The following is a 192,165-nucleotide window of genomic DNA, read 5'->3' as shown; positions in this document are numbered from 1 at the left end:
TAGGCTCAAAGTTCAGTGCAAAGCTGTAGTAAAGGTTCACGGGGTCTTTCCGTCTAGCCGCGGGTACACTGCATCTTAACAGCGATTTCAATTTCACTGAGTCTCTGGTGGAGACAGCGTGGCCATCGTTACGCCATTCGTGCAGGACGGAACTTACCCGACAAGGAATTTCGCTACCTTAGGACCGTTATAGTTACGGCCGCCGTTTACCGGGGCTTCGATCAAGAGCTTCGCCGAAGCTAAGCCCATCAATTAACCTTCCGGCACCGGGCAGGCGTGACACCCTATACGTCCACTTACGTGTTTGCAGAGTGCTATGTTTTTTATAAACAGTCGCAGCCACCTGGTCACTTCGACCGGCCTCAGCTTAGGGAGCAAGTCCCATCACCAAAACCGGCGTACCTTCTCCCGAAGTTACGGTACCATTTTGCCTAGTTCCTTCACCAGAGTTCTCTCAAGCGCCTTGGTATTCTCTCCCTGACCACCTGTGTCGGTTTAGAGTACGGTTCGCAATTGCCTGAAGCTTAGAAGTTTTTCCTGGAAGCAGGGCATCAACCACTTCACTTACCGAAGTAAGCTTCGTCATCAGCTCTCAGCCTTAGGGACCCGGATTTGCCTAAGTCCCCAGCCTACAACCTTAAACATGGACAACCAATCGCCATGCTGGCCTAGCCTTCTCCGTCACTCCATCGCAGCAATTGCAAGTACAGGAATATTAACCTGTTTCCCATCGACTACGGCTTTCGCCCTCGCCTTAGGGGCCGACTAACCCTGTCCCGATTAGCGTTGGACAGGAACCCTTGGTCTTCCGGCGGGGAGGTTTTTCACCCCCCTTGTCGTTACTCATGTCAGCATTCGCACTTGTGATACCTCCAGCAGACCTCACAGTCCACCTTCAGCGGCTTACACAACGCTCCTCTACCATGCTCCTAAGAGCATCCGCAGCTTCGGTTATCAGTTTGAGCCCCGGTATATCTTCCGCGCGGGCCGACTCGACTAGTGAGCTATTACGCTTTCTTTAAAGGATGGCTGCTTCTAAGCCAACCTCCTAGCTGTCTGGGCCTTCCCACATCGTTTCCCACTTAACTGATATTTGGGACCTTAGCTGGCGGTCTGGGTTGTTTCCCTTTTCACGACGGACGTTAGCACCCGCCGTGTGTCTCCCGCGATTGCACTCCTCGGTATTCGGAGTTTGCATGGGGTTGGTAAGTCGGGATGACCCCCTAGCCCAAACAGTGCTCTACCCCCGAGGGTGAGACGCGAGGCGCTACCTAAATAGCTTTCGAGGAGAACCAGCTATCTCCCGGCTTGATTAGCCTTTCACTCCGATCCACAGGTCATCTCCTAATTTTTCAACATTAGTGAGTTCGGTCCTCCAGTTGATGTTACTCAACCTTCAACCTGCCCATGGATAGATCGCCGGGTTTCGGGTCTATTGCCTGCAACTAAACGCCCTATTAAGACTCGATTTCTCTACGGCTCCCCTATGCGGTTAACCTTGCTACAGACAATAAGTCGCTGACCCATTATACAAAAGGTACGCAGTCACCCCGAAGGGCTCCTACTGCTTGTACGTATACGGTTTCAGGTTCTATTTCACTCCCCTCTCCGGGGTTCTTTTCGCCTTTCCCTCACGGTACTGGTTCACTATCGGTCAGCTGGGAGTATTTAGCCTTGGAGGATGGTCCCCCCATGTTCAGTCAAGATAACACGTGTCCCGACCTACTCGATTTCAATCAATGTGCCTTTTCGTGTACGGGGCTATCACCCTGTATCGCGGAACTTTCCAGATCCTTCCACTAAGACATAAAGACCTTAAGGGCTAATCCCCTTTCGCTCGCCGCTACTCAGGGAATCTCGGTTGATTTCTTTTCCTCCGGGTACTTAGATGTTTCAGTTCCCCGGGTTCGCCTCCCTAACCTATGTATTCAGTTAGGGATACTCCTAAAAGGAGTGGGTTTCCCCATTCGGACATTCCAGGATCAAAGCTTGTGTGCCAGCTCCCCTAGACTTTTCGCAGGCTCCTACGTCCTTCATCGCCTCCAGCTGCCAAGGCATCCACCGTATACGCTTAGTCGCTTGACCATACAACACAAACGACTATTTACGACTGGACGCGCATTGACTAACGCTTACGTCATGTTTCCACAACAATAAGCGAGTACAACTGCACGTTGTATGTATTTGAATGCGACCTCCCTTCGCTAAAAGGGACATTCAAACACCGGATTGTGTGCTTGAGAGACACACATTTCTATTGATGTTGAGCATTGTTAGTACTCAACCTCGCCTTGCAGTGTATTACTACAAAATGTTTTACCTTGTTAAAGAGCATCTGATGTAAAAATCAGAAAGCTGAACTCTTATCTTGCGACAAGAAACCAGGTTTCTGAATTCTGAAGTTAGTCAAAGAAGGAATGGTGGAGCTATGCGGGATCGAACCGCAGACCTCTTGGATGCAAACCAAGCGCTCTCCCAGCTGAGCTATAGCCCCAAATTGGTAGGCCTGGGCAGACTTGAACTGCCGACCTCACCCTTATCAGGGGTGCGCTCTAACCAGCTGAGCTACAGGCCTCTGGTGGCGACCTAACTGACTAACGTCATCAGTCCGATCAAGCAATATGTGTGAGCACTTGCGAAGCTAGGTCAACTTCGATTAAGGAGGTGATCCAGCCCCAGGTTCCCCTAGGGCTACCTTGTTACGACTTCACCCCAGTCATGAATCACTCCGTGGTGACCGTCCCCCCGAAGGTTAGACTAGCCACTTCTGGAGCAACCCACTCCCATGGTGTGACGGGCGGTGTGTACAAGGCCCGGGAACGTATTCACCGTGACATTCTGATTCACGATTACTAGCGATTCCGACTTCACGGAGTCGAGTTGCAGACTCCGATCCGGACTACGATTGGTTTTTTCGGATTAGCTCCACCTCGCGGCTTAGCGACCGTCTGTACCAACCATTGTAGCACGTGTGTAGCCCAGGACGTAAGGGCCATGATGACTTGACGTCGTCCCCACCTTCCTCCGGTTTGTCACCGGCAGTCTCCTTTGAGTTCCCACCATTACGTGCTGGCAACAAAGGACAAGGGTTGCGCTCGTTACGGGACTTAACCCAACATCTCACGACACGAGCTGACGACAGCCATGCAGCACCTGTCACAGAGTTCCCGAAGGCACCAATCTATCTCTAGAAAGTTCTCTGGATGTCAAGCCCTGGTAAGGTTCTTCGCGTTGCTTCGAATTAAACCACAGGCTCCACCGCTTGTGCGGGCCCCCGTCAATTCATTTGAGTTTTAACCTTGCGGCCGTACTCCCCAGGCGGTCTACTTATTGCGTTAGCGGCGTCACAAAGTCCTCAAGGAACCCTACGACTAGTAGACATCGATTACGGCGTGGACTACCAGGGTATCTAATCCTGTTTGCTCCCCACGCTTTCGCACCTCGGCGTCAGTATCGAGCCAGGCAGTCGCCTTCGCCACTGATGTTCCTTCCTATATCTACGCATTCCACCGCTACACAGGAAATTCCACTACCCTCTCTCGTACTCTAGCCAGCCAGTACTGAATGCAGTTCCCAGGTTGAGCCCAGGGCTTTCACATCCAGCTTAACTAACCGCCTACACGCGCTTTACGCCCAGTAATTCCGATTAACGCTTGCACCCTCCGTATTACCGCGGCTGCTGGCACGGAGTTAGCCGGTGCTTCTTCTGTAGGTAACGTCAATCCTGCAAGGTATTAACTTACAGGCCTTCCTCCCTACTGAAAGTGCTTTACAACCCGAAGGCCTTCTTCACACGCGGCATGGCTGCATCAGGGTTTCCCCCACTGTGCAATATTCCCCACTGCTGCCTCCCGTAGGAGTCTGGGCCGTGTCTCAGTCCCAGTGTGGCTGATCATCCTCTCAGACCAGCTACGGAGCGTCGCCTTGGTGGGCCATTACCCCACCAACAAGCTAATCCGACATAGGCTCATCCAATAGCGCAAGGTCCGAAGATCCCCTGCTTTCTCCCGTAGGCCGTATGCGGTATTAATCCGGGTTTCCCCGGGCTATCCCCCACTACTGGGCAGATTCCTATGCATTACTCACCCGTCCGCCGCTCTAATAAGTCCCGAAGGACCGGTCGCGCTCGACTTGCATGTGTTAGGCCTGCCGCCAGCGTTCAATCTGAGCCATGATCAAACTCTTCAGTTTAAAGAGTCGCCCGATGCTCACGGGAACCGGAAAAAGGCTCCCACAGCAGACTTAAGTCTTGCTCGGAAAAAACTCGGATCCGAAGAGCCTAATTACGTAATTCATTGACATGAGTTACTTGCTTCCGATAAAGCTATTTCTGATCGAGACCAGATGTCGATCCGTCGCTCCGCAAGTACCCACACATATTGCTTGATCGAATTTTTAAACAACTCAGCGTGGCTCTCGGCCCTCACTGTGGGATACGCATTTTACACATCCAATCTGCTGAAGCAAGTGCTTTTTTGCAGACTTTTTTGAAGCTTGAAACCGTTGAAAATCAACGCCCTTCAAAGCCTCGCTCACCTGGTCGGTGACCCCGAGAAGGACGCGCATTATATGGCGCCAATCTCGATTGGCAAGCTCTTTTTTGAAATTCTTTTTCCGAGAAAACTCGTTGAAAATCAAAAGCTTAGCTTGCCACCTCGCCGCGTTTTGCGTTGCCGCTCAAGCAGCGAGGGCGCGAACTATACGAGCCCATTCCGGGCTTCGCAAGCATTTTCTCAAAAAACTTGAAATCATCGCCCCGAGCAGGTTTTGAAGCGACAAAGGTTGGAGGGCCACCAAGTGCAGCCCGCCACTTTCGCACGGGGGATTCCTTCAGAATAGTGTCAATGAGGAGAACTGCCAAACGGCCGGAGAGGAATAGCCGGCCAATCACCCAACGATGGGCCGGCGGGAAACTACTTACTCTGGATCGGCCGGCTTGGTGTCAGGCTTGGAGTCAGCGCCCAGGGGGGACTCATGCGCCGCGCCAGCGGCATCCGCACTGGTCTCAACCCCCTTCTTGCGCCCGCGCATAGCGCCCCATGCCCAGACCGCGGGGCCCGAGAAAGTGTAAAGGATGGCAATAACCAACAAGACCCTTGGTGGATCTATAGTCACCAAGCTAAACACAAGGATGATGACCAACATCATCACAAACGGGACCCGCCCCTTGAAATCGAGCTTTTTGAAGCTCGTGTAGTGGAAGTTCGACACCATAAGCAGTCCCGCCGCCACGGTGACCAGCGCTGCTACCGTGCCCAGCCCCACACCAATCTCGGCGTCGTGCCCGGCCCAGACCATACTGGCAACAATCGCGGCCGCCGTGGGGCTGGCAAGTCCGATAAAGACCCCTTTGTCCACGCTATCAACCTGCGTATTGAAGCGAGCGAGCCGCAGCGCGGCGCACGCGACGTAAAGAAACGCCGCTGCCCAGCCGAGTTTGCCCAGAGGCCCGAGCCCCCAGCTAAACACGACAAGAGCAGGCGCCAAACCGAACGACACCATATCCGACAGCGAATCGTACTGAACGCCGAACGCACTCTGGGTATCGGTCAGGCGGGCAACGCGGCCATCCAGGCCATCGAGGATCATGGCCGCGAAAATGGCAATGGCGGCAGCTTCAAAATTCCCATTCATACCAGCAATGATCGCGTAGAAGCCACTGAACAATGCGCCGGTAGTGATCAGGTTTGGCAGCAAGTAAACACCTTTCGCCCTGACCTTCTTACCGTTCGCGGAGACCTCTTCTTCAACGTGCTCATCCACTGGCAGACGAATTTCTTCATCGGGCCGCGAACCTTCCATACGGGCGTCCTTCTTCTCACTCATACAAGCTTCCTTCAAAGCTGGAATTGGTTACATGGCAAGGAGTGTACAGTGGCGAAGCGCCAAAAAAAAAGCGGCGGGACTATAAAGTCCCGCCGCTTTCTCCCGAAAGGCCCGCGTTTAGCTGTTGCCCTCGGTCTTGTCGATGATCTTGTTCGCCTTGATCCAGGGCATCATCGAACGCAGTTTGGCGCCCACCTCTTCGATCTGGTGCTCGCTACCAATACGGCGTTCCGCCTTCAGGCGAGGCTGACCGGCGAGTGATTCCAGCATGAAGTCCTTGGCGAACTTGCCGGTCTGAATATCTTTCAGCACACGCTTCATTTCTGCTTTGGTCTCTTCGGTCACAATACGCGGGCCTGTCACGTAATCGCCGTACTCCGCGGTATTGGAGATAGAGTAACGCATATCCGCAATGCCACCCTGATACATCAGGTCAACAATCAGCTTCAGCTCGTGCAGACATTCGAAGTACGCCATTTCCGGGGCGTAGCCAGCTTCGGTCAGGGTCTCGAAGCCCGCCTGAACCAGGGCAGAGACACCACCACAGAGTACTGCCTGCTCGCCGAACAGGTCGGTTTCCGTCTCTTCACGGAAGTTGGTTTCGATAATGCCGGAACGGCCACCGCCATTCGCGGAAGCGTAAGACAGGGCCAATTCTTTGGCGCTACCGGAAGCATTCTGATAAACCGCGATCAGGGTCGGTACACCGCCCCCTTCCAGGTAGGTGGAGCGCACGGTATGGCCCGGTCCTTTCGGCGCGATCATGATGACGTCCACGTCCTTCGGCGGCTCGATCAGCTCAAAATGCACGTTAAAACCATGCGCAAAGGCCAGAGCGGCGCCGGGCTTAAGGTTCGGGGCAACCTGATCACGGTAGACCGCCGCCTGATACTCGTCCGGAGTCAGGATCATGACAACGTCTGCATCCTTGACCGCGTCGGTAACTTCGGCCACACGCAGGCCCGCTTTTTCAGCCTTGGCCCAAGAAGCAGAACCCTTGCGCAGACCTACCACAACATTGCTCACGCCGGAGTCTTTCAGGTTGTTGGCATGTGCATGCCCCTGGGAGCCGTAGCCAATGATGGCAACAGTCTTGGACTTGATCAAAGAGAGATCACAATCTTTATCGTAATAAACGTGCATAACTTACTTCCTGTTTTGTGTGCTTTTAACAGTCAATTCACGCTGAATATTCAGCTGCAATTTGTTCAGACAACCTTCAAACGCTGAGGACTTTCTCGCCGCGGGCGATCCCCGAGACACCGGAACGAACTACTTCCATAATGGTGTGCTCACCCAGCGCCTGTAAGAAGGCGTCCAGTTTTTCGCTGGTGCCGGATACCTGCACCGTATACATGTTGCTGGTGACATCCACGATCTGGCCGCGGAATATATCGACACTGCGCTTGACTTCGTCGCGCTGGGCACCGGTAGCGCGCACCTTCACCAGCAGCAGTTCGCGCTCAATGTGAGACCCCTCAGTGAGGTCCACCAGTTTCACCACATCGATCAATTTGTTCAGATTCTTGGTGATCTGCTCGATCTTGTGATCGTCGCCAATCGTGGTCAGTGTCAGACGCGATAACGTCGAATCCTCGGTCGGTGCTACGGTGAGACTTTCGATGTTATAGCCCCGCTGGGAAAACAGACCAACCACCCGCGACAAGGCTCCCGGCTCGTTCTCCATCAGAACTGAAATGATTCTGCGCATTGGTGTTTACCTCCCTTTACGTCCGTTCCGTCTTACTGAGCCACATATCCCGCATGGAGCCACTCGGCATCACCTGCATGGGATAGACGTGCTCGGTTGGATCGACGTAAACATCGATAAACACGGTGCGGTCCTTGATCGCGAACGCCTCCTCCAGCTTGCCGTGCAGCTCGTCGCGATGCTCGATCTTCATACCGAGATGCCCGTAGGCCTCCGCCAGCTTGATAAAGTCGGGCAGGGAATCCTCATAGACGCTGTTGGACAGGCGCCCTTCGTACTGCATTTCCTGCCACTGCTTTACCATGCCCAGGGCCTGATTGTTCAGGCACAGGATTTTCACGGGCAGATTGTATTGTGTTGCCGTGGACAGCTCCTGGATACACATCTGGATACTGCCCTCGCCGGTCACACAGACCACCTCGGCATCGGGATACGCAGCCTTCACCCCCAGGGCGGCGGGCAAGCCAAAACCCATGGTGCCGAGGCCACCGGAGTTGATCCAGCGGCGCGGCTTGTCGAACAGATAGTACTGGGCGGCAAACATCTGGTGCTGGCCCACATCCGAGGTGACGTAGGCGTCGCCTTTGGTGATCTGGTGCACGGCACTGATCACCTCTTGCGGCATAATCATGTCGCCGTCGGTGCGATAGCGCGGTGCGGTGTACAGGCCATGACGTTCACGCCAGTCATCGATCTGTCGCCACCAATCCACAATGGCCGACTGATCCGGCATCTCCCTGGAAGCCTTCAGCATCTCCAGCATTTCCTTCAGCACCGACTGCACGGTACCCACAATAGGTACATCGGCGGTGATGGTTTTGGAAATAGAAGCCGGGTCCACATCAATGTGAATCACCTTGGCGCCCGGACAGAATTTGCTCGGGGTATTGGTTACCCGATCATCGAAGCGCGCGCCTACGGCGAGAATGACGTCGGCGTGATGCATCGCCGTATTGGCTTCGAAGGTGCCGTGCATACCCAGCATCCCCAGGAAGCGCTTGTCCGTCCCCGGGTAAGCCCCAAGCCCCATCAGGGTATTGGTTACCGGATAGTTCAGACGCTGAGCCAGCTCGCAGAGCAGCGCTGAGCCGTCACCCTGAATAACCCCACCGCCAGCGTAGATGACCGGACGCTTGGCGGAGAGCAGCAACGCCACCGCTTTGCGAATCTGACCCGTATGCCCCTTACCCGCCGGGGTATACGAGCGCATGCGCATTTTTTCCGGATATTGATAGGGATAGCGATCCACCGGGTTGGTGATGTCTTTGGGGACATCGATCACTACCGGGCCAGGACGACCGGTGGACGCGATATAGAACGCCTTCTTGACGATCTCGGGGATATCTTCCGCTTTTTTGACCAGAAAGCTGTGCTTCACGATCGGACGGGAACAGCCCACCATATCGGTTTCCTGGAAGGCATCCTCGCCGATCTTGTCGGAAGGTACCTGACCGGAAATCACCACCATCGGGATGGAGTCCATATAGGCAGTGGCAATGCCGGTGATGGCATTGGTTGCACCCGGGCCAGAGGTCACCAGCACCACGCCGGTCTTGCCCGTCGCGCGGGCGTAACCGTCCGCAGCGTGGGTTGCCCCCTGTTCATGCCGCACCAGCAGGTGCTTGATGCCCTTCTGGCGAAAGATGGCATCGTATATATGAAGTGCCGAACCGCCGGGGTAACCGAATATCAGGTCAACCCCTTCATCCTGCAGCGCGCGAACCAACATATCGCCGCCGGAGAGTAATTCCACTTGAGCCCCCTCAAAATTTCCCAATTCTTAGGATCCGCATCATCCAATAACCACAGAATAGCCGGACTGCGCGAAAGCCAGACGGCGATTCTAAAGGAAAAGCGTGATAAATATCAGCCTTAAACGCAGATTTAGTCCGTTTTTTAGGATGGCTTAACGGCAACGCAAAATCTGCGCGGTCCCCGGCCGGTAGCGGAACCGGATCGCGGGCACCAAGGCCTCCAGATGGGGAGGACCTCCTCGGCAGGAGGTGGCGGGTGCTTAACCCACCGGGGAGAGTGCGGACCGCAGGGTGTTGCGGGGACATCTACTTCGCCGAGTGAGCGACAAATTGTCCAGTTTGTGACCCGTGTGTCAACCAATGAACACCACTAACCGGACCTCCGGCAGTAAACTGCTACACAAACTGTTAACTGGGTTGCGAGATCCCTGCCCCTGACCGTTACAATGGACGCACGGGGGCGATTTCGCGCCAGCCCCCTGCCTACCGGCATAACAAGAACATTCACTGATCAAGGCGACATACCCCATGCGCACCACTGTTACTACGCTGTGTTTCACCCTGAGCTTGCTGGCCACGGCGGCCCAGGCGGACGGTATCTACAAATGGGTCGATGAGAACGGCGTGGTGCACTTTGGCTCTCAGCCGCCCCAGCAAGAGGAGGTGGAAGTGGTAAAAGCGCCGAAGTCCGAGCGCTACAAAAAGTGGCAGGAAGAGCAGCAGGCGCTGTTGGCCCAGCGCAAAATGACCACCGCCGCCAAAGCGGATAACAACCAGACAGCGGAGCAGACAGTGCAGCCTGCAGAAAACACCGATTCTGGTGAGGCCGAGATGGCCGCCCGCGAGCAGCGCTGCCGCAGTGCCCAACAGCGGCTTCAGGAACTGGAGCGCCATGCGCGGGTTCGCGAAGTGGATGCCAGTGGCAATTACCGGGTATTGCCGGAAGAAGAGCGACAGCAGCGTATTAAACAGACCAAAGATTTACTGGCTAGCTGCTAACAACGCTGCCCCGGTCGGGTGCTAGCTAACGTCGAACCGGTTGGCGCACCTGTTTCCTCGCGGCACCAACAAGGCCATGTAGGCGTGAGAGCATGGCTCAACGTATTGGTGAATACCAGATCGGCGACGTGTAGGCGCGCTCCGTGGTCACCATCGGCACGTCCTTCCCCATCTTCACTCCAAACCGTTTAGCTTCATATGCGGTCCAGCGTGGCGTCGGAATTTCAATCACTCGCGCGTAATAAAACGCCATTTCGGCTGGATCAAATTCAGGGTCACGCCACACGGCCCGGAGCTCCTTTTCTCCAATAGTGTTCTGCCAGGTCGCATTGGCAACATCGACCGTATTGCCCACCGCCGGAATACGCCCGTCCCGGGAGGGTTTCCGTTTACCGCTCCACACCACATCGTAAACTTTTTCTTTCAATACGCCGTTCTTATCCTGCCACCCCTTGACGATCTGGATCCGATCCAAGTTCCCGCCAATCGGATCTTTCATCGCGGCCACCAGAAAACTTGGGGCGCCCTGCGCACTCGCCTTGGGTAAATCGGCCCCCATCGGCACACCTTTTGTATACCCCCTCTCGGCAATAGACCCTTTATCCGCATCGGCGGAGGTAAAATCCCAGCCACCAAAAAACCGCACGACCATGCGCGAACCCGTCGTCGCATAGGTCTCTTTGCGCACCATAGCGTCAAACAGCGCCTCGCGCGTATTTTCTTCCGCCCATACGGCTGCGTAGCCCGAGGATGCCATTTGCCAGCCATAAATGGTGAGCTCCGGGTCTGGCGCCTCAATAACCATGTGCTCCCAACGACCAGGCTCTGGCTCTACTCCGGAGTGTTTGCCGAAAAAATTATCTTCCTCAACTGCCGCTAGGCTGGTATGTGCGTCCGTACTGCCGATCATGCCAAACTTATAAGGGTTCACTCCCAGCGTCTTATCCAGCATCAAGCCAGTTTTCAATGCCTCCCGAGCATACTCCCAACGCAACATCTCCGGCTTTTTCCTTTCAGTTCCATCCAGGTTTGCCGCATCCCAAATTTCGTAACCAGCAAACTCATCACCCGGTGAAAGCATTGGATGGGCCTCGCCATCGCCTTTAATTTGGGTAACTTCTACAATCGGCTCAAACCGCGCACGTAACTCCGCCATCTGCCGAGACAGCGGAGAGCCATCGAAGTTTTCTACCGTAAACATACGTCCGTTACTGAGATTTCCATTGTGAGGAATGGCGATCACACGCTCACCGTGCTTGCGCTCAAATGCAGCCAAGGCACGCCAGAGGTCCTCGGGGTTTTGACTATCGAATTGTGAGAAGGGCACCGTGTTGTTTGCGGAACTTGCCCCACCGCGAAACAAAACATTCCGATGCAAGTTGTATCCCCCAATCGCCGTCCATTCATAGCCAATAATGGCAGTGAATTTACCTGGCTGATTATACTGATCCGCAAGTGCGGTATAAGCATGCCACGAATCCCGGACAATTTTTTCGCTACTGAATGGCGGCTCCTTTTCCTGGAGTGACGCCACAATTTCCATTGCCGCTTTGAACGTACTCTCGCGATCCCCACCGCGCAACATTTCGTACCACCGCTGCCCTTTTTCGGTCGCTAGGATTTCTTTATCACCAGCGAGCAATCTCGGCATCAATCCGTACATTTCCGCATGATCGGCAATCACGAGAAAGTCCAGTGGTCTCCGCAGTTTCGCCTTCAGCCCGTGCGTGGTCTTCACCTCTTCGCCACGAGCGAAGCGAAAGGCCGCTTCCTGCCCCAGCCGGTTCATTGTGCCAGCATCCACAGAAATATCTGTGTGCAAGTGTGTATCGCCAAAAAATACCTGGCTTGGAAAAGGTTTTTCAATATCAGAAAGCGACTTCTCAGATTCTTGCGCCACGGCCGATGTGGCGAGCCCGAGCATCGCACATGCAACGCTCCAAGCGCCAAATCGAAACAATCCGTTTGCCAATTGCGACCAGCCGAGCCTGAATGCCATCAATCTATCCTCACTGATATTTTTGCAACGTGAAGTGTAGACCAGGCATCAAGTCCGGTAGAGACAATGCACTTGCACCGCACATATCCCAGGCAACTCTTCATGTGTCCGAAGCCAGGCCGCCTTCACTGTGTGTGCCTGCCGCGCCAAAGTCGCGCCCCAGATAAAGATACATTGCCGGTACCACAAACAATGTAAACAGGGTGCCGATTGTCATCCCTGCGGCCACCACCAGCCCCATGGCAAACCGCGCTCCGCCACCCGGCCCGGCGGCAATCAACAGGGGCACCATGGCCAATACCAGTGACGCGGTCGTCATCAGGATCGGGCGCAGGCGAATACTCGACGCCTCTTCAATGGCTTCGCGTTTACTCCTGCCGCGCAGTTGCAGCTGATTGGCAAATTCCACAATCAGAATTCCGTGCTTGGAGATCACCCCGATCAGGGTCACCAGCCCCACCTGGGTATAGATGTTCAGTGTGGTCAGACCCAGACTGACGAAGATCATGGCCCCGCACACACTCATCGGCACCGTCACCAGCATGATGAGCGGATCCCGCCAGGATTCGAACTGGGCGGCGAGCACCAGGTAAATCACGATGAGCGCAAACGCAAACGTGAGTAGCAGATCCGACCCTTCATTCTTGTACTGGCGAGACTGACCGGAGTAATCCGTGGAATATTCTCTCGGCAGCACTTCCGCCGCGGCGGACTCCAGCACCGCCAGCGCCTCCCCCAGTGGAATGCCCGGTCGCGGCACGCCGGAAATGGTCACCGCGTTGAGCTGCTGGAAGCGTTTCAGCTGCTGGGGTTCCACGGTCTCCCGCAAACGCACCAGAGTCGACAGCGGCACCAGGGTCCCGTCCCCGGCGCGAATGTAGTACTGCTTGAGTTGATCCCCGCTGAGGCGATCTGCCCGCACCACCTGGGGAATCACCTTGTAGCTGCGGTTCTCCAGCGAGAAGCGGTTGGTGTAGGCGCCGGACATCATCGCCCCCAGTTCCCGCGCGACATCGGCCATGGTGACACCGATAGACGCCGCCTTATCGCGGTCAATCACCACCGACAGGCGAGGCTTATCCAGCTTCAGATCCGAGTCGAGAAAGATGAACTTCCGGCTCGCCAACGCCTTGCCCATGATTTCCTCGGCAAATCCGGCGAGGCTGGCAATGGGCTCGGTTGTTCCGATGACGAACTCCACCGGCAAATTACCACCGGCGGTGGGCAGGCTGGGTGGCACAAAGGTCGCTGTCTTAAGACCGGCAATTTGTGAGACCTCGCTGTTGATCAGCGCCTGCATTTCCTGCGTGTCTTTATCCCGCTTGTTCCAGGATGACAGCACAAAGCCGGCAATGGCACTGTTGCTACTGTCCCCGGAGCCGCCCACACCATTCAGCAGAAACAGGTTTTCCACTTCAGGATGACGGTCGCGCACGCCGTTGATTTCACTGGTGTACTGCTCGAGGTAGTCGATGGTGGCAAAGGAATCCGCCTTGGCAATCCCCAACACAAATCCGCGGTCTTCTTTCGGCTCCAGCTCGCTCGGGGATGTTATGAACAGGAAATAACAGCTGGCAAACACAATCATGCCGAAAATCAGGATCACCAGGCGATCATCCAGCGCGCCGTGCAGGCGCCGGCGGTAGCCGGACTCCAGCCTGTCCAGCCGCCCTTCCAGCCAGGCCTCCAGGCGATTACTGCGCTTGCCGTCCCGCGGGCGTAACACCCGCGCCGCCATCATCGGCGACAGGGTAAGCGCCACCACACCAGACAGCAGCACGGCGCCGGCCAGGGAAAAGGCAAACTCCACAAACAGTGTACCGGTCAGGCCGCCGAGAAAGCCGATGGGCAGATAAACCGCGATCAGGGTAGTGGTCATTGCCACAATCGGCCACGACAACTCGCGCGCACCCTGCAGCGCAGCATCCTGCGGCGTCATTCCCTCCTCGATATGCCGGTGCACGTTCTCCAGCACAATGATCGCATCATCCACCACGATGCCGATGGCCAGCACCATGGCCAACAAGGTAAGCAGGTTGATGGAAAAACCCATCAACAGCATGAGGAACAGGGCACCCACCAGCGACAGGGGCACCGCCAGGGCGGGAATGATTACACTGCGCAGGGAGCCCAGGAACAGGTAGATGACCACGATGACAATCAACACCGCCTCGGCGATGGTCTTGATCACCTCGTTAATGGAGTCCTGGATGTATTCGGTGCTGTCATAGGGAATATCGCCGATCATCCCCTCGGGCAGCTGTGGAAAAATCTCTCCATGCAGCTTTTCCCGCACCGCGGCAATCACATCCAGCGCATTGGCATCGGGTGCAACTTCGACCGCGACAAACGTCGCCGAACGCCCGTTAAAGGTTACCGAGGTGTCGTAAGACTCCGAGCCCAGCTCCACCTCGGCGACATCTTCAAGACGCACCAGCTGATCCCCATCGGCACGCACCACCAGCTTGCGAAATTCGGATTCTGACGCAATATCGGTATCCGCCCGAATATCGATGGCCACCATTGTGCCCTTGGTCTTGCCGACGGCGGCGAGCACATTGTTTTGACGCAGCGCGCTGCTCACATCACCGGGGGTGACCCCCTGTGCCGCCATGGCGTCCGGCCGCAACCAGATACGCATGGCAAAGGTGCGGTTTCCCAGTAATGTCGCGCGCTGCACGCCGGCAACCGTCGAAAGCTTGGGTTGCACCACGCGGGTGATGTAATCGGTGATCTCGTTGTTATCCAGGATCTCCGAGGAAAAAGACAGGTACATCGCGGCGATCGTCTCACCCACGGCGAGGTCGACCGTGGAATCCTCCGACTCCAGCGGCAGCTCATTGCGCAGCTTGTTAACCTTGGCCACAACCTGGGTGAGTACTTCGTTGGGATCGTAGTCGAGGCGCACGTACGCCTGAATCACCGACGCACCCTGTACGCTGGTGGAAACGATGTAATCGAGGCCATCGGCACTGGCGATTTCCTGCTCCAGCGGGGTGGTGATGAAACCCTGCACCAGGTCCGAATCCGCACCCACGTACACCGTAGTGACCGTGATGACCGCGTTTTCCAGTTCCGGATACTGCCGCACGTTCAATTCGGCCGCAGAGCGCAGGCCAAGCAGGAAAATAAACAGGCTGACTACACAGGCCAGTACCGGTTTGCGAATAAAGATATCGGTAAAATTCACACGGCATCCTTGCCAGATTCAGGGGCTCTAACGGTTATCTGGCTGTGGCGCCAATGCATCCGGTGGCGGATTCTCATTGTTAATGATCACCGCACCTTCGTTGCGTAACTTGAGCAGCCCACTGGTTGCCACCTGCTCACCGGCCGCTACCCCCTCGGTAATCTCGATCAGGTCGCCGCGCACCTCGCCGGTCTTCACAAACCGCTTGATGGCAATCCAGTCTGGAGGTGGGATTTCTTTTCCCTGGCGATTGATCGCGCCCGCGTTCGCTTTTTTCCAGGTGGCTTTGTCCGCTTTGCGAATAACAAAAATTGAATTGCCATAGGGCGCATAGCTGATTGCCGTGCGCGGCACCACAATCACGCTGCGGAAGTTTTCCACTTTCACGGAAACCTCCGCGAACATGCCCGGGCGCAACCGTCGCTCGCTGTTTTCCAGCGTCCCTTGTAAAACGAAGGTGCGGTTGCGCGGATCAACGGCGGGATTGATCGCGGTGATTTGACCAGAAAAGGCGTTATCCGGAACGGCGGTGACAGACAGGGCAATTTCCTGCCCTTGTTTTACCCGGGAGAAATCCTGCTCGGCGAGGGAGAAATCGACAAATATGGGCTGCAGTTGCTGCAGTGAGACCACCGCATCGCCAGGGGCAACGTTCTGTCCCAGGTCAATCTGGCGAATACCGAGCTGACCGGAAAAAGGGGCAATGATGGTGCGCTCGCGAATGGTGGCACGCTGCACTGCGAGGCTGGCCATTACCTGATCCAGGCTGGCTTGGGCCTGATCCAGTTCGCGCAGGGTCGCCACCCCTTTTTCGTACAACTCGGAAATGCGTTTGAAATCCCGCTGCGCCAGACGTTGCTCGGCTTCCAGCACTTCGATCTGCGCCGTCTCGGGCGCCGCGGCCAGCTCCGCAAGCACAGTACCCTTTTTTACTTCCTGACCGGATTCAAAATAGATGGCTTTGACTTCTCCCTGGGCCTGGGTCGTCACATCCACGCCATTAACCGCGCGCAGGCTGCCAACGGCGCTCAGGGTGTTCTGCCAGCGCTGCTGCTGTGCGGGAGCGGAGGTCACAGTAGCAGGCGGCAAAGCCATGTTGTCCAGTGCCTGGTTCATCATGGTCTTGCCAAAGAATTTGACACCGAAGATGCCGCCAAACACCAGCAGGCAGCCCAGCAGCATCCACAGCATGCGCCGGTTAAAAAACTGCCGTGCCAGTGCCATATATCAAATCCATTGGGGCGTAAGTACTTCGTTTCCTTGCAGGTGGCGGAGGCGCTACCGGGGAGCAACTTGTGAGACACGCCGTAAACCCATCCCTGGGGGCTCTGCAAAAACATCCTGTTTTTGAAGGTCTCACAAGTTGCTACCCGATACCGCCACCTTCACAACTTCCTTCGAGCTACTTTTCAAAAACCGGTTTATCCCCTTCCAATGTCGCGTGAATGGTATCACCGGGTACGAATTTTCCGGAGAGCACATCCTGGGCCAGGGGGTTTTCCAACCACATCTGGATGGCACGCTTCAGCGGCCGCGCACCGTATACCGGGTCGAACCCCACATCGGCCAGCTTGTTCAGCAGCTCTTCGGATATCTCGAACTTGAGATCCCGGTCCGCCAGGCGATTGCGCAGGTTCTGCAGCTGTATCTCTGCAATCGAGCGCACTTCGGCGCGGTCCAGCGGGTGGAACACCACCACTTCGTCGATGCGGTTGATAAACTCGGGGCGGAAGTGCGTGCCCACGACATCCATCACCGCAGCCTTCATCTGGCGGTAGTGGATTTCGCTGTCCACTTCGTCATCGTCCTTGGCGCTGGCGTATTTCTGGATCAGATCCGAGCCCAGATTCGACGTCATCACCACAACGGTGTTGCGGAAGTCCACGGTGCGCCCTTGGCCATCGGTCAGGCGGCCATCTTCCAGTACCTGCAGCAGAATGTTGAAAACATCCGGGTGGGCTTTTTCCACTTCGTCCAGCAGCAGTACCGAATAGGGTTTACGGCGCACCGCCTCGGTGAGATAGCCACCTTCCTCATACCCCACATAACCGGGAGGCGCGCCGATCAGGCGCGCGACCGAGTGCTTTTCCATAAACTCGGACATGTCGATGCGCACCATGGCGTCTTCGGTATCAAACAGGAATTCTGCCAACGCCTTGCACAACTCCGTCTTGCCGACACCGGTGGGGCCGAGGAACAGGAAGGAGCCATTGGGCCGGTTGGGATCCGCAAGCCCGGCGCGAGAACGGCGCACGGCGTTGGACACCGCCACCACGGCTTCATCCTGACCGATTACCCGGTCGTGCAGAGCACCTTCCATTTTCAGCAACTTCTCGCGCTCACCTTCGAGCATTTTTGACACCGGGATACCGGTCCAGCGGGAAACCACCTCAGCCACTTCCTCGTCGGTGACACGATTGCGCAGCAGCTGGTTGTCACTGGTATCACTGGTGTCCGATGCCAGTTTCAGCTGCTGTTCCAGCTGGGGAATCACACCGTACTGGATCTCGGACATCCGCGTCAGGTCCCCCGCGCGGCGCGCCGCATCCATGTCCAGCTTGGCCTGTTCCAGTTTGTTCTTGACGTCGGCGCTACCGGCAAGCTTGGCTTTTTCCGCCTTCCAGATTTCCTCCAGGTCGGCATATTCCTTTTCGATACCGTCGATGTCTTGCTCGAGCTTTTCCAGGCGTTTTTTAGCGGCTTCGTCGTCCTTGTCTTTTTTCACCGCTTCCCGCTCGATCTTGAGCTGAATCAGGCGGCGCTCCAGCTTGTCCATTTCCTCTGGCTTGGAGTCGATTTCCATGCGAATACGGCTGGCGGCCTCGTCGATCAGGTCGATGGCCTTGTCCGGCAACTGGCGGTCGGTAATGTAACGCTGCGACAGCTTGGTGGCAGCGATGATGGCGGAGTCGGTGATGTCCACGCCATGGTGCACCTCATAGCGCTCCTTGAGGCCACGCAGAATTGCGATGGTATCTTCCTCACTGGGCTCATCGACCAGTACTTTCTGGAAGCGCCGCTCCAGTGCTGCATCTTTCTCGATGTACTGGCGGTATTCATTCAGGGTGGTCGCGCCCACGCAATGCAGCTCACCGCGTGCCAGCGCGGGCTTGAGCATATTGCCCGCATCCATGGCCCCTTCCGCCTTGCCGGCGCCGACCATGGTGTGCAATTCGTCGATGAACAGGATGACGCGCCCCTCCTGTTTGGAGAGCTCGTTCAGTACCGCTTTCAGGCGCTCTTCGAATTCACCACGAAACTTGGCACCCGCCAGCAGCGATCCGAGATCGAGAGAAAGCAGGCGCTTGTCTTTCAACCCTTCGGGGACTTCGCCATTGACGATGCGCTGGGCCAGGCCTTCCACGATGGCGGTTTTACCCACACCAGGCTCACCGATCAGTACCGGATTATTTTTGGTGCGACGCTGCAACACCTGAATAGTGCGGCGAATTTCGTCATCGCGGCCAATCACCGGATCCAGTTTGCCCGCTTCCGCGCGGGCGGTCAGGTCCATGGTGTATTTATCCAGGGCCTGGCGCGCCTCTTCCGCCTGCGGGTCGTTGACCTTTTCATCGCCGCGGATTTTGGTAATGGCGTCCTGCAGATGCTTCAGGTCACCATGCGCGTTCAGGATTTTAGAAACCTCGCCGGCGGCAGGGTCGAAGGCCGCGAGTAAAACCGTTTCGCTGGCGATAAAACTGTCGCCGTGTTTCTGTGCTTTTTTGTCCGCCAGGTTAAACAGCCGCATCAGCTCCTGGGACATGCCTACATCGCCGGTGGGCGTTCCCACGGTTGGCAGGCTGTCGAGACGCTTGGCCAAATCGTTGCGCAGGCCGTTGATATTGAAGCCGGCCTGATTCAGAAAGGCGGTAACACTGCCATTGGACTGGTCGAGCAGTGCCTGCAGCAAATGTTCGGGATAAATCTGGTTGTGGTCGCGCCCGACAGCAATCGATTGTGCGTCAGCAATGGCGGCCTGTAGGGGGTTGGTCATCCGGTCGATGCGCATGGTGCAGTTGCCCTCTCCTGATCATTGACGCGTCGCCAAAAGGAAGAAGCGACGCGCGGAAACACAATGACGAATACATTCTAGTGCTGATCTTTAATTTGCGGGCAAGCGGCGGGTTTTCAAGCTTTGTTGGTTTTCTGCCCCGAAGCAGGTGAAGTGGCGAAGCTACGGGCTAGAGGGTGAAGGCCAAGCGCTGGGGATGGGGTTTCAGGATCGTCGGCAACAGGGATGTTGCCGACGAAGCGTACAGGGATGTATTCACAGCGGTCCTGAAACCCCATCCCCAGTGATTGGCCGCCACCGGACCAACTTCTGAGCTGGAACCCCAGAACCCAAATGATTACTCGAACCAAATCAAAGACGCCATACGCCCGGTATCCCCATCCCGACGGTAGGAGAAAAAGTCCGCTTCTTCGGTAACGGTGCAACGGTCGCCACCCGATACCTGCGTCACCCCCAGCTCAGCCAGTTCGGCGCGACCGAGGGCGTAGATATCCGCCAGGAAGTGCAGTGGCTTTTGCGTGTGCGGAACGAAGCACCTGGCGATGGCCGCCGCATGGGACTCACTGATGGACGATTCGAACGCCGCTTCCAGCACGTCCACACCACATTCGAACGCCTCGGGACCGATGGCCGGGCCAAGCCAAACCAGCAGGTCCTCGGGCGCACTGGACATGGCGGCAATGGTTTCGCGAATCACACCGCCGGTCAGGCCGCGCCAGCCCGCATGGATTGCGGCCACTTCAGAGCCCTCGCGATTGCACAGCAACAGCGGCAGGCAGTCTGCGGTCAGTACGGCACAGACGATGCCCGTCTCTGCGGTGAAACTCGCGTCTGCGGTGCGTATCTTGCCGTCGCTGTGCGCCTGCACCACTTTGTCACTGTGGATCTGTTCCAGCCACTGCGGGGCATTGGGTAGATTCAGCTCTTGCTGTAGCTGGCTGCGGTTGGCGGCCACCGCCGCGGCATCATCCCCGACATGGTCGGCGAGATTGAACCCGCGGTAGGCGCCCTCGCTGTGGCCACCCGCGCGCAAGGTGGTACATGCGCGCACGTTGGCGGGTGCAGGCCAGTCCGGTTTGAGATAGTGGTCAGCAGCCATGGGCAGTCCTGTGTAATCCTGGGCTTCGATTCAGAGGTTGTCGGCACGTAACAGCGCGAGCAGCCGCAGCATATCCTCCGGCATGGTCGCCGACCAGTGCATGGTCTCGGCGGTCACCGGATGGATGAGGGCCAGCTCGGCCGCATGCAACGCTTGCCGGGGGAATTGCTGCAGCGCTTCAATCAGTTCCGGCTCTGCCCCGGCGGGCAATTTGTTGCGCCCGCCATACAGCGGATCCCCCACCAGCGGATGACGGATATGCGCCATGTGCACCCGAATCTGGTGGGTGCGACCGGTTTCCAGCTGGCAGCGCACCAGGGTGTGACCGCGAAAGCGCTCCTGCAGGCGATAGTGAGTAATCGCTTCCTTCGCACCGCCCATGCCCGCATTGGGCAACACGGCCATTTTCAGTCGATGGGTGCGATGGCGGCCCATCGGCGCCTTAATGGTGCCACCGCCACTCAAGGTGCCATGCACGATGGCATCGTACTGGCGGCTCACAGACCGGGCCTTGAGTTGATCCACCAGGTCCGCTTGCGCCTGCAGGGTTTTCGCCACCACCATCAGGCCACTGGTGTCCTTGTCCAGCCGGTGCACAATGCCCGCCCGGGGGATGTTCTGCTGTCCCGCGCAGTGGGCGAGCAGACCGTTGAGCAGCGTGCCGTCCGGATTACCCGCCGCCGGGTGGACCACCAGCCCCGCAGGCTTGTTGACCACCAGCAGGCTGTCGTCTTCATAGACAATATCCAGGTCCATCGCCTGGGCCTGCCACTCCCCTTGGGGCTCCAGTTGAGCGCGCAACTGCAGCTGCTCACCACCGTAAAGCTTGTCCTTGGGCTTGCCAGAACGCCCGTCAACCGTGAGTTGGCCGCCTTTTATCCAGCTCTGCAGGCGGGCGCGGGAATAATCAGGGATCAAATCCGCTGCGATCTGGTCAAACCGTTGCCCGGCATACTCTGCCGGCACTTGAATATCGAGATGTATTTGATTGCTCATCCGAGAGGGTCTAGTGTCCTGTAACGCAATAATAATGGTTGCCAACAGGGCGCTGGCGCTTTGGGCTGGCGGGACGCTGTGGTTAAATAGCTGCCCTTCGGCCCCCGGTGAATTTTGGGCGGCTAGTTTAATAAGGTTGAGACAAATAATGATAGAGCGAGGGGCGATGTGGTCCTGGAATAATCAGGCCTGGAAAACGCTGTTGCTGGCAATGCTGGCTGTTTTGGTGGCCTCCTGTGCCAGTACGGATGAAGAGGAAGCGGGATTGCCGTCCGGCAACCGCACCGAACAGGCCTTCTATGAAGCTGCCCAGCGGCAGCTGAAATCCAGCCAGTGGGAGCTGGCGATCAAGAACCTGCGGGCCCTGGAAGACAACTTCCCCTTCGGCAACTACGCCGAACAGGCCCAGCTGGAGCTGATCTATGCCTACTACCGCGACTACCAGAACGATGCGGCCATTTCTGCAGCGGATCGTTTTATCCGCCTGCACCCGCAGCATCGCAACGTGGATTACGCCTATTACATGAAGGGGCTGGCCTCGTTTACTGAGGGCAGCGGGCTGTTCGAACGCTTTTTGCCCACCGACATGACCCGCCGCGACCCGGGCTCGGCGCGGGAATCCTTTGCCTACTTTGCCCAGCTGATGGCGCGCTACCCGGAAAGTCGCTACGCGCCTGACGCCCAGAAGCGCATGATCCACCTGCGCAACCTGCTGGCGCGCTATGAAATTCATGTGGCCAACTACTACTTCAAGCGCAATGCGTATCTCGCCGCCGCCAACCGCGGTCGCTTTGTGGTTGAAAACTTCCAACAGACCCCGGCCGTACCCGATGCGCTGGCGGTGATGGTGCAGTCTTATCGCCTGCTGGAAATGCCACAGCTTGAATCAACCTCCCTCGCGGTGCTGCGCACCAACTACCCGCATCACCCGGCATTCCGCGACGACGGCAGTTTCAACTACAAGTACTTCGCCGGAGCCAGCGGTCGCAGCTTTATTCACCGCATCACCCTGGGCCTGTTTGAAAAATCAGATCCCCGTGGTTTCGATAGCCGCGAGCTGTACAACGCCGAGTACCGCCCGCAGGATGCGCCGCTGCCACCAGAGCTTTGACTCTGGGGCTCTGCAGCCCAACAAAAAAAGGCCCCGCTGAGCAATCAGCGGGGCCTTTTTTTGTTGGCGGAGAGTGCGCGGCTTACTCGCCGGCCTTCCATCCATTGGTGATCGGGTAACGCCGGTCGCGCCCGAACCCACGCTCGGAGATTCGCACCCCCACCGCCGCCTGACGGCGCTTGTATTCGTTGCGATCCACCAGGCGTACCACACGCATCACCGTGGCCTCATCGAACCCCCGACCGATGATATAGGCCGCGCTGTGGTCCTCATCGATGTACAGGCTCAGGATTTCATCCAACACCTCGTAGGGGGGCAGACTGTCGGAATCCACCTGGTCCGGTGCCAGCTCGGCACTGGGCTCGCGGGTTATCACCGTCTCCGGAATCACCTCGGATACCGAGTTGCGGTAACGGGACAGCGCGTAAACCAGTACCTTGGGCACGTCTTTCAGTGCGTTGTAGCCGCCCACCATATCGCCGTACAGGGTGGCATAACCCACCGCCATCTCACTCTTGTTCCCGGTGGTCAGGACCATAAAGCCTTTCTTGTTGGAAATGGCCATCAGTAGCATGCCGCGGGCACGTGCCTGCAGGTTTTCCTCGGTGGTATCCCGCTCGCTTCCCTCAAATTCCTTGGCCAGCGCAGCCATGGCCGCATCAAAGATGCCCTCGATACCAATGACACGGTAGTGGATACCCAGGCGCCGGGCCTGATCCGCCGCATCGTTTTTGGACAGGTCCGAAGTGTAGCGGAACGGCATCATCACCGCTTCCACCCGATCCGGGCCCAGCGCATCCACCGCAATCGCCAGCGTCAGGGCCGAATCGATACCCCCAGAAAGGCCGAGGACGACACCCTTGAAGCCATTCTTATTCACATAGTCCCGCACACCCAGTACCAGCGCCTGATAGACCGACGCCAGCGCTGGCAGGGGTTCGGCGTCATTGCCCGCGGCAAGGCGTACCTCGCCTTCTTCCGCCTGCACGGTGATCGGCAGCAGGCTCTCCACAAACTCCGGCGCCCGTCCGCACAGGCTGCCATCCTTGCCTACCGCAAAGGAGCCGCCGTCGAACACCAGCTCATCTTGCCCACCCACGGAATTGACGTACAAGATGGGCATATCCCCCGCCTGCGCCTGACGCCCCAGCAGCGCCAGCCGCTCCTGCGCCTTGCCCCGGTGGAACGGCGATGCATTGATATTCAACATCAGTTTGGCCCCGGCGCGCCGAGCCTGCGCCACGGGTTCCGGATGCCAGATGTCCTCGCAGATGGTGATGGCGGTCGGTATGCCCTTGATGTCCACCACGCAGGGCTGATCACCGGGGATGAAGTAACGCAGTTCGTCAAACACCTGGTAATTGGGGAGTTTTTGCTTGGCGTATTCGGCCATCAGCTCGCCCCCCTGTATCAGTCCCGCCATATTCAGCACGGCACCCGCCACAACACGCGGGTAACCCACCAGTACCGCGCACGGCAGGTCTGCCTCTTGTAGCGTTTTCAGGGCGGCGTCGATACGCTTCTGCATGCTGGGGCGCAGCAGCAGGTCCTCCGGGGGGTAACCGCACAGGGTCAGTTCCGGAAACAACACCAGGTCTGCGTCGTGCTCGCGGTGCGCGCGGCGGGCGATTTCGACCACCTGGTCGGCATTGCCGGGAATATCCCCCACCATTAGATTGATTTGCGCCAGCACTAGCTGCAAAGTAGACATCCTATTACCCCGTTGATCTGAGGCGGCTATTGTAGCCACGCCGCCCGGGGGCACAACATCTGCCCGGCAACGGCCCGGTGTTTTGCGCCGGCGAAGCCCTGAAAATAACAGCGTATACAACAGCGCACATAAAAAAGAGAACGAAAAGTGAGCAGCCAGACGGTATTCGATGCTGCGATACCCCCAGACACAGACGCCAGTAGCGCCCCCTCTGAGTCGGCAACGCTTGCCGGACGTGACCTTCCCCGTCCTCGGTTACGGCAGCGAGAGCTGCTCAAGCTGTACGCCTGGTATCGGGTGGTCATCGCACTTGTACTGCTCGGGCTCTTCGCCTCGGGCATCAGTCGCGGCACCGTCGGCACCCTTTCCCCGGCGCTGTACCTGAACACCGCCATCACCTACGCGGTGGTCAATATCGCGTGGCTTCTGTTCCTTTACCCGAGCCGCTTCCTGACTACCCCGCTGCGGATCGGCAGTATCCTCGCCTGTGACATCCTCGCCTTTCTGCTGTTGATCCAGGCCAGTGGCGGACTCAATTCGGGTATCGGCTACTTGCTGTTGACCACCTGCGCGGTCGGCTCACTGCTGCTGGACCGGCGCATGGGCGCTTTTCTCGCGGCCATCGCCAGCATCGCCGTCATCGCCCAGCAGCTCTACGGCATTCTCGACGGCCAGGCAGATACCCAAGACATTGTCTCGGCCGGCAGCCTCGGCATTCTCCTGTTTACCTCAGTGGCTGCGCTCCAGTACCTTTCCGCCCACATTCGGCTTGCGAATGAAAAAGCCGCACAGGAGCGGCGGCAGGCGGCACGCCTGCAACGCCTTACCCAGCAGATCGTGGCACAGATGCGCACCGGAGTGATGGTACTCAACGGTCACGGCGAGGCCGAACTGGTCAACCGCGCCGCGCAGCAGCTTCTCGGCAAACAGCGCCTGGATAATGGAAAACTGGACGGAGACCTGCTGCTCAACCTGATCGAATTGCGACTGCAGTCCGGATCTACCAGTGGGGTGATAAAGGGCGCGGGACACAGTGAGCTGCGCGCGAGCGTGACTCCCCTCACCGACGATACCAGCGAGAGCACACTGGTATTTTTGGAAGACAACCGCAAGCTCACCCAGCAGGCCCAGCAACTGAAGCTGGCATCGCTGGGGCGATTGACCGGCTCCATTGCCCACGAGGTACGGAACCCACTCAGCGCCATCAACCACGCGGCCGAGCTGCTCGCGGAATCCCCTTCCATTTCCGGAGAGGATCAGCTACTCAGCGAAATCATCAGCCGTCACAGCAAGCGGGTGAACCAGATCATCGAAAACGTGATGCAGCTGTCCCGACGCCAGACACCGCGGACACAGCTGCTGGACCTGTGTGAGTGGGCAAAAAATTTCCTCAACGAGTTTCAAAAAGAAACCGGCGAGCACTACACCATCGCCCTGCAATGCCCGGACCAGCCCGTGCCTGCACGCTTCGATCCTGACCAGATGGCCCAGGTGGCCACCAACCTTTGCAACAATGCTGTACGCCACTCGCACAATGCAACCGGTCACTATTCCGCACAAATTATCGTCCGTTTCAATAGCAGCCGGCAGTGTGCGGAAATGGATTTCGTGGACAACGGGATTGGGGTAGCGGAAGAGCATTCCGACAAAATCTTTGAGCCCTTCTTCACAACCGAGCCTACCGGCGCCGGCCTGGGCCTGTATATCGCGCGGGAATTGTGCGAATCTACTCGCGCCAACCTTTACTATTGCCGAACCCGGGAAAAGCTCAGCTGCTTCCGCATCGAGTTCGCCAATGCGGAACAAATTTTTTAATAAACCTGCAGCTTGCCGATCAAAGATAACGCCTAACAATATGACCGATCGTCAACCCATCGCCCTGGTCGTCGACGACGAACCAGACATTTGCGACCTGATTTCAATGACACTGCGCCGTATGCACGTGCGCACGGATATCGCCATGTCCGTTGCCGAGGCACGGAGGAGAATCGCCGAGAAGTCCTACGATTTTTGTCTCACGGACATGCGCCTACCCGACGGGGATGGCCTCGAACTGGTCGAAGTCATTCAGGACCTGCCCAAGGACCGGTCTTATCCGGTCGCCGTGATTACCGCGCATGGCAACATGGACACGGCCATTGCCGCGCTCAAGTTGGGCGCCTTCGATTTTGTCAGCAAGCCCGTCAACCTGGAGCGCTTGCGTGCCCTCGTGCTCCTGGCCCTTCGGCTGGGAGAGGATCGCTTCTTCCAAACCCAGGAATTCCCGCCGCTGCTTCAGGGCCAGTCCTCCGCGGTGCGCACACTGCGCACAACCATTGAGAAAGTGGCACGAAGCGACGCACCGGTACACTTGCAGGGGCCGCCGGGCTCAGGCAAGGAGCTCACCGCCCGCTGTATTCACGACCTGGGTCCGCGTGCAGAACAGCCCTTTATCGCCGTGCACTGCTCGACGATCCCGCAGGAAGCGTTCGAACACACATTATTCGGCAGCAACACCGCCGGCAACGAAAATCCGGGCCTGTTGCAGTCTGCCAACGGCGGCACCTTGTTTCTCGACGAAATCACCGCATTGCCAAAGGACATTCAGGTCAAACTACTGCGGATCATTGAGGAAAAGCGCTTCCACGCCGTCGGAGATCATCAGCCGCAGGCACTGAACATCCGGCTAATCAGTAGCGCGGAGAAACAACTTGCCGCAGCAACCCGCAGTGGCGATTTCCGCAGCGACCTCTTTTTCCGCATTAATGTGATCGAGCTGACAGTCCCGGCCCTGCGGGAGAGAAAAGAAGACATTCCATTACTCGCCCGCTATCTGCTGCGCCGAATCACCGAGGGTACGCCCGGCGCTGCGCCCAGAGCCAGTCAGGACGCGGTGACCGCTCTCCAGGCATACCCCTTTCCAGGAAACCTGCGCGAGCTGGAAAATATCCTGGAGCGCGCGCTCACTCTCTGCGAATCGAACACCATCAGCGCGGGTGACCTGATACTGACCGGCGAACCGCCGCTTTCCCAGGCAGGCGGCCACACCGCACATCCCGTGCAGCCGGGTATACCACTCGCGGCCCAGCCCGATACCTGCTACCCGGGCCAGTTTGACGCGGCCGATTACGACACGCTGGATGACTTTCTCCAGACCATCGAGCGCGAAGCGATCGAGTCGGCACTGAATGAAACCCGCGGCAACAAGACCGCCGCGGCGGAAAAACTGGGGATCAGCTTTCGGTCTCTGCGCTACCGTCTCAAAAAACTGGGGCTGGAAAGCGAATAACCCGGCATAAGCCGGGTTATTCGCTACATCAAAACCGTCGCCAGGACACCCGGCCATTGGCCGGCGGTGGTGACTGCCCTTCCTCAACCTTGAAATCACCCTTGATATCGTTTGCCGGCAGGAATGTTTTTTTGCCCGACTCGATCATCTGCGAATAGCTGATGATGGCATAGTCAACTTCCTTGCCATCCTCGCCAAAAATGGAGTGCCCGATAAAACGGTCGCCCACCGCAACCAGTTCCATCTGCCAGCCACTGCCGCCAAAGGCACAGGGGTCGCTGGAAGTAATTAGCGTGGGGAACAGGAGCCGGTCGTAAACCAGCAGGGGTTTACTGATCACCCGTTCACCGGTGGTTGAGTCTCCGAAGGTCAGATCCAGATACCAGCCACTCTTGTCCGCCCACCAGGTCTGGGACGCGTTGTTGGATACTTCGCGGACACCGTTTTCCTGGCTGCTGATCACCTTCTGCATCAAAGAACCCCGCCCCGCCACAGGGGCGCCCTGATCGGCAATGGCATAGAAGCTGTTGATCGTGTTACCCGCGACGTTGTCGGTGCTAGACAGGTAGCTTCCGGTACCGAAATAGACCATCACCGCGTTGTTCATCTGCTCGTTGAGACCCAGTGTCGGTGTGGAGGTAATCGGCTGAACAGCGCCATTAGGATCACGTGCAACAAACAGGGGAACCTTGGCGGTTACGTCATTGCCATCCGCATCCTGTGTAGTCGCCTCATAGCCAACCCCCCAGTCCGCCGGATCGTCACTGCTGAGATCAAAGTACCAGAGGTTACCCTGCAGGTCGCCGGCATAGGCTCCAACCACCTCTCCGCGACCATTGGGGAGAAGGGATGCACCAGCAAGCCCGTTATCGTCGCTGTCATTGGTAGTGAGCACCCGCGTTTCGGTGGTGGGGTTTTCCAGATCGATGACCAGCAGGCTTGCGCGTTCTCCAGCAGAGTTGTAACCATTACCGACAATAATTTTCCAACCATCTGCCGTCGGCACCACCAGCGGCGGGCCGGTAATATTCCCCAACTCTGGAATGTCCGCATTCGTGAGCTCAAACAGGACGTCATCTTCGTCGAAGCTTTCGGGGTTGGTGACATCCAGTACAAAAATACCCTTGCCGCCGGCACCCAGGGTGCCCACAAGGATGTTTTTCCAGCTGCCAGTGGAGGCATCGCCAAAGTAGGCATCCCCCACAAACAGCGGCCCATCCACACTGTAGCGATGTGGCAGGGTAGCAGTGCCGTATTCCGGCGAACTCAAGTCCTTGAGCGCGCCGTAAACACCGGAAGGCACATAGGCGAAGAGCTCGTCACCGTCGCGCGCGTCGAACCCATGCAACATGCCATCGTTCGCGCCCACGTAGACCACTTCGGTGCGGGGCTGCTTCCGCGTTGTGTAGTAATCGAGGTACCGAGCACCGCCCAGGTCCGCGGAAAGCAAGTGGTAGTGATGTTTTTTGCGACCGGCGTACACCGGGCTGGAGTTCACGATGTCGCCCAGCATCTTGCCACGCTCGCGCAGGCCTTCTGCGTGCAGTCCCCGCACCCAGTTCAGGCGCAAAGCACCCATGGCATCGCCATCTTCGCCAGCCAGTACACTCTTTTGCGCATCGGAGATGCCGGGCGCAGTGCCGGTGGGGTCCCAGGCAAACAGCGCCCCATCCCCATTGCTGTAAGTAAAGATATCCCTGCTCGCCGGCGACGGAAAATCGTTATCAGTGACTTCCCAGGCTAGGTCACCAATGGAGCCGTCGGCTTCCACCTCGATGGCCTTGAGCTCCCCGCTCCAATCAAAACTGTTGAACGCAGCCTGGAAGATCAACGTGTCCGTTCCCAGACGGGTGGAAGTGGTGGCAACGGAGGAAGCGGCACCGCTGGAGCGCCCGAGAATATTATCCAGTACGCCAGACAGTTCACTGGCAAAGGACTGGGGGTCCGCAGCACTGAAAAAACCACCGCGGCTATTGACCGATGCATGCAGCAGGTCATCCACCTTCGCCGAATTACTACTGGTTGGATTGGGCCAGGTAACTGAATCACCGGTCTTTATCGCCGCGAACGCATCATCCTTATCGACCGAGCCCTCTACACCGAAGCCCACACCAAAAGTTACCATATGCTGCCAGAATGCCGGATTGATACTGCCATCTTTGGAAGGCACCTTGTTGGCGAGATCGGGACGCAAATCCCGGTTCCAGTAGTACATGGCCACATCGGCCAGCGTATTATTGTGCCCGTCGGTAAACGGCGACTCGGCGCTGTAGGTGTAAGAAGCTCCGTCAGGCCCGGTAACTTCTGTTCCCGCTGATCCATCGACATTACTCCGTGCGGCCGAAGTACGCGCCGCGTTATCACCACCTCCACTCCAGTAGCCATCGGTCATCAGGATGGTGTAGCTCGCGCGACAGGCAAGATGGGCCGCTTCATCGTCCACACCAGGGTTTGCTCCCCATGGGCCTTTATCGTCCGGGCGTGAAAAATACTGCCCTGCATCATCCAGCGCGCGACGTAGTGGTGTCCCCGAGGTGGGCACGTCTCGCCCGTACAGCTGCGCGAAAAAAGCTTCCCGGTCGTCACCGGAGAATGCGCGTACGCCATTTACAATCGTACCTGTGTTGACGCCATCAATACTGGTTGAGCCTTGGTTGATCGCGCCAAACCCTACCCGCAGATCCTCACCTTGCTCCGCAAATGCGCGGCCGATGCCGGCACGCGCGGCGAGGGTGCGCGAGCGATAATAGGTATACCAGTTGGCAAAATTCTGGATTTCCTGCTCGTAGCTGCAAACGCCAAGACTACAATCGTCGCGATTCAATCGATCATGGCCAGTATAGGTAGCCGCCGAGGGTCGGATCTCAACCTTTTGGTAACTACTTCGATCCCACTCACTGCCGGTGCCGTTATGCCAGAAATAGGTGGCAGGCCAGTAGGTTTTCGCATCGCTGCTCGAAGTACAGGTGATGGTTTCGTCGGCGTTCCGCATACAACTACGCCAAGCGTTCCCGTTGTAGTTAGCGTTCTCTACTGTCAGGTTCCTTGCATTCTGATTAACCGAGACGCCGTCCCCCGGACAGTCGCCAGTGTTCTCCGGATTGTGCCTGGCGCAACTCGGATTGGCATTTGGATACAGAGTTTCGTCGTGTTTTGCCCAAGGCAAATAGGTTACCGAGGGGTTATAGTAACTTTTGTTGTATTGTGGTGAGCGCGTAAGGGCGTTGTAACCGTTGGCATCATCGACGGTCGGGACCTGATAATTTCCATCTGTGGTCTGGTCATAGCCGGCATTCCCGTAGACGCCATCTGCGCGAGGAAAAATATAGGCAGTGTCCTGGCGATAGTCCTCCGGTGTAATTTCAAAATGCATCGAGCCCGAATCATCGATCACAAACATCACATTCGGCGTGGCTCCATTACTCAGGAACAGCGGGCTTTGCGCCAAGTCCACCGAATGGACACTGTGCGCAGCAGCGACCGAAAACAATGCCGAAACGCATTGCAGGAGGGTTTTCATTTTCCAGTTTTTTATACACATGGCTCTGTTCCGACGGATCATTTGGGCTGCCTAAAGGTTGACTGCAGGAGTACCTGCGTAGATTCACTGCCACCAAAACCCCGGCTGCTGATTCGGTAAATCACTTTGTCGTTTTGGATAAGTCGACTGCCGACATCGATGCCACCCCCATCTGCACCATTTAAAGAGGTCAACGAGGTGACCTCTTCCACCACATATTCCGGCTGCCGGGCGACACCGCTGAGACCCAGCTCCGCGGTCCGTGCCTCGGCCCAATCATAAGATTTCCAGTACTCACTACTACCGCCCTGGTCCAGCGCCATCATGAGCTCCGGATACTGTGTTGTTCCAAAAGCTGGCAGGTCCACCGCCTGCACCCGCGCCTCTCCGGCACGCAGCCCTGCCTCGGCAGCCTGCAGCGCAAGATTGTGGTCGCGCATGTTACCCGCCATCAGTTCCTGCATGTTGCTGCCACGAATGGCCGCCATCCCCACCAGGGTCATCAGTAACACCATGATCAAACCGACCACCAGCGTCATACCCCGTTGCTGGCGCAGGCGCTGTGGGAAAGCTGTATTTTTCATATCGATCCCTTGATACCTATTTCTCAGTAAACCCGACTGCGAACTGCGACGGTGCTCTCGAAGGTCTGACGCAGGCGACGGTCGCCTGGATCATTCACGGTGACACCGTTAAACGTATAGGGCTGTGGTTCAGCGAGCACATTGTCTTCACCGCTCTGCACCAGCAGCGCGACACGCACGCTCACTACCTCGGCCCATGCATCGGCACTGGAAAGACTCCCTGCATCCACATAGTTTTCAGGAACCCCGTCACTATTGCTGTCTACCCCATAGGTGAGCTGCATATCCTGCACCCCTTCCAGCAACTCCTGTGCGGCCAGTCCATTCGTTTCCTGCCACAGGCTGGGAATACCTCCGGCCCCTTGCGCAATAAAATACACGGTAGTCACCACCTGAAAGACTTGCGCATCGTCCGCAAAGCTGACCGGTGATACTGCATCACTCACATCCCAGGCGGTGACTCGGTTGCCCGGACTGTCACCCGCGCCGTGTGCAATACGAACTTCCCCCGTGCTTGCATTGCCTTCCACCTCCGTCGCCTGAAATACAACGGCATTGGTACAGTTGGCGACAATCAGAATATCGTCGGAGCAGATACCGCTGGAGCCGGTCTGCGCCTCGCCACAGGGAGCCACATCCGACACATAGCGCGCGTAAACATTATTGGCGTCATTCGGTTTGGGTACGCCCAGGGAAATACCCCCCGCGCTGCGCACCACCAGAATATCGGTCCCCTCAATGGCGTCGTCCGGATATCCGGCGGGAGGATTAGCGGAGACATCGTCCTCCCCCTCGATCCCCACGTCGAACTTAAAGGCGAGTAAATTTTCATCATTCAGGTAATTCGTGACCTGGGTGTAGCGACTATTACAGCCGGCGAACCCTGCCATGCGGATGTCTTCGCTCAAAAAGTCCATGGCCAGGCGACCACTTTCCTGTACCCGCGCCAGGGCTTGCTGGGTTGAGAATGTGGTGCGGCTGGTTAAAAACAACTGCACCACGCCCGTCATCAGGATCAGGCCGATCGTGATTGAGATCATTAACTCAACCAGCGAGATACCTCTTTGTCGTTGCATATTCATCATTGCGAGGCGCCTCTTAAATACGGGTGCTGTATACAAACGTGGTGGTATCTTCGCTGGTATCGCCGGAGTTATTCTGCTCGGACCATTCGATGGTCACGGTGCATACTTTATCGGCGCCATTGCAACGCACCTGACCACTCGCCCCTGGCAGGGCCGCGGCCAGCGCGGCTTGCCACTGGGCCAGATCCTGGCCGGCGATAGTGGTTTCGCTGGGCAAGGGTTCTTCAGGGGCACCCTCCGCTGGCACAGGGGCCTCTTCCAGCAGGTACTCGTCGAGTTTTTCCTGGTTCAGGCGAATACGATCGAGCATGTCGTAGGCGAGAATATTGGCCTGTGACCGCAAATAAGCACTGTGGTTGTACTGCAGGGATTTGCTTTGCAGGGCAGCCAACGCCAGCAGAGATGTTCCGAGAATCAGCACGGTAACCAGCACTTCGATCAGGCCCGCACCCTGTTGTTGTTTCATTGCCAATTTCCTTTTGTATCAACTGCAGCTGGTGCGGGCGACGCTCAGGACACCCGCGACACCGACGGTCAACTTTCGCCCAGAGTTTGCCTTGCAGCCACTCAAGCTGGAGGTCAACTCGATCGCCCCGCCGGCCGACATGCCAAGTAACCCCTTATCGGTAAAACGGATAAAGTCCACATCGGATGCGCCCTGCACGGCAGCAATGGTGGCGTTGTTGCCCGGAGACTCCCAGACGCGCAAAATTTCACCGATCACCGGTACCGGGGCACTGTCACTGGTGGCGTCGTCGACAATCACTATCCACTGATCGGTCCAGTCACCATCGCACGCACTGCCATCGGCACTCGCACAAAGGGTCACACGGGAGGACCGTTTCACGGCTTCGCTGCGGGCAAAATTCAAGGCACCAGCCAGTTCCTCACCCAGTGCTACCGAACGGTTGTTTTGGATCATCGTGTTGAAATTAGGTACGGCAATGCCAACCACCACGGCAAGTACCGCCAGGGTGATCATCAACTCGATCAGGGTGAGCCCCCGCTGTTTGAACCCCATTATTCATCCCTCCAACGCGTCAGTGGGCGACGCGAAAATCATCCTTGCAGCACATACGATGATGCTGTTTTCGTGCATAAAGTCTGAGCAAGACTAATATTGCGGCTACCCTAGCACGCGCGAAATGGCACATGGAGCCAGCTCCGACAAACGGCAGGGTTGGGGGAATAAACGGTGGATTCAGGTAGTCCGTTCGGGTCCGCTTTCGCTGCGAACACTTGCCGTATCGCGTGTTGGGCTGGAGTGGACAAAGAGGAAAGGAAAGAGGAGATGGAAGAGGTGCAGAAACAAACAACCCGGCGCGGGCCGGGTTGCGTTTACTTCAGGATCAGCAGATTGACCGTGCGTGAGCCTACGCCGGGGTTACCAGCAGGCGGCCCCATAGCTGCCGCTGGCATTGCGCACACCGGTGTTACTCAAGGTCAGGCTACCACACTTGGTATCGGCCGCCTGGCTGGTGCCGGCAACAGGCTGTGCGGTGAGAGCATAAGTCGTGGCTCCCAAAACAGCAGTGACACTGTACATCCCTTCGGCGGATTGAATACTGCCGCCACCACTCAATGAATTCGCTACGCCACAGTTCGCATTATTGTAGGCGTTGTAGGTGGTAAAGCAGCGCTGCAGGCGCTGGGCGACATCGTTCAGAGTCGCCTTCGCGTCCGCCCGGTTACTCTTGCGTACGGACTCCATATAGGAGGGGTAAGCAATTCCGGCGATGATGCCGATGATGGCTACCACAATCATCAGTTCAATCAGGGTAAAACCTTTTTGCTTTTTCATTGTGTTATCTCACTGCAAATTCCATTTAACGTAACTGGCGCCAGGACATACGGCCAGCGGCTTCCGAGGGAATATCACCCTCTGTCACATCCAGCGCACCCTTGATGTTACTGGTCGGAAGGTAGGCTTTTTCACCAGAGCGAATCACTTCCGAATAGCTGATTACCGCATAATCGGTTTCGATGCCATCTTCCCCGAAAATGGAGTGCCCCTGATAGCGGTCGCCCACCGCAACCAGCTCCATCAACCACCCGGAACCACCAAATGAACACGGACTGGAAGAGGTAATCATGGTCGGGAACAGCAAGCGGTCGTAGATCAGCAGTGGCTTACTGATAATGCGCTCCCCGCTGATACTACCACCATAGGTGAAGTCCAGGTACCAGCCCTTTTTACTGGTCCACCAGGACGTATCAGCATTGCCGTCCACAACGCGCCGACCGTTCGCTTCTGTCGAGATCGTCTTGGCGAACAGCTGGTCGCGGCCGGTCACCGGCGCATCCATATCGGCGACGGCATAGAAGCTATTGATCGTATCCCCCGCTTCGTTATCGGCGCTGGTGAGATAGCTTCCGGTACCAAAGTACACCATCACCGCGTTATTCAGCTTCGCGTTTACCCCGAGGGTGGGGGTTGATGTGATGGGCTGCACCTTGCCATTGGGATCTACCGCGGTGAACAGGGGCGCGGCATTAGCACCACTTTTGTAGGCAACACCCCAACTGTCATTTTTGCCCGCAGAAAGATCAAACTCCCACAGGTTACCGAGCAAATCGCCCGCATACGCGGCAACAATCTCCCCAGTACCACTCGGCAACAGCGCCGGCCCGGCAAGCCCGTTTGCACCGCCGGTACCCGCCTGGATCACTCGCGTATCACCGGCCGGATCATCGAGACTGAGGGCAAACAGGTGCGCATTCTCGCCATCGGAGTTATAGCCGTTGCCGAAGAACACCCGCCAGCCATCGCTGGTGGGGGCAATGACGGGTTCGCGAGTGATATTACCCAGCTTAGTGAATTCACCGCTCAGGAGGTCTTCATCAGTAAAGTCAAACAGCACATCCCCTTCATCAAAGCCGTCGGGGTTGGTCACGTCCAGCGCGAACAGTCCTCTACCACCTGCCCCGAGGGTGCCGACCAGCACATTTCTCCAGCGGCCATTTACGAAGGCGTCGCCAACGAACAGCGGGCCATCAACGTTGTAGGTATGCGGATTGCTGCTTGTGCCGTAATCAGTGGCACTCAGCTTGCGCAGTTTTTCGTAGATACCGGCCGGGACATAAGCAAACAGCTCTTTGCCGGTTGTTGCGTCAAAGGCGTGCAGCATGCCGTCATTGGCACCCACATAAAGCACTTCACGCCGGTTTTTCTTGCGCGTCTCGTAATAGTTCTGATACTCCAGTCCACCCAGCGCCTCGGACAGCAGATGGAAGCTGTACTTCTTGCGGCCGGCAAATACCGGGCTTGAATTTACGATGTCACCCAGCAGCTTGTTGCGGCTGCGCAAATTCGGCGTATCCGCCCCACGCACCCAGAGCAGGCGGGCGCGCCCTTCGATTTCGCTGTCATTACCAATCAGGGCGGCTTTCTGGGCGTCACTGATTCCGCCATCTGCAACCGTCGTCCCCCAGCGGAACACCGCACCACCTGTGCCATCGTGGGTAAAGACTTTGCGGATAGCGGGGCCGTCAAACTTGGCATCGCTGGACTGCCACTTGACGGAGCTCACGGAGCCATCGCTGCCCAGGTTGAGGGCCTTGACCTCGCCGCTCCAGTCCGTGCTGTTAAACAGCGCCTGGTAAATTACCGTGTCGGTACCCAGGCGGGTGGAGTTCGTCGCTACGGAAGACGCCGAACCCACATCGGCCGCAACCGCATCCAGCGCCTTGCTCAGACTTTCCGCCAGCTCGGAAGGGTCAATCGCGTAGAAGTAGGTTTCCGGGTCACGGGCTGCAATCTCTGCCTCGGTGGGCGCGTTGCCATTTTCACCGTCACTGTAACCGCCCCACTTCGCTGCATAGTAAAGCGGTGTCTCCAGCAGCTCTGCAGTCGACGTGCCGACCGCAAAGGTCTGCGTGAACGCTTCATCATCGACCTCGCAACCGTCTTCGCCGGAACAGCCGCTACCACTATGCTTGAACCCTTCCACACCAGAGTTCACATGGAAACCGTCATTGGTGGTACCACTGATAACGAAGCCAAAACCGAGGGGCTGACTGGTGGATTCGGCAATGGTGTTGGTAGTGATTTTCACCTGGCTTGCGGTGACGACGTAATCGATCACACCCCACATATCCTGGTCAAAGTCCCCGCCCTGCTCACTGTCTTCCCAGTTCACATACAGTTTGCCGGTGTTGGCCAGGATACCTGCGCCGGTATCCACACCCTGGTTCTGTGACACCACCTTGAAGTCCACGATGGCACAGTTGCCATCGGGGTTCGGGTTGGTGTTCCGGCAAGCCGGCAGGATCGTGATGGACTTGTCCACGGCGCCCGGTACGGGAATTTCAACCTGAGGTACCGCCGGTGCCAGCGCGACACCGTAGGTGCGCACGCTTTGCTGCGATGGCAGGTCGTTGCGGATGCTATTGGCACGGGCAAAATAGGCCATTCCGGCAATGTCGTAGGTACCTTCGAGGCGCGGTGCGTCGGGGCAGGTGCCGCGCACATCCGACAGGGCGCCTACGGTCTTGGCGGTGCACAGCTGGTTATTCTCGGCACCGCTCTCACCCACAAAGTAGGCTCCGCCATGAATTCCCTCGGCGGCGCCCACCTTGTTGGTCCAGGTATCTACTACGCCAAAGGTGGAATCACTGTAGTCACCATCGTAGGAGCTGGTCGATGCATTGAACTGAATGACGTTGAGCGCCGCGCAGTAGTTATCGCCATTCATGGGGTCCACCCAAGTGGGGTTGGTCAGCCCGGGCAGAAAATTGGAATCGTTCGATGTGAAGCCCGACGTAGGGCTTTTGCCAGCCAGGTAGCGCAGCGATTCGAGGTAGATTTCCGACTGCGGGTTGCCCCAGTTGGTACACTCCCCATCGTTAAAGCTAGTGCGGCCCCACTCACACCCATCGGTATTGTTGTAGTGTCCCTGGCCATAGTCGTAGCCATAGATACGCAGGACATCAAGGTTCTTTACGATACCGTCGGCACCGGTGAAAGTCCCATCGGTTGTCGCATTCACTTCGTCAGCAAGACTGGAAACGTTCTTGCGCAGCACACCACCGGACTTGTTTTTCCCGAAGGAGCCGGTCATCAAGCCAAACAGGATATCGCCGTTTTCACCGTATTCCTGTAGCAGCCCCGTAGGCTTTTGATTACCGTTGGGATAGGCCTGACAATTATCCTCTTCCATGCCGGCAACGCACACTTGCACCCGGACATCATATTCACCGTCGCCCAGCTGGACATCCTTTGCGGGGCTTGTCGAACTCGCATAGATACCGCTCTTGCCTGCGTCGTTATCATTAGTGCCCTGACCACCGCTTACCTCACTATCCCAGCGACACTGGAAGCGCTCATTACTTGCCCAGAGCGCATAGTTGCCCTGAACCACGCGCATCTGCGGCGCGGAAGAAACGGTTTCTGAGCTGCCAGTTCCCGGCGTGGTATTACAGATGGTAAACCCACTGGCTGAGGAATTATCGCCGCCAGTCACGCTGAATGGCGTCAGCTGAGCGATATCGGTACCGTTATAGTACTTCGCGAAGGAGTGCGCATCGTGCGGTAAAAAAGCGCGTTCAAGCACCGTCTCGCCATTCTTGGCAGCGTCGCTGGTGTCGTACTCGTCGTCGGTGGAGCGATATCCGCCGTAGAGAATTTTGCGTACAGCATCCATGCGGGTCATGGTCGCCCAATTCAGGAAGTTGCCGCTCCACTCTCCAGATCCTGCAACACTATTACAGTAGCGATTTTCGTCCGCGGCTCCGTTTGGCTCAAACTGCGCATCGCGGTACACATAGCATTTGCCGCTATCAAAATAACCGTAGTACTCGATTCCCTTGTCGTAGGTCGTATCCAGTTGGCCGTCGCCATCGAGATCCGTGTAATCGTCGTATGCCTTGAAGTAGAGCTGATGGTCGTTAGACATATTCAGCATCACAATCGGCTTCACCGGCTGCGCCAAAAATAGCGGCGCCTGCGCCAGCGTGAGCGACTGGACACTGTGGGCAAATGCGACCGACAGGAGCGCCACACCCGCTCTCAGACAAAACGTTGATTTCATTCTTTTAAAAATCATGACAGTTCCTTAATTACCAACGCCTTATCGTTTATACGTAGACTGGAGGATGACAACCGCATCCGGACTACCGCCTTCCGCACGGCTGGTGACCCGGTAAAAGATCGTATCCTCGGTCTTCAGCGAGCTGGCGAAATCTATGGCGCCGCCATCGGTACCGCTGATCGTGGCAACACTGGTCACTTCTTCAATCACGTATTGCGGCTGACTGGCCACCAGCTGCACACCCAGGGAAGTGCGCACGGAGCCAGCATCCCAACCGTAGGTGTCCCAAAAGCCCGTGCTGGTGGAACCGTCGATGGCCTCGACCAGCCCCAAGGTGGTGCCATCAAATGCGGGGATGGTGGCGCCGGTGAGCAGCTCTTCCCCTTCGCGCAAGCCCGCCTCGGCGGACTGGAAGGCGAGATTGCGGTCGCGCATATTGCCCGACATCAACTCCTGCATTCCGCTGCCGCGAATAGCGGCCATGCCCACCACGGTCATCAGTAGAACCATGATCAGGCCAACAATCAGGGTCATGCCCCGTTGGCTCGACAGTGTGTTCGGGCTGATTACTTTTTTCATAGTTCACTCGGTCTGTAATTAGTCAATCACGGGAGACGGCTGCGAATACCCACGGTACTGATAAATACCTGGCGTAAACGGCGATCACCGGGCGCATTATTGGTGACACCGTTGAAGGTATAGGGCTGTGCTTCCGCCAGCACATTGTCGTCCGTGCTCTGAACCAAAAGCTGCACGCGCACGCTGGATACCGTTTCCCAGGCAGCGGCGGTGGTCAGTACAGAAGCATCCACATAGGAATCTGGAATGCCGTCACCGGACGTATCGCGGCCGTAGGTAAGCTGCATGTCCTGCACCCCGGTTAGCAGCTCCTGGGCAGTGCCACCGTTGATCTGGCGCCACAAGCTGGGCGTACCGGTAGTGCCATCGGCGACGTAGTAGATCGAGGTGTTCATTTTGATGATTTCAGAATCCGCACCGAAGGTTTCTTCCGGGTTGCTATTACCACCCCAGGAAGTCTCCGCATTGCCCGGCACCGCGCTCGCGCCCGAGTGCACCACATTCACCTCAACCCCGCCGCTGTTTTCCTGCAGGTTGGTCACCTGAAAGACCCGCGCCTTGGAGCAGTCGGATACCACCAGAATGTCGTTTTCGCACAACCCGCTGTAGCTGTCCTCACCGGTATCGCAAGTGGCGGTAACTCCGGTGTTTTCCGCAAACAACTGTGCACTGTCATTGTTTCTGGTGACCCCTACGCTATTGCCCCCGGCGCTGCGCACCACCAGTGCGTCAGTGCCTTGCAGAATATCCACGGGATATTCCGCCGCCGGAGTCGCGCCAACATTGTCCAACCCTTCGATTGCGACGCCGAAGTCGTATTGCAGGCTATTGGCGTTGTTCAGCGTATTGTGGAAATTCAGATTCCGGCTCATGCATCCCATATACCCCGCCATGCGAACATCCTCAGACAGGAATTCCATGGCCAGACGGCCGCTCTCCTGCACGCGCGCCAACGCCTGCTGGGTGGAAAAGGTGGCGCGGCTGGACAGGAAAAGCTGTACCACGCCGGTCATCAGGATCAGGCCGATGGTAATAGAGATCATCAACTCGACCAGCGAGATGCCTTTTTGACTACGCATAATTGTTCTGTTCACGGATATTTCCTCACAGCCGGGTGGTGTAGACGAATTCGCTGTCGTCTTCACTGGCATCGCCGGAGCTGTTCTGTTCAGCCCACTGAATGGTGACCGTGCAGAAGCGGGTGGCCGGGACGCACTCAACCCCCCCGTCGGCACCCGGCAGCAGGGTTTCCAGATTGGTGAGCCACTGGTTCAAATCCTGCTGCGCCAGGGTGCTTCCGGTGGGCTTGGCGTCACCCACGGCCAGGTTATAGCCCGCGATATTGGCGCGGTTAATCCGCACCCGATCGAGAATGTCGTAGGCCAGGATATTGGCCTGGGAACGCAGGTAGGCACTGTGGTTGTAGTGCAGGGATTTGCTCTGCAGCGCGGCAAGGGCAAGCAGTGAAGTACCGAGAATCAGCACGGTCACCAAAACTTCGATCAGGCCAGCGCCCTGTTGCTTATTCATTGAACTACCTCCTCGCTCAGGAACAGCCGTTGGTGCTGCGTGACATGTTCAGCATTCCCGCAGCACCCACCGTCAGTAGACGCGCGTTGTTACTGCTGCATCCGCTAAAACTGGTGTTCAGGGTTACCGTACCGACGGTAGAGCGCCCGAGGGTGCCCTTGCGGGTGAAGCGAACGAAGGTGGGCGTGGCGCTGCCCTGGGTCGCGGCGACGGTGGCGTTGTTGTCCGGCGCCTCCCAGAAACGCAGCACGGCGGCAGCATTAGCCACCACCGGCGCAGCGGCGTCATCGGTGGCTGCGGTATCCACTACCACGATCCAGTTATCGGCCCAGGAACCATTGCAGGCGGCGCCGTCGGTACTGCCACACAGAGTCACTCTTACCCCACGCTTTACCGCCTCGCTGCGCGCATAGTTAAGCGCACCGGCCAGTTCTTCGCCCAGCGCCAGAGAACGGTTGTTCTGAATCATTGTGTTGAAGCTGGGAACGGCAATGCCAACCACCACCGCCAGAACGGCCAGCGTGATCATTAGCTCTATCAGGGTGAGCCCCTGCTGTCTGAACCCCATAGTGTGAACTCCCGGATACCGCTGCGGCTTGGGCAACTCGCCAATCGCCATTGATTATTTTTTGTGCGCCGGTCACGTGGTTGGCGCAACTGGTACGGATGTATCCCTATTATTGGCGCGCATTCTAACCGATCGTCAATATCAACGGGGGCGTTACTGGATACGAAATTTCCCCGGTGTTAATTTTTGTGCACTATTTCCTTGTGGCAAACGCCACTCAGGACGATCGATCAAGATCATCGGGGCCAGGAAATACCCGCAGCTGCCAGGAAGGAGGCTGCTCACTAAACAGGCAGCTCAAGGAGGAGTTGTGAACGCTCGCGGTCTCACATTGGTCGAACTGTTAATCACCCTGAGTATTCTCGGTATCCTGCTGGCGATCGGGTTGCCCCGCTTTCAGCAACAACTGGAATCGAATCGAACCCGCACAGCGGCAGACTCGCTGTTACAGGCCATCAAGCTGGCCCGCAACAAAGCGGTAGCCACCAATCAGCGTGCCACGTTGCGCAAACTGGGTGACTGGCAGTCCGGCTGGGAAATTTTCCATGATCAGGATTTCGACGGGGAGAGGGCCCCAGGGGAGGCCCCGCTCGCCACGGGGGAGGCGCTGGCCGGGGTGACGATTCGCGCGAATGGCCCGCTGGCCAACTACGTTTCGTTTATCGGTTCTGGTGAGAGCCGCTTTGCCGGCACAGCCAGCAGCGGTGGTTTTCAGGCAGGATCGTTTACCATCTGCCCCGCGAATGGGGGCAGCGGATACCGGCTGGTGCTGGCGCGCAGCGGCCGGGTCAGGGTTGACCCCATCACCGCCGCGGACTGCTGAGTGTTACGGCGTGCGCAACTCTTTCGGCAGGCTGAAACTGATATTTTCCGGAGTGCCCGCCACTTCATTCGGGGCGTCGGCCCCCATGTCGCGTAACTTCTGAATGACCTGCTCCACCAGCACCTCCGGCGCCGACGCACCAGCGGTGATGCCGATGGTGTTTTTGCCCTGCAACCACGTGGCGTCGATACAGCCGGAGCCGTCAATCAGATAGGCTTCCGCCCCACAGCGCTCCGCCAGCTCGCGCAGGCGATTGGAGTTCGAGCTGTTGGGGCTGCCCACCACCAGTACAAGGTCGCACTCCAGCGCCAGCTGTTTGACCGCGTCCTGCCGGTTCTGGGTGGCGTAGCAGATGTCGTCTTTGCGCGGGCCGCGGATATTCGGGAACTTCGCGCGCAGGGCATCAATGACCCGGGAGGTATCGTCTACAGACAGTGTGGTCTGGGTGACAAACGTCAGGTTGTCCGGGTCCTTGACCTCCAGCGCCGCCACGTCCTGCTCATTTTCCACCAAATAGATGGCACCACCGTTGGCGGCGTCATATTGCCCCATGGTGCCTTCGACTTCCGGGTGGCCCTGGTGGCCAATGAGCACGCACTCGCTTCCGTCGCTGCTGAACTTGCTGACTTCGATGTGGACCTTGGTGACCAGTGGGCAGGTTGCATCAAAGACTTTCAGGCCGCGCTGGGCCGCTTCCTGCTGCACCGCCTTGGACACGCCGTGCGCACTGAAAATAACGATTACATCGTCCGGCACTTCGGCCAGCTCGTCCACAAACACCGCACCGCGCTCGCGCAGGGTGTCCACCACAAATTTGTTGTGGACCACTTCGTGACGCACATAAATGGGCGCACCGAAGACATCCAGTGCCCGATTGACGATATCAATGGCGCGGTCGACACCCGCGCAGAAACCGCGGGGATTGGCGAGGCGAATTTGCATTTTGCTCTGTCCTTGACCTGTCGAACCCAACAATTAGTTGACCGAGGCCACTTCAAGAATTTTCACGTGAAAGAATACGGTCTGGCCAGCGAGGGGGTGATTGAAGTCGACCTCGACATCGTCTTCACCCACTTCGCGGATAACACCGGGCAGCTCACCGTCACCATTGTCAAAAGAGACCACCAGCCCTTCTTCCAATTCCATATCGGGAGAGAAATGCCCTTTCTTCACTTTCTGGATATTGGACGGATTACGCTGACCAAAGCCCGCTTCCGGCGGAATTTCGATTTCCGCTTCGTCACCGGCTTTCAGGCCGAACAGGGATTGCTCGAAGCCCGGCAGCAGGTTGCCGTCGCCCACGATGAAGGTTGCGGGCTCTCCTTCAAAATTGGAGTCGATCTCGGAGCCATCATCCAGTTTCAGCGCAAAGTGCAGGGTGACCCGGCTGTGCTCACCGATTACGTTATTACTCATGGTACATCTCTGATTATTTACACTTCCGCGCCGTTTTTGCCCGGCTCTTCACTATTGTCTTTAAAAAACAGCAACTCAATCACCAGCATGGCCGCACCGACGGAAATCGCCATATCCGCGACATTGAATACCGGGAAATGCCAGCTGCCGTGGTACACGGAGATAAAGTCGCGCACATAACCGAGCAACATACGATCCCACAGGTTACCCAGTGCACCGCCGAGAATCAGCGCCAGTGCCGTCGGCTCCCAGCGCTTCGCCAGTGGCAACCGCTTGATCCAGACAATCACCACCGCGCTGAATATCACCGCCACGGCGCCAAAGAACCAGCGCTGCCAACCACCGGCGTCCGCCAGGAAGCTAAACGCCGCACCGTAATTCTCGGCATAGGTAAACTGCAGAAACCCGGGAATGATCTGCAGCGCCGGACCGTACATAAAGCGGTCGACCGCCCACACCTTGGTGACGATATCGATCACGATCACCACCAGTGCCAACAGGTACCAGCACCAGGGCGTAGCCAGAAGTTTACGCATAGTGGCGTACCTCGCCTGCTCCGCTGACATTTTCCACACAGCGACCACAGAGTTCCGGGTGTTCGCTATTGCTGCCGACGTCTTCGCGGTAATGCCAGCAACGGCCGCACTTGGGTGCATCGACCTTGTGCACGGCCACCCGCAGACCTGCCAGCTCGGTTTCCTCGGCACCTGCCGCGTCAGACAGCGGCTGGACCGACGTCGAAGAGCAGATCAGCACGAAGCGCAATTCATCTTGCAGTGCGGCCAGCTTTTGCTGCAATGCCGGATCCGCATACAGGGTTACCGAGGCCTGCAGGGAACCGCCGATATTGCCGGCACCGCGCTGCTCCTCGAGTACTTTGTTCACGGCGGTTTTCACATCGGCGATCGCGTCCCAGAACTCGCTGTCCATGTCCGCGTTCTGCGGCAGCGCCGGGAACTGGTGCCACTCGGCCAGCATCACACTGTCTTCTTTATTACCCGGAACACACTGCCACAGCTCTTCCGCAGTAAAGCTGAGGATGGGCGCAACCCAGCGCACAAACGCCTGCATGATGTGGTACAGGGCGGTCTGCGCCGAGCGGCGCGCCACGCTGTCGGCCTGTGTGGTGTACTGGCGGTCTTTGATGATATCCAGGTAGAAACCACCCATTTCCACAACGCAGAAATTGTGCAGCTTCTGATAAATCTGATGGAACTGGTAGCGATCATAGGCCGCTACGATTTCTTCCTGCAGCTTGGCCGCCTGTTCCAGCGCCCAACGATCCAGCGCCAGCAATTCATCGACTGGCAGCAGGTCTTTGGCAGGATCAAAGCCGGCCAGATTGGACAGGAAGAAGCGTGCGGTATTGCGCAGGCGACGATAGGAATCCGCGGTGCGTTTCAGAATCTCGTCGGAAACACCCATTTCTCCACTGAAGTCGGTGGCGGCTACCCACAGGCGCAACACATCGGCACCCATTTTGTTGATCACATCTTGCGGCGCGACCACGTTGCCGATGGACTTGGACATCTTGCGGCCCTGGGCGTCCACGGTAAAACCATGGGTCAGCACCTGCTTGTACGGCGCGCAGTCATTGATGGCGATGGAGGTCTTCAGCGAAGACTGGAACCAGCCGCGGTGCTGGTCGGAACCTTCCAGGTACAGGTCCGCCGGGAAGCGCAGCCCTTTGCGACGCTCCAGCACCGCATAGTGGGTCACGCCGGAATCAAACCACACGTCCAGCGTATCGGTCACTTTCTGGTACTGGTCTGCGTCGTCGCCCAGCAATTCTTTGGCGTCCAGCTCGAACCAGACATCCATACCACCCTGCTCGACCTTTTGCGCCACTTTTTCCATGAGCGCGGGGGTGTCCGGGTGAATCTCCTGGGTCTCTTTGTGCACAAACAGCGCGATGGGCACACCCCAGGTGCGCTGTCGGGAAATACACCAGTCCGGGCTGCCTTCGAGCATGCCGTCGATACGGGCCTTGCCCCAACCGGGAATCCACTCCACCGCATCCGCCGCTTTTTGCGCATGCTCCAGCAGGTCGTTCTGCTGCATGCTGATAAACCACTGCGGTGTGGCGCGGTAGATCAACGGCGTTTTGGTGCGCCAGCAGTGCGGGTAGCTGTGTATCAGTTTGTCCTGGTGCAGCAGCACACCTTTTTCTTGCAGCAATTCAACAACCTTGCCGTCCACCTTGTACACGTGCTCGCCGGCAAACAGCGGCACTGCGTCGCGGTAAACACCGTTGTCGTCCACATAGTTCAGCGTTTCGATACCGTAGCGCTTGCCCACGTTGAAGTCGTCGGGGCCATGGTCCGGGGCGGTGTGTACACAGCCGGTACCGGCGTCGGTGGTGACGTGATCGCCGAGGATGATGGGCAGCTGCTTGTCATAGAACGGGTGATGGATTTTCAAATGCTCCAGCGCAGCGCCCTGGATATGCCCCACCACATCGCCGCTCAGGCCCGCCGCTGCCAGCACCGCATCTTTCAGCTCTGCGGCCACCAGCAGGCGCTCGTCGCCCACCTGCACCACGACATATTCGAGGCCCGCATTCACGGAAACGGCCTGGGAGGACGGCAGCGTCCAGGGTGTGGTGGTCCAGATCACCACGGACAGGTCGCCATTACCAGCGTGACCACCGGCGGCATCGGCAATGGCCAGGGCGGTTTCGTCGGTGACCGGGTATTTGACGTAGATGGAGAAAGAGGTTTTATCCTGGTACTCCACTTCCGCTTCCGCCAGTGCGGAGCCACCCACCACGCTCCAGTAGACGGGCTTGAAACCGCGGGACAGGTGGCCATTTTTCACCACGCCGCCGAGGGCGCGGATGATGTCGGCTTCAAACTCGAAGTCCATGGTGCGGTAGGGGTTGTCCCACTCACCGAATACGCCGAGGCGAATAAAGTCTTTCTTCTGGCCTTCTACCTGTTTGGCGGCGTACTCGCGGCACTTCTGGCGGAAGGTTTTGTGATCCACCTTGACGCCGGCCTTGCCGACTTTCTGCTCCACTTTATGCTCGATGGGCAGGCCGTGGCAGTCCCAACCGGGCACGTAGGGGGCATCGAAACCGCTGAGGGTTTTCGATTTGACGATAATGTCTTTCAGGATCTTGTTGACCGAATGACCGATGTGGATATCGCCGTTGGCGTAGGGAGGGCCGTCGTGCAGGATAAACTGCTCGCGACCGGCACGGGCTTCACGAATTTTTTCGTAGAGCTTGCCTTCCTGCCATTTTTTCAGAATCTCCGGCTCCCGGTTGGGCAGGTTGCCACGCATGGGGAAGTCGGTTTGTGGAAGATTCAGGGTCGCTTTGTAATCGGTCATTGGCTATCTACTTCGGTTGTAGCTCAGAAATTTTCAAGTATTCGATCGGCGTTTCGCACTTTCCCGACGTTTCCGGGCTTACGCAGCGCAAAACTAGACATTGAAGCGGGAGTAATGGGGATCAGGTTTCAAAACCGTCGGTGACAGGGATGTCACCGCCGGAGCGTACATGGATGTACTCGCAGCGATTTTGAAACCTGATACCCATTGCTTCCGCGCCACCGGACTCAGACCAAAGCCGTAATTGCGGCTTCGGGGCACCACTAAACCAAGTTCAGTGGCGACAGAGCACCGGGTGCAGGTTTTCAGGACCACTGTGAACCCATCCCTGGGCGTTGCGGCGGCGACGTCCTGTCGCCGACGCTCCTGAAAACCTGCACCCGGTGCTCTGCCTTCGCATCTAAACCAGGCACTCCGTCAGACACGAAAGGGAAATCTGTTTACTTGGCTTTGCTCTCGCTAAACCAATTTTTTGCGTTTTGTATGTCATCGGCGATTTTCTGTTTGAGGATTTCCAGCGACTCAAACTTTTCTTCATCGCGCAACTTGTGGCAGAAGGTCACCGCAATTTCACGACCATATAAATCGCCACTGAAATCAAACAGGTGCACCTCGAGAAGCGGCTTTGCACCTTCGCCCTCTACCGTGGGGCGGAAGCCAACATTGGCGACGCCGGCCACCTCCATGCAACTGCCACTCATGGGGCTGCCATTGGTGCGTTTCGCTGTAACCGTGTACACCCCCACCAGCGGTGAACGGTAGCGGTGCAAACGCACATTGGCCGTGGGGGCACCCAGTTGCCGGCCAAGTGCACGGCCGCGGGCCACCAGACCGGTGATCCGATATGGCTTGCCCAGCAATTGTTCGGCAAGCGCAAAATCCGCGTTTTGCAGGGCCTCGCGAATGCGCGTGCTACTTACCCGCTCGCCGGCAATCTGCAGGGTCGCGGTGTCTTCCACGGTAAAACCCGATTTGGCGCCCGCTTTTTGCAGTAACGCATAATCCCCGCTGCGGTCACAGCCAAAACGGAAATCATCGCCCACCACAAGATGCCGCACGCCGAGGCCATCCACCAGCACCTGCTGAATAAACGCCTCCGCACTCAGGCTGCGCAGCCGTTCGTTGAACTGCAGGCACAGCACCCGGTCTACGCCGGCATCGAACAGCGCCAGCACCTTCTCCTTGAAGCGCATCAGGCGCGCCGGTGCTTTCTCGCCGGAGAAGTATTCGTGGGGCTGGGGTTCAAAGATGATGGCGACCGACGGCAACTGGTGCTCCGCCGCCCGCGCCCGCAGCTGGGTGATGATGGCCTGGTGCCCCAGGTGCACACCATCGAATGATCCAATGGTGGCCACACAGCCCCGATGGCACGGCCGCAGGTTGTGCAACCCGCGTATCAGCTCACGTTGCCCGGTCACAGTGCTTCAACCACCCTTTGTCGCCCTTGCAAAATCAAGCGGCGCAGTATACCGGATTTCCATGGCATCTGGGCACCGTCAACGGTCACGAAGACGCCCGAAAATGTCGCGGACGCAGGCCGCTGGCCAGCAAGGTCAGGCCATAAGCGCCGGCGCCGGCGGCCACCAGGACGCCCATGCGCCAGGAGCGCTCCCACCAGGCCCAGGCGTTCCAGGCCGGCCAGTAGTGGAGAATACTCAGCAAAACCACGGCCATGGCCAGATTGGCCAGCAGCAGACGCAGCAGATAGCCCCGCCAACCGGGCTCTGGCGCATAAACGCCCCCCTGTCGTAGCCCGCGGTACAGCAACCACGCGTTGATCGCCGCCTGCCCCGCGGTGGCGGCCGCCAGCCCCATATGGCCCAGCTGGAAGTACATATGCAGAGGAATCACAAACAGCAGGCTCAGTATCATCTTCGAGGCAATGGCTATCAGCCCGAACTTGACCGGTGTAGCGGTATCCTGGCGGGCGAAGTAGCCCGGTGCCAGCACCTTGATCAGCATGAATGCCAGCAGCCCGAAGGTGTAGGCCCGCAGTGACCAGGCGGCCATGCTCATGTCTCTCGGGGTCATATTGCCGTACTGGAACAGCACGGTGAGCAGCGGCTCGGCCAGTACAAACAGCGCTATGGCGGCGGGCAGGGCGATTAGGGTGACGCTGCGCAGCGCCCAGTCGATGGTATGGCGAAACTTCACCGGGTCGCCGCCGGCGTGCTGGCGGGATAGGTTCGGCAGGATCACCGTGGCCACCGCCACGCCAAACACCCCCAGGGGCAGTTCGGTCAGACGATCGGAAAAGTACAGCCAGGTCACTGAGCCGGTGGGCAGGAAAGACGCCAGCACCGTGTCCAGTACCAGGCTGATCTGGGTGACCGAAACGCCAAAAATAGCCGGCGCCATCAGACGCAGAATCTTGCGCACCCCCGGGTACTGCCAGTCCCACCGGGGTTTCGGCAACAGCCCCTCACGCATCAGAAAAGGGATCTGGAAGAGCAGCTGCACCACGCCGGCCACCAGCACCCCCCAGGCCAGCGCCATCACCTGCGGCTCGAACCAGCCGGCGGCCACCGTGGCGGCGGCAATCAGCACCAGGTTCAACAGCACCGGGGTCAGCGCGGGAATGGCGAAACGGTCAAAACTGTTGAGGATGGCACCGGCAAAACCGGTGAGGGAAATGAGCATCAGGTAAGGAAAGGTGATGCGCAACATCTCGGTGGCCATGGCAAACTTTTGCGGCTCGTTGCCACCCCACCACCAGCCGAACGCAAAGAGTCCGGCCACCAGCGGCGCACACAGCACCCCGAACAGGGTCACCAGCAACAGGGTTCCGCCAAGCGCACCGGCAACCCGGTCGTTCAGCTCGCGCACCGCGGCAACACCGCCGTTCTGGCGATATTCCGCCAGTACCGGCACAAACGCCTGGGCAAAGGCGCCCTCCGCGAACAGGCGGCGGAAAAAGTTGGGGATTTTGAAGGCCACAAAGAACGCATCTGCGGCGTCGCTGGCACCGGTCAGTCGCGCGAACACCACGTCCCGCGCCAACCCCATCACACGGGAGAGTAAAGTGGCACCACCCACCACGGAACTTCCGCGCAATAGCCCCCGTTGCGGGCTATGGTTTTGAGCCTGCGGTGGCTGTTCCTGTGGTTCCTGTTCGGGCGGAGATGCTGCCACGTCCCTGAGTCCTGCCGTGCAATCACTGAATAATGGCCGGCAAGTCTACCGCAATCCACTCCCCCGGCCACCTAGGGTGCACCGGCATTCGCGAAATAGCCGCAGATGAGGCTACGGTTGGCGCGAGGGGGAACTATACTCAAATTGAGCAGTTGGCGAGCCACAGGGAGCGGTGGCGACAAAGGAGAAACGGAATGACCATCAACGCATTGATTCTTGCACTGATCCTGGCGGTGCTGCTGTATGCAGCGGTTGCCCTGGGCCCGCGCCCTCAACGGGTACGGGTGCGTATCGATCAGCCCCGGGACCGGCGCTACCGGCGTCGCGGAGACTGAGACAGACCGCAAAGCCGGAGCAGGAACTGAGTCACGGGGCCGTTTGCCATATTTCGCCATAATCGATGCGGAATTCGCCCCAAGGGCGCCATGTCAGTGCCTCCTTGCCGGAGTTAAATGACTCTCAACCGAAACGGGAAACACCCGGATCGGAACCAAAGAGCAGTCACTTCACTCCAATCGCAAGGAACACGATCATGAAAAAGATGTTGATGGCAGTAACACTGAGCAGTCTGACCCTGAATGCTATTGCTTCCGCTGAGGCCGCCACTGACTCCGAGAACGAATTGCAGGGTAGCCCCCTGACCCCGGCCAAGCAGGCCACTGTATTTACCGGCGCTGCAGTTGCAGGCGCCGCCGTAGGTGGCCCGGTTGGCTTTATCGCCGGCGCCCTCGGTGGAGCCTGGCTGGGCGAACAGATCAAGCAAGCAGAAGAGGCAGACATGCTCGCAACGCAACTCACCGAAAGCCGCACCGAACTGGGCAACCTGGCACAACAACTGGATGCGGCGCGATTGTCCGCCAACGACGCCCGCGAGCTGGCACTGGAGAGCCTGGAATTCCAGATGCTGTTCACTACCGGTGACGACGAGCTGCAGGAAGCCCAGGAGCGCCAGGTGGCCGCCATGGCCGACTTCCTCAACCGCCACCCGCAACTGCAGGTACACCTCGAAGGGCACTCCGACCCCCGCGGCAGCGACGGCTACAACAATGTGCTGTCCGACCAGCGCGCCCTGAGTGTGCAGCGTGCCCTCGAAGCCTACGGCGTGGCACCGGAGCGCATCGAACGCCGCGCCCTCGGCGCGAGCCAGTCCAAGGCGGCCAAGGGCGACATTGATGCCTACGCCCTGGAGCGCCGGGTCGATATCCACTTCGGTATGCCGGAATCCGTTGCCGGCTCCTTCTGACCGCAGATTCAAATCCGGCCGGTTGCCGCTCCACAAACGCCGCAACCGGCTCGCTTCCGAGCAACCTCAAGTGCAACCCTGTAAGCAGTAACCTTGCGCGCGGCACACATGCCTGCGCGCTTTTTTCGTCCCACGCACCAGTTAACTTTGCCTATTGCCCCGCTGATCGGGCATGATTTTCCGCGCACCTAAATCAATAAACGGTTAACAACCCGTCGGAACCCCATGAGCAGCCCCACCATCGCCATCGTCGAAGACGAACTCGCCATCGCCGAAAACTATCGCGATGCCCTGCGCCGTACCGGCTACCAGGTCAACCTTTACCACACCCGCCCGGAGGCGCTGGCCGCTTTTCAGCAACGGCTGCCGGACCTGGCCGTGATCGATGTGGGGCTGGGCGCAGAGATCGAGGGCGGCTTCGACCTGTGCCGGGAACTGCGCGCCATGGCGCCCACCCTGCCGATTCTGTTTCTCACCGCGCGCGACTCGGAGCTGGACATCATTTCGGGACTGAGGCTCGGGGCTGACGACTACCTCACCAAAGACATCTCCCTGCCCCACATGCAGGCGCGAATCAGCGCCTTGCTGCGTCGGGTGAGCGTGATGCAGTCGCAAAGTGACGAGGGCGAAACCCTCACTCAGGGCGATCTGACGCTGGATGTGTCGCGCCTGCACTGCCACTGGAAAGAGCAACCGGTAGACCTGACGGTGACCGAATTCTGGATCGTACACGCCCTCGCCAAGCGCCCCGGCCATGTGAAATCCCGCAGCCAGCTGATGGAAGCGGCACGGGTGGTGCTCGATGACAACACCATCACGTCCCACGTAAAACGCATCCGGCGCAAGTTTCAGGCCATCGACAGCAGTTTTGACGCCATCGGCACCGCCTATGGCATGGGTTATCGCTGGCAGGTTTAGCCGCGACCGCCCCCACTCAGGCTTGCCCCTATGAATCTGCGTCGCCAACTGGTCTTGCTCAGCCTTTGCACCCTGGCCCTGCCCTGGGCGGGCTGTCAGTACCTGCGGCAGGTGGACAAGGCCCTCAGCCAGGGGCAAATCCAGACCCTAGAAGCCACCGGCAACGCCATCGCCGCGCGCCTCGCCAGCGCCCCGGAGCTCATCGCCCCCGACCCCCGCCGCACCGGCAGGCCGCCGGGTGCCCAGCTGTACCTGAACTCGCTGCCGCACGCACCGGTGCTCGATGGCTACGGCGAGGAGTGGCGCGCGCTCAAGCTGCGCCCGCGCCCTTTGCCAGACCAACACGGCCAGCCCTTGGCGCAGGCCACCCTCGGCAAGCACGGCAGCCAGGTGTATCTGTTACTGACCGCAAGGGACCGCAGCCCCAGCTATCACGACCCGCGCACCGCCAGCCTGTCCAGTGGCGACACCGTGGAAATCCATACCGCCCAGCATCAATACACCCTGCCGGTGGCCAGCCAGGGGCCGGTGCGAGCGCTTTATTACAATCCCCGGCGCGGCGACTACGAGCGAGAGCTGCGGCTGCGCGGGCGCTGGACCGCCTCCCCCGGGGGCTACCAGCTGGAACTCGCGCTGCCCTACGCCCTCACCGATGGCGAACTCGCCATCCGGGTGCTCGACCGCACACAGAGCGATGCCGGCAGCCCCGCCCGTCACGCCACCACGCTCCCCGCCGACGGGCGTCCCGGCGCCCTGGTAGAGCCCCTGCCCGCCCTGCAGCAGGAGCTGGAGCACTTCGCGCGCCCGGCACTGCAACTGACCGTTGTCGACCAGGAAGGCTTTGTTCTGGCGCGCTCCGGCGCCATATCCGGGCAACAGCGGGCGGAGGACGGCACCCCGCCGGCCGAGGGGCGCTGGCTGCGCAACTGGTTCTACCGCCAGATACTGGGCAGTGATCGCCTGCCGCCTCTGCCGGATGGTGCATATCCGGCGACACTGACCGAGAACCGGGAAACTGCCTCGCTCTGGTTTAGCGCCCCCGAAGACGACCTCGATTCCGCGGCAGACAACCGCGTGGGTGCCGTGAGCGTGCCGGTGGTCACCCGCGCCGACGACATCATCGAGCGCCCGCTGCTTGGCCGTGTCATCGCCGCCCAGTCGGCCAGTGCCCTGCAATCCCTGACAGAATCCGCCGCGCGGCGCCTGTGGCTCATCACCGCCGGCGCCGCAGGCCTGGTCCTGCTGCTGCTACTGGGTTACGCCAGCTGGCTGTCGTGGCGCATCCGGCGCCTGCACCGCGCGGCGCGCACTGCGGTAGATGCCAGTGGCCGCCTGCGTGGTGACTTCCCTCGGCCCTACCTTAACGACGAACTCGGCGCCCTCAATCGCGCCTTCGCCAGCCTGCTGGCGGAACTGGACCACTACCACCAGTACCTGCGCAGCCTCGCGAGCAAGCTTTCCCACGAACTGCGCACCCCGCTGGCGGTTGTGCGCTCATCCCTCGACAACTTGAACGCGGGCGCACTGAGCGAAGAGAGCCGGCGCTACGCCGAGCGCGCCGCAGACGGGGGTGCGCGCCTGTCGGCGATTCTCAACGCGCTGTCGGCCGCCAACCATCTGGAGGCCAGCATCAGTCAGGCGGAGCGGGAAGAGTTCGATCTGCACGACCTGCTGCAGCTACTCAGCCAAAGCTATGCCGACGCCCACCCCGAGCACCACTTTGCGTTGCGCAGTCCCGAGGGGGAACAGCGTTTCTACGGGGCGCCGGAGCTACTGGCACAGCTGCTGGACAAGCTCGCCGATAACGCGGTGAGCTTTGCCCCCGCGGGCACCACCATTCAGCTGGAACTGGACGCGACCGCCACCGCCTACACCCTCCGCGTCAGCAACGACGGCCCGCTACTGCCAGCCGGCTTTGGCCAGAAGCTGTTCGACTCCCTGGTTTCTGTGCGCGATGACGGCGGCAAGGCGGGGCATCTGGGGCTTGGATTACACATCGCGCGGCTGATTGCCGACTTTCACCACGGGGAACTTCACGCCGCCAATCGAGCGGATGGCAGTGGCGTCGTATTTACCCTGATCCTGCCGCGCCCGTGACTGATGTGCGAGGTTTATCCGCCATCGCCCACACAGTCACAAACAGCTAACCCCGGCGGTTGACAAACAACCAACGCTGGGGATAATGTCGCGTCCCAAACGGGCCCCCGGCCCGAATGTTCGAGATTTTATAGATTCCAGACAGGAGCAACCGGTGGCCAACTCACCCCAAGCGAAGAAACGCGCGCGCCAGAACGAAAAGCGCCGCAATCACAACGCCAGCCTGCGCTCCATGGTGCGCACCTACATCAAAAAGGTAGTTGCGGCCATTGATGCAGGTGATGCGGAAAAAGCCAAGACTGCCTACGAAGCCGCTGTGCCGGTGATCGACCGTATGGCTGACAAGGGCATCATTCACAAGAACAAGGCTGCTCGTCACAAGAGCCGCCTGAATGCCCAGATCAAGAAGCTGGCTGCTTAAGCCACCGCTTCCTGAGCGCAAAAAACCCCGCTAATGCGGGGTTTTTTATTGCCGGAAAGAAACTACCAAGAGCCGACGAGAAGGTTTCGATACCGGTTAAAGATCAAAAAGAAAGCCTAGAGCAGAATCAGGTTGTCGCGGTGAATCAGCTCATCGCCGTCGCGGTAACCGAGCAGCTCGACAATACGCTCCGACGGCTGGCCGCAGATTTTTTGCGCCTCGCCACTGTCGTAATTCACCAGGCCACGGGCCACCTCTTCGCCAGCCTCGTTGACACAGCTCACCAGCTCGCCGCGGTGAAAGCGCCCCTCCGCTGCCACCACACCCACCGGCAACAGGCTCTTGCCCTGCTCCCGCAGCGCGCGCTCCGCACCGGCGTCCAGCCGCAGGCGACCGCGCACCTGTAGCTGGCCAGCCAACCAGCGCTTGCGCGCCGTCAGAGGGTCGGCCTCTGGCAACAGCAGCGTGCCCAAATCTTCTCCCGCTACCACACGCTCAATCACCGATTCATTGGTGCCGCCCACAATCACCGTGCGGGCTCCGGAGCGGGCCGCGAGCTGCGCCGCGCGCACCTTGGTGGCCATACCACCACGCCCGAGGCCGCTGCGGGAATCACCAGCCATCGCCGCCAGGCGCGGGTCGGTGGCGACCGCCTCACGCACCAGCTCGGCAGCGGGGTTGTCGCGGGGGTCGGCAGTAAACAGGCCGTCGGCATCGGTGAGGATCAGCAGCACATCCGCCTCCACCAGGTTCGCCACCAGCGCCCCCAGGGTGTCGTTGTCACCGAAACGAATTTCGTCGGTGACCACCGTGTCATTTTCATTGATCACCGGCACCGCGCCGAGGGAGAGCAGCGTGCGCAGGGTACTGCGCGCATTGAGATAACGGGTGCGATTGGAGAGGTCGTCGTGGTCCAGCAGGATCTGCGCGGTACGTATGTCGTACTGGCCAAACGCGTGCTCGTACACCTGCACCAGATGGCTCTGGCCCACGGCGGCGGCCGCCTGCAACTGGTGCATGGACTCCGGGCGCCGGCGCCACCCGAGGCGGTCCATGCCCGCCGCCACGGCACCGGAGGAGACCAGTACCACCTCGATGCCCTGGCGGCGCAGGGCGCTGATCTGCCCCGCCCAGTTGTAAATAGCCGCACGATTCACACCGCGACCATTGTCCGTGAGCAGCGCACTGCCGATTTTAATGACCCAGCGTTTGCCGGTAGAGAGCTGTTGGCGCGACGAGATGGGGTCCATTTCTTCCTCGTATGGGGGCGCACCTCTGCGCGAAAACCCTTAAACAGGATTTTCCGCTGCAGGGGCAGATAAATCAGGGACGATATTCTACATCGACGTCATAGTCATCGTCGTCCCAATCTTCATCATCTTCGTCAGATTCTTGCGCCGCTTTGCGTTTTGCCCGCTGCGCCTCGCGCAAATGCTCGATACGCTCGCGTGCCTCGCGCTGCATCTGACGCTGCGCTTCCTGCTCCGCCTCGTACAGGTCGCCGTCCAGCTCTTCCATCTCCTTGCGCTCTTCCAGGTAGTCCATCAACTGGCCGGAAAGCACATCGGTACCCTCCCCGCGAATGGCGGCGACACGGAATACCGGGCCCTGCCAACCGAGCGCATTGACCACCGACTGGCAACGCTCTTCCAGCTCGTCCGCCGGCACCAGGTCGGTCTTGTTCAGTACCAGCCAGCGCTCGCGCTTGGCCAGGGTGGGGCTGAAGGCCTCCAGTTCGCGCTCGATCGCCAGCGCATTCTGCGCGGGGTCCGAGCCGTCAAACGGCGCCAGGTCCACCAGGTGCAGCAGTACACGGCAGCGGGTCAGGTGCTTCAGGAAGCGAATACCGAGGCCGGCACCTTCCGCCGCACCCTCGATCAATCCGGGAATATCCGCAATCACAAAGCTGCGGTACTTCTGCACCTTCACCACACCGAGGTTCGGCACCAGGGTGGTAAACGGATAATTGGCCACCTTGGGCTTGGCCGCCGATACCGCACGAATGAACGTGGACTTGCCCGCATTGGGCAGGCCAAGCATGCCCACATCCGCCAGCACCTTCAGCTCCAGCTTGATATTGCGGCGCTCACCCTCGCTACCGGGGGACGTCTGGCGCGGCGCGCGATTGGTACTGGACTTGAACCGGGTATTGCCGAGCCCGTGCCAGCCGCCCTGCGCCACCAGCAGTTTCTCGCCGGGCTCCAGCAGGTCGCCGAGGGTTTCACCGGTATCTACATCGATCGCGGTGGTGCCCACCGGCACCTTGAGCTCCAGGCTTTCACCCTTGGCACCGGTGCAGTTGCGACCGCGCCCAGCCTCGCCGTTCTGGGCCTGGTAGTTGGGCTGGTAGCGGTAGTCCACTAGGGTATTCAGTGACTCATCAGCCACCAGATACACGGAGCCGCCATCGCCGCCATCGCCACCGTCGGGGCCGCCTTTGGCGACGAATTTCTCCCGTCGAAAGCTCAAGCATCCCTTACCGCCGTTGCCGGCCTGCACCGTGATCGGCGCTTCATCTACAAATTTCATGACTCTACTTACCGGGGGTATCCGGTCTTCAGTGTAATTTGCGGCAGATCAAACCAAAAAAGCCCCGCAAATGCGGGGCTTTTCGATCAGGCATTATGACCGCTTAGGCTGTTTCGATAGAAACAAACTTACGGTTGTTGGCGCCCTTCACCTCAAACTTCACTACGCCATCGGCGGTAGCGAACAGGGTGTGATCTTTGCCCATACCAACGTTAACGCCAGCGTGGAACTTGGTGCCACGTTGACGAACGATGATGCTGCCTGCGGAAACCGCTTGGCCGCCAAAGCGCTTAACGCCCAGGCGTTTACTTTCGGAATCGCGACCATTGCGCGTACTACCGCCAGCTTTCTTATGTGCCATGAGTAGTTACTCCTCTTCTATTACCTGGTGATTAGCCTTTGATGCCAGTGATTTTAACTTCGGTGTACCACTGACGGTGGCCTTGACGCTTCATGGAGTGCTTACGACGACGGAATTTGATGATTCTCACTTTCTCGCCGCGGCCGTGGCTCAGCACTTCTGCAGTCACCTTGGCACCTTCCACAACCGGTGCACCAATGTTGATGGTGTCACCGTTGACTACCATCAGAACCTTGTCGAAATCGACAGATTCACCAGTAGCAACTTCAATTTTTTCCAGGCGCAGTACTTCGCCTTCTTCTACACGGTGTTGTTTGCCACCGCTTTCGATAACAGCGTACATATCTCTATGCTCCAAAATGGACGACACGAAGCAGCGGCCAGGTCTATATTGTGACCATATAGCCAGCATTTTGGGAGCTTGCGCCGTTGGTGTTGAAAACGTCTTTCCAGCTCAACCTGGTCCGTGTCCTGTAACCACAGGCAGGGCCCGGTTCAAGCGGGGCGCAGATTCTAATCAATTCGCCCGGTTGATACAATAGCGCGTTTTTCGGACAGGCCAAGGGAGCAAGGCAGCGGTCATCGCAGCCCTATCTTGCCCCACCTGCCTTTCCGCCCGCGACCAAAACGGCTAGTCTTGCCGCCGTGAGAGATAATGAGCGCAGTATAAGGAACCCAGAATGTTGCCCTTCCACCAGGTAGCCGCCGACGACTTTGCGGCCGTCAACCAACGTATCATTGATCAGCTGCACTCCGACGTCCCGCTTGTGGAAAACATCGGACACTATCTGGTTGAGGCCGGCGGCAAGCGCCTGCGCCCGCTGCTGGTGCTGCTGTGCAGCCGCGCAGCCGGCTATAAAGGCGACAACCACATCACCCTGGCCGCCATCATTGAATTTATCCACACCGCTACCCTGCTGCACGATGACGTGGTGGACACCTCCGATATGCGCCGCGGCCGCATCACCGCCAATGCCCAGTGGGGCAACGCCCCGGCTGTACTGGTGGGCGACTTCCTCTACTCCCGCGCCTTCCAGATGATGGTAGCCCTCAAGGATATGGACATCATGTCCATTCTGTCCGACACCACCAACACCATTGCCGAGGGCGAGGTGCAGCAGCTGGTCAACGCCGGCGATCCGGCGGTCACGGAAGCAAACTACCTGACGGTGATCCACAAGAAGACCGGCGCCCTGTTTGAGGCAGCCTGTGAAACCGCCGCCGTGCTGGCCGGCTGCAGTGAGGACGAGCGCAAATCGCTCAAGCTGTACGGGCGCCACCTGGGCTCCGCCTTCCAGCTGGTGGACGACGCCCTGGACTATCGCGGCAACGCCGAGGAACTGGGCAAGAATGTGGGCGACGACCTGGCCGAAGGAAAGCCCACCCTGCCCCTAATCCACGCCATGGCCAACGGCACCGCCGAGCAGGCCGCACTGGTGCGCGAGGCCATTGAGCAGAAGAGCGCAGACAAGCTTGCGGAGGTTGTGGCGGTGATCGACGCCTGCGGTGCTCTGGACTACACCCTGGAGCGGGCCCGCGCCGAGGTCGACCTGGCACTGGAAAAACTGGAGTTCCTGCCGGAGAGCGCGCACAAGACGGCGCTACAGCAGCTGGCCAGCTTCGCCATCGAGCGAACGGTCTGATCACTTCCCTGCACCCATAAAAAAAACCCGGCAGCAACGCCGGGTTTTTTTATGGGTACGCCCTTGAAGCCTTACAGCTTCATGTCGCCGAAGAAGCTCTTCACCCCTTCAAACCAGCCGGTCTGGCGGGGAGAGTTTTTCTTCTCGCTCAGGGTATCGGCAAACGCCTCCAGCAGCTCCTTCTGCTTGGCGCTCAGGTTGACCGGGGTCTCCACCACCACCCGGCACAAAAGGTCGCCCGGCGCACCGCCGCGCACCGGGGTTACCCCCTTGCCGCGCAGACGGAACAATTTGCCGGTCTGGCTTTCCGCGGGAATCTTCAGCTTGACCTTGCCTTCCAGCGTGGGCACTTCCATCTCGCCACCGAGGGCAGCGGTGACGAAGCTGATGGGCACTTCGCAGTACAGGTTCTTGCCATCGCGCTGGAACAGCTCGTGCTCACGCACCATCACCTGTACGTACAGGTCGCCTGCGGGCCCGCCATCGGGCCCCGCCTCACCTTCGCCGGCGAGACGGATGCGGTCACCGGTATCCACACCCGGCGGTACCTTGACCGACAGGGTCTTGGTCTCTTCCACCCGGCCGCGGCCGTGACAGCTACCGCAGGGGTCACTGATGACGGTACCGCGCCCGCGACAGTTGGGGCAGGTCTGCTGTACCGAGAAGAAGCCCTGCTGCATACGCACCTGGCCGGCGCCACCACAGGTACCACAGGTCTGGGGCTGGGAGCCGGCCTTGGCACCGGAGCCGTGGCAGGTGCCACAGTTGGCCAGGGTCGGCACCTTGATCTTGACGGTGGTGCCGCGCACCGCGTCTTCCAGATCCAGGTCCAGGTCATAGCGCAGGTCGGAACCGCGCTGGGGGCCGCGACGGCCGCCGCCAGCGCCGCCGCCAAAGATATCGCCGAACACGTCGCCGAAAATATCGGAGAATCCACCGAAGCCGCCGGCACCCGCACCGCCAGCCTGCCCCTCGACGCCGGCGTGGCCGAACTGGTCGTAGGCCGCCTTCTTCTGCGGATCGGACAGGACTTCGTAGGCCTCGTTGGCCTCCTTGAACTTGTTCTCCGCCTCTTTATCGTCAGGATTGCGGTCCGGGTGAAACTTCATCGCCACCCGGCGGTAAGCCTTTTTCAGCTCTTTTTCATCCGCACCCTTGCTGACGCCAAGGACTTCGTAGTAATCGCGTTTGGACATAGCTCTGTGTGTTCTTTTTAAACTGCAGAAGGCGCGAGAGCCCAGTGTGAGCGCCCGCGCCTTTTTGTATCACCCTGCCGACAGCTGCCGGCAGGGCAGAGACAAGTGGTTGATTACTTGTCTTCTTTCTTGTCGTCTTTGACTTCTTCGAACTCGGCATCCACTGCGTCGTCACCGCCAGACTTACCACCTGAACTCGCCTGCTCGGCCTGTTCCGCGGCCGCTTCGCTGGCTTGCGCCTGCTCCGCGTACATCTTCTGGGCTACCGGGCCAGAGGCTTCGGTCAGCTTGGTGGTGGCTGCTTCCATAGCTGCCTTGTCGTTGCCTTTCACCGCTTCTTCCGCTTCGGAGAGCGCCGCATCAATAGCCGCTTTCTCGTCCGCGGTAGCCTTGTCGCCAGCTTCTTCCAGCGTCTTGCGCGTGGCAGAGATCAGGCCGTCGAGGGTATTGCGGGTGGTGACCAGCTCCTCGAACTGCTTGTCCGCTTCGGCGTTGGCCTCGGCGTCCTGCACCATTTTTTCGATCTCTTCATCGGACAGGCCGGAAGAGGCCTTGATCACGATGGACTGCTCCTTGCCGGTCGCCTTGTCTTTGGCGTGCACGTGCAGGATACCGTTGGCATCGATATCGAAGGTCACTTCGATCTGCGGCATGCCGCGCGGCGCCGGCGGGATGTCGGCCAGGTCGAAACGACCCAGGGACTTGTTCTGTGCCGCCTGCTTGCGCTCACCCTGCACCACGTGAATGGTCACCGCAGTCTGGTTGTCATCCGCGGTGGAGAACACCTGGGACTTTTTGGTCGGGATGGTGGTGTTCTTGTCGATCAGCGGAGTGGCCACGCCACCCATGGTTTCGATACCCAGGGTCAGCGGGGTAACGTCCAGCAGCAGTACGTCTTTCACGTCGCCGCCCAGTACCGCGCCCTGAATCGCCGCGCCCACGGCAACCGCTTCGTCCGGGTTCACGTCTTTCCGCGGCTCTTTGCCGAAGAACTCGGTCACCTTCGCCTGCACCAGCGGCATGCGAGTCTGACCGCCCACCAGAATCACTTCGTCGATGCCGGAAGCAGACAGGTCCGCGTCGGCCAGCGCGGTTTTTACCGGCTCCAGGGAGCGGGTGACCAGGTCTTCCACCAGGCTTTCCAGCTTGGCGCGGGTCAGTTTGACCACAAGATGCTTGGGACCGGTGGCGTCTGCGGTGATGTACGGCAGGTTCACTTCGGTCTGCTGGCTGGAAGACAGCTCGATCTTGGCTTTTTCCGCCGCTTCTTTCAGGCGCTGCATGGCCAGGGGATCGCCCTTCAGGTCGATGCCCTGTTCTTTCTTGAACTGCTCTGCCAGGTAGTCGATCAGGCGCAGGTCGAAGTCTTCACCACCGAGGAAGGTGTCACCGTTGGTGGACAGCACTTCAAACTGCTTCTCGCCATCGACGTCGGCGATTTCAATGATGGAGATATCGAAAGTACCACCACCCAGGTCGTAGACCGCGATGGTGCGGTCGCCGCCGGCTTTGTCCATGCCGTAGGCCAGCGCTGCCGCAGTCGGCTCGTTGATGATGCGCTTGACGTCCAGGCCGGCGATACGGCCGGCGTCTTTGGTGGCCTGACGCTGGGAGTCATTGAAGTAGGCCGGCACGGTGATTACCGCCGCGTCTACTTTCTCACCGAGGAAGTCTTCCGCGGTTTTCTTCATTTTCTTCAGTACTTCAGCAGAGATCTGCGGCGGAGCTTTCTTGTCGCCCTTCACCTCTACCCAGGCATCACCGTTTTCGGCTTCAACGATGGAGTAAGGCACCATCTTGATGTCTTTCTGTACCACGTCGTCCTTGAACTTGCGGCCGATCAGGCGCTTGACGGCGTACAGGGTGTTGGTGGGGTTGGTCACGGACTGGCGCTTGGCGGACTGGCCCACCAGCACTTCGTTGTCGTCGGTGAACGCAACGATGGAAGGGGTTGTGCGATCGCCTTCCGCGTTTTCAATTACGCGAGCCTTGTCGCCGTCCAGTACCGCCACACAGCTGTTGGTGGTACCCAGGTCGATGCCGATGATTTTTCCCATGGATCTGATTCCTCACTTTGCTGCGCGCCGGATTTCACCCTGGCTGCGCACATTTGTATTCGGTTGCTGCTTATATTGGTGCCGCCATTGGGTTTTCAAGGGCACCGCGAGCAGCGATTTAGAAATCCGCCTTACGGCGCCTTGCTGACAACGACCATCGCCGGGCGCACCAGGCGGCCGTTCAGGCGATAGCCTTTCTGGAACACGTCGAGCACCGTGTTCGGCTCCACATCCCCATTGGGCACCTGGGTCATGGCTTGGTGCAGTTCCGGATCAAAGGGCTCACCCGCCGGATTGACCACTTCCACACCGGCTTTCACCAGGGTGTCGATAAAGGACTTCTGGGTCAGCTCAATACCCTCGACCACCGCTTTTTGCGATTCATCGCTGATGTCGATGGTGGAGAGCGCACGCTCCAGGTTGTCCACAACCGGCAACAATTCCTTGATCAGCTTCTCCACACCAAACTTGTGCGCCTTTTCCACATCCTGCTGGGCGCGGCGGCGGGCATTCTGCACCTCAGCCTGGGCGCGCAGCACCATGTCTTTATGATCGGCGAGCTGCTGGTGCAGGGAGGCGATTTCCTCCTCCAGAGCAGCTTCTTTATCCGCATCCCGGTCAGCCGCCAGCTCTTCCGCCAGCGCCTCTTCGGCCGCGTGCTGTTCTTCCGCATCCGGGGTTTCCACCTCGGCGGCCTGTTCGCCGGTCTCAATCTGTTCGTCTTCGCTGCGCTCTTTGGCCACTGCTTTCTCCGTCTGTGTCCGTCGGTCTACTGCCAATTGGTCAAATCGTTGTAAAACTTGCCCGGGAACCTGTTCCGGCGCCGGGAATGCAAGGCTATATGGGGGCTGCGCCAGTCACTTCAAGAGGATGTGGCCACACGCAGGCGCAACACGGGGGCAAACGTCAGGGTAGTGTGGGGAGCGGACGCTTGCGATAGCTGATTCACGCACATTCAGCGCCCGCGATGATTGAAAGGGGGCGGCCATATACTGTATAAACAACCACTATTCGGATAGCCACGAAAATAATCTCATGTTGCTACACCTGTCTATCAGCCAATTCACCCTGGTCGACCAGTTGGAACTGGAATTCGGCCCCGGTACCAGCACCCTCACCGGCGAGACCGGCGCGGGCAAATCCATCACCCTGGATGCCCTCGGCCTCGCCCTGGGCGACCGTGGCAATGGCGAGCTGGTGCGGGCCGGTGCCAAGCGCGCAGACATTCACGCAACCTTCGATATCGCCCAGCACGCCGAGGCGCGCGCCTGGCTCGAGGAACAGGAAATGGATGCCGGGCGCGAGGTGATCCTGCGCCGCACCATCAGTGCCGATGGCCGCTCGCGGGCCTACATCAACGGCCAGCCGGTAACCCTGATGCAGCTGCGCACCCTCGGCGAGCAGTTGATCGATATCCACAGCCAGCACGAGCATCAGTCGCTGCTGAAGAAAGACACCCACCGGCGCCTGCTGGACGAATACGCCCACGCCGAAGCCCACAGCGCCGAAGTGCGTATTCACTACAAAACCTGGCAGGACCAGTACCGCCGCTACCGCAAACTGGCCGACAGCGCCGAGGAAACCCAAGCCCGCCGGGACCTGCTGGAATACCAACTGGAGGAACTCGAACAGCTCAACCTCCAGCCCAGCGAGCTGGAAGAGCTGGAAAGTGAGCAGCGCCAACTGGCCAATGCGGGCGATATCCTGAATGGCAGCTACCAGCTGGCCGCACTACTCAATGGCGGGGAAGGCGATATTGCCGAGCAGCTGCACCGCGCACTGCAACTGGTGGGCGCCATGCCGGAGCAGAGTGCGGCACTGGCAGAAGTGGCGCAGATGCTCGACAGCGCGCGCATCCAGATCGAAGAGGCCGGCAGCACCCTGTCGCGGCATATCGACCGCTTTGAGATCGACCCGGAACGCCTGGCCGAAGTGGAAGAGCGCCTCTCGGCGATTTATTCCATCGCGCGCAAACACCGGGTACAGCCTGCGCAGCTGCCCGAGCTGCAACAGCAGTGGCAGCAGGAGCTTGAGGAAATCGGCGCGCCGGATGCCCTCGACAAACTGGCTGCCGAGTGCGATGCACTGGAACAGGCATTCCGCACCAGCGCCGGCAAACTCAGCAAACTGCGTGCGGCCGCCGCCACCAGGCTCGCCGAGGCCGTCAATGCCCAGCTGGCCGACCTCGCCATGCCCCACGCCCGTGTGGAACTGGCACTGAGCCCGCTGGACAAACCCTCTGCCACCGGCCTCGAAGAAGTGGAAATCCTGATCGCCACCAACCCGGGCCAGCCGCCGCGCCCGCTCGGCAAGATTGCCTCCGGTGGCGAATTATCACGGGTCAGCCTGGCCATCCAGGTGATCACCGCGCAGACCTCGCGCACCCCCACGCTGGTGTTCGACGAGGTCGATGTGGGTATCGGCGGCGCCACCGGTGATGTGGTCGGCAAGCTGCTGCGCCAGCTGGGCGAGCGCGGGCAGGTCATCTGCGTGACCCACCTTGCACAGGTAGCGGCGCGCGCCCATCGACAATACCTGGTGGAAAAACACAGCGATGGTGACAATGCCTTTGTGGCACTGCGTGAGCTCAAGGATGAAGCGCGCTGCCGGGAGATCGCGCGCATGCTGGGGGGCGAGACCACGGCCCAGTCCCTGGCCCACGCGGAAGAAATGCTCGGCCGCAACTGACGCTCCTCAAAACCTGCCAGTCACAGATTTTCGGTCCGCAAACCCTGCGCGGGCCGAAATTGACCGCATGTGGCATAAAATTCACCTTATACTTCCGCGCCCCCGAACCATCCTCCTGCCGGGTGGGAATCCAACTACACTGACGGGCAAAGAACGCGGTCGCACCATGCAAACAACCATTTTCAATACTCCCATCGTTACACCTGTCCTGCGCCTGGTGGCGCGGCTGCTGCTGAAGCTGCACGGCTGGAAAATCGTCGCGGATGAGCGCGCGCTGAAGCTGAAAAAGTACGTACTGCTGGCCGCCCCCCACACATCTAACTGGGATGGCTACTTCTTCATCCTCGCGGCCCTCAAGCTGAAGGTGAACCCGCAGTGGATGGGCAAAGACAAACTGTTCCAGTTCCCCCTGGGCGGCACCATGCGCTGGTTTGGCGGCATTGCCGTGGATCGCAGCAAGGCCAACAATCTGGTGGAAGCCACCATTAACCAGTACAAGTCCCGCGAGGAGCTGGTGATCGCGGTGCCGCCGGAGGGCACCCGCGGTAAGTCCGAACGCTGGAAAACCGGCTTTTACCACATCGCCCGCGGTGCCGCGGTACCGGTGGTATGCGGCTTTGTCGACTTTGCGCGCAAGGAGGCTGGCCTGGGGCCGGTGATGGAGATGGGCGAGAACCTGGCCCGCGAACTGGCACGCTTTGGCGAGTACTACGCCACCAAGGTCGGCAAGTACCCCGGCGACTACACGCCTCCGGTATAAACCGCAGGCGGCAGCCAATATCAGAACCTACAAAAAAGGGGGAGCGTTAGCTCCCCCTTTTTTGTAGGTGCGAAAGAAGAGTTCGCCGTCTAGCTATCTTTCTTCTTCACATACAGCACCAGACTGTGGCCGGTCAGCTCGTAGCCGTGCTCCTCGGCGATCTGGTGCTGCAGCTCTTCAATCTTTTCATTGTGAAATTCGATCACCTTGCCGGAGTCGGTACACACCATGTGGTCGTGGTGGTCACCGCGATCCAGCTCGAACACCGAGTGGCCACCATCGAAGTTGTGGCGCATGACCAGGCCGGCGCTCTCAAACTGGGTCAGTACCCGGTACACCGTAGCCAGCCCTACATCTTCTCCAGCTTCCAGCAGCATCTTGTACACATCTTCTGCGCTGAGATGCTGTTCATTGGCACTTTCCAGCAGCTGGAGAATTTTCACTCGCGGCAGAGTGACTTTGAGGCCCGCTTTGCGCAGTTCCTGGTTTTCGTTCGACATGAGTTATTAAGTTCCGCAGTGTGCTCGTGATCGCTATATCGTCGTTCGAAATAGTCGCTTGTAATAAATGGCGCCGTGCCTGTCGGCAGGCGCACAGTTCGGGTATTATCCACGCCCAGTGAAGGCAGCGGAACCCCAGGCGCCAAATCGGCCCCAAAAGCGCGGCAATATGGCGGCTGCGGGGAACTTTATCGGTGAATTGGCGACTATTCATGTCATGTTGACTCGGGCTGTTGGGTCAACAGTGGCGGCGTCGATGTTTGCCCGTTGGTCCGCTATGCTGTCCACAGCACCGAAGCGCCGCTTCGACACCCTGAGCCAGGGACACCAATAAAAATTCAGATGGAGCATTCAATGCCATCAGTTGTACGAATTCTACTGATTACCGCACTCTGCAGCGTTGCCACGGCCTGCAGCCTGTTCAAGTTTCCCGGCGTTCACCGTATCCAGGTGCAGCAGGGCAATATCATTACCCAGGAAATGGTGGACCAGCTAAGGCCCGACATGACCCGCCGCCAGGTGCGTTTTGTACTGGGCACACCCCTACTGGAAGACACGTTTAACCCCAACCGTTGGGATTACATCAATCGTGTGCGCAGCCCCAAGGGCGAAGAGACCCAGAAGCGTTTTTCCGTGTACTTCAACGGCGACCGCCTGATCGAGACCAGCGGCGACTGGCAGCCCAGCGGCTGGCCCTGATACAACCCGGTTAACCGTCGCTCCCGGCAGGGCTCAACCGCCCTGCGCCTGCCGCTTTGCCTTCTCCGCGCGCTGCTTGCGCGCCTCCTTCGGATCGGCAATCAGCGGCCGGTACACTTCCACCCGATCCCCCGGCTGCAGCACATACTCCGCAGCCACCGCCAGGCCCTTGGTCCCCAGGGCCTGACCAAATATCCCCAGCTTCGCCGTTGCCGGGTCCACTTCCGGGTACTCCCGTGGAATCCCCGACTGCTCCAGTGCCTGCAGGGCGGTGGTGCCCGGCTCCACCAACAGGCTCATCAGGCGCTGCTCATGGGGCAGCGCGTACACCACTTCCACGGCAATGGTTTTCTGGTTGGTCATGATTCGGCTCCATAAATCTGTTTCGCCCGTTCACACATCGCATCCACCATCTGGTTGGCAATGCCGCTGAACAGCTTCCCCGCAGCGGCCCCAAGCAGCCGGTTCTGCACACTGAACTGCAGTGCGAAGCTCACCTTGCAGGCGTTCTCTGCCAGCGGCGTAAACAACCAGGTACCGCTGAATTCACTAAACGGACCGTCCACCAGCACCAGCTCCATGCGCTCCGGTCGGAACAGCCGATTGCGGGTCACAAAGCTCTGGGAGATACCCGCGCGGGACAAATCCAGCCGCGCCTCCAGCGTCTCCGCATCCCGGTGTAGTATTTCCGCGCTGCGGCACCCCGGCAGGAACTGTGGATAACTGGCGACATCATTCACCAGGTCAAACATCTGCTCTGCACTGAACATCACCAGTGCGCTGCGCTCAATATTTGTCATTGATTAAACCTTGCCCGACAACTACGGTTTTCTTGCCTATCTGGTGGGAGGCTGACCGATTTTAGCCACGGACGCTACTCAAGGCGGCTAAATCCTGCAACAATCCGTCCTTTCGACTGCAGGTAATCGCAAAGACTACCCAGTCCCACAATCATTCTGGCGACAAGAATAACAGGCAAGCGAGAAGATTTATGTCCGCAGCAAGAGAACATTTTGGCTCCCGTCTCGGGTTCGTTTTGGCCGCCGCCGGCTCCGCCGTCGGTATCGGCAACCTGGTTTCCTTTCCCGTCGCTGCCACCAAAAGTGGCGGCGGTGCGTTTTTGCTGGTGTACGCGCTGTTCGTTTTTCTGATCTGCCTGCCGGTAATGATGGCCGAACTGGCCCTGGGACGTAAATCCGACAAAGACCCGGTGGGCGCTTATCGCCAGCTTTCCGGCGGCTCGCGCCTGTGGCGCATTCCCGGCTGGTTCGCCCTGATTACCCCATTCATGATCGCCGTGTTCTACATGGTGGTGACCGTATGGATTCTTGGTTACCTGGTGGAAGTATTCAAAGGCAACCTGGGCCTGCTAGCCACCGAGGCCTACTTTGGCGAGTTCATCAATTCCAAGACCGTGTTCCTGTACCTCATCGCGCTGATGCTGATTATCAACGGCGTACTGTCGATGGGGGTAAAAGACGGTATCGAGCGGGCGGCCAAAACCCTGATGCCGATGCTGTTCGTCATGCTGCTGGTGCTGGTGCTGTTTGTACTGACCCGCGAAAACGCCATGCTGGGCGTGCAGTACTACCTGATTCCGGACTTTTCCAAGCTCACCTCGGAAGTGGTCAGCAAGGCCATGTCGCAGGCCTTCTTCTCCCTGTCTCTGGGCATGGGGATCATGATTACCTATGGCTCGTATATGAAGCGGCGCGACTCCATTCCCGGATCTGCCCGTGCCGTCGCCATTACCGATACCCTGGTGGCGTTTACCGCCGGCCTGCTGATCCTGCCGAGCATTTTCCACTTCAATCCGCAGATTGACACCACCTCCCTGAGCGATTCCTCTGCCGGCATGATTTTCCTGTTCCTGCCGAAGATCTTCCTGTCGCTGCAGGACAGCATTGGTTACGCTGGCGCCAGTATTTTCGCCGGCGCCTTCTTCTTCCTTGTATTCATTGCGGCACTGACCTCCCTGGTCTCCATCATTGAGGTGCCGGTAGCCACGCTGCGCGACGAGCGCGGCATGTCACGCCGCAAGGCCATCTACACCATTGCCGCCATCCAGCTGGTGCTGGCGGTAGGCTGCGCCATGTCCTTCGGTATGGCAGACTGGCTGACCCAGTTCGTCACCCTGGCGGGCAGTAACAAATCGTTTTTCGACTTGGTAGAAATCCTGTTTTACGACACCATACTGCCCCTCAATGGCTTGCTGGTGTGTATCTTCGTGATCTACAAGTGGAAGAAAGCCAATTTTGACGCGGAGCTGCAGGAAGGTGACAAAGCCTTTGCCGGCTCCCTGTCGCAGAAGTATGTGAACTTCTCACTGGGCACCTTCATTCCGGCAATCCTGCTGTTGATCTTTATCAACACGGTTGCACTGAAGTTTTTTGGCTCCAGTATTTTCTAATGCATGTTGCCGTACCGGCACCTGATGTACCGATAGTTAGTTTTCATGGCAAAAAAGAAAAAGGCTCCGTCCTCAAACACCATCGCCCTCAACAAGAAGGCGAAACACGATTACTTCATCGAGGAGAAGTTTGAGGCGGGCCTGGAATTACAGGGGTGGGAGGTAAAATCCTGCCGCGAGGGCAAGGCCCAGCTCACCGACAGTTACGTACTGTTCAAGGACGGGCAGGCCTGGCTGCTGGGTGCGCGTATCCAGCCGTTGGCCAGCGCCTCTACCCACTACGTCACCGAACCCGACCGCACCCGCCGCCTGCTGCTCAACCGCCGCGAGATCGCCAAGCTCTTCGCCGCCGTTAACCAGAAGGGCTACACCTGCGTGTGCACCGCGATCTACTGGAAAAAGCACCTGATCAAGTGCGAAGTTGCGCTGGCAAAGGGCAAGGCCTCTCACGACAAGCGCGAGACCGAAAAAGAGCGCGACTGGAACCGGGTGAAGCAGCGGGTAATGCGCACCGAGCACCGCTAACCGCCGAACCTGACAGCAAAACCATAACAAAAGAATAACGACGAGATTTACCATGAGTGCACCGCGAGGACAATTCAGCTCCAACTTCGGCTTTCTGATGGCCGCCGCAGGCTCCGCCGTCGGCCTCGGCAATATCTGGGGCTTCCCCACCAACGTGGCCGCCAACGGCGGCGCCGCCTTTGTGGTCGTATACCTGGTACTCGCCTTTCTGCTGGCGTATCCGGTGCTGATGGCGGAACTGTCCATTGGCCGCTACGCGCGTAGCAACATGGTAAAGGCCCTGCGCAGCATTTCTCCGGGGCCCGTGAGCCGCGGCGTGGGCACCCTGGCCGGGTTTGGCGGCATCCTCGTTGCCTCGCTCATTCTCAGCTTCTACGCCATTGTGGCCGGCTGGATGGTGGCCCATCTGGCGGACCCCTTCGCCAACCTGGTCGGCGCCACCGAAACCGCCAGCTGGCTCACCGGTGACAGCACCGCGCGCAACTTCACCTTCACCGCGATTTTCAGTGGTCTCACCATGCTGATTATTGCCAGCGGGGTTGAGAAGGGCATCGAGCGCTGGTCGACCCTGCTGATGCCGGCACTGCTTATTCTGCTGCTGCTGCTGATCGTGTATGTGCTGGCCCAGCCCGGCGCCTTCAAGGGCCTGGAAGCCTACCTGATCCCCGACTTCAGCAAGCTGTCACCACAGCTGCTGCTGTCCGCCATGGGCCAGGCCTTCTTCTCCCTGTCCCTCGGTGTTGGCACCATGCTGATCTACGGTTCCTACCTCAGCAAGCAAGAGAGTCTTCCCCGACTCGGCGCACTGGTGACCCTGATCGACGTGGGTATCGCGTTCACCGCCGGCCTGCTGATCCTGCCGGCGATGTACGTGGCCCAGGAAGCCGGCACCCAGATTTACTCCGAAGCCGGCGACCTGATTGCCGGCCCCGGCCTGATCCTGCAGGTACTGCCGGCCCTGTTCGACTCCATGGGCACCTCCGGACTGTTTGTAGCCATCGCGTTCTTCGCGCTGATGACCATCGCCTCCCTCACCTCCTCCATCTCCATGCTGGAAGTGCCGGTGGCGTTCTGCATCGAGAGCCTGAAGCTGAAACGCAAGCCCGCCACCCTGCTGATGGGCGCTCTGATCTTTGTCATCAGTACCGTCATCATTTTCAATTTTGAGGCGCTGTTTGGGCTGGTGATCTCCGCGGCAACGGAATATGGTCAGCCGCTGCTGGGCGTTGCCCTGTGTGTCTTTGCCGGCTGGATCTGGCGCCGCGACCAGCTGCTGGTGGAACTCCAGGAAGGACACCCGGGCATCGAGAACACCCTGTTCTGGAAAGTCTGGCCCTGGTACGTGCGCATCGTGTGCCCACTGCTGATCCTCGCCGCCTTCGCGCAAACTGTGCTGTAATTACCCCGATGTACCCGCCGGGCTGCCGATACGCGCAGCCCGGCGACGCTTTACCTGACCCGCGTCAGCCGAAGCCCGCCCCCCCCACCCGAGCTGCCCCGACACTAATCTATGCCTGCCAGAAAACCGCCCTCGATCTTTCGCAATCGCTCCGGCAACCGTGCATCCGGCCGGCCCGGGCAGCAACAACCCGCCCAAGGCACTCCCGAGGTCGATATCGAGCGCTTCAGTCACGAGGTACGCGGTATCGCCCGGCACCAGGGCAAGACCCTGTTTGTGGACAACGCCCTGCCCGGGGAGAAAGTGCGCATACGCTACACCGCCAGCCGCGCAAAATTCGATGAAGCGGTGGCCACGGACATCCTCAGCCCGTCTGCTGATCGCCAGTCACCACCCTGCCCCCATGCCGAAACCTGCGGCGGCTGCGCCCTCCAGCATATGCAGCCCACGGCACAGATCGCCGCGAAACAGCAGATCCTGCTGGACCAGCTGCAGCGCTTTGCCAGCGCCAGCCCGGAGCAGGTGCTGCCGCCTCTCACTGCCGACATTGCCGGTTACCGCCGCAAGGCCCGCCTCGGCGTCCGCTATGTGAAACCGCCGCACAAAAAAGGAGCCGCCAGCAAACCGCGCCTGGTGCTGGGCTTCCGCGAAAAGCGCTCCAACAACCTCACCGACATCCGCGAATGCCTGGTGATGCCGGAGTCCTTCTCCAGCCAGTTGCCGCAGCTGCGCCAGCTTATCGAGCGCTGCCAGGAGGGCCGGCAGATCTCCCATATCGAGGTCGCCGCAGGTGAAGACGCCATCGCACTGGTGGTGCGCCACCTCAAGCCCCTGCCGGACGAAGACCGCCAACGCTGGCTCGACTTCGTACAGCCACTGGGGTGGCACCTGTACCTGCAGGCTGACGACACCCAGCGCAAAGTATGGCCGGAAGACGGCGACGAACGGCTCAGCTACAAACTGCCGGAATTCGACCTCACCCTGCACTTCCACCCGCAGGACTTTGTGCAGGTGAACTTCGCCATCAACCGGCAGATGGTGCACCGCGCCATCGAACTGCTGGACCCGCAGCCCGGCGAGCGGGTGCTGGACCTGTTCTGCGGCCTTGGCAACTTCACCCTGCCACTGGCCAAACGCGCCGCCGAAGTGGTTGGCGTCGAAGGCGCCCTCGCGCTCACCCGCCGGGGCCGCGAGAATGCTGAGCACAACCAGCTCGGCAACGTGCAATTCCAGGCCGCCGACCTCACCGAAGACTTCTCCACCAGCCCCTGGGCCCGCGGCGGCTTCGACAAGATCCTACTGGACCCACCGCGCACCGGCGCCCTCGAAGTGGTGCGCAACATCGCGCACTTTGGTGCCAAACGCATCGTCTACGTCTCCTGCAACCCCGCCACCCTCGCGCGCGATACCGCGGAACTTCTGCAGCGCGGCTACCGTCTAACTAAGGCAGGGGTGATGGACATGTTCCCCCACACCACCCATGTGGAGTCCATCGCCCTGTTTGAGCGCACGTAGCCGGAAGGGCACTGAACGGTCACAAAATTGTGCCGCCACCCTATGGTGGCCAGAGACCTTCAGGTATACTGCGCAACACGCAAATGCGTTTCGAACTGACCAGCCTGCACACACTGCACGTTGGGTCGAACCGGGGATGACTTGGATTCGACGTTGGTTGCGAAACCATGGGTGCATGCCGTGAGGGTAGCGAATCACGTAAATCCAAAGCTGCATTTTATTAGTTGCCAACGACGACAACTACGGTGCCCAACTCGCTGCGTAAGCAGCTTGGAAAGCACTAACTAAGGGTTCGCCCCTTAGCGGCCTACAGTAAGGTTCCAGTACCGCGCTGCAGGCTGTCATACAGAACTGGATCGTCCTGAAGCGTGCCTGACGTGGATGGCCTAAAACTTATTCAGGCTCGCTCTTAACGTCCTGCCCGCTGGGCTGTAAAGAGCTAAATCAATAGGCGGATCTAAGCATGTAGAGCCTCTGGCAGAGTGCTGACGGACGCGGGTTCGACTCCCGCCATCTCCACCAAACAATCGTCTAAGACGACCTCAAAAAGCCTCGAAAGCCCAGTGTTTTCGGGGCTTTTGCTTATCTGGACTGTCTCAGTTAGTCTAACGCAACCCCACCAAATCTAGCCGTTTTGGGTGGGGTTAATGGTGGGATTCTGGAATCCCGTCGCCTTGACCCCACCAAACCACCGGAAAGCCCCGATTCATGTGGGATCGAGCGGACCACCCCCAAATTACCAATATGGAGTTGAACCCTTGGCCCTGTCCGACACCAAGGCAAAAGCCCTCAAGCCCCGCGAGAAGAAGTACCTGGAAGCTGATGAAAAGGGGCTCTACCTGGAAGTGAAACCCAACGGTACTAAACGCTGGGTCTTCCGCTTTCGCCTGCACGATAAGCGCAGCGATTTGGCATTGGGCATCTACCCAGAGGTAAGCCTGAAACATGCACGCCAAGCCCGCGACGAAGCAAGAGAGCATGTCGCCCAAGGCCTCGACCCGAGGGACGTCAAGCGTGCCCGAAAGGAAGCTGCCACTGAGGCAAACCGAAACAGCTTTTCAGCAGTGAGTGAAGAGTGGTTCGCCTCGAAAATGACCCATCTTTCAAAGACCTCCACAGACCGCGCAAAGATGGCACTGAACCGAGACCTACTGCCATACCTGGGCCGGCGCCCGGTTTCTGAAATCACCCCACCAGAGGTCTTACGCTGCCTGCGGCGCATTGAGAGCAGAGGAACCATTGAGACCGCCCATAGGGTTAAGCGGGTTGCTAGCCAGGTCTTCCGCTTCGCAGTTGCCACCGGGAAAGCCGACCGCGACCCCACCACAGACCTAACTGGCGCCCTCAAGCCCACAAAGAAGAAACATCTGGCCGCGATTACAGACCCGGTAGAGGTCGGCAAGCTGATGGTAGCCATCGAGGGATATCAAGGGACCCCCGTGGTGAAAACGGCCCTCAAACTGTCACCACTGCTGTTCTGCCGCCCAGGGGAACTGCGAAAGCTGGAATGGGCAGAGGTTAACTGGGAGGCCAAGCAGATAGAAATACCGGCGGAAAAGATGAAGACGAGCGAACCGCACATCATCCCGCTGGCGGAACAATCCCTTCTCCTGCTGCGGGAGTTGGAGCCACTGACCGGGCGCGGCCAATACGTGTTCCCTTCCGCCCGGGGCCAAAGCCGCCCCCTGTCAGACAATGGCGTTAGAACGGCACTACGCTCGCTGGGCTATGACAACGAAACCATGACCGCGCACGGCTTCCGGGCAATGGCCAGAACCCTTTTGGACGAGGTTCTGGGCTTCCGCATCGACTACATTGAGCACCAACTGGCCCACGGGGTGAAGGACACCTTGGGACGCGCCTACAATCGCACAAAGCACCTGCCACAACGCGCCGAAATGATGCAAAAGTGGGCCGACCACCTCGACAACCTTCGCAAACAGACAAGCGCCGGTAACGTGATTACTGCGCAGTTCGGCACCTGAAGGCGAAAAGAGCAAACATGAAACCATCGGAAAAATTGCCCAAATGGGTGCCACCGGCCTTTGCCACCCATTACGATCGTATCCTCACCGGGGAGGATGGCGAAGTCGGGAAGAATGGCCCTTATGGTGGCGGCTACGGCCTTCTTGCCGAATATGGCTACACCAAACAGCAACTGGTGCCCACGATTACAAGCCTGTGCACAACTCCGGAAATGGAGTCTGTATGGTCCCGCCTTGAGAAAACGTTTGAAGAGCATGATTGGAAAGGCTGGGAGTGGCACTTCCTGTGCCACCTTCTATTCGCTCGCTACCGCCGCAGCCCTTGGGACACGCTTACACCCAAGCAACGCCAGGACAAGCACGCAAGTATCATCAATCAAGTACGCGAGCTGGCAGCTAGCCTGCGTGACTACGAGCTTGATCACCCCGTCTGGAAATTCATTCAGCCCACTGAGTTTGAGGGGGCGATTAAGCGGCACCCTTTTACAAGTTTTACGTCCGGTTACCGTGAATCGGACATCGAAGGTAGGGAAAAACCAAGCCTGTTTTTGCCCGGAAACCCTCCGTACGTAGCTGACATTCTGGAGCGTCTCAGCGAGAAGGTATCCACAGATAAGCTGCACGAGCTTACCTTGGTGGAACGCAATACTGGACTCGGACGGGACTACATAATCTTCGCCCGCCGGATGGGCACATACTTCACTCAGTTTTTGGGCAGCCCCCACTATGAAACGGTAGCAGCGCTTGCGCGCGTTTTACTTTGTATAGAAGTGGACGCAGACACCGTGCGGAAAACTATCACTGGCTCACCGCACGATAAAGAAAAAATATTCCACAGAGAGTAAACCCCTGCACTCCCCCGGAACTAAGCCCCCGCTTTTTAACTGCTTAGTTCCGTTACGCCCGCCAGCTATCGCGGGAAGAATACGTATCGATCCAGTACAACCTAAACAGGAATCGATACATGCCTGAAAATCTATCTTCTTCTATCAATCCGGCTGCAATGTACCGCGCTCGCGCGTGCGCCCGCTTTTATTCAATCGGCCTTTCCACCTGGTGGCTCTGGACCAAAACCGGCAAGGCAAAACCCGGCATAAAGTTAGGTCCCCAGACCACAGTCTGGGAAGGGGCATATCTACTTGAATTAAAGCGGAAACTGATAGCGGAAGCGCAAGGCTGAGGGAAAAGGCCATGAAAAAAAACAGAACTACCCCGAAGGGCAGCCCTAGAAACAGAACGACAACTGATTATACCAACATGAAACCCCGCATGCTTACCCGACCGCAGCGGCTAGTATTGAATGCCCTTTTGGACGGACCACACACCCGCAGGGAGATCGACCTGCTAACCGGCGGCTACAGCGGGCCGGTGGTGATACATCAGCTCAGGAAGCTGGGCGTCGCGATTGAATGCCACATGGTGCTTTACATAGACAATTTCGGCCGCCCAGGACGTCGCGGTGTATATCGCCTAGGCGGAAAAGGCAATCGACGCATAGGAGGTAGAAGATGACGGGCTCTCCGGTGGCCTTGAACAGGTCGAATATGACCCCCGATCAGGATTTTGTAATTGGCACGTTACCGGAAGTTCCCATGCCAGCAGATCCGGTACGCGCCATCCGGGATGCCATGATAAACGTAGGGATCACGCCCCCGGACTATCTGGAACCGGACGGAGAATTACATCGCTTCTATATCGATGGCGACAGACAGGGCCAGAAAAACGGCTTTTATGTTTTCCACCTTGACGGCGTGGCCGCTGGTTTCTTTGGCTGCTGGAAACGCGGCATATCCCAAAACTGGTGCGCTAAAGAACGCCTAGAGATGACCCCAACAGAGCGGAAGGCCCATACACAGCTGGCGGCCGAAATGAAGCTCAAACGCGATGCGGCGACGGCAGAACGACATAAGGAAGCTAGAACAGAGTGTCAGGCAGCGTGGGACAGTGCAGAACAAGCTACCGGCACCGGCTACCTGACCCGCAAGGAGGTGAAGCCCTACGGCCTTCGCCAAGCGATGGAATGCCTGATGGTGCCCATGCGGGACATATCCGGCGATCTTTGGAGCCTGCAACAGATTTATCCCGATGGCGTGAAAAGGTTTTGGACAGGCGGCAAGATGCAGGGCTGTTTTCATCTAATCGGCAAACCTCGCAACCGCCTTTTTATCTGCGAGGGCTACGCCACGGGGGCAAGTATCCACGACGCCACCGGGGAAGCTGTAGCGGTAGCCTTCAACACTGGCAACTTAAAGCCCGTGGCCGAGGCTCTGCAAAAGAAATACCCGCAACTTCAAATGGTGGTAGCAGCGGATAATGATCATGCCACCGACGGGAACCCAGGCATAACAAAGGGCACAGAAGCGGCAGAGGCTGTGGGCGCACTTTTGGCGGCCCCTGACCTGTCGGGGGATGAAGGTACGGACTTTAACGACCTAGCAGCCCTACGCGGCCCTAAGGCGGTTCAGGAGGCACTGGAAGCGGCCACGGTCGTTCGCGAGACAAAGCGGGGCCGGTTTGACCTAGCCAACCACTTTGAAGGCTACAACCAGGAGATCAATTATCTGGTGAAGGGCTGGCTACCAGCAGAGTCTTTCGGCGTTGTCTATGGCGCATCTGGGACATTCAAGAGCTTTTTCGTCCTGAACTGGGCTCTTCACGTTGCTCTGGGTCGCCAGTGGAACAACTGTAAGGTTGTGCAAGGCGCTGTTCTTTATATCGCAGGTGAAGGCGGGCTGGGGGTGCGGCAGCGTATCAAAGCCCTGGCCGACGAATACAATAATGGGAGCGGAATCCCTGACCTGTACCGTCTCGACCACCCGGTATATCTGGACGGTGACGAGAGCGAACTACAGGGCCTGCTAGCGGCTATCAACCAGAAGCGCAGTGAGGCAGGAAAGGACTTCGGACTCATCATATTCGACACCACTGCACGGTGTATGACAGGCGACGAGAACAGCAATACAGACATGGGCCGTTTAATCAGGGCCTGCGACGGTCTCAAGGCTCGGACAGGGGCAACCGTATTGCTGGTGCACCATACCGGCAAGGGCGACTCCAAGACAGCGCGGGGAGCTTCAGCGCTGCGTGCTGCGTGTGACTATGAGTACCTGATAGAGAGGGCTCAAACGCCGGACCCACAAGTGGTAACGAAGTGCAAAAAAATGAAGGATGGCAAGGACGACCATGCCGCCCAGTTCACCTTAAAGGAGCGACACCTTTTCAATGACAGCGACGGCGACCCTGTTACTAGTCTGGTATGTAGTGATTCAGGCAATGCCGTTATGGCAAGCGCGGTAACGGACGTAGATAGGCCATCAATCACACCGCGCCAGCAATCTATCTGGCAAGCTGTTCGCTCTCGACAACAGTGTGGCGATTCCACAGCACGCGCAGTGGTGCGGGACGATATAAAAACTCAGGGAGCCTACACGAAAAACTACTCACGAGACCTGCAGTCCCTGCTTATCAAAGGAATGCTAGAGGAGCGTGAAGGCTGCCTGTACACGGTGCTAGCGGATGGCGAGCCGAACGAAGAGCCGTAGTTCGCCTCCTCACTTCAAGGTGAGGAGCAGAAGTGAACCACTGAGAAAAACCCACTCTAACTCCTCACCTCACCTCACCCCCTTAGGGGGTGAGGGAGTGAGGTAGAGGGCGAGGCAAAAGGTACTTCCCCGACACCCTACCCTTTGTGGGTTCGCGGCTACGCGGAATATGAATTCTGCGTGCCAGAATAATTTTTAACCAATCCACCCCGTAAACTGCCTCCACAGGCGACAGGCGAAGTAGTTATGGGGAGGGGGGCTAAATCTCTGGGGCTTTTGGGGTACACCATGCGGGTAAATGAATATGCGCACCCGCAATTTTAAGGGGTGGGGGTAAAATGAGTAACAGTTCCGAGGTAAAACCTATTGCCCCAGAAGGGCCGAAAAGCTGCCCTACAATCGATGCTCAGAACTCAGTCCCTGGTTCGTTCCTCCAGCGCCTTACGATTTTTCTGAGTAAGCTCCCAGTGGGCCCCCATACTGGCCTTAAGGTTGGCAGGTAAGGCATCAACCGGAGTCACTAGCGTGCTGTCGGCAGGCCATGTCTGGAGCAATTCAGGCTTGAAGCCTTTCGGGTAGTACAGGTCCGGGTTGATCTCCTTTTCTCGCACGAAAGAATTCTGAATCTTTGTTCTATCCGTTGGCGGCAAGGGCACCACCAACTGGCCATTGGTAAAGTCTTGCTGCGGTGCGCGCTGGTTGGGAAAGTCCGGCAGAATGCCCTCACGGACCCATATCTGGTCCGTGGTTACGTTCACGACAATGCCGTCCGGCGCACCAAAGTGGTAAGGGCCTTTCCAGTGATGCCGCACCTCGGCCACGGTTTCCTCATTCAGCCACGGGTCGAACGTCATATGGGTCGTCATGAACATGCGTGGCTTGACCTTGCTAGCGACATATCCCGCCGCATATCCGGGCGTGTGGTGGGTATCGATTGTGTAGCGGGCCAGAAACGGCGGCACGCCCTGCACCCCGGAGTTAATCTCAACTACTTCCTGTTGCAGCTCGGTGACGTAGACATCGCAGCCTGCGGCATACTCTATATCCAGCTCGCTGGGACGACCGTCGCCGGTCCAGACAAAGCACAGGGATTCGTCGTCACTGATCTGCCAGTCGAGACGGTAGGCAGAAGCACCGTCCTTGGCGTGAGAACGCTGCCAGTGGATCACTTTGACCCCATTATCTTCGTATACGATGCCGCCGCTGTCTTTAAAGTCGAACTCGTTTACCTGAATATCCCACCCCACACCGACCGGAAAAACACTGAAGGCATCCCGGTGCCAGGCGGTCATCTTTTTCATCCCTTCCACCATGGCTTTGGTGCCGAACTCAGGCGTGCGGCCGGATGGGCCATGCACTGTAATTGGCTTGTGCCAACCGCCGGACCAGGTGCCGAACATCCACACATACGGTAGTGAACCGTAGTGGTCAACGTGCAGGTGGGTAATGAAAATATTATTCATCTGATTAAGGGCAACCCGTGCGGCCGTATAGTTGGACACGGAACCTTCGCCGATATCAAAAATGAAGTTGTCGCCGTTGCCTAACTCGACAAAAATCGATGTATTCATCTGCCCCGGGCGAATTGTGGGTGAGGTTCCCATGAAAGTGATCCGCATCTCCTGAGGCTGCACATCTTCCGTACCAGGGAACCAGTTAGCCGCACTGGGTAGCCAGGGCTGCGGGCTGATGCCTTCGAACAGTAAGCCCTCCTTCCAGCGTCCCATGGGCACACCGCCACTGAGAACCTTGCGGATCTCATCTGGCGATGAAGGCTCCTGAACGGGTGTAGGCTCCGCCATACTCGTCACAGCAGCGGCCAGAGAGCTGGTAATCAAAACGGTCCCTATGGTGCGAATCACAATTTTATTCCTTTAGAAATGCGTTGAACTCATTGCCATACCGGCAATACTCCACAGCATAAAAATCAGTATTTGTATTCAGTGGTTAATGCCTGGACGATTCGATAGCCGGCCGGACCTTCATCGGTCATAACAGGCTTTAGAGACATCGCACCCACCACCCAGATAGGCGCAAAGGGTTGCTCAACGAGCACCGGTTTCAGGGTGTACACGTAGATAAGCTGATTGGGGTCCAGGTGCGTGTGACCGGTTACCTGATGGGGAAGGTAGGGGACCAGCAGAAACTCGGAAACTTCGTTTCCTTCGAAGACCACTGGTTTCATGTAACCAGGTATCGCGACGAGCTGCTCATCCAGGTCCGGTACGAGAGCACCTTTGAGTATATCGGTGGTAGAAATCTGGTCATATGCTTTGGATACCAACGGTGCCTCCCAGCCAACTGGCACAAGGTCCTTCCATTCAAGAACGCGATAGCGCTCATGCGGCACCTGCCCAGTATCGTCTGCCAAGACCACCGAGGCACCAGCAAAAACAGCTATAGACAATAAGAGGGAGAGGCGGTCAAACGCCCGCCTGAAAGATGATAAAAGCATGGGAAAGGTCTTCTTTATGTCATATTTAACAGACTGCCAAAAAACCGGAAACGGCAGTCAATCATGGATACCTTAGCCGAGATATCGCGTCCTCCATGAATGAAAAAAGAAAAAAACGACAATTTTGGCCGAAAGTGTAAATTTCCTCGTATTTCATCGAAGGCAAATCGATCCGGCATGTGAGATTTTAGACACGTCCAGATGGGCCGCCCCAGACGACGAAAGCCTAGCAGCCACCCCTACTGGTGGGGTTATTTGTGGGGTTCCCCTTCAGCCACCAACCAAAACCCATATATCACGTAGCATACAGCCAACTTTTCGACTCCGCCCATCCCACCAAATTAAAAAGGCCCGTTACCGCAAGGTAACGGGCCTTTTTAATTTGGCGAGCTGTCGCGAGAGGAACGCTTAGCGAAGGCTCAATCAGCGCATACCAACGGCTGAGAAAGCCACAAGCTGCCCTCTCTATATACCGGTTCTACGCAACTTTTAAACTATCGCTTTCCGCCCCCTATATTTGGCTGAAAAACTATCAGAAAGTGACTTCACTCTAGAGGTCATGACACCTTGCCGACCCGAGCACGCAAAAACTCCGTTATCGAAGAAACAATCCTTTCTGGCGCTTCCACGTTCGGATAGTGGCCAATATCTTCGAGTTCCACGATATCAGGATTGGGAATGAGCTCCCGGTATCGCTCTACCATATGCGCGCCGGAAATCGGGTCAGACAACCCCACGGTCAGACGAATGGGAATAGAGGGTTGCTGCAGTGCCGATACCCAGCGTTCGCGATATTGGCGCCGCTGATTCATGTAGTCCATCAATCGATGCATGACCAGCTTCCCACGATTGTGGGTGATGAGCCTCCAGAAATCATCGATCTCTTGCTGCGAGGGTGGTGTATCAGGCCCAAAAATCTTCCTGAAATTTTTCTCCAGCTTTTTCCGATTGAAAAATCGGGCGAGCAGTCCACCGCAAGGGCTGAGCATGAGTTTTTGTATCAACAGTGCCCGATGCGTTTCCGGGAACAAGCCGCCGTTCAGAAGATGCAGTGACCGCATAGAAAACGAGAGCTTTCCGTCCAGTTGTCGCGACAGCAGTTCTTGTGCGACGGTATCACCATAATCATGGGCGATCAGGTGCGCAGACTCCACACCAAGCGTATCCAGCAAGTGTTCAAAAATATCGGCCTGTTCAAAAATCAGGTATTCTTGCCGTGGCTTGCTACTGTAGCCAAAACCCAGCATGTCGAGAGTGATACACCGGTAATGTTCGGTTAATGCTGGCCAAATCTTTTTCCAGTCCCAGCTGGAGGTTGGAAAACCATGAATCAGTAGCAGCGCTGGCCCCTGACCTTCATCCCGGTAGAAGATTTTATGCCCACGGTAATCGAGATACTGCCCAGAATCACGCCACGCGGATAACTGCATCGCCCTGCCCCCAAGGTCGTTTGTTTATTGTATTGACGACGTTCTAACACATTAATAGCTATTGCTCATCCGTTTTACCCTTCCAGGCTGAGTTCTGTGCCCGCAATCGTGTAGTGGCCAACAGATTCCGGACCGGAAGTTACGCTTTTGAAGCAGCGCCTTCTCCCAAGCGATTTACTCCCGGCACTGCGCCAGAGCATCCTCCGGCACAAATATCCAGCCCTCCCCCACCGCCCCCCAGCATCGGGCCAGCAAGATTCCAGTACCGCGCTGCAGGCTGTCATACAGAACTGGGGCGTACTGAAGCGTGCCTGACGTGGATGACCTACAACATACTAGGGCTCTTTCTTAACATCATTGCCCTTTATTGCGGATCGCAACACCCGCTGCCACGCGCTGTACTTTTGAATCATCGACAACAACTTTCCCGTTCACGATGACATAGGGGATACCGGTAGATGGCAGAGAGTTTTTGCCGATTTCTGGGCCCGCATTGTCCGTCACGCTATTGGGGTCAAATACCGTGATGTCTGCGACAGCTCCCTCCTGAATGCGGCCGCGTTTCTTCATTTGCGGCACGTGTTCTTCCAGAAATTGGGCAGGTCCATAGGTCATCTTTGAGATTGCCTCCATCAACGGGATGGCCTTGGTCTCGCGCACCATTCGCAAGATTCTTGCATGGGCACCGGCACCACGGGCGTGGCCATTCCCCTTGCCGAATTGCGTATCCCAGTCACCATTCAAACCGCCATCGACGATATACGGCATTGCGTCTGAACCAATGATGACACCGGGGCGGGTTAGTGCCTCTTTGATGTACTCGTCTTTCATCGAGTACATCAATAACTGCGTGTCGGGCGCTTCCTTGCGTAGGCGGTCAAATTCTTTGTCGGTCAGCGCCTTGCCGGTTTCGGTCACCTTATAGTCAGAGGCTTTGATGCCCAGGCGGTCTTCAAACCCAGGCTTGTTGTAGTCGGCGTCGACGTAAGTACCCGCGTATTTGTAGGGATAGAATTCACCGACTACTTTCTGCCCCTTTGAGCGTGCAGCATCAATCAGGTCCAGGCATTCTTTGGTTAACCCGAGGCAGAGGCTGGGAATATGGTGCAGCAACAGGGGAACGTCGTTTTCGCGCGCGATGGTCAACATTTCCGTCATCCCCATGAATCCGCTCGGCGGAATCTGCGACAGGTAGCGGACATGCGACGTGATTGGCACATTGTACTTTTTTGCCAGGCCGGTAACGGCCATAATTTCTGGGCTGCCAACAACGGTGTAGTAGCCGATGGGAAAGCCGATCCCAATGCCTCCCTGTTTTAGCCCCTCTTCCACGGCTGCGAGAATCTTCGGCTCATCCTTGGGGTCATACAGCTTTGTTTTCCACTGCTGCCCATCATCCATGGCGCGCGTTACAGAGCCCTCGTAGAGGACGCGCCCACCCGGGTTCTGACCATCGAGAACTTTCAGCCGTGCAAATGCGTGGGATACGGTGGCACCGTAATTTAACAGGGCCTTGCCCTCCCAATATTTGTAAAATTGATCGATGGGATACTGACCGACCTCCAGATCCATTGGTGTGGTCACGCCATCGCGCGCGTACAGCCGAAATGCAAAGTCATCCTGCCCATGGGAGTGGAGGTCGATAAAACCCGGCGCAACCACATGACCGGTCGCATCGATATTCCTCGCGCCCTTGATACTTTTGGTGGTAATAGACGTTACAACGCCGTCCTTGATACCTACGTTAGCCACCGCGTCGTATCCCGTCTCCGGATCCATAACGCGACCATTCATGATGACAATGTCATACGCTTCGGCGAAGGCATGGGCGGTGAGCAATGGCACCGATATCAATCCCAGCCACGCTACGACAAGGGCTTTGAACACCAAATGAAACTGTGCGCGAATATGCATGAGGCCTGTCCTTGTTAGAAATACAAATGCGCTAAAACTCTAGTCGAATAGCATGAGAAAAAAGTTCAGATTTGAAATTTGACGCCAGAAAAAATTCACCAGGGCTTGGCTCTTCCCCTGTTCCCGCCTTCGCCAGGCAATGACACCCCATTTTTTTTCAGCAGCAACATCCAGTGACTGGCTGGCCTGTAAACCTACGGCCAGTAGACCTGGCGCACGCCCGCTCGAATCGCCAAACCAAACGCCAGACCAGACGCCGAACTATTCACCGCCGCCGCTACGCCAGCGCATCCTCCGGCACAAATATCCAGCCCTCCCCCGGCGGCACCCCGGCATCGGGCCAGCAAAGCGCATCCGGTTGCGCGTGGAACAACCACGCAACCAGCGCACACAACAGGGCATCGCGCTTGTCCTCGTGGTCAATACCTGACCCGAATCCAGCCATGTCCCAGGCCTCGGGCTGGGTAGTTGCGGATACGGTGCGATATTTCTGCAGCAGCTCGCGCACTCTTAGGGATGACTTGCAGGCGGAGGGGTAGGCTTCAAACGCGCTAAGTGCCACACCGTTGCGCCAGACACCGGTCTCAACGGCTTCCGGAGCGAAGCGGGCGAGTGCGTGCATGCCCTTGGTGGCCTGGCTGCCGATCATGTCTTTGACTGCCGACAGGGGTTTCAAGCCATGCTGGAATAGAAAGTGTTCCGTGTAGCGGAACAGGTAGGGGTTATCCGCCGATTTACCAATATCACCAGCGGCGCCCTGGCCGCTGATCAGGTTCAGGAATGGCCGCGAAAAGCCAAGCGGTGTATCAATGGCCATCACCACCGGCGGCAAGTCGTCGCTGCATTCGATTTCGCAGTAACGCAACAGTGTCTGAAGCCATTCCCGCGTACTGCCGGCCTCATTGATTGCGGTGCGCAGGTTGCCGCGCCAGGGCTCGCCGAGCAGGTTCCGCTTTCCATCCAGCACCACCAGCGCATCGCGACTGTTGGCATTGCTATCACAGTTCCAGCCACCCACATCCCAGCCAATAAAGAGTGTGTCGACACTCATAAATAATTCAGCCTCCGAAAATATTGGCGGAGCGCGCCCGGCCTGACCGTGGCAGCGGTGACGGTGTTACGGATTACACCGCTGGCACTGGCCCGGGTCTGCCTGGGCTTGCTCTACTGGCTGTCGCTCGGTAAAGCCGCACTGCCGGCATTGCTTGATGCGCGTTTTTGCCAGCGCCGTTGGCTCGCTGCACCAGGCGCAGGGCAGGCCCCGCTCTACAGACGTTTGCCAGAAGTCGGGGGCGGTGCATGTTGGGCACAGGGACTGCAGCCGCTGGCACAGCTGCGCTGCCGCCTGCGCGATGTAAACACGCCTTTCCGGGCAGTGCATGGCACGCAGGTCTGGCTCCAGGCGCACTTCGCCTTGAATCGCTCCCTGTGTCAGCAGGCCCTGCTCGATCAGTATTTTCTGCATCGATGCGTTGCCGGTGAGGCCTTTGTAGAGCCGGTCAGACAGGCGCAGTATCCATGCCTGCTCTGGCGGAAACCGGCCCACCCAGTCGCTTAATTCCTGCCATGAACTGGATGAGATAGGTCCCAGGCCGACCGTGCCGGCGGCGTGGGCGGTAATTTCCAGGTCCTGCTTTGCGTCGTAGAACACCAGAAGCTCTTCATCCCAATTCACCAGCCCCGGCATTGGGCCGCCGCCAAAACTGCCCTCGCTGCCAAGCCCGAAATCCAGACCGGTCAGTTCGCACGCCAGCCGCGCCTTGTGCGCGGCGCACTCCCGTGGCGAGAGTTCGCGCGGTATTTCTCCGCTAAAGGTGCCCAGCGTGTCGGTATCGAACGCATCGGTGGTTACGACGTGCAGCCCAAGTTTCGCCAGTGGCGGGCTGATCACCGCGCCTTTGTCGTGTTTGGTCAACAGCGCTACGGAGAGGTTCTGGTAACGATTCGTGTGTCTGGACAGTGTCATTTTCCATGCACTCCTCGATTGTCTGTTATGAAGCCAATAACCCTATAGGCGGAGGCGTCTAGGCGTCGACGGTTCCCGCGTTGCTGCCTGCCCGGGGTGCTGAGCCCGGTGACTGAGCGGATGGTGACTTGCAAGTTCTGCAACCCATGCCACCCCTTGACCCTACGTATCCTCCAACCGCCCCAGCATCCCGTGTCCATCCCCTGCTCCCTCCCGCACAGGACGGACGGTAGAGAAATGCTTTGACTTAGTTGCCGGGGAGGCCTACAGTGACCTTAGTTAAAAAGTAAGTCTCTTGTTTAAATCCTCAGTTTCGTAGTAGTCGTATTTCTTCGTCCTGTAGCATCTAAATTCCAGTCTTTTTTTTGCTATTCATGCCTCATGAAGGGGCACCCCTACTTGTTTACAGGAAATTATCATGTCTAAGACAACTACCGGCACTGTTAAGTGGTTTAACGAATCTAAAGGCTTTGGCTTTATCGAACAGCAGTCTGGCCCCGATGTGTTCGCACACTTCAGCGCCATCGCTACCTCAGGCTTCAAAACCCTGACCGAAGGCCAGACCGTTGAGTTCTCCGTGACTCAAGGTCCGAAAGGCCCGCAAGCTGAAAATATCGTTTGCGCCTGAGCGAATTCGCTCACACGGGCAATGGGCCAGACACTGGTCCACTGCTGAGTGGCCTTAAGTGCCGCTCCGGTTGCGCAGCCCATCTGGGTTACGCAGCCTGAAAGACGGGCACTCGCACTGATCTCAGTTTGAGTGCCCTACTGCAATACCGCTCAACATTGTTGAGTCATTCCGCCTGCATATCTTGCCGAGTAACACCTGATCTGTCTTTACACATCACTCCAGTTTTTACCAAGCGCAATCTTATTGGCGGTTTTCCCAAGAGGAAATCATGAGTAAATCCCCAATAGCTGCGTTTAATCCGCAGGACGCAGAGAAGTACAGCCACCCTATTCCCGCGCGTGAGTTCATTATGAGCTTGCTCGAAAAAAACAACACCAAGCTCGACCGAGAGCAACTGGCAAAAGTCCTGCACCTGTCTGGCGACGAGCAGAAAGAAGCCCTGCGCCGACGCCTGCGCGCCATGGAGCGCGACGGACAAATTCTTTTCGATCACGGCAAAGGCTACAGCCTGTTGAAACCCGAAGATCTGGTCAGTGGCCGCGTGATCGGCCACCCGGACGGTTTCGGCTTTCTCAAAAGTGACGACGCCAGCGAAGACCTATTTTTGTCCGATAACGAAATGCTCAGCGTATTCGACGGCGACCTTGTGCAGGCCCGAGTCAGCGGTTCCGACCGCCGCGGCCGCAAAACCGGGGTTATCGTCAATGTGCTCGAGCGCAATACCACCCACCTGGTGGGTCGTTTGCAGTTTGAGGAAGACCACTACTTCCTGAAGCCTGAGAACAGCCGTATTACCCACGAGATCGATCTCGACCGGGACCAGTTGATGGGCGCAAAGCCGGGCCAGTATGTGTTCGTCAAGATCACCGAATTCCCCAGCCGACGCTATAACGCCTTCGGACGTATCACCGAGTTGCTGGGTGACTCCATGGGCCCGGGCATGGAAATCGATGTGGCTATCCGCAGTCACGAGATTCCGCACAGTTGGCCAAAGGAAGCGTTGCAGGCCGCCAAGCGACTGGGCAGCACCGTCCCCGAAGCGGACAAGCTACACCGGGCCGACTTGCGTGAACTGCCGTTTGTCACCATCGACGGTGAAGACGCCAAGGACTTTGACGACGCCGTGTACTGCGAAGAAGTGGCTTCCGGTGGCTGGCGCCTGTTCGTCGCCATCGCCGATGTGTCCCACTATGTCGCCCCCGCCAGTGCGCTGGATCTGGAAGCGGAAAAGCGGGCCACGTCCGTGTACTTTCCCGGCCGCGTGGTACCGATGCTGCCAGAATCACTGTCGAACGGCCTGTGCTCACTCAATCCGCAGGTAGACCGGCTGGTGATGGTGTGTGAAATGACCATCAACAAGTCCGGCAAAATGACCGGCTACACCTTTTCGGAAGGTGTGATTCACTCCCACGCCCGACTGACCTACAACCAGGTCAATGCGTTCATTACCGCACCCAAATCCCGTGTTGGCCGCGAGACGGCGCACCGCCTCGGTGAGACTGCGCCGCATATCCAGGCGTTGCACCGTCTGTATGCCGTGCTGAAAACAGCGCGTACCAAGCGCGGGGCGATGGATTTTGAAAAGCCCGAAGTGCAGTTCGTATTTACCGACGACCGCAAGATCGAGCGGATCGTGCCGGTGGTGCGCAACGATGCGCACAAAATGATTGAAGAATTCATGCTGAGCGCCAATGTGGCCACGGCCGATTTCCTCAAAAAGCAGAAGATGCCGGCACTGTACCGGGTGCACGATGGCCCGCGCGATAAAAAACTCACCGCGTTGCGCGCTTTCCTGAACACCAAAGGACTCAAACTGGCCGGTGGCAACAAGCCCTCGCCGGCGCATTACGACCAGTTGCTGCGCAGCCTGGGCGAGCGCCCCGACGCGCAGACCGTTCGCACCATGATGCTGCGCTCCCTCAGCCAAGCGGAGTACAGCCCGGATAACCAGGGTCACTTCGGTCTGGCGTATTCCGCCTACGCGCACTTCACCTCGCCGATTCGCCGTTACCCGGACTTGCTGGTACACCGCGCCATCCGCTCGGTCATCCGCCAGCAAAAGCAGCGCAACCCGCTCCGCCGTGCACTCAAATTTGTGATCGGCGCAGGCGATGCACCGGTGCAGCGTTTTGAAAACGCCAAGCCGCTTGCTCCAGGTAAAAGTTACCCCTACGACATGGCGGCGATGCAGAACCTTGCGACACACTGCTCGACAGCTTCCCGCCGCGCGGACAAAGCGAGCTGGGACGTCGAAGCGTGGCTGAAATGCGAATATATGCAGGACTTTATCGGCGATACCTTTGAGGGCATCGTGAGCAGCGTCACCCACTTCGGTCTGTTCATTGAGATCAGCGAGACCCAGGTCGAAGGACTGGTGCATATCTCTGCGCTGAAAAAGGACTACTACAACTTTGACCCGGCCACCCAACGCCTGGTCGGCGAGCGCAGCAACGCCAGCTTTGCCATTGGCGACACCGTGAAAGTACGCGTGGTCGCTGTGGATATGGAGCGGCGCAAGATAGAATTTGCCCTGGCCAACTAGAGTCGCACTCGGGCGTTAGGACCTCTTTCCTGGCGCCGTGGCCCGCTACATTACGCTAGCGGGCCAATTGCAGGGCAGGATGCTTAAAGCCACCGACGGGCACCTCTATCGCCCCACACGCACAAGCCACCCGCCTACCCCGACATCTCCGTCAAACTCCGACAAGTATTGGTCTGCGGGCCTTATATTCCATTCTGATCTATAAAAATTGCCACTTACTTCTAATTAGCCGTTTTCATTATCACGCCCACTGACTACATTTGTAATCATTAAGACTACAAGTGTAATCGGAGCGAGTATGGAGATTTCGGAAGCGGAACATGAAGTCATGGAGGCACTATGGGCTGGCGCTCCCGCTAGCGCTCGTGAAGTTTTTCAGCGCCTGAGGAACAAGAAGAGTTGGCAAGAGCGCACCGTAAAGACGCTCCTGAGTCGCTTGGTTAAAAAGGGCGCTATCGGTTTTGAAAAAAAAGACAGGGCTTACCTCTACTCCCCCTGCTTCGATCGTGAGGCATATCAAATCAAACAGAGCAGAAAACTCGTCGAACGACTCTTTGATGGACAGCTCTCTGTATTGATCTCTGGCTTTGTCAAAGGTGGGGATTTGAAGAAATCCGACATTGAGGAGCTCAAGGACATTATCGAACAGTGGGAAAAAGATAATGATTAATTGGGTGCTAGAACAACAGGCGCTGCTTACGCTGGTGCTACTCGTGGTTTGGCTTAGCGACCTCATATTGACAAAACGTATAGGCGCGAAATTTACATACCTGCTTTACCTACTTATCCCTCTGGCGATCTTTGTTGCAAGTCTTCCTCCCATAACCTTAGATTATGCCGCCTCTGAAAACGTCGCCTCTAATTTAGTCACGGAGGTCATAGCGTCAACAATCCAAACGGCCAATGACTCTGGAATTTACCGCAATATAACACACACTTCGACGATTCAATTTCAATGGATATGGCTGGCCGGAGTCATTGTATTGGCCTCCGGGCTGGCTGTTGGGCTATTCAAATTGGCCACGCTGCCAAAAAAACCGGTACTCAAAGACAGCCTGTACGACCAACTTCCCAACGGGATATTTTACACATCAGATAAAGTCCGGGGACCTATCTTGAAAGGTATTTTTCGCCCGGAAATAATTCTCCCTAGCAACTACCGACAATGTTATGACTCACGACAGCTGCAATTTGTATTTGAACATGAGCTTGTGCATGCCCGTCGATATGACAACCTATGGAATTTGCTCGCACTGGCTTTAGCAAGCATTTTTTGGTTTAACCCTATTGTCTGGATTGTGTACTTGAGATTTAGACTCACTCAAGAATGTGCGTGCGACGAAGAGGTATTAGCGCAGGCAAGTAAAGGGAAAAAAATCCTGTATTCCAGGGCGATGCTGCAGTCCTATGAGAACTGGAATGGATTCTGGATGCTTCAATCACATTACGGAGACAAAGTGACCATGATTACAAGAATCAATCGGCTTAAATCTAAAATAAGACCATCACGAATAGCCAGGTTCCTGGCTGGTGGAGCGAACGCCTTAATCCTTTCATTCGCTTTTCTCTGGGGACAGGTGAGTGCAAGCCCTCAGAACACCATCAACCTGAATGATGCAAAATTACTACCGTTTTCGCTACCACGTGCGGCGTTCATCGAAGGTGCTCAAGGTGAGGTTCATCTTCAGTTTGATGTTACTGAGGGCGAGATTTCATCGATCGACGTACTGGACACGGTAACTTCCGGTGGCCATGTAAATTCGTTTATTGAGGCAAGTAAAAATTACGTTAGCAGCTTTCCTTTCACCGGAGATAACGCGAATCTTAAAGGGGCAGAATACGTAGTACGCTTCCACATAGCAGGTGTCGGAACATCTCAAACCGTACTTGATGCTGTTACGGAAAGAATGCCTTATCGAAAAATCCACTTGCTGCCCTATTCAATTCCATCGCCCGCAAATGAGCTAAAGTTCACAGGAACACCAGCCTTGCAGCCCATTAAAAGCCACTACCCAGATTATCCAGACGGGCTCGAAGCGCTGGGGATCTCAGCATCTTCTACCGTAGAATTTGATGTAAAGGAAGATGGAGTTGCAATCAACACACGTGTAATTAGTGTGACTGCGCCTGCCGAGTATCAGCATGCATTCCGTGAGGTTGCGTTAAGAGAAGCGAGCAACTTGAATGTATTCTTGAACAATTCTGGAAAGACAATCAATAATGTCAGGGTAACACTGCACTGGAATCCGGCAGACCACACAAAGGGTCTGGACCACTCAAAGCTAAAATAAAACCCGAAGTTGTAAACCCTCTTGGTCAAACACATAGAAGTTCGAAAATTGGCCAAGAGGGTGAAGGACCTAACGAAGGGTTGGGTATCGACTTTCTTGCCAAAAATTGACAAGCATTAAAGTCAAAGTTCTTCCAGGTTATTCATCAACTGGTAGAAAAATGCGATCGAACGACCGTATTCATCCACCAGAATGCGTTCATTCACCCCGTGAAAGCCGGCAAATTCCTTGGTGGATTCCAGCTGTATCCCGGTAATCGTGTAGACATTCGGAGCGAAAGGCCTGGCCTGGAAATGCTTGGAATCCGATCCGCCGATCACAAAAAACGGCGAGACAATCAGGTCATTGCCCCAGGTTTGCCGGATGGTTTTTTCCAGCAGCTTGTAGCCGTCCCCATGGGGGTCAGCGACGTTCGTTGGTGGGGTGGATGCGGAAATGTCCTTGATGCTGATGCGATCGTCGTCGATCGCCTTTTTCACATGGGCAATGACGCTTTCTTTGGAATCCTCCGGCGCGATCCTGAAATTGACCACTGCGGTTGCCGAAGGCGGCAGTACATTGTCTTTAATGCCAGCATTAAACATGGTGACCGCGATGGTGGTATGCAGCATGGCGCGGGTCACCTGATCTTCGGCCATTTCCTCGATGAACTTCTGCTCCAGCTCGGTGGTCTTTCCGTCGTCACCGTATGCGACGGCCTTGTACATCGCCTGCTTTTCCTTCGGCAGCTCTGGCCCCATAAAGCGGTACTGGTAGCGCACCGCCTTGTTGATCTTGTAAGGGAACTGGGCATTTTCCAGTTTGGTGATCGCCTCGGCCAAAATACCGATATTGGAATGCTCGGGCGGCTGGGATGAATGGCCACCTTCCCCATTCACCGACAGTTCCAGGCTCATGTAGCCCTTCTGGGCAATCCCGATCAGCGCGGAGTTTTCCTCGATGCCGGGAAACAGATTTGGTATCAGCGGCGCAGACTCGTCAATAACAAACGCGATCTCCTTGAGCCCACGCTGCTCCAGCACGTCTACCACATGCTTGGCACCTTCCGGGCCACCCACTTCCTCGTCGTGACCAAACACGAAGTAAAGCGTGCGGGCCGGCTGGAAACCTTCCTTGATCTTCATTTCCGCGGCTTCGAGGATGGCATGAATCTGGTTTTTGTCGTCCAGTACGCCGCGCCCCCAGATGTAGCCATCGGCAATTGCGCCGGAAAAAGGTTCGTGCTTCCACTGGTCGCGGGACTCCTCTGCAATGGGAACTACGTCCTGATGCGCCATAAACACGGCAGGGGGCAGTGACGGATCCTTGCCCTCCCAGGTGTACAGCAGGCTGTAAGGGCGGGGCTTACCCAGCTTTTCTCGCTTCAGAGTCTTGTGGACGTTGGGATAGGCCTGTTCGAGAAACGTGTGGTAGCCCTCAAACGCCTTCACATCAAAATCCGCTCTGTCCTGATTGGAGATGGTGGGGAACTGCACGGCCTTGGACAACCGTTTCACTGCGGCGTCCACATCAACCTTGATGTCTACTCGCTCAACGCCCTGCATCTGCATGGAAGAGAAGTCCTGGTCTGCACTAGTGACCGTCGCAAGGCTCACACTCATAAGGACGGCGGCGAGCACATTCAATGATTTCTTCTTCAGTAACTGCATGTTGCGAACTTCCTTGTTCCGTAATCCATTCAATGCAGGAATTATTCATGGGGGCCAGTGAATTTGCTGGCCAGCACTTGATAAGGAGCCCAGTTTTTTTGATGCGGGCATCGTAGTATTGGGGGCATTATAGCCTCTGTAGCTTCGACCGAACCGACGGTGACCGAGTGCCAGAATTGTGTTCGGCAGTCAGTCCCGCGATCGGCGTTCCGCTTGAGCAAGTAATTCACCTCTCTGTTCGCCGATGAATTACTTGCGAAATCCGTAGAAAAAAATGAAAGGCCTGTCAAATTCGATCCCAGTGCCAACGCGCAGCGCCCCAGTCCGCTATTACTAAGCTACCAGAAATCCGACTTCGAACATCACGGAATAAAGCGAGCGGCTCATGCGATTCCCCTACTCTTACCTGATTCTGCCAATAATAATGCTGTCGGCATGCAGCGCAGATCGGGACAACAAGGTCACGCCAGATAGCCAAGAGAAACCTGACTCGGCGATGCGCGAGGCCAATGGGACGACAGTGTCCGCTGGTCCAGCTGACCCGCAGACGGCCAAGGCGGCCGCCGCACCCAAGGACATCGAAATAGCGTCCAACCCGAACCGCGACGTGTATTTCGGCAACCTGCACGTGCATACGCGCTGGTCCTTCGATGCGTATATCAACGAGGCCTGGGTGGACCCGGACGCAGCCTACCGCTGGGCCAAGGGTGAAGAGATTCCCCCGGGTGAAGTCGGCAAGCCCCTAAAGATTGGCGCCCCTCTGGACTGGTATATCGTCTCCGACCACGCAGAGTACCTGGGCGTGCTACCGCTGATGGAGGACCCCGACAGCCCGATCAGCAAGCATCCACTGGCGGCAGATATCACCGGCGACGACCCGAAAAAATCCTTCGATGCCTACGGCCAGATCCTCGATGGCATCTCTAATATGAGGGTGGACCCGATTCTCGGCGACAAAAAACAGGCAAGGTCTCTCTGGTCGGAGGTGGTAAAAATTGCTGACGCGCATTACGAACCGGGCAAGTTCACCACCATGCCGGGATATGAGTGGACATCAAACCCCGACTGGAGAAACCTGCATCGAGTCGTCTTTTTCCGCGACAGCACCAAGGTGCCGGATGCCCCCTTCTCCGCCCTCGACTCCAGCACACCCGAGGACCTTTGGCGCTGGATGGATGGGCAGCGCAAGGCGGGTAACGACCTTCTTGCCATTGCCCACAACGGCAATGCCAGCGACGGACTCATGTTCCCGGTAGACCAATCCTACGGCGGCAGCGCGCTGAATCAGGAGTACGCCGAGGCGCGTATGCGCAACGAGCCGGTCTACGAGCTCACCCAGATCAAGGGCACCTCTGAAACCCACCCAGCGCTGTTTCCCAATGATGAATTCGGCAGTTTCGAGCTCTGGGACTACACACTGGCGCCCACCGCAACCCCGCCGGAACATAAAAAAGGCGGCTACGCGCGCGAGGCGCTGATCCGCGGGCTCACGCTTGAAAGTGAAGGCAACGGCAACCCGTTCAAATTCGGTTTTATCGGCGACTCGGACACCCACAATGGCGCGGCTGCGATCGAGGAAGACAACTACACGGGAAAGTTCGGTTTTGAAATCGATCCCAAACACAGACTGGAAGGCCCGCCCGGAGTCGATGCGGCTGGCGCAAAACAAGTGCGGAGTTTCAGCTCTGGCGGTGTGGCCGCGGTGTGGGCCGAGGCCAATACCCGGGACGGCATCTTCGAGGGCATCAAGCGCAAAGAGACGTACGCTACTTCCGGCCCGCGCATGAAGGTGCGATTCTTCGGCGGCTATGAACTTGAGGGTATATCCCTCGGCTCCGCAAATGGTCTCACCAAGGCCTATACCAAAGGTGTGCCCATGGGAGGCGACCTGCTACCGACCACGGACAAGGCGCCAACCTTTGTGGTGCACGCGATGAAGGAAGCCGACGGCGCCAACCTCGACCGCATTCAGATCATCAAGGGCTGGATCGATGCATCCGGCAAACAACAGTCGAAAATTTACGACGTTGCCCTGTCTGGTGATCGCAAGCCTGGCGCGGACGGCAAGATCCCGCCGGTGGGTAATACCGTCAACGAAAAAGACGCGACCTATAGCAATAGCATTGGCGACGCCCAGTTAACAGCGACCTGGACAGACCCGGACTTCGTTGCCTCGCAGTATGCCGTTTACTATGCGCGCGTGCTGCAGATTCCCACACCGCGCTGGTCCACCTACGATGCCGCCCGCACGGGTCTCAAGCGTCCGGAGGATCTGCCGGTGAGTATTCAGGAACGCGCGTGGACCTCGCCGATCTGGTATAGCCCCGAGCAGTAAACCGCTGGCAGCGCGCTGTTCTTTCAGTGGATTGAGGGACTAGCGCTGCGGCTTTTGGTACAGCCGCTGAACCACCGCCAACACCACGGCGGTGGTCCAGCCGAACATGATGATACCGATGGCGGCCTGAAATGAAGACAACAACCGCAGACTGCCTTCGAGCACGATATCGCCATAGCCCAGGGTGGTGTAGGTGACCATGGAAAAGTAGAGCGCAGGCTCTGCGTCACTAAACGCACCCAGCCAGCGGTAGACCAGCGCCCAGGTCATGACTTCAGCCACCGAGGCAAAGAACATCAGCAATACCACCGCGGATACCACCAGCGGCCGGCCGGTTGGCAGAAACGGATGTGCCGGATGTAGTTCGGCAATTAGCCGGCTCCAACGGAGGGCAACCGTCATCCCCAGCGCGTGGATCAGTGTGTTGACGACCAGCAATGCCGATGCAATCAGCAGGACTTTGATCAGCATTTTCTCACCTCGGCCTGATTCATTCCCTGAATACCTTGTGCCAACTACCGGTACGCTGCTGCATTTCTTTGCGGGTTTCCGGTGGCACCAGTTCAACTGGTGACAGTTCTGCACGTACCTGCCAGCCTCCACCCAGTGCGCGGTATACCTGCACCAGGTTGGCCGCCACTGCACCGCGCGTCTGCGCCAGCTGGTCCTGCTGGTTGGCGTCTGCGGTGAGTGTGTTAATGACGGTGTTAAACCCTACTAGCCCGTTGGTGTACTGCGCGGTGGATAGCGCCACCGAGCGCCTGGAGGCGGCGGCGGCGCGCTCGATCATTACCAGTTGCTGCTGTGACTTGAGGTAGGCAACGATGGCGTTCTCCGCATCCGCCTGCGCTTCGAGCACCGTCTGCCGGTAGTCTTCCAATAGCTGCTGAAAGCGTGCGTCCTGTAGACGCACATTGCTGCGCAACCGGCCGTAATTAAACAGGTTCCACGCAAAGCCGCCGCCGATGCTCCAGGTTTCCGTTTCGCCCTCGAACAGGTTGCCGACGTCCATGGCCTGCGACCCGATGGCACCGGCAATGGAAAAGGCCGGGTAGAGTTCGGCACGCGCCACACCAATCTGTGCCCCCTGTGCCGCCAGCAAGCGCTCGGCGGCACGAATATCGGGGCGTTGCCGCAGGAGGTCCTGGGGCATTCCCACCGCCACCGCAGGCGGAACCCTTGGAATAGCCGTGAGTGGCGCCAGTGAGACTCCCAGCGCACCCGGTGGTTGCCCAAGCAACACTGCCAGCGCGTTTTCCAGCTGCTGCAGTGTGGTTTCAAGCCCCGGCACAATGGCTTTGGTGTTGTACAGCAGCGATTCAGCCTGCTCTGCATCCAGGTCGCTCACTTCACCGGCATTCGCCTTGGCGCGCGCGATACGCAGGCTTTCCGCTTGCAGCTCGATGTTCTGGCGAGCCACATCGAGACGGTTCTGGGTGGTGCGAATCTGGATATACACCTGCGCCACCTGGGCTACTACCGATACCAGTACACCATCGTATTCCGCCACACTAGCGTCCATGGCAGCGGCGGCAGAGCGCACCTCACCGCGGAAACGGCCCCACATGTCGAGCTCCCACGAGAGATTGAATCCGATATCGTATTCTTCAACGATGAGGTTGCTGGCCTTGAAACGCGCGGCGCTGCCAGTCAACTGCTGCACCTGCGGAAACTGGTTGCCCACGGCGATGGCCAGCTGCTGTTGTGACTGCATCATGCGCAGCGTGGCCGAGCGCAGGCTGAGATTTTGCTCCAGGGCAATGGCCACCAGTTCATCCAGTAGCGGGTCGGCAAATGCCTGTTCCCACCACAACGGTGCCACCGGCGTCGTTGCGTCTATTTCCGTGCTCCCGCGCTCTATCCAGTGCTCCGCAACCGGCGCTGCCGGCGGCTGGTATGCCGGCCCCAGGGTGCAGCCACCCACGCCGGCCGCGACTGCAGCGGCCAGCGTCACCATCGCCACCCGCGCTCGCCGCCGTTCACCCGCAGCGCGGAGCACGACGCTACTTGAGCCCGGGCGCATCTTCACTCTGCCGGGGGGCGGTGCCTCCCAGTACCTGCACCGAAGCGCTGGTACCGACACGCAGCAAGACCCCATCTGGCAATTCGCCGAGGGCAATTTTCACCGGTATGCGCTGGGCCAAGCGTATCCATTCGAACGTAGGGCGTATTTGCGGCAACAGGTCGCGGCCGGTGGCGCCATCCTGCTGCGCAATGCCCCAGCCAATACTTTCCACGCGCCCCTCGATCGGGCGATCCGGGTAACCCATCAATGTCACCACGGCGCGGTCACCCGGCGAGATATGCGCAACGGCGGTTTCACGAAAGAATCCCTCGATCCAGAAACTGTCTACGTCCACCAGTGCCAGCGCGGGCTGGTTGGCCACCGCTTGACTGCCCACTCGCAAATTGAGGTTGGTGACATAACCATTTGCGGGCGCGGTAATGCGGGTAAATTCAAAATTCAGTTGCGCCTCCCGCAGTGCCGCGCGCGCTGCACGGATACTCGGGTTGGCATCGCCCAGTTCGCCGAGGGTTGCGCGCGCTTCGTCAAGGCGAGCGGAAACCCCGGACAGATTTGCCCGCGCCTGCACCAGTGCCGCTTGCGCGCCCTTACGCTGCTCCAGGGAGATGGCGTGCTGGGCCAGTGCGCGCTCCACCTGTTTCTGGGATGTGGCGCGCTGGGGCAACAACCGCTGCTGGCGCTGCAGTTCTGCCTCATTTTTCTGAATCACTGCGTCCACTTCACGAATCGCACTCTCTGCCTGGAGCACCGAGGCACGCGCGACCTCGAGCTGGGCGGCAACCGATTCCACATTCTGTTCCTGTGCCAGGTAGCTGTCGCCGGTGCGGTCGTACTCGGCCCGCGCCTGCTCCAGCCGCGCCTTAAACGGCCGCGGATCTATCTCGAACAGCAGGGCCCCCTGTTCTACAAACTGGTTGTCGTTAACCCCGACAATCACCACCTGACCGGAAACATTGGGGGTCACCTGAATGACCGCGGCGCGCACCTGGCCATCCCGAGTCCAGGGGTTGTTCCGCGAGTATTGGTATCTGAGCACCACCGCCAGCGCCGCCACCAGTACAACCAGCGCTGTCAGTATGGTTTTTCTGGAAATCTGCACGCGTCATATTCCAATAAACAGGGTTCCCACCAGCAGGGTAAAAATGACACTCAGGCTGGTGAGCACCAGAGCCGGATGGGCGAAGTACCGCGACAGGCGATAGCGATCCAGCAGGTGTGCCACGGTGAGCGCGAGGATTAATCCCAGCGTCGCCGCGACGAGCATGGGAGAAAGGTAAATCCCGGCGATGGCCAATTCATGGGGTACGGGCATCGCCACACACCGGCCGGTTTTCAATAAAAGCGCGGTTCATCCCACTGCCTCCAGCTGAATTTATCCGCCGTCTCGGCGATATCGACGACAGACTGGCCTATGCCGCGCAGCAGGCCTGCTCGACAAAGCCACTGCTCCACCACATCACTATCCAGTTGCGTGCGTTGTGCCGCTTCGCTGCGCACTTCCGCTTCCATGCTGTCGAGTAAAGCGTGCAGCTGGATGGATAGTTCGCGATAGTCCACCCGCTCCGTTCCTGATAGTGAACCCGCCAGGGTAACCAGGGCACCGCCCACCGATTCGCGCCAGTGCACCAGCGCCTCCGGTTCTCGTCGCTTAACCGGAAGTTCCTGTGCCAGCGTCTGGATAAAAAATGCCAGCGCACCAATGCGCTGCACCAGCGTATCCAGTGCCTGGCGTTCGCCATCGGGCCAATAGCGCGCGGGAGTTCGACCAGACCAGGTGGCAATTTCCACAGGAAGTGTAGTCAGCGCATGGGCAAGGCGTTGTCTATGGCGCCCATACCCGGCGCTATTCCCCTGCAAAAAACTATCGCCGGCGCAGCACAAGAAGCGCGCAAGCAAGCGACGGAAAACCTGTTCTGGCCGCGGCGAGGTCGGGAAGTACGCCGCCAGGGCGAGCAGCAGCAACACAATGGGAAACGCCATGGCTATATTGGCAATGGCGAGAAAACTGTACGTTTGCGCGTTCTGGATACTGCAAACAGAAATGAACATGGAAAACGCGAGGGCTTTTGCCGCCTGCGCGGAAGGACTGGAAAGCGCACGGCAGATGCCGAACGTCACCGCAAACAGCAGCAACGCCAATTGCCAGAAATGGATGAGGTTGGGCATGACAAAGAGATAAATCACACCCGCCAGCAATGTGGTCACCAACACCGGCAACACCAATCGCAGTGGCGCCACCTGCGGCGCCGCCGCCAGCACCATCGCCAGCGATCCAGTTAACGTCACCAGCGTTGCCCCCGCCGGTACACCTTCGACATAGATATACAGCAGATACGCCGCCCACAGGGAAAGCATCACACGCACACCCGCAATCACGCGATCCGCATCCAGCCGCCAGTGTTGATGGATTAAATTCGCTGTCGGCACTGGTTCCATTCCAGGCTGCTCACTCCACGCATTCTCCTCCGCAGACAACAGGTCACGGGTGAGAGAATCCAGCGCGGTGAGTTGCCGACGAATGACCGCGAGGTTACCGACATCAAACAGCGACAGGGATTCCAGTTGACGGCGCTCTGCGACAAGCGCTGGTGCCGTCTGTGGCGTCTCGCTGATGCCAGCGTGATCTCGCGAGGCAAGCGCTCTGAATCGCTGCTGGATAACGGTGTCGAAGTCCGCCAGTGCGGGCATCCGTTTCTCCAACGAGAGCGGCGTACTACCGGGCGCCAGTAATGCGAGCCGCTCCAAACATTCGGTCACGGCTTTGCCGCGGGCGACATAACGCTGCCAGTAGCAGCGCCGCTCCCAGATCTCGTAGCTATCGGCAACCGAAGCTTCCAAAAGACCAGACACCCTCTGGTGGATGCCGGTGAGTTCCCCCAACAGAGCGGTAGTTTTTGCCACGTCCACGCTTCCGGTCAGCCCGCCAACCGTATGCCGGTACAGGGCGAGTTGCTTGTCGTGCAGTTCCGCGATGGCGGCCAAGAACTGGCCGTCGCTGTGACGCGGCCACACCAGCATGGCCACCAGGCTGTACACCAGTACCCCGAGGCCGGTCTGCTGGGCGCGCAATACGGCAGTGGCAAACGCGCCGCTACTGGAGGTAGCGGCACCGACACAGATAATCACACTGACAAAGCCACAGACCTGCCAGAAATAGGCCCGCGGGGAGCCCAACATCATATAAGTGCAACCGCCAATCCACAGCGACAGCGCGGCCATAAGCAGCCAGCGATCCTGAGGAAAGAGTCCCACCAGTACCAGTGCCACCACCCCGGCAACCAGCGTACCCAACATACGCAGCGCACTCTTGTTGAGTGACAACCCCAGGGTATCCAAACTGACAAGCGCCACCGCGAGGCCCGCCCACATGGGCTTGTCCCAATTGGCCTGCAGGGCTATCCAGTAGGTGAGCACCATCGCCAGCGCCGTTTTCAACGCCTCGCGAGTGGTGGAAGAGCGAAGTACGTTTAAGTTCACCATACCGGCCGGCGCTAGCCCGCACCCGATTCATCGCGCCCCAGGCGGGCAGAAAAGGCATTGGCGGTGAGGCCATGGGCAACCACACTGAGCAATATGGTGACGGCAACGGTCAAAGTTAGTGTGTCACTTCCCGGCAGGTGTTGATCCAATACGATCACACCAAACACGATACTGGCGAGGCCGCGCGGGCCGAACCAGCCCATAAATAATTTTTCGCGAACGCTCGTTCCGGTGCCGGCGAGGCTCAGGTATACCGGTAACATGCGCACCAGCGTCAGGCTCAGTACCGCATACAGCACCACTTCCCAGGTCAGCAATGACAGCCACTTGCCCACCACACCCGCGCCGAATGCAACCCAGGTCAGCAGCGCCAGCACATCACCGGCACCTTCCGCCGCCATTAACAGGTCGTGCTTTTCTGTAACCGCGAGGCGACCGAACAGGAGCCCGCCGCTAAACGCTGCAATGAATCCGCTGCCCCCCAACCACTGTGCTGCGCCAAAGCAGCCCAGGGCCATGGTGATCACCGGCAGTTGCTGCCAGCTGTCCATGATCCAGCCACGGCGGGTGGCGGCACGTAACACTCCAGTGAGTATCGCGGTCAGGCCAAGCCCCACCAGCAAGCCAATTCCGAGTTCTTCCAGAACCAGTTTCAGCGCCAGCCCGCCGGACCCCTCTGCAGCGACCTGACCGGTGGCGAGGGCCAGAAATACGTACAGGATGGGCACACAAATACCGTCGTTGAGGCCACTCTCGGCATTCAGGCCCTGGCGAATGTACGCCGGCACCGCCGGATTCGACACCACCGCTTTGCCCAACGCGGCATCGGTGGGCGCCAGCATTATGGCCAGCACCGCCACCTCGAAAAAAGGAAGCTGGGGGAAAAGTACGGTTCCCGACAGGATGCCGAGCCCGATAGTGAGTGGCAGGCCGATCAGCAACAGGCGCCGCGGTACCGCGATCGTTTGTCGCAGTACCTTGAGGTCCGCCTTGGCCGCGTCCGAAAAAAGCACCAGTGCCAGTGTCAATTCGGCAATGGTACGCAGGCTACCCGAGTCCACTTCAAAACTCAGCAACCCCAGCCCCCAGGCGCCGAAGGCCAGGCCAAACAGGGTAAAAACCAGGGCGCCATTAATCGCCGTGCGTTCGGCGCGGCCACTGACGGCGCAGTATGCAAAAACAAACAGCGCCAGAATGGTGAGATCTGCGTATGGCATGGGGCTCTCCCTGCCCTCGTTAGTCGCTAGCGGAAATAACAGGGAATGGATGTCGACAACGGCGGTGGACACTGTGGAGCTTAGTTCGTTTGGTCAGCGGGTGCCGAACGCGCGCTATTTCGCAGCGGACGAGATAAATCGTCGGGATAAGCCTCCTTGCGGGCGCAATCTCAACCAGAATCTAGGGATTCATTCACCGTGCTTTTCCAAAGCCTTAGATATACGTAGCAGCGAAACCGGCGCGGCCGGAGAGTAATGCAGCGCTGCACGTGTGAACGCGATGACCGCCATGCAGATCGATGACCTTCAATACCTGTTGGGAATGGCGGGCACCGTCGCCTTTGCGGCAACGGCCGTCGCCGCGGTGGCGCCCAAAGGGATCGATTTGTTCGGGGCAACGGTGATGGGTGTGATTACCGCCATTGGTGGCGGCACCATCCGCGACGTCATTCTCGATGTGCCGGTGTTCTGGGCTTCCGACCTGAACTACATCTGGGTAGCCATATTTGCCAGCATGCTGGCGTTCCTGGCCAACAAGCTGATGACGCACGGACAGGTCTACCGCAGCATGCTGTATCTGGATGCGCTCGGCGTATCCATGTTCGCCATTCAGGCTACGCACAAAGGCATCGAGCTGCCGTTCGCGTTACCACTGGGGCCGCTCATTCTCGGAATTATCACGGCCATTGGTGGCGGCCTGATACGCGACACACTCGCCGGTAACCAGACCCTGCTGATGCGCAATGAACTGTACGCAGTCCCGGTCACCATCGGCTGCATCGGCTATTTGATCCTTATGCACGTGTCGCCGGAATCTGCCGTCATAAATGGTGCCTGCTGCATGCTGCTCATTTTTTTCCTGCGTGCCGCGGCCATTCACTGGAACCTAAGGGTGCCAGGCTGGCTATTGACCAAAACCACGCAGCCTTAAAACCAAACCATCACACGCAACGCGTTTAATGAGAGTACCTGGGAGAACGACGAACCATGCCAGACAACAAAATGACGCTGCTTAATACGTTAGAGGGTGGAAAGCTCTACGAGTCAAATGGGTTCCTTATTCCCGTCCTCACAGGATCAGCGAGGGAAATGGGCAAACAATATGGTGCCCTGATGGTCGACCACATGCAGCAGGCGTTTGATGTTGTGGTGGAACCCGCCCGAAAGCAAGGCGGGCTTACCCAGGACGAAATGCAAACGTGGAGCGACCGCGCCTACCACAGTTGCTCGACGAGAAACCGGCACTGGTATGACGGCGTCGCCGAAGGCACCGGCTGGCCACTGACAAATGTTTGCATGCTCGACCAGATCATGGAGTACGGCATCTTCCAGTCCAAGCTGCACTCCTTTGCTGGCTGCACTTCAATCCTCTCCTGGGGCAGCCATTCCCTTGATGGGGGTACGTTTATCGGCCGCAACATGGATTGGGGGGAAGCATTTAACCAGTTTGCGCAGGTGCTGACCGTGCGCAGGCCCACGGATGGCGCCTACAAACTCGCAGCTCTGGGCTGGCCCGGTATGTATTGCCCATTCAGCGTGTTGAATGAGCACGGTGTCTATCTGGATATTCATGATGGCACCAGCATGGGCGGTTCACTGGTTTACCTGGACCGCCCATCGATACTCAATGTACTGAACGACATTTTGAGTGAAAGCGCATCTCTGTCTGCCCTGATCTCCCGTTTGAACGGCATCTGCCACAGTACCTCGATGATCCTGTCGATCGCCGATGAACACGGCGGTGCTTCCATGGAGTGCTCATCACTCGCCGGCAATCGTCTGCGCACGCCAGACGGTGACTCCATTGCTGTTGTAAACACCTTTCTGGTCCCTGACTGGGGACTGGGGCCACGGGAAACCATCAGCAACTCTCTGCGCCGCCACGCCAACATGAACGCGCGTCTCGCGGAACACGATGGCAAGGTCGATGCCGCAGTAACCCGGCAGATCATGGATCTCCGGCTGTTCAATGAGGATGGTTCGTTTGCCGAGAATGGTGGCGCAACCAAGCCCACCAAACAGGATGCCGACCTGACCAATCACCAGATCGTCACCGATGTAAAACGCCGCCAGGTGTGGCTCAAGGTGCCGGTTCCCGATTATGCCACCGACTGGACGCACATCGATCTGGCCGCACTTTGGAAATGATCCGAGTCGCCAGCTGAAAAAACAACCTTCCGGCAACGGTGACAGAACCACAGGGAGATTACCCGTGAGACGCGTCCTTATTTTATTGCTGCTGAGTTTTCCCTTTTGTGTTGCGCAGGCACAGAGTTCCGGTCGCCCTGAGACCTTCGGCGGGAGCCTGCCGGACCGCTGGTTGCTGGGAGCCGAAGTCTACCTCTGGGGAGCCAGTGTCGGCGGTGAGAGCCGAAGTGGCGACAACATTGATATCGGTTTTGATGAGCTGGTCAAAGACCTGGAAATGGGCTTCATGGGCACCCTGGCCGCAAGTCGCAACGAGTGGACAGTGTTTGCCGACATGATCTACCTGAATGTATCCGACGATATCCGACAGACCGTTCGCTTTCGCGGTGACCTCTTCCGTGTAGGTGCCGACATTGATCTTGAGGGTTTTGTTTCCACGCTGGGCGGCGCCTATCGCTTCTATCAGTCCGACAGCACGCGACTCAACCTGACACTCGGCGCGCGCTACTTAGATCTCGATGTGGATGTCACTGGACGCGTCGATCGATTCGGTCGTTTTCGAATTTCTCGATCCGGCAGCGTATGGGATGGCGTTATTGGCCTGCGCGGCAAAACCGATCTCGATGACCGCTGGTATCTCACCTACTACGCCGATGTGGGCGGCGGCGATAGTGATTCAACCTGGCAGGCATTGGCGGCAGTCAACTACCGCTGCTATCGCTACGATATCGTCGGCGGCTATCGCTACCTGAAATGGAACTTTGACCGCTCGCCCTATTTTGACGACCTGGATCTGAGCGGCTTTTTTGCTGGCGTAAAATTTTCCTTCTGACAGGCGGCACGTTTATTACAGCCCGGCAACTGTTGATGGCGCGCGCCAATAATATTTATCCGGTGTACGCCAAAAACGCACCATGCTCGACACAAAAAAACAAAACAAACGTACCAACTATGAAGTGGTAAACCGCATAAATGTAAAACTCGAAAGATGTTGAATATTGGGTTTCTGTCGCAAACTAAAAATTCATCACACCGAATTCGATAACGCCATTCAATAAATCCCTGCAGGGCAACAGCTCATCTCATATTAATTGCCTCGCCATTCTGTGGTTGATAACGTCGTGCGCGTAACTGAACGGTCCTACCGCTTCGGTCACACAACAATAATGACGACTAACGGACGAGCAATTCTTATGAAAAGACCTTTATTACGCCAACGCATTTTATCCAGCGCCATTTTATCCATCACCGCGGCAACGGCCCCTCAGGTACTATTCGCTGAGGAAGAAAAAGCCATGGAAGAAATTGCCGTAGTGGGCTCCCGCATTCAACGCAATGCGGAATTCGAAACGGCGACACCAATTCAGGTAATGGACCGCGAGGCAATCGAAAAATCCGGCTACACCAATCTGCAGCAACTATTTGAGAAGAACCCCGCTGCGGGCAACGGTACCTTTTCCACCCGCGGCAACAACCAGGACTCCACCGCCAACGGTGCCGCGGCGGTGAGCCTGCGCGGCATGGGCGCCGATGCCACGCTGGTGCTGGTCAACGGCAAGCGTGTGGCGATTAGCGCCTTCGCGGAAAGCATTACCACCAACTTTGTGGATATCAACAGTATTCCCATTGCCGCCGTGGAACGGGTGGAAGTGCTGAAAGATGGCGCCTCCGCCATTTACGGCTCCGATGCAGTGGCCGGGGTGGTGAATCTGGTCCTGCGCAAGGACTTTGAAGGCGCGGAAGTCTCGGCGGACTTCGGCGGTGCCGATGGCTACGACGAGCAGTCGGTATCTGCGGTGTGGGGCGTCAACGGTGAGGATTCCAACCTGACCGTTATCTTCGACCACCGCAGTAATACAACCCTGGCGAGTGTCGAGCGTCCGGGACTCGATACTGCCAATCAATCGCCACGGGGCGGCATGGACTTCCGCTCTTCCCGCGGTTATCCCGGCCGTTTCATTGTCGACGGTGAAACCACCATCGATCCCAACTGCCCGGCGGGCAACGCGTTCGGCCAGACCTGCGTGTACGATTACGGCCCCTGGACGCTGCTGACACCAGAGGCCGAGCGCACCGGCGTGCTGCTGCTGGGTAATGCCCAGCTCACCGACAGCGTCGAGTTCTTTACCGAACTGGCAGTACAGCACAACACCTCCATTGCCCAGGGTGCACCGACGCCACTGGATGAAGACGCCGGGCTCACCGTGCCCATCAACCACCCCAACAATCCATTCGTGGGCGCCACGTCCATTGGCGTTGGCCGCTACCGCACGGTGGATGCCGGTGCACGGCAGTGGGATATTGAAACCGACAACCTGCGCGGCGTGTTCGGCCTGCGCGGCACCATCGCCGACTGGGACTGGGAAGCCTCGGTACAGCGCTCACGCAGCGAGTCCACCCAGAGCGGTGACCGCACCCAGGGTTGGGTGCGCACCGATCTGCTGCAACAGGAAATTGACGCGGGCCGTTACAATCCGTTCGGCGGTGTACAGAACCCGCAGTCGGTCATTGATGCGTTCACCACCAGCCTGGTGCGGCAGGGCAAGTCCGAGCTGCGCGGTGTGGACTTTACCCTCAGCGGTGAACTGTTCGACACCGCCAACGGTGCCATCGCCATGGCCGCCGGTATCGAGCGTCGCGAGGAACGCGCATCCGACATTCCCGATGATCAGTTCCAGCGCGGCCTGATTTTCGGCACCGAGTCGGTGTCCGCCGCCGCCAGTCGCGACATCAATTCCGCGTTTGTCGAGTTCGCCATTCCACTACCGGCCAACCTGGACCTGACACTGGCGGGCCGCTATGACGATTACAGCGATTTCGGCAGCACCACCAATCCGATGGCCAACCTGTTGTGGACCGCGAACGAACAGCTCTCCCTGCGCGCCTCCTGGGGTACCGGGTTCCGCGCTCCGTCACTGGCGCAAATCGGCCTTGGGCCATCCCAGGAGTCACTGTTCTTTATCGACTCCTACGGCTGTGCCATTAACGACGCTTACTGTGCCAGCACCGACTACAACATCGTGTTTTCCGGCAACCCGGATCTGGACGCGGAAGAGTCGGAATCGGTGAACCTGGGTGCGGTGGTCAAACCCATCGACAATATGCAAATGTCACTGGATCTCTGGCAGATTACCCAGGAAGGCAAAATTGACGAGGTGCCATTTGGCTATCTCTACAGCCAGTTCTGTAACGACCAGAACAGCACCGTGTGTGTCCGCTCCGCGGCCCTGCCCGGTGAATCCCTCGGCTCGCTGCAGTCCATCAACAGCGGCTTTATCAATATCGGTGAGCAGACCGTTTCCGGCATTGACCTGAGCATGGTGTATTCCGGATTCGCGTTGGCCGGTGGTGACCTGGGCCTGCGGCTGGATTACTCCTACTTGGCGGAGTTTGAGCGGGTGGAGCTGAACGCCACCGGTGATGACTTCATCAACCGGGATCTGGCGGGCGAGTATGAATACCCGGAACACCGCTGGGCGGCGTCTGCCGACTGGTCACGGGATACCTTCGCGGTCACCCTGGGGCTGAATTATATCGGCGAGTTTGAAGATACGCCGGATATCGATTTTGACGGCACCCTGGATTACGATACCAACCAGTCCCGAATTGTGGATTCCTTCATGACGGTGAATCTGCAGGCGCGCTATACCGGTTTTGAAAACATGGTATTGAGCCTCGGTGCAGACAATGCACTGGATGAAGAGCCGCCGTTCGCCATCGGCGATGGGGATTCAGACTTGTACGGTTACGTATCCAGCCAGCACGACCCTCGCGGTCGTTTCATCTACGGCAAAGTGACCTACAACTTCTAACCGACGGGCACAGAAAAAAGGGGGGAGGGCTTCGGCCCTCCCCCCTTTTTTATTCGGAATGTTTTATTGCGGCTGTTTTATTCCCGCAAGCGCGAGGCCAGCGCCTCGTGGCTTTCACCGGGCTCGGGAAGATAGCAGCCGCGGGTGGCGAGATAGTGCTGGTTAAACACGGAAAAGTAATGCCGTAACGTATCCGCGGGCTCCGCCTCGCCCCCTAACAGCAGGCAACTGATCGCCGCCTCTGCAGTGGAAAAGCGGTGGCTTCTGCCGGAGTCCCGCACCGAATAAGAGCGCACCAGTGTCTCTGGCAGGCTCAGGCAGGGCACCTTATCCAGCCAGCGGCTCAGGCCGATCATGCGGCTGCACTGCTTCCAGGTACCGTCGAGCAGGATCAGTGTGGTTTGTCTGCTCGTCTGCGGCAGATCGCGCACCACATGCCGGGCACAGTTTTCGGTGCCGTCGGCGGGGAACACGATAAAACAGTCGCGCTCGGGGTCTTCCAGTATCGCCTTGAGCCCTTGCGGCGCTTCCAGCCGGTTCCATAAAAACGCCCGGGTCTCGGGAAACACATCCACAATCAGGCGGCCGGTATTGGTGGGCTTGAATAATTCCTTGCGGTGCAACAGCAATACAAAGTCCATCCGGCTCTCGGCCACCGGCCGCCAGGGGCACATGCAGGCATATTCTGCCATCTGGCACTGGGCACAGCGCTTGACGCTCTTGCCTTTGGCCAGGAATGGCTTGGTGGACTTTGCGAGTTCCCGATCTCGCAGGCGGGTAAAAGCGGTTGAGTACATACCATCGCTCAAGAATTGATGTATGCGCGGCATTGGGCGCCGGACACAAGGAGCGCGATTTTACGCTGGAAACAGGGCGCTCTCCAGCGCCAGCTTGCGGTCGATAAAGGGAAAAAATTTCTACGACACACGGCCAACTCGAACAATTTCCCACAGCGTTCGGCATATGACCTGTCACCCGCTCAACGTGCGCACAGCGGCCGGCAAATTCCCGAGCCCATGCTACTTTTACAGGTGTTTCAGATTTATCCCGGCAATGCCAATTTCAATAATTGCCGCGTCATTCCAAGGCTTTTGACACGTCGCGCGAATTTTTAACGATAAGCGGTATCGCAGCGGTCGATCGGTGTTAAACGGAGTTAACCATGAAGACACTCAGGCTGGCGGCCTGCCTGGCATTGGTGTTGCCGATGTTTGCCAAGGCGCAGATCCCGATTTCGGATGTGGACCTCACCCGCTTTTACCTGCGCATCGGGGCGAGCTTCGTCTATCCCGACGACAACAACACGTCGCTCAAGTACTACGTATTGCAGGACTGGGAGTTGTACCGGACCCACTGGGAGGTCGAGGACGACATTACCTGGAATGTGTCCGGTGTGTGGCGGCCGCTGCCTTACCTCGGCGTGGAGTTGCTGTACATCGGTGACTCGGACCACTCCCTGACCCTGCAGAATTTTCGCGCGACCCCGGGTCAGGACAACATCTACTTCGGGCGCTACAGCGCGTCTTCCGCCAACCTGTTCGTCAACTGGTATATGAATGACCTGATCTGCCTCGGGCAGCCGTACCTCGGTATCGGGGTCAATTACTCCGATTACTACGACGACGAACTCAATCCCGACTTCCAGCGCTATCTCGTCAACAGCGGCATGGCGACCGGTCCCGGGCGGTTTGGCATGGGCCACTCCTGGGGCGGTAGTGCGCAGCTGGGCATCGACTGGCGCCTGGGGCGCGGCATTGCGCAATCCTGGCTGATCAATGCGGCTGTAATCTACACCGACTCAAACCCCGATGCGGAAGTCACCTACCCCACGGCGCCCGGCTACGAAAGACTCTACTCGGAATTCGAGACCAACCCCTGGACGCTCAACCTGGGCATCACCTATGAATTCTGAACGCCGCCCCCGCACCGGGCGCCGGATTCTTTGCCAGATTCTTTACCGCATGCTGTGCGCAGCCGGCTTGTGCCTCCTGCCGGTGGTCACCCTCGCCGACTGTACCCCCTCCAATACCGGAACCGCCGGCGCCGACCAGATTCTGTGTGACGAAGACAACGATGCCGCAGGCGCGGACGTCAGTACCTTTGCCGGCAACGACACCCTCGACCTGAACGGCGGCACCATCGGCACCGTGGACGCAGGCACCGGCGATGACCGCATCAACATCAACGGCGCGCTGATCGAAACCAATCTGCTCACCGGCGATGGCAACGATACCGTGATCATGGATGTGCGGGATTCGGAAGTCGGCAACTTCTTCAGTGGTGGCCTGGATACCGGCGCCGGCGACGATCGTATCGAACTGTACGACGGGCTCATTTTCGATCTCAACGCCGGCGACGGCGACGACTACATGCTGCTCGATGGGGGTTTTGTATTTCACACCCTGAATATGGGTAGTGGCGACGACACCCTGTATTTTGACGAAGGCATTATCTACCACTTCATCGGCGGCGACGGGTCAGACTACCTGGAGATCGACGCGCGCGCCTTTGATGGCGACGCCATCCTGGATGGTGGAGACGACCTTACCGCGGACGACGGTTACATCGATACCATTCGCTTCAAGCTGGACCACCTGCTGGACGGCGATAAGCTGCTGAACTGGGAAAACGTCATCATCAACGGCAGCTCCAAACTGCGCCTGTTCAACAACCTGGCCGTCGGTGGCGGCACCAGCGGGCGCCAAACGCTTGGGCTGGACATTCGCTTTGGCGGCATTCTGGAACCGGTGCAAACCGATTTTTCCATCGCCGGTGACGTCCACAATGCGGGCACCCTGTGGCTGCAAAATGGTGAATTCAACCAGCTGCATATTGTTCCCCATCCCGATGGCCGTTTCGGCAACTACGCAGGGCGTGACGGGCGTCTGTGGATGGACACATTACTGGCCGACGACAATGCACCCAGCGATTTGCTGACAGTGGCAGGGAATGTGAGCGGGCGGACCTTTGTGCGCATATTCAATCTGGGGGGCGATGGTGCCGTTTCCGCAGGCAACGGCATCCCCATCATCCGCGTGCAGGGACGTAACCCGCGCGATGGATTCTTACTCGACCCGGATTACATCGGCTACGACGGCCGCACGGCAGTTGTAGGCGGTGCTTACGGCTATGCCCTGTACCGGGGTGGCATCGACGGCAGCGAACAGGACACCTGGTTTCTGCGCTCCACCATGAGTGATCCCTTCTCCAACAGCGGCGAGCTTGTTCCACGCTGGCAACCGGGCGCAGTGCTCTACGAGACGTACGCGCAAGCCATCCGCCGGATGAACGCCCCCACCACCCTGCGCAAGCGGGTCGGCAATCGTTTCTGGGCCGGCACCAGTTATCGCGACCGCGGCATCTGTTGCTATGGCGATGCGGTGGAGCGCACGATTGATGGCGGCGGCCTGTGGATACGCATGAATTCCGTGTACAACGACAATGCGCCGGAGCAGTCCACGGCCAATGCCCGCTGGCAACAGGATTTCGGACAGGTACAGATTGGCTCCGATTTCTCCTTCGACCCCGCCGTTTATCGCGGCCGCCTGATGCTCGGTGTCTTTGCCCAGTATGGCTACGGCAGTACGGAGCTCGACAGCTACTTCGGCCAGGGTTATATCGACACCTACAACTGGGGAATCGGCGGTACCGCCACCTGGTACGGCAGCCAGGGCAGTTACGCCGACGTGCAACTGCAGTTCAACTGGTTTGACTCCGACCTGTATTCCCGCGAGCTCTGGTACCTGGGTACCGGCAACGATGCCATTGGGTTCAACTTTTCCGTCGAAGGCGGGCACAGCTTCAAACTGTGTGACTTTTATTCCCTCACGCCACAACTGCAAGTGGCCTATACCGCAGAAGACATCGACGACAATTTCGACCCCTACGGCGCGCGGCTGGTCGACACCAACAACGAGGGTGGCTTTGCCCGTTTCGGCGTGGCATTCGAGCAGCGGGTCAGCCAGCGAGTCAACCGCAACATGTACGGCAACCTGCTGCTGGAGCGGATCAGCCTCTACGCCATTGCCAATACCTACTACTACTTTGACGACCAGACCGAGGTGCAGGTGTCCGGCACGTCCCTGTATCAGGCGCGGGATGAGTGGTGGGGGCAGCTGGGCATCGGCTTTACCTACGACCAGTGCGGTGACCGCTGTTCGGTTTACGGGGAGGTGGACTATGCCAGCAGCCTGGAGAACTTTGGCGATAGCGACAGTATTCAGCTGACCTTTGGCTTCCGCATGAAGTGGTAGCACCTGCCCGCATTCCGGACTGGTATCGAATTCCCTATACTCGCGCGATGAGCATCGCATTCGTAACCGCCAGCCCGGACCACTGGCGCAACCTGCTGTGGGCACTGGCAGCGCCCGACATTGCGCCTGACGCCCCGCTACCATGGCTGCCGGAATCCCGCCGCTCGGCGCTCGCCCGGTTTTTCTCGCACACTCATGTCCGGGCGGAGCTGGAAGCCCGACTGCTTTCTCACCTTGAGCAGCTAAACAACCACAGGCTCGGTATTTACTTCGAGTATCTGTGGGCCTTCGCCTTTACCCATCACCCGGACTACCAGTTACTGGCGCATAACTTCCCTATCCGCGATGGGGGGAGAACCCTCGGCGAACTGGATTTTGTGGTGCGCCATACGCCGGATAATGCGGTCGAGCATTGGGAAATTGCGCTGAAGTTTTACCTGCAGGTGGGTGAATACTGGGTTGGGCCAGGCCTGAAAGACCGGCTCGATATCAAGCTCGCGCGCATGCGCAACCATCAGCTTCCTGTAGCCCAAGACAGTACCGCCACCAGCAGCTTGCGCGATGCGGGCATCACGCTCGACCGGCAATGGGCGCTGATGCCCGGGCGACTGTTTCGCCCGCTGGATGCCGCCAGCGGCGGCCTGTCTGAACCCAATCATTTCTGGTGGGCAGACGTGGCGACCTTTCTCGAACAGGAGGCGTCCGTCCAGCCGTCAGCGGACGGCCAGTGGTATCGACTGCCGAAGCCCTGCTGGCTGGCGCCGCTGCCAGAGTCCCTTGCAACACCGCCGGTAGAGGGTGAACCCCTGGCAGATTCGATGCTGAAACGCGGCCCGATATGCGTAGCCCGATACGATCACCGTGGCGAACGGAGCCGTGGATTTATCGTACCCGCCGACTGGGCCGAGCGCGCAGCGGCCCCGGCGTAGCCGCCGGGTTACTCCCGCGCCTTGCGGTATTGTTTGATCACCTTGTACGGCTGCTCGGTGTACCAGGCGTAGCCGCGGCGGCGCTCTTCCGATATCTCATCCACGTCGAAATACACCTTGCCATCGCGATCGCCAAACACCGGACGCTGCCCGTTGATGTCGTAAAAGCGCGCCCATAACGGATTGGCATCTTCCCGCGGCGCCAGCGATGGCAGTTTTCCATCACGACGATAACGTAGGCCGTCGATACGGTGCTGTTCAAACCAGGTCAGCGCACCGTCAATCGCTTTCTGGATATACGCCGGGCGCTGTTCCAGCGACATCAGGAACAGCACCAGGTCGGCGCTTTCACTGGTGGCCAGTGCTGCCGGCTCAAACGCGCGTGCCGCCACCGGGGCAAAGCTTTCTGCATGGTGTTGGGCGCCCCAGATGGTCGGCTTCCCTTGCACCTCAACCTGGGTGGCGGCCACCATTTGCAGCGCCCGCTGCAGGCTGTCCTGCGCCTGTTTGCGCAGTGCCTGGGGTACGAACGACAGGCGCGGATCACCGTTGGCCGCGGCGGCGACAATGGTCAGCAGGCTGGTGATCACCGTGTCGTTGTAGGTGATGTAATCGTGATAGCCGCCCCGCAGCGGAAAGGTCTGTGGCCAGCCGCCATTGGGATACTGGGCGATCAGGATGTACTTGAGTGCGCGTGTTGCGGAGTCGCAGTAACGGGCTTCCCCGAGGCTAGTGCAGGCGTTGGCCATCACCCAGAACTGGGTACTGGTGGCGAGATTGTCGAAGGTGGGCACGTAGCTTTTCTCGCTGCCGAATTGCACCCCCGGCGGCCGCGGCACTCCCATGTCCGTGCGCTTGGACCAGCCGCCGGAAGGCGTCTGGAACGTCAGCAGGTTCTCGGCGATCTGGCGCCCTGCCGAGGTGGCAATAAACGCACTGTCACTGGCCGCCTTTTTTGCATCGAACCCAAAGCGCTGGGCTTTTTTCGGCTTGGCAGAGTCGTCCAGACCCGCGGCCTTGGCTTCCGCTTTCACCGCGGCCTGATCCAGCCGGTAAAGCTGCTCCGACATGGCCCGGTACTCGAGCATGGTTCTGGCGGGCTGCAACGCATCCAGCGGGTCGGCCTCGGCACTGCAGCCGGAGGCGCTGAATAGCAGGCCCGGAAACAGTAGGGCGCAGAGTGGCAGTTGCGGAAATTTCATACACGAGCTCGCGACGGAATTCTGTCAGGCAGAATATTGTTATTTGGTAAGGCCAAATGATGGTAGCAAAAGCGGTGTAGCGATGAAACCGTCGCGCGCGGCGGGTGGGGCGGGTGCAGGGGGACAGCTGTTGTGGGGAGGGACGACAAAAAAGGGCTTCCACTGGAAGCCCTTTCTCGTTGCACTGATTCAATCGATCATTCAGACGCCTTTAGCGTGCGGTCGAAGAAATCTTTCATCATTTGATACCAGTGCTTGCGGGTTTCCTTGCCCCGCAGGCTGTGCTTCTTGCCCGGGTAGGTCATCAGCTCGAACTGCTGGCCGTTGTCCTGCAACTGTTTAATCAGCCTGGTGGTATTGGTGAACAGCACATTGTCGTCCGCCATGCCGTGATAAATCAGCAGCGGGCCTTTCAGATCCCCGGCGTAGGGGAATACGGAAGCCGCTGCATAGGCCTCCGGCACCTGGTTGGGGTTGCCCATGTAGCGCTCGGTGTAGTGGGTGTCGTACAGGCCCCAGTCGGTCACCGGCGCACCGGAGATACCCGCGTTGAAATAGTCACCCGCCTTGAACATCGCCATCAGCGCCATGTAACCGCCGTAGCTGTGCCCGTAAACACCGATGCGCTCGGGATCAATAAACGGCAGGGTGCGCAGGAACTTCACCCCGGTCACCTGATCGTCCACTTCCACACTACCCATTTTCTTGAAGATGGGGTCTTCGAATTTTTTGCCACGATTGGCAGAGCCGCGGTTGTCGAGGGTGAACACCACATAGCCCTGCTGGGCCATGTACTGGTTGAAGGGTCTATCCCAGCTGTTGGTAACCAGTTGCGCGTGGGGGCCGCCGTACAGGAAGACCATGGTCGGGTAGGTCTTCTTCGGATCGAAGCCTGCCGGCTTGTACATCCGATAATAGAGCGTGTGCCCTTCCGGTGCCTTGCCTCCTTTGACTTCAATCTGGCCAAACTCCGGCTCGATCCAGTCACTCATGTACGGATACAGTGGGTGGCCCTCTTCCACCTTGTTTTCCTGTAGCCAGGTGACGCGCTTGCCATCAATGCCATGCAGGCTCACCTGGGCCGGCGTCGTCGGGTTGGAGTAGGTATCAATATAACCGGAGGCATCGCCGGCGAATTCGATGCTGTGCATACCCGCGCGGCTGGAGATTTTCTCAATCTTGCCGCTGCCGTTCAGGTCGGTCACATACAGGTGACGCTCCAGCGGCGTATCCTTGCGCCCGGAGAAATACACCTTGCCATTGTCTTCATCCAGCGCTTCCAGCTCGTCAATCGCCCAGTCGCCAGCGGTCAACTGCGCCAGTTGCTTGCCGCGGAAGTCGTACAGGTACAGGTGCTTGAATCCATCTTTTTCCGACGCCCAGATAAAGCGGTCGCTGTTTTTCAGGAAGCGCAGATCGTGAAACAGGTTGACCCAGGTATCGCTGGTTTCCACCAGTGCATTGCGGGTGCTGCCACCGGGGATATCCACAAATCGCAGTTCCAGTCTGTTCTGGCTGCGGTTCTGCCATTGATAGGACAACAGGTTGTCCCGCGCCCATTGCACCCGGGGAATGTAGATATCTTCGTTGTTGCCCAGATCGAGCCACTGGGTCTTGCCACTGGCGAGCTCCAGCACTCCCAGCTTGATTTTCACATTGGGGCGGCCGGCGGCGGGGTAGCGCTGCTTGATCATGTCGATACGGTCCGCATAGATCTCGCTGCGGGTGACCTCGTCCACCGGGCTTTCATCCACCTGCAGATAGGCGATGCGCTGCTCGTCCGGGGACCACCAGTAACCGGTCATGCGGTCCATCTCTTCCTGGGCCACAAATTCCGCCATGCCATTTTTGATTGGCCCCTTGCCATCGACAGTAAGCTGGCGCTCCTTGCCGCTGTCCAGGTCCACCACAAAAATATTCTGGTCGCGGATAAAGGAAACAAAGTTTCCTTTCGGGGACACCCGCACATCGGTTTCAAACGCTTCGGTTTCCGTCAGGCGTTTGGACTGGCCATCCTCCAGCGCGTAATAGAACACATCGCCGGCCAGGGGGAACAGCAGCGACTTGCCATCCTTCGACCAGCTGTACTCCATGATGCCGCTGCCGAAAATACGCTGGCGCTCGCGACGGGCCTTCTCCTCATCGGAGAGCTGTTCCTCACCGCGATGCAGTTTGTCGGAGTCCACCAGCATACGGGTCTCGCCGTCGCTCAGGCGGTACTCCCACAGGTCGTAGCGGTTGTAATCTTCCTCGCGTCCTTTAAGAAAAGTGACTCGACTACCGTCCGGCGAATACTGCAGTGCGCGGGGGCTGGTACCGCTCAATGCCGGGTCGGAGAAGATTCGATCGATGGTGAGCTGCTCGGCAGAGCAAAATCCTGCAAAACCGGCAACGAAAAGAGACAGGGCAAAACGCTTCATAAAACTTCGACTACTGAACTACGTGTGCCCCGAAAATGACATAAATCCAGCGGAATTTGTAGCGGTCAACGGCAAGATTTTCGGTGACCGCCTTCCGCCTAATCGTCCCAGTGTTGGGCAGCCGCTTTCGGTTTCTCTGTAGATTCGCGGCTAACTTTCATATCGCCACGCGGTACTGCTCCCGCTGCCTTGGCGGTCTTGCCATCACCCTTGGCAGCGCCTGCGTGCGCCGCGTCAGCATCACTGGCACTCGACTGGTTACCCTCCTCTGCGAGCAGACGGATATCCGCCGCGGTCGGGGTCCCATTCTTTGCCTCGCCAAAGTACAGCGTTTGATGGGGGAACGGAATTTCGATATTGCGCTCGTCAAACGCCAGCTTGATCCGTCGATTGAATTCGCGGCCCACAAACCATTTCTCGTGGGCGCGGGTGCGGGTGCGCGCCTTGATGACGACCGCACTGTCGTCAAAGCGGTCCACGCCCAGTACTTCCAGCGGCTCCAGGATATAGGGGCCATACTCTTCGCTCGCACGCAGTTCACGGTCGATATCCAGCAGGCAGGCGACCACTTCATCGGTGTTTTCCCGATACGCCACACCGACCTCCAGCATGTAGTAACTGAAATCCTTGGTCAGGTTATCCACAATGCTGATTTCACTGAATGGCACCGTGTGCACGGTGCCGTCCAGGGAACGCATCTCGACCTTGCGCAGGGTGATGCGCTCAACAATACCCGTGCGGCCGCCAACGGTGACGACATCATCTACCTGCAGCAGATCTTCAATCAGAATGGTAAAGCCGGTAAGAAAATCCTTGACCAGTGTCTGCGCACCAAAGCCAATGGCGATACCCAGTACACCGGCACCGGCCAGTAGCGGCATCACATCCACGCCGATCTCCGACAGTACGACCAGTAGCGACAGCACGGTGAGAAAAAATAACAGGGCATTGCGCACCAAAGGTATCAAGGTACGCACCCTGGCAGTCACGGCGCCCTGATTTTTCCGGGTATAGTGCTCTATGCCGCCGTTGATGATTTCCCAGATACTGCTAAACACGAGAATCACCAGCAGTATGGAAAATACTACCTCCGCCGCATTGACCAGGCCTTCATCGTCAATCACGACGCCAAACGTACGATGAAAAACCAGCGACAGCGTGTACAGTGCCAGCAATCCGGCGATGGCGTATCCCGCCAACACTTGCAGGCGAAAATAGCTGGCGAAACGATGCTGGTTCAGCCCGAGCGCCCTGCGTACGCGGGAAAATTTTCGGTCAAAGCTCTTCGCAAGACGGCCGTTGATCCACACGAGCAGCGCGATGAGTAGCAGTGCGCCCCCGGTAATCACCAGCTTGCCCGCACTGTTGGCACTGATACCCATGGTGTCCAGCAGTTCACCATATTTATCCACCAAACGGCTCGCGGTCTCCTCCGGTAGCAACGCATCGGCAATCGCCAACGGGTTGTTGTCCGCAGCACTGGCCTTCACCGCCTTGAGACCTTTCAGGTTCTCGACAAACTGCTGGCGCTGTTGCTCGTCTTCGAGTGTGTGTATCAGGCTGTCAATTTCATCCGCCGTCATTGTCGGCATGGATTCCTCGTTGCCGCCACTGGTTTCAGCGAGTGATGCGACGCCGCCAGCAGGTTGCGCACTGGCGAATTCTAAGGGCACTACCAGTAGTAGTAGCAGCAAGGCGAAATTGCGTACGCACAGCCCTGTAAGCCCGCAGCATACGCTCTGCACATTTACCCAATGCCTGCCAACGTTTCGCAAAACGACCACTGCACTTACCTCTTTCAATTCCCGACGGATCAACACTGTTTAACGGCACAAATGCAGCCGCACAGGGGAGAAATTGCAAGTGTGATGCCAACCGGCAGCGCTCGGCCGCTGGCGCACTGCGGCGGCGGGTTACCGCACAATAGAACCTCTCAGGCGCAGCGACGTTTCGCACTGCGGCGGTAAATATTTCAATCCGCCGTGAAATATCTACCGGCCCCTACCTCTCCCACACCGCGAAACACGCAGCCGGATTTCCGCAAAACCGCGGAGCCATGGGCTCTGCAAAGAGTTGGCACACTGTTTGCCCCTTTATCCGCATCATTCAAGTAAACCAAGGAGAGATCGATGAAACTTTTCACGAAAACCATTTACGTTGCACTCGCTATTACCGCCGCCATCAGCCTGGCAGCCTGTAGCGAGGAAAAAAGCGCAGAATCCATTGGTGAAACTATCGATGAAACCATCACCGACACCGGTAACGCGATTGAAGACGCCTGTGAGGACTTGAAAGAAGAAGCCAAGGCAGAAGATACCGACTGCTGATTGGGCGCGGGGCCGACACCCGTCGGCCCCGAAGCCGGTGCACCTGGTTGCGCTGGTGACCAGGCAAAAAAAGGAGCGCAGTGCGCTCCTTTTTAGGTTGTGCTTTTACCTGAGATTTCTGAAACGTGTTTTATTCCGCGGGCGTAGAGCCTGCCGGTTCGGCGGCGTGATCTTTGGCGGTTTGGTCGGCGGCAACCTTTTCGTATTTTTCCAGCTTGTTATACAGGGTCTTTACGCTGATACCCAGCTGCTCCGCGGTTTCTGTTTTATTGCCATCATTCTGCTCCAGGGTACCCTCAATGGCCGCCTGCTCAAGAACGTCGAGGGGAACACCGACGGGTACACTGGCCGCCGCGGTGCTGCCGGCCGATTGTGTATCGGTTTCACCAAGAATGATGTGCTGCGGCTCAATCACCTGTTCCGCAAGAATAAACGCGCGCTCGACGCAATATTTCAGCTCTCGGACATTGCCGGGCCAGGCGTGCGCCCTGAGAAGCTGTAGGGCGGACTCACTGAACGCCTTGGTGGTGCCCTCCTCGCTGTTGCGATATACGAGAAAGTGCTGGGCGAGACCGACGATGTCACCCTCACGGTCACGCAGTGGCGGGACACGCACCGGGAATTGCGCCAGCCGAAAATAAAGATCTTCCCGAAAAATGCCATCGCTCACCGCCACTTCCGGCTCGCGGTTGGTCGCCGAGACCACACGTACATTGGTTGTGCGCAACTGGCTCGAACCCAGCGGCCGATACTCGCCCGTTTCCAGTACCCGCAGTAGCTTGACCTGGTGTTCGAGCGACATTTCCGTCACCTCATCCAGAAACAGGGTGCCGCCCTCTGCCTGAGCGAACAGCCCCTCGTGAGACTTGTGTGCGCCAGTGAATGCGCCTTTCACGTGGCCAAACAGCTCGCTTTCCACCAGTTCCGGGCTGAGTGCGCCACAGTTCACCGCCACGAAGGGCGCAAGCGCGCGATCACTGGCCTGATGCAGCGTATTGGCGACCAGCTCTTTGCCCACGCCACTCTCGCCCACAACCAGTACATTGGCGTTGGACGCAGCCACCTTGCGCAGCGTGCGATACAACTTGCGCATGGGCCGCGCGGAACCGACCAGCAGGCCGTACTGATCCAGCTGACTGCTCACTGGACCCGCTGCAGACTCCCCCGCAACATCCAGCGCCGCAACCACTTCATCGATTGCCTCGCAGATGTCCCCGGCGGTGTAGGGCTGGCGAAAGTGGAAGCCGCCGGATCGGGAGGTGGCGGCATCTAGTGCCGGGTTGGGCAACCCATCGCTGAGAAAAACAAACTCGCAGTGCGACAACATCGGCGATTCCGCCAGTGGTTGCAGAGTAGCGCTGTCGGTCTGCGCGGCGTCGACAATGGCGAGGTCATAGGGATTGCCGAGCAGAGTTTCCAGCCAGGCCTCGTCCTCGCTCAAGTCGTCGATCGGCAGGAAACTGACCAGTGCGTCGCACACCCGCGCACGGAGAGCAGCGTCACGGATTCTCAAAAATACACGGCTTTCACTCATTTCCGGTTCCTTTCACCGACCTGTTCACCGACCTGTCTTCAACTCGTAAAGAACACCAGAGTCTCCGGCCCCACTGACACAGAGATTCATCTCACGCGGAGATGGCACTGGCACCGAGATTGAGCTGGCACAAAGTTTGAATTGTACCACTATGCCAACGCAATTTTGTTCGCACCCCGACGTGCCACACGGCACCGCAGCGGGCGACAGGAGGCAACAGGAGGAAACTATGTGTCGTGATGGTAGGTACAGTGATAACTCGATGAACAGAGACCCTGAAACACCGTTTCCGCCCGGAGTTCTGCAGAGCCTGCGCGGCGTGCACCACGCGAGTCTTTACGCAACAAAGTTCTACGACTCGCGATTCATGCAGCGCTTGGAGTATCCGCTGAACCACTGCTTCCAGAATCTGAAAAAATTACATGGCAGCGTGAAAAATATTCTTGCGGAGGTGGTGTTCACTGCGACAGCGGAGTCGCGCTCAAGACAAAACCTGCCGGATGAGGCATTCGACATCGCCCTGCGTTACCAGTCACTGGCCCTGCTGAGCCCCAGCCCGGGCCTCGACCTGATTCAATACCTGGTTGCCACCGAGCACCGGCAGAAGCGTTTGCAGGCCGGTGCGCTTGATACGCTTAACAACGCGCCACTCAAAATCGCGCTGTCTGCGCAAACGGCGCTGTTGCAGGTGACCATTGACCGCCTCACCGCACTTTCCAGCCGCGACCGCCCCGCGCAACATCGCGCGCGCCGATAACATCGGACACCTGACGCAGGAGACATCTCAAGTTGGGGCGACTCGGAGCATCCGCTCCGCGGGCATATCGACCGCGTCACATTATGTCCTCAAGACCCACGACAGTACCTGCAAAAATCCTAACATTGCATACACTCGAAATGTTGTGCTCACCCCCATCAAGCGATTAGTGAGCGCTCACACCAGCCGAATAAGGGGCAACAATGCGCAAGGCAGTTCCTGTCCTGCGCGCCTGTAATGGCTATTTACACGCCAAGAATACCCGGTCATCATGAAGGGACCGTCATCCAGAGCATCAGCAGCGAGGGCAGTTCGCTATGACAAAGCACTACCTTAGAATCGATATCGTCTCCGATGTCGTCTGCCCTTGGTGCGTCGTCGGCTTCAAACGCCTGCAGCAAGCGCTGGATACTTTTTCCGGCCAGTTTGATCCCAATATCGTCTGGCACCCCTTCGAGCTGAACCCACAAATGCCGGAAGCCGGTGAAAACCTGCGCGAGCACATTACCGGCAAATACAACATCTCGGACCAGGAAAGCGCAGAGAATAGAGCGCGGCTTGAGGAAATCGGACGGGAGCTGGGATTCGCGTTCAACTTCTCGGATGACATGCGCATCTACAATACCAATCAGGCGCATCGCCTACTCCACTGGGTCGAACCCACTGGCCAGCAGACGGACCTGCAGCTGCGCCTGTTCGAGGATTACTTTACCCACGGCAAAAACCTGAATCACGAAAGCGTGCTGCTGGACGCCGTGGAAGCCGTTGGCCTTGACCGGGAAGAGGCGTCACGGGCGCTGCACGATACGGCGATCACTCGGCAAACCCTGGCGCGGGAAGAACAGCTTATGTTGCAGGGCATCCGCGGGGTGCCCCTGTTTATGTTCAATCATGAGCACGCCATCAGCGGGGCCCAGGAGGTGAGCGTGTTTGAGGCTCAGCTCCAGCAGCTGGCCGCGACCGCTTCCTGACGACCGGCGCGCGCATGCCGATTCACAATCCAATTCACCCCCAAATGCACAAGCGGCAGACAGCATCCATGAACATTCGCTCCGGAACATTTCCTCTGGCTTTGCTCGGCGCCCTGACGCTGGGTGGCTGCGACACTAAGCAATCCCCACAGCAGCCGGTCGATCAATTCCTGAAAAATATCGCGGCCTACTGCGGCCAGGCGTTCGCCGGTGAGATCACTGCGAACGAACCGAAAACCGACGAGCCCGATGCTTTTGAGGGTAAGACGCTGGTAATGCACGTGCGCGGCTGTGACAAGCCCACCGAGGAAATTCGCATTCCGTTTCACGTGGGCGAGGACCACTCCCGCACCTGGATTCTGACCCGCACCGCCGACGGATTGCGCTTGAAACACGATCACCGCCACGAAGACGGCAGTGAAGATGCGGTGACCATGTATGGCGGGGATACCGCGGAGCCGGGCACCGAAAACCGCCAGGCATTTCCTGTGGATCAGGCGTCCATCGACACCTTCAAGCGCGAGGGACTGAATGCCTCGCTGAACAATACCTGGGCGATGGAAATTCACCCCCAGCAGTATTTTATCTATGAGCTGACCCGCCCCAACGGACGGGAATTCCGTGTGCGCTTTGATCTCACCAAGCCGGTGGCCACACCGCCGACCCCCTGGGGCTATTGAGCCTCAGCGGTCGGTCTGAAGTGCGCGATCAGTCGACGTGCAACAGATAGTCCGCATGAAAGCGCAGGTGCTGCTCGATGAAGGTGCCAATGAAGTAATAGCTGTGGTCATAGCCCGCATGAAACTCCAGTTTCAGCGGGTAGCCCGCTGCGCGCGCAGCCGCCTGCAACGCGTTGGGCTTCAGCTGTTCTTCGAGAAATGCATCTTCCTCCCCCTGGGAGATCAGCATTGGCAATCGCTCGGTGGCGCGACTGAGTAATGCCGTCGCGTCATACTCCTCCCACAGAGATTTGTCTTCCCCCAGATACGACGCCAACGCCTTTTCTCCCCAGGGGCAGGCCATGGGGTTACAGATCGGGCTGAACGCAGAAACCGAGGTGTAGCGGCCGGGGTTTTTCAGGGCAATGGTCAACGCACCATGCCCGCCCATGGAATGGCCGCTGATGGCACGGCGGTCGCTCACCGGAAAATTCGCTTCCACCAGCGCCGGTAATTCCTCCACCAGGTAATCGTACATCTGGTAATGAGGCTTCCACGGGGCCTGGGTGGCATTCACATAAAACCCTGCACCCTGCCCCAGGTCATAACTTTCGTCATCGGCCACATCGTCACCACGGGGGCTGGTATCGGGGATCACCAACGCAATACCGAGCTCCGCGGCCATGCGCTGGGCGCCCGCCTTCTGGGAGAAGTTTTCGTCGGTACAGGTAAGGCCAGACAACCAGTAGAGTACCGGGAAACGCTGCTCCACTTCCGCCTGTGATGGCAGGAAAACGGAAAAGCGCATCTCGCAGTCCAGCACATCGGAACGATGGCGGTACTGGCACTGACTTCCATCAAAACTCTGGGTTTTACTGACAAGCTCTAGCATCATCGACACCCCTTACTGGTAGTGAATCACACTGCGAATACTTTTACCCTCGTGCATCAGGTCGAAGGCTTCATTGATGTTTTCCAGCGGCATGGTGTGCGTAATAAAGTCATCCAGCTGGAATTCCCCGGCGAGGTAACGCTCCACATACTCCGGCAGCTGCGAACGACCTTTCACGCCGCCAAACGCAGTGCCGCGCCATACCCGCCCGGTCACCAGCTGAAACGGGCGCGTGGAAATTTCCTGGCCTGCGCCGGCCACACCAATGATCACCGATTCGCCCCAGCCCTTGTGACAACACTCCAGTGCCGAGCGCATGACATTCACATTGCCGATACATTCGAAGGAGTAATCCACACCGCCATCCGTCATCTCCACGATCACTTCCTGGATGGGCTTTGTGTAATTCTTCGGGTTGATACAGTCGGTGGCCCCCAGTTTTTTCGCCAGTTCAAATTTGCCTTCGTTGATATCGATGGCAATGATCCGCGCAGCCTTTGCCAGGCGGGCGCCGATAATGGTGGCAAGACCAATACCGCCGAGGCCGAACACCGCAACCGTCGCGCCTTCTTCCACCTTGGCAGTATTGGCCACGGCACCCATACCGGTGGTGACACCACAGCCCAGCAGGCAAATTTCTTCCAGCGGCGCACTCTTGTTCACCTTGGCCACAGAGATTTCCGGCAGCACGGTGTACTCCGAAAAGGTGGAAGTCCCCATGTAGTGATAGATCGGCTCGCCATTGATGGAAAAACGCGTGGTGCCATCGGGCATCAGGCCCTGCCCCTGGGTGGCACGAATTTTTTGGCACAGGTTGGTTTTTCCGGAAGTGCAGAATTTGCACTCGCCGCACTCGGGGGTATACAGCGGGATCACATGATCCCCAACTGCCACACTGGTGACCCCTTCCCCCACCGACTCCACGACACCGCCACCCTCGTGGCCAAGAATGGCCGGGAATACCCCTTCGGGGTCGTCACCGGAGAGGGTAAACGCGTCCGTATGACAGACCCCCGTCGCCATGAGCTTGATGCGCACTTCCCCCGCCTTCGGCGGCGCTACCTCGACTTCCTCAATCGACAGCGGCGCGCCCGCTTTCCAGGCAACTGCCGCCTTACATTTAATGGGCTCTGCAGACATATCCGATCCTCTTTTCTTTCTTGGCCGGCCAGTGCCGAACCTGTGCCACAGCTTAACAGATCACCGGTCGCGAGCACCCGGGCGAAACGTGTTGCGTGGGCAACTGGTGCGCCAGTCTCGGCGGGCGACACGCTTCGCCCGGGCCCCCAGGGTATGTGAGCAAGATCACAGTGCTTTTGACAAGTTGGCCCACTCCTTGCTCGCTATTTAACAGGAAGAATTAAAAAATGATGAATACGACGAGGCCACAACACTATGACTGACCACCAATGGCTGATGACTTCCCAGGCGCTCAATACCCTGCGCAAGCTGCGCAAACGTATCCAGGCAGAGTTCGACATCAACCTGCGTTTTTCCGACTTTGATTTTGAAGCGCAGCTGGCGGAATTGAAGCACCGCAGCAAGGATACGCAGACCCTTGGCCTGATCACCCAGTTAGAGGCGCTGAAAGGCAGCGCTTTCCTCACCGGCAACGAACCGCCGGAGCGCCTGTACCGGGGCCAGAAGGTCCTGCAGGAAAAGAGCAAGAAAGATATTTATGAAATGATTTATGGCGACGAGCTGGGGCTACACGATGGTCGCGGCGCCTCGCAATTGCCGCGCAAGATGTATCGCGGCCTGCCAGTACTCAATTAACCAGTACTCGGTTAACCTGTGATCGGTTGGCCAGCCACCGGCTGGCCACGGCCCGGGGGCATTTGTTACCTGCGGGCCAGTGCCAGCAGGGCGTCTGCCTCCAGCTCATCCTCGATACGGTCCAGCACTTCCTCGGCAATATCCTCCAGCAGGCGCTCGGTGGCTTGACGGGTTGTATCCTCCACCACGCCGCCGTCTTTCGGGGCGCGGGTGGAGTAACGGGCGCGCAATTTAAAGTCGGCGATGTCTACTGTTCCCTCGCGCAACGCCGCGGCGCCCTGCACCCGGTAGTGGAACTTACCGTAGGCGGTCATGGTGCCCTTTTCCAGATCGTAATCCCGGGTACTGCGGATATCGACGATTTGCTGGCGAATGGCGATATCAAAGTTGGTGTGCAGCGTGAGCGGCGCCCGATTGTCCACCAGGTGCACCCGCTCGTCTTCGAAGAAATCCCCAAACCGCCGCTGCACCTGCTGGTCCAGATACAGGCTGAATTCGCGCGCGGCCTTCTCGCGAATTTCCCCGAGACCGCCACCGCCGGACAGGGCCAGCAGCAACTCCAGGTTGTTGCCGGTCAACGGTGTTGGGGCTTCAATCGCAATTTCTACCGGCGCTACCGCCAGGCGGATCAGTGGGTCCTCACTGCCAACGCCCAGCCAGCCATCGCCACTGTTAGCATCCGCAACCAGAGGCATACTCGCGAGCAGTGCGCCCAAAGTTCTGAAGGAAAGGCTGGAAAAAACGGTCATTCTGTAAAACATGTTCTTCACTCCCTGGAATTTCAGGCTGACTCACCCGCAGCTGCCTCAGCGCCTGCGAAGCAATCACCTGTCGGCTAATTCCCTGCAACCTGCGGGCCAGAATACCGCCACGCACCCTAAATTTGTACCAATTAAGGGCACCGGCTGCAGAATCAGGCCCCGCGGGGAACACGCGGAGTTTTATTGGCCGAACCATAGGATCCCGGCAAACCCCGCCCTACCATATTGGAAGACTCAGCAATAAACAGAGGTAAACGACCATGTCAAAAGCCTGGGTGCTGGTAGCCAATCATACTCATGCCCGCGTATTCGAAGCGGAAAAACGTGCGGGTACTCTCAACGAAATAGAATCTCTTGTTTATCCGGAAGGGCGCATGAAAGGGCAGGAACTGCTCAGTGACGCCCCCGGACGCTCGTTCGACAGCCACGGACAGGGCCGCCACGCCATGGCGGAGCCCACCAGCCTGCGCAAACAGGGTGCTCGAAAATTCGCACGCGACATTGCACACACCCTGGAAAAGGGCCGCCAGGAGGGGCGCTTCGACCGTCTCTATATTGTCGCCGAACCCTCGATGGCGGGCAGCCTGCGACTGTCCATGAGTTCGCCCTGCCTCGCCAGTATCGCCGGCGAGTCGCGCAAGAACCTGACCACCTGCGACACAGAACAGATCCGCGCACAGCTGCCGATGTGGCTATAGTCAGTTTCAGCCGGTCGCTTTGACCACAACACCCCCGCTGATCGCCGCCACATAACTGGCGGCGATTGATTTGTGGACGACAGCCTGACACCATTCCGCAGATCATCCTCAGACACAGACCTGGGGATAAACCAGACAACCAAGGAAGCGGGAATGCTGAGACTGTTCCAGATCCAACGCGGCAAAATTAAAGAAACCTACGCCGGCAGTGACTACCAGAGCCAACCCCTGTCCGATGCGGCCTGGATCGACCTGCAGGATCCGGAAGAAAACGAACGCGACCTGCTGGAACAACTGCTGCGCACCGAACTGCCGGAATCCGAGGACGTTGAAGAGCTGGAGTCATCCGCCCGCTACTTTGTGGATGCCGCCGGCATCCACGTGCATTCCCTGTACCTGACGCAAAGCGAAGGCCGCCACGATACCTCCACCGCCGCCTTCATTCTCCAGCCGCAGCGTCTCATCACCGTGCGCGACAACGAGCTGGCAGACTTCCGCCTGCTGCGCATGCGTGCCCGCCGCAATCAGGTGGAAGCACACAATGCCCAGGAGCTGCTGATTCTGCTGTTTGAGCAGAAAGTGGAAAACCTGGCCGATGCGCTGGAAGACAACTACCTCACCCTGGGTGAAGTCAGCCACCTGGTGCTGGAAGACGAAGACGCCGACCTGGAAGAAGCCATCGACCACCTGGCCAAGCTGGAGGACTCCAACGGCAAAATCCGCCTGTGCCTGATGGACACCCAGCGCTCCATCGCCTTCCTGCAACGCCACCTGAAAGACGACCCGGAACTGCGCGAGAGCTGCTGGGGCATTCTGCGCGACATCGACACCCTGATGTCCCACACCACCTTCCTGTTCGAAAAAATCAACTTCCTGATGGACTCCACCCAGGGCTTTATCAGCATCGAACAGAACAAGATCATCAAGATCTTCTCCATTGCCGCGGTGGTCTTCCTGCCCCCCACCATGGTGGCCAGTATCTACGGCATGAACTTTGAATACATGCCGGAACTGAAGTGGCTGCTGGGCTACCCCTGGGCACTGGGGCTGATGCTGATGGCAGGGATGGCGCCCTACTTCTACTTCAAGCGCAAAGGCTGGCTCTAACCGACGCCTCATAATCTCCCGCCACCTGCTAATCTTTAAGGGTCAAAAAGCACTTCAGGGAAGCAGGGCAACCATGGCGACGGCGGGCGGTAACGGGTCGGGAAAATCCACGGGCAAACCCTTTCACATGCGGCGCTGGCTCAGTGTCCAGCAGGCGGTGGACCACCTTAGTGCCCTCTCCGAAGACCCGCTCACCAGCGACGACCTGGCCCGCCTCGCCGAAGACCACACCCTGGATCTCTACTGGTATCGCCCGGGCCAGCAGCTCGCCTACATCGACCGCCCCGGCAAACCCAAAACCGAACTCAGCGAGCCCCTGCGGTTGTGCCCCGAGCAGAGTGGCGATTGGCGCGCCATTGTCGGCATATTGCGCCAGCGCCCCGCCCTGCCGGCGGAAGAAAACGACACCCCAACCCTGCAGGATGGCAACGGCAACCGCCTGCGCATCACTTTCGACTTCAGCCGCCGCCCCGAGCCCTTCAGTGGCCTGTGGTATCCCAACTACGCGGAGCTGGTGGTAAAGCGCCAGGACCTGGAGCGCCTCGAAAACCACCTGTTTGCCAGCGAAGACGAACCAGCCCTGGCACCCCAGCTGCTGCTGGATGTCATCTGGCAACTGGAGCAGATGGCGATGGAAAACGGTGAAAACGGCGAAGCCGATGCAGAATCCCCCCACGACCTCGACTGGCTCACCCACCAGCTCAGCGACCGCACCAAGCTGGACCCGAATCTTCTTGGCAAGGTACTGAACGCCGCCGAGCGCCAGCACGCCCTGCAGCACTGATCTGCCAACCGCCGACAATGCTGGTCTGCCCCCTGCCGGCCTTATTACAGCCCTGTGCGTTCTTTCAAAAGCAGCCCTGAGCGTCCCTTCAAAAACAGCCCTGTGCGATTTTTTCGAAAAATAGCGCCAGCTTTTTGCGCTATTCCCCTGCCGTAAACTTTTTATAATGCGCAGAATCTGAATTTACGGACGGAGTCGGTCGTGCAGGCCTGCAATAGCAACATCCAATACGGCTGGGTAGCCGTACTATTCCACTGGCTGATGGCCCCCGCCATCATCGGCATGTTCGCGCTGGGCTGGTGGATGGTGGGGCTCTCGTATTACGACCCCTGGTATCGGCAGGGCCCGGACATTCACAAGTCGGTGGGCATACTGCTCGCCCTGCTGCTGGTCGCACGCCTGTTATGGCGCTGGCTCAACACGGCCCCGGCACCAGAGCCCGCACCGCGCTGGCAACAGCGCGCCGCCAGTGTCGCCCACGCTGTGCTCTACGGCCTGCTGCTGGCAATTGCAGCCTCCGGTTACCTGATCAGCACCGCGGATGGCCGTGCCATCGAGGTGTTCAACTGGTTCAGCGTGCCCGCAACCCTGCAAGGGCTGGAAAACCAGGAAGATATTGCCGGCACCATCCACGAGTGGCTGGCGTGGACGCTCATGGGGCTGGTGCTGGTGCACAGCTTGGCGGCGTTCAAGCACCACTTCGTGAACAAGGACAATACGCTGCGCAAAATGCTCGGCCTGGCGCCGCGCCGCTAGCGGTTTACCGCGCGCAGTGATTCAAGCAAGAACCATTTGAACAACAGCTATTTGAACAACAACCACTTGAACAACAACCAACAGGAAGCTCACCCATGAAGAAACTCGCAGTTCTGCTGTTTGCCACGCTGATTGGCGCCACCGCACAGGCGGCTGAATATAAGATCGACACCAAGGGCGCACATGCGTTTGTCCAGTTCCGCATCAAGCACCTGGGTTACAGCTGGCTGTATGGCCGTTTCGACAAGTTCGACGGCAGCTTTGTGTACGATGAAGCCAAGCCGGAAGCGTCTTCCATCCAGGTGACGGTGGATACCACCAGCCTGAACAGCAACCACGCGGAGCGCGACAAGCACCTGCGCGGCGAAGATTTCCTGAACGTGTCCAAGTTCCCCACCGCTACTTTCAAGAGCACCAGCTTTGAACCCAAGGGCGACGGCAAGGCCCTGCTGAAAGGCGACCTGACCCTGCACGGTGTCACCAAGCCGATCACCATCGACGTTGAAGAAATCGGCGGCGGCAAGGACCCCTGGGGCGGCTACCGTCAGGGCTTCACCGGCAAGACCGAGTTCAAACTGAAAGACTTCGGCATCGACTACGACCTGGGCCCAGCGTCCCAGACCGTGGAAATGATCCTGGACGTGGAAGGCATCCGCCAGTAAGCATTTGATTGCCGTCTCACAGGATAAAAAAAACCCGGCCTTGATGCCGGGTTCTTTTTTTCAGGCAAGAAAGTGGTGGATAGGCGCAGCGCATCCACCGATTTGCCACTATGCGTTTGCAGTACGCCCAACCGGCTCCCGCGCCAAAAAGTGGCCAATGGCAAAAACCACAAGCCCCATCAAAATACCCGGCATGCCCTCATAGATATGCGCATGCCATCCCAGCCAGCGCCAGATCAGCGCAGTGGCAAGGCCCAGCACACTCATCGCAACAGCGAGCCTCTGCGACGGTTTACCGCCAGCGGCCAACACCATCAACAGCGGCGCGAAGGCAGAAGCCAGGGCGGACCAGCTCATCACTACCAGGCTGAAGACACTCTGTTTGTTCATCAGCGCCCAGGCCACCGCTGCCGCGGTAATACCCAGCGTGGCTATTTTCAGCAGGCGGGTGTTCTCGGTGCGCTGGGGCAGGATGTCGTGAGTGAGTGCGGCCGAGCAGCTCAGTATCAGGGAATCGGCGGTGGACATGGTGGCCGCGAAAATACCTGCGAGAATCAGCCCCACAAAGACCGGCGACAGTAATTCCATCGCCATCATCGGCAACGCCAGCTCCGCATCGAACGTGCCCGGGTCACTGAGCAGAATGCGCGACAACATGCCCACGCCGGTGGCCATAAAATAGAAAATGGTGAACCACAGGTAGTACCAGCAGCGCGCCTGTACCATGCGCCCCACATCATCCAGCGCCATAAAACGCACCATTACATGAGGCTGGCCCACCACGGAAATACCCGCGAACAGCCAGCTCAGCGCAAACAGCACACCACCGGCCAGTCCCGGCAACAATAAGTCCTGCGGATACCAGTTGAGGAAGCCTTCCACCTGCCCCATCTGCTGCCACGCGGCGCTCAGGCCGCCTACAGACTGTGTCGCCACGAACAGCAGCAGCCCCATGGCCACCACCATCACCAGCGACTGGGCCGCATCGGTCCAGATGGACGCGCGGATGCCGCCCGCCAGGCAGTAGGCCGCGACGATCACACCACCGATGACCGCGCCACTCCAGATCGGCAGGTCCAGCACCACGTACAGGGCCTTGCTGCCAGCCACCAGCTGGGCGCTGGCGTAGGCGAGTAGAAAGAGCAGGGAGAGAATACCGGCCAGCTTCTGCCAGCCAGCGAAGCGGGTGCCCTGCCAGCAGGCGAGCACCCCCGCGTAACTGGATTCACCACTGCGTTTGGCGGCTTCGCGCAGGTTTTTGTGCATCCACAGGGAGCCGAGAAAGTCCCCGAGAATCCAGCCCAGCATCAGCCAGATAGAGGCCAGCCCCGTGGCGTAGGTGTAACCGATCACCCCGATAAACATGTAGCCACTGTTGTTGGTAGCCACCGCTGAAAGCCCCACCAGCATGGGAGAAACATCCTGGCTCGCCAGATAATAATCTTGCTTGGTACCGCGGCTCTTGCGGTAGGAACTGATTCCCACGGCAGCAAACAGGCAAAGAAACAGCAAAAAGCTAATCAGCACGGTCGGGCCCCTTGAATTGGTTGGTCACGGGTTATTGTTTTTTTGTTTGTTCTTATGAAATGGATACAGCCGTTCATTTTTTTATTCTGACGGCCGGCGACCAGCGCCGGCACAATCACTGCGCGTCGTCGGCCCTAGGGGCGTTCTCCGGCTGAATGCCCATCAGGGTGGCGAATTCGTCGGATTCGTAGAGCCCATTGAATGCGGAGTCTTCCAGTGCCTCGTCGCGATACGCCATGGAAATATCCAGCGCTTTTCGCAGGTAGCCGATGGCCTCTTCCCACTGCTCCAGATACGCATAGGCACAGGCCAGCTGGTAGTAGGCGTTACCGTTCTGGCTATCGATCTGCAGTGCCTGTAGACACAGGTTGATGGCCCACTGGGGCTCGTCCAGTTCCAGTACCGCATCTGCCTTATAGGTCAGCGCTTCGCCGTCGTCCTTGCGCAGATTCAGAATCTGGTCGTAGACGGCGATTTTACCGGTGGGTGTCTGCTCCCTTCCGGCGCGCAGCCACAGGGAGTGAACTTCCTGGGTCAGCTCGATTTCATCCCGGTTGTGTTCAATGTGCTGGGTCTTTTCCGAGAGCTGCTCTTCAATGCTGCGCAGGCGCTCCTCGTACTGCTCCACTAGGCTGGAGATTTCCTGGTTGGCGAGGGTGTGCACCTTTTCTTTCACATCGCGAATGGATGTCCAGCCCATAATCACCAGCAGGGAACTGAAGCCGGCAATCAGGTAGAAGAAGTAGGTAATGGTATCGGTGGCGTAGGTAATCGCCTTGTCGGCGGCACTTAACTGCCGGTCCACGATGTTCTCGGTGAGCGATACCTTCTGCGCCGCCATGTCCACGCGCAGCTGTTTCAGTTCATCCAGCACATAGCGCTCGATAAACGGGGAATACAGCGGCTTGTCGATTTTGTCGGCGGCCTCGGCGACCTTGTCCAGCTCGGCGATTTTCTGCTGGTTTTTAGCCTTTTCCTCCTCGCTGATGACCGGCGGTGGCACATCCGCGCTTTCCTGCGCCAGCACCACGTTGCCCGGGAAAAACCCACTGGCCACAACCAACACTGCCGCCAGCAAAGCTGGCGGCAGTCGCGAAGAAAGGCGCAACATCAGGCCGCGCATATGGCGTCGCCATGTTCGTGCACTTCTACCAGTGCTGCGTGCAGGCTTTTTACCGCGCTTTCGTAATCGCTTTCGTCGATCACAAACTGCATGTCTACCTGACGCATAGACTGGTGCACCGCGAGAATACTGATGCCGGAGTTGGCCAGCGCGCTCACCGCGCGAGACAGCATGCCCGAGATTTTCATATCGCTACCAATAGCGGAAACAACCGCCACCTTGCGCACCTGAATATCGCAGTCCGGGAACAGCTCACCAATCGCCTTTTTAATGCGCTTGACGGTTTTCAGGTTGTTGCTCAAGTAGTGGGTAATCGTATTGGCGTTTGTATCTTTGGTTACCACGCTGCCCTTGAAGCGCGCGATAATCTCATTGATCGCCCGGTCGTAGCTGGTCATGCTGCCCATCATATCCTGATCGAAACATTCAACAGCATAGATGTTTTTACGCCCCGCGATGATCTCCACCTGCGGCGTGTCGCTTACATAGTCGCCTGTAACCAGAGTACCGCGGTGCTCGGGCTCAAAGGTGTTCATCACGCGCAGGGGGATTGCCTGCTGGCGCAATCCTTTTGCGGCGCGGGGGTGAATGGCTTCCATCCCCAGGTTGGCGAGCTGGTCCGCCACGTCGTAATTGGTGCGACCGATGGGCACCGCGTGTTCCTCACCCACCAGACGGGGGTCGGCGCTGCTCAGGTGATATTCCTTGTGGATAATCGCTTCGCTGGCACCGGTCTTCACGGCGATGCGGCTGAAGGTCATTTCGCTGTAGCCGCGCGCAAAGGTTTTCATCAGGCCTTCGGCGGTGTGCGCATAGCCGGTGGCGATGGGCAGTTCATTGTCGAAATCCACATCCGCAAAGGCGCGCTCGATACGCTCATCCAGGGTGCGGTGTTCGCCATCGCGCCAGCCGGTCAGGTCCACAAAGCGGGCGTTGATCCCTTCCTGCTTCAGCAGCTGCGCCATATTCCAGGCACTGTGCGCTTCACCCAGGCTGGCGAGCATTTCACTCACCACGTCCAGGTGGCCTTCCAGGGCAAAGTGGCCGTGCTGACACACGCGCTCCAGGTCTGCCAGGCAGTTGGCCGCGTCATCCAGGCGCTCACCAATAAACCCATTGGCCTTGGCCAGGGTGATTTCGTCACTGAACAGCTTCGCGTTGATTTCTTCCATGCTGGCGCGCAGGCCCGCTACGGCGTCGGACCATTCGCGCTCGTCGTCCGCGCCAGCGAACAGGGCAAACACCCCGGGGCGACCAGATTTTTTATGCTCCAGCAACATGTCGGTAATGCCGCCGTAGGCAGAAACCACGAAAACACGCCGATACAGCCCTTCTGTTTTCGCCTTGCCGTTTTTCAGAATGATGTTGTCTCGTACTGCACGGTAGTCGCTCATGGACGTACCGCCGATTTTTTCAACCGTATGTGCTTTCATGGGATCCTTGCGTTGACCGTTTTTGAGTTCAAGATTAGGAGTGCGGCTACTTTTTTTGCCCGGCTCACTGCTGTCCGAGGTCAAATAGTCCCGCGTGGTGCTCCAAAACTCCGCTGCTTTGTTGTGCATAGGGATGATGTTCTCGGCCGAATTATTTTTCGTCCTTCACCTCTTCCGCTTCCAGCTCATACGCGCCTTCCGCATTGTGCACTTCCTTGCCATGCAGGGGTGGGTTGAACACACAAGCCATCTTCATTTCGGTCTTTGCTTTCAGCACATGCTTGTCGTGCTTGTCCAGGATATAAATGGTACCCGGCGTGATCTCGTGCACTACGCCATCGGCTTCCGCCATGACCGAACCTTCACCGGAAATGCAGTACACCGATTCCAGGTGGTTCTGGTAGTGCAGGTTCAGGTTCGCCCCCTCATAAATGGTCGTGATATGGAACGAGAAGCCCATATTGTCGTTTTTCAGCAACAGGCGGGTGCTCTCCCAGCCTTCGGAAACGATACGACGGTTGGATTGTTCTGCTTCTTGCAGCTTTCTTACGATCATCACTTACTCTACTTGCAATCTTTAATTCAGGTCTTGAAATGGGCGGCCCGCTGTCTCACGCAGGAACAGCGGCCGCCGGTCGATGTGGCGCGTATCAGGCAGCGCCGGCCAGCGGTGCCGGCTGCTCGGCATCTTCTGCGAAGAAGTCGTGCTCTTCCGGCACATCTTCACCTTTCAGCACTTTAGCGACTGCCGCTTCCACAATATCCAGTGCCTTGGTCAGGTTCTCATCGCTGATGGTCAGCGGGCACAGGGTTTTCACCACGTGGTCGTCGGCACCACTGGTTTCAATCACCAAGCCATTGCGGAAGGCTTCGGTGGTGATCTTGTCGGCCAGCTCGCCGCTCACGCAGTTGAGGCCGCGGAACATGCCGCGACCGCGGGTGGTCATGTTGCCGTCGCCATACTGGTCAACGATCTTCTGCAGGCGCTGCTCGATGTAGTCGCCCTTGCGTTTTACTTCCTTGGCAAATTTGTCATCGCTCCAGAAGTGATCGATGGCCGCCTTGGCGGTAACAAAAGCGAGGTTGTTGCCACGGAAGGTGCCGTTGTGCTCGCCCGGCTTCCACTGGTCCAGCTCCGGCTTCATCAGCACTACCGCAAACGGCAGGCCGTAACCACTCAGGGATTTGGACAGGGTAACGATGTCCGGGTCGATACCGGCTTCTTCAAAGCTGAAGTAGCTGCCGGTACGGCCACAGCCCGCTTGGATGTCGTCGACAATCAGCAGTACGTCGTGCTTTCTGCACACGTCCTGCAGATTGCGCAGCCACTCGACGCTGGCCGCATTGATACCGCCCTCGCCCTGTACGGTTTCCACCAGTACGGCCGCCGGGTGGTCAACACCGCTGGAAGAATCGCTCAGCACCTTGTCCAGGTACGCAGTGGTGTCCATTTCGTCACCCAGGTAACCGTCGTACGGCATACGCGCCACACCGCTCATGCTCACGCCGGAGGCACCGCGATGGTGAGAGTTACCGGTGGCAGACAGCGCACCCAGGCTGCAGCCGTGGAAACCGTTGGTGAAGGAAATGATGTTTTCGCGGCCTTTGTACTTGCGCGCGATCTTCAGTGCCGCTTCCACCGCATTGGTGCCGGTGGGGCCGGTGAACTGCATGATGTAGGTCATGTCACGGGGCTTCAGGATGTGCTCGTAGAACGACTCCAGAAACTCACGCTTGGCCTTGGTGTGCAGGTCCAGACCGTGGGTGATGCCGTCCTGCTCGATGTACTCCAGCAGCGCTTTTTTGAAGATCGGGTTGTTGTGCCCGTAGTTCAGGGTGCCGGCACCGGCCAGGAAGTCCAGGTACTGGTTGCCTTCCTCGTCGTACAGGTACTCGCCCTGCGCCTTGTTAAAAACCCGCGGGAAAGCGCGGGCGTAGCTCATTACTTCAGATTCGATTTCGTCAAATACTTTCATTTTGGCAACCCTTTTCTAATGGTTGATTAAAAACATAAATGGAAACAGGCAAACGGAATGTGGAGGCAGAGCGGCAACCGCTCAGAGGGCCGCCTCCTCACGCGCGACCGGCGCAAACGGCCCGATGCGCAACAGCATCTCGCTGTCGTGCTGGCCATTGAAGTGCCGCTCGCGGTCGAACATCACCGAGTCGGAACACGCCGCACCGAGCTTGCGCGCCAGGCTGCGGAACAGTGCCCAGGAGGCATCGTTGTCCGGCGTAATGGTGGTTTCGAGGTGGCTGACCGCCCGGCAGGCGGGGCGGGAGAGAATCTCTCGCAGCATGCGGCCGGCAAGGCCCATACCGCGCCCGTTTTCCGCCACCGCTACCTGCCAGATAAACAGGGTGTCGGGGCGATCGGGAATGAGATAACCGGAAATGAATCCCAGTAGCTCGCCATCGCGCTCGGCGGCCACGCTGGTGGCGGCGAAATGGCTGGCCTGCAACAGGTTGCAGTAGAGAGAGTTGGTATCCAGAGGGGGGCAGTTGCCAATCAGCTGGTGCACCCGGGCACCGTCTTCACTGACCGGGCGGCGCAGCTGGACTTGCTCACCCTGCTCGGTGGCCTCCTTGCGCTGCGCCCCCTGCACCTTGTCGTCTATAGCGTCGTCTTCTTTTTGCTCGCTCGTAGCGCTCAAACCAATACCTTTAGTCATCAAATTGTTAGAACACGATCAAACTTCTGTAACAAAGCCGAGTTTACCTGTGGCGCCCTCTTTTTCGTTTAAAGTTTGACCTTTGCAGCAAAAAAATATTTACTGCTCTAAATATTTAAATCCATAGTACTCTAAACATTCTTGAGGGCGCAAGACCAAGCCTTATGCAATTTGATCAGAACGCGGCCAGTTTTGGCGCCAGCGAAGAACCCCAAGATGGTGCGCAGCCCGCGCCAGTAAAGGGCTCGCGCACCATCAGGGGGCGCCAAACACCCCCCGCAGGAACGCCGGAAAAGGTTGCGCGAAACTCAACGCAAAAACCGACTAAAGATTCAAAAACCGGTTTCCACGAGGCGCACGAAGACAGAACAATTGACAAAACCCACGCAGAACCCAAAATCGGCCGCGGGCAAATAAGCCGTCGCGAATTCGAGAGCCTGCTGCTGATGGACAAAATTGAAGAAGTATTGATTACCCTGCGCCGCCTGATCCGCGCCACCGACCTGCACTCCAAACAGCTGGTCAAGACCGCCGGCCTTACTGCGCCGCAACTATTGCTGTTACAGGCCATCCGCGAGCAGGGCCAGGTCACCATCGGCGCCCTGGCCAAGGAAATCAGCCTCAGCCAGGCCACGGTCACCACCATCCTCGACCGCCTGGAGAAGCGCGGCCTGGTGTACCGGGAGCGCTCCCTGGAAGACAAGCGCAAGGTGCACGCCCACCTCACCGACAAAGGGGCCGAGATCATCCGCGATGCCCCAACGCCACTGCAGGAGCACTTCGTCAAGCAATTCCGCGATCTGCGGGAGTGGGAGCAATCCATGATCATCTCCGCCCTGCAGCGGGTGGCCCTGATGATGGACGCCGAGCACATCGACGCCTCCCCGGTGCTGGATGTGGGCGAGCTGGACCGCAAAGACAGCCGCAACCTCCCCACCAACGACGAAAAAGACTCCGACCGCTAAATCAGGGGCGGATACCCGCCCGCCGGGCGCACCCCACACCTGGTACGCCGGTACAAGGTTTTGCATATTTGGCAACAAGACGCATCCAATCGTTGCATTCGTTCCGCAGTCCGGTATAACTACGGCAACAACACTAAAGTGGACGGTCGCCCATTTGGGCAACGGCCACGGACTCAAGACAGCGGCGAAGGCACTGCTGCGGCAACGACAAAGAGAGGTGGACCACCCTGCTACGGCAGGCGCCGGTGTACCACCCAAAGCCGCCTGCACGCCCCGGCAATAACAATCGGCCAGCACCAATCTGCTCCAAACAGCGGGAATTGGCGCGTCAGCTGCGCACAAGGCTGTGCCCGGCGAGAACCACTCCGGCCGCCCTGTTCTTGATAATTTCTGTACGCCAGCCACCGACGGCTCTAGCACGAGATCGCTGGCGACGGGGTACAGTTTGTTTGGGGGAAGGGACCAGTCATGGCCAGCTTGCAACATCCGGATCAGGATCAACCCGTCTACCTGATGGCCCACCACACCATTGACCGCCGTCAGGGGGTTGCCGATACGCGCATCACTCTGCCTGAGATCTCCGGCATTCACGCCGCCGTCCAGTGGACCGGCAGCCACTGGATCATTCGCGACCTCAGCCGCAACGGTACCTGGGTCAACGGGCAGCAACTGATTCCCGCCAAGAACCAGCCGCTCAATATCGGCGATGCGCTTACGTTCGGTCGCGCCACCAACCCCGTATGGAAGGTGGAAAACCTCGACCCGCCGGAAAACCTGCTGATCGACCTCCACACCGGCGAAGGTATGCCGCTGGAGTCCTACCACCTGCTACCCGACGAGCACGACCCCATTGCCAGCCTGCACTTCAACCCGGTCAACGGCGTGTGGGTCTACGAACTGATTGAGGGGCCAGCGCACGGCGAGAGCGCCAAGGTGGTGACGCACAATAGCCGTATCGACTGCGCCCGCAGTAGCTGGCGGCTGTTCCTCGCCGCCAGCCAAAGCACCACCACCGAGCTCTCGTTCAAGAACCTGTGTGTCTCCGACTTCCGCCTGCGCTTTACCGTGAGCCATCACGAAGAGCATGTGCAACTGCAGTTGGCCAAAGACGACATGCGCCTCGACCTGGCGGCGCGCACCCATAACTACCTGCTGCTGTACCTGGCGCGCGCACGCATCCGCGACATTCGGCGCAATGTGGATGCGCCCGACCAGGGCTGGGTGGCCATTGATCTCGCCACCCGCGAGCTGGGTATCACGGTCAACCACCTGAACACCCAGATATTCCGCGCGCGCAAACAGATTGCCGACAGCCTGCCCGATGCCATCGACACCTCGCGGCTGGTAGAGCGACGTGCGTATGAAATGCGCCTGGGTGGCTACATGCTGGATATTTTCAAGGGCTCACAGAAAGAAGAGCTGGAAGCCAGCACCGGCGAGTACGCCGTAGAACCCGAGCCCGCCTGAGCCCAAATGCTCAGGCCATAGCCGAACGCACTAGAGCCGCACACACTAGAGCCGAACACACTCGCGCACGGACTTCGCGATACACTACCGGGCCTGCACAAGCGGGCCTCCTAATCCACGGACGGCGGTTTACCCGTAGATTTATTACCGCAGTCAGTAACATGCAACCAGAGCAGCTTCCTTTTTACATCGGCCGTTATCACGCCACCGCCCGGCTCGGCTCCGGCGGCATGGGTGTGGTCTACCTGGCCACCGACGAGCGCCTGAACCGCCAGGTGGCCATCAAGAAGCTGCTGCGCAATCCCAACAGCAGCAACGCCGGCGAGCGCATCCGCCGCGAAGCACTGCTGCTCGCACAACTCAATCACAGCAATATCGTGCAACTCTACGATGTGGTGGAGGACCCGAGCGGTATCGCCCTGGTGATGGAGTATGTGGACGGCTGCAGCCTCGACCGCTGGCAACGGGAGCGCGACCTGGACCTGCCGCAAAAACTACAACTGCTCAAGCAGGTGTGCGCCGGCCTCGCCCGTGCCCACAGCGCCGGCATCATCCACCGGGACCTGAAAGCCGAAAATATCCTGGTGGACAGCAGCGGCACCATCAAGATCACCGATTTTGGCATTGCCAAAAACTGGCACGAAGACAGCGGCCTCACCCGCGAGCAACATGTGGCCGGCAGCTGGGGCGCCATGTCGCCAGAGCAGGCCCAGGGCAAACCCCTGGACAACCGCAGCGACCTGTTTGCCCTCGGCGTTGTGGCCTATCGCCTGCTGTGCGGGCAGAGCCCCTTCGGCGACAACAGCAGCCCCTACGTGATTGTTGATCGCATTGTGAAAAGCCCGCACCCTCCGGCCAGCAAGCTGGCCCCGGAACTGCCCCAGGCCGCCAGCGATCTGCTCGACCGCCTGCTGGCGAAGCAGCCGCAACAGCGCCCACTGAACGCCACCGAAGTGGCTGCCGAGCTGGAATCCCTGTTGCAACAGCTGCGCGGTAGCGACACCCGATTTAGTCGCTCCCACAGTCGCACCCAGAGTCGCACCCACAGCCTCACCGCTACGGTAACCGCCGAGGACTACTTCCGGCGGCCCCACCGCCGCAGCCTGGGCCGCAGGGCCCTGGGCGCACTCGCGGTCTGCGCTGTCGGTATTGCGGCGATCGCCGGCGTTTCCCTGTATTCAGCGCCCGCCGAGTCCCAGAAAGGCCGCTACATTGCGGTTCTGGAACCGGACGTACGCGGGCAGGCCATGTCCCACGACCAGCGCCTGCTGGCGGGCAATGTGCAAAATGCGCTCAAACAGGGGCTGTCTGCCCGTCGCGGGCTGCACCTCATCTCCTATTCCGAGTCGCGCAAACTGGCCGGGCAGTCGCTCGCCAACCAGGCCAAATCCCTCAACGCGGATTTGCTGCTGCTCCCGGATATGGACTGCCAGGGGCGCAGCTGCGAACTGTCACTGGAACTACTCGACAGCACCACCCTGTCGGTCATCGGCAGCCAGAGCACCCGCCTGGTAATGGACGAAGGGCTGGAAAGCCGCGCGCGCACCCTGCACCAGCTGGACGCCCTGCTGACGGACTACCCGGCACAGGCCCTCAGCAGCTCCGCGCAGATCGACGACGAGGATTACCTCACCTACCTGGAAATCTACCAGCGCCGCGACGATTACCTGCACCTGGGGTCGCTGCTGGACCGGCTCGATGCACTGCAACAGCGGGCGCCGGGGTTCGCCCCGCTGTACGAACTGTACGCAGAAATGGTCATAGACCACGACTTCAACACCCGCGCCGCAGAGGCCGATGAACGCCTGGCAGCGCTGCTGCAACGAGCCCCCGAGCGGCTGAACGAAGCCCCGGAAATCCTGATCAGCGAATTGAGCCTCGCGATCATGCTCGGCGACATCGGGCGGGCCGAAAGCCTGCTGGAGAAGCTCAAGCTGACCCTGCCGGACAAAGCCACCTACCACCAGTTCAGCGCCGTCTATCACCAGGCACAGGGCGACTACCGCCGCGCCCTGCACAGCATCGACCAGGCTCTCGCCCTGCGCTCCAGCTACGCCTACCTGGGCCAGAAGGCCCTGAACCTCACCCTCGACGGCGACATGCCCGCCGCCAACGAGGTACTCCGGCAGGCCATCGCCCTCAACCCGGAATCCATCGAGGCCATCTCGCTGCTGGCCGCCAACATGCTCGACGGAGGCCAGCCCACCGAAACCATCCGCCTGCTGATGGAGGTTGGTCTCGACCGCATCGGGCCTATGGACACCTACAACCTGTGTCTCGCCTACTACATCGAAAAGCAGTACGCGCAATCGCAAACCTGCTTCCAGCGGGTCTCCGAGCTGGCCCCCAAAGACGCCTCCCCGCTGCTGTACCGCGCCGAAATCGCCCGCGAACAACAGCAGCCCGAGCGCGCCCAGGCACTGGCCCGGCAGGCGCTGGCGCTCACCCAGCAACGCAACGACTGGGAAGGCCTGCTGATGCGAGCCCGCGCCTACGCCGAGCTCGGCAACGGCGAGCAGGCGGTAGAAAACCTGCTCAAGATTCGCCGCGATGCCCCGGACGACCTCTACACCAATTACGCCCGCGCCCAGGTGTACATCACCACCGGCGACCTGCTCTCCGCCAAGGCGCACATTCGCAAAACCCTGCAGCAGGGCATCTCGCCCATCTGGTATTGCACCGCACGGTTTGTCAAAATCTGCAACATTCCCGCGTTCAACGACCTCCGGCAGCAATATCCGGGGTTGTGCCGCAGCGGGGAGCACCACAACACAGCGGGTGATTCCCAGATCGCCCGCGGCGACGAGACCAGCGCGAATCTGTAACGGCCCCCGGCCCGCACCGATGCCCCGCGGCTCGTCAACGCCCAGGCCAGGGGTATCGGCCGGGCGCACAATCAGGCTCTAACAAGAAGAAAACGCGCAGATGGACATTGCAGACCCCGAGGTTACGCAGCACAAGGCCGCCCCCAACACCCGTATCGGCAGCGACCGCTACCGCATCCGGAGCACCCTGGGCGCAGGCGGCATGGGCGTGGTCTACCTGGCCGACGACCTCAAGCTGCACCGCCAGGTGGCGATCAAGAAGCTGAAAGACGACGCCGCCAGCCAGAACGCCCGCGACCGCATTCAGCAGGAAGCCCGTTTATTAGCCCAGCTCAACCACCCCAATATTGTCGCCCTGCACGATGTACTGGAAGACAACGGCAGTGTTGCGCTGGTGATGGAATATATCGAGGGCACCACCCTGCGCGCCTGGATGCGCGAGCGCAGCCCCAGCCTGCAACAGAAACTCAGCCTGCTGATGCAGATCTGCCTGGGCCTGAGCGAAGCCCACAGCCTCGGCATCATTCACCGCGACCTGAAGTCCGACAATATCCTCATCGCGGAAAACACCAAGGGCGAACCGGTGGCTAAGATCACCGACTTCGGCATCGCCAAATCCCAGCAGCTGGATGAGAAAACCTTAACGGCGGAAAACCAGCTCGCGGGTACCATCACCGCCATGTCGCCGGAACAGATCCTCGGCAAACCGCTGGATGCCCGTAGCGACCTGTTCAGCCTTGGCACTATCGCCTACGAGCTACTCACCGGTAGCCGCCCCTTCGGCAAAAACGACATCGGCGCCCTGGCCATGGCCAACCGCGTCACCAACGATCCGCACACTCCGCCAGAAACTGCTTGGCCTGACATTCCGGAGCCCTTGGCTATACTGCTGGACAAACTTCTCAGCAAGGATACAAAACAGAGACCACAATCCGCCTCTGATGTGTATGAAGTGTTGGCTTACCTTATCGAGCAGACATTAACTTCCAACTCATTTGATCTATCCAAAACTGCAACGCTATTGATTACCAGACCCAAGAAAAATCAATGGATCAAGCTTGGAACTGCTATTGCTATAGTAGCGCTTTGCTACGCTGGATACTGGGCAATAAATAGAGAGCAGCAGCCTATTTTTGTCGCCACCCTACCAATAAAAATGCAGGCGGCAGACAATCTACCTGAAAAAGAGAAAGAGCACGCTTTAAGCTTCATTTCGGAATCTTCGAACTCCGCAATCTTGAATTTAAAACACACATACCTCATTAGAAATTCGACAGAAAGCAGCTCAGAAATCGTCATCCCAACAAACACAACAGATATAATTCAACCTGAGGCCATTTGCGATCTAACCAAATGCGAAATAACCTTTAGCCGCATTAATTCAAAAAACAATAGCATCATCGCCACCACAAAAGCCTCTATGCTAAGTGCAAAACTCTACGACAGTAACTCATCAATACAGCTTGCAATTAACGAACTCTTTAACGACAGGCACTTGTCAGCCACTCCCAATATTTCAAGCGATGAATTCAAAAGATACTTTGAAATATCCGAATCAATAAATTCGGGGAAAATCAATAGTGAAAACCTTCAGTTACTAGAATCATTAATTTATCAAAACCCTGACTTTCCAAATGGATACTTATTATTCATCCGGACAGCCGAGCAGTTATTTAACCGTTCCAACGACGAGAGTATCCACAAGAAAATTGAAGCATTACTAACGCATTTAAATACTTCTACAATCCAGAAAAACAGGCGCCTTCAAATTGAGGCGCAAGCACATATTGCGCTTGGTAATGGGGAGAAAGCAGAGAAAATAATAAGCACTCTAAGAGAATTGGGCTATAGCCAGCCAGAAATGTACACTCTCGCAGCTAAAATGGAACTATCCAAAGGAAATAACAGCAAGGCCAACGACTACATTGACATGGCCATTGAGCTTTTTCCAACCAGAAGAAATTACTACCTAAAAAGCTATATAAATTATTCGATCGGAAATCATCACGAGGCTAAAAAAAATATTGAGAAGTTCCTTGAGTTATCACCTGACCATAAAAGTGGGCTCGGATTATTGGCAGCAATTGACTTGCAAACCGGAAACCTGAACAACTCAATCAAAAGCTTATTAAAAATCTCAGACGAGGACCGAAGCGCTCCCAACAAAGTCAATCTTGGATTCGCATATATGCTACAAAAAAAATATATGCACGCAATGAAACAATTTGAAAGCGCTCTAGCACTACAACCAGAAAATCTAGGCACAAAAATAAATCTGGCGGACTCTTTGAAAGCACTAGGAATGCTTAATAAGGCAAACCAAACTTACGAATCGATTAAAAATTCTGATAACACCTCCCAAAACTGGAAAACTCAGCTTTTCAAAGCGGTCGCCGAGAGTAACCTCGGACAAACCAGGGAAGCAACTCGCCGATTACACAGCATTAGGAAAGAAGCAGAAAATGACTATCTGTACAGATACAATGCAGCCATTGTATATCTAGCCAGTGGGGACACGAACATGGCGGAAATATATATTGAAGCGCTATTAAACGAAGACAAGATCAGCCCGGTACTACTTCGTTATCCGGGCTTCGAGAGTATTTGCCAGTCAAGCAGCCTAAATAAAGCCCAAATTGAACTTATCTGCAACTAGTGGCTAGTGATTAAGGGATATCCGTATCCACCTGGATATCGGGGTCACCGGAGACATAATGCATGCCGCCATCCACCGTTTCACATAGCCAAAGAAAACTAAAATTATCCTGAATATGTTCTTTATCCTTAATAGTAATCTTTAGCTTTGTATAACGGCCGTCCACTCTTTTCGCTCGCGCAATAAACTGGTGCCTAAAATCCGGGCTCAATGCCAAAAGCCCATCCAGTTTACGGCTCGTGCTTATTGCAAATTCCAAGTCACGACCGGGCACCTTGGAAACATCCAGAGTCAAATTAATTTTTACGACTCCGGAATTTTCACGAAAATGAAACTTCATATTCCCAAAAAGCTCATTCGGGTTACTCACTTCAAACAACGGCCAATACTGTGAAGCTCCATCCTTTGGGGGTACGGGCTGTAAAACCATACTAAATTCAATGCCCTCTTCCGGCACGACCACATCTAGTACCGGTAATGAACCACAATAGTTATCTACTTCTGCTTTATTCATGTTTTTAGCCCTATCAAATTTACGCAGTGAGCAGTCACTTACATTCCCTGCAAACCGCCCAGGGTGATCGTTGGTCTTGAACAATTGATACAAACACAGACTCAGAACGAGAACTGCGTCACACAGCTTACTGCAACCGCTTGGCATTTTTCTACACGTGCCGCGGAGATTTTTGCCAAAAAAAACCGGCAGTAAGCAAGCTTACTGCCGGTGATAAACAGATGGTCCCAGCCATCTACGGTTACAACAACACTATCAAGAGCGAAATGAGGCATCCTTGCCTCTGTCAGACCCTTCCACTATCCCGGCTTCCTAGGCTCTGTGGTTGCCGGGCCGGCCTGACGGTTCAGCTTGCGCCGAAGTCTTCCTGATTTATCACCCCTCTCCTAGGCTCTGCTGAGACGGGCAACTACCAATCCTTTGGTAAATTGGTCGAGGGGCGCTGTACCGGATCCGGTGCGGAAAGCAATTCCGTCGCTTTCCTCGTGCCACCTTCCGTGATGGTCACCGTTACCGGGGTGTCTGCAATCCACCTTGCCGCGGCTCCCGTGAGGGCCGGGCATCGCGTCCCCCTCAACCTTGTAGGCACTGTACGGATTTCGCCATTACAGGTCGATCACACGCCATTACACGCTATTACACGCCAGCCGCCGCCACCGCCGTCGCCGCCATTCACTACACTTAGCCACCGGGCTTTCTATTATTGTCGGGATGCCCGCGGCTTGTTGTGCCTGTTGTTGCGCCATTGGCTATCCCGTAACATCAAGCGCCGTTTCGCCCACAAATCAATCAGTGCCGACTATACGATGTTGAAACCTTTGACGGGCCTGATCGCCCTGCTGTTGCTCACCTTTGCCAGCGTTTCCCAATCCCAGAGTTACGAGCAGCTGTACAGCGACTACCGCGGCAGCCTGTATCAGATCCGCCTGATCGAGCTGTCGTCCAATTCCAAGGCGGGGCTGGGTTCCGGGTTCCAGATCTCCACCGATGGCCTGATTGCCACCAATTACCATGTGGTGTCCGAGGCGGTGCACGACCCGGACAAGTACACGCTCAAGTACCTGTCGGTGGATGGCAAGGAAGGCGAGCTGGAGCTGCTGGATGTGGATGTGGTCAACGACCTGGCCATCCTGCGGCAAAAAGGTGCCTCGGGCAGTGACTTCCTGCGCCTGGCGTCGCAATCACCCAGCAAGGGGGAGACCATTGTCTCCATGGGCAACCCGCTGGACCTGGGCATGACCATTGTGCCCGGTACCTATAACGGTATTGCCGGCGGCAGCTTTTACGACCGCATTCATTTTTCCGGCTCGATCAATCCCGGCATGAGTGGCGGCCCGGTAATCAACCGCAAGGGCGAAGTGGTGGGCATCAATGTGGCCACCGCCGGCAACCAGATCAGTTTCCTGGTGCCGGTGGACAAGCTGGTGGCGCTGCTGCTGGATTACAAAAAAGAGGCCTCCGACGACAACGGCGCGCTGGAGCTGCAACCGGTGATCACCCGCCAGCTGCACAAAAACCAGCAGCGCATTATCGACCAGATACTCGAAGCGGACTGGCAGCTGCGTCCGCTGGGGGATGCGCTGGTGGTCGGGGAAATTGTGCCGTCCATCCAGTGCTGGGGAAATTCCACCGACGATGAGGACGACCCCATCAAACAGGTGGCGAAGGGCTGTACCGGCCAGGATGTGGTGTACCTGTCGGAAGACTTTGATACCGGCCGGGTGGAATACGAATTCTTCTGGCTGGAGGCCGACGACGACCTGCGCTCGTCGCGCTTTTACAGTGCCTACGAAGAGAACATGGGCGGGTTTTTCCCCGGCAACAGCGCCGGCGAAGACGATGTGACCAACTTCAACTGCAAGCAGCAGTTCACCCAGCATCCCCGAAATGGCCATGGCGCTGCCAAGCCAATGGGCGACCAGCAAGCCCCGCAGAACAACGAACCGGCAACGCCCCCCAAAGCCACCGGCAAGCGCGACCCGGTGATTGCGCGCACCTCGTACTGTGTGCGCCGCTACAAGGATTACCCGGATCTGTACGATGTGTTCTACGTGAGCCTCACGGTGGACCAGGACAACCGCGCGCTGGTGAGCCACTTTACCCTGTCGGGGTTTACCCAGGAGTCGGCCACGGCCTTTACCCAGAAGTTTGCGAGCGAAATCCAATGGCACTGATTATCGAAGAAATCAATCGTGTCCACCGGGTGGGCGCGCGCTATCGACTGGATGGCGAGCGCGCCACCATCGGCCGCTGTTACGACAACGCGGTGATGGTGGAAGACCCGCATGTGGATGCGGTGCACGCGGAAGTGGTGCGCGATGAAGACGGCTGCTATGTGCTGCGCGACCTGGGCAGCCTGAACGGCATCCGCCTGTTGCGCAATTTCCGCGACAAGTCGGTCAAGCCCACCAATATCCGCGAGCACCTGATCGAAAGTGGGGACGAGATTCAGGTGGGCAAAAGCCGCCTGCGTTTTATCGATACCGACATGAGTGTGCCCCCGGCCATTCCGCTGCATTCGGCGGAAACCATATTCGACCGGCTGGCAACGCCGCCGGTGGCTGTGGCACTGTGCGTGCTGGTGGCGGCGCTGAGCCTTTGGATGGCCTACATCTCCAGCACCAGCGAATTCAAGTGGACCGGCGCGGTGCAGGTGATTACCGACGCGGTGATCGGCCTGCTCATTTACGCCGCGGCCTGGGCGTTTATCGGCAAGGTGGTGAAGCACGAATCGCACTTTCTGGCGCACCTGTCTATCGCCGCCGCTGCGGCGCTGATCTACGCCGCCTGGCAATGGTTTGCCACCCTGCTCAATTTCAACTTTACCCTGCATCAGGTGATGCCGCTGTTGAACATTCTCGCCCTGGCCATTCTGATCCCGGTAATGCTGTGGTGTGCCGCCTACCTGGCGCTGAATATCGCGCCGCACTGGCGGCTGGTGGCGTCGATCCTGCTGCCGTGGTGTTTCCTCGGTTTTGTGGCGGCGGTGGAGATCGGCAAGGTGGGTGAATTCACCGGCGCACCGGAGGTATCCAAGGAGCTGAAGTCCAAGGATTTCCTGTGGCGCAAACCGGAGCCGCTGGACGAGTTCCTCGCCAGCACGCCGGCGCTGTTCGATATTTCCATTGAGGAGTCGGAAAACAAGCGCGGAAAGTCGTCGAAAAAATCATCTGCCGAGGGCGATCTGGATATTCAGGGCGAATAGCCGTCGAAGTCTGCGCCCACTCCGCTTAAAATCTCCCACCGCCGGGCTCGCCGCCTTCCCGTTTCCCGACCAGGTGCCCGGCCAAGGAGTGACAGCATGAGCGATCAAACGAAGGATCAGGCCCACGGCAATCCGTTCTGGAGCCCCGCCGTAGCGCAACTTCAGCCCTACGTGCCCGGCGAGCAGCCGAAAACCACTGCCCGCCTGATTAAACTCAACACCAACGAGAGCCCCTACCCGCCGTCGCCCAAGGCGCAGGCGGTGTTGAAGGAAGAGGGCCTGGCGAGCCACCTGCGCCTGTACCCGGACCCAGAATCCACCGAGCTGCGCGAGACCATCGCCACCCAGTTTGACCTGTCGCCAGAGCAGGTATTTGTGGGCAATGGCTCAGACGAGGTGCTGGCGCACGCGTTTTACAGTTTCTTCAAGCGCCCGCAGCCGCTGCTGTTTCCGGATATCACCTACAGCTTTTATCCGGTGTACTGCCAGTTCTACGACATTACGCCGCAGACCCTGCCGCTGCGCGAGGACTTTTCCATCGCGGTGGAAGACTACGGTGTCGAGAATGCCGGCGGTGTGATCCTGCCCAACCCCAACGCGCCCACCGGCCGCTACCTGCCGCTGGCGGAAATCGAGAAGCTGCTGCAGCTGCACCCCGAACGAGTGGTGGTGATCGATGAGGCGTATATTGATTTTGGCGGGGAGAGTGCCGTGGCGCTGATCGACCGCTACCCGAACCTGTTGGTGGTACACACGCTGTCGAAGTCCCACGCGCTGGCGGGTTTACGCCTGGGTTATGCGATGGGCCAGGCGCATCTGATCGAGGCCCTGAACCGGGCGAAGAACTCGTTTAATTCCTATCCCATCGATGGCATCGCGCAAAAAGTGGCGACCGCGGCCATTGCGGATCAGGCATGGCTGGCCGACAACTGCGCCAAGGTGATGGCCACCCGGGAGTGGACCTGCACGCAGCTGGGCGACCTCGGTTTCGACATCGTCCCGTCCACCGCCAACTTCATTTTTGCCAAACCGCCGAAGCTCTCCGCCGAGGATTTATTCAAGGCGCTACGCGAGCGCAACATCATCGTGCGCTACTTCAACAAGCCGCGGATTAGTGAGTACTTACGTATCAGCATTGGTACGGATGAGGAGATGCAGGCGCTAGTGGCGGCTTGCCGGGAGGTTTTGTAGAGGCCTCGTATTTATGTGGCATCGGTAACGAGCGCTGTACCCAACAATGTAGCGGCGTAGCTATCCGGTGCTCTCTGGCAAGACACGCCGTGAACCCATCCATGGGGGCTCTGCAAAAACATCCTGTTTTTGAAGGTCTTGCCAGAGAGCACCGGATGGCAACACCTTCATCCCCACCCCATACCAAAAAAGAAATACGTGAATAGCTAGACCAAATGTCTTTTAGGCCTGATGCGAAGGCTCTGCTACCGGGAAACCCTTCGCGAGACCGTCTGCGGCCTGGATGGCCGCAGCCGAGCCCCCAGGGATGGGTTGAGGGGGGGCGCCTAGCTCGTGTCTCGCGAAGGGTTTACCGGTAGCAGGGCCGCTCCATAACCCGCAAGTAGAATGCCCACGAAAGCGGATACTTCCACAGAACTATTGAATGGAACCTCTATAATTTCCCGACCACTAATACCAAAATCGACGTACTCGCTGTAACCATGTCGCCAACCGCCCAACTTGTTTCTCGAATTCTCACCACAGCCCTCAGCCTGGCTGCGAGTTTTCCCGCCTTCGCCCAGAATCCTTGGGAGGCGGTGAAAAGGCCCTCCAATCAACTGCCCGCCAGTATCGGCGGCTACAGCAATGGCTGCCTGAGTGGGGCGGAGAAGATGCCGCTGCGCGGGGACGGATTCCAGCTGGTGCGCACCGGCCGCGACCGGCATTACGGCAATCCGTACCTGGTGGAATTCCTCAAGGACTTCGCCAATGCAGTGGACGAGCAGGATCTGGGACGGCTGCAAATCGGCGATATGTCGATGGCCCGCGGCGGGCCGTTCAGCAGCGGGCACCAGAGCCACCAGCAGGGGCTGGATGCGGATATCTGGTTTTCCCAGGACCGGCGCGCCGCGGAGCGACCACTCACTCCTTGGGAGCGCGACAATATTCCTGCGGTGCCCATGGCGGATGCGCGCAAGCACGAGTTACTGGAAAAAAACTGGGACCCGCGCATCCCCGGCATTCTGCGTATCGCGTCGGAAGATCCGCGTGTCGCACGCATCTTCGTGCACCCCACCATCAAGCGAAAAATGTGCGATATTGCTGGCAGCGATAACGCGTGGCTGCGCAAGGTGCGGCCCTGGTGGGGACACAACTACCACTTTCATGTGCGACTAAACTGCCCGCCGGAAGACAAAAATTGTAAACCCCAGCCCAAGGTGCGCGGCAAACCCTGCGGCGGGGGTCTGGACTGGTGGTTTAGCGATGAGTTTTACGCCATCCTGAACGACACAAGGCCCAAGAAGCCGGAGAAGCCCAAAAAGCCGGTGATGCCCGCGCAATGCGCCCGGGTATTGGCCGCGCCAGCCGCGGTAACCCCCGGCCAGCAGCGTTAACCGTTCCAACCAGATTGATGAGAGCCCGATGAGCAACCAGGCCCCGACCGATATCCATGTACTGCTGATTTGTGGCGGAGGTGGCAGTGAGCACGATGTATCCCTGCGCACCGCCGACTTTATCCAGCGGGAACTGGCCAGTGCGCCGGACATCCGCCTCACCCGCGTGACTATGCACGCCGACGGCCGCTTGCTGGACGACCAGGGCCAGCTGCAGGAGCTGCGCTCCGACCGGTTGCTGTACAGTGCCACCGGCAGCGCGCAACCGGTGCATTATGTAATTCCCTCCATTCACGGCTACCCCGGTGAGACTGGCGACCTGCAGTCGCAGCTGGACATTCTCGGCCTGCCCTATTTTGGCTGCGGCTCCGAGGCGAGCAAGATCTGCTTCAACAAAATCACCACCAAGTTGTGGCTGACGGCGCTGGGCATCGACAACACCCCCTACCAGTTCCTGTGCGCGAATACCGCCGGGGAAGTCGCCAAGGCGCGGGATGCATTGCACAAGTGGGGCAGCGTGTTTGTGAAGGCCTCTAACCAAGGTTCTTCGGTGGGTTGCTACAAGGTCAGCAGCGAGGGTGCACTGGCGGAGACACTGCAGGAGGCGTTTACCCTGTCGCCTTATGTGTTGGTGGAAAAGTGCCTGAAGGTGCGCGAGCTGGAGGTGGCGGCGTACACCTACGAGGGCGAGCTGGTGATCACGCCCCCCGGTGAGGTGTGTGCGCCCACGGATACGTTTTACAGTTACGAGGAAAAGTACGCTGAAGGCAGCCGCGCGCAGACCCATGTGGTGGCGGAGGGTTTGTCTGAGGCGCAGCTGGCATGGATTTACGAGGCGTCCAAACGGGCGTTCGTGGGTTTGCAGTTAAAGGACCTGTCGCGGATCGATTTCTTCCTGACCGATGATGGGGAGATTTATCTGAATGAGGTGAACACCTTCCCCGGTATGACGCCCATTTCGATGTTCCCGAAGATGTTACAAAACCAGGGGCATGATTTCGCTACCTACCTCAGTTCGCTGATTCGCGGTGCGCTCTAATTGGGTTCCGTGGCGGTGGCAGTACCGGGGAATACTTTACGAGACACGAGCTAGGCGCCCCCCCCGTTAACCCATCCATGGGGGCTATTCCGCGAGGTCCCTCTCGCGGAAGGTCTTACAAAGCTGCACCCGGCATCGCCACCTTCACAATTGACTTCAATGAAATAAATCTATTCAGCTGGCCTGCAGCAGTCCATTTTCCAGCCACCCTTCCTGCCTCTTCCTTGCAAACTGCCCGCGCAGAAACTCCATCTGATCCCCGCGAATCCGCGCGCTGTTGGTCAGTGCGAGATACTCCGCCGCATTCGGCACAAAGGGCAGTGCCAGCAGTTCCATATCGATATTCTCCAGCAGCCGGTTGCCCTTGTGCTGGTTGCAGCGGCGGCAGGCGGTGACGACGTTTTCCCAACTATCTTTTCCACCTTTGGAAACCGGGTGGATGTGGTCGCGGGTGAGTTCGCGGAGGGGGAACCCGTTACCGCAATAGAGGCAGGTGTGTTGGTCGCGGGCAAAGAGCGCGCGGTTGTTGAGCGGTGGGCGGGTGCGGGGGCGCGCCATGCGGTCGCCGCCGCAGGCGATGATGGCGGCGAGGTCGAGGGTGGAGCGTTCGCCCAGGCGGTTGATGCCGCCGTGGACTGTCTGTACCACGCCGCCCAGTGTCCATGTCACCAGTTCCCGCACGTACAGACAGGCGGCTTCTTCCCAGCTCAACCACTCGAGGGGTTGGCCGGCGAGATTCAACCTCAGGATTTGCGCTTGCACGAGTCCACCTCCGGGTTTTGCGAACAGCAGAATGCACAAAGCCCCGCGGGCAACCCGGCGGGGCTTTGTGAGAAACAGGAAAACAGGGCTTTGGGAAAATACTGGGGGAGATACTGAAGAAAGTACTGGGGAAAATCGGGGATACGGGTGCCGCTGGTGGAATGCAGCGAAATCTGGAGTTGATGCAGCCTTGACCACCAATGGAGAAAAGGTGGTTGCATCGAAACTGGTATCAGCACTAGGTTACTGAACGCGTCATCCTCCATGGCCACAGTGTTGGGCCATCCTGAACTGATTAAAGCGAAGGTTTGTGACGATTTCCAGACACTTTTCCCGTATTTTCCGTATTTTTTGCCCTGGCGAAAAAAATAATGAAAAATCTCGGGTGGAAAAGCTCAAGAAATGAGAAGAAGTAAAAAAAGATAAGAAGTAACGGGCAGGAATACGCAGGGAAATGACATGAGTTGTCATTCGCAGACCGGCGGGGAAATCACTGTGACGTTTTCAGTGCCCCAGAACGTAAAACACCGCTTGAGCAATCCAGCCCAAGCGGTGCGTCTCACAGGATGGTGCCCAAATCCTTTCGAGCTGGCAGCTGGTCTCCGTTCCTTGGTGACCTGTCCTTGCCGCCTTTGCAGTCCGTTCTCCGTCCTTGCAAATACATTATGGTCGAAAGAGAAAATCAGGGTAGTGGGAAATTGCTGAAGTTGATGTAAGAGATGTCTTACAAGCATGTGACCGTCGTCACATTTAACCCGGGTGGGTCTTCTGGATGGGGCTGGCGCGTATCGCAACTGGTACGCCTGTGCGACATTTAGCGGCTTACTATAGTTACTTTTGTTACGAGATCAAGACGATCGTGAACGCTCCGTTGAAAAATGCGCTAAGTTTTTACCGCCTTGTGGCTTTTGCTGTCATCGCCCTGATTTTGTTGATTATCGCGGTTGTCACTGGATTGGTGCCCGGTATCAATGTGCCCTGGGGCCAGTTGCTCGGCGCCAGCACCAATGAACAGACCGTTGCCCGCCAGTTACAACTGGCACCAGGCTACCGCCTTCACCTGTTTAGCGATGAGGTTCCCAACGCGCGGTTTATGGCGGTAACCCGCAGTGGCGATCTGCTGGTTTCCCAGCCCAAGCTCGGGCAGGTGAGCCTGCTGCTCACGGATCGCAATGGCGACGGCAAGACCGACGGGCAGCGCGTGTTGATTGACGGGCTGCAACGTCCCCACGGCCTGGTGCTGTTTGAAGACTGGCTGTATATCGCCGAAAGCGACGGTGTGGGGCGCGTGCCGTTCGATCATTCCGATGGGCGCATTGCCGGCAGCTACCAGAAAATCGTGCGTGGCCTGGCGGATACCGGCAATCACTGGACCAAAACCCTGGGTATGGGTCCCGATGGCTGGATGTATCTCTCCAGCGGCTCTACCTGCAATGTCTGCATAGAAGAAGACCCGCAGCGCGCAACCATCATGCGTTTTCGACCGGACGGCAGCCATTTCCAGATTTATGCCACCGGCCTGCGCAATAGCGTGGGCTTTGACTGGTCACCGAAAGACGGTGCTCTCTACGCCACCGACAATGGTCGCGACTGGCTCGGCAACGACTTCCCGCCCTGCGAGCTGAACCGGGTGGAACAGGGCGGCTTTTACGGCTGGCCCTTCGCCAACGGCAACCGCGTGCCCGACCCGGACTATGGCCAGGGCAAACGCGGCGAAGTAAGCGCCGGCGAGGCGCAGCAAAGGATCGCGGCCTCCATCCCCCCGGTATTTGAATTCCGCGCCCACAATGCGCCGTTGGGGATCCACTTCCTGCGCAGCCCGGAGCAGCCGGATCACTACCGCGAGGCCGCGCTGGTGGCCCTGCACGGTTCCTGGAACCGGGACGAAAAGGACGGCTACAAGGTGGTGTCGTTGCACTGGCAGGAAGATGGCAGCGTCCGTTCGCACGACTTTATGTGGGGCTTTCTCGGCGAGGACAAAACCACGGTCTATGGTCGCCCGGTGGATATTGCGGAAGACGTGCGCGGCAATATTTACATTTCCGACGATTACGCAGGTGCCATCTACCGGGTACAACCGGGTGCCGCGGGCGAGGAGACGTCCGATGCCCCGGTCACCAACCGCCCACCCATCAGCGCACCCAAGAAGCCCCTCGCCATCGACGGCGGCGCCGCCCGCCAGGGCGCGCAGATATACGCACGCCGCAACTGCGTGCGCTGCCACCAGCGACTGCCGCTCAAGGACCTGAGCCGCAAGTACACCCTCAAGCAACTGGCGGACTACTTCGATACCCCTACGCCGCCCATGCCCAACTACGGCTTCAGCGACAGCCAGAAGCGCGCTCTGGCGCACTTCCTGATGGAGCGGGAGGTTGCCGGCGCCGGGCGGCAGCTGGAGCACTTCTTGCCCTGACGCCTACAGCGGATTACTGGCCCTTGGGCCGCTTCTGCAATTTTCGCTGGAGGGTTCTGCGGTGCATACCCAGGGCGCGGGCAGTGGCGGAAATGTTGCCGTCATTTTCCGCGAGGACGCGCTGGATATGCTCCCACGCCAGCCGATTGACCGAAGGCGGGGTGCGGGATATTTCCGGCAGGTCGGGATGGTTACTGGGGTGAGCTGGCTCACCCACCAGCGCAGCCACTAACTGATCACCACCGGCGGGCTTACACAGATAGTCGTCGGCGCCGAGTTTGATGGCCGCCACGGCGGTAGGAATACTCGAATAGCCCGTGAGCAGGATAATCCGCGCTTGCGGGTTCGCCGCGCGCAGCGGGGCTATCAGCTCCAGGCCACTGTCGTGGTCGATTTTCAGATCCAGCAGGGCGCAGTCGAACGGCTCCCGCGCAATCAACGCCAATGCGTCCGCCACAGTCGCTGCAATAAACGTGGTAAAGCCACGGCGGGTCATGGCCCGCTCCAGCATATTGCGGGTGCCGGTCTCATCATCCACGATCAGCAGGCGTCGGTCGGATGTGTTCACACTTCCTCCACGGGCCGGGTTTCCAGCGGTAACTCGATGGTCGCGATGGTGCCCTGCCCGCTAGTTCTGGGGGCGAGGGTGAGGCTACCGCCCAGCTGTGTCAGGGCGGTTTTGCTCAAGATCAGGCCAATACCGAACCCCTCCGACGCCGAGTCTGGCTGCGGCTGGTGCACGCCCCCGCCGCTGTCGGTGATCGCCATCACCAGCCCCTGTTCCGACCACAGCACATCTACTTCCACCGGCTGCGTCGCCGCGCCGGCGAGGTTGGCGTCCAGCGCGTTGTTCAACACATTGATGAAGGCCTGCTCCAGGGTCAGCGGCAGGCGCGCACGAACATTCTCTGGGCCTTGCTGCGTCAGCGCAAAGCGCGCCTCCGGGCGCAACAGTTGCCAGCGCTCCAGGCTGCGCGCGATAAATTCCCCCACCGACTGAAATTCCTCGCTGCCCGCCGGGTCCCGCGCACGGCTTTTCAGTTGTTCGAGGGCCTGCTTGCACAGGTTGACCTGCTGCTGCAGCAGCGCCAGGTCTTCCACCACCGGTGCGGCGAACCCCTGCTGTTGCGCCTGCAGCTCTTCCACCAGTAAACCGATGGTTTGCAGGGGGGAGGCCAGCTCGTGGGCGGTGCCGGCAGCGAGGGTGCCCAGGGACAGGACCTGGTCCCGCCGCGCCTGCTCCTGGCGCAGGGTGTGCAGGTGCCGGTCGCGGCTGCGCAGGGCTTCCGCCATGCTGTTGACGAAACCGGCGATCAGCAGCGCAGAAAACGCGAAGGTGGCCCACATGCCGATCAGGTGGCGGTAAAACGCGCTGCTGTCGTGATCCGTTCCATGCCCCATGCCATGACCCATGTCGTGCCCCGCATGAGCACTGTGACCACCATCAATACCTGGGAAAAAGAGAATCAGGCCGGTGTAGGTGGCAATGCTGATCGCGGCCATCACCCAGGCGTACAGGCGCGGCTGGGTGGCCGCGGCGATGGTCAGTGGAACGAGCAAGTAGGTGACAAACGGGTTGGCAGCACCACCGCTAAACGCCAGTAGCGGCGGCAACCACAGCCAATCCATCAGCAGGTGGCCGAAAAATTCCAGCCGTCCCAGCGCCACACTGCCACGGGCGCGCCAGCCGCTCACCAGCGTGGTGACTAACCCCAGCGCGACAAATACCAGGGCACCCCCAGACAAGGTATCCCCCAGCCACAGGCTCACCGCAATATACGCCAGCAGGGCAATAGCCCGCAGCGCGGTCAGGCGCCGCAGGTTGGTGATGATGGCTTGGTCGCCGCTCAGCGGGGGCAGGCTCAATGGCACGGGGCAATCGACTCGGTAGTGCGTGAGCCGCCTATTGTGTCGCCGCAGAACCGATAGAGCCAGCGGCCCCGCCGTCTGCCGCCGGCGAACTGCGGCGTTTTTTGCGTTTTGCGAGCATGACACCGCCGAGAACCGCGCCGGCGAGCAACAGCAGCAGCGTGAATACGATCAACCCATCGCGGCCCTGGCGCCCGGTGAATGGCGTCAGGTGGTTCCACTTGTGCAGCAGGGAAAAGGACAGGCGCTCGGCGCGATCCACACGGCGGGTCCGGTCCACCAGCACACCGCTGACCGGATCGACAAACAACACGGTGTGATCGGCATCGGCCACATCAATCTGCCACACCGGCAGACGTTTGTTGCGGAAGTCGTAGGCGGGACTGTAGCGGGTAACCAGACGGGTGCCAGCGATCTGTCCCGGTGCCACACCTGCCAGACGTGCCGCCAACCGTTGTGCCTGCTGTTGATCATCAAACTCCGTCAGCAACTGACCACTACGCGCATCCACAAACAGAGCCCCCGCTTCGGAGGGACGGCCGTCAAACCGCTGGTTGCGTGAGCGCGGCGCGGCACCCTCAGCGGGCGCCAGGGACACGCGGTACACCGGCAGGTCTTCGGCGCCCCGAATCAGTGACAAGCTGTTGATGGCACGACCCTCGAGGTGCTCCAGCCAGCGGTAGTCGCCGGTCAGCCCCTGAAACTCGCCCGCATTACCCAGCCGCAGGCCGTGAACCGGCGCTACCAGGGAGGATTGCAGCAGGTGATAGAAACCACTCGTGGACCAGCCCAGCAGTGGCAGCCACAGCACATAACCGAGCAGGCGGTGGTAGCGGCGCTTACCGTCGTTGATCTTGCGGTGCTTCAGCGCAAACACCAGCGCCAGGCCGGTAGCGGCGAACGCGGACAGGGTGAGCATCAGCAGGCCAATCAGAATCAGGCGGCCGTATTCGAGATCATCCAGCCAGGCGAAGGTGTGCAGCTGCCGAAACACCCCCTGCAACAGCGTCTTGCTGCGGTCAGTGATGGACGCCAGTGCCGCAGTTTCGGTGTGTATAAACAGGGTCAGGGCTTCGTCGCCGGCGAAGCGCACCCGGTACACCGGCAGCAGGCGATTGACCGAGGGATACGCGTTGTCGAAGCCGGTCTGCAGCTGGAGTTCGGCAATCTGATCTGCCGGGCGGCCGCTGTAATAGGTGGCGAGCCAGCGGGCCTGCTGCGCATCACCGTCGGTGACTTCGCGCCCACTGTCGAGCTGGTAATAGCGGCGCGGCGCTGTCTCCGAGTGTGTTACCTGCAAGAGCGGTGCGGCCTCTCCCGGCACCAGCTTGACCACGCGCGCGTCGCGCAGCTTGTCGCCGTCTGCCAGCAAGCTGGGCAGTGCGCCCAGCTTGCTGGCATCAAGACTGACCGAGGGCGGGAAGAACTTGGCCGCCGACGGCCCGAACCAGGCCATCATCGGGTGGCTGATACCGGAAATGGCCCATACCAGAATGCCCGCCAGCGCCCACCATCCAAGTTTGTTGTGCCAGCCTAGCCACTGTTTTTTCAGATTCATGGTGTTCGTTTCCTTACAGGGCGTCAGAAGCGGTAGCGCACGCCGGCAAACAGGGAGCGCGGCTGTCCCGGGCGGTAGCTCAGGTCTTCGTCGCCCACCTGGTTGGACGTGTAGGTGGAGTAGCGCTCGTCGGTGATATTCGACAGCCGCGCGTACACCGACAGATCCTCACCAAAATCGTGGGTGACGCGCAGGTTCAATAATGCGTGGCCGGGATATTGCTGGGTGTTGGTCTCGTCGGTGTAGTAGTCGCCCATGTGCGACCACTCCAGTTCCATGCGCAGGCCGTTCAGCCACTCGGGGGTATAGGCCAGGGTGACGTTGGCGAGGGACTGCGGCGCGCGGCTGATATGGTTGCCGGCAAAGTTCAGGTTTTCGCTGACCATGCAGAAGCAGCTGCGGTCAAATTGGCTGAACACATAGGAGAAGTCCTGGTAACGCTGGCGTATTGCGGCGTAGGAAACGCCCAGCTGCCACGCCTGCCCCAGCGGCGCCTGCAGCGAAACTTCCACACCTTTGTGGCTGGTCTCACCGGCGTTGGTGGTCTTGCGGTCGCTGCCTTCGTCGGTATTGGCGATGTAACTCACGATGTCGTTCTCGGTGGTCATGTCGTACACCGCCACCTCGTAATTCACCCCCTCGCCAACAATACCGCGCAGGCCGATTTCCTGGCTGACGCTGGTCACCGGCTCCAGCTCGGTGGTGCCCTCGGAAGAGCCCGGGCGAAACAGGGTACCCACGGTGGGCGCGCGGAAGGCGTGGCGGTAACTGGCGTAAAGCTGGTGGTTGTCGCTCAGTTTGTACACCGCGCCCAGTTTCGGGCTCAGGTTGTCGTAATCGCGGGACTGGGACGCGGGGCGGAAATGAGCGGCATCGGTGTTGGGGGTACCCAGCTGATCCTCGTAATCCACCGCGAACCGGTCGTAACGCAGGCCGGCGCTCAGGCGCCAGCGCTCGCTGGGAGCGAATTCTGCGTGCACATAAGGGGAGACGGAGGTTTGCTCCGCGTCAAAGTGGTAGGTCAGCTCGCCAGTGCGCGCATAGTCGGTAAATATCTCACCATCACGGAAGACTTGGATGCGCTCCTCGCGGTACTCCGACGGTGTGTAATCCGCGTCAACACCGACGATGACTTCACCGCGAACAAAATTGTGCCGGTACTTCAGCAGCAGGCCGTAGGAACTGAATTCGGTGTCGCGAATATTCGGGTCGTAGGTCACCATCCAGCTCGGCATCATCGCCATGGTGTTGTGGCGGATAAACGGGGTGGCGGTAACCAGGCTGTTGTCGCTCGGGGTGTAGGCCAGTTCGGAGGAGAGGCGGAAGGCCTCCACTTCCCGATAGCCGATATCCCCGTGGTAGAGATTCTTTTCTACATTGTTGCGGTAGTCGTCTTCCTCCAGGCCAGATACACCGCTCTGGTCGATGGTGGAATAAGACAACACCGTCTTGCTGTCCCAGCCCTCGGCAAACCGACTGTCGAGGCGGCCACTCATGGAGGTGCGGGAGTATTCCGCTTCCTCGCGGAAGCCCTCGCTGGCGGTGCTGTTCAGGTCCAGACGGAAGGCGCTGTGCTCGCCGAGTTTGTTGCCGCCGGAAATCAATGCGCGCTGCCAACCGTCGGCGCCCAGCTCACCATTGAGGGTAATTTCAGGCGAATCCGGTGCCGCCTTGGTGACGGCATTGATCACCCCGCCGATGGCATCACTGCCATAGAGCGCGGAAGCCGGGCCCTTGGTGACCTCCAGCTGCGCGCTCTGGGGCACGTTGATCTCGTAAAGGCCGTTGTGGTTAAAGAAACCGGTGGGGCGTGTGGGAATACCGTCTTCCAGAAACAGATAAACCCCGGCAGTGGAGATGGGCTGGCGAATGGACGTCATATGCCCTTCCCCGCCCAGGTTGTTCACATGCACCCCGGCCACCCGATTGAGCGCATCGGCCGGGTGCGCAGGTGCGATATGTTCCAGCGCGGCCTCGTCAATCACCCCCACCGACTCTGCCAGCTCAGCGCGCACCTTGGCCTCGCGGGTGGCCGTGACAATCACCTGCTCAAGCACGCTATCCGGGTTTTGCGGACTTGCGGCCACGGCAAGCCCCATTGGCAGCAGCGCAGCCGGGAAAAATGCAACAACAGTAAAGCGGGACACAGCTTCTTCCTTGTCGAGGGTTCGTTATCGAAGCGCAAATGTTATCGAAAAAGCCCCGCGCGCAAGTGCGCCATATTGTCGCAGGGGGCATGAGATTGACCCCCTTTGCGGTTGCCGCTAAGGTTGCCCGCTCCTGCAGTCCCATCAGAGATATTCCCATGGCAGCCAAAAAGAAGACCGCGACCTTCGAGAGCGCACTGGAAGAACTGGAGCAACTGGTCGAGCGCCTGGAAAGTGGCGACCTGCCCCTTGATGAGGCGCTGGCGGATTTTGAGCGCGGGGTGAAACTGACCCACGAATGCCAGAAGAAGCTGGCCAGCGCCGAGCAGAAAGTGAAGGTATTGATGGAGGAGAACGGCCAGGTCCAGGAGCTGCCGTTCGACACCCCGGATGAATTTTCCGCAAACCCCGGCGCTGGAGATGCGGAGTAAGTGAGCACTTCCACCAAGCCTGCGGGTATGTCTGCGGGCCTTAAGGCGTTTTTGCAGACGTCTGGCCACCGGGTCGAACAGACCCTGAAGCACGCCCTTGCTGACCAGTCCACCGCACATGCCCTGTTCGCGGCCATGAATTACGCTGCACTCGGCCCCGGCAAGCGCCTGCGCCCGGCACTGGTGTACGCCGCCGCCCGCGCACTGGGGGGCGAGGATGCCATCGCGCTCAGCCACGAAGCAGCGGCGGCGCTGGAGTGTGTACACGCTTACTCACTGGTACACGATGACCTGCCGGCAATGGACGACGACGACCTGCGCCGCGGCCGCCCCACCTGCCATATCCAGTTTGATCAGGCTACCGCCATCCTCGCCGGGGACGCGCTGCAGTGCCAGGCGTTCGAACTGCTTTCCGCCTCGCCGCTGCCGGCGCCCCTGCAAGTTCGCGTGATTGGCGAGCTGGCGCGCGCTTCTGGCGCCCGCGGCATGGTTGCCGGCCAGGCCATTGATCTGGCGGCGGTGGAGCAAAGCCTGACGCTGACACAGCTGAAAGAAATGCACCGCCTGAAAACCGGCGCACTGATTGTGGCCAGCGCCCGCATTGGCGCCCTGATCGGCGGCGCCAACGACGCGCAGCTTGCCGCCATCAGCCGCTATGCGGAGGCCATTGGTCTGGCGTTCCAGGTGCAGGACGACATTCTCGATGTGACCGCGGATACCGAGACGCTGGGCAAAACCCAGGGTGCCGATGCGGCGCGCAACAAACCCACCTATGTCTCCCTGCTGGGCCTGGACGGGGCCCGCGCCGAAGCACAGACGCTGCAGGCGGAAGCCGCCCGCGCCCTGAACGACGTGGCTGCCGGTGTGGATACAGTCGACACCCGGGTGCTGCAGCAGCTCGCGGACTACATTGTGGCCCGCAGCCACTGACTTCCGTTGTTGTTAGCCCGCTTCCACCGCGTAGGTAAAGATATAGCCTGTCCCCCAGGCCGTCTTGATGACCTCCGGCTGCTTGGCATCGTCACCCAGCTTGCGGCGCAGGCGGCTCACATGGGAGTCGATACTGCGATCAAACGGGAAACTCTCGCGCCCCTTGGTCAGGTCCAGCAGGCGATCCCGCGAGAGCGGCTCCTGCGGATGCTGCACAAACGCCAGCAGCAATTCGGTTTCGCTGGAAGAAAGCGGAACGATGTTGCCTTCCGGGTCGAGTAGCTGCATCTGCACCGGGCAAAAACGCCAGCCGGCGAAGGTGAATACCCCGCGCTTGCCGCTGCGTGGAGGCCGCTTCGCCCGGCGCAGCACCGCTTTCACCCGCGCCAGCAGCTCGCGCTCGAAGTAGGGCTTCACCACATAGTCGTCCGCCCCCATTTCCAGCCCCACCACACGGTCGACTTCATCACCCCGCGCAGTAACGAAGACCACCGGTGGCCGGTTCTCGTCGCTACACAGGTATCGGCAGAGTTCAAACCCGTCGCTACCAGCGAGGTCCACTTCCAGTAGGACCAGGTCAATCGGGTGCGCTTGCAGGCAGACGAGCATCTGCTCCCCGTCGGCCGCCGTCACTGCGCCATACCCGGCAGATGCCAACAGGTCAGCCAGCGCATCGCGGGCGTCTTCGCTCCCATCCACCACCAGGATGCGGGCTTTTACCAACTCATTTGCCATCCGCTGCCACCTCGTTCGTTGTACCTGTTCAGACGCCGTGCCGACCGCATTCGCAGCGCCGCTGCGCACCAGCAGCGGCCTGACTCCGCCCGTAGAATTTACACGGCTTCACACACTTTTTCACACTTTTGGCAATCTTCCGCACAAATAAAGTGCCAAAGTAAACGCAAGCATAAAAACTCACAAAAAAACGCTGACAAAAAAAACGATAAACGTGACGAGTGATGCGTATGAAGCGACTTCTGCCCAGGGTGCTCGCGCCCGCCATTTTGGCGGCTGTGACGACCACTATCGGCGGGCAGCCCGCCGTGGCCATGGAACCACTCACCGCAACTGGATTGATCGAAGCCTGTAAATCTCATGCAATAGATCCACAGGATTCGGGCGCCACAACCTGCCGCGCCTTTATCCAGGGCTATCTGTCGGCCAGTACCGAGATTATCGCGGCGGAAGATCGCCCCTCCCTGTTTGTCGCCCGCGCCATTCGCACGCGCACCGGCCGGCTGTCCGCAGAGACAGAGCAGAAAATTAGCAGCCGCTATTGCCTGCCCCGCGCCGAAACCATCAACGCGCTGATCGCCAAAGTGGCTGGGCTTGCACCGCCAGAGACAGAAGGCGCAACAGCGGAGTCTGTGATGCTCACGGTATTTGAAAACCACTACCGCTGCGAAGATGTCATCGGAAAATAATGCCAAATTGGTTGCCCCGCCGAGGCGTGTACTCAGCGGTTTCTGTAAAGTTTGTGTAGTAGAACATTCATGCGTTACACCCTTTGCCTGTTTGCCGTTCTCGCTTTCATCTGGTTGGCCAACTCCGGCCATTACACCCCCCTGCTGCTCGCATTCGGGTTGATCTCCATTCTTTTTGTGATCGCCATTGCCCGCCGTATGAAGGTCGTGGACGGTGAGTCCCTGCCGCTGGAGCTGTGGTCCACACTGCCCCGCTACTACCTCTGGCTACTGCGCAAAATCATTGCCAGTAACCTGGAGGTGGCACGCTGCGTATGGGGCGGCCTGCTGCGCGGAAAAATAAACGCACCAGATACCATCTCCCCCTGCAGTGAACGCATCCCCACCACCCTGAAGACGGATTTGGGGAAGGTGCTGTATGCCAATTCCATTACCCTGACCCCTGGCACCGTGGCCATCGACGTGAGCGGTGGCTCCATTCTGGTACACGCCTTAACCCGTGCGGGGCTGGACGAAGTGAAACAAGGTGAGATGGAACAGCGTATTCGGAAATTGACGGAAAACCAGGGCTCCGGTAACACCAAAGCGGGGTCGCCCTCATGATGCTGTATGCAACCCTCGTGGCACTGCTGGTGGTCATGTCGCTGGCTTTAATCCGCGCGGTACGCGGCCCGAGTATTCACGACCGGATTCTCGCGGTGAACATGTTCAGCACTAAAACCGTACTGCTGATTGCGGTCATCTGCTTTACCTTCGGCAAACCGGAGTTTCTGGATATCGCCCTGGTCTATGCGCTGATCAACTTCGTGAGTGTGATCGGTGTATTGCGGTACTTTGAGTTCCGTACTGCGAACGCGGCGTCTGCAACGGAGGTGACCGGTGATTGATTCGCTGCTGACGTTTGCCAGTGGCCTGCTGCTATTGCTGGGCTGCTTTTTTATGCTGACCGGGGCCATCGGACTGCTGCGCTTCCCCGATTTCTATTCCCGTATGCACTCCGCCGGCGTGACCGATACCCTGGCCACCTTTTTGATCATCAGCGGTTTGATGCTGGCGGCCGGCTGGTCGCTGGCCCTGTTCAAGCTGGGTATGATCATGCTGTTTATTTTCTTCACCAGCCCCACCGCCAGCCACGCACTGGCGCGCTCGGCCCAGCTCAGTGCATTGCGGCTGCCGCCTGTGACAACGGGAGCCGCGCAGCCTGCAGCCGCCAGCTCGACGGCGGCAAGCGCGGGCAATACAACGGACACCGCCGTCGAGGCGGCCGATGACACCCGGGCCTGATGTCCCATTCACCGCATGTCTTCACGATGACGATCGCTATGAGACCAAAACAACAAATCCTCCGGGAGCGTAATTGATGGACCTGCTGCTGGATATTGCCCTGCTGGCACTGTTGCTGGCCACCGCCATTTCCATTGCCTGGATCAAGGACCTGTTTGCCGCCGCGATGCTGGCGGGGATTTACGGGCTGCTGTCCGCGGGCTTTTTCATGACCATGGGCGCGGTAGATGTCGCGTTTACCGAGGCCGCCGTGGGTGCGGGTATTTCCCCGCTGCTGATCGTGATGACGCTCGCGCTGTGTGGCCGTTACCAGCGCGCCGATCGCGCCCGCGCGCGCCTGGCAATCGCGCTGGTGGCTTCGGTGGGTGCCATGTTGATCGCGGCCACCGTCGACATGCCCTCTTTTGGCGATGCCAATGCGCCGGCGCACATGCACGTGGCACCGCACTATATTTCCGAATCCATGGCGGAGATCGGCATTCCCAACATTGTCACCTCGGTACTGGCCAGCTATCGCGGATTCGATACCTTCGGTGAGGTGGTGGTGATTTTCACTGCCGGTCTCGGCGTGCTGTCACTGTTGATGGCACGCGCCGAGCAGCCGCTGCAGGCCAGCCCGCAAACGCCGGTGGAAGCGCAATCCCGCGATATCGTGTTGCGCGTGGTAGCCAAGGTGTTGATCGCGCCCATCATGCTGTACGCACTGTATGTGCAGTTCCACGGCGAGTACGGCCCCGGCGGAGGCTTCCAGGCGGGTGTGATTTTTGCGGTGGGCTTTATCCTCTACGGACTGGTGTTCGGCCTCGACGCCGTGCGCAAGGTGGCCTCCCACGGTCTGGTGCAAATGCTGTCGGCGGTGGGCGTGCTGATCTATGGCTGCGTGGGCCTGCTGAGCCTGGTCAGCGGCAAGAATTTTCTGGATTACGGCGCACTCGCCGGCAATCCGGTGACCGGCCAGCATGTGGGCATCATCGCCATTGAGCTGGGTGTGGGCATCACCGTGGCGGCGGTGATGATTATGGTGTTTTATCTGTTTTCCGCGCAGCTGCGTGTGCGCAGCGTGCAAACTCCTGCAACGGCTTCCTCAGCGGTATTACCGCCGCTGGACGATGTGCAGGGCGCAGAAGGGAGGGCCGGATAAGGTGTTACTGGCATCACACTACAATTACTGGATCGTTATCGCACTGATGATGATCGGCCTGTATATGGTCATTGCCCAGGGCAACCTGGTTAAAAAAATTATCGGGCTGAATATTTTTCAGACCTCGGTTTTCATTTTCTATATCAGCGTCGGCAAAGTGGACGGTGGTAGCGCACCGATTCTCAGTGAAGGCGTAACCCTGTATTCCAATCCGCTGCCCCACGTGCTGATTCTCACCGCCATTGTGGTCGGCATTGCGACCACCTCGCTGGCTCTGGCGCTTATCATCCGCATCAAAGGCGCTTACGGGTCCATCGAAGAGCGCGACATCCAGGCCGAAGAAGCCCTGCAGGAGCGCAGCGCGCAACAGGCTGCCGCCGCCCAGACCTCTGCCGGTAAGGAGCAATAAACCATGCTGGCACATCTTCCCATTTTGCAGGTTATTCTGCCGTTAATGGCGGCGCCCTCCTGCCTGTTTATCCGCAAGGCCACCCTCGCGTGGCTGTTCACCCTGGCGGTGAGCCTGGCCGCGCTGGTGGTCAGTGTTTTATTACTGCAGCAGGTGTACCTGTCTGGCCCCATCACCTATGAGCTCGGGGGCTGGCATGCACCCTGGGGCATCGAGTATCGCATTGACCTGCTGAATGCCTGGGTGCTGCTGATTGTCACCGCACTGAGCACGGCGGTATTGGCTGCGGCCCGCACCAGCGTGGCACGGGAACTGGAAGCCAACCGGCAAACGGTGTTCTACACCCTGTACCTGCTGTGCTTTGCCGGGCTGCTGGGGATTGTGGCAACCGGCGATGCGTTCAATGTGTTTGTTTTCCTCGAGATCTCATCCCTTTCGACCTATGCATTGATCGCACTGGGCAAAGACCGGCGCGCGCTCTGGGCTGCCTTCCAGTATTTGATCATGGGCACCATCGGGGCCACGTTTATCCTGATCGGGATCGGCTTCCTGTACATGATGACCGGCACCCTGAATATGGCGGACCTGGCCGAGCGCATTCCGCCACTCAGCGAGTCCACCACCGTACTCGCGGCATTTGCGTTTATCTTTGTGGGCATCTGCCTGAAGCTCGCGCTGTTTCCGCTGCACCTGTGGCTGCCCAACGCCTACAGCTGCGCGCCCTCTATCGTTACCGCCTTTCTCGCTGCTACGGCCACCAAGGTGGCACTGTATCTGCTGCTGCGATTTACCTTTACCGTGTTCGGGGTGGACTTTTCCCTGTCGCACTTGCCGCTGGACACCCTGCTGATCGGGCTGGGGCTGGTGGGCGTGTTCGCGGCATCCACGGTCGCCATTTACCAGGCCAACATCAAACGTATGCTGGCGTTTTCCAGCGTGGCGCAGATCGGCTACATGGTGGTTGGTATCGGCATCGGCACGGCCACCGCACTGCAGGCCACACTGCTACACCTGTTCAATCACGCCCTGATGAAGGGCGGGCTGTTTCTGGCGCTGGCTGGGCTCGTTTATCAACTGGGCGGCTGCCGCATCGAGCAATTTCGCGGCCTTGGCCGCACCATGCCCTGGACCATGGCGGCGATCGTGGTGGGCGGGCTCAGCCTGATCGGCATGCCGCTGACCGTGGGCTTTGTGAGCAAGTGGTACCTGATTGCCGCGGCGGTCGAGCAGCAGCTGTGGGGGGTAGCCATCCTGGTGGTGCTCGGTTCACTGCTGGCGGTGGCTTATATCTGGAAACTGGTGGAAGCGGCCTATTTCCAGGCTCCCACAGATGACACGGTGAAGGAGGCCCCGCTGGGTATTCTGTTGCCGGCGTGGCTGCTGATCGCCGCCAATGTCTATTTCGGAATCGATACCCGCCTGCCGGTAGAAGTATCTGCCGCAGCCGCCCAATTCCTGCTTGGAGGCGCTGCGCAATGAGTGAATCCTTTCTGTTACAACTTACCCTGCTGATCCCTCTGCTGGCATTGGTGGGTATTCAGCTCACCGCCCGCCGGGAAAATGTGCGCGAGGCCGTTTCACTGATTGCCGCCAGCGCATTGTCCGCGGTGGTGACGCAGCTCTACCAGCCCATGCTGGACGGCGACACCATTGCGGTGCACTGGCTGGATATTCTCCCCGGGCTGGCGCTGGCGTTTCGCGTTGAACCGCTCGGGCTGCTGTTTGCGCTGGTGGCGAGCTTTCTGTGGATCATCACCACGGTGTACGCCATCGGTTATATGCGCGGCCACGGGGAAAAAAACCAGACCCGCTTTTTCAGCCTGTTCGCGGTTTCCATTGGCGCGGTCATGGGGATCGCATTTGCCGAGAACCTGTTTACGCTGTTTATTTTCTATGAAGTGCTGACGCTCTGTACCTATCCGCTGGTCACCCACGCCGGTACCGACAAGGCGCGTCAGGGCGGGCGCACTTACCTGGGCATTTTGCTCGGCACGTCCGTGGGCTTTTTCCTGCTGGCGATCATCGCCACCTGGTTGCTGACGGGCACCCTGTCGTTCCAGCCCGGCGGTGTCTTCTCGCCGGACACTTCTGCCGCCCTGTTGTCGGTATTGCTGGTATTTTTTGTATTCGGCGTGGGCAAGGCGGCGATCATGCCGTTCCATCGCTGGCTGCCGGCAGCCATGGTGGCGCCGACGCCGGTGAGTGCATTGCTGCATGCGGTGGCGGTGGTGAAGGCGGGGGTCTTTGTACTGCTGAAGGTGTGCCTGCTGATATTCGGCTTTGAAACCCTGCGCAGTATTCCCGCCACCAACTGGCTGTTGTATCTGGCCGCGGCCTCCATTCTGCTCGCGTCCATCATTGCCTTGCGCCAGCAGAACCTGAAAAAACGCCTCGCCTATTCCACGGTCAGCCAGCTCGGCTATATCACCCTGGGTGCGCTGCTCGCCACCAGCGCGGGCATGACCGGCAGTGCACTGCATATCGTGATGCACGCTTTTGGCAAGATCACCCTGTTTTTCTGCGCCGGCGCCATTCTGGTAGCGGCCCACAAAACCGAAATCCATGAAATGCGCGGGCTGGGCCGGCAAATGCCGATCACCATGACCGCCTTCCTGGTGGCCAGCCTGTGCATCATCGGTATCCCGCCCACGGGAGGCACCTGGAGCAAGTGGTATCTCATGCTGGGTACCTTCGAGGCAGAACAGTGGATCCTGATGGCACTGCTGATGATCAGCTCGCTGCTGAGTATCGCTTACCTGCTGCCGATTCCGCTGCGCGCGTTCTTTACCAACAACAATCCGGGTGCGGTCACCGCCGGCGGGGCTGTCGCCATCAAAGAGGCACCGCTGCCCTCCCTGATTGCCCTCAGCATTACCGCGGCGGGCTGTATTTATTTACTGCTGTTTCCCGATGCGTTCTACCAGCTGATCAAGGCTGGGATTTGATTTAAAAGGTGCCCTAATGCGTGGTGAAAAACAGGCGTTCTTCGACAATCCGGACAACATCCGCACAATGCTGCGGGTGTTCTACGGTATCTGTATCTTGTTATTCGCACTGGACTTTGTGATTCATCGCCACACGGAATTCCGCGCGGAAGGCCTGCCCGGGTTCTACCCGGTTTACGGTTTCGTGGGTTGTGTGGTTCTGGTATTCGCCGCCAAGTGGATGCGCACCTTTCTGATGCGGCCGGAAGACTATTACGATAAGCGCGAACTGGCCGACTTCGACAACGTCGGCAATGCACAGCATGAATCTGACACGGCACATGCCCCGGCACCGGTGAGCGGAGGGCATGAGCATGTTTGAAGTAGCGCCATTTGTGCCCTTCTTTATCGCCGCCGCACTGGGGCTGTTTCTGCGCGGCTGGGCGCGGACGCTGTTGTTTATTGCGGTGCCGGTGGTCGGTCTCGCCAATTTATGGCTGCTCGGTGAAACTAGCTTCGGTCACTACGCGATTCTCGATTTTCACCTGCTGCTGTTCAAGGCAGACAAGCTGAGCCTGCTGTTCGGCTACCTGTACCACATCGCGGCGCTGATCTCGGTCATCTACGCCCTGCATGTGCGCGACACCCTGCAACAGGTGGCCAGCATGGCGTATGCGGGCAGCGCACTGGGTGCGGTGTTTGCCGGCGACCTGCTGACCCTGTTTATCTTCTGGGAACTGCTGGCGCTGACGTCGGTATTTCTGGTGTGGGCGCGCCGCAATGGGCGCGCGTACCTGGCGGGGCTGCGCTACTTCACCCTGCATATCCTCTCCGGATTGCTGCTGCTCGGCGGCATCGTTTTTTACGGGCAGACCCACGATTCGCTCGCCTTTGGGCCCATTGGTCTGGACGGCAGCGTCCTCGACAACCCCGCAGGCTGGATGATCTTCCTCGCCTTCGGTATCAAGTGCGCCTTCCCGTTCTTCCACAACTGGCTCACCGACGCCTATCCGGAATCCACCCCCACCGGTACCGTATTCCTCAGCGCCTTCACCACCAAGGTGGCGGTCTACGCGCTGGCGCGCGCCTATCCCGGCACCGAGCTGCTGGTGTATATCGGTGCCACCATGGCCTGCTTCCCCATTTTCTATGCGGTGATCGAAAACGACCTGCGCCGGGTGCTGGCCTACAGCCTGATCAACCAGCTGGGCTTTATGGTGGTGGGCATTGGTATCGGCACCTCCCTGGCCATCAACGGCGCGGTGGCCCACGCGTTTAACGATGTGATCTTCAAGGGCCTGCTGTTCATGTCCATGGGCGCCGTGCTGCATGTCACCGGCAAGATCAACGGTTCTGAACTGGGCGGCCTGTACAAGAAAATGCCCAAGACCACGGTGCTGTGCATTATCGGCGCCGCGTCGATTTCCGCCTTCCCGCTGTTCAGTGGCTTTGTCAGCAAGTCCATGGTGATGAGCGCGGCGATCAAGAATGGCCATGACTGGGTGTGGCTGATCCTGCTGTTTGCATCAGCCGGTGTCTTCCACCATGCCGGTATCAAGATCCCCTACTTTGCGTTCTTTGCGCACGACGCCAAGCTCCCCGCGCGCGAGCCGCCGGTGAACATGCTGATCGCCATGAGCATTGCCGCGGCCCTGTGCCTGACCATCGGCATCTATCCCCAGGCGCTCTACAGCCTGCTGCCCTACGAGATGTCCTACACTCCCTACGATGTCACACACGTGCTGACACAACTGCAACTGCTGTTCTTCTCGGCACTGGCGTTCGTGTGGCTGAACCTGCGCCACCTGTATCCGCCGGAGCTGCCGTCGGTCAACCTGGATGCGGAATGGATCTATCGCCGGCTGGTACCCGACGCCATGCGCGCCCTGTTTGACCGGCTGTTTGCCCTCGACCAGCGCCTGCGCGGCGCCGCGGTCGGCGGTGTCGAGCGCATGATCGAGGGTGTGGCCAGCCACCACCGCGCCGACGGCATCATGGCCCGCAACTGGCTCACCGGCAGTATGGTGGCCGGCGTGGTGCTGCTGCTCGGCGTGTATCTGATACTGGGCTGGCTGTAAATCCGCCAGCGGAGCGAGCATCGCCGGCAGACACAGGAAGAGGCTGACCGGCGAGCCAGCATTCGCGCGGGATGCAATCTCCCCGCGGTGGGCATACAATCCGCTTCTTATATCAGTTGCAATTGATACCTTGGGCTGCCGCCAGGCGTGCGGGGCCCGGATGCCCGAATCAGGACCCTTGATGTTCGACGAGATACCCCGCCAGCGCCCGTCCACGCCGCTGCTCGACCAGATCGACGACCCGGCCCAACTGCGCACGCTGCCGGAAAAACAGTTGCCCGAGCTGGCCAGCGAGCTGCGCGAATACCTGCTCTACTGCGTGGGCCAGACTGGCGGCCATTTTGGCGCCGGACTCGGCGTGGTGGAGCTGACCATCGCCCTGCATTACATCTACAACACCCCGGAAGACCGGCTGGTGTGGGATGTGGGCCACCAGACCTACCCGCATAAAATTCTTACCGGCCGCCGCGAGCAGATGCTCTCCATTCGCCAGCAGGGCGGCCTGTCGGGCTTCCCCAAGCGCAGCGAGAGCCCCTACGACACCTTTGGTGTGGGTCACTCCAGCACCTCCATCAGTGCAGCGCTGGGCATGGCCCTGGGCTCGCCGGACGAGCGCAAGGTGGTGGCGGTGATCGGCGATGGTGCCATGACCGCCGGTATGGCGTTCGAGGCCCTGAATCATGCGGCACACACCGGCAGAGACATGCTGGTGGTGCTGAACGACAACCGCATGTCCATCTCCAAGAACGTGGGCGGCCTCGCCACCTACTTCGCGCGTATTCTCGCCAGCAAAACCTACCTGAACATGCGCGAGGGCAGCCGCAAGATCCTGTCTGTCATTCCCAAAGCCTGGCAGCTGGCGCGCCGTACCGAAGAACACGTCAAAGGCATGATTACCCCCGGCACGCTGTTTGAAGAGCTGGGGTTCAACTACGTGGGCCCGCTCGATGGCCACAATATGCAGGACCTGGTGCACACCCTGCGCAACCTGCGCAACCAGCGCGGTCCGCAGCTGCTGCACATCGTCACCACCAAGGGCAAGGGCTTTGGCCCGGCGGAAGAAGACCCGGTGGGCTACCACGCGCTCAACAAGCTCGAGCCGGAGCCCAAGGTCCAGGTGGCTCCGTCGGCAGAAAAAAACAGCGAGACAAAGAAAAAAGGCCCGAAGTACCAGGATATTTTTGGCCAGTGGCTGTGCGATACCGCCGAGCAGGATGACAAGCTCGTCGGCATCACCCCGGCCATGTGTGAAGGCTCCGGTATGGTCGAGTTCGCCGAGCGCTTTCCGGAGCGTTACCACGATGTGGCCATTGCCGAGCAACACGCGGTTACCCTCGCAGCCGGCCTCGCCTGTGAAGACCAGAAGCCGGTAGTGGCCATTTACTCCACCTTCCTGCAGCGTGGATACGACCAACTGGTGCACGACGTGGCCATCCAAAACCTGGATGTGACCTTCGCCATCGACCGCGCTGGCCTGGTTGGCGAAGACGGCCCCACCCACGCGGGCAGCTTCGACCTGACGTTTATGCGCTGCCTGCCGAACCTCGTCATCGCCGCGCCTGCTGACGAGAACGAATGCCGCCAGCTGCTGTACACCGCATACCAGCACCAGGGCCCATCCGCTGTGCGCTACCCGCGCGGCACTGGCCCGGGTGTCGCAATCGAAAAAGAAATGACCGCGTTGCCGGTGGGCATAGGCCGCGTGATTCAGGAAGGCAAGGACATTGCCATTCTGAGCTTCGGCACCTTGCTGGCCCCGGCGCGTGAAGCGGCAGAAAAACTCGGGGCAACCCTGGTGGACATGCGCTGGGTGAAACCGCTGGACGAAGCACTGATTGACCGCCTGGCCGATAGCCACGAGTTGCTGGTAACGCTCGAAGAAAACACCGTTGCCGGCGGCGCGGGCAGCGCAGTTTCAGAATACCTGAACCAACGCATTGTTCCGGTGCCCCTGCTGCAACTGGGCTTGCCCGACAAAATCATCGAACACGGCAAGCACCCCAAACTGCTCGCCGAAATCGGCCTTGATGCCCAGGGTATCGAACAACAAATCCGCGAACGCCAGTCGCAAATGCACCAGTCCCAGCCAAAAGGACAGGCAGCAGCAATATAACGCTAACAACGCGCATTACTCGAATCGAAGGCCAAGTGCCGGGTATTCGTTTTCAAAAGCGTCGGCGACAGGGACGTCGCCGACGCAGCGTACAGGGATGTATTCACAGCGGTTTTGAAAACGAATACCCGGTGGTTGGCCGCCCCGGCACCTAGATCGGTGCTCCGAACATACTTAGTGGCGGCAGATCACAGGGTGGAGCATTTGGAACCGGGCTAGGCGCCCCCTGTGAATTCATCCCTGTTTGCGACGGTTTCCAAATGCTCCACCCTGCGCTCTGCCTTAACATCAACGTTAAGCGCTACGAATACACGACAAATAAAACAGAGACAGGAAGTACGATGTCCTTTTCCCTTTCCGTAAAAAAAATCCTGAACCCAAAGCTTCCCAGCTTATCCGCAGCCATTATGGCCACCAGCCTGAATGTGCAGGCGATGGACCATAAAACCTTCGACAAGGCCATGGACGCGTTACCCAAGAATGGTGCCAGTGAAAAGCTGCAGGCACTGCAAGACCTGCGGTACCGCTGGATTATGGAAAGCTATCCAGAGTCCGCCACCTATCGGGGCTATCCCGGCGGCGAACAGGACTGGACCGATCAATCCATCAAAGCTATCGAGCGCCGTAAAGGGCAGACCCGCGATCTGCTCGTCGCCAGCCGCCACCTCAACGAAGACAAACTCAGCGACGCGGAAAAGCTCGACTACCAACTGCTCTACCAGGACCTGCTCCTGCAAGTGCGCGGCTACCAGTTTCCCGAACACCTGCTGCCAGTGAACCACATGAGCGGCATCCAGCGCAGTGTACCGAGTGTCTTGAATGCCATGCCCAAGCGCACCGCCGCAGACTATGAAGATATTCTCGCGCGCCTCGACAAACTGCCGGGACTGATCGAACAAACCCGTATTCTTATGGAGATGGGGCTGGCGCAAGAACTTACGCCACCACAGATTACCCTGCGCGACCTCCCCGGACAGATCCGCGCACTGATCCCGGCAGATCCCAAGCAGAGCCCGCTGCTCAAAGCGTTCTACGAAATGCCCGCAAGCATTCCCGTAGCGCAACAGAATCGTCTGCGCACGCGCGCGCAGAATATCTACCAGAGAACCCTGATTCCCAACTGGAAACGCTTTGCGGAATACGTTGAGCGTGAATATATTCCCAAGGCCAACACCGAAATTGCCTTCACCAAAAATGAGGATGGGATTCGCTGGTACGCCTACAAAGTGCGGGAAGAAACCACCACCGACCTGAGCCCGGAAGAAATTCACCGCATTGGTCTAGAGGAAGTGCGCCGTATTCGCGGCGAGATGGATCGCATCATCCAGAAAACCGGCTTCGATGGCGACTTCAAGGCGTTTACCGAATTCCTGCGCAACGACCCGCAGTTTTACTATGAGAATAAACAAGACCTGCTGAAAGACTACCGGGATATTGCCAAGCGCATCGACGGCGAGCTGCCCGCGTTGTTCGGCACCCTGCCGCGGCTGCCCTACGGTGTGAAGCCGATCCCGGGCTACTCGGAAAAATCGCAGACCACCGCCTACTATCAGCCGGGCTCCATGGAAGCGGGCCGCGCCGGGGTATTTTTTGCCAATACCTACAACCTGAAAAGCCGACCCAAATGGGAGATGGAAGCACTGACAGTGCACGAAGCCATGCCGGGGCATCACCTGCAGATTGCCCTCGCCCAGGAACAGGGGGATATCCACCCGCTGCGTCGCAACAAGTTCTACACCGGGTTTGTGGAGGGCTGGGGGCTGTATTCCGAAAGCCTCGGGTATGACCTCGGCCTGTACACCGATCCCTACAATGAATTCGGAGCCCTCACCTACGATATGTGGCGCGCGGTGCGGCTGGTGGTGGATACCGGCATGCACCAGCTGGGCTGGAGCCGGGACGAGGCCATCCAGTACTTTGTCAATAACAGCGCAAAGCCGGAACACGACATCGTAGTGGAAATCGACCGCTATCTGGTGTGGCCGGGTCAGGCGTTGGCCTACAAGGTGGGCCAGCTGAAGATCAAGGAAATCCGTGCGCGCGCGGAGGAAGCACTGGGGAACAATTTTGATATCCGCCAGTTCCACGACGCGTTGCTGGGCGCCGGGGCGCTGCCGCTCAATGTACTGGAAAGCCGGATGAATGACTGGATCGAATCCCAGGGCGGCCAAATAAGCCTTACCCCGCCGGTGCCCGATACCGCGGGCCAGGCAGCCCCCAATTAATCTCGAAAATTAAAAAAAAGGCCCGCTGACGAAACGCCAGTGGGCCTTTTTTATTTGGCAGGATCACTATATTCCTAGTCTTCCCTACTCTTCCCTACTCTTCCCTAGTCTTGCGTGCTCGCGCGTGGCTCTGCACCGAGCGGTACATCTGCCCCAGCGCTTTGTCGTCCGCGCGCGACTCCGCCAGTGTGCGCGTATTGCGACGCACCTCCCGTTCCAGCTTGCGCCAGTTGCGCAGGCGACGCTCATCCAGGGTGTCCGATTCGATGGCAGCCTGCACCGCACAGCCCGGTTCCGACTCGTGAGCGCAGTCGGCAAACCGACACTTGGCGGCCAGTGCACTGATATCCGCAAAGGTCGCCGCAAGGCCATCGTATACATCGGCGAGACCCAGTTCACGCATACCCGGGCTGTCCAGCAACAGACCACCGTTGGGAATGGCATAGAGTGCGCGGTGTCGGGTGGTGTGCCGGCCCTTGCTGTCGTCTTCCCGTATACCACCGGTGGCGGCCAGCTCGGCGCCGGCGAGGCTGTTCAGCAAAGTGGACTTACCCACACCGGATGAACCCAGCAGCGCCAGGGTTTCGCCGCTGCGGCAGTATTCGCGCAGCGGCGCCACACTCTCCGCGTCGAGCGCATTCACCAGTACCACTGGCAGGTCGCGATGGCCCTTGAGGGCAGTGCGGTAGGGATCGTGGTTCTGGTCCAGATCGGCTTTGGTGAGAACCAGGCAGGCGCGACAGCCAGCCTCCTTCACCAGCGCCAGATAGCGCTCCACCCGCGACAGGTTGAAGTCGTGGTTGCAGGAGGAGACGATCAGCACGTTGTCCACATTCGCCGCAATCAACTGCGCCTGCCGAGCGCCCGGCGCCATACGCTTGAACAGACTACTGCGCTCCAGGCGGCGCAGCGGCTTGCGGGATGCACGCTCCAGCAACAGCCAATCGCCCACCGTGGGCCGCTCGCTGGCATCGTCAAACAGCGGGCCATGAACCAACACCGCCTCATCGCCGGCCTCGCCCGTCACCTCGATCTGGCTGCGGTGCACGGCCATGACCTTGACCGGCTCGCAGTCGTTCAGCTCGTCCAGACTCAGCTGCTGTTGGAAAAACGGCTTCCAGCCCAGCTTGCGCAAGGGCGACTCCGCCGCCGCAGGCTTTTCCTGGCCACCGTTAGAAACACCGCGCCGAAATGCCGGGCGGCGTGAAATCAGGGATTTACTCAATGTCCTAAACCCTCAAAAGTACCTGGCACAATTTTGTGACTGTCAGGCACAGGTCATTCTAGCCTCATATCCAGAGGTACTCTGGACAGGGGCACGCTTGGATGGGGTTTCCGGGCGGGACCGCTGAAAGATGCAGCGAGCGGCTGTCTGGTGGTTGCCGCCGGAGCACAGGAAGCGGAGTGTACTTAAGTACATGAGCATTCCGAGCACCGCCGGGAATCGCCAGGCAGACGCGCAGTAATTTTTCAGGGGTTCCGGGGGAACCCGACAAAAGGGAACTTGCCGGGCAGGTGGCTGACGAGGTTACGGTCAGTCGCGGCTGGCCCGGCGGGGGTTGGATACACTCATCAACAAGCCTCCGCTGGTGGAATTTCGCGCAATTTATCAGGGCAGCCGCCCCTGCGCAATAGGATAAAAAAACAAACGAGCTACGTAGTACCCGGCGTTACAGGATGTAGCGCCCGCGGCCGCAGGCCGGCGCGAGCGATCGAAAACCCAGCAGAGCCACGCCTCTGCGCCAGCGTTTTCGATTGCGTCGGAGAGACAAATGACATGGATGTCATTTTTCTCGACGGCAAACAAAAAGAAAAAAGCCGGCATAAAGCCGGCCCTTATATCCTAACGCTGGAGGTACATCACCTTTCTCGACCGCCAACGATCAGATAACTTTGAGTATAGACACAATTTGTGACCACGCTCTCCCTGAGTAACTGATTTGCTCTTCCTGAGCGTTTCGCGTGATCTGCATCTTGCTCACGTATAGATTGGCGTTTTAACGTTGCCTTCCCGTGACGCTTTCGTGAAAGGTTTGTGACAGTGAAAACCGCTCGTAATGAGCGCTTTCCTCTCCATCGCTCATTACGAGCGCTCTGAGCCATCCTCATCGTCGAACAGGTGACCCAACTTGCCCTTCTTGGTGGACAGGTAATTGGTATTGTGGGGATTACGCCCGGACTGGTGCGGCAGGCGCTCGGTGACTTCCACGCCCAGATCCTGCAACGCCTTCACCTTGCGCGGGTTGTTGGTCATCAGGCGAATGGATTTGATACCCAGGTGATCAATCATCGGCTTCAGGATGGAGTAATCCCGCATATCGGCACCGAAACCCAGCCGTTCATTGGCCTCCACCGTATCCGCACCACAATCCTGCAGTTTATAGGCGCGAATCTTGTTCAATAGGCCAATACCACGGCCTTCCTGACGCAGGTAAAACACCGCACCGCGGCCTTCGGTGGCAATCCGGTGCAGCGCGTACTGCAGCTGCGCGCCGCAATCACAGCGCAGTGAAAACAGGGCATCACCAGTCAAACACTCGGAGTGGATGCGAGCCAGCACTGGCGCGTCTGTATCCAGATCCCCCATGCTCAGCACGACATGCTCCTTACCGGTTTCCACTTCCTCGAAACCGTGCATCTCAAACATGCCCCAGGATGTGGGCAGCTTGGAAGATTCCACATAACGAATGGTCAAACTGATACCTCGTATTCGATCAATTGCGTGCGCGCAGCAGTAACAGACCATCCTGCTGCTGCATATCCACACGGCTCAAAAAACTGTTCCCCAGCAGGGTCACTTGGGGAAAATCAGCCCCCAGTACGGTCGCATCCACATTGCGTACGGTGATGCCGCCGATGGTGACACTGGCCAGCTGTATTTTATACGCGCGCTCTACACCGCTGGCGGTGGAGACAGTGATCGCGCGGGCACCGGACAAATCCAGCCCGAGACTTTTCGCCATCGGGTAGTTAAACGCAATACTTGTCGCCCCAGTGTCCACCATCACGGGCACTCGGCGGCCGTTGATCCAGGCTGTGGTGTTGTAGTGGCCGCGGCTGTCCGGGCTCAAATGTACTTCCGGCCGGTCCACCTGGGCGTAGTTGGCGGCAACGGGGGCGGCCAGGGTGAGCTTCTGCTCGCGACCGCCAACCACCACCACGGCGTGATCGCTGGTTGCGGACACCAGCGTTACCCCTTCCGGGGATGCCCTGCCCGGCTTCAGCAATCGCTGTTTGCCGTCAATTTCGAACATGGCACTGGTGCCAAATATCGCCTGTAACCTGACATCCTGTGTGTTTCCAATCACTGGCACTGCCAGCGACACCGTCAGCAAAACAACAAACGGCACTATATTGCGCAGCTTCATGGGCATCCTGCCTCATCGTTATGGTCATAGTGAGTAAACCAAATAAGCCGTGCCCTGCAACACCAGCGCGGCGTAGATTCCTGCCAGTATATCGTCGAGCATGATGCCTAGGCCACCATGAAGCCGACGGTCTGCCCAGCCGATGGGCTGGGGCTTGGCGATATCGAAGATACGGAACAGCACAAAGCCGTACAGGGCCCACAGCCAGCCAGCGGGGGCCAGGAACATGGTCAGCCAGTAGCCGACAAACTCATCCCACACGATCCCTCCGTGGTCGTGCACCCCGAGTGCTTTTGAGGCGGCGCCGCACAGGTAACATCCCAGGGCAAATGCCACCACAAGTACTCCCATATAGGCGACCGGCGACAGGAACTGGAGGCCGTACCACAGGGGTATCGCCGCCAGAGTACCGAAGGTGCCGGGGGCCTTCTTCGCCAGCCCGGACCCGAATCCAAAGGCCAGGAGCAGCACCGGGCTGCGCAGCAGCTGGGCAAAGGTCGGGGTAACAGTGTGTGCGCTCGTCATGGGTGTTCAATTCCTGCCCGTCAAAAGTGCTGGTAGCCGGTACCCCGGGGCTGCCAGGGCTTACCGTTCCACTGACAGCGAATACCCGGCTCTTCGCGCAGGTGGCCAATGGGCGTAATGGGTAACTGCAGTGCCTGTACCGCGTCACGATGCCGTGCCGGCACGGTAAAGCACAGCTGGTAGTCGTCGCCGCCGGTCAGAGCCGTTTCCAGTGCCGCGCCTGCCTGCAGGCTCTGGGCCAGCGCGGCGATGGGGAGCTGGTCCAGGTTCAGATCGGCTCCCAGCTGGCTAGCATCACAGATATGCCCGAGGTCGGCCAGCAATCCATCGGATATATCCAGTGCGGCGCTGGCGTAGCCTTCAACAGCCCGGGCCACGGCAAACTGCGGTTCGGGCGCATAGTAGGCGGTCTCAGCCTGCTGCTGTTGCCGGGGGCTCACGGCTACGTCACCCAGCACGACGGGCAGAGCGGCGGCGGCCGCCCCCAGCTGGTTGGAGACATAGATGATATCCCCGGCGCTGGCGCCATCCCGCCGCAGGGGGCGCGCACAGGCACCGGTGACCTGAATGGTGATGGACAGCGGGCCTTTGGTGGTGTCGCCACCCACCAGGGTGATGCCAAATGCGTGCGCAGTTTCTGCCAGGCCGCGGGCAAAGGGCTCCAGCCAAGCGGGATCGCTGTGCGGCAGGGTAAGCGCAAGGGTGAACCACAGGGGTTCGGCATTCATTGCGGCGAGGTCGGAGAGGTTGACCCGCAGTGCACGGCTGGCGATTCGATAAGGGTCGGCGTTTGCCGGAAAATGCACATCCGCCACCAGGGTATCGACGCTGGTGGCGAGTGTTTTACCGACGGGAGGATTCAGCAATGCGCAGTCGTCGCCAATGCCCAACTCTACCCCATTGTCGGCAGTGCCCGACCGGGACCCGGTCTGAAAGCGGGAGGTGAAGTACTCCCGAATCAGTTCAAATTCACCGGGGCCGGGCATGTGCAATTCAGCCTTTGTCGGCCTTTACTTCGACGCTGCGCTCTTTGGCGGCAACTTTGTCGAGGATACCGTTGATAAATTTGAAGGCGTCGGTGGGGCCAAATTTCTTGGCGAGAGCGACGGCTTCATTGATGACGACTTTGTAGGGTACGTCGACGCGATTTTTCATCTCGAAGGTGGACATGCGCAACAGGGCACGGGACACCGGGTCGAGTTCTTCAACGTTGCGGTCGAGGTACTGGCTATAGGTCTCTTCGACTTCGTCGAGGTTTTTCGCCACGCCGTGGAGCAGCTCGCGAAAGTAGGCCACGTCGGTTTTGCTCATGTCGTTGTCGGCATGAAACTCGGCTTCGATGGCGTTCAGGTTGGAGCCTGCCATTTGCCACTGGTACAGGGCCTGCATGGCGTAGTGGCGTGCCTTGCGGCGGGCGGATGCGGTTACGGTCATTTCAGTGTTTTCTCGGTTCAGATTTTGCCGATCAGGGAGACCATTTCGAGGGCGGTTTCGGCGGCTTCACAGCCTTTGTTGCCAGCTTTGGTGCCGGAGCGTTCGATGGCCTGTTCGATGGAGTCTACGGTGAGGACGCCGAAGGTCACAGGGATGCCGGTGTTCATGGAGACCTGGGCGAGACCTTTGGTGCATTCGCCGGCGACGTATTCGAAGTGCGGGGTGCCACCGCGGATGACAGCGCCGAGGGCGATCACTGCGTCGAACTTTTTGGTTTCGGCAATTTTCTGCGCGGCGAGCGGGAATTCGAAAGCGCCCGGTGCGTAGTAAATGGTGATGTCTTCGTCTTTGATGCCTTTGCGACGCAGGGTGTCCAGTGCGCCGTCTTTCAGGCTTTCTACAACGAAGCTGTTCCAGCGGCTTACCAGCAGCGCGTACTTACCGGTGCTGCCTACGAAATCGCCTTCGATGACTTTGATATTGCTCATAGTTTTTTCCGTTTTCTGCTAGTTCCCTGCCGGACCCGTTTTGTACTTCGAGCCCTGGGGCAGTGGCGGTGGAGCACCGGGGATCAGTTTTCAGGACCGCTGTAGACCCATCCCTGGGCGCTGCGGCGCAAACTTCCTGTTTGCGACGCTCCTGAAAACTGATCCCCGGCACTCCACCTTCGATTCAAAAATTCGGGTTCTTAAACCCTATGCTTTCCATCCACGGAAATCGCTGAAAGATGCGCAGTAGCTTCTCAGTGATTGCCTAAAGTTCTTCTGCATTCAGGTACTCTTCCACTTCCAGGTCAAAACCGGAAATGGCACTGAAGCGGAATGGCGCGCTCATCAAACGCATTTTGCGCACTTTCAGATCGCGCAAAATCTGCGAGCCGGTGCCCACCTGCTTGTACACCAGATCCTGGCTTGGGCGCTGTTGCTTGCCGCTGATCAGCCAGTCGATGCTCTCTTCGATTTCATCGGTGGTTTCGTTGTGGCAGATCACCACCACCACGCCTTTGCCCTCTTCCGCCACTTTTTTCAGCGCGTTGCGGAAGGTCCAGGGTTCATATTTTTCGTCGCCACGGCGCAGTGAAAAGACGTCGCGCAGGGTGCTGGCGACGTGGACGCGCACCAGCGTGGGTTCTTCCGGCTGGAAGTCGCCCAGGCTGAACGCGAAATGGCGTTCGCGGCGGGCCTTGTCGAGGTAGGTGCGCAGCTTGAATTCACCGAATTCGGTCTGCACGTTGCGCTCGTTGACGCACTCGACGGTTTTCTCATTCAGCGCACGGTAGTTGATCAGGTCGGCGATGGTGCCAATCTTGAGGTTGTGCTGCTGGGCAAACTTTTCCAGGTCCGGGCGGCGGGCCATGGTGCCGTCTTCGTTCATGATTTCGACGATGGCGGCGGCGGGCTCGAAGCCGGCGAGGCGCGCGAGGTCACAGCCGGCTTCGGTATGGCCGGCGCGGCTCAGTACGCCACCGGGCTGGGCCTTGATCGGGAAGATGTGGCCGGGCTGGACGATGTCGGAAGGCTTGGCGTTGCGGGCGACGGCGGCGCGAATGGTGCGCGCGCGGTCGGCGGCGGAGATGCCTGTGGTGACGCCTTCGGCGGCTTCGATGGAGACGGTGAAGTTGGTGCTGAACTGGGCGCCGTTGTCGCGGGACATCAGCGGCAGGTCGAGCTGATCGCAACGATCGCCGGTGAGGGTCAGGCAGATGAGGCCGCGGGCGTGGGTGGCCATGAAGTTGATGTCTTCAGGACGCACCTGTTCGGCGGCGATGACGAGGTCACCTTCGTTCTCGCGATCTTCGTCGTCCATCAGGATGACCATTTTGCCCTGACGGATATCGTCGATCAGTTCTTCAACGCTATTGAGTTCCATAAAACCTCTAGTTCTTTCGATTCGCCCACGAGGCAAATCTCAAATTTCGCACGCTGCACCGTGACTTCGTCGCTAGTCCGTGGCGCGGCTGCTACCGGGTAAAGCTTTGCGAGACACGCCGTGAACCCATCCATGGGGGCTCTTCCGCGAGGTCCCTCTCGCGGACAAAGCGTACGCTTTGGACGCCAAAGGCGCCCGCAGGGTGAGCGAAGCGAATCAACGTCTCGCAAAGCTTTACCCGGCATCATCCGCTTCAATTCAAACTACATCGCCTCGATCAGGCCTTGTAGAAGCCGTGCTGCGCCAGAAACTCCATCGTCAGCCCTTCACTTTTGGGCTCGGCGGCGGCATCTCCCAAGAGTAGCCGCTCCAGATAGCGCGCTATCAGGTCTACTTCGAGGTTCACCTTGGTCCCAGCCTGGTAACCGCCGATCACGGTTTCGGCGATGGTATGGGGCACGATGGTGAGCTCGAATTCGGCGCCGTCGACCGCATTCACCGTGAGGCTGGTGCCGTCGACGGTGATGGAGCCCTTGTGGGCAATGTACTTGGCCAGTTCGTCCGGGGCGCGCAGGCGGAATTGCTCGGCGCGGGCGGTGGGCTTGCGCCATACCACTTCGCCGATACCATCCACGTGGCCGCTGACCATATGCCCGCCGAGGCGGGTCTGCGGGGTCAATGCCTTTTCCAGGTTGACCTTGTCGCCCAGCTTCCAGTCGTTCAGTGTCGCAACGGCGAGTGTTTCTGCCGAGACGTCGGCCCAGTAGCCATCGCCGGGCAGGTCTACCACGGTGAGGCAGACGCCGTTGGTGGCGATGCTGTCGCCGAGTTTGACGTCGGACAGGTCCAACTTGCCGGTGTTTACCCGCAGGCGCAGATCGCCGCCTTTCGGTTGCAGCGCGGTAATCTCACCAACGGCTTCAATAATTCCAGTAAACAATCCGGGCACTCCTAAAAATTGTCTTTTCCCGCGAGGGCGTCGTCAGCTCCGTGCTCGGTTCCTCATGTATTCCTATACATTCCGGTCCTGCGCGCGGGGCTTCCTGGCCCTCGCGCGAAAATCCTGCTTTTTAGAAGCACCCTCGCGCTTACCGCTCGATATCGGTTGTCGCGGTAATACGCCAGTCGTGGCCGACCGCGCGCATATCGGTAATGGTGATGGGCAGCATGGAGCCCATGCGCTCAATCGGTAGCTCAAACAGCGGACGCGCGCTGGAGCCGAGAATCTTGGGCGCCATGTAGACGATGAGTTCATCCACGTGGCCCTGATACATAAACGCGCCAGTGAGGGTTGCACCGCTCTCCACGAGCACTTCGTTGCACTCGCGGCGGGCGAGCTCTTTGAGCAGTTCGCCCAGGTGCACGCGGCCGTCTTTGTCCGCGGGCAGTACCTGCACTTCGGCACCGGCCTTCTCCAGCCGAGCGCGACGCTCGTCGTCAGCCGCCGCGGTTGTGACCACCAATGTGGGGGCTTCGCCCTGCAATATAAAGGCCTTGGCCGGGGTGCGCAGTTTGCTGTCGACAATCACCCGCAGGGGCTGTTTTTCTGCCGCAGCGGCGGCTTCCGCTTCCGACAGCGCCATTTCATCCGGGCGCACGTTCATATTCGGGTTGTCGTGGCGCACGCTGTCGACGCCGGTAACAATGGCGCAACTGCGCGCGCGCAGGGCCTGCACATCGGCGCGGGCGGCGGGGCCGGTGACCCACTTGGATTCGCCGCTGGCCATGGCGGTGCGGCCGTCGATGCTCATGGCGGACTTGGTCCGTACCAGGGGCAGCCCGAGGGTCATGCGCTTGATGAAGCCCGGGTTCAGGGACCGGCAGGATTCTTCCAGCAATGGGCCTTCCACTTCAATGCCCGCATCGCGCAGTTTCTGTAACCCTTTCCCGCCCACTGCGGGATTGGGGTCTTCCATGCCATAAACAACTTTGACGACACCGGCGGCGATCAGCGCGTCGGCGCAGGGGCCGGTTTTACCCGTGTGACTGCAAGGTTCCAGGGTGACGTAGGCAATCTGGCCTTTGGCGGCCTGTCCTGCGTCCTGCAGTGCCTCGACTTCGGCGTGGCCAAGACCTGCGCGCTTGTGCCAGCCTTCACCAACGATCTTGCCGTCGGCGTCGGCTATCACGCAGCCGACCCGGGGGTTGGGCATGGTGGTGTAGCGTCCGCGCTCGGCGAGCTGGATGGCGCGGGCCATCAGTTCCCGTGGGGTGAAGGCCATTACTTCGCCTCCTCCTTGTTCCCTTTCGTCGCTTTCGGTGTATTCAGGCGCTCGATCTCGTCACTGAAGTCGCTGACGTCTTCAAAGCGGCGGTATACGGAGGCAAAGCGCACGAAGGCGACTTGATCCAGCTCGCGCAGCTGCTCCATGACCAGCTCCCCGATATGCATGGCGGGCAGTTCGCGCTCACCAGTGGCCTGCAGTGCATGCTTGATCTGGGCGACGGCGGCTTCTACCCGCTCGGTGCTGACCGGGCGCTTCTCGACGGCGCGCTGGATGCCGGCACGCAGCTTGTCTTCGTTGAAGGGTTCGCGCTGGCCGTTCTGCTTGACCACCCGCGGGAGCACCAGCTCGGCGGTTTCGAAGGTAGTGAAACGCTCGTGGCATTGCAGGCACTCACGCCGGCGGCGCACCTGGTCGCCATCGGCCACCAGGCGGGAATCTACAACTTTGGTTTCGTCTGCGCTGCAGAAGGGACAGTGCATGGGGAGAGGGCCCTCGAAAAAGTGGGCGGCAGTTTACCACAAGGCGGAAATTTAGGCTGCTCCAGGCGGCGGGGATTCGTGGAACCACTCACAGCTTCAGGTGGCGCAAGGCCACCGGGGAGGGCTTTTCAAAATCGCTGCGAGTACATCCATGTACGCTCCGGCGCCGCCATCCATGGCGACGACGGTTTTGAAAAGCCCTCCCCGGCAGCCTTGCTTCGCATCGGAGCAGTCGACTTCGTAGCTAGGGAGCCCTTTAGTCCGCGCTAAACGATCAAATGTCTTCCCGCTCGATAATTCGCTGCCACAGCTTATGGCGCAGGGCGAGTACCCGAGGCTTGGTGGCAGCGGGAATCCAGGTGCGCTCCAGCTCCTGTGGGCGCGGGTAGACCGCGGGGTTGCTGAGCAACTCGGGGTCCACCAGGTCCTGCGCCGCCATATTGGCGTTGGCGTACTGGGTTTCGTTGCTGATGTTGGCGATGACGCTGGGCTGCATCAGGTAGTTCAGGAACTGATAGGCGGCATCCACATTCGGCGCGTTGCTGGGCATGGAAACCACATCGATCCACAGGGGGAAGCCCTCTTTGGGCATCACGTAACGAATGTCGAACGTCTGGCCCGCCTCTTTGGCCATCTGCTGGGCGACCAGTACGTCGCCGCTCCAGGCGTGGGCGATGCAGCGTTTGCCGCTGGCCAGGTCTTCGACATATTCACCGGAGTCGAAATCGGTAACGTGCAGGCGTACCTTGGACAGCAGGTTGGCCACCATGTACTGGTGGGCAATGCTCATGGAGTTGGGGTCTTTGCCCAGGTACTTGAGCGCAACATCGAAGATTTCTTCCGGGGAACGCATCAGGGTGGCATTACAGTGGTCGAGCTTACCCAGATTTTCCGGGTCGAACAGCAGGTCCCAGCTGTCTTCCGGCAGGTATCCACCAAAGGCTTTCTCCACCGCCTGCACGTTGTAGCCGATGCCGACGGTACCCCACAGGTAGGGGATGGCGTACTCGTTGTCCGGGTCAAACAGGGCGAGGCGCTGCATAAACGCGGGATCATTCTGCGACCAGTTGTCGATGCGATCGCGATCGAGCTTTTGCAACTGGCCGGCAGCGATGTACTTGGGGATATTGTCAGAACCGGGGACGATGATGTCGAAGCGGCGACCTTCCTGTAACCAGACTTCTTCCAGCTCCTCGATATCGTCAAATTCAAAATAATGCACCTTGATGCCGGTGGCGGCTTCAAAGTCGGCGATGGTGTCTTCGGCAATGGACTCAGACCAGTTGGCGAAGTGTAACTCGCGGGCCTGTGCGTGGAGGGTCAGCCCGAAGGCTGCGGTCAAAATGACCAACACATGGGATAAAGAACGCATTATCTACTCTCGATCTGCAGCCTGGCTGCACGGTGTATTCTGCGCTTTCACAGGGCATTCCCGCCCGGGCAAAAGCATCGATTCCTGAAACCGCTTGGACTCGAAAGTGCCGGTTCGCTGACGCAAACCATCGATGAGCAACGCATCCTTGGTGCTGGAGAAAACCGACTGCCAGCTTCAGGCCCGAATAAAAATGAGCGGGGCCGGAACCTGTATTCGATTTTCGAGGGCGCGTATTAAAACAGAATCCAGGCTCAATTTCACAGCCCGGGGGCATTTTTGTGAACGTGTGGTACTGAAATACCAGCGGTTCGAAGATCCCCGGCGCCCTCCTCGGGCGCCGGGCCAGCCAGGCAGAATCAGACCTGACGGATTTCCTTTGCGGCTCGCTCCGCGGTGCTGATCGCGCCGTCGATATAGCCGAACGCTTCCAGCGCAGTGTGCTCGCCGCAGAAGTGGATATTGCCTTCCTGCAGGCCGGCAGAGCCCCACCACTCGGTGTAGTCGCCGAACGTCTGGGTGGAGTAGGAACCCTTGGACCACGGGTTGGCAGACCACTTGGACAGCATTGCGGTACCGGTGAACGCATTGCTGGTGCCCGGGAATACGTTGTCGACAATGCCGAAGAAGTGATTCAGGTCGTCACTGGTGGGCGCCGCGAAGGGCTGGTCGCTACCGATCTGCTTGCCGTAATCGCCACCGAAGAAGTTCACCAGGATGCCATCGGTACCACCGGTCACCGATGTGGAGTCCCAGGTGTCGAACAGCTCCGGGCGGCCAACGTAGGTCACACCGTTCGGGGTAAACAGTTCACCGTTGACCACCTGTGGCTGAGTCCACGGGCGGGAGGCGCACTGCATGGCCATTTTGCCGTTGGAACCAAACGCCATACGCTCAATGGCCATACGTTTCTGCGGACGGAAGCCATTGTAAATACGCGGGTCGATGTCCACATCTCTCAGGGTAGAGAACGGCAGTGCCAGTACGAGGCGATCACAGGTGTATTCGTAGCCGTCTTCGAAGACCAGGTTGTACGGGCCGTTGAGATTGCCCTGAATGGCAACCAGCTTGCGCGCGGTCTCAATGGTGCCCTCTGGCAGCTCTTCGACCATGCGGGTGACCAGCTGATCATTACCACCGGCAATCCGGAAGCGTTCGTCGGTGCCCGCCAGTGGCAGCGCGGTGTTGATCGGGTTCCAGGCCAGCAGGTAAATCAGGTTCAGCGCGGTGGTCTCCTCCGGCTGAATGCCGTATTCGGCCACGATGTCCGCCTGGAACACCTGTCCCATGTTGGAGTTCGCACCGATACCGACGTAATCCAGCCAGCTATTCACATCGATGTGATCCAGCTCGCGGTGCATCGCATTGTTGCTTTCGTAGGTCGGTACCCAGGGGGCGTCCTGCTGTGCGCGTTTGAAGATCTGGTACACATCGCGCCACTCGGCGTTCAGCTGGTGCTCGGTGTAGTGCTGGCCATTGACGTAGTAGAGCTCGTTGCCACCGGGCACCGCGTTACCGTTCACATCTTCCACATCCAGGCCCAGGTTGCTGGCCAGGTTACGTGTATAGGTGTGCTCGGTAGAGATAAGCTCGCCGCCACGCTCTACCGGGCGACCGAAAATACTGCGGTTGGTGCTGACACGGCCGCCCAGACGGGTGTTGCCTTCAAATACCTTGCTCGCAATGCCGTACTGCTGCAGTCGGTGTGCACAGCGCACGCCGGCGACACCACCACCGATGACCGCCACACGCCCGGCGGCCGAGCTGGGATCTGCTTTCGCGGGGCCAGAAAAGGTACTGGTGGCACCAGCAGTACCCAGCGCCGCGGCGCCAAGACCCAGCTGCTTCAGGAACTGGCGACGGCCTTCTTCGGAGGCATTCGCACCGACGTGGCGCGTGCCTTCATTGATAATGTCGAGGCTTTCATCGGATGAGATACCCGTCTTTTCGGACAGCTCCTGAGCGGCCCCAAGGCGTCGCATCAGGCTCGAAAGCGGGGAGAGGGATTTACGGCTACGCATGTTGTTCTCCTACAGCCAAGTGGTGTTCCGACCCAGATACCGCAGGGCCGTGGATTTGTTTTGTTGTTGTCCACGGTTCGCTCATTGCACTACGCGGGCAAAAAGCGGGCGCGCGCAGTTCGAAATAGATGACAACCGCATTATTCACATTTGCTATATGAGCGCGTAATTCTACATACCACTTCACATAAAATCGAATAAAAATTCAATTAAGCACCAAAAGAAGAAATTTTGATCTAGAGACCATCGGGACAAAGGAGCGAACACACTACGCCTCAGACACTAATAACAGGAGAGACAGGAAAGCCTGAGTGGCCTGCACACATCAGACAGGCACAAAAAAAGCGACTCCGGGGAGTCGCTTTTTCGCTCAAATACTAGCCGCGGCAGCGTTGCCGCGATCCATTATTTGTACACAGGGAACTTGGCGCAGATCTCAAGCACCTTGGCCTTCACTTCAGCGATGGTCGCGTCGGCATTGCCCTTCTCCAGTGCGTCCAGCACGTCGCAGATCCAGTGGGTCAGCTGGCGGGTCTCTTCCACGCCGAAGCCGCGGGTGGTGATCGCCGGGGTGCCCACACGCAGGCCGCTGGTGATGAACGGGGAGCGCGGGTCATTAGGCACCGCGTTTTTGTTCACGGTAATGTTGGCGTTGCCCAGGGCTTCGTCCGCATCTTTACCGGTGTATTCCTTGCCGATCAGGTCCACCAGCATCAGGTGATCGTCGGTGCCGCCGGACACGATGTTGATACCGCGGTCGAGGAAGGTCTCGGCCATGGCGCGGGCATTTTCCACCACTTTCTTCTGGTAAGCCTTGTACTCGGGCGTCATGGCTTCCTTGAAGGAAACCGCTTTGGCCGCGATCACGTGCATCAGCGGGCCACCCTGGCCGCCGGGGAATACCGCGCTGTTCAGTTTTTTCTCAATCTCTGCATTGGCCTTGGCAATGATGATACCGCCGCGGGGACCGCGCAGGGTTTTGTGGGTGGTGGAGGTCACCACATCGGCGTGGGGGACCGGAGAGGGGTATTCGCCCGCAGCCACCAGACCGGCCACATGCGCCATATCCACCAACAGGTAGGCGCCCACCTTGTCGGCGATGGTGCGGAACTTGGCCCAGTCCATGATACGGCTGTAGGCGGAAAAGCCGGCCACGATCATCTTCGGCTTGTGCTCCAAAGCCAGGCGCTCCACTTCGTCGTAGTCCACTTCGCCGGTGTCGGCGTTCAGACCGTACTGCACCGCGTTGTAGGTCTTGCCGGAGAAGTTCACCTTGGCGCCGTGAGTCAGGTGGCCGCCGTGGGCCAGGCTCATACCCAGCACGGTGTCACCGGGAGCACACAGGGCCTGGTACACCGCGGCATTGGCCTGGGAGCCGGAGTGAGGCTGGACGTTGGCGTAGTCGGCACCGAACAGCTTTTTGGCGCGCTCGATGGCCAGCACCTCTACCTTGTCGACATGCTCGCAGCCACCGTAGTAGCGCTTGCCCGGGTAGCCCTCAGCGTACTTGTTGGTCATGCTGGAGCCCTGGGCCTCCATCACCATGGGGCTGGTGTAGTTTTCCGAGGCAATCAGCTCGATGTGCTCTTCCTGACGGCGGTCTTCATCCTGAATGGCGGACCAGACATCGGGGTCATAGGAAGCTAGGGTGACGGATTTATCAAACATGGTATTCCCTCGGATGATAAGGCGCGAATCGCGCAAGCATAATCTCGACAAGGGCAAATTCCGACCCAAATATGACCGGCCCGCCCCAGAAAGCGGCGCATTGTACACCAAGGGGATGCCCGCGGTGCAAAGGGTGCACATGAAACCATTTCAAGCAGATAGGCGACGCGCTTCAAGTTCTCCGGCCTCCCCGTTCGAGCGTTCGCTACCCCATCGCCCCGGCGCAAACGGCGCCAGCAACCGGACCACCACTTGACCCAGATCAACCGACATTTTCCCGTTCCGATAACAATGTTACGACTGGCACCCGGGTTAAGACATGGAGGCAAAACATGCACAGCATCTACCGTCAG

At 58.6% G+C, this 192,165-nt stretch carries 155 protein-coding genes, 2 tRNA genes, 2 rRNA genes and 1 other RNA gene (1 of these 160 running past the window's edge); 70 read left to right on the top strand and 90 right to left on the bottom strand.

Annotated elements, in window-relative coordinates; translation table 11 throughout:
• The 8 genes from AU182_RS05710 to AU182_RS05675 all read right to left on the bottom strand — a co-directional run.
• Positions 1-2,085, bottom strand: a 23S ribosomal RNA gene (locus tag AU182_RS05710); the annotation flags it as partial.
• 333 nt (positions 2,086-2,418) lie between these two features.
• Positions 2,419-2,494, bottom strand: a tRNA-Ala gene (locus tag AU182_RS05705).
• Positions 2,495-2,498: 4 nt separating this feature from the next.
• A tRNA-Ile gene (locus AU182_RS05700) sits at positions 2,499-2,575 on the bottom strand.
• Positions 2,576-2,657: 82 nt separating this feature from the next.
• Positions 2,658-4,191, bottom strand: a 16S ribosomal RNA gene (locus AU182_RS05695).
• 726 nt (positions 4,192-4,917) lie between these two features.
• Entirely contained in the window at positions 4,918-5,826 is a 909-nt protein-coding gene (gene pssA / locus AU182_RS05690) for a CDP-diacylglycerol--serine O-phosphatidyltransferase (RefSeq protein WP_066961843.1), read from the bottom strand.
• 117 nt (positions 5,827-5,943) lie between these two features.
• Positions 5,944-6,969, bottom strand: coding sequence for a ketol-acid reductoisomerase (gene ilvC / locus AU182_RS05685; RefSeq protein ID WP_066961840.1), 1,026 nt, complete (start codon positions 6,967-6,969; stop codon positions 5,944-5,946).
• Positions 6,970-7,045: 76 nt separating this feature from the next.
• Positions 7,046-7,537 (bottom strand): acetolactate synthase small subunit, encoded by a 492-nt coding sequence (ilvN, locus tag AU182_RS05680; protein ID WP_066961837.1) that lies wholly within the window; start codon positions 7,535-7,537, stop codon positions 7,046-7,048.
• Between the two features lie 16 nt (positions 7,538-7,553).
• The gene (locus AU182_RS05675; RefSeq protein ID WP_066961834.1) at positions 7,554-9,290 is read right to left on the bottom strand and encodes an acetolactate synthase 3 large subunit; all 1,737 of its coding nucleotides are present in this window, start codon (positions 9,288-9,290) and stop codon (positions 7,554-7,556) included.
• Positions 9,291-9,819: 529 nt separating this feature from the next.
• On the opposite strand from AU182_RS05675, the gene AU182_RS05670 reads away from it, so the two are divergent.
• Positions 9,820-10,290, top strand: a complete 471-nt coding sequence (locus AU182_RS05670; protein WP_066961826.1) for a DUF4124 domain-containing protein — start codon at positions 9,820-9,822, stop codon at positions 10,288-10,290.
• 97 nt (positions 10,291-10,387) lie between these two features.
• Here AU182_RS05670 and AU182_RS05665 read toward each other — a convergent pair whose 3' ends face one another.
• The 6 genes from AU182_RS05665 to rluD all read right to left on the bottom strand — a co-directional run bounded on the left by AU182_RS05665 (position 10,388) and on the right by rluD (position 21,586).
• The gene (locus tag AU182_RS05665; protein ID WP_227718133.1) at positions 10,388-12,289 is read right to left on the bottom strand and encodes a DUF3604 domain-containing protein; all 1,902 of its coding nucleotides are present in this window, start codon (positions 12,287-12,289) and stop codon (positions 10,388-10,390) included.
• Between the two features lie 100 nt (positions 12,290-12,389).
• Complete coding sequence (locus tag AU182_RS05660) at positions 12,390-15,479, bottom strand: efflux RND transporter permease subunit (protein WP_066961820.1); 3,090 nt, start codon at positions 15,477-15,479, stop codon at positions 12,390-12,392.
• 27 nt (positions 15,480-15,506) lie between these two features.
• On the bottom strand, positions 15,507-16,703 hold the full coding sequence (locus tag AU182_RS05655) for an efflux RND transporter periplasmic adaptor subunit (RefSeq protein ID WP_066961817.1): 1,197 nt from the start codon (positions 16,701-16,703) through the stop codon (positions 15,507-15,509).
• Positions 16,704-16,881: 178 nt separating this feature from the next.
• Positions 16,882-19,488, bottom strand: a complete 2,607-nt coding sequence (gene clpB, locus AU182_RS05650; protein ID WP_066961814.1) for an ATP-dependent chaperone ClpB — start codon at positions 19,486-19,488, stop codon at positions 16,882-16,884.
• Positions 19,489-19,828: 340 nt separating this feature from the next.
• The gene (pgeF, locus tag AU182_RS05645) at positions 19,829-20,590 is read right to left on the bottom strand and encodes a peptidoglycan editing factor PgeF (RefSeq protein ID WP_066961811.1); all 762 of its coding nucleotides are present in this window, start codon (positions 20,588-20,590) and stop codon (positions 19,829-19,831) included.
• 30 nt (positions 20,591-20,620) lie between these two features.
• Positions 20,621-21,586: a 23S rRNA pseudouridine(1911/1915/1917) synthase RluD gene (rluD, locus tag AU182_RS05640; protein ID WP_066961808.1), complete on the bottom strand. Its 966-nt coding sequence runs from the start codon at positions 21,584-21,586 to the stop codon at positions 20,621-20,623.
• A 166-nt stretch (positions 21,587-21,752) separates the two neighbouring features.
• Here rluD and AU182_RS05635 point away from each other — a divergent pair, with 166 nt between their 5' ends.
• Positions 21,753-22,697, top strand: a complete 945-nt coding sequence (locus tag AU182_RS05635; RefSeq protein WP_193754295.1) for an outer membrane protein assembly factor BamD — start codon at positions 21,753-21,755, stop codon at positions 22,695-22,697.
• Positions 22,698-22,779: 82 nt separating this feature from the next.
• Here the strand turns inward: AU182_RS05635 and AU182_RS05630 are convergent, their stop codons facing one another.
• The gene (locus AU182_RS05630) at positions 22,780-24,408 is read right to left on the bottom strand and encodes an NAD+ synthase (RefSeq protein ID WP_066961805.1); all 1,629 of its coding nucleotides are present in this window, start codon (positions 24,406-24,408) and stop codon (positions 22,780-22,782) included.
• A 147-nt stretch (positions 24,409-24,555) separates the two neighbouring features.
• On the opposite strand from AU182_RS05630, the gene AU182_RS05625 reads away from it, so the two are divergent.
• Together AU182_RS05625 and AU182_RS05620 are read left to right on the top strand one after the other, a co-directional pair.
• Positions 24,556-26,223, top strand: coding sequence for a PAS domain-containing sensor histidine kinase (locus tag AU182_RS05625; protein WP_082859234.1), 1,668 nt, complete (start codon positions 24,556-24,558; stop codon positions 26,221-26,223).
• A 40-nt stretch (positions 26,224-26,263) separates the two neighbouring features.
• Positions 26,264-27,676 carry a sigma-54 dependent transcriptional regulator gene (locus AU182_RS05620; protein ID WP_066961802.1) on the top strand — a complete coding sequence of 471 codons (1,413 nt, stop codon included), beginning with the start codon at positions 26,264-26,266 and terminating at the stop codon, positions 27,674-27,676.
• A 28-nt stretch (positions 27,677-27,704) separates the two neighbouring features.
• On the opposite strand, the gene AU182_RS05615 is transcribed toward AU182_RS05620, so the two are convergent.
• From AU182_RS05615 to AU182_RS05565, 11 genes are all read right to left on the bottom strand, one after another.
• Complete coding sequence (locus AU182_RS05615) at positions 27,705-31,196, bottom strand: pilus assembly protein (RefSeq protein WP_193754294.1); 3,492 nt, start codon at positions 31,194-31,196, stop codon at positions 27,705-27,707.
• A 38-nt stretch (positions 31,197-31,234) separates the two neighbouring features.
• Entirely contained in the window at positions 31,235-31,780 is a 546-nt protein-coding gene (locus AU182_RS05610; RefSeq protein ID WP_066961797.1) for a PilX N-terminal domain-containing pilus assembly protein, read from the bottom strand.
• Positions 31,781-31,803: 23 nt separating this feature from the next.
• Entirely contained in the window at positions 31,804-32,856 is a 1,053-nt protein-coding gene (locus AU182_RS05605) for a PilW family protein (protein WP_227718132.1), read from the bottom strand.
• A 22-nt stretch (positions 32,857-32,878) separates the two neighbouring features.
• A complete protein-coding gene (gene pilV, locus AU182_RS05600) occupies positions 32,879-33,331 on the bottom strand; it encodes a type IV pilus modification protein PilV (RefSeq protein WP_066961792.1) in 453 nt (150 codons plus the stop codon).
• Positions 33,332-33,349: 18 nt separating this feature from the next.
• A complete protein-coding gene (locus AU182_RS05595) occupies positions 33,350-33,886 on the bottom strand; it encodes a GspH/FimT family pseudopilin (protein WP_066961790.1) in 537 nt (178 codons plus the stop codon).
• A gap of 363 nt (positions 33,887-34,249) precedes the next feature.
• Positions 34,250-34,666, bottom strand: a complete 417-nt coding sequence (locus AU182_RS05590; RefSeq protein WP_066961788.1) for a type IV pilin protein — start codon at positions 34,664-34,666, stop codon at positions 34,250-34,252.
• Positions 34,667-34,691: 25 nt separating this feature from the next.
• Positions 34,692-38,864, bottom strand: coding sequence for a pilus assembly protein (locus AU182_RS05585; RefSeq protein ID WP_066961786.1), 4,173 nt, complete (start codon positions 38,862-38,864; stop codon positions 34,692-34,694).
• A 69-nt stretch (positions 38,865-38,933) separates the two neighbouring features.
• A complete protein-coding gene (locus tag AU182_RS05580) occupies positions 38,934-39,473 on the bottom strand; it encodes a PilX N-terminal domain-containing pilus assembly protein (RefSeq protein ID WP_082859231.1) in 540 nt (179 codons plus the stop codon).
• 26 nt (positions 39,474-39,499) lie between these two features.
• Positions 39,500-40,567: a PilW family protein gene (locus tag AU182_RS05575; protein ID WP_193754293.1), complete on the bottom strand. Its 1,068-nt coding sequence runs from the start codon at positions 40,565-40,567 to the stop codon at positions 39,500-39,502.
• Positions 40,568-40,577: 10 nt separating this feature from the next.
• Complete coding sequence (pilV, locus tag AU182_RS05570; RefSeq protein ID WP_066961783.1) at positions 40,578-41,003, bottom strand: type IV pilus modification protein PilV; 426 nt, start codon at positions 41,001-41,003, stop codon at positions 40,578-40,580.
• A 16-nt stretch (positions 41,004-41,019) separates the two neighbouring features.
• Complete coding sequence (locus tag AU182_RS05565; RefSeq protein ID WP_193754292.1) at positions 41,020-41,571, bottom strand: GspH/FimT family pseudopilin; 552 nt, start codon at positions 41,569-41,571, stop codon at positions 41,020-41,022.
• 310 nt (positions 41,572-41,881) lie between these two features.
• On the opposite strand from AU182_RS05565, the gene AU182_RS16640 reads away from it, so the two are divergent.
• Entirely contained in the window at positions 41,882-42,394 is a 513-nt protein-coding gene (locus AU182_RS16640; protein ID WP_066961778.1) for a GspH/FimT family pseudopilin, read from the top strand.
• Positions 42,395-42,397: 3 nt separating this feature from the next.
• Here AU182_RS16640 and ispH read toward each other — a convergent pair whose 3' ends face one another.
• The 6 genes from ispH to murJ form a co-directional block, all read right to left on the bottom strand.
• Complete coding sequence (gene ispH, locus AU182_RS05555) at positions 42,398-43,336, bottom strand: 4-hydroxy-3-methylbut-2-enyl diphosphate reductase (RefSeq protein WP_066961776.1); 939 nt, start codon at positions 43,334-43,336, stop codon at positions 42,398-42,400.
• 33 nt (positions 43,337-43,369) lie between these two features.
• Positions 43,370-43,810, bottom strand: coding sequence for an FKBP-type peptidyl-prolyl cis-trans isomerase (gene fkpB / locus AU182_RS05550; protein ID WP_066961774.1), 441 nt, complete (start codon positions 43,808-43,810; stop codon positions 43,370-43,372).
• 17 nt (positions 43,811-43,827) lie between these two features.
• Complete coding sequence (gene lspA, locus AU182_RS05545; RefSeq protein WP_066961772.1) at positions 43,828-44,346, bottom strand: signal peptidase II; 519 nt, start codon at positions 44,344-44,346, stop codon at positions 43,828-43,830.
• The gene (gene ileS, locus AU182_RS05540; RefSeq protein WP_066961769.1) at positions 44,339-47,143 is read right to left on the bottom strand and encodes an isoleucine--tRNA ligase; all 2,805 of its coding nucleotides are present in this window, start codon (positions 47,141-47,143) and stop codon (positions 44,339-44,341) included. Before ileS ends, lspA begins: the two co-directional genes overlap by 8 nt.
• A 440-nt stretch (positions 47,144-47,583) precedes the next feature.
• The gene (gene ribF / locus AU182_RS05535; RefSeq protein ID WP_066961767.1) at positions 47,584-48,561 is read right to left on the bottom strand and encodes a bifunctional riboflavin kinase/FAD synthetase; all 978 of its coding nucleotides are present in this window, start codon (positions 48,559-48,561) and stop codon (positions 47,584-47,586) included.
• An 85-nt stretch (positions 48,562-48,646) separates the two neighbouring features.
• A complete protein-coding gene (gene murJ / locus AU182_RS05530; protein WP_227718131.1) occupies positions 48,647-50,275 on the bottom strand; it encodes a murein biosynthesis integral membrane protein MurJ in 1,629 nt (542 codons plus the stop codon).
• Between the two features lie 194 nt (positions 50,276-50,469).
• Between murJ and AU182_RS16635 the strand changes: the two genes are divergently transcribed.
• From AU182_RS16635 to rpsT, 5 genes are all read left to right on the top strand, one after another.
• Positions 50,470-50,610, top strand: coding sequence for a hypothetical protein (locus AU182_RS16635; protein ID WP_193754291.1), 141 nt, complete (start codon positions 50,470-50,472; stop codon positions 50,608-50,610).
• 197 nt (positions 50,611-50,807) lie between these two features.
• Complete coding sequence (locus AU182_RS05525; protein ID WP_066961762.1) at positions 50,808-51,518, top strand: OmpA family protein; 711 nt, start codon at positions 50,808-50,810, stop codon at positions 51,516-51,518.
• Between the two features lie 225 nt (positions 51,519-51,743).
• Positions 51,744-52,436: a proteobacterial dedicated sortase system response regulator gene (gene pdsR, locus AU182_RS05520; protein ID WP_066961759.1), complete on the top strand. Its 693-nt coding sequence runs from the start codon at positions 51,744-51,746 to the stop codon at positions 52,434-52,436.
• A gap of 30 nt (positions 52,437-52,466) precedes the next feature.
• Positions 52,467-54,533, top strand: coding sequence for an ATP-binding protein (locus AU182_RS05515; protein WP_066961752.1), 2,067 nt, complete (start codon positions 52,467-52,469; stop codon positions 54,531-54,533).
• A 154-nt stretch (positions 54,534-54,687) separates the two neighbouring features.
• Entirely contained in the window at positions 54,688-54,954 is a 267-nt protein-coding gene (gene rpsT / locus AU182_RS05510) for a 30S ribosomal protein S20 (protein WP_043320846.1), read from the top strand.
• Between the two features lie 116 nt (positions 54,955-55,070).
• Here rpsT and proB read toward each other — a convergent pair whose 3' ends face one another.
• From proB to rplU, 4 genes are all read right to left on the bottom strand, one after another.
• Entirely contained in the window at positions 55,071-56,204 is a 1,134-nt protein-coding gene (gene proB, locus AU182_RS05505) for a glutamate 5-kinase (protein WP_066961749.1), read from the bottom strand.
• A gap of 73 nt (positions 56,205-56,277) precedes the next feature.
• The gene (gene cgtA / locus AU182_RS05500; protein WP_066961747.1) at positions 56,278-57,483 is read right to left on the bottom strand and encodes an Obg family GTPase CgtA; all 1,206 of its coding nucleotides are present in this window, start codon (positions 57,481-57,483) and stop codon (positions 56,278-56,280) included.
• A 103-nt stretch (positions 57,484-57,586) separates the two neighbouring features.
• Positions 57,587-57,844 carry a 50S ribosomal protein L27 gene (rpmA, locus tag AU182_RS05495; protein WP_010132157.1) on the bottom strand — a complete coding sequence of 86 codons (258 nt, stop codon included), beginning with the start codon at positions 57,842-57,844 and terminating at the stop codon, positions 57,587-57,589.
• A 31-nt stretch (positions 57,845-57,875) separates the two neighbouring features.
• Complete coding sequence (gene rplU / locus AU182_RS05490) at positions 57,876-58,187, bottom strand: 50S ribosomal protein L21 (RefSeq protein WP_010132159.1); 312 nt, start codon at positions 58,185-58,187, stop codon at positions 57,876-57,878.
• Positions 58,188-58,524: 337 nt separating this feature from the next.
• Here rplU and ispB point away from each other — a divergent pair, with 337 nt between their 5' ends.
• Positions 58,525-59,487 (top strand): octaprenyl diphosphate synthase, encoded by a 963-nt coding sequence (ispB, locus tag AU182_RS05485; RefSeq protein ID WP_066961743.1) that lies wholly within the window; start codon positions 58,525-58,527, stop codon positions 59,485-59,487.
• Between the two features lie 71 nt (positions 59,488-59,558).
• Here ispB and dnaJ read toward each other — a convergent pair whose 3' ends face one another.
• The 3 genes from dnaJ to grpE all read right to left on the bottom strand — a co-directional run bounded on the left by dnaJ (position 59,559) and on the right by grpE (position 63,483).
• A complete protein-coding gene (gene dnaJ, locus AU182_RS05480; RefSeq protein WP_066961740.1) occupies positions 59,559-60,683 on the bottom strand; it encodes a molecular chaperone DnaJ in 1,125 nt (374 codons plus the stop codon).
• Between the two features lie 113 nt (positions 60,684-60,796).
• Positions 60,797-62,740 carry a molecular chaperone DnaK gene (gene dnaK, locus AU182_RS05475; protein ID WP_066961739.1) on the bottom strand — a complete coding sequence of 648 codons (1,944 nt, stop codon included), beginning with the start codon at positions 62,738-62,740 and terminating at the stop codon, positions 60,797-60,799.
• Positions 62,741-62,871: 131 nt separating this feature from the next.
• A complete protein-coding gene (grpE, locus tag AU182_RS05470) occupies positions 62,872-63,483 on the bottom strand; it encodes a nucleotide exchange factor GrpE (protein WP_082859228.1) in 612 nt (203 codons plus the stop codon).
• Positions 63,484-63,775: 292 nt separating this feature from the next.
• Here grpE and recN point away from each other — a divergent pair, with 292 nt between their 5' ends.
• Together recN and AU182_RS05460 are read left to right on the top strand one after the other, a co-directional pair.
• Entirely contained in the window at positions 63,776-65,428 is a 1,653-nt protein-coding gene (recN, locus tag AU182_RS05465) for a DNA repair protein RecN (protein WP_066961737.1), read from the top strand.
• Positions 65,429-65,594: 166 nt separating this feature from the next.
• The gene (locus AU182_RS05460) at positions 65,595-66,188 is read left to right on the top strand and encodes a 1-acyl-sn-glycerol-3-phosphate acyltransferase (protein WP_066961735.1); all 594 of its coding nucleotides are present in this window, start codon (positions 65,595-65,597) and stop codon (positions 66,186-66,188) included.
• An 89-nt stretch (positions 66,189-66,277) separates the two neighbouring features.
• On the opposite strand, the gene fur is transcribed toward AU182_RS05460, so the two are convergent.
• On the bottom strand, positions 66,278-66,688 hold the full coding sequence (gene fur, locus AU182_RS05455) for a ferric iron uptake transcriptional regulator (RefSeq protein ID WP_066961733.1): 411 nt from the start codon (positions 66,686-66,688) through the stop codon (positions 66,278-66,280).
• Between the two features lie 354 nt (positions 66,689-67,042).
• On the opposite strand from fur, the gene AU182_RS05450 reads away from it, so the two are divergent.
• On the top strand, positions 67,043-67,387 hold the full coding sequence (locus AU182_RS05450) for an outer membrane protein assembly factor BamE (RefSeq protein ID WP_066961730.1): 345 nt from the start codon (positions 67,043-67,045) through the stop codon (positions 67,385-67,387).
• A gap of 33 nt (positions 67,388-67,420) precedes the next feature.
• Here AU182_RS05450 and AU182_RS05445 read toward each other — a convergent pair whose 3' ends face one another.
• On the bottom strand, positions 67,421-67,750 hold the full coding sequence (locus AU182_RS05445) for an RnfH family protein (RefSeq protein WP_066961727.1): 330 nt from the start codon (positions 67,748-67,750) through the stop codon (positions 67,421-67,423).
• Complete coding sequence (locus AU182_RS05440; RefSeq protein WP_066961725.1) at positions 67,747-68,187, bottom strand: type II toxin-antitoxin system RatA family toxin; 441 nt, start codon at positions 68,185-68,187, stop codon at positions 67,747-67,749. Before AU182_RS05440 ends, AU182_RS05445 begins: the two co-directional genes overlap by 4 nt.
• 191 nt (positions 68,188-68,378) lie before the next feature.
• On the opposite strand from AU182_RS05440, the gene AU182_RS05435 reads away from it, so the two are divergent.
• The 9 genes from AU182_RS05435 (at position 68,379) to AU182_RS05395 (ending at position 78,763) form a co-directional block, all read left to right on the top strand.
• The gene (locus AU182_RS05435) at positions 68,379-69,797 is read left to right on the top strand and encodes a sodium-dependent transporter (protein ID WP_066961722.1); all 1,419 of its coding nucleotides are present in this window, start codon (positions 68,379-68,381) and stop codon (positions 69,795-69,797) included.
• Positions 69,798-69,842: 45 nt separating this feature from the next.
• Positions 69,843-70,322 carry an SsrA-binding protein SmpB gene (smpB, locus tag AU182_RS05430; RefSeq protein WP_066961720.1) on the top strand — a complete coding sequence of 160 codons (480 nt, stop codon included), beginning with the start codon at positions 69,843-69,845 and terminating at the stop codon, positions 70,320-70,322.
• A gap of 52 nt (positions 70,323-70,374) precedes the next feature.
• Positions 70,375-71,721 (top strand): sodium-dependent transporter, encoded by a 1,347-nt coding sequence (locus tag AU182_RS05425; RefSeq protein WP_066961717.1) that lies wholly within the window; start codon positions 70,375-70,377, stop codon positions 71,719-71,721.
• A 111-nt stretch (positions 71,722-71,832) separates the two neighbouring features.
• On the top strand, positions 71,833-73,236 hold the full coding sequence (gene rlmD, locus AU182_RS05420; RefSeq protein ID WP_082859227.1) for a 23S rRNA (uracil(1939)-C(5))-methyltransferase RlmD: 1,404 nt from the start codon (positions 71,833-71,835) through the stop codon (positions 73,234-73,236).
• 132 nt (positions 73,237-73,368) lie between these two features.
• Positions 73,369-73,758, top strand: a transfer-messenger RNA (tmRNA) gene (ssrA, locus tag AU182_RS05415).
• 236 nt (positions 73,759-73,994) lie between these two features.
• Positions 73,995-75,221, top strand: coding sequence for an integrase arm-type DNA-binding domain-containing protein (locus AU182_RS05410; RefSeq protein ID WP_066961713.1), 1,227 nt, complete (start codon positions 73,995-73,997; stop codon positions 75,219-75,221).
• Positions 75,222-75,238: 17 nt separating this feature from the next.
• Positions 75,239-76,066 (top strand): hypothetical protein, encoded by an 828-nt coding sequence (locus AU182_RS05405; protein ID WP_066961710.1) that lies wholly within the window; start codon positions 75,239-75,241, stop codon positions 76,064-76,066.
• A gap of 119 nt (positions 76,067-76,185) precedes the next feature.
• A complete protein-coding gene (locus AU182_RS05400; protein ID WP_066961707.1) occupies positions 76,186-76,401 on the top strand; it encodes a hypothetical protein in 216 nt (71 codons plus the stop codon).
• A 364-nt stretch (positions 76,402-76,765) separates the two neighbouring features.
• Positions 76,766-78,763, top strand: a complete 1,998-nt coding sequence (locus tag AU182_RS05395; RefSeq protein ID WP_153039118.1) for an AAA family ATPase — start codon at positions 76,766-76,768, stop codon at positions 78,761-78,763.
• Between the two features lie 413 nt (positions 78,764-79,176).
• On the opposite strand, the gene gntH is transcribed toward AU182_RS05395, so the two are convergent.
• The 6 genes from gntH to AU182_RS05365 all read right to left on the bottom strand — a co-directional run bounded on the left by gntH (position 79,177) and on the right by AU182_RS05365 (position 86,528).
• Positions 79,177-80,625, bottom strand: coding sequence for a guanitoxin biosynthesis MBL fold metallo-hydrolase GntH (gntH, locus tag AU182_RS05390; protein ID WP_227718130.1), 1,449 nt, complete (start codon positions 80,623-80,625; stop codon positions 79,177-79,179).
• A 65-nt stretch (positions 80,626-80,690) separates the two neighbouring features.
• Positions 80,691-81,218, bottom strand: coding sequence for a DUF3299 domain-containing protein (locus AU182_RS05385; protein WP_066961699.1), 528 nt, complete (start codon positions 81,216-81,218; stop codon positions 80,691-80,693).
• A 557-nt stretch (positions 81,219-81,775) separates the two neighbouring features.
• On the bottom strand, positions 81,776-82,648 hold the full coding sequence (locus tag AU182_RS05380; protein ID WP_066961696.1) for an alpha/beta fold hydrolase: 873 nt from the start codon (positions 82,646-82,648) through the stop codon (positions 81,776-81,778).
• Between the two features lie 354 nt (positions 82,649-83,002).
• Positions 83,003-84,562 carry an amidohydrolase family protein gene (locus tag AU182_RS05375; RefSeq protein ID WP_066961693.1) on the bottom strand — a complete coding sequence of 520 codons (1,560 nt, stop codon included), beginning with the start codon at positions 84,560-84,562 and terminating at the stop codon, positions 83,003-83,005.
• 277 nt (positions 84,563-84,839) lie between these two features.
• Positions 84,840-85,613, bottom strand: coding sequence for a DUF429 domain-containing protein (locus AU182_RS05370; RefSeq protein ID WP_066961690.1), 774 nt, complete (start codon positions 85,611-85,613; stop codon positions 84,840-84,842).
• Positions 85,614-85,679: 66 nt separating this feature from the next.
• On the bottom strand, positions 85,680-86,528 hold the full coding sequence (locus AU182_RS05365) for a DUF6671 family protein (protein ID WP_066961687.1): 849 nt from the start codon (positions 86,526-86,528) through the stop codon (positions 85,680-85,682).
• 418 nt (positions 86,529-86,946) lie between these two features.
• Between AU182_RS05365 and AU182_RS05360 the strand changes: the two genes are divergently transcribed.
• From AU182_RS05360 to AU182_RS05345, 4 genes are all read left to right on the top strand, one after another.
• Entirely contained in the window at positions 86,947-87,156 is a 210-nt protein-coding gene (locus AU182_RS05360; protein WP_066961684.1) for a cold-shock protein, read from the top strand.
• 271 nt (positions 87,157-87,427) lie between these two features.
• Positions 87,428-89,701 (top strand): ribonuclease R, encoded by a 2,274-nt coding sequence (rnr, locus tag AU182_RS05355; protein WP_066961680.1) that lies wholly within the window; start codon positions 87,428-87,430, stop codon positions 89,699-89,701.
• Positions 89,702-89,999: 298 nt separating this feature from the next.
• Positions 90,000-90,371, top strand: coding sequence for a BlaI/MecI/CopY family transcriptional regulator (locus AU182_RS05350; protein ID WP_066961678.1), 372 nt, complete (start codon positions 90,000-90,002; stop codon positions 90,369-90,371).
• Positions 90,364-91,992 (top strand): M56 family metallopeptidase, encoded by a 1,629-nt coding sequence (locus AU182_RS05345; RefSeq protein ID WP_066961675.1) that lies wholly within the window; start codon positions 90,364-90,366, stop codon positions 91,990-91,992. The genes AU182_RS05350 and AU182_RS05345 overlap by 8 nt, the downstream gene beginning before the upstream one ends.
• A gap of 122 nt (positions 91,993-92,114) precedes the next feature.
• Here the strand turns inward: AU182_RS05345 and AU182_RS05340 are convergent, their stop codons facing one another.
• Complete coding sequence (locus AU182_RS05340; RefSeq protein WP_066961672.1) at positions 92,115-93,641, bottom strand: M20 family peptidase; 1,527 nt, start codon at positions 93,639-93,641, stop codon at positions 92,115-92,117.
• Positions 93,642-94,026: 385 nt separating this feature from the next.
• Here AU182_RS05340 and AU182_RS05335 point away from each other — a divergent pair, with 385 nt between their 5' ends.
• Positions 94,027-95,976 (top strand): DUF3604 domain-containing protein, encoded by a 1,950-nt coding sequence (locus tag AU182_RS05335; protein WP_082859226.1) that lies wholly within the window; start codon positions 94,027-94,029, stop codon positions 95,974-95,976.
• A 39-nt stretch (positions 95,977-96,015) separates the two neighbouring features.
• On the opposite strand, the gene AU182_RS05330 is transcribed toward AU182_RS05335, so the two are convergent.
• Genes AU182_RS05330 through AU182_RS05305 form a run of 6 tightly spaced genes read right to left on the bottom strand, consistent with a single transcriptional unit; the run spans position 96,016 to position 102,699 of the window.
• A complete protein-coding gene (locus tag AU182_RS05330) occupies positions 96,016-96,447 on the bottom strand; it encodes a potassium channel family protein (protein ID WP_066961666.1) in 432 nt (143 codons plus the stop codon).
• A gap of 19 nt (positions 96,448-96,466) precedes the next feature.
• Positions 96,467-97,999, bottom strand: coding sequence for an efflux transporter outer membrane subunit (locus AU182_RS05325; protein ID WP_193754290.1), 1,533 nt, complete (start codon positions 97,997-97,999; stop codon positions 96,467-96,469).
• The gene (locus tag AU182_RS05320) at positions 97,980-99,101 is read right to left on the bottom strand and encodes an HlyD family secretion protein (protein ID WP_066961660.1); all 1,122 of its coding nucleotides are present in this window, start codon (positions 99,099-99,101) and stop codon (positions 97,980-97,982) included. The genes AU182_RS05325 and AU182_RS05320 overlap by 20 nt, the downstream gene beginning before the upstream one ends.
• A gap of 3 nt (positions 99,102-99,104) precedes the next feature.
• On the bottom strand, positions 99,105-99,314 hold the full coding sequence (locus tag AU182_RS05315) for a DUF1656 domain-containing protein (RefSeq protein ID WP_066961657.1): 210 nt from the start codon (positions 99,312-99,314) through the stop codon (positions 99,105-99,107).
• A 20-nt stretch (positions 99,315-99,334) separates the two neighbouring features.
• Positions 99,335-101,482 (bottom strand): FUSC family protein, encoded by a 2,148-nt coding sequence (locus tag AU182_RS05310; RefSeq protein WP_066961654.1) that lies wholly within the window; start codon positions 101,480-101,482, stop codon positions 99,335-99,337.
• 11 nt (positions 101,483-101,493) lie between these two features.
• Positions 101,494-102,699, bottom strand: a complete 1,206-nt coding sequence (locus AU182_RS05305) for a sodium:proton antiporter (RefSeq protein WP_066961651.1) — start codon at positions 102,697-102,699, stop codon at positions 101,494-101,496.
• A gap of 280 nt (positions 102,700-102,979) precedes the next feature.
• Between AU182_RS05305 and AU182_RS05300 the strand changes: the two genes are divergently transcribed.
• The 4 genes from AU182_RS05300 (at position 102,980) to AU182_RS05285 (ending at position 108,659) form a co-directional block, all read left to right on the top strand.
• Complete coding sequence (locus tag AU182_RS05300) at positions 102,980-103,630, top strand: trimeric intracellular cation channel family protein (RefSeq protein ID WP_227718141.1); 651 nt, start codon at positions 102,980-102,982, stop codon at positions 103,628-103,630.
• A 56-nt stretch (positions 103,631-103,686) separates the two neighbouring features.
• On the top strand, positions 103,687-104,847 hold the full coding sequence (locus AU182_RS05295; RefSeq protein WP_369802046.1) for a C45 family autoproteolytic acyltransferase/hydolase: 1,161 nt from the start codon (positions 103,687-103,689) through the stop codon (positions 104,845-104,847).
• Between the two features lie 64 nt (positions 104,848-104,911).
• The gene (locus tag AU182_RS05290; RefSeq protein ID WP_153039117.1) at positions 104,912-105,679 is read left to right on the top strand and encodes a hypothetical protein; all 768 of its coding nucleotides are present in this window, start codon (positions 104,912-104,914) and stop codon (positions 105,677-105,679) included.
• A 361-nt stretch (positions 105,680-106,040) separates the two neighbouring features.
• Positions 106,041-108,659 carry a TonB-dependent receptor gene (locus AU182_RS05285; protein WP_066961636.1) on the top strand — a complete coding sequence of 873 codons (2,619 nt, stop codon included), beginning with the start codon at positions 106,041-106,043 and terminating at the stop codon, positions 108,657-108,659.
• A 77-nt stretch (positions 108,660-108,736) separates the two neighbouring features.
• Here the strand turns inward: AU182_RS05285 and AU182_RS05280 are convergent, their stop codons facing one another.
• Entirely contained in the window at positions 108,737-109,456 is a 720-nt protein-coding gene (locus AU182_RS05280) for a tRNA-uridine aminocarboxypropyltransferase (RefSeq protein WP_066962236.1), read from the bottom strand.
• 365 nt (positions 109,457-109,821) lie between these two features.
• Here AU182_RS05280 and AU182_RS05275 point away from each other — a divergent pair, with 365 nt between their 5' ends.
• Genes AU182_RS05275 through AU182_RS05265 form a run of 3 tightly spaced genes read left to right on the top strand, consistent with a single transcriptional unit; the run spans position 109,822 to position 113,841 of the window.
• Entirely contained in the window at positions 109,822-110,571 is a 750-nt protein-coding gene (locus AU182_RS05275; RefSeq protein WP_066961625.1) for an OmpW family protein, read from the top strand.
• On the top strand, positions 110,561-112,912 hold the full coding sequence (locus AU182_RS05270; protein ID WP_193754289.1) for an autotransporter outer membrane beta-barrel domain-containing protein: 2,352 nt from the start codon (positions 110,561-110,563) through the stop codon (positions 112,910-112,912). The genes AU182_RS05275 and AU182_RS05270 overlap by 11 nt, the downstream gene beginning before the upstream one ends.
• Positions 112,913-112,959: 47 nt before the next feature.
• Positions 112,960-113,841, top strand: coding sequence for a DUF1853 family protein (locus tag AU182_RS05265; RefSeq protein WP_066961601.1), 882 nt, complete (start codon positions 112,960-112,962; stop codon positions 113,839-113,841).
• 8 nt (positions 113,842-113,849) lie between these two features.
• On the opposite strand, the gene pelA is transcribed toward AU182_RS05265, so the two are convergent.
• From pelA to AU182_RS05250, 3 genes are all read right to left on the bottom strand, one after another.
• Positions 113,850-115,043, bottom strand: a complete 1,194-nt coding sequence (gene pelA, locus AU182_RS05260) for a pectate lyase (protein ID WP_066961591.1) — start codon at positions 115,041-115,043, stop codon at positions 113,850-113,852.
• 197 nt (positions 115,044-115,240) lie between these two features.
• The gene (locus AU182_RS05255; RefSeq protein ID WP_066961585.1) at positions 115,241-117,463 is read right to left on the bottom strand and encodes a S9 family peptidase; all 2,223 of its coding nucleotides are present in this window, start codon (positions 117,461-117,463) and stop codon (positions 115,241-115,243) included.
• A 98-nt stretch (positions 117,464-117,561) separates the two neighbouring features.
• A complete protein-coding gene (locus AU182_RS05250; RefSeq protein WP_066961581.1) occupies positions 117,562-119,157 on the bottom strand; it encodes a mechanosensitive ion channel family protein in 1,596 nt (531 codons plus the stop codon).
• A gap of 435 nt (positions 119,158-119,592) precedes the next feature.
• Here AU182_RS05250 and AU182_RS05245 point away from each other — a divergent pair, with 435 nt between their 5' ends.
• On the top strand, positions 119,593-119,790 hold the full coding sequence (locus AU182_RS05245) for a hypothetical protein (protein ID WP_066961578.1): 198 nt from the start codon (positions 119,593-119,595) through the stop codon (positions 119,788-119,790).
• A gap of 130 nt (positions 119,791-119,920) precedes the next feature.
• Here AU182_RS05245 and AU182_RS05240 read toward each other — a convergent pair whose 3' ends face one another.
• Positions 119,921-121,324, bottom strand: a complete 1,404-nt coding sequence (locus AU182_RS05240; protein WP_082859223.1) for a sigma-54-dependent Fis family transcriptional regulator — start codon at positions 121,322-121,324, stop codon at positions 119,921-119,923.
• 262 nt (positions 121,325-121,586) lie between these two features.
• Here AU182_RS05240 and AU182_RS05235 point away from each other — a divergent pair, with 262 nt between their 5' ends.
• From AU182_RS05235 to AU182_RS05225, 3 genes are all read left to right on the top strand, one after another.
• Positions 121,587-122,081 carry a hypothetical protein gene (locus tag AU182_RS05235; protein ID WP_153039116.1) on the top strand — a complete coding sequence of 165 codons (495 nt, stop codon included), beginning with the start codon at positions 121,587-121,589 and terminating at the stop codon, positions 122,079-122,081.
• A gap of 317 nt (positions 122,082-122,398) precedes the next feature.
• Entirely contained in the window at positions 122,399-123,052 is a 654-nt protein-coding gene (locus AU182_RS05230) for a DsbA family oxidoreductase (protein WP_066961571.1), read from the top strand.
• A 68-nt stretch (positions 123,053-123,120) separates the two neighbouring features.
• The gene (locus AU182_RS05225; RefSeq protein ID WP_066961569.1) at positions 123,121-123,732 is read left to right on the top strand and encodes a hypothetical protein; all 612 of its coding nucleotides are present in this window, start codon (positions 123,121-123,123) and stop codon (positions 123,730-123,732) included.
• A gap of 28 nt (positions 123,733-123,760) precedes the next feature.
• On the opposite strand, the gene fghA is transcribed toward AU182_RS05225, so the two are convergent.
• Positions 123,761-124,606 carry an S-formylglutathione hydrolase gene (gene fghA / locus AU182_RS05220; protein WP_066961561.1) on the bottom strand — a complete coding sequence of 282 codons (846 nt, stop codon included), beginning with the start codon at positions 124,604-124,606 and terminating at the stop codon, positions 123,761-123,763.
• A 9-nt stretch (positions 124,607-124,615) separates the two neighbouring features.
• Positions 124,616-125,743 (bottom strand): S-(hydroxymethyl)glutathione dehydrogenase/class III alcohol dehydrogenase, encoded by a 1,128-nt coding sequence (locus tag AU182_RS05215; protein ID WP_066961558.1) that lies wholly within the window; start codon positions 125,741-125,743, stop codon positions 124,616-124,618.
• Positions 125,744-125,998: 255 nt separating this feature from the next.
• On the opposite strand from AU182_RS05215, the gene AU182_RS05210 reads away from it, so the two are divergent.
• A complete protein-coding gene (locus AU182_RS05210) occupies positions 125,999-126,379 on the top strand; it encodes a hypothetical protein (protein ID WP_066961556.1) in 381 nt (126 codons plus the stop codon).
• A 65-nt stretch (positions 126,380-126,444) separates the two neighbouring features.
• On the opposite strand, the gene AU182_RS05205 is transcribed toward AU182_RS05210, so the two are convergent.
• Complete coding sequence (locus AU182_RS05205) at positions 126,445-127,140, bottom strand: hypothetical protein (protein ID WP_066961553.1); 696 nt, start codon at positions 127,138-127,140, stop codon at positions 126,445-126,447.
• Between the two features lie 260 nt (positions 127,141-127,400).
• Between AU182_RS05205 and AU182_RS05200 the strand changes: the two genes are divergently transcribed.
• The 5 genes from AU182_RS05200 (at position 127,401) to AU182_RS05180 (ending at position 131,147) form a co-directional block, all read left to right on the top strand.
• Complete coding sequence (locus tag AU182_RS05200; protein ID WP_066961551.1) at positions 127,401-127,838, top strand: host attachment protein; 438 nt, start codon at positions 127,401-127,403, stop codon at positions 127,836-127,838.
• 153 nt (positions 127,839-127,991) lie between these two features.
• On the top strand, positions 127,992-128,945 hold the full coding sequence (gene corA, locus AU182_RS05195) for a magnesium/cobalt transporter CorA (protein ID WP_066961549.1): 954 nt from the start codon (positions 127,992-127,994) through the stop codon (positions 128,943-128,945).
• Positions 128,946-129,072: 127 nt separating this feature from the next.
• Positions 129,073-129,729: a hypothetical protein gene (locus tag AU182_RS05190; protein WP_227718129.1), complete on the top strand. Its 657-nt coding sequence runs from the start codon at positions 129,073-129,075 to the stop codon at positions 129,727-129,729.
• A 201-nt stretch (positions 129,730-129,930) separates the two neighbouring features.
• Positions 129,931-130,485, top strand: coding sequence for a cytochrome b (locus tag AU182_RS05185; protein WP_066961543.1), 555 nt, complete (start codon positions 129,931-129,933; stop codon positions 130,483-130,485).
• Between the two features lie 95 nt (positions 130,486-130,580).
• Entirely contained in the window at positions 130,581-131,147 is a 567-nt protein-coding gene (locus AU182_RS05180; RefSeq protein ID WP_066961541.1) for a YceI family protein, read from the top strand.
• 108 nt (positions 131,148-131,255) lie between these two features.
• Here AU182_RS05180 and AU182_RS05175 read toward each other — a convergent pair whose 3' ends face one another.
• The 6 genes from AU182_RS05175 to ectA all read right to left on the bottom strand — a co-directional run bounded on the left by AU182_RS05175 (position 131,256) and on the right by ectA (position 137,884).
• Positions 131,256-132,674, bottom strand: a complete 1,419-nt coding sequence (locus tag AU182_RS05175; protein ID WP_066961538.1) for a sodium/proline symporter — start codon at positions 132,672-132,674, stop codon at positions 131,256-131,258.
• 115 nt (positions 132,675-132,789) lie between these two features.
• Positions 132,790-133,785 (bottom strand): tetratricopeptide repeat protein, encoded by a 996-nt coding sequence (locus AU182_RS05170; RefSeq protein WP_227718128.1) that lies wholly within the window; start codon positions 133,783-133,785, stop codon positions 132,790-132,792.
• Positions 133,785-135,230 carry an aspartate kinase gene (locus tag AU182_RS05165; protein WP_066962230.1) on the bottom strand — a complete coding sequence of 482 codons (1,446 nt, stop codon included), beginning with the start codon at positions 135,228-135,230 and terminating at the stop codon, positions 133,785-133,787. Before AU182_RS05165 ends, AU182_RS05170 begins: the two co-directional genes overlap by 1 nt.
• Positions 135,231-135,381: 151 nt before the next feature.
• A complete protein-coding gene (locus AU182_RS05160) occupies positions 135,382-135,786 on the bottom strand; it encodes an ectoine synthase (RefSeq protein ID WP_066961533.1) in 405 nt (134 codons plus the stop codon).
• A 94-nt stretch (positions 135,787-135,880) separates the two neighbouring features.
• Positions 135,881-137,206 carry a diaminobutyrate--2-oxoglutarate transaminase gene (gene ectB, locus AU182_RS05155; protein WP_066961529.1) on the bottom strand — a complete coding sequence of 442 codons (1,326 nt, stop codon included), beginning with the start codon at positions 137,204-137,206 and terminating at the stop codon, positions 135,881-135,883.
• Positions 137,207-137,287: 81 nt separating this feature from the next.
• Positions 137,288-137,884 carry a diaminobutyrate acetyltransferase gene (gene ectA / locus AU182_RS05150; protein WP_227718127.1) on the bottom strand — a complete coding sequence of 199 codons (597 nt, stop codon included), beginning with the start codon at positions 137,882-137,884 and terminating at the stop codon, positions 137,288-137,290.
• A 464-nt stretch (positions 137,885-138,348) separates the two neighbouring features.
• Here ectA and AU182_RS05145 point away from each other — a divergent pair, with 464 nt between their 5' ends.
• From AU182_RS05145 to AU182_RS05130, 4 genes are all read left to right on the top strand, one after another.
• On the top strand, positions 138,349-138,867 hold the full coding sequence (locus tag AU182_RS05145) for a MarR family winged helix-turn-helix transcriptional regulator (RefSeq protein WP_066962224.1): 519 nt from the start codon (positions 138,349-138,351) through the stop codon (positions 138,865-138,867).
• Positions 138,868-139,335: 468 nt separating this feature from the next.
• Entirely contained in the window at positions 139,336-140,334 is a 999-nt protein-coding gene (locus tag AU182_RS05140; RefSeq protein WP_066961525.1) for an FHA domain-containing protein, read from the top strand.
• Positions 140,335-140,495: 161 nt separating this feature from the next.
• Entirely contained in the window at positions 140,496-143,159 is a 2,664-nt protein-coding gene (locus AU182_RS05135; RefSeq protein ID WP_066961521.1) for a serine/threonine-protein kinase, read from the top strand.
• 100 nt (positions 143,160-143,259) lie between these two features.
• The gene (locus AU182_RS05130) at positions 143,260-145,815 is read left to right on the top strand and encodes a serine/threonine-protein kinase (protein WP_066961519.1); all 2,556 of its coding nucleotides are present in this window, start codon (positions 143,260-143,262) and stop codon (positions 145,813-145,815) included.
• Between the two features lie 10 nt (positions 145,816-145,825).
• On the opposite strand, the gene AU182_RS05125 is transcribed toward AU182_RS05130, so the two are convergent.
• Positions 145,826-146,329 carry a hypothetical protein gene (locus AU182_RS05125; RefSeq protein ID WP_153039115.1) on the bottom strand — a complete coding sequence of 168 codons (504 nt, stop codon included), beginning with the start codon at positions 146,327-146,329 and terminating at the stop codon, positions 145,826-145,828.
• A gap of 806 nt (positions 146,330-147,135) precedes the next feature.
• Between AU182_RS05125 and AU182_RS05120 the strand changes: the two genes are divergently transcribed.
• The 5 genes from AU182_RS05120 (at position 147,136) to AU182_RS05100 (ending at position 153,140) form a co-directional block, all read left to right on the top strand.
• Entirely contained in the window at positions 147,136-148,503 is a 1,368-nt protein-coding gene (locus AU182_RS05120) for a S1C family serine protease (protein WP_066962221.1), read from the top strand.
• Positions 148,494-149,534, top strand: coding sequence for an FHA domain-containing protein (locus tag AU182_RS05115; RefSeq protein WP_066961512.1), 1,041 nt, complete (start codon positions 148,494-148,496; stop codon positions 149,532-149,534). Before AU182_RS05120 ends, AU182_RS05115 begins: the two co-directional genes overlap by 10 nt.
• 96 nt (positions 149,535-149,630) lie before the next feature.
• Positions 149,631-150,725 (top strand): histidinol-phosphate transaminase, encoded by a 1,095-nt coding sequence (gene hisC / locus AU182_RS05110; RefSeq protein WP_066961509.1) that lies wholly within the window; start codon positions 149,631-149,633, stop codon positions 150,723-150,725.
• Between the two features lie 482 nt (positions 150,726-151,207).
• Entirely contained in the window at positions 151,208-152,101 is an 894-nt protein-coding gene (mepA, locus tag AU182_RS05105) for a penicillin-insensitive murein endopeptidase (protein ID WP_066961500.1), read from the top strand.
• Between the two features lie 28 nt (positions 152,102-152,129).
• Positions 152,130-153,140 (top strand): D-alanine--D-alanine ligase, encoded by a 1,011-nt coding sequence (locus AU182_RS05100; RefSeq protein WP_066961498.1) that lies wholly within the window; start codon positions 152,130-152,132, stop codon positions 153,138-153,140.
• Positions 153,141-153,314: 174 nt separating this feature from the next.
• Here AU182_RS05100 and AU182_RS05095 read toward each other — a convergent pair whose 3' ends face one another.
• The gene (locus AU182_RS05095) at positions 153,315-153,902 is read right to left on the bottom strand and encodes an HNH endonuclease (protein WP_066961496.1); all 588 of its coding nucleotides are present in this window, start codon (positions 153,900-153,902) and stop codon (positions 153,315-153,317) included.
• A gap of 901 nt (positions 153,903-154,803) precedes the next feature.
• Between AU182_RS05095 and AU182_RS05090 the strand changes: the two genes are divergently transcribed.
• A complete protein-coding gene (locus tag AU182_RS05090; protein ID WP_066962219.1) occupies positions 154,804-156,315 on the top strand; it encodes a PQQ-dependent sugar dehydrogenase in 1,512 nt (503 codons plus the stop codon).
• A gap of 13 nt (positions 156,316-156,328) precedes the next feature.
• On the opposite strand, the gene AU182_RS05085 is transcribed toward AU182_RS05090, so the two are convergent.
• From AU182_RS05085 to AU182_RS05070, 4 genes are read right to left on the bottom strand one after another with little or no spacing between them, the layout of a single operon-like run.
• A complete protein-coding gene (locus AU182_RS05085) occupies positions 156,329-156,883 on the bottom strand; it encodes a response regulator transcription factor (protein WP_066961493.1) in 555 nt (184 codons plus the stop codon).
• Positions 156,880-158,187: a sensor histidine kinase KdpD gene (locus AU182_RS05080; RefSeq protein WP_153039114.1), complete on the bottom strand. Its 1,308-nt coding sequence runs from the start codon at positions 158,185-158,187 to the stop codon at positions 156,880-156,882. Before AU182_RS05080 ends, AU182_RS05085 begins: the two co-directional genes overlap by 4 nt.
• Positions 158,188-158,218: 31 nt before the next feature.
• On the bottom strand, positions 158,219-159,742 hold the full coding sequence (locus tag AU182_RS05075; RefSeq protein WP_066961464.1) for a PepSY domain-containing protein: 1,524 nt from the start codon (positions 159,740-159,742) through the stop codon (positions 158,219-158,221).
• 23 nt (positions 159,743-159,765) lie between these two features.
• On the bottom strand, positions 159,766-161,889 hold the full coding sequence (locus AU182_RS05070) for a TonB-dependent receptor (RefSeq protein WP_227718126.1): 2,124 nt from the start codon (positions 161,887-161,889) through the stop codon (positions 159,766-159,768).
• A 158-nt stretch (positions 161,890-162,047) separates the two neighbouring features.
• Here AU182_RS05070 and xseB point away from each other — a divergent pair, with 158 nt between their 5' ends.
• Positions 162,048-162,320 carry an exodeoxyribonuclease VII small subunit gene (gene xseB, locus AU182_RS05065; RefSeq protein ID WP_066962213.1) on the top strand — a complete coding sequence of 91 codons (273 nt, stop codon included), beginning with the start codon at positions 162,048-162,050 and terminating at the stop codon, positions 162,318-162,320.
• Between the two features lie 27 nt (positions 162,321-162,347).
• Entirely contained in the window at positions 162,348-163,250 is a 903-nt protein-coding gene (locus tag AU182_RS05060) for a polyprenyl synthetase family protein (RefSeq protein ID WP_066962210.1), read from the top strand.
• A 12-nt stretch (positions 163,251-163,262) separates the two neighbouring features.
• Here AU182_RS05060 and AU182_RS05055 read toward each other — a convergent pair whose 3' ends face one another.
• The gene (locus AU182_RS05055; protein WP_066961462.1) at positions 163,263-163,985 is read right to left on the bottom strand and encodes a response regulator; all 723 of its coding nucleotides are present in this window, start codon (positions 163,983-163,985) and stop codon (positions 163,263-163,265) included.
• Positions 163,986-164,215: 230 nt separating this feature from the next.
• Between AU182_RS05055 and AU182_RS05050 the strand changes: the two genes are divergently transcribed.
• The 12 genes from AU182_RS05050 (at position 164,216) to AU182_RS04995 (ending at position 176,848) form a co-directional block, all read left to right on the top strand.
• Entirely contained in the window at positions 164,216-164,674 is a 459-nt protein-coding gene (locus tag AU182_RS05050; RefSeq protein ID WP_153039113.1) for a hypothetical protein, read from the top strand.
• 69 nt (positions 164,675-164,743) lie between these two features.
• Entirely contained in the window at positions 164,744-165,277 is a 534-nt protein-coding gene (locus tag AU182_RS05045; protein ID WP_066961458.1) for a Na+/H+ antiporter subunit E, read from the top strand.
• Positions 165,274-165,561, top strand: coding sequence for a monovalent cation/H+ antiporter complex subunit F (locus AU182_RS05040; protein WP_227718125.1), 288 nt, complete (start codon positions 165,274-165,276; stop codon positions 165,559-165,561). Before AU182_RS05045 ends, AU182_RS05040 begins: the two co-directional genes overlap by 4 nt.
• Positions 165,554-165,958: a monovalent cation/H(+) antiporter subunit G gene (gene mnhG / locus AU182_RS05035; RefSeq protein ID WP_066961455.1), complete on the top strand. Its 405-nt coding sequence runs from the start codon at positions 165,554-165,556 to the stop codon at positions 165,956-165,958. The genes AU182_RS05040 and mnhG overlap by 8 nt, the downstream gene beginning before the upstream one ends.
• A gap of 76 nt (positions 165,959-166,034) precedes the next feature.
• Positions 166,035-167,099 (top strand): DUF4040 domain-containing protein, encoded by a 1,065-nt coding sequence (locus AU182_RS05030; RefSeq protein ID WP_082859220.1) that lies wholly within the window; start codon positions 166,035-166,037, stop codon positions 167,097-167,099.
• 1 nt (position 167,100) lies between these two features.
• Positions 167,101-167,508, top strand: a complete 408-nt coding sequence (locus tag AU182_RS05025; RefSeq protein ID WP_227718124.1) for a cation:proton antiporter subunit C — start codon at positions 167,101-167,103, stop codon at positions 167,506-167,508.
• A 3-nt stretch (positions 167,509-167,511) separates the two neighbouring features.
• Entirely contained in the window at positions 167,512-168,987 is a 1,476-nt protein-coding gene (locus AU182_RS05020; RefSeq protein ID WP_066961451.1) for a monovalent cation/H+ antiporter subunit D family protein, read from the top strand.
• The gene (locus AU182_RS05015) at positions 168,984-170,453 is read left to right on the top strand and encodes a monovalent cation/H+ antiporter subunit D family protein (protein ID WP_066961448.1); all 1,470 of its coding nucleotides are present in this window, start codon (positions 168,984-168,986) and stop codon (positions 170,451-170,453) included. Before AU182_RS05020 ends, AU182_RS05015 begins: the two co-directional genes overlap by 4 nt.
• A gap of 16 nt (positions 170,454-170,469) precedes the next feature.
• Complete coding sequence (locus AU182_RS05010; RefSeq protein ID WP_066961445.1) at positions 170,470-170,814, top strand: hypothetical protein; 345 nt, start codon at positions 170,470-170,472, stop codon at positions 170,812-170,814.
• On the top strand, positions 170,807-172,510 hold the full coding sequence (locus AU182_RS05005; protein WP_227718123.1) for a Na(+)/H(+) antiporter subunit D: 1,704 nt from the start codon (positions 170,807-170,809) through the stop codon (positions 172,508-172,510). Before AU182_RS05010 ends, AU182_RS05005 begins: the two co-directional genes overlap by 8 nt.
• 181 nt (positions 172,511-172,691) lie before the next feature.
• Positions 172,692-174,623, top strand: coding sequence for a 1-deoxy-D-xylulose-5-phosphate synthase (gene dxs, locus AU182_RS05000; RefSeq protein ID WP_066961439.1), 1,932 nt, complete (start codon positions 172,692-172,694; stop codon positions 174,621-174,623).
• A gap of 341 nt (positions 174,624-174,964) precedes the next feature.
• A complete protein-coding gene (locus tag AU182_RS04995; RefSeq protein ID WP_227718122.1) occupies positions 174,965-176,848 on the top strand; it encodes a DUF885 family protein in 1,884 nt (627 codons plus the stop codon).
• 94 nt (positions 176,849-176,942) lie between these two features.
• Here AU182_RS04995 and rsgA read toward each other — a convergent pair whose 3' ends face one another.
• The 14 genes from rsgA to glyA all read right to left on the bottom strand — a co-directional run bounded on the left by rsgA (position 176,943) and on the right by glyA (position 191,812).
• Positions 176,943-178,073 carry a ribosome small subunit-dependent GTPase A gene (gene rsgA / locus AU182_RS04990; RefSeq protein WP_082859219.1) on the bottom strand — a complete coding sequence of 377 codons (1,131 nt, stop codon included), beginning with the start codon at positions 178,071-178,073 and terminating at the stop codon, positions 176,943-176,945.
• An 858-nt stretch (positions 178,074-178,931) separates the two neighbouring features.
• Complete coding sequence (gene ribA / locus AU182_RS04985; protein WP_066961437.1) at positions 178,932-179,543, bottom strand: GTP cyclohydrolase II; 612 nt, start codon at positions 179,541-179,543, stop codon at positions 178,932-178,934.
• A 19-nt stretch (positions 179,544-179,562) separates the two neighbouring features.
• Positions 179,563-180,216 carry a TIGR02281 family clan AA aspartic protease gene (locus tag AU182_RS04980; protein WP_227718121.1) on the bottom strand — a complete coding sequence of 218 codons (654 nt, stop codon included), beginning with the start codon at positions 180,214-180,216 and terminating at the stop codon, positions 179,563-179,565.
• 24 nt (positions 180,217-180,240) lie between these two features.
• Positions 180,241-180,741 (bottom strand): phosphatidylglycerophosphatase A, encoded by a 501-nt coding sequence (locus AU182_RS04975; RefSeq protein ID WP_066961435.1) that lies wholly within the window; start codon positions 180,739-180,741, stop codon positions 180,241-180,243.
• A 20-nt stretch (positions 180,742-180,761) separates the two neighbouring features.
• A complete protein-coding gene (gene thiL, locus AU182_RS04970) occupies positions 180,762-181,727 on the bottom strand; it encodes a thiamine-phosphate kinase (RefSeq protein ID WP_066961433.1) in 966 nt (321 codons plus the stop codon).
• 7 nt (positions 181,728-181,734) lie between these two features.
• Positions 181,735-182,175, bottom strand: coding sequence for a transcription antitermination factor NusB (nusB, locus tag AU182_RS04965; RefSeq protein WP_066961431.1), 441 nt, complete (start codon positions 182,173-182,175; stop codon positions 181,735-181,737).
• 17 nt (positions 182,176-182,192) lie between these two features.
• A complete protein-coding gene (ribE, locus tag AU182_RS04960; protein WP_066961403.1) occupies positions 182,193-182,663 on the bottom strand; it encodes a 6,7-dimethyl-8-ribityllumazine synthase in 471 nt (156 codons plus the stop codon).
• 265 nt (positions 182,664-182,928) lie between these two features.
• On the bottom strand, positions 182,929-184,044 hold the full coding sequence (gene ribBA, locus AU182_RS04955; protein ID WP_066961401.1) for a bifunctional 3,4-dihydroxy-2-butanone-4-phosphate synthase/GTP cyclohydrolase II: 1,116 nt from the start codon (positions 184,042-184,044) through the stop codon (positions 182,929-182,931).
• A gap of 277 nt (positions 184,045-184,321) precedes the next feature.
• The gene (locus tag AU182_RS04950; protein WP_066961398.1) at positions 184,322-184,984 is read right to left on the bottom strand and encodes a riboflavin synthase; all 663 of its coding nucleotides are present in this window, start codon (positions 184,982-184,984) and stop codon (positions 184,322-184,324) included.
• A 148-nt stretch (positions 184,985-185,132) separates the two neighbouring features.
• Positions 185,133-186,266: a bifunctional diaminohydroxyphosphoribosylaminopyrimidine deaminase/5-amino-6-(5-phosphoribosylamino)uracil reductase RibD gene (gene ribD, locus AU182_RS04945; RefSeq protein ID WP_066961395.1), complete on the bottom strand. Its 1,134-nt coding sequence runs from the start codon at positions 186,264-186,266 to the stop codon at positions 185,133-185,135.
• Entirely contained in the window at positions 186,266-186,751 is a 486-nt protein-coding gene (nrdR, locus tag AU182_RS04940) for a transcriptional regulator NrdR (RefSeq protein WP_066961392.1), read from the bottom strand. The genes ribD and nrdR overlap by 1 nt, the downstream gene beginning before the upstream one ends.
• Positions 186,752-187,025: 274 nt before the next feature.
• The gene (locus AU182_RS04935) at positions 187,026-188,123 is read right to left on the bottom strand and encodes an extracellular solute-binding protein (protein ID WP_066961389.1); all 1,098 of its coding nucleotides are present in this window, start codon (positions 188,121-188,123) and stop codon (positions 187,026-187,028) included.
• A 359-nt stretch (positions 188,124-188,482) separates the two neighbouring features.
• Entirely contained in the window at positions 188,483-190,144 is a 1,662-nt protein-coding gene (locus tag AU182_RS04930) for an NAD(P)/FAD-dependent oxidoreductase (RefSeq protein WP_066961386.1), read from the bottom strand.
• Positions 190,145-190,549: 405 nt separating this feature from the next.
• On the bottom strand, positions 190,550-191,812 hold the full coding sequence (glyA, locus tag AU182_RS04925; RefSeq protein ID WP_066961383.1) for a serine hydroxymethyltransferase: 1,263 nt from the start codon (positions 191,810-191,812) through the stop codon (positions 190,550-190,552).
• Between the two features lie 332 nt (positions 191,813-192,144).
• Between glyA and AU182_RS04920 the strand changes: the two genes are divergently transcribed.
• Positions 192,145-192,165: the start of a hemerythrin domain-containing protein gene (locus AU182_RS04920; RefSeq protein WP_066961380.1), read on the top strand. It continues 537 nt past the right edge of the window; only the first 21 of its 558 coding nucleotides appear in the window; its start codon is at positions 192,145-192,147; its stop codon lies beyond the right edge, outside the window.

Source organism: Microbulbifer sp. Q7, assembly GCF_001639145.1.
In the GTDB taxonomy this organism is placed as follows: domain Bacteria; phylum Pseudomonadota; class Gammaproteobacteria; order Pseudomonadales; family Cellvibrionaceae; genus Microbulbifer.
Note: the sequence above shows the minus strand (reverse complement) of the source record. Positions and strands in the feature narration are given on the sequence as shown.

Bases quoted from the DNA above. Each gene is read 5' to 3' on its own strand.
- ribE (WP_066961403.1), bottom strand. From the start codon at position 182,663: ATGAGCAATATCAAAGTCATCGAAGGCGATTTCGTAGGCAGCACCGGT.
- AU182_RS05225 (WP_066961569.1), top strand. From the start codon at position 123,121: ATGAACATTCGCTCCGGAACATTTCCTCTGGCTTTGCTCGGCGCCCTG.
- AU182_RS05395 (WP_153039118.1), top strand. From the start codon at position 76,766: ATGACCCCCGATCAGGATTTTGTAATTGGCACGTTACCGGAAGTTCCC.
- mepA (WP_066961500.1), top strand. From the start codon at position 151,208: ATGTCGCCAACCGCCCAACTTGTTTCTCGAATTCTCACCACAGCCCTC.
- fur (WP_066961733.1), bottom strand. From the start codon at position 66,688: ATGTCGAACGAAAACCAGGAACTGCGCAAAGCGGGCCTCAAAGTCACT.
- AU182_RS05375 (WP_066961693.1), bottom strand. From the start codon at position 84,562: ATGCATATTCGCGCACAGTTTCATTTGGTGTTCAAAGCCCTTGTCGTA.
- AU182_RS05135 (WP_066961521.1), top strand. From the start codon at position 140,496: ATGCAACCAGAGCAGCTTCCTTTTTACATCGGCCGTTATCACGCCACC.
- nusB (WP_066961431.1), bottom strand. From the start codon at position 182,175: ATGACCGTAACCGCATCCGCCCGCCGCAAGGCACGCCACTACGCCATG.
- hisC (WP_066961509.1), top strand. From the start codon at position 149,631: ATGAGCGATCAAACGAAGGATCAGGCCCACGGCAATCCGTTCTGGAGC.
- AU182_RS05620 (WP_066961802.1), top strand. From the start codon at position 26,264: ATGACCGATCGTCAACCCATCGCCCTGGTCGTCGACGACGAACCAGAC.
- pilV (WP_066961783.1), bottom strand. From the start codon at position 41,003: ATGAATAAGCAACAGGGCGCTGGCCTGATCGAAGTTTTGGTGACCGTG.
- AU182_RS05100 (WP_066961498.1), top strand. From the start codon at position 152,130: ATGAGCAACCAGGCCCCGACCGATATCCATGTACTGCTGATTTGTGGC.
- AU182_RS05275 (WP_066961625.1), top strand. From the start codon at position 109,822: ATGAAGACACTCAGGCTGGCGGCCTGCCTGGCATTGGTGTTGCCGATG.
- pilV (WP_066961792.1), bottom strand. From the start codon at position 33,331: ATGAAACAACAACAGGGTGCGGGCCTGATCGAAGTGCTGGTTACCGTG.
- cgtA (WP_066961747.1), bottom strand. From the start codon at position 57,483: ATGAAATTTGTAGATGAAGCGCCGATCACGGTGCAGGCCGGCAACGGC.
- AU182_RS05005 (WP_227718123.1), top strand. From the start codon at position 170,807: ATGTTTGAAGTAGCGCCATTTGTGCCCTTCTTTATCGCCGCCGCACTG.
- pdsR (WP_066961759.1), top strand. From the start codon at position 51,744: ATGAGCAGCCCCACCATCGCCATCGTCGAAGACGAACTCGCCATCGCC.
- AU182_RS05255 (WP_066961585.1), bottom strand. From the start codon at position 117,463: ATGAAGCGTTTTGCCCTGTCTCTTTTCGTTGCCGGTTTTGCAGGATTT.
- dnaJ (WP_066961740.1), bottom strand. From the start codon at position 60,683: ATGTCCAAACGCGATTACTACGAAGTCCTTGGCGTCAGCAAGGGTGCG.
- AU182_RS05115 (WP_066961512.1), top strand. From the start codon at position 148,494: ATGGCACTGATTATCGAAGAAATCAATCGTGTCCACCGGGTGGGCGCG.
- AU182_RS05610 (WP_066961797.1), bottom strand. From the start codon at position 31,780: ATGAAAAATACAGCTTTCCCACAGCGCCTGCGCCAGCAACGGGGTATG.
- pelA (WP_066961591.1), bottom strand. From the start codon at position 115,043: ATGAAATTTCCGCAACTGCCACTCTGCGCCCTACTGTTTCCGGGCCTG.
- AU182_RS05425 (WP_066961717.1), top strand. From the start codon at position 70,375: ATGAGTGCACCGCGAGGACAATTCAGCTCCAACTTCGGCTTTCTGATG.
- AU182_RS05360 (WP_066961684.1), top strand. From the start codon at position 86,947: ATGTCTAAGACAACTACCGGCACTGTTAAGTGGTTTAACGAATCTAAA.
- AU182_RS05215 (WP_066961558.1), bottom strand. From the start codon at position 125,743: ATGTCTGCAGAGCCCATTAAATGTAAGGCGGCAGTTGCCTGGAAAGCG.
- AU182_RS05010 (WP_066961445.1), top strand. From the start codon at position 170,470: ATGCGTGGTGAAAAACAGGCGTTCTTCGACAATCCGGACAACATCCGC.
- xseB (WP_066962213.1), top strand. From the start codon at position 162,048: ATGGCAGCCAAAAAGAAGACCGCGACCTTCGAGAGCGCACTGGAAGAA.
- AU182_RS05305 (WP_066961651.1), bottom strand. From the start codon at position 102,699: ATGCCATACGCAGATCTCACCATTCTGGCGCTGTTTGTTTTTGCATAC.
- AU182_RS05285 (WP_066961636.1), top strand. From the start codon at position 106,041: ATGAAAAGACCTTTATTACGCCAACGCATTTTATCCAGCGCCATTTTA.
- AU182_RS05400 (WP_066961707.1), top strand. From the start codon at position 76,186: ATGCCTGAAAATCTATCTTCTTCTATCAATCCGGCTGCAATGTACCGC.
- AU182_RS05120 (WP_066962221.1), top strand. From the start codon at position 147,136: ATGTTGAAACCTTTGACGGGCCTGATCGCCCTGCTGTTGCTCACCTTT.
- AU182_RS05145 (WP_066962224.1), top strand. From the start codon at position 138,349: ATGGACAAAATTGAAGAAGTATTGATTACCCTGCGCCGCCTGATCCGC.
- AU182_RS05265 (WP_066961601.1), top strand. From the start codon at position 112,960: ATGAGCATCGCATTCGTAACCGCCAGCCCGGACCACTGGCGCAACCTG.
- AU182_RS05365 (WP_066961687.1), bottom strand. From the start codon at position 86,528: ATGACACTGTCCAGACACACGAATCGTTACCAGAACCTCTCCGTAGCG.
- AU182_RS05055 (WP_066961462.1), bottom strand. From the start codon at position 163,985: ATGGCAAATGAGTTGGTAAAAGCCCGCATCCTGGTGGTGGATGGGAGC.
- AU182_RS05205 (WP_066961553.1), bottom strand. From the start codon at position 127,140: ATGTTTTACAGAATGACCGTTTTTTCCAGCCTTTCCTTCAGAACTTTG.
- AU182_RS05040 (WP_227718125.1), top strand. From the start codon at position 165,274: ATGATGCTGTATGCAACCCTCGTGGCACTGCTGGTGGTCATGTCGCTG.
- smpB (WP_066961720.1), top strand. From the start codon at position 69,843: ATGGCAAAAAAGAAAAAGGCTCCGTCCTCAAACACCATCGCCCTCAAC.
- AU182_RS05605 (WP_227718132.1), bottom strand. From the start codon at position 32,856: ATGCAACGACAAAGAGGTATCTCGCTGGTTGAGTTAATGATCTCAATC.
- lspA (WP_066961772.1), bottom strand. From the start codon at position 44,346: ATGCGTAAACTTCTGGCTACGCCCTGGTGCTGGTACCTGTTGGCACTG.
- AU182_RS05300 (WP_227718141.1), top strand. From the start codon at position 102,980: ATGACCGCCATGCAGATCGATGACCTTCAATACCTGTTGGGAATGGCG.
- AU182_RS05280 (WP_066962236.1), bottom strand. From the start codon at position 109,456: ATGTACTCAACCGCTTTTACCCGCCTGCGAGATCGGGAACTCGCAAAG.
- AU182_RS05045 (WP_066961458.1), top strand. From the start codon at position 164,744: ATGCGTTACACCCTTTGCCTGTTTGCCGTTCTCGCTTTCATCTGGTTG.
- ispB (WP_066961743.1), top strand. From the start codon at position 58,525: ATGTTGCCCTTCCACCAGGTAGCCGCCGACGACTTTGCGGCCGTCAAC.
- rpmA (WP_010132157.1), bottom strand. From the start codon at position 57,844: ATGGCACATAAGAAAGCTGGCGGTAGTACGCGCAATGGTCGCGATTCC.
- ilvN (WP_066961837.1), bottom strand. From the start codon at position 7,537: ATGCGCAGAATCATTTCAGTTCTGATGGAGAACGAGCCGGGAGCCTTG.
- dxs (WP_066961439.1), top strand. From the start codon at position 172,692: ATGTTCGACGAGATACCCCGCCAGCGCCCGTCCACGCCGCTGCTCGAC.
- AU182_RS05380 (WP_066961696.1), bottom strand. From the start codon at position 82,648: ATGCAGTTATCCGCGTGGCGTGATTCTGGGCAGTATCTCGATTACCGT.
- ilvC (WP_066961840.1), bottom strand. From the start codon at position 6,969: ATGCACGTTTATTACGATAAAGATTGTGATCTCTCTTTGATCAAGTCC.
- AU182_RS05670 (WP_066961826.1), top strand. From the start codon at position 9,820: ATGCGCACCACTGTTACTACGCTGTGTTTCACCCTGAGCTTGCTGGCC.
- recN (WP_066961737.1), top strand. From the start codon at position 63,776: ATGTTGCTACACCTGTCTATCAGCCAATTCACCCTGGTCGACCAGTTG.
- AU182_RS05340 (WP_066961672.1), bottom strand. From the start codon at position 93,641: ATGCAGTTACTGAAGAAGAAATCATTGAATGTGCTCGCCGCCGTCCTT.
- AU182_RS05445 (WP_066961727.1), bottom strand. From the start codon at position 67,750: ATGACCAACCAGAAAACCATTGCCGTGGAAGTGGTGTACGCGCTGCCC.
- AU182_RS05385 (WP_066961699.1), bottom strand. From the start codon at position 81,218: ATGCTTTTATCATCTTTCAGGCGGGCGTTTGACCGCCTCTCCCTCTTA.
- glyA (WP_066961383.1), bottom strand. From the start codon at position 191,812: ATGTTTGATAAATCCGTCACCCTAGCTTCCTATGACCCCGATGTCTGG.
- AU182_RS04930 (WP_066961386.1), bottom strand. From the start codon at position 190,144: ATGCGTAGCCGTAAATCCCTCTCCCCGCTTTCGAGCCTGATGCGACGC.
- AU182_RS05075 (WP_066961464.1), bottom strand. From the start codon at position 159,742: ATGAATCTGAAAAAACAGTGGCTAGGCTGGCACAACAAACTTGGATGG.
- AU182_RS05345 (WP_066961675.1), top strand. From the start codon at position 90,364: ATGATTAATTGGGTGCTAGAACAACAGGCGCTGCTTACGCTGGTGCTA.
- AU182_RS05450 (WP_066961730.1), top strand. From the start codon at position 67,043: ATGCCATCAGTTGTACGAATTCTACTGATTACCGCACTCTGCAGCGTT.
- AU182_RS05160 (WP_066961533.1), bottom strand. From the start codon at position 135,786: ATGATCGTAAGAAAGCTGCAAGAAGCAGAACAATCCAACCGTCGTATC.
- AU182_RS05565 (WP_193754292.1), bottom strand. From the start codon at position 41,571: ATGGGGTTCAGACAGCAGGGGCTCACCCTGATAGAGCTAATGATCACG.
- ileS (WP_066961769.1), bottom strand. From the start codon at position 47,143: ATGACCGATTACAAAGCGACCCTGAATCTTCCACAAACCGACTTCCCC.
- AU182_RS05050 (WP_153039113.1), top strand. From the start codon at position 164,216: ATGAAGCGACTTCTGCCCAGGGTGCTCGCGCCCGCCATTTTGGCGGCT.
- pgeF (WP_066961811.1), bottom strand. From the start codon at position 20,590: ATGGCTGCTGACCACTATCTCAAACCGGACTGGCCTGCACCCGCCAAC.
- AU182_RS05235 (WP_153039116.1), top strand. From the start codon at position 121,587: ATGAACAGAGACCCTGAAACACCGTTTCCGCCCGGAGTTCTGCAGAGC.
- AU182_RS05665 (WP_227718133.1), bottom strand. From the start codon at position 12,289: ATGGCATTCAGGCTCGGCTGGTCGCAATTGGCAAACGGATTGTTTCGA.
- dnaK (WP_066961739.1), bottom strand. From the start codon at position 62,740: ATGGGAAAAATCATCGGCATCGACCTGGGTACCACCAACAGCTGTGTG.
- AU182_RS04980 (WP_227718121.1), bottom strand. From the start codon at position 180,216: ATGAAGCTGCGCAATATAGTGCCGTTTGTTGTTTTGCTGACGGTGTCG.
- nrdR (WP_066961392.1), bottom strand. From the start codon at position 186,751: ATGCACTGTCCCTTCTGCAGCGCAGACGAAACCAAAGTTGTAGATTCC.
- rlmD (WP_082859227.1), top strand. From the start codon at position 71,833: ATGCCTGCCAGAAAACCGCCCTCGATCTTTCGCAATCGCTCCGGCAAC.
- thiL (WP_066961433.1), bottom strand. From the start codon at position 181,727: ATGCCCGGCCCCGGTGAATTTGAACTGATTCGGGAGTACTTCACCTCC.
- AU182_RS05440 (WP_066961725.1), bottom strand. From the start codon at position 68,187: ATGACAAATATTGAGCGCAGCGCACTGGTGATGTTCAGTGCAGAGCAG.
- rnr (WP_066961680.1), top strand. From the start codon at position 87,428: ATGAGTAAATCCCCAATAGCTGCGTTTAATCCGCAGGACGCAGAGAAG.
- ispH (WP_066961776.1), bottom strand. From the start codon at position 43,336: ATGCAAATTCGCCTCGCCAATCCCCGCGGTTTCTGCGCGGGTGTCGAC.
- ribBA (WP_066961401.1), bottom strand. From the start codon at position 184,044: ATGGAACTCAATAGCGTTGAAGAACTGATCGACGATATCCGTCAGGGC.
- AU182_RS05210 (WP_066961556.1), top strand. From the start codon at position 125,999: ATGACTGACCACCAATGGCTGATGACTTCCCAGGCGCTCAATACCCTG.
- AU182_RS05125 (WP_153039115.1), bottom strand. From the start codon at position 146,329: ATGAATAAAGCAGAAGTAGATAACTATTGTGGTTCATTACCGGTACTA.
- AU182_RS16635 (WP_193754291.1), top strand. From the start codon at position 50,470: ATGACCATCAACGCATTGATTCTTGCACTGATCCTGGCGGTGCTGCTG.
- AU182_RS04995 (WP_227718122.1), top strand. From the start codon at position 174,965: ATGTCCTTTTCCCTTTCCGTAAAAAAAATCCTGAACCCAAAGCTTCCC.
- AU182_RS05310 (WP_066961654.1), bottom strand. From the start codon at position 101,482: ATGGTGAACTTAAACGTACTTCGCTCTTCCACCACTCGCGAGGCGTTG.
- AU182_RS05030 (WP_082859220.1), top strand. From the start codon at position 166,035: ATGGACCTGCTGCTGGATATTGCCCTGCTGGCACTGTTGCTGGCCACC.
- AU182_RS05630 (WP_066961805.1), bottom strand. From the start codon at position 24,408: ATGTCTACTTTGCAGCTAGTGCTGGCGCAAATCAATCTAATGGTGGGG.
- AU182_RS05190 (WP_227718129.1), top strand. From the start codon at position 129,073: ATGCGGCGCTGGCTCAGTGTCCAGCAGGCGGTGGACCACCTTAGTGCC.
- rluD (WP_066961808.1), bottom strand. From the start codon at position 21,586: ATGAGCAATCAAATACATCTCGATATTCAAGTGCCGGCAGAGTATGCC.
- AU182_RS05580 (WP_082859231.1), bottom strand. From the start codon at position 39,473: ATGAAAAAAGTAATCAGCCCGAACACACTGTCGAGCCAACGGGGCATG.
- AU182_RS05180 (WP_066961541.1), top strand. From the start codon at position 130,581: ATGAAGAAACTCGCAGTTCTGCTGTTTGCCACGCTGATTGGCGCCACC.
- AU182_RS05200 (WP_066961551.1), top strand. From the start codon at position 127,401: ATGTCAAAAGCCTGGGTGCTGGTAGCCAATCATACTCATGCCCGCGTA.
- AU182_RS05295 (WP_369802046.1), top strand. From the start codon at position 103,687: ATGCCAGACAACAAAATGACGCTGCTTAATACGTTAGAGGGTGGAAAG.
- AU182_RS05170 (WP_227718128.1), bottom strand. From the start codon at position 133,785: ATGTTGCGCCTTTCTTCGCGACTGCCGCCAGCTTTGCTGGCGGCAGTG.
- clpB (WP_066961814.1), bottom strand. From the start codon at position 19,488: ATGCGCATCGACCGGATGACCAACCCCCTACAGGCCGCCATTGCTGAC.
- AU182_RS05435 (WP_066961722.1), top strand. From the start codon at position 68,379: ATGTCCGCAGCAAGAGAACATTTTGGCTCCCGTCTCGGGTTCGTTTTG.
- ribD (WP_066961395.1), bottom strand. From the start codon at position 186,266: ATGGCCTTCACCCCACGGGAACTGATGGCCCGCGCCATCCAGCTCGCC.
- proB (WP_066961749.1), bottom strand. From the start codon at position 56,204: ATGGACCCCATCTCGTCGCGCCAACAGCTCTCTACCGGCAAACGCTGG.
- fghA (WP_066961561.1), bottom strand. From the start codon at position 124,606: ATGATGCTAGAGCTTGTCAGTAAAACCCAGAGTTTTGATGGAAGTCAG.
- AU182_RS05590 (WP_066961788.1), bottom strand. From the start codon at position 34,666: ATGAAAAAGCAAAAAGGTTTTACCCTGATTGAACTGATGATTGTGGTA.
- AU182_RS05405 (WP_066961710.1), top strand. From the start codon at position 75,239: ATGAAACCATCGGAAAAATTGCCCAAATGGGTGCCACCGGCCTTTGCC.
- corA (WP_066961549.1), top strand. From the start codon at position 127,992: ATGCTGAGACTGTTCCAGATCCAACGCGGCAAAATTAAAGAAACCTAC.
- AU182_RS05525 (WP_066961762.1), top strand. From the start codon at position 50,808: ATGAAAAAGATGTTGATGGCAGTAACACTGAGCAGTCTGACCCTGAAT.
- AU182_RS05330 (WP_066961666.1), bottom strand. From the start codon at position 96,447: ATGCTGATCAAAGTCCTGCTGATTGCATCGGCATTGCTGGTCGTCAAC.
- pssA (WP_066961843.1), bottom strand. From the start codon at position 5,826: ATGAGTGAGAAGAAGGACGCCCGTATGGAAGGTTCGCGGCCCGATGAA.
- AU182_RS04935 (WP_066961389.1), bottom strand. From the start codon at position 188,123: ATGCGTTCTTTATCCCATGTGTTGGTCATTTTGACCGCAGCCTTCGGG.
- AU182_RS05060 (WP_066962210.1), top strand. From the start codon at position 162,348: ATGTCTGCGGGCCTTAAGGCGTTTTTGCAGACGTCTGGCCACCGGGTC.
- AU182_RS05130 (WP_066961519.1), top strand. From the start codon at position 143,260: ATGGACATTGCAGACCCCGAGGTTACGCAGCACAAGGCCGCCCCCAAC.
- AU182_RS05165 (WP_066962230.1), bottom strand. From the start codon at position 135,230: ATGAAAGCACATACGGTTGAAAAAATCGGCGGTACGTCCATGAGCGAC.
- AU182_RS05595 (WP_066961790.1), bottom strand. From the start codon at position 33,886: ATGGGGTTCAAACAGCGGGGGCTCACCCTGATCGAGTTGATGATCACC.
- AU182_RS05240 (WP_082859223.1), bottom strand. From the start codon at position 121,324: ATGAGTGAAAGCCGTGTATTTTTGAGAATCCGTGACGCTGCTCTCCGT.
- AU182_RS05655 (WP_066961817.1), bottom strand. From the start codon at position 16,703: ATGGCACTGGCACGGCAGTTTTTTAACCGGCGCATGCTGTGGATGCTG.
- AU182_RS05140 (WP_066961525.1), top strand. From the start codon at position 139,336: ATGGCCAGCTTGCAACATCCGGATCAGGATCAACCCGTCTACCTGATG.
- AU182_RS05615 (WP_193754294.1), bottom strand. From the start codon at position 31,196: ATGAAAACCCTCCTGCAATGCGTTTCGGCATTGTTTTCGGTCGCTGCT.
- AU182_RS05315 (WP_066961657.1), bottom strand. From the start codon at position 99,314: ATGCCCGTACCCCATGAATTGGCCATCGCCGGGATTTACCTTTCTCCC.
- AU182_RS05515 (WP_066961752.1), top strand. From the start codon at position 52,467: ATGAATCTGCGTCGCCAACTGGTCTTGCTCAGCCTTTGCACCCTGGCC.
- AU182_RS05245 (WP_066961578.1), top strand. From the start codon at position 119,593: ATGAAACTTTTCACGAAAACCATTTACGTTGCACTCGCTATTACCGCC.
- AU182_RS05635 (WP_193754295.1), top strand. From the start codon at position 21,753: ATGTGGTCCTGGAATAATCAGGCCTGGAAAACGCTGTTGCTGGCAATG.
- AU182_RS05015 (WP_066961448.1), top strand. From the start codon at position 168,984: ATGAGTGAATCCTTTCTGTTACAACTTACCCTGCTGATCCCTCTGCTG.
- AU182_RS04975 (WP_066961435.1), bottom strand. From the start codon at position 180,741: ATGACGAGCGCACACACTGTTACCCCGACCTTTGCCCAGCTGCTGCGC.
- AU182_RS05350 (WP_066961678.1), top strand. From the start codon at position 90,000: ATGGAGATTTCGGAAGCGGAACATGAAGTCATGGAGGCACTATGGGCT.
- AU182_RS05325 (WP_193754290.1), bottom strand. From the start codon at position 97,999: ATGCGCCCGGGCTCAAGTAGCGTCGTGCTCCGCGCTGCGGGTGAACGG.
- rplU (WP_010132159.1), bottom strand. From the start codon at position 58,187: ATGTACGCTGTTATCGAAAGCGGTGGCAAACAACACCGTGTAGAAGAA.
- AU182_RS05020 (WP_066961451.1), top strand. From the start codon at position 167,512: ATGCTGGCACATCTTCCCATTTTGCAGGTTATTCTGCCGTTAATGGCG.
- fkpB (WP_066961774.1), bottom strand. From the start codon at position 43,810: ATGAGTAATAACGTAATCGGTGAGCACAGCCGGGTCACCCTGCACTTT.
- ectB (WP_066961529.1), bottom strand. From the start codon at position 137,206: ATGAAAGTATTTGACGAAATCGAATCTGAAGTAATGAGCTACGCCCGC.
- AU182_RS05370 (WP_066961690.1), bottom strand. From the start codon at position 85,613: ATGAGTGTCGACACACTCTTTATTGGCTGGGATGTGGGTGGCTGGAAC.
- AU182_RS05460 (WP_066961735.1), top strand. From the start codon at position 65,595: ATGCAAACAACCATTTTCAATACTCCCATCGTTACACCTGTCCTGCGC.
- AU182_RS05335 (WP_082859226.1), top strand. From the start codon at position 94,027: ATGCGATTCCCCTACTCTTACCTGATTCTGCCAATAATAATGCTGTCG.
- AU182_RS05230 (WP_066961571.1), top strand. From the start codon at position 122,399: ATGACAAAGCACTACCTTAGAATCGATATCGTCTCCGATGTCGTCTGC.
- AU182_RS05270 (WP_193754289.1), top strand. From the start codon at position 110,561: ATGAATTCTGAACGCCGCCCCCGCACCGGGCGCCGGATTCTTTGCCAG.